The 189,074-nt window shown below is 72.0% G+C and carries 201 protein-coding genes, 1 tRNA gene, 1 rRNA gene and 2 riboswitches (1 of these 205 running past the window's edge); of the genes, 105 read left to right on the top strand and 98 right to left on the bottom strand.

Annotated elements, in window-relative coordinates; all coding sequences use genetic code 11:
* Window positions 1-86 (top strand): 5S ribosomal RNA (gene rrf, locus ABZ386_RS26330); the annotation flags it as partial.
* 47 nt (window positions 87-133) lie between these two features.
* On the opposite strand, the gene ABZ386_RS26325 is transcribed toward rrf, so the two are convergent.
* The 4 genes from ABZ386_RS26325 to ABZ386_RS26310 are packed head-to-tail and all read right to left on the bottom strand — an operon-like array spanning window position 134 to window position 3,764.
* Window positions 134-802, bottom strand: a complete 669-nt coding sequence (locus ABZ386_RS26325) for a response regulator transcription factor (protein WP_351338078.1) — start codon at window positions 800-802, stop codon at window positions 134-136.
* Window positions 799-2,043, bottom strand: coding sequence for a histidine kinase (locus tag ABZ386_RS26320; RefSeq protein WP_358966071.1), 1,245 nt, complete (start codon window positions 2,041-2,043; stop codon window positions 799-801). The genes ABZ386_RS26325 and ABZ386_RS26320 overlap by 4 nt, the downstream gene beginning before the upstream one ends.
* 24 nt (window positions 2,044-2,067) lie before the next feature.
* Window positions 2,068-2,847: an ABC transporter permease gene (locus ABZ386_RS26315; RefSeq protein ID WP_358966068.1), complete on the bottom strand. Its 780-nt coding sequence runs from the start codon at window positions 2,845-2,847 to the stop codon at window positions 2,068-2,070.
* Entirely contained in the window at window positions 2,844-3,764 is a 921-nt protein-coding gene (locus ABZ386_RS26310) for an ATP-binding cassette domain-containing protein (protein ID WP_356616451.1), read from the bottom strand. Before ABZ386_RS26310 ends, ABZ386_RS26315 begins: the two co-directional genes overlap by 4 nt.
* A gap of 93 nt (window positions 3,765-3,857) precedes the next feature.
* Here ABZ386_RS26310 and ABZ386_RS26305 point away from each other — a divergent pair, with 93 nt between their 5' ends.
* Window positions 3,858-4,427, top strand: coding sequence for a GNAT family N-acetyltransferase (locus tag ABZ386_RS26305; RefSeq protein ID WP_351338088.1), 570 nt, complete (start codon window positions 3,858-3,860; stop codon window positions 4,425-4,427).
* Here the strand turns inward: ABZ386_RS26305 and ABZ386_RS26300 are convergent.
* The 8 genes from ABZ386_RS26300 to ABZ386_RS26265 all read right to left on the bottom strand — a co-directional run bounded on the left by ABZ386_RS26300 (window position 4,416) and on the right by ABZ386_RS26265 (window position 14,581).
* The gene (locus ABZ386_RS26300; protein WP_358966095.1) at window positions 4,416-6,215 is read right to left on the bottom strand and encodes a TraM recognition domain-containing protein; all 1,800 of its coding nucleotides are present in this window, start codon (window positions 6,213-6,215) and stop codon (window positions 4,416-4,418) included. The two genes, ABZ386_RS26305 and ABZ386_RS26300, sit on opposite strands and share 12 nt — an antisense overlap.
* Before the next feature lie 107 nt (window positions 6,216-6,322).
* Window positions 6,323-7,732 (bottom strand): ATP-binding protein, encoded by a 1,410-nt coding sequence (locus tag ABZ386_RS26295; protein ID WP_114253908.1) that lies wholly within the window; start codon window positions 7,730-7,732, stop codon window positions 6,323-6,325.
* A 6-nt stretch (window positions 7,733-7,738) separates the two neighbouring features.
* Window positions 7,739-9,295: an SCO6880 family protein gene (locus ABZ386_RS26290; protein ID WP_356527257.1), complete on the bottom strand. Its 1,557-nt coding sequence runs from the start codon at window positions 9,293-9,295 to the stop codon at window positions 7,739-7,741.
* Entirely contained in the window at window positions 9,292-10,620 is a 1,329-nt protein-coding gene (locus tag ABZ386_RS26285) for a hypothetical protein (protein WP_358966064.1), read from the bottom strand. Before ABZ386_RS26285 ends, ABZ386_RS26290 begins: the two co-directional genes overlap by 4 nt.
* Window positions 10,610-11,446, bottom strand: coding sequence for a hypothetical protein (locus ABZ386_RS26280; protein WP_358966061.1), 837 nt, complete (start codon window positions 11,444-11,446; stop codon window positions 10,610-10,612). The genes ABZ386_RS26285 and ABZ386_RS26280 overlap by 11 nt, the downstream gene beginning before the upstream one ends.
* Window positions 11,447-11,652: 206 nt before the next feature.
* Window positions 11,653-11,961, bottom strand: a complete 309-nt coding sequence (locus ABZ386_RS26275; RefSeq protein WP_004000049.1) for a hypothetical protein — start codon at window positions 11,959-11,961, stop codon at window positions 11,653-11,655.
* Between the two features lie 479 nt (window positions 11,962-12,440).
* Complete coding sequence (locus ABZ386_RS26270; RefSeq protein WP_358966059.1) at window positions 12,441-13,727, bottom strand: S53 family peptidase; 1,287 nt, start codon at window positions 13,725-13,727, stop codon at window positions 12,441-12,443.
* A 251-nt stretch (window positions 13,728-13,978) separates the two neighbouring features.
* A complete protein-coding gene (locus tag ABZ386_RS26265; protein WP_351338105.1) occupies window positions 13,979-14,581 on the bottom strand; it encodes a TetR/AcrR family transcriptional regulator in 603 nt (200 codons plus the stop codon).
* A gap of 89 nt (window positions 14,582-14,670) precedes the next feature.
* Here ABZ386_RS26265 and ABZ386_RS26260 point away from each other — a divergent pair, with 89 nt between their 5' ends.
* From ABZ386_RS26260 to ABZ386_RS26245, 4 genes are all read left to right on the top strand, one after another.
* Entirely contained in the window at window positions 14,671-15,603 is a 933-nt protein-coding gene (locus ABZ386_RS26260) for an oxidoreductase (RefSeq protein ID WP_358966056.1), read from the top strand.
* 35 nt (window positions 15,604-15,638) lie between these two features.
* A complete protein-coding gene (locus ABZ386_RS26255; RefSeq protein ID WP_355712853.1) occupies window positions 15,639-16,364 on the top strand; it encodes a trypsin-like peptidase domain-containing protein in 726 nt (241 codons plus the stop codon).
* A 273-nt stretch (window positions 16,365-16,637) separates the two neighbouring features.
* A complete protein-coding gene (locus ABZ386_RS26250; RefSeq protein WP_198678211.1) occupies window positions 16,638-17,645 on the top strand; it encodes an NlpC/P60 family protein in 1,008 nt (335 codons plus the stop codon).
* A 246-nt stretch (window positions 17,646-17,891) separates the two neighbouring features.
* Window positions 17,892-18,599: a phosphatase PAP2 family protein gene (locus tag ABZ386_RS26245; protein ID WP_356616460.1), complete on the top strand. Its 708-nt coding sequence runs from the start codon at window positions 17,892-17,894 to the stop codon at window positions 18,597-18,599.
* Between the two features lie 57 nt (window positions 18,600-18,656).
* Here the strand turns inward: ABZ386_RS26245 and ABZ386_RS26240 are convergent, their stop codons facing one another.
* Together ABZ386_RS26240 and ABZ386_RS26235 are read right to left on the bottom strand one after the other, a co-directional pair.
* Window positions 18,657-20,201, bottom strand: coding sequence for an FAD-binding oxidoreductase (locus tag ABZ386_RS26240; RefSeq protein ID WP_358966052.1), 1,545 nt, complete (start codon window positions 20,199-20,201; stop codon window positions 18,657-18,659).
* Between the two features lie 74 nt (window positions 20,202-20,275).
* Complete coding sequence (locus ABZ386_RS26235; protein WP_351338121.1) at window positions 20,276-20,449, bottom strand: hypothetical protein; 174 nt, start codon at window positions 20,447-20,449, stop codon at window positions 20,276-20,278.
* Window positions 20,450-20,587: 138 nt separating this feature from the next.
* Between ABZ386_RS26235 and ABZ386_RS26230 the strand changes: the two genes are divergently transcribed.
* Together ABZ386_RS26230 and ABZ386_RS26225 are read left to right on the top strand one after the other, a co-directional pair.
* On the top strand, window positions 20,588-21,439 hold the full coding sequence (locus ABZ386_RS26230; protein WP_351338123.1) for a hypothetical protein: 852 nt from the start codon (window positions 20,588-20,590) through the stop codon (window positions 21,437-21,439).
* 85 nt (window positions 21,440-21,524) lie between these two features.
* Window positions 21,525-21,698: a hypothetical protein gene (locus ABZ386_RS26225; protein WP_355712843.1), complete on the top strand. Its 174-nt coding sequence runs from the start codon at window positions 21,525-21,527 to the stop codon at window positions 21,696-21,698.
* Between the two features lie 12 nt (window positions 21,699-21,710).
* Here ABZ386_RS26225 and ABZ386_RS26220 read toward each other — a convergent pair whose 3' ends face one another.
* A complete protein-coding gene (locus ABZ386_RS26220; protein ID WP_358966049.1) occupies window positions 21,711-22,091 on the bottom strand; it encodes a metal-sensitive transcriptional regulator in 381 nt (126 codons plus the stop codon).
* 246 nt (window positions 22,092-22,337) lie between these two features.
* Here ABZ386_RS26220 and ABZ386_RS26215 point away from each other — a divergent pair, with 246 nt between their 5' ends.
* Window positions 22,338-22,958, top strand: a complete 621-nt coding sequence (locus ABZ386_RS26215) for a DUF47 family protein (RefSeq protein ID WP_020269925.1) — start codon at window positions 22,338-22,340, stop codon at window positions 22,956-22,958.
* Window positions 22,959-22,965: 7 nt separating this feature from the next.
* A complete protein-coding gene (locus tag ABZ386_RS26210) occupies window positions 22,966-23,964 on the top strand; it encodes an inorganic phosphate transporter (RefSeq protein WP_114253896.1) in 999 nt (332 codons plus the stop codon).
* 110 nt (window positions 23,965-24,074) lie between these two features.
* On the opposite strand, the gene pstB is transcribed toward ABZ386_RS26210, so the two are convergent.
* The 7 genes from pstB to ABZ386_RS26175 all read right to left on the bottom strand — a co-directional run bounded on the left by pstB (window position 24,075) and on the right by ABZ386_RS26175 (window position 32,320).
* On the bottom strand, window positions 24,075-24,851 hold the full coding sequence (pstB, locus tag ABZ386_RS26205) for a phosphate ABC transporter ATP-binding protein PstB (protein WP_114253895.1): 777 nt from the start codon (window positions 24,849-24,851) through the stop codon (window positions 24,075-24,077).
* Window positions 24,852-24,893: 42 nt separating this feature from the next.
* Window positions 24,894-25,955, bottom strand: a complete 1,062-nt coding sequence (gene pstA, locus ABZ386_RS26200) for a phosphate ABC transporter permease PstA (protein WP_351338132.1) — start codon at window positions 25,953-25,955, stop codon at window positions 24,894-24,896.
* Window positions 25,952-26,953 carry a phosphate ABC transporter permease subunit PstC gene (pstC, locus tag ABZ386_RS26195; RefSeq protein WP_351338133.1) on the bottom strand — a complete coding sequence of 334 codons (1,002 nt, stop codon included), beginning with the start codon at window positions 26,951-26,953 and terminating at the stop codon, window positions 25,952-25,954. The genes pstA and pstC overlap by 4 nt, the downstream gene beginning before the upstream one ends.
* A gap of 133 nt (window positions 26,954-27,086) precedes the next feature.
* A complete protein-coding gene (gene pstS / locus ABZ386_RS26190) occupies window positions 27,087-28,214 on the bottom strand; it encodes a phosphate ABC transporter substrate-binding protein PstS (protein WP_351338136.1) in 1,128 nt (375 codons plus the stop codon).
* Between the two features lie 245 nt (window positions 28,215-28,459).
* Window positions 28,460-28,894 (bottom strand): NUDIX hydrolase, encoded by a 435-nt coding sequence (locus ABZ386_RS26185; RefSeq protein ID WP_358966047.1) that lies wholly within the window; start codon window positions 28,892-28,894, stop codon window positions 28,460-28,462.
* A complete protein-coding gene (locus ABZ386_RS26180; RefSeq protein WP_351338140.1) occupies window positions 28,891-29,973 on the bottom strand; it encodes a CHAD domain-containing protein in 1,083 nt (360 codons plus the stop codon). The genes ABZ386_RS26185 and ABZ386_RS26180 overlap by 4 nt, the downstream gene beginning before the upstream one ends.
* The gene (locus ABZ386_RS26175) at window positions 29,954-32,320 is read right to left on the bottom strand and encodes an RNA degradosome polyphosphate kinase (RefSeq protein WP_351338142.1); all 2,367 of its coding nucleotides are present in this window, start codon (window positions 32,318-32,320) and stop codon (window positions 29,954-29,956) included. Before ABZ386_RS26175 ends, ABZ386_RS26180 begins: the two co-directional genes overlap by 20 nt.
* Window positions 32,321-32,547: 227 nt before the next feature.
* Between ABZ386_RS26175 and ABZ386_RS26170 the strand changes: the two genes are divergently transcribed.
* The 6 genes from ABZ386_RS26170 to ABZ386_RS26145 all read left to right on the top strand — a co-directional run bounded on the left by ABZ386_RS26170 (window position 32,548) and on the right by ABZ386_RS26145 (window position 38,142).
* Window positions 32,548-33,090, top strand: coding sequence for an RNA polymerase sigma factor (locus tag ABZ386_RS26170; protein ID WP_358966044.1), 543 nt, complete (start codon window positions 32,548-32,550; stop codon window positions 33,088-33,090).
* 235 nt (window positions 33,091-33,325) lie between these two features.
* Window positions 33,326-34,162, top strand: a complete 837-nt coding sequence (locus ABZ386_RS26165; protein ID WP_358966041.1) for a zf-HC2 domain-containing protein — start codon at window positions 33,326-33,328, stop codon at window positions 34,160-34,162.
* Complete coding sequence (locus ABZ386_RS26160) at window positions 34,159-35,019, top strand: ABC transporter ATP-binding protein (protein WP_351338149.1); 861 nt, start codon at window positions 34,159-34,161, stop codon at window positions 35,017-35,019. The genes ABZ386_RS26165 and ABZ386_RS26160 overlap by 4 nt, the downstream gene beginning before the upstream one ends.
* Entirely contained in the window at window positions 35,016-36,533 is a 1,518-nt protein-coding gene (locus ABZ386_RS26155) for an ABC transporter permease (RefSeq protein ID WP_358966038.1), read from the top strand. The genes ABZ386_RS26160 and ABZ386_RS26155 overlap by 4 nt, the downstream gene beginning before the upstream one ends.
* Window positions 36,521-37,171 (top strand): ABC transporter, encoded by a 651-nt coding sequence (locus tag ABZ386_RS26150; protein WP_358966035.1) that lies wholly within the window; start codon window positions 36,521-36,523, stop codon window positions 37,169-37,171. The genes ABZ386_RS26155 and ABZ386_RS26150 overlap by 13 nt, the downstream gene beginning before the upstream one ends.
* Window positions 37,172-37,194: 23 nt before the next feature.
* On the top strand, window positions 37,195-38,142 hold the full coding sequence (locus ABZ386_RS26145; protein WP_358966033.1) for a LysR family transcriptional regulator: 948 nt from the start codon (window positions 37,195-37,197) through the stop codon (window positions 38,140-38,142).
* Window positions 38,143-38,170: 28 nt separating this feature from the next.
* Here ABZ386_RS26145 and ABZ386_RS26140 read toward each other — a convergent pair whose 3' ends face one another.
* Window positions 38,171-38,911: a dienelactone hydrolase family protein gene (locus ABZ386_RS26140; RefSeq protein ID WP_355712810.1), complete on the bottom strand. Its 741-nt coding sequence runs from the start codon at window positions 38,909-38,911 to the stop codon at window positions 38,171-38,173.
* Between the two features lie 213 nt (window positions 38,912-39,124).
* A complete protein-coding gene (locus tag ABZ386_RS26135) occupies window positions 39,125-39,532 on the bottom strand; it encodes an SRPBCC family protein (RefSeq protein ID WP_358966031.1) in 408 nt (135 codons plus the stop codon).
* A gap of 112 nt (window positions 39,533-39,644) precedes the next feature.
* Between ABZ386_RS26135 and ABZ386_RS26130 the strand changes: the two genes are divergently transcribed.
* Window positions 39,645-40,049 (top strand): VOC family protein, encoded by a 405-nt coding sequence (locus tag ABZ386_RS26130; RefSeq protein WP_351338164.1) that lies wholly within the window; start codon window positions 39,645-39,647, stop codon window positions 40,047-40,049.
* On the opposite strand, the gene ABZ386_RS26125 is transcribed toward ABZ386_RS26130, so the two are convergent.
* The 3 genes from ABZ386_RS26125 to ABZ386_RS26115 are packed head-to-tail and all read right to left on the bottom strand — an operon-like array spanning window position 40,029 to window position 41,761.
* Window positions 40,029-40,718: a DUF6597 domain-containing transcriptional factor gene (locus tag ABZ386_RS26125; protein ID WP_351338167.1), complete on the bottom strand. Its 690-nt coding sequence runs from the start codon at window positions 40,716-40,718 to the stop codon at window positions 40,029-40,031. The two genes, ABZ386_RS26130 and ABZ386_RS26125, sit on opposite strands and share 21 nt — an antisense overlap.
* Before the next feature lie 21 nt (window positions 40,719-40,739).
* Window positions 40,740-40,940, bottom strand: a complete 201-nt coding sequence (locus ABZ386_RS26120) for a DUF397 domain-containing protein (RefSeq protein WP_351338170.1) — start codon at window positions 40,938-40,940, stop codon at window positions 40,740-40,742.
* Window positions 40,937-41,761 carry a helix-turn-helix transcriptional regulator gene (locus ABZ386_RS26115; RefSeq protein WP_351338173.1) on the bottom strand — a complete coding sequence of 275 codons (825 nt, stop codon included), beginning with the start codon at window positions 41,759-41,761 and terminating at the stop codon, window positions 40,937-40,939. Before ABZ386_RS26115 ends, ABZ386_RS26120 begins: the two co-directional genes overlap by 4 nt.
* Window positions 41,762-41,899: 138 nt before the next feature.
* Between ABZ386_RS26115 and ABZ386_RS26110 the strand changes: the two genes are divergently transcribed.
* Together ABZ386_RS26110 and ABZ386_RS26105 are read left to right on the top strand one after the other, a co-directional pair.
* The gene (locus tag ABZ386_RS26110; protein WP_355712798.1) at window positions 41,900-42,121 is read left to right on the top strand and encodes a hypothetical protein; all 222 of its coding nucleotides are present in this window, start codon (window positions 41,900-41,902) and stop codon (window positions 42,119-42,121) included.
* A complete protein-coding gene (locus ABZ386_RS26105; RefSeq protein ID WP_356616470.1) occupies window positions 42,118-42,393 on the top strand; it encodes a hypothetical protein in 276 nt (91 codons plus the stop codon). Before ABZ386_RS26110 ends, ABZ386_RS26105 begins: the two co-directional genes overlap by 4 nt.
* 4 nt (window positions 42,394-42,397) lie before the next feature.
* On the opposite strand, the gene ABZ386_RS26100 is transcribed toward ABZ386_RS26105, so the two are convergent.
* Window positions 42,398-43,009, bottom strand: a complete 612-nt coding sequence (locus ABZ386_RS26100; RefSeq protein ID WP_358966027.1) for a GNAT family N-acetyltransferase — start codon at window positions 43,007-43,009, stop codon at window positions 42,398-42,400.
* Window positions 43,006-43,932, bottom strand: coding sequence for a mycothiol synthase (gene mshD, locus ABZ386_RS26095; protein ID WP_114253876.1), 927 nt, complete (start codon window positions 43,930-43,932; stop codon window positions 43,006-43,008). The genes ABZ386_RS26100 and mshD overlap by 4 nt, the downstream gene beginning before the upstream one ends.
* A 145-nt stretch (window positions 43,933-44,077) precedes the next feature.
* On the opposite strand from mshD, the gene ABZ386_RS26090 reads away from it, so the two are divergent.
* From ABZ386_RS26090 to ABZ386_RS26080, 3 genes are all read left to right on the top strand, one after another.
* Window positions 44,078-45,886, top strand: coding sequence for a bifunctional metallophosphatase/5'-nucleotidase (locus ABZ386_RS26090; RefSeq protein WP_356500438.1), 1,809 nt, complete (start codon window positions 44,078-44,080; stop codon window positions 45,884-45,886).
* Between the two features lie 58 nt (window positions 45,887-45,944).
* Window positions 45,945-47,168 (top strand): DUF2993 domain-containing protein, encoded by a 1,224-nt coding sequence (locus ABZ386_RS26085; RefSeq protein WP_356500436.1) that lies wholly within the window; start codon window positions 45,945-45,947, stop codon window positions 47,166-47,168.
* A 149-nt stretch (window positions 47,169-47,317) separates the two neighbouring features.
* Window positions 47,318-48,340, top strand: a complete 1,023-nt coding sequence (locus ABZ386_RS26080; protein ID WP_351338199.1) for a cellulase family glycosylhydrolase — start codon at window positions 47,318-47,320, stop codon at window positions 48,338-48,340.
* A gap of 75 nt (window positions 48,341-48,415) precedes the next feature.
* Here ABZ386_RS26080 and ABZ386_RS26075 read toward each other — a convergent pair whose 3' ends face one another.
* The 8 genes from ABZ386_RS26075 to ABZ386_RS26040 form a co-directional block, all read right to left on the bottom strand.
* Complete coding sequence (locus ABZ386_RS26075) at window positions 48,416-50,476, bottom strand: pectinesterase family protein (protein ID WP_358966022.1); 2,061 nt, start codon at window positions 50,474-50,476, stop codon at window positions 48,416-48,418.
* An 84-nt stretch (window positions 50,477-50,560) separates the two neighbouring features.
* Complete coding sequence (locus tag ABZ386_RS26070; RefSeq protein WP_355712780.1) at window positions 50,561-51,409, bottom strand: hypothetical protein; 849 nt, start codon at window positions 51,407-51,409, stop codon at window positions 50,561-50,563.
* A gap of 138 nt (window positions 51,410-51,547) precedes the next feature.
* The gene (locus tag ABZ386_RS26065) at window positions 51,548-53,017 is read right to left on the bottom strand and encodes a HAMP domain-containing sensor histidine kinase (protein WP_114253870.1); all 1,470 of its coding nucleotides are present in this window, start codon (window positions 53,015-53,017) and stop codon (window positions 51,548-51,550) included.
* Window positions 53,014-53,751, bottom strand: a complete 738-nt coding sequence (locus tag ABZ386_RS26060; protein WP_114253869.1) for a response regulator transcription factor — start codon at window positions 53,749-53,751, stop codon at window positions 53,014-53,016. The genes ABZ386_RS26065 and ABZ386_RS26060 overlap by 4 nt, the downstream gene beginning before the upstream one ends.
* An 84-nt stretch (window positions 53,752-53,835) precedes the next feature.
* Window positions 53,836-54,105: a hypothetical protein gene (locus tag ABZ386_RS26055; RefSeq protein ID WP_358966018.1), complete on the bottom strand. Its 270-nt coding sequence runs from the start codon at window positions 54,103-54,105 to the stop codon at window positions 53,836-53,838.
* A 40-nt stretch (window positions 54,106-54,145) separates the two neighbouring features.
* Entirely contained in the window at window positions 54,146-55,147 is a 1,002-nt protein-coding gene (locus ABZ386_RS26050; RefSeq protein WP_351338209.1) for a trypsin-like peptidase domain-containing protein, read from the bottom strand.
* 109 nt (window positions 55,148-55,256) lie between these two features.
* Window positions 55,257-56,279, bottom strand: a complete 1,023-nt coding sequence (locus tag ABZ386_RS26045; protein WP_351338211.1) for a LacI family DNA-binding transcriptional regulator — start codon at window positions 56,277-56,279, stop codon at window positions 55,257-55,259.
* Window positions 56,280-56,406: 127 nt separating this feature from the next.
* Window positions 56,407-57,195: a response regulator transcription factor gene (locus ABZ386_RS26040; RefSeq protein ID WP_351338214.1), complete on the bottom strand. Its 789-nt coding sequence runs from the start codon at window positions 57,193-57,195 to the stop codon at window positions 56,407-56,409.
* Window positions 57,196-57,366: 171 nt separating this feature from the next.
* Between ABZ386_RS26040 and ABZ386_RS26035 the strand changes: the two genes are divergently transcribed.
* The 9 genes from ABZ386_RS26035 to ABZ386_RS25995 all read left to right on the top strand — a co-directional run bounded on the left by ABZ386_RS26035 (window position 57,367) and on the right by ABZ386_RS25995 (window position 62,830).
* Entirely contained in the window at window positions 57,367-58,218 is an 852-nt protein-coding gene (locus ABZ386_RS26035; RefSeq protein WP_351338217.1) for an alpha/beta fold hydrolase, read from the top strand.
* A 57-nt stretch (window positions 58,219-58,275) separates the two neighbouring features.
* Window positions 58,276-58,530 (top strand): MoaD/ThiS family protein, encoded by a 255-nt coding sequence (locus tag ABZ386_RS26030; protein WP_114253863.1) that lies wholly within the window; start codon window positions 58,276-58,278, stop codon window positions 58,528-58,530.
* A 2-nt stretch (window positions 58,531-58,532) separates the two neighbouring features.
* The gene (locus tag ABZ386_RS26025; RefSeq protein WP_358966015.1) at window positions 58,533-59,615 is read left to right on the top strand and encodes a hypothetical protein; all 1,083 of its coding nucleotides are present in this window, start codon (window positions 58,533-58,535) and stop codon (window positions 59,613-59,615) included.
* Window positions 59,616-59,737: 122 nt separating this feature from the next.
* The gene (locus ABZ386_RS26020; protein WP_351338223.1) at window positions 59,738-60,478 is read left to right on the top strand and encodes a DUF2993 domain-containing protein; all 741 of its coding nucleotides are present in this window, start codon (window positions 59,738-59,740) and stop codon (window positions 60,476-60,478) included.
* A 203-nt stretch (window positions 60,479-60,681) separates the two neighbouring features.
* Window positions 60,682-60,762 (top strand): putative leader peptide, encoded by an 81-nt coding sequence (locus ABZ386_RS26015; protein WP_350310325.1) that lies wholly within the window; start codon window positions 60,682-60,684, stop codon window positions 60,760-60,762.
* Window positions 60,763-60,900: 138 nt separating this feature from the next.
* The gene (locus ABZ386_RS26010) at window positions 60,901-61,746 is read left to right on the top strand and encodes a sulfurtransferase (protein ID WP_344539918.1); all 846 of its coding nucleotides are present in this window, start codon (window positions 60,901-60,903) and stop codon (window positions 61,744-61,746) included.
* Window positions 61,747-61,787: 41 nt separating this feature from the next.
* Window positions 61,788-62,075, top strand: coding sequence for a DUF1416 domain-containing protein (locus ABZ386_RS26005; RefSeq protein ID WP_031121416.1), 288 nt, complete (start codon window positions 61,788-61,790; stop codon window positions 62,073-62,075).
* A gap of 86 nt (window positions 62,076-62,161) precedes the next feature.
* The gene (locus ABZ386_RS26000; RefSeq protein ID WP_114253859.1) at window positions 62,162-62,422 is read left to right on the top strand and encodes a DUF3099 domain-containing protein; all 261 of its coding nucleotides are present in this window, start codon (window positions 62,162-62,164) and stop codon (window positions 62,420-62,422) included.
* 21 nt (window positions 62,423-62,443) lie between these two features.
* Complete coding sequence (locus ABZ386_RS25995; RefSeq protein ID WP_358966012.1) at window positions 62,444-62,830, top strand: VOC family protein; 387 nt, start codon at window positions 62,444-62,446, stop codon at window positions 62,828-62,830.
* On the opposite strand, the gene ABZ386_RS25990 is transcribed toward ABZ386_RS25995, so the two are convergent.
* Complete coding sequence (locus tag ABZ386_RS25990) at window positions 62,824-63,186, bottom strand: DsrE family protein (protein WP_358966009.1); 363 nt, start codon at window positions 63,184-63,186, stop codon at window positions 62,824-62,826. The two genes, ABZ386_RS25995 and ABZ386_RS25990, sit on opposite strands and share 7 nt — an antisense overlap.
* A 203-nt stretch (window positions 63,187-63,389) precedes the next feature.
* On the opposite strand from ABZ386_RS25990, the gene ABZ386_RS25985 reads away from it, so the two are divergent.
* From ABZ386_RS25985 to ABZ386_RS25975, 3 genes are read left to right on the top strand one after another with little or no spacing between them, the layout of a single operon-like run.
* On the top strand, window positions 63,390-63,965 hold the full coding sequence (locus ABZ386_RS25985; RefSeq protein ID WP_351338231.1) for an FABP family protein: 576 nt from the start codon (window positions 63,390-63,392) through the stop codon (window positions 63,963-63,965).
* 16 nt (window positions 63,966-63,981) lie between these two features.
* The gene (locus tag ABZ386_RS25980; RefSeq protein ID WP_114253855.1) at window positions 63,982-64,419 is read left to right on the top strand and encodes a transcriptional repressor; all 438 of its coding nucleotides are present in this window, start codon (window positions 63,982-63,984) and stop codon (window positions 64,417-64,419) included.
* Window positions 64,420-64,429: 10 nt separating this feature from the next.
* Window positions 64,430-65,395, top strand: a complete 966-nt coding sequence (locus ABZ386_RS25975; protein WP_358966006.1) for a folate-binding protein — start codon at window positions 64,430-64,432, stop codon at window positions 65,393-65,395.
* Between the two features lie 19 nt (window positions 65,396-65,414).
* Here the strand turns inward: ABZ386_RS25975 and dtd are convergent, their stop codons facing one another.
* Window positions 65,415-65,840 (bottom strand): D-aminoacyl-tRNA deacylase, encoded by a 426-nt coding sequence (dtd, locus tag ABZ386_RS25970; RefSeq protein WP_351338237.1) that lies wholly within the window; start codon window positions 65,838-65,840, stop codon window positions 65,415-65,417.
* 212 nt (window positions 65,841-66,052) lie between these two features.
* Here dtd and ABZ386_RS25965 point away from each other — a divergent pair, with 212 nt between their 5' ends.
* On the top strand, window positions 66,053-66,685 hold the full coding sequence (locus ABZ386_RS25965; protein WP_351338240.1) for an aerial mycelium formation protein: 633 nt from the start codon (window positions 66,053-66,055) through the stop codon (window positions 66,683-66,685).
* Between the two features lie 76 nt (window positions 66,686-66,761).
* Window positions 66,762-68,024, top strand: coding sequence for a GNAT family N-acetyltransferase (locus ABZ386_RS25960; RefSeq protein WP_358966003.1), 1,263 nt, complete (start codon window positions 66,762-66,764; stop codon window positions 68,022-68,024).
* A gap of 166 nt (window positions 68,025-68,190) precedes the next feature.
* On the opposite strand, the gene ABZ386_RS25955 is transcribed toward ABZ386_RS25960, so the two are convergent.
* The gene (locus ABZ386_RS25955) at window positions 68,191-68,376 is read right to left on the bottom strand and encodes a hypothetical protein (RefSeq protein ID WP_351338245.1); all 186 of its coding nucleotides are present in this window, start codon (window positions 68,374-68,376) and stop codon (window positions 68,191-68,193) included.
* 164 nt (window positions 68,377-68,540) lie between these two features.
* Between ABZ386_RS25955 and ABZ386_RS25950 the strand changes: the two genes are divergently transcribed.
* Complete coding sequence (locus ABZ386_RS25950; protein ID WP_358966000.1) at window positions 68,541-69,431, top strand: winged helix-turn-helix domain-containing protein; 891 nt, start codon at window positions 68,541-68,543, stop codon at window positions 69,429-69,431.
* Between the two features lie 11 nt (window positions 69,432-69,442).
* On the opposite strand, the gene ABZ386_RS25945 is transcribed toward ABZ386_RS25950, so the two are convergent.
* The gene (locus ABZ386_RS25945) at window positions 69,443-69,631 is read right to left on the bottom strand and encodes a hypothetical protein (protein WP_358965997.1); all 189 of its coding nucleotides are present in this window, start codon (window positions 69,629-69,631) and stop codon (window positions 69,443-69,445) included.
* A 195-nt stretch (window positions 69,632-69,826) separates the two neighbouring features.
* Here ABZ386_RS25945 and ABZ386_RS25940 point away from each other — a divergent pair, with 195 nt between their 5' ends.
* The 6 genes from ABZ386_RS25940 to ABZ386_RS25915 all read left to right on the top strand — a co-directional run bounded on the left by ABZ386_RS25940 (window position 69,827) and on the right by ABZ386_RS25915 (window position 76,053).
* A complete protein-coding gene (locus ABZ386_RS25940) occupies window positions 69,827-70,681 on the top strand; it encodes a winged helix-turn-helix domain-containing protein (protein WP_358965994.1) in 855 nt (284 codons plus the stop codon).
* A 186-nt stretch (window positions 70,682-70,867) separates the two neighbouring features.
* The gene (locus ABZ386_RS25935; RefSeq protein WP_356500422.1) at window positions 70,868-71,743 is read left to right on the top strand and encodes a winged helix-turn-helix domain-containing protein; all 876 of its coding nucleotides are present in this window, start codon (window positions 70,868-70,870) and stop codon (window positions 71,741-71,743) included.
* 71 nt (window positions 71,744-71,814) lie between these two features.
* Window positions 71,815-72,621, top strand: coding sequence for an HAD family hydrolase (locus ABZ386_RS25930; RefSeq protein ID WP_351338258.1), 807 nt, complete (start codon window positions 71,815-71,817; stop codon window positions 72,619-72,621).
* 40 nt (window positions 72,622-72,661) lie between these two features.
* Window positions 72,662-73,321: a TetR family transcriptional regulator gene (locus tag ABZ386_RS25925; RefSeq protein ID WP_358965991.1), complete on the top strand. Its 660-nt coding sequence runs from the start codon at window positions 72,662-72,664 to the stop codon at window positions 73,319-73,321.
* A gap of 51 nt (window positions 73,322-73,372) precedes the next feature.
* Window positions 73,373-75,394, top strand: a complete 2,022-nt coding sequence (locus ABZ386_RS25920; RefSeq protein WP_358965988.1) for an AAA family ATPase — start codon at window positions 73,373-73,375, stop codon at window positions 75,392-75,394.
* Between the two features lie 26 nt (window positions 75,395-75,420).
* Window positions 75,421-76,053 (top strand): RraA family protein, encoded by a 633-nt coding sequence (locus ABZ386_RS25915; RefSeq protein WP_351338265.1) that lies wholly within the window; start codon window positions 75,421-75,423, stop codon window positions 76,051-76,053.
* 31 nt (window positions 76,054-76,084) lie between these two features.
* On the opposite strand, the gene ABZ386_RS25910 is transcribed toward ABZ386_RS25915, so the two are convergent.
* Complete coding sequence (locus ABZ386_RS25910) at window positions 76,085-76,921, bottom strand: NAD(P)-binding domain-containing protein (protein ID WP_358966093.1); 837 nt, start codon at window positions 76,919-76,921, stop codon at window positions 76,085-76,087.
* A 126-nt stretch (window positions 76,922-77,047) separates the two neighbouring features.
* Here ABZ386_RS25910 and ABZ386_RS25905 point away from each other — a divergent pair, with 126 nt between their 5' ends.
* Window positions 77,048-77,398, top strand: coding sequence for a helix-turn-helix domain-containing protein (locus ABZ386_RS25905; RefSeq protein WP_351338267.1), 351 nt, complete (start codon window positions 77,048-77,050; stop codon window positions 77,396-77,398).
* A 121-nt stretch (window positions 77,399-77,519) separates the two neighbouring features.
* Here the strand turns inward: ABZ386_RS25905 and ABZ386_RS25900 are convergent, their stop codons facing one another.
* The 4 genes from ABZ386_RS25900 to ABZ386_RS25885 all read right to left on the bottom strand — a co-directional run bounded on the left by ABZ386_RS25900 (window position 77,520) and on the right by ABZ386_RS25885 (window position 80,757).
* The gene (locus tag ABZ386_RS25900) at window positions 77,520-78,350 is read right to left on the bottom strand and encodes a transglutaminase-like domain-containing protein (RefSeq protein WP_355716101.1); all 831 of its coding nucleotides are present in this window, start codon (window positions 78,348-78,350) and stop codon (window positions 77,520-77,522) included.
* Between the two features lie 42 nt (window positions 78,351-78,392).
* Complete coding sequence (locus ABZ386_RS25895) at window positions 78,393-79,574, bottom strand: GDSL-type esterase/lipase family protein (RefSeq protein WP_358965985.1); 1,182 nt, start codon at window positions 79,572-79,574, stop codon at window positions 78,393-78,395.
* 4 nt (window positions 79,575-79,578) lie between these two features.
* Window positions 79,579-80,166, bottom strand: a complete 588-nt coding sequence (locus ABZ386_RS25890; protein WP_351338273.1) for a WHG domain-containing protein — start codon at window positions 80,164-80,166, stop codon at window positions 79,579-79,581.
* 69 nt (window positions 80,167-80,235) lie between these two features.
* Window positions 80,236-80,757, bottom strand: a complete 522-nt coding sequence (locus ABZ386_RS25885) for a DUF2269 domain-containing protein (protein WP_358966090.1) — start codon at window positions 80,755-80,757, stop codon at window positions 80,236-80,238.
* Window positions 80,758-80,937: 180 nt separating this feature from the next.
* Here ABZ386_RS25885 and ABZ386_RS25880 point away from each other — a divergent pair, with 180 nt between their 5' ends.
* Entirely contained in the window at window positions 80,938-81,585 is a 648-nt protein-coding gene (locus ABZ386_RS25880; protein WP_356616501.1) for a class I SAM-dependent methyltransferase, read from the top strand.
* A 12-nt stretch (window positions 81,586-81,597) separates the two neighbouring features.
* Here the strand turns inward: ABZ386_RS25880 and ABZ386_RS25875 are convergent, their stop codons facing one another.
* Window positions 81,598-82,317, bottom strand: a complete 720-nt coding sequence (locus ABZ386_RS25875) for a hypothetical protein (RefSeq protein WP_358965982.1) — start codon at window positions 82,315-82,317, stop codon at window positions 81,598-81,600.
* 87 nt (window positions 82,318-82,404) lie between these two features.
* Here ABZ386_RS25875 and ABZ386_RS25870 point away from each other — a divergent pair, with 87 nt between their 5' ends.
* The 6 genes from ABZ386_RS25870 (at window position 82,405) to ABZ386_RS25845 (ending at window position 85,804) form a co-directional block, all read left to right on the top strand.
* Window positions 82,405-82,557, top strand: a complete 153-nt coding sequence (locus ABZ386_RS25870; RefSeq protein WP_355716107.1) for a hypothetical protein — start codon at window positions 82,405-82,407, stop codon at window positions 82,555-82,557.
* Entirely contained in the window at window positions 82,554-82,925 is a 372-nt protein-coding gene (locus tag ABZ386_RS25865) for a VOC family protein (protein WP_351338284.1), read from the top strand. Before ABZ386_RS25870 ends, ABZ386_RS25865 begins: the two co-directional genes overlap by 4 nt.
* Before the next feature lie 69 nt (window positions 82,926-82,994).
* Window positions 82,995-83,828 carry an NAD(P)H-binding protein gene (locus tag ABZ386_RS25860; RefSeq protein ID WP_351339077.1) on the top strand — a complete coding sequence of 278 codons (834 nt, stop codon included), beginning with the start codon at window positions 82,995-82,997 and terminating at the stop codon, window positions 83,826-83,828.
* Between the two features lie 67 nt (window positions 83,829-83,895).
* Window positions 83,896-84,612, top strand: coding sequence for a helix-turn-helix transcriptional regulator (locus ABZ386_RS25855; RefSeq protein WP_358965979.1), 717 nt, complete (start codon window positions 83,896-83,898; stop codon window positions 84,610-84,612).
* A gap of 88 nt (window positions 84,613-84,700) precedes the next feature.
* Window positions 84,701-85,366 (top strand): hypothetical protein, encoded by a 666-nt coding sequence (locus ABZ386_RS25850; RefSeq protein WP_351338289.1) that lies wholly within the window; start codon window positions 84,701-84,703, stop codon window positions 85,364-85,366.
* Between the two features lie 105 nt (window positions 85,367-85,471).
* Window positions 85,472-85,804 carry a DUF2516 family protein gene (locus ABZ386_RS25845; RefSeq protein ID WP_078650698.1) on the top strand — a complete coding sequence of 111 codons (333 nt, stop codon included), beginning with the start codon at window positions 85,472-85,474 and terminating at the stop codon, window positions 85,802-85,804.
* 88 nt (window positions 85,805-85,892) lie between these two features.
* Here the strand turns inward: ABZ386_RS25845 and ABZ386_RS25840 are convergent, their stop codons facing one another.
* The 3 genes from ABZ386_RS25840 to ABZ386_RS25830 all read right to left on the bottom strand — a co-directional run bounded on the left by ABZ386_RS25840 (window position 85,893) and on the right by ABZ386_RS25830 (window position 89,615).
* Complete coding sequence (locus ABZ386_RS25840) at window positions 85,893-87,242, bottom strand: SpoIIE family protein phosphatase (RefSeq protein ID WP_351338292.1); 1,350 nt, start codon at window positions 87,240-87,242, stop codon at window positions 85,893-85,895.
* 298 nt (window positions 87,243-87,540) lie between these two features.
* Window positions 87,541-88,617 carry an NlpC/P60 family protein gene (locus ABZ386_RS25835; RefSeq protein ID WP_358965977.1) on the bottom strand — a complete coding sequence of 359 codons (1,077 nt, stop codon included), beginning with the start codon at window positions 88,615-88,617 and terminating at the stop codon, window positions 87,541-87,543.
* 179 nt (window positions 88,618-88,796) lie between these two features.
* Window positions 88,797-89,615, bottom strand: a complete 819-nt coding sequence (locus tag ABZ386_RS25830) for a class I SAM-dependent methyltransferase (protein ID WP_351338297.1) — start codon at window positions 89,613-89,615, stop codon at window positions 88,797-88,799.
* A gap of 203 nt (window positions 89,616-89,818) precedes the next feature.
* Between ABZ386_RS25830 and mshA the strand changes: the two genes are divergently transcribed.
* Both mshA and ABZ386_RS25820 read left to right on the top strand, forming a co-directional pair.
* Window positions 89,819-91,156 (top strand): D-inositol-3-phosphate glycosyltransferase, encoded by a 1,338-nt coding sequence (mshA, locus tag ABZ386_RS25825; RefSeq protein ID WP_356500406.1) that lies wholly within the window; start codon window positions 89,819-89,821, stop codon window positions 91,154-91,156.
* A complete protein-coding gene (locus ABZ386_RS25820) occupies window positions 91,149-91,652 on the top strand; it encodes a YbjN domain-containing protein (protein WP_351338301.1) in 504 nt (167 codons plus the stop codon). Before mshA ends, ABZ386_RS25820 begins: the two co-directional genes overlap by 8 nt.
* Here ABZ386_RS25820 and ABZ386_RS25815 read toward each other — a convergent pair.
* A complete protein-coding gene (locus tag ABZ386_RS25815; RefSeq protein WP_351338304.1) occupies window positions 91,630-92,463 on the bottom strand; it encodes an AraC family transcriptional regulator in 834 nt (277 codons plus the stop codon). The genes ABZ386_RS25820 and ABZ386_RS25815 overlap by 23 nt on opposite strands.
* Window positions 92,464-92,512: 49 nt before the next feature.
* Here ABZ386_RS25815 and ABZ386_RS25810 point away from each other — a divergent pair, with 49 nt between their 5' ends.
* Both ABZ386_RS25810 and ABZ386_RS25805 read left to right on the top strand, forming a co-directional pair.
* Window positions 92,513-92,938, top strand: coding sequence for a DUF2000 domain-containing protein (locus ABZ386_RS25810; protein WP_114253828.1), 426 nt, complete (start codon window positions 92,513-92,515; stop codon window positions 92,936-92,938).
* Between the two features lie 141 nt (window positions 92,939-93,079).
* Window positions 93,080-93,766 carry a hypothetical protein gene (locus ABZ386_RS25805; RefSeq protein WP_358965975.1) on the top strand — a complete coding sequence of 229 codons (687 nt, stop codon included), beginning with the start codon at window positions 93,080-93,082 and terminating at the stop codon, window positions 93,764-93,766.
* Between the two features lie 34 nt (window positions 93,767-93,800).
* On the opposite strand, the gene ABZ386_RS25800 is transcribed toward ABZ386_RS25805, so the two are convergent.
* Window positions 93,801-94,295 (bottom strand): nuclear transport factor 2 family protein, encoded by a 495-nt coding sequence (locus ABZ386_RS25800; protein ID WP_351338311.1) that lies wholly within the window; start codon window positions 94,293-94,295, stop codon window positions 93,801-93,803.
* A 149-nt stretch (window positions 94,296-94,444) separates the two neighbouring features.
* Between ABZ386_RS25800 and ABZ386_RS25795 the strand changes: the two genes are divergently transcribed.
* From ABZ386_RS25795 to ABZ386_RS25780, 4 genes are all read left to right on the top strand, one after another.
* Window positions 94,445-94,789 carry a helix-turn-helix transcriptional regulator gene (locus ABZ386_RS25795; protein WP_351338314.1) on the top strand — a complete coding sequence of 115 codons (345 nt, stop codon included), beginning with the start codon at window positions 94,445-94,447 and terminating at the stop codon, window positions 94,787-94,789.
* Between the two features lie 9 nt (window positions 94,790-94,798).
* Entirely contained in the window at window positions 94,799-95,539 is a 741-nt protein-coding gene (locus ABZ386_RS25790) for a Rho termination factor N-terminal domain-containing protein (RefSeq protein ID WP_358965973.1), read from the top strand.
* 134 nt (window positions 95,540-95,673) lie between these two features.
* On the top strand, window positions 95,674-95,916 hold the full coding sequence (locus tag ABZ386_RS25785) for a hypothetical protein (RefSeq protein WP_355714050.1): 243 nt from the start codon (window positions 95,674-95,676) through the stop codon (window positions 95,914-95,916).
* Between the two features lie 90 nt (window positions 95,917-96,006).
* The gene (locus tag ABZ386_RS25780; RefSeq protein ID WP_355714047.1) at window positions 96,007-96,267 is read left to right on the top strand and encodes a CopG family transcriptional regulator; all 261 of its coding nucleotides are present in this window, start codon (window positions 96,007-96,009) and stop codon (window positions 96,265-96,267) included.
* A gap of 713 nt (window positions 96,268-96,980) precedes the next feature.
* Here the strand turns inward: ABZ386_RS25780 and ABZ386_RS25775 are convergent.
* Entirely contained in the window at window positions 96,981-97,742 is a 762-nt protein-coding gene (locus ABZ386_RS25775; protein ID WP_114253822.1) for a phosphoglyceromutase, read from the bottom strand.
* A 192-nt stretch (window positions 97,743-97,934) separates the two neighbouring features.
* Between ABZ386_RS25775 and ABZ386_RS25770 the strand changes: the two genes are divergently transcribed.
* Window positions 97,935-99,200 carry an MFS transporter gene (locus ABZ386_RS25770; RefSeq protein ID WP_351338346.1) on the top strand — a complete coding sequence of 422 codons (1,266 nt, stop codon included), beginning with the start codon at window positions 97,935-97,937 and terminating at the stop codon, window positions 99,198-99,200.
* A gap of 9 nt (window positions 99,201-99,209) precedes the next feature.
* Here the strand turns inward: ABZ386_RS25770 and ABZ386_RS25765 are convergent, their stop codons facing one another.
* On the bottom strand, window positions 99,210-100,340 hold the full coding sequence (locus ABZ386_RS25765) for an insulinase family protein (protein WP_358965971.1): 1,131 nt from the start codon (window positions 100,338-100,340) through the stop codon (window positions 99,210-99,212).
* Complete coding sequence (locus ABZ386_RS25760; protein WP_356500398.1) at window positions 100,337-101,536, bottom strand: insulinase family protein; 1,200 nt, start codon at window positions 101,534-101,536, stop codon at window positions 100,337-100,339. Before ABZ386_RS25760 ends, ABZ386_RS25765 begins: the two co-directional genes overlap by 4 nt.
* Window positions 101,537-101,762: 226 nt before the next feature.
* Between ABZ386_RS25760 and ABZ386_RS25755 the strand changes: the two genes are divergently transcribed.
* The 7 genes from ABZ386_RS25755 to ABZ386_RS25725 all read left to right on the top strand — a co-directional run bounded on the left by ABZ386_RS25755 (window position 101,763) and on the right by ABZ386_RS25725 (window position 107,815).
* A complete protein-coding gene (locus ABZ386_RS25755) occupies window positions 101,763-102,308 on the top strand; it encodes a DUF6423 family protein (protein ID WP_351338355.1) in 546 nt (181 codons plus the stop codon).
* Window positions 102,301-103,566, top strand: a complete 1,266-nt coding sequence (locus tag ABZ386_RS25750) for an MFS transporter (protein ID WP_351338357.1) — start codon at window positions 102,301-102,303, stop codon at window positions 103,564-103,566. Before ABZ386_RS25755 ends, ABZ386_RS25750 begins: the two co-directional genes overlap by 8 nt.
* Window positions 103,563-104,837, top strand: a complete 1,275-nt coding sequence (locus tag ABZ386_RS25745) for an NAD(P)-binding domain-containing protein (protein ID WP_351338359.1) — start codon at window positions 103,563-103,565, stop codon at window positions 104,835-104,837. The genes ABZ386_RS25750 and ABZ386_RS25745 overlap by 4 nt, the downstream gene beginning before the upstream one ends.
* Window positions 104,830-105,258: a DUF6187 family protein gene (locus ABZ386_RS25740; protein WP_351338361.1), complete on the top strand. Its 429-nt coding sequence runs from the start codon at window positions 104,830-104,832 to the stop codon at window positions 105,256-105,258. The genes ABZ386_RS25745 and ABZ386_RS25740 overlap by 8 nt, the downstream gene beginning before the upstream one ends.
* Window positions 105,248-106,099 carry a cupin domain-containing protein gene (locus tag ABZ386_RS25735; protein ID WP_355713998.1) on the top strand — a complete coding sequence of 284 codons (852 nt, stop codon included), beginning with the start codon at window positions 105,248-105,250 and terminating at the stop codon, window positions 106,097-106,099. The genes ABZ386_RS25740 and ABZ386_RS25735 overlap by 11 nt, the downstream gene beginning before the upstream one ends.
* Before the next feature lie 54 nt (window positions 106,100-106,153).
* The gene (locus tag ABZ386_RS25730) at window positions 106,154-106,951 is read left to right on the top strand and encodes a DUF6008 family protein (protein ID WP_358965969.1); all 798 of its coding nucleotides are present in this window, start codon (window positions 106,154-106,156) and stop codon (window positions 106,949-106,951) included.
* 303 nt (window positions 106,952-107,254) lie between these two features.
* Window positions 107,255-107,815: a DinB family protein gene (locus ABZ386_RS25725; RefSeq protein ID WP_351339084.1), complete on the top strand. Its 561-nt coding sequence runs from the start codon at window positions 107,255-107,257 to the stop codon at window positions 107,813-107,815.
* An 82-nt stretch (window positions 107,816-107,897) separates the two neighbouring features.
* Here ABZ386_RS25725 and ABZ386_RS25720 read toward each other — a convergent pair whose 3' ends face one another.
* The 3 genes from ABZ386_RS25720 to phoU form a co-directional block, all read right to left on the bottom strand.
* On the bottom strand, window positions 107,898-108,149 hold the full coding sequence (locus ABZ386_RS25720) for an SCO4226 family nickel-binding protein (protein ID WP_351338368.1): 252 nt from the start codon (window positions 108,147-108,149) through the stop codon (window positions 107,898-107,900).
* Window positions 108,150-108,321: 172 nt separating this feature from the next.
* Window positions 108,322-108,477 carry a hypothetical protein gene (locus ABZ386_RS25715; protein ID WP_198678207.1) on the bottom strand — a complete coding sequence of 52 codons (156 nt, stop codon included), beginning with the start codon at window positions 108,475-108,477 and terminating at the stop codon, window positions 108,322-108,324.
* A gap of 134 nt (window positions 108,478-108,611) precedes the next feature.
* On the bottom strand, window positions 108,612-109,313 hold the full coding sequence (gene phoU / locus ABZ386_RS25710; protein ID WP_114253819.1) for a phosphate signaling complex protein PhoU: 702 nt from the start codon (window positions 109,311-109,313) through the stop codon (window positions 108,612-108,614).
* Window positions 109,314-109,558: 245 nt separating this feature from the next.
* On the opposite strand from phoU, the gene ABZ386_RS25705 reads away from it, so the two are divergent.
* Together ABZ386_RS25705 and ABZ386_RS25700 are read left to right on the top strand one after the other, a co-directional pair.
* On the top strand, window positions 109,559-110,851 hold the full coding sequence (locus tag ABZ386_RS25705; RefSeq protein ID WP_114253818.1) for an ATP-binding protein: 1,293 nt from the start codon (window positions 109,559-109,561) through the stop codon (window positions 110,849-110,851).
* A complete protein-coding gene (locus ABZ386_RS25700; RefSeq protein ID WP_004929857.1) occupies window positions 110,848-111,528 on the top strand; it encodes a response regulator transcription factor in 681 nt (226 codons plus the stop codon). The genes ABZ386_RS25705 and ABZ386_RS25700 overlap by 4 nt, the downstream gene beginning before the upstream one ends.
* A gap of 84 nt (window positions 111,529-111,612) precedes the next feature.
* On the opposite strand, the gene ABZ386_RS25695 is transcribed toward ABZ386_RS25700, so the two are convergent.
* A complete protein-coding gene (locus tag ABZ386_RS25695) occupies window positions 111,613-112,299 on the bottom strand; it encodes a DUF461 domain-containing protein (protein ID WP_351338374.1) in 687 nt (228 codons plus the stop codon).
* Between the two features lie 602 nt (window positions 112,300-112,901).
* Here ABZ386_RS25695 and ABZ386_RS25690 point away from each other — a divergent pair.
* The 6 genes from ABZ386_RS25690 to ABZ386_RS25665 all read left to right on the top strand — a co-directional run bounded on the left by ABZ386_RS25690 (window position 112,902) and on the right by ABZ386_RS25665 (window position 119,232).
* Window positions 112,902-113,384 (top strand): CarD family transcriptional regulator, encoded by a 483-nt coding sequence (locus ABZ386_RS25690; protein ID WP_003953493.1) that lies wholly within the window; start codon window positions 112,902-112,904, stop codon window positions 113,382-113,384.
* Window positions 113,385-113,675: 291 nt separating this feature from the next.
* Window positions 113,676-114,440 carry a 2-C-methyl-D-erythritol 4-phosphate cytidylyltransferase gene (gene ispD / locus ABZ386_RS25685; protein WP_351338377.1) on the top strand — a complete coding sequence of 255 codons (765 nt, stop codon included), beginning with the start codon at window positions 113,676-113,678 and terminating at the stop codon, window positions 114,438-114,440.
* Window positions 114,430-114,936: a 2-C-methyl-D-erythritol 2,4-cyclodiphosphate synthase gene (gene ispF / locus ABZ386_RS25680; RefSeq protein ID WP_355716055.1), complete on the top strand. Its 507-nt coding sequence runs from the start codon at window positions 114,430-114,432 to the stop codon at window positions 114,934-114,936. Before ispD ends, ispF begins: the two co-directional genes overlap by 11 nt.
* Before the next feature lie 44 nt (window positions 114,937-114,980).
* Window positions 114,981-116,375 (top strand): cysteine--tRNA ligase, encoded by a 1,395-nt coding sequence (gene cysS, locus ABZ386_RS25675; protein WP_358965967.1) that lies wholly within the window; start codon window positions 114,981-114,983, stop codon window positions 116,373-116,375.
* A 107-nt stretch (window positions 116,376-116,482) separates the two neighbouring features.
* Entirely contained in the window at window positions 116,483-117,424 is a 942-nt protein-coding gene (gene rlmB, locus ABZ386_RS25670) for a 23S rRNA (guanosine(2251)-2'-O)-methyltransferase RlmB (protein ID WP_351338384.1), read from the top strand.
* 128 nt (window positions 117,425-117,552) lie between these two features.
* Window positions 117,553-119,232: a DoxX family protein gene (locus tag ABZ386_RS25665; RefSeq protein ID WP_358965965.1), complete on the top strand. Its 1,680-nt coding sequence runs from the start codon at window positions 117,553-117,555 to the stop codon at window positions 119,230-119,232.
* 124 nt (window positions 119,233-119,356) lie between these two features.
* Here the strand turns inward: ABZ386_RS25665 and ABZ386_RS25660 are convergent, their stop codons facing one another.
* The 4 genes from ABZ386_RS25660 to ABZ386_RS25645 form a co-directional block, all read right to left on the bottom strand.
* Complete coding sequence (locus ABZ386_RS25660; RefSeq protein ID WP_351338388.1) at window positions 119,357-120,088, bottom strand: nucleotidyltransferase family protein; 732 nt, start codon at window positions 120,086-120,088, stop codon at window positions 119,357-119,359.
* A 108-nt stretch (window positions 120,089-120,196) separates the two neighbouring features.
* Window positions 120,197-120,646 carry a hypothetical protein gene (locus ABZ386_RS25655; RefSeq protein WP_114253809.1) on the bottom strand — a complete coding sequence of 150 codons (450 nt, stop codon included), beginning with the start codon at window positions 120,644-120,646 and terminating at the stop codon, window positions 120,197-120,199.
* A 218-nt stretch (window positions 120,647-120,864) separates the two neighbouring features.
* Window positions 120,865-121,953, bottom strand: a complete 1,089-nt coding sequence (gene ugpC, locus ABZ386_RS25650; RefSeq protein WP_351338391.1) for a sn-glycerol-3-phosphate ABC transporter ATP-binding protein UgpC — start codon at window positions 121,951-121,953, stop codon at window positions 120,865-120,867.
* 208 nt (window positions 121,954-122,161) lie between these two features.
* Entirely contained in the window at window positions 122,162-123,130 is a 969-nt protein-coding gene (locus tag ABZ386_RS25645; RefSeq protein WP_358965964.1) for a WYL domain-containing protein, read from the bottom strand.
* A 116-nt stretch (window positions 123,131-123,246) separates the two neighbouring features.
* Between ABZ386_RS25645 and ABZ386_RS25640 the strand changes: the two genes are divergently transcribed.
* Together ABZ386_RS25640 and ABZ386_RS25635 are read left to right on the top strand one after the other, a co-directional pair.
* Complete coding sequence (locus ABZ386_RS25640; protein WP_358965962.1) at window positions 123,247-123,669, top strand: DUF3224 domain-containing protein; 423 nt, start codon at window positions 123,247-123,249, stop codon at window positions 123,667-123,669.
* An 86-nt stretch (window positions 123,670-123,755) separates the two neighbouring features.
* Window positions 123,756-123,829 (top strand) — tRNA-Thr (locus ABZ386_RS25635).
* A 95-nt stretch (window positions 123,830-123,924) separates the two neighbouring features.
* Here the strand turns inward: ABZ386_RS25635 and ABZ386_RS25630 are convergent.
* The 4 genes from ABZ386_RS25630 to ABZ386_RS25615 all read right to left on the bottom strand — a co-directional run bounded on the left by ABZ386_RS25630 (window position 123,925) and on the right by ABZ386_RS25615 (window position 128,146).
* The gene (locus ABZ386_RS25630) at window positions 123,925-124,161 is read right to left on the bottom strand and encodes a hypothetical protein (protein WP_351338397.1); all 237 of its coding nucleotides are present in this window, start codon (window positions 124,159-124,161) and stop codon (window positions 123,925-123,927) included.
* Between the two features lie 5 nt (window positions 124,162-124,166).
* Window positions 124,167-124,348: riboswitch (cyclic di-AMP (ydaO/yuaA leader) on the bottom strand.
* 431 nt (window positions 124,349-124,779) lie between these two features.
* Window positions 124,780-125,676 carry an aminoglycoside phosphotransferase family protein gene (locus ABZ386_RS25625; protein WP_358965960.1) on the bottom strand — a complete coding sequence of 299 codons (897 nt, stop codon included), beginning with the start codon at window positions 125,674-125,676 and terminating at the stop codon, window positions 124,780-124,782.
* A gap of 189 nt (window positions 125,677-125,865) precedes the next feature.
* The gene (locus ABZ386_RS25620) at window positions 125,866-126,846 is read right to left on the bottom strand and encodes a zinc-binding dehydrogenase (protein WP_358965959.1); all 981 of its coding nucleotides are present in this window, start codon (window positions 126,844-126,846) and stop codon (window positions 125,866-125,868) included.
* Window positions 126,847-126,985: 139 nt separating this feature from the next.
* A complete protein-coding gene (locus ABZ386_RS25615; protein WP_351338403.1) occupies window positions 126,986-128,146 on the bottom strand; it encodes an FAD-dependent oxidoreductase in 1,161 nt (386 codons plus the stop codon).
* Window positions 128,147-128,278: 132 nt separating this feature from the next.
* Here ABZ386_RS25615 and ABZ386_RS25610 point away from each other — a divergent pair, with 132 nt between their 5' ends.
* Window positions 128,279-128,956 (top strand): pentapeptide repeat-containing protein, encoded by a 678-nt coding sequence (locus ABZ386_RS25610; protein WP_355716032.1) that lies wholly within the window; start codon window positions 128,279-128,281, stop codon window positions 128,954-128,956.
* Between the two features lie 31 nt (window positions 128,957-128,987).
* On the opposite strand, the gene ABZ386_RS25605 is transcribed toward ABZ386_RS25610, so the two are convergent.
* The gene (locus ABZ386_RS25605) at window positions 128,988-129,488 is read right to left on the bottom strand and encodes a hypothetical protein (protein ID WP_358965958.1); all 501 of its coding nucleotides are present in this window, start codon (window positions 129,486-129,488) and stop codon (window positions 128,988-128,990) included.
* Between the two features lie 7 nt (window positions 129,489-129,495).
* Here ABZ386_RS25605 and ABZ386_RS25600 point away from each other — a divergent pair, with 7 nt between their 5' ends.
* Entirely contained in the window at window positions 129,496-130,929 is a 1,434-nt protein-coding gene (locus ABZ386_RS25600) for a M1 family metallopeptidase (protein ID WP_356616636.1), read from the top strand.
* A gap of 5 nt (window positions 130,930-130,934) precedes the next feature.
* On the opposite strand, the gene ABZ386_RS25595 is transcribed toward ABZ386_RS25600, so the two are convergent.
* Both ABZ386_RS25595 and ABZ386_RS25590 read right to left on the bottom strand, forming a co-directional pair.
* Window positions 130,935-131,447, bottom strand: a complete 513-nt coding sequence (locus ABZ386_RS25595) for a GNAT family N-acetyltransferase (protein WP_351338412.1) — start codon at window positions 131,445-131,447, stop codon at window positions 130,935-130,937.
* Window positions 131,448-131,630: 183 nt separating this feature from the next.
* Window positions 131,631-132,206, bottom strand: a complete 576-nt coding sequence (locus ABZ386_RS25590; RefSeq protein ID WP_010035999.1) for a TerD family protein — start codon at window positions 132,204-132,206, stop codon at window positions 131,631-131,633.
* Window positions 132,207-132,364: 158 nt separating this feature from the next.
* Between ABZ386_RS25590 and arfB the strand changes: the two genes are divergently transcribed.
* Window positions 132,365-132,802 carry an alternative ribosome rescue aminoacyl-tRNA hydrolase ArfB gene (gene arfB, locus ABZ386_RS25585; protein WP_358965956.1) on the top strand — a complete coding sequence of 146 codons (438 nt, stop codon included), beginning with the start codon at window positions 132,365-132,367 and terminating at the stop codon, window positions 132,800-132,802.
* Here arfB and ABZ386_RS25580 read toward each other — a convergent pair.
* Together ABZ386_RS25580 and ABZ386_RS25575 are read right to left on the bottom strand one after the other, a co-directional pair.
* Window positions 132,799-133,269 (bottom strand): GNAT family N-acetyltransferase, encoded by a 471-nt coding sequence (locus tag ABZ386_RS25580; protein ID WP_356616534.1) that lies wholly within the window; start codon window positions 133,267-133,269, stop codon window positions 132,799-132,801. The two genes, arfB and ABZ386_RS25580, sit on opposite strands and share 4 nt — an antisense overlap.
* A gap of 57 nt (window positions 133,270-133,326) precedes the next feature.
* Complete coding sequence (locus ABZ386_RS25575) at window positions 133,327-133,911, bottom strand: flavin reductase family protein (RefSeq protein WP_356500377.1); 585 nt, start codon at window positions 133,909-133,911, stop codon at window positions 133,327-133,329.
* 324 nt (window positions 133,912-134,235) lie between these two features.
* Between ABZ386_RS25575 and cdgB the strand changes: the two genes are divergently transcribed.
* Window positions 134,236-135,891, top strand: a complete 1,656-nt coding sequence (gene cdgB / locus ABZ386_RS25570; RefSeq protein ID WP_351338424.1) for a diguanylate cyclase CdgB — start codon at window positions 134,236-134,238, stop codon at window positions 135,889-135,891.
* Window positions 135,892-136,009: 118 nt separating this feature from the next.
* Complete coding sequence (locus ABZ386_RS25565; protein WP_351338426.1) at window positions 136,010-136,963, top strand: carbohydrate-binding protein; 954 nt, start codon at window positions 136,010-136,012, stop codon at window positions 136,961-136,963.
* 12 nt (window positions 136,964-136,975) lie between these two features.
* On the opposite strand, the gene ABZ386_RS25560 is transcribed toward ABZ386_RS25565, so the two are convergent.
* The 3 genes from ABZ386_RS25560 to ABZ386_RS25550 form a co-directional block, all read right to left on the bottom strand.
* Complete coding sequence (locus ABZ386_RS25560) at window positions 136,976-137,905, bottom strand: 1-phosphofructokinase family hexose kinase (protein WP_358965954.1); 930 nt, start codon at window positions 137,903-137,905, stop codon at window positions 136,976-136,978.
* A gap of 122 nt (window positions 137,906-138,027) precedes the next feature.
* Window positions 138,028-139,239, bottom strand: coding sequence for an N-acetylglucosamine-6-phosphate deacetylase (gene nagA, locus ABZ386_RS25555; RefSeq protein ID WP_358965953.1), 1,212 nt, complete (start codon window positions 139,237-139,239; stop codon window positions 138,028-138,030).
* Window positions 139,239-140,180 carry an ROK family protein gene (locus tag ABZ386_RS25550; RefSeq protein WP_351338435.1) on the bottom strand — a complete coding sequence of 314 codons (942 nt, stop codon included), beginning with the start codon at window positions 140,178-140,180 and terminating at the stop codon, window positions 139,239-139,241. The genes nagA and ABZ386_RS25550 overlap by 1 nt, the downstream gene beginning before the upstream one ends.
* Window positions 140,181-140,313: 133 nt before the next feature.
* Here ABZ386_RS25550 and ABZ386_RS25545 point away from each other — a divergent pair, with 133 nt between their 5' ends.
* Both ABZ386_RS25545 and ABZ386_RS25540 read left to right on the top strand, forming a co-directional pair.
* Window positions 140,314-141,567, top strand: a complete 1,254-nt coding sequence (locus ABZ386_RS25545) for an extracellular solute-binding protein (protein ID WP_351338438.1) — start codon at window positions 140,314-140,316, stop codon at window positions 141,565-141,567.
* Between the two features lie 35 nt (window positions 141,568-141,602).
* On the top strand, window positions 141,603-141,848 hold the full coding sequence (locus tag ABZ386_RS25540) for a DUF3263 domain-containing protein (RefSeq protein WP_351338441.1): 246 nt from the start codon (window positions 141,603-141,605) through the stop codon (window positions 141,846-141,848).
* A gap of 7 nt (window positions 141,849-141,855) precedes the next feature.
* Here the strand turns inward: ABZ386_RS25540 and otsB are convergent, their stop codons facing one another.
* The 3 genes from otsB to ABZ386_RS25525 form a co-directional block, all read right to left on the bottom strand.
* Window positions 141,856-142,710 carry a trehalose-phosphatase gene (gene otsB, locus ABZ386_RS25535; RefSeq protein ID WP_351338444.1) on the bottom strand — a complete coding sequence of 285 codons (855 nt, stop codon included), beginning with the start codon at window positions 142,708-142,710 and terminating at the stop codon, window positions 141,856-141,858.
* Entirely contained in the window at window positions 142,707-144,095 is a 1,389-nt protein-coding gene (locus ABZ386_RS25530) for a trehalose-6-phosphate synthase (RefSeq protein ID WP_356616539.1), read from the bottom strand. Before ABZ386_RS25530 ends, otsB begins: the two co-directional genes overlap by 4 nt.
* A gap of 73 nt (window positions 144,096-144,168) precedes the next feature.
* On the bottom strand, window positions 144,169-145,113 hold the full coding sequence (locus ABZ386_RS25525; protein WP_351338450.1) for a glucosyl-3-phosphoglycerate synthase: 945 nt from the start codon (window positions 145,111-145,113) through the stop codon (window positions 144,169-144,171).
* 155 nt (window positions 145,114-145,268) lie between these two features.
* A riboswitch (SAM riboswitch) is annotated at window positions 145,269-145,424 on the top strand.
* An 18-nt stretch (window positions 145,425-145,442) separates the two neighbouring features.
* Here ABZ386_RS25525 and thrC point away from each other — a divergent pair.
* The 6 genes from thrC (at window position 145,443) to ABZ386_RS25495 (ending at window position 152,681) form a co-directional block, all read left to right on the top strand.
* A complete protein-coding gene (gene thrC, locus ABZ386_RS25520; RefSeq protein ID WP_358965951.1) occupies window positions 145,443-146,729 on the top strand; it encodes a threonine synthase in 1,287 nt (428 codons plus the stop codon).
* A 116-nt stretch (window positions 146,730-146,845) separates the two neighbouring features.
* Window positions 146,846-147,121, top strand: a complete 276-nt coding sequence (locus tag ABZ386_RS25515) for a ubiquitin-like small modifier protein 1 (RefSeq protein WP_010035955.1) — start codon at window positions 146,846-146,848, stop codon at window positions 147,119-147,121.
* A 447-nt stretch (window positions 147,122-147,568) separates the two neighbouring features.
* Complete coding sequence (locus ABZ386_RS25510; protein ID WP_003986833.1) at window positions 147,569-147,772, top strand: cold-shock protein; 204 nt, start codon at window positions 147,569-147,571, stop codon at window positions 147,770-147,772.
* A 327-nt stretch (window positions 147,773-148,099) separates the two neighbouring features.
* Window positions 148,100-149,722: a chaperonin GroEL gene (gene groL, locus ABZ386_RS25505; RefSeq protein WP_351338457.1), complete on the top strand. Its 1,623-nt coding sequence runs from the start codon at window positions 148,100-148,102 to the stop codon at window positions 149,720-149,722.
* Between the two features lie 183 nt (window positions 149,723-149,905).
* Window positions 149,906-151,027, top strand: coding sequence for an NADH:flavin oxidoreductase (locus tag ABZ386_RS25500; RefSeq protein ID WP_356500372.1), 1,122 nt, complete (start codon window positions 149,906-149,908; stop codon window positions 151,025-151,027).
* Between the two features lie 97 nt (window positions 151,028-151,124).
* Window positions 151,125-152,681, top strand: coding sequence for a carboxylesterase family protein (locus ABZ386_RS25495; RefSeq protein WP_358965949.1), 1,557 nt, complete (start codon window positions 151,125-151,127; stop codon window positions 152,679-152,681).
* Window positions 152,682-152,685: 4 nt separating this feature from the next.
* Here the strand turns inward: ABZ386_RS25495 and ABZ386_RS25490 are convergent, their stop codons facing one another.
* The 4 genes from ABZ386_RS25490 to ABZ386_RS25475 all read right to left on the bottom strand — a co-directional run bounded on the left by ABZ386_RS25490 (window position 152,686) and on the right by ABZ386_RS25475 (window position 155,550).
* Window positions 152,686-153,255, bottom strand: a complete 570-nt coding sequence (locus ABZ386_RS25490) for a hypothetical protein (protein ID WP_037759449.1) — start codon at window positions 153,253-153,255, stop codon at window positions 152,686-152,688.
* A gap of 225 nt (window positions 153,256-153,480) precedes the next feature.
* Window positions 153,481-154,332 (bottom strand): hypothetical protein, encoded by an 852-nt coding sequence (locus tag ABZ386_RS25485; RefSeq protein ID WP_351338465.1) that lies wholly within the window; start codon window positions 154,330-154,332, stop codon window positions 153,481-153,483.
* A 203-nt stretch (window positions 154,333-154,535) separates the two neighbouring features.
* On the bottom strand, window positions 154,536-154,727 hold the full coding sequence (locus ABZ386_RS25480) for a DUF397 domain-containing protein (RefSeq protein WP_351338467.1): 192 nt from the start codon (window positions 154,725-154,727) through the stop codon (window positions 154,536-154,538).
* Window positions 154,711-155,550 (bottom strand): helix-turn-helix transcriptional regulator, encoded by an 840-nt coding sequence (locus ABZ386_RS25475; protein WP_355720329.1) that lies wholly within the window; start codon window positions 155,548-155,550, stop codon window positions 154,711-154,713. The genes ABZ386_RS25480 and ABZ386_RS25475 overlap by 17 nt, the downstream gene beginning before the upstream one ends.
* 114 nt (window positions 155,551-155,664) lie before the next feature.
* Between ABZ386_RS25475 and ABZ386_RS25470 the strand changes: the two genes are divergently transcribed.
* The 3 genes from ABZ386_RS25470 (at window position 155,665) to ABZ386_RS25460 (ending at window position 157,231) form a co-directional block, all read left to right on the top strand.
* Window positions 155,665-155,913: a hypothetical protein gene (locus ABZ386_RS25470; RefSeq protein ID WP_351338469.1), complete on the top strand. Its 249-nt coding sequence runs from the start codon at window positions 155,665-155,667 to the stop codon at window positions 155,911-155,913.
* A 128-nt stretch (window positions 155,914-156,041) separates the two neighbouring features.
* Window positions 156,042-156,551, top strand: a complete 510-nt coding sequence (locus tag ABZ386_RS25465; protein WP_356616546.1) for a DUF6624 domain-containing protein — start codon at window positions 156,042-156,044, stop codon at window positions 156,549-156,551.
* Window positions 156,552-156,583: 32 nt separating this feature from the next.
* Complete coding sequence (locus tag ABZ386_RS25460; RefSeq protein WP_358965946.1) at window positions 156,584-157,231, top strand: class I SAM-dependent methyltransferase; 648 nt, start codon at window positions 156,584-156,586, stop codon at window positions 157,229-157,231.
* Window positions 157,232-157,241: 10 nt separating this feature from the next.
* On the opposite strand, the gene murQ is transcribed toward ABZ386_RS25460, so the two are convergent.
* Window positions 157,242-158,180, bottom strand: a complete 939-nt coding sequence (gene murQ / locus ABZ386_RS25455; protein ID WP_356669834.1) for an N-acetylmuramic acid 6-phosphate etherase — start codon at window positions 158,178-158,180, stop codon at window positions 157,242-157,244.
* Window positions 158,181-158,226: 46 nt separating this feature from the next.
* Entirely contained in the window at window positions 158,227-159,162 is a 936-nt protein-coding gene (locus ABZ386_RS25450) for a MurR/RpiR family transcriptional regulator (protein ID WP_351338479.1), read from the bottom strand.
* A 55-nt stretch (window positions 159,163-159,217) separates the two neighbouring features.
* On the opposite strand from ABZ386_RS25450, the gene ABZ386_RS25445 reads away from it, so the two are divergent.
* Entirely contained in the window at window positions 159,218-159,601 is a 384-nt protein-coding gene (locus ABZ386_RS25445; protein WP_351338482.1) for a hypothetical protein, read from the top strand.
* A gap of 7 nt (window positions 159,602-159,608) precedes the next feature.
* Window positions 159,609-159,896, top strand: coding sequence for a DUF4031 domain-containing protein (locus tag ABZ386_RS25440; RefSeq protein ID WP_351338485.1), 288 nt, complete (start codon window positions 159,609-159,611; stop codon window positions 159,894-159,896).
* Here ABZ386_RS25440 and ABZ386_RS25435 read toward each other — a convergent pair.
* From ABZ386_RS25435 to ABZ386_RS25420, 4 genes are all read right to left on the bottom strand, one after another.
* Complete coding sequence (locus ABZ386_RS25435; RefSeq protein WP_355720015.1) at window positions 159,866-160,921, bottom strand: GNAT family N-acetyltransferase; 1,056 nt, start codon at window positions 160,919-160,921, stop codon at window positions 159,866-159,868. The genes ABZ386_RS25440 and ABZ386_RS25435 overlap by 31 nt on opposite strands.
* A 51-nt stretch (window positions 160,922-160,972) precedes the next feature.
* Window positions 160,973-165,622: a caspase family protein gene (locus ABZ386_RS25430; RefSeq protein ID WP_358965944.1), complete on the bottom strand. Its 4,650-nt coding sequence runs from the start codon at window positions 165,620-165,622 to the stop codon at window positions 160,973-160,975.
* 166 nt (window positions 165,623-165,788) lie between these two features.
* Window positions 165,789-166,127: a hypothetical protein gene (locus tag ABZ386_RS25425; protein ID WP_351338491.1), complete on the bottom strand. Its 339-nt coding sequence runs from the start codon at window positions 166,125-166,127 to the stop codon at window positions 165,789-165,791.
* Between the two features lie 406 nt (window positions 166,128-166,533).
* Complete coding sequence (locus ABZ386_RS25420; RefSeq protein WP_358965942.1) at window positions 166,534-167,193, bottom strand: hypothetical protein; 660 nt, start codon at window positions 167,191-167,193, stop codon at window positions 166,534-166,536.
* Window positions 167,194-167,240: 47 nt separating this feature from the next.
* Here ABZ386_RS25420 and ABZ386_RS25415 point away from each other — a divergent pair, with 47 nt between their 5' ends.
* Window positions 167,241-167,921 carry a maleylpyruvate isomerase family mycothiol-dependent enzyme gene (locus tag ABZ386_RS25415; RefSeq protein WP_351338497.1) on the top strand — a complete coding sequence of 227 codons (681 nt, stop codon included), beginning with the start codon at window positions 167,241-167,243 and terminating at the stop codon, window positions 167,919-167,921.
* 109 nt (window positions 167,922-168,030) lie between these two features.
* Window positions 168,031-168,723 (top strand): copper homeostasis protein CutC, encoded by a 693-nt coding sequence (locus tag ABZ386_RS25410; protein ID WP_358965940.1) that lies wholly within the window; start codon window positions 168,031-168,033, stop codon window positions 168,721-168,723.
* Window positions 168,724-168,882: 159 nt separating this feature from the next.
* Here the strand turns inward: ABZ386_RS25410 and ABZ386_RS25405 are convergent, their stop codons facing one another.
* On the bottom strand, window positions 168,883-170,925 hold the full coding sequence (locus ABZ386_RS25405; RefSeq protein ID WP_358965938.1) for a UvrD-helicase domain-containing protein: 2,043 nt from the start codon (window positions 170,923-170,925) through the stop codon (window positions 168,883-168,885).
* A 293-nt stretch (window positions 170,926-171,218) separates the two neighbouring features.
* On the opposite strand from ABZ386_RS25405, the gene ABZ386_RS25400 reads away from it, so the two are divergent.
* Window positions 171,219-171,416 carry a hypothetical protein gene (locus ABZ386_RS25400; protein ID WP_358965936.1) on the top strand — a complete coding sequence of 66 codons (198 nt, stop codon included), beginning with the start codon at window positions 171,219-171,221 and terminating at the stop codon, window positions 171,414-171,416.
* 47 nt (window positions 171,417-171,463) lie between these two features.
* On the opposite strand, the gene ABZ386_RS25395 is transcribed toward ABZ386_RS25400, so the two are convergent.
* Window positions 171,464-173,107: a DNA repair helicase XPB gene (locus ABZ386_RS25395; protein WP_351338510.1), complete on the bottom strand. Its 1,644-nt coding sequence runs from the start codon at window positions 173,105-173,107 to the stop codon at window positions 171,464-171,466.
* 175 nt (window positions 173,108-173,282) lie between these two features.
* On the opposite strand from ABZ386_RS25395, the gene istB reads away from it, so the two are divergent.
* The gene (gene istB, locus ABZ386_RS25390; RefSeq protein ID WP_358965934.1) at window positions 173,283-174,545 is read left to right on the top strand and encodes an IS21-like element helper ATPase IstB; all 1,263 of its coding nucleotides are present in this window, start codon (window positions 173,283-173,285) and stop codon (window positions 174,543-174,545) included.
* Here the strand turns inward: istB and ABZ386_RS25385 are convergent.
* The 3 genes from ABZ386_RS25385 to ABZ386_RS25375 form a co-directional block, all read right to left on the bottom strand.
* A complete protein-coding gene (locus ABZ386_RS25385; RefSeq protein ID WP_114253762.1) occupies window positions 174,523-174,711 on the bottom strand; it encodes a hypothetical protein in 189 nt (62 codons plus the stop codon). The genes istB and ABZ386_RS25385 overlap by 23 nt on opposite strands.
* Window positions 174,712-174,819: 108 nt before the next feature.
* A complete protein-coding gene (locus ABZ386_RS25380) occupies window positions 174,820-174,951 on the bottom strand; it encodes a hypothetical protein (RefSeq protein ID WP_267886819.1) in 132 nt (43 codons plus the stop codon).
* A gap of 178 nt (window positions 174,952-175,129) precedes the next feature.
* Window positions 175,130-177,670, bottom strand: a complete 2,541-nt coding sequence (locus tag ABZ386_RS25375; RefSeq protein ID WP_358965932.1) for a helicase C-terminal domain-containing protein — start codon at window positions 177,668-177,670, stop codon at window positions 175,130-175,132.
* Window positions 177,671-177,801: 131 nt separating this feature from the next.
* Here ABZ386_RS25375 and ABZ386_RS25370 point away from each other — a divergent pair, with 131 nt between their 5' ends.
* Both ABZ386_RS25370 and ABZ386_RS25365 read left to right on the top strand, forming a co-directional pair.
* Window positions 177,802-178,806 (top strand): hypothetical protein, encoded by a 1,005-nt coding sequence (locus ABZ386_RS25370; protein WP_358965930.1) that lies wholly within the window; start codon window positions 177,802-177,804, stop codon window positions 178,804-178,806.
* A gap of 40 nt (window positions 178,807-178,846) precedes the next feature.
* Entirely contained in the window at window positions 178,847-179,488 is a 642-nt protein-coding gene (locus ABZ386_RS25365) for an HAD family hydrolase (RefSeq protein WP_358965928.1), read from the top strand.
* Here the strand turns inward: ABZ386_RS25365 and ABZ386_RS25360 are convergent.
* Window positions 179,467-179,715 (bottom strand): hypothetical protein, encoded by a 249-nt coding sequence (locus ABZ386_RS25360; protein ID WP_039932946.1) that lies wholly within the window; start codon window positions 179,713-179,715, stop codon window positions 179,467-179,469. The genes ABZ386_RS25365 and ABZ386_RS25360 overlap by 22 nt on opposite strands.
* A 163-nt stretch (window positions 179,716-179,878) precedes the next feature.
* On the opposite strand from ABZ386_RS25360, the gene ABZ386_RS25355 reads away from it, so the two are divergent.
* Window positions 179,879-180,262, top strand: a complete 384-nt coding sequence (locus ABZ386_RS25355) for a cold-shock protein (RefSeq protein ID WP_010035896.1) — start codon at window positions 179,879-179,881, stop codon at window positions 180,260-180,262.
* Between the two features lie 7 nt (window positions 180,263-180,269).
* On the opposite strand, the gene ABZ386_RS25350 is transcribed toward ABZ386_RS25355, so the two are convergent.
* The 4 genes from ABZ386_RS25350 to ABZ386_RS25335 all read right to left on the bottom strand — a co-directional run bounded on the left by ABZ386_RS25350 (window position 180,270) and on the right by ABZ386_RS25335 (window position 183,838).
* Complete coding sequence (locus ABZ386_RS25350) at window positions 180,270-181,157, bottom strand: 1,4-dihydroxy-6-naphthoate synthase (RefSeq protein ID WP_351338525.1); 888 nt, start codon at window positions 181,155-181,157, stop codon at window positions 180,270-180,272.
* Complete coding sequence (locus ABZ386_RS25345; RefSeq protein ID WP_358966086.1) at window positions 181,147-181,899, bottom strand: futalosine hydrolase; 753 nt, start codon at window positions 181,897-181,899, stop codon at window positions 181,147-181,149. Before ABZ386_RS25345 ends, ABZ386_RS25350 begins: the two co-directional genes overlap by 11 nt.
* Complete coding sequence (locus tag ABZ386_RS25340; protein ID WP_351338528.1) at window positions 181,869-182,342, bottom strand: DUF2771 domain-containing protein; 474 nt, start codon at window positions 182,340-182,342, stop codon at window positions 181,869-181,871. Before ABZ386_RS25340 ends, ABZ386_RS25345 begins: the two co-directional genes overlap by 31 nt.
* A 62-nt stretch (window positions 182,343-182,404) precedes the next feature.
* Window positions 182,405-183,838 (bottom strand): MFS transporter, encoded by a 1,434-nt coding sequence (locus ABZ386_RS25335; RefSeq protein WP_351338531.1) that lies wholly within the window; start codon window positions 183,836-183,838, stop codon window positions 182,405-182,407.
* A 286-nt stretch (window positions 183,839-184,124) separates the two neighbouring features.
* Here ABZ386_RS25335 and ABZ386_RS25330 point away from each other — a divergent pair, with 286 nt between their 5' ends.
* The 3 genes from ABZ386_RS25330 to ABZ386_RS25320 form a co-directional block, all read left to right on the top strand.
* Window positions 184,125-185,051, top strand: coding sequence for a DUF3027 domain-containing protein (locus tag ABZ386_RS25330; protein WP_351338533.1), 927 nt, complete (start codon window positions 184,125-184,127; stop codon window positions 185,049-185,051).
* A gap of 112 nt (window positions 185,052-185,163) precedes the next feature.
* The gene (locus tag ABZ386_RS25325; RefSeq protein WP_356669264.1) at window positions 185,164-188,286 is read left to right on the top strand and encodes a molecular chaperone Hsp90; all 3,123 of its coding nucleotides are present in this window, start codon (window positions 185,164-185,166) and stop codon (window positions 188,284-188,286) included.
* A 205-nt stretch (window positions 188,287-188,491) separates the two neighbouring features.
* Window positions 188,492-189,074, top strand: the 5' portion of a protein-coding gene (locus tag ABZ386_RS25320; protein ID WP_355712755.1) for a hypothetical protein. 326 nt of this gene lie beyond the right edge of the window; only the first 583 of its 909 coding nucleotides appear in the window; its start codon is at window positions 188,492-188,494; the stop codon falls past the right edge of the window.

Genomic DNA, 189,074 nt, shown 5'->3' with positions numbered 1-189,074 from the left:
GTTACATTCCGAACCCGGAAGCTAAGCCTTACAGCGCCGATGGTACTGCAGGGGGGACCCTGTGGGAGAGTAGGACGCCGCCGAACAATTATTGAAAAGGCCCACACCTTACGGTGTGGGCCTTTTTTGTGTTTCAGGACGGCTGGACCAGTTTCGTGTCGTAGGCCAGGATGACCGCCTGAATGCGGTCGCGGGAACCCGTTTTCGCAAGGATACGGCCCACGTGGGTCTTCACCGTCGACTCGGCCAGGTGGAGGCGCGTGGCTATCTCCGTGTTCGTCCAGCCCTTGCCGATGACCGTCAGGATTTCGCGCTCCCGGTCGGTGAGAGAAGCGAGGCGGGGGTCTTCCTGAGGCGTCTCCGCCGAGGGGTCGGTCGGCAGGTGGTGGACGTAGGCGTCGAGGAGGCGGCGGGTCAGGCTCGGGGCGACGACCGCGTCACCGGTGGCGACCGCGCGGATGCCGGCCAGGAGTTCCTCGGGCTGGGCGTCCTTGACCAGGAAGCCGGAGGCGCCCGCGCGGAGGCCGGCGTACGCGTACTCGTCCAGGTCGAACGTGGTGACGATCAGGATGCGGGTGCGGTCGCCCGCGGCGGTGATGCGGCGGGTCGCCTCGATGCCGTCCAGGCCGGGCATGCGGATGTCCATGAGGACGACATCGGGGTGGAGCTCGGCCGCCATGCGGACGGCTTCGCTGCCGTTCGCCGCCTCGCCGACGACCGTCATGTCGTCCTGGCTCTCCAGGAGCATGCGGGAGCCGAAGCGTTGCAGGGGCTGGTCGTCGGCGATGAGGACCGTGGTCACTGCGGGGTTTCCTCCGGGAGGTGTAGGCGGACGCGCCAGCCCTTTTCCGGGTGGGGGCGAGGGCCGGCCTCAAGTGTGCCGCCGTAGAGGGCGGTTCGCTCGCGCATTCCCGGTAGTCCGCGACCGCCCGCGAGGTTCTGGGGGCGGCCGCCGTCGCCGGTGTCCATGATCGTGACGGTGACCGCGCCCTTTTCCTCGTAGGACAGCTCTATGTCCGCGGTGGCATCGGGGCCACCGTGTTTCAGGGTGTTGGTGAGGGCTTCCTGGATGACGCGGTAGACGGTGAGCTGGCGGCCGATGGGAAGGGTGGGGCTGCCGTGCGTGGTGGTGCGGACGGGGAGGCCTGCGGAGCGGACGCCGTCGAGGAGCTGGTCGAGGTCCGTGAGGCCGGGTTGGGGGGTCAGGTCCGCCTGCTGTTTCTCCTCCTCGCCGAGGACGTCGAGGAGGCGGCGGAGTTCGGTGAGGGCCTGGCGGCTGGTGGTGGCGATGGCGTCGAGGGCCTGGGCGGCGCGTTCCGGGGACTTGGCGGCCGCGTATCGGCCGCCGTCGGCGAGGCCCGTGATGACGGAGAGGTTGTGGCCGATGATGTCGTGCATTTCGCGGGCGATGCGGGCGCGTTCGGCGGCGGTGGCGAGCTGGGCCTGCTGGTCGCGTTCCCGCTCCAGGCGGCGGGCGCGGTCCTCCAGGGCCTCGGTGTAGTTGCGGCGGGTGCGGACCGTGACGCCGATGAGGGCGGCCACCGTGATGGACATCAGCTGGGAGCCGATCTGCTGGTCCCAGCTGCCTTCGCCATGGCGGACGACGGACACGAGGACCGGGGCGATCACCAGGGCCGTCGCCCACCACAGGTTGCGCAGGGCGCGGCGCAGTGCCAGGTGATAGACGAGGACCAGCTGGAGGAGGGCCGCTTGGAGGGCGGCACCGGTCCAGGCGTTGACGAGGGCGAAGGGGACCGTCGCGGCGAGGGCGGCCCCCGGGTGGGTGCGGCGGCGGAGCAGGGGGAGCGAGAGGCCGAGGCTCAGAGCCAGGAGGAGTCCACCGGGGACGTCCACGCTGTGGGCGTTGTGCTTCCAGCCGCCGCCGAAGTAGTCGATCAGGGCGGCCGTCACCCAGAAGCCGGTGAAGTGCAGGTCCCACAGCAGCGGATGGCGGTGGTCGAAGGCGCGCACCCGGCGGGTGAGGCGGTGGGCGTACTCGGTGAGGGGCTCCGGCGCCCGGTCTTCCGTCGTCACGGGGTCCATGGTGAGGGTTTCCGGGGCCGGGTGTCAGACGTCTCGGCGGCGCAGGGCCCAGGCGGCCAGGGCCAGGGTCGTCGCCGTCCACAGGAGCATGGCGAGCAGGGCGGCGCCCGGGGAGGCCGTGCCGGGCATGGGCTGGGCTGTGGTGAGGGACTCCAGGGCCTTGCCCGGGAAGTAGCGGACGGCGTTGTCCACGGCGTCGTACGGGAGCATCGCCAGGACCTCCGGGAGGATCATGATCAGGCCGATGAAGGCGCCGATGGCCATGGGGACCGAGCGGAGCAGGGCGCCGATGGCGAGGGCGAGGACGGCGAGGAGGGTGAGGCCGGCCGCGTTGCCCGCGAGGGCGCGCAGGACGCCGGGGTCGCCGAGGGAGGCGGACAGGTCAGTGCCGGTGAGGAAGGACTGGGCGAGGGGGAAGGTCAGGAGGTTCGTCGCCAGGGTGAGGGGGAGGGCGGTCGCGGTCAGGACGGCGGCCTTGGACCACAGGACGGGCAGGCGGCGCGGGACGGCGGTCATCGTGGCGCGGATCTGGCCGGTGGAGTACTCGCCGGCGGTGGCCAGGATGCCCAGTACGCCCAGGTTGATCGTGGCGAACTGGGTGCCGAGGAGGACGAACATGACGGTGTCCATGCCGCCTTCGCCGGAACCGTCGTAGGCGGCGCCGAGGCCCGCGCCCATCGCGGCCGTCAGGAGGCTCGTGACGGCGAGGGTGATCCAGGTGGAGCGCAGGGTCCAGAACTTGTGCCACTCGGAGCGCAGGACGCGGGCCGGGGTCACGCGGTAGGGGAGGGTCGCCGTGGTCATGCCGCTGCTCCTTCAAGGGTCGCCGGGTACTCCACGGCGTCGCGGGTGAGGTCCATGAAGGCCTCCTCCAGGGAGGCGGCGTTGGGGGTGAGTTCGTAGAGGGGGATGCCGTGGGCGGCTGCCGTGCGGCCGATGTGCTCGGCGTCCGCGCCGCGGACCTGGAGGGTGCCGGGGGTGTCGGTGATGATGTCGACGCCGGGGGCGGTGAGGACGCGTACGAGGTCGGGGGCGCGCGGGGTGACGACCTTGGTGGTGCCGGCGCCGGAGTCACGGACGAATGCGGCGACCGTCGTGTCGGCGAGGAGACGGCCGCGGCCGATGATGACCAGGTGCTCGGCGGTGAGGGCCATCTCGCTCATCAGGTGCGAGGAGACGAAGACCGTACGACCCTCCGCGGCGAGGGACTTGAGCAGGTTGCGGATCCACAGGACGCCCTCCGGGTCGAGGCCGTTGACCGGCTCGTCGAGGATGAGCACCGCCGGGTCGCCGAGGAGGGCCGCGGCGATGCCGAGGCGCTGTCCCATGCCGAGGGAGAAGCCCTTGACTCGGCGGTGGGCCACGTCGGTCAGGCCGGTGAGGCCGAGGACCTGCTCGACCCGGGTGCGGGGGATGCCGTGGGTGTGGGCGAGGGCGCGCAGGTGGTGGAAGGCCGTGCGGCCGGGGTGGACCGAGCGGGCCTCCAGCAGGGCGCCGACCTCGGTGAGGGGTGCCGGGTGGGCGGCGTAGGAGCGTCCGCCCACGGTCGCGTGGCCACGGGTGGGGGCGTCGAGGCCGAGGAGCATGCGCATGGTCGTGGACTTGCCGGCGCCGTTCGGGCCGAGGAAGCCGGTGACCGTGCCGGAGCGGACCGTGAAGGACAGGTCCGTGACGACCGTCCGGTCGCCGTAGCGTTTGGTGAGTTCGTGTGCGGTCAGCATGCTTCGATGCTCGTGCGTGCGGGGGCGGCGGGCGTCGGACCGGCGGGGTAATCGGGGTGAGGGGTGTCGTACCCGGGTACTACCGTGGCCCGCATGAGCTATGTGATCCGGTCCGTCCGTGCTGATGAGTGGGCCGCCGTGAAGGAGTTGCGGCTCGCGGCGCTGCGGGATCCGGTGGCGCACCTGGCCTTCCTGGAGACGTACGAGGAGGCCGTGGCCAGGCCGGACTCCTTCTGGCAGGAGCGGACGGCCGGTGCCGCGGAGGGGGCGGACGCGCGGCAGCAGATCATCGCCGAGGGGCCCGATGGGCGGTGGGTGGCGACGGTGACCGTGCTCGTGGAGGAGCCGGGGACGACCGACTGGGCCGGGCTTCCGGTGGAGCGGAAGCAGGGGCATGTCGTCGGCGTGTTCGTGCGGCCGGAGGAGCGCGGGAGCGGGCTGACCGAGGTGCTGTTCGACGCCGCGCTCGAGTGGGCGTGGGGGCGGGGTCTTGAGCGGGTGCGGCTCTTCGTGCACGAGGAGAACGGGCGGGCGCAGCGGTTCTATCGGCGGGTGGGATTCTTGCCGAGTGGGGTGACCGTGCCGCTCGGGGACGCCGGGGAGCTGGAGTTGGAGTTCGTGCTTGAGCGGAGCGCTGTGGGGGTGCCCTTTTCAGACGGGTAGTTCGTCGTGCGGCCAGCGGGCGCGGCCCTGTTCGCGGGACCGGAGCAGGGCCAGGGTCGGCATGCCCCGGTCCGCTCCGGTGGCCAGCAGCTCCGGGAGTTGGGGAAGCGGGGCCACGGCCGCGACGTCGTCCAGGACGAGCGTCAGTGGTGGGTCGAGGCGACCGGAGGATGACCGTTCGGCCATGCGCCGGCCGCGCTCGACCACGCTGGAGACGAGGGCCGTCAGGAAGGGCATCGCGCCCGGGCTGGTCCTGGGGTCCTCGATGGATTCACCGACCACATAAAGCGTGCCCCCTTCGTGGACGAAGGAATCCAAGGCGAGGGCATCACTTCGGTTGGGAGTGCACGCGTTGCGGATGTTGACCGTGGAGAGGGCCGCGAGGGCGCGGGTCGTCAGCTGCTGGGCCATGTCACGGCGTTCCGGGTGGGCCGTGAGGGCGCCTTCGAGTTCGCCCGCGGAGCCGGGGGCGGCCTTGGGGTTGGTGCGGAGGATGCGGACGGCGTCCTGGATCTGGGTGCCCTGGGACCAGCGGTGGACGTGGCGGATGGTGCGGCCGTCGATGGCCGCGGCGTGCAGGTAGCTCCGCAGGAGGGTGGTGGCCGTGTCGGTGACCGCCTGGTCGAGTTTGGCGGTCGGGCGTACGGGGGTGAGGAGGGCCGTGGCTCTCGCTGTCGCCGTTTCCCTGTCCTCGCAGCCGGTGGTGGGGGACCAGTGGAGGCGGGACGGGGTGTCGCAGAGGTGGGTGGGGTCGTAGAGGTGGGTGGGGCCCAGTTTTCCTCGGGCGTCTTTTGTTTCCTGCCAGAGGGCAGGGTTGGAGGTGACGATGAGGGCGGGGCCCTCCGCGTCGCCTACCGCTTGGGTGGCGGTGGTCTGGCGGGTTTCCCTTGGGGCTACGTGGATTTTTTCCCACCCGCCCACCCGTTCCTGGCCGAACAGAGAAGCCGGGGTTGTGGGGATGGCCGCCGGGGGCGGGGGCGGGGGCGGGGTTGCCGTGGCGTGTGGGGGGTTGGTGAGGGGGGCTGTCGGGTCCAGGGGGTGCGGTGGTTGGGGGGCCGTCGGGCCCAAGGGGTGCGGTGGTTGGGGGGCCGTTGCGCGGCGGGGGGTGGGGACGTCGTGCTGCGCCGACGGGGGTGTGGGGGGCTGCGCCGACATGGGGGTTGTCGGCTGAAGCTGCGTGGGGGTTGTGGGGTGTGGCTGCGTGGGGGTGGTGGGGTGCGGTGGTGGCGGGGCGGTGGGCTGCGGTGATGTGGGTGTGCCGTGTTGGGCCGGCGCCTCGTGCTGTGCCTGTGCCGCCGTGGGTACCTCGTGCTGCGCCGGGGTCGGTGCCGGTGCGTCCTGTTGGGCCGGTGTATGTGGGCCGTGCTGGGTCGGCGGGTGTGTGGCCTGCTGTGCTGGTGCCGGTGTCTCGTGTCGGGGCGGGGTTTGTGCCTCGTGCGTTGGCCCGGTCGCGCCCGGTGCGTTGTACGGTGCTCGGTCCCCTGCCGTCGTCGTCCTCTTCTCGGCTCGGCGTCTTGCTCGGCCTGCGCGCCAGCGGGCCACCGTGCCGAGGACGAAAACCGTCAGGACGAACAGGACCATCAGCTGGCCGATGAACAGGCCCCAGAACAGGCCGTAGCCGGAGAGTTGGCCGGGGGGTGTGCCGGGCCAGGCGCCGGGGATGTCGTGGGGCTCGGCGATGAGGCCGCGCATGGCGAGGGGGGTGCGGGTGAAGGTGACGCCGGACGGCCAGGCGCCGTGGGCGAACCAGGCGGCGAGGCCCGTGGCCGTCCACACCAGCAGGGTCATGCCGAGGAGGAACGCGAGTATGCCGACCAGCAGGCCGTCGGGGATGCCTCCCTGGCCGTCCCGCTGGGTGCGGCGGTCGTCCGGTCTCACGCGTTCCTCCCCTGCGCCTACGCCACCGTCGATTCGGAGTCGCCCATGTGGTGCTCCACGAAGGCCGCTGCCCTCTCCTCCGCCTCGATCTCGGCGGCGTGCAGGGCGTCGTCCGGGAGGTCGGCGGAGGACTCGGTCATCGCGCGGTCGGTGAAGACCAGCGGGCGTTCGGTCTCCGTGACCAGGTGTTTGACGACCTGGACGTTGCCGTTGACGTCCCAGACGGCGATGCCGGGGGTGAGGGTCGGGATGATCTCGACCGCCCAGCGGGGCAGGCCGAGGACCCGGCCCGTGGCCCTCGCCTCGTCGGCCTTCTGGGCGTAGATCGTCCTGGTCGAGGCCATCTTCAGGATCGCCGCGGCTTCCTTCGCGGCCGCGCCGTCCACGACGTCGGACAGGTGGTGGACCACCGCCACGAACGACAGGCCCAGGCGTCGGCCGAACTTCAGCAGGCGCTGGAAGAGCTGCGCCACGAAGGGGCTGTTGATGATGTGCCAGGCCTCCTCGACCAGGAAGATGCGCTTCTTCCGGTCGGGGCGGATCCAGGTGTGCTCCAGCCAGACGCCGACGATCGCCATGAGGATGGGCATGGCGATGGAGTTGCGGTCGATGTGGGAGAGGTCGAAGACGATCAGCGGGGCGTCGAGGTCGATGCCGACCGTGGTCGGGCCGTCGAACATGCCGCGCAGGTCACCGTCGACCAGGCGGTCCAGGACCAGGGCGACGTCGAGGCCCCAGGCCCGTACGTCGTCTATGGCGACGTTCATCGCCTCGGCCGACTCGGGCTCGGGGTGGCGCAGCTGCTCGACGATGTCGGAGAGGACCGGCTGGCGGTCGGTGATCGTCTCGTTGACGTAGGCGTGGGCGACCTTGAGGGCGAAGCCGGAGCGCTCGTCCAGGCCGTGGCCCATCGCGACCTCGATGATCGTGCGGAGCAGCGCGAGCTGGCCCGTCGTCGTGATCGCGGGGTCGAGCGGGTTGAGACGGATCCCCATGTCCAGGGCGGCCATCGGGTCCAGGCGGATGGGAGTTATCCCCAGCTCCTGCGCGATGAGGTTCCACTCGCCGACGCCGTCCTCGCCCTGGGCGTCCAGGACGACGACCTGGCGGTCCTTGAAGCGGAGCTGGCGCAGGACGTACGTCTTCTCCAGCGCCGACTTGCCGTTGCCGGACTCGCCGAGGACCAGCCAGTGGGGGGCGGGGAGCTGCTGGCCGTAGAGCTGGAAGGGGTCGTAGATGTAGCCCTTTCCGGAGTACACCTCGCGGCCGATGATGACGCCCGAGTCGCCGAGGCCCGGGGCGGCGGTCGGCAGGTAGACCGCCTGGGCCTGGCCCGTGGACGTGCGCACCGGGAGCCGGGTCGTCTCGACCTTCCCGAAGAGGAAGGACGTGAAGGCCTCGGTGAGGACGGACAGCGGATCCCGCATCAGGTCCTACCTCCGGATGCCGGTGGCGAAGGGAAGGGTGTTCACGAAGGCGCGGTGGTGCTCGCGGTCGCACCATTCCAGCTTGAGGTACGACTTTCCGGCCGAGGCCCTTATCGTGCGCTTGTCGCGGGCGAGGGCGTCGGGGGAGCGGGAGCTGACGGTGATGTAGCCGACGAGGTTGACGCCGGCGGCGCCGCTGGCGAGGTCCTCGCCGCGCTGGTCGAGCCGGGAGTTCGCGGCCACGTCGCGCGGGTCGACGGTGCGGTTCATCTTGGCGGCGCGGGACGCCTCGGCCTCGTCGTTGGTCTTCTCCGTGAGCATGCGCTCGATGGCGACCTCGGTGGGTTCGAGGTCCATGGTGACGGCGACCGTGCGGATGACGTCCGGGGTGTGGACGAGCAGCGGGGCGAGGAAGTTGACGCCGACGGGGGTCATCGGCCACTCCTTCACCCAGGCCGTGGCGTGGCACCAGGGGGCGCGGGTGGAGGACTCGCGGGTCTTGGCCTGGAGGTAGGTGGGCTCCATGGCGTCCAGCTCGGCCGGCCAGGCATTACGTTTCGTCATCGCCTGGATGTGGTCGATCGGGTGGTCCGGGTCGTACATGGAGTGGATCAGCGACGACAGCCTGCTCTGGCCGAGGGGCTGGCGGACGCGGATGTCGGCCTCCTGCAGGCGCGAGCAGATGTCGGTCAGCTCGCGGGCCATGACGACGGCGAGTCCGGCGTCCCGGTCGACCTTGCCGCCGTGGGCGCGGGCGGCCCGGGCCATGGCGTTGGCCTCGGCGGCGAGGTCGCGCGTGTAGTGCATGCAGGCGACGAGGTAGGCGCGGTGCTGCTCGCTGCTGGTCGACACCATCGACTGGAGCTGGTCGTAGGACTCCTGCAGCCAGGGCAGGGCCTTGTCGTCGCCGCGGACGGCGACGTCCTTGGCGTGGGCGTCCGGGTCGGCGGGCAGGGTGCGGGCGAGCATCTGCAGGCGGGTGACGAAGCCGTCGCCGTTGGCCACGTGCTTGAGCAGCGTGCCGAAGCGGTCGACCAGGGCCTCCTGGTCCTCGCTGTCGCGCAGGCCGACGCCGGGCCCCTCGATCTCGATGGCGGCCGTGACGGTCTTGCGGTCGGCGTGCAGGAGCACGGCGATCTCGTCCGGGCCGAAGGGGGCGGACAGCCAGGTGATGCGGCCGATGCCGGGGGGCGGGCCGACCTCGACCTCGCGGCCGTCGAGCCGGGTGCCGGCCTCGACGGCGGCGGAGCGGTAGGTGGCGCCCCGCTTGAGGGTGCGCTTGTAGCTGCGGTTGATCTCGAACCACTTGTAGAAGGTGCGGTGCTTGTAGGGCACGTACACCGCGGCCAGCGCCAGCATCGGGAACCCGGCGAGCAGCACGATGCGCAGGGACAGCACCGGGACGAGGAGCCCGCACATCATGCCGAGGAACGCGCCCACGACGATCAGGGCGATCTCGCCGGTCTCGCGGTTGCGGCCGATGATCGCGTTCGGCCGGGCGCGGCCGATCAGATATGTCCGGCGGGGCGTGACCGGATGGGACACGTGGGACTCGGTCGTCAACGCCCTTCACCTCCCGTGCGATTGGTACTGCTGTTGCGGGTGTTGCTGGCGTGGGGAGTGTTGACGGGGCTGCTCGAACGGGGGGCGGGTGCGGCGGAGGGGACAGATCCGCCGCCGCCGTTCGAGGGGCGCGTGCTGTGCGCGGCGACTCCGCCGGAGGCGGGGTTGCTGGGGCGGGGAGCGGAGGACTGGCTGCCTCCGCCGTTGTTGTCGGCGCGCGTGCTGTGGGTCTTGATGCCCTGGGCGACCAGGGACGCGGGGGAGCTGATGACGGCCGCGGCCTTGCTCTCGGCGCCCCGCATGATGCGGTTGTTGCGGGAGCCGGCGATCTCGTCGCCGAAGCCGGGGACGAAGCGGTAGATCATCGCGCTGGCGAAGATGGCGAGCAGGATGATGGCGAGGCCGGAGACGACGGCGGAGAAGGCGTCGGGGCCGTCGTCGGCGGAGAGCGCGCCGGCGAGGCCGAGGACGATGACGATCACGGGCTTCACGAGGATGACCGCGATCATGATGCCGGCCCAGCGGCGGACGTGGCCCCACAGGTTCTTGTCGACGAGGCCTGCGTAGACGACGGTGCCGAGGAGGGCGCCGACGTAGAGCAGGGCGGCGCGGATGACGAGCTCCAGCCAGAGAACTCCGGCGGCGAGGATGCTGACCAGGGAGACGACGATCAGCATGATGGGGCCGCCGCCGATGTCCTCGCCCTTCTTGAGGGCCTCCGAGAATGTGCCGAAGAAGGCGTCGGTCTGGTCGCCGGTGGCCTTGGCGAGGACCTCGGTGATGCCGTCGGTGGCCGATACGACGGTGTAGAGGATCAGGGGGGTGAAGGCGGAGGCGAGGACGGTCAACCAGAGGAAGCCGATGGCTTCGGACAGGGCGGTGGTGAGGGGGACGCCGCGCACCGCCCGCTTGGCCACGGCCAGGAGCCAGAGGAGGAGCGTGAGGATCGTCGACGCGGCGAAGACGACCGCGTACTGCTGGAGGAACTTGGGGTTGGTGAAGTCGACGTTGGCCGTCTCCTTCACGGCCTCGCTGAGCTTGTCGACGGTCCAGGAGGCGGCGTCGGCACAGCCCTTGGCGAGGGAGGAGAGGGGGTCGAGGGTGGAGGTGGGGGCGAGGCGGTCGGCGCCGCCTCCGCCGCCGCTGCCGGTGTCGCCTTCGCAGATCTCCCTGGCCCTGCCGGAGAGCAGGGAGCAGTTGTCGTTGCTGGGGCTGGGCGACGGCGTGGGGGCGGCGACCGCCCGGGTGGCGAACAGGACCAACGCGGTCTGAACGGCGGCGAGGGTTGCGGCGACCTTCACTCCACGGCGCGGGCTACCGGGCATAAGTGAACCCTCCGAACTCCTCGACGGCCTTCGAGATGTCGTCCGACGTCGACACCTTGTTGTCGCCGTTGACCGGCGCCGGGCCTTCCTTCTGGGAGAAGCTGTCGACCTTCCAGTCGCCGTCGGTCCAGCGCAGTTGCAGGGTCATGGTGAACCAGTCGCTGGTGACCGGGTTCTGCGAGGTCTCGCTCGTCATGCCGTAGACGCCCGTGCACCACACCTCGACGGTGGCGGTGCTGCCCGAGAAGTCGGTGACCTTGGTGCCGACCGGCATGGTGCGGGACACGTACGTGCTGCCCTTGGGGGCGTCGCCGTTCTCGTCCAGGCCGACCTTGTCCAGGAACGCCTTGTCGTACACGCGGTCGAGGTTGTTCTCCAGCGCGGCGACTCTCGCGGGGTCGAACACCTGACGGACGATCTCGGGCCGCCGCGCGGGTTTGAGGATGTCGGCCGAGACGAGCACGACGGCGTAGTTCGCCGCCGCGCTCTCCGCCCCCTGCTGGTCCTGGGCGAAGCCCGACGGGACACCGGCGGCAGACTTGGACCGGACAGGGCGTTGACCGGAGGGCGCCGTCGCCGTGGCCCCCGGCTTGGCTGCCGAGCCGTCCGTCGGAGATGACGGGTCGTCGTCCCCCCGGTTCGCGAAGGCGATTGCTGCGATCAGGAGGACGACCACGCCGACCACCGTGACCAGGCTGCGGGACGAGGAGCGCGGGGCGCGGCGTGGGGTGCCGTAGGGGTCGGAGCCCGTGTCGGGCAGGCGGGTGCGGGTCTGGCCCGTGCCGCCGTAGCCGCCGGAGGCCTCGCGCTCGTCACCGAGACTCATGCCGCGTACGCCCCCTCGACGTCGTGCGGAAACACTTCGTACCGGTCGTACTTCTCGTACGACGGTAGCCGTGCTGGTTCCCGCGTGGGCGCGGTGTGGTGACTCGACATCAGGGAAACGCAACCTCAGCCGGTGGGCACGACGGGCGGGTGGGATGGAGAGGGGGGAGGGAGCCGGGCGTGCCCGGCCGGGCGGCGCTGCCCGGGTTACACGGCCATGCCGTACACGATGGTGAAGAGCGTGCCCAGGGAGCCGATGATGAAGACTCCGGTGAGGCCGGCGATGATGAGGCCTTTGCCCTGTTCCGCGCTGAAGGTGTCGCGGAGGGCCGTGGCACCGATGCGCTGCTTGGCGGCGCCCCAGATGGCGATGCCGAGGCAGATCAGGATGGCCACCGCCATCACGACCTCGATCATCACCTTGGCCTCGTTGCCCAGGCTGCCGAAGGGGCCCCAGTCCGGAGCGATCCCGCCGATGATGGTGTTGATGTCTCCCTTATCGGCCGCAAAGAGCATGTAAGTCACCGCCCCTGTTGGGTAGTTCCGCATCCTCTGCGGTCGTGCAGAGGTCAGGCCTCATTCTCGCCGACAATGACGCTGTCGTATGTCGACTTGGCGTCATTGATTGGCGGGTTTCGTACGAATACCTTGCCACCGTTCCGCTCCGGCCCCTAAGGGAGGCGACGGGCGGTGTACGAAGGATCGTATGGTCACTCTGTGTATCACGGCAGGTCACGCCGGGCAATGAGGCCTGAGCGAAACCTGGGGTGCGGTTCCGTCGTTGTGCCCTCTTGCGATCTTTCTCACCTTTCCGTGCGGTTTCTGACGGCTGGTCGGGTGAGTGGTCGCGCCGGTGTTCTCCGGGTGAAGGCTACCCGGCACGGCGAACGGGCCGCGGCTGGGTTGCCGCGGCCCGTTCTTTCCCCTGCCCGCCTCGGGCCCCCACGGCCCTCGGCGGTGTTCCTCGGTGACGGTCCGTCACGAGGTGGTGGAGGTCAGCCGGTGAAGGCGCCGAGCCCCTGGGGTGTGCCCCAGCCGGTCGGGCCGTCGTAGCCCGTCCGGGCGGTGCAGAAGTAGCTGGTGGCGCAGGTTCCGTTGCTGCCGCTGGTGACGTCGTTCAGGGCGCTGGTGTTCGCGTAGGGGAACTTCGCCGGGTAGGAGCCGCTGGACGGGGTGCCCGCCAGGGCGTAGACGGCCGCGATGATCGGGGCGGAGGCGCTGGTGCCGCCGTAGGTGGCCCAGCCCTGGCCGTCGGCGCCGTAGGTGTCGTAGACGGAGACGCCGGTCGCGGGGTCGGCGACGGCCGAGACGTCGGCGATCGTGCGCCGGGCGCAGCCGGTGTCGGTCTGCCAGGCCGGCTTGGTGTCGTAGGCGGAGCAACCGGAGCCGGTGCCCTCGGTGCTGCTGGTCGACCAGACGCTCTCGGTCCAGCCGCGGGTGGTGGAGGAGGCGGTGAGGCTGGTGCCGCCCACGGAGGTCACGTATCGGGAGGCCGCCGGGTACTCGGCGCCGTAGCCCGCGTCGCCCGCGCTGACGGTGATGGCGACGCCGGGGTGGTTGAAGTAGGTGGAGTCGTAGGTCGCGTCGGAGGAGGACTCGCCGCCTCCGTAGCTGTTGGAGACGTACTTGGCGCCCAGGCTGACGGCCTCGTTGACGGCCGTGCCGAGGTTGGTCATGGTGGCGGACTTGGCCTCGACGAGGGTGATGTGGCAGTTCGGGCAGACGGCGCTGGCCATGTCCAGGTCGAGGGAGATCTCGGCGGCCCAGCCGCTGTTGGGGGCGGGCAGGGACGTGGTGGAGCCGGTCTGGCCGACCTTCTTGAAGCAGCCGTTCGCGGTGGTGCAGGCGGGCAGGCCGTAGTGCGAGCGGTAGGCGGCGAGGTCCGACTCGGCGTTCGGGTCGTCGTAGGCGTCGACGATGGCGATGGTCCGGCCGCTGCCGTTGCTCGTGGCGGCGGAGGTCAGGCCGTAGGCGGCGCGGAGGTCGGCGGGGCCGTAGCCGGAGGGGCTGGTGGCGTCGGCGGCCTTGGGGGAGATGCCGTGCTGCTGCTGGAAGGCGGTGCGGCCGCCCGTGACGCGCAGGGCGTTGCAGGCCATCTCGCCCGGGTGGCGGGGGAGGGCGCAGGAGCGGGTCCAGGTGACCTTGGAAGGGCTCGCCTGGGCGGCGTCCGCGTGGGCGGCGGTGGTGAGGCCGGTGAGGAGGAGGGCGGCGGTGGCGGTGGCGGCGGAGCCGATCCGGTGCCATCTGCGGCGGCCGGCGGAGTGGGTGGGTGTCGTGCGCAAGGTACAGCCTCCTGGCAGTGGTGGACAGAGGCCTGCGGGTGGGGGTTCCGCCGGTGTGGTTCCCGGCGGGGGCGGCGACCCGCGACGACGATCGCTTGTTGGGTACGTGACAACAAGACAGGTTTCGGAATCCTGACTTCCGCCTTACCGAGGCGGGTGTGGTGCTTACCGGCCGATGACGGGCCGATGGCCGCTGAATGGGCGCGGCTTGACCCGAGGGGCCTGACCCGTGTGACCCAAGGGGCCCGGAATCAGCGGGGCTTGAGGCCGTGCAGGAGGAGGTGGACCAGTTCCTCGATGCCGTCGAGGGCCGCCCCGGGGGCGAGCATGCCGCCCGCGGCGAAGGAGGCGATGCCCTGGAGGGTGGCGCCGGTGAGCAGGATGAGGTGCTCCGGGTCGCCCGCGATGATCTCGCCGCGTTCCTGGGCGTCGGCGATGACCCGCGCGAATGAGCCCACCGTCCGGTCGGCGGCCGCCGCCATCTGCTCCGAGGCGTCCGGCTCGTGCTTGCGGGCGTACATCAGCTCCAGCAGCGCGGCGTTGTCGATCGCGAAGGCGAGATAGGCCCGGGCGAGGGCGGTGAGCCGCCGTTCCAGGGGCAGGGCGGGGTCGTCGGCGCCCTCCAGGGCCTGGCCCAGCCGGTCGTACCCGGCCAGTGCCAGGGCGTTGAGCAGGGCCTGCTTGTCCTTGAAGTGGCGGCCGGGGGCCGCGTGGCTCACGCCCGCCTCACGAGCCAGTTCGCGCAGCGAGAGCGCGCCCACGCCCTTCTCCCGCAGGGTGCGCTCGGCGCCCGCGAGCAGGGTGGAGCGCAGGTCTCCGTGGTGGTAGGGGCGGCTCTCCGGCATGCGCACCATCGTATCCCGATGTTGACGCCGCCATCATTGTTGTCACCGACTGCATTGTTGTCATTGACAGCATTGTTGTCGCCGCCTACATTCGGTGCATGGCTGAGAAAACAGACAGCAAGAGCGGCGCGGCGTGGAGCGCGCGCCGCCTCCCCGACCTCACCGGGCGGACCGTCGTCGTCACCGGTGCCAACAGCGGCATCGGCCTCACCACGACCGACGCGCTGGCCCGCGCGGGGGCGCACGTCGTCCTCGCCGTACGGGACCCGGAGCGCGGGCGGGCCGCGGCGGCCGCCGTGCGCGGCAGCACCGAGGTGCGTCGGCTGGACCTCGCGGACCTGTCCTCCGTACGGGCCTTCGCGGACGCCTGGCAGCAGCCGCTGCACCTCCTCGTCAACAACGCCGGCGTGATGATGCTGCCGAGGCAGCGCACCAAGGACGGCTTCGAGATGCAGTTCGGCACGAACCACCTCGGGCACTTCGCCCTGACCAATCTGCTGCTGCCGCACCTCACCGACCGGGTCGTCACCGTCTCCTCGGGCGCCCACCGCTGGGGCGGCGCACGGATCGCCTTCGACGACCTGGACATGGCGTCGGACTACACCCCGCAGGGCGCCTACGCCCGGTCCAAGCTCGCCAACCTCCTGTTCACCCTCGAACTCCAGCGCCGGCTGACCGAGTCGGGCTCGACGGTCCGCGCCCTGGCCGCCCACCCCGGCTACGCGGCCACCAACCTGCAGAGCCACGCGGCCCACCCGGCGGCACGCGCCGCCATGCGTCTCGGCAACCGGCTCTTCGCCCAGGACGACAGGGCCGGCGCCCTCCCCACGCTCTACGCCGCCACCCAGGACCTGCCCGGCGCGAGCTACGTCGGCCCCGACGGCCTCGGCGAGCTGCGCGGCGCCCCGACCCTGGTGGGCCGCTCCCGCGCGGCCAGCGACCCGCTGACGGCCCGTCGGCTGTGGGAGGTGTCGGAGGAGCTGACGGGGGCCTCCTTCCCGCTCGCGCGGGACGAGCGGACCCGCGTCTGACGCTTCTCTCACCTTCGTCGGGCACAGTCGCTGCGATGAAGCGCGTCCTGGTCGTCGCCGTGCTGCTCGTCGCACTCGTCACCGCGTCCACCGCGACCGCCGACGACGGGGCCGGGCCCTTCCGGGTCACCGTCGCCGCGGGGAACGCGCGGGTCGGGGTGCTCGTCCCCGCCGCGCGGGCGGGGCGGTTGGCCGGCGGGCACTTCTGCACGGCGTCGGTGGTGGCCGCACCGCACCGGAACCTGGTCGTCACCGCGGCGCACTGCCTGGGCGGGGACGGGGGCCTGGACTTCGTGCCGGGGTACCGGAACGGGCGTGCGCCCTACGGCGTGTGGAAGGTCACCCGGCGGTTCCTTCCTCCGGGGTGGGTGCACGGGCGGCACGAGGACAGCGATGTCGGGTTCCTCGTGGTCGCGCCGCGCGGCGGGAGAGAGGTGCAGGACGTCGTCGGCGGGAACGCGTTCACGACCGGTACGGCGACGGGGGCCACCGCGGTGACCGTCACCGGGTATCCCAACTCCCGTGAGACGCCCGTCACCTGCACCGACAAGCCGGTCGCGCACAGCGCCACCCAGCAGCGCGTCGAATGCCCCGGCTTCAGCGGCGGCACGAGCGGCAGCCCCTGGGTGAACGGCAACGGACAGGTCGTCGGGATCCTCGGCGGCCACGACGAGGGCGGCACGACCCCGGGCGTCTCCTACAGCGTGGTGCTCGGCACGGAGGCGGAACGGCTGTACCGGGAGGCGGCGGGGGATCCGTGACACCCGGCGTGCTCCGGCCGCGCCCCCGTCCGTCCCGCCCGCTCCAGGCCGGGCCCCTCGCGGCACCCGCCCCCGGCCGGGCCCCAGTCGCGGCACCCGCCCCCGGCCGGGCCCCAGTCGCGGCACCCGCCCCCGGCCGTGCCCCACGTCGTGCCGCCCGTGCCGTGGCCCGTCCCCCCTTCCGCCCCCCGACTTCCCCTCCGTGATCATTCCCGAGCCCGGCGGCCGCCTCTACACTGGCCAGGCGACGGACTCCCGGTGAGTGAGGGGCGGTTGACGGTGCGTAAGGCGTGGATCGTGGCGAGTGTCGCCATCAGCTCCGCCCTGGCCTTCGTGATGCTGCTCGTCGTCGGGGTCTACATCGTCGCCGGGAACCTGGTCAACGGCGTGGGCGGCGGGGCGAAATCGCTGGCCAAGGGCTCGGTGCCCGCCGCGTACGCGGCCCTCGTGCAGAAGTGGGGCAACCTCTGCCCCGCCATCAGCCCGGCCCTGCTCGCCGCCCAGCTCTACCAGGAGAGCGGCTTCAACCCGAGGGCCCAGAGCCACGCCGCCGCGCAGGGCATAGCGCAGTTCATCCCCGGCACCTGGGCCTCCCACGGCATCGACGGCGACGGCGACGGCGACCGCGATGTGTGGGACCCGAAGGACGCGATCCCCTCGGCCGCCTCCTACGACTGCGAACTCGCGTCGTACGTGAAGAAAGTCGGCGGGAATCTGACCGAAAACATGCTGGCCGCGTACAACGCGGGGGCGTACGCGGTGATCAAGTACGGGGGCGTGCCGCCGTACCGCGAGACGCAGAACTACGTGAAGAGGATCACCACCCTCTCGGAGAGCTTCGCGGCGCCCGTCGGGCGGGTCGACCCCTCCGAGCAGGCCGCCGGCGCGATCGAGTACGCGCAGAAGAAGCTCGGCACGCCCTACCTGTGGGGCGGCACCGGCACCGCTGAGCAGGGCGGACGCTTCGACTGCTCGGGTCTGACGCAGGCCGCCTACGCGAGCGTGGGCATCAAGCTCCCGCGCGTCGCCAACGACCAGTACAACGCGGGGCCGCACCCCAGCCGGGACGAACTGCTCCCGGGCGACCTCGTCTTCTTCTCGGACGACCTCACCAATTCACGTGCCATCCGGCATGTCGGCATTTATGTCGGAGGTGGGTACATGATCGACGCGCCGCGGACGGGCGCGGTCATCCGATTCGACCCGATCGACACCCCCGACTACTTCGGGGCCACCCGCGTCACCGAAGATGGCGCGAAAGCACTGCCCACGACGGTGTGAACCGAGTGTGAACCCACCCCCTGAGCTGCGACAACGTATCTCTCTTCGATAACGTCTGCGTGATCATTCGGTGGAGTGTGGAACGTATCAACGGGGACCATGCGTTCCTGGTGACGTAGCCGAGCAGACGTCACTGGGCACGTGTCACGCACGCGTGCAGCGGAAGCGGATCTACAACCACGGGGGTGGCAGCAGCGGCGCACGCACAGGTGCGCCGGGAGTCAACGACGAAGGGGCCGCAGCACCATGGCTGGACTCGCCGAATCCGGGTCGAACCCCGACGTCGACCTGCTCTACGACATCAATGGCCTGGCCAAGGACGCGCCGGCGTGGTTCGACCGCGTCATGGAGTACGTCGGTGAGTACGGGCTGCTGCTCGCCATCGTCCTGCTCGTCGTGTGGTGCTGGTGGTCGGTGCGGCGGCGCGGGGACGAGGACGCCGCGTCCACCGTCGCGGCGCTGATCTGGGCGCCGCTGGCGGCGGGCATCGCCGTGCTGGTGAACGTGCCGATACGGGGATTCGTGGAGCGGCCCCGGCCGTTCCTCGACCACCAGGGGCTGGACGTCCTCGTCAAGGGCAAGACCGACTACTCCTTCGTCAGCGACCACGCGACGATCGTCATGGCGCTGGCGGTCGGCCTGTTCGTCGCCAACCGAAAATTCGGGCTGATCGGACTCGTGCTGGCGCTGTTCGGGGGCTTCATCCGCGTCTACATGGGCGTGCACTACCCGACGGACGTCGTGGGCGGGTTCGCGCTGGGCACGGCCGTGGCCCTGCTGCTGTCGCCGCCGGCCATGGCCCTGCTGACGCCCGTGACGACGGCGATCGAGCGGTCGCCGCGCGTGGGGTGGCTGATCCGGGCCCGGGGAAGAGGACCGGCCGAGCAGGACTCGGTGATCCCCGGGGCGCGCAGTGAGCAGGCCGGGGCGTCCGAGCGGGACCTCGCCGCGTAGCGCTCCGGCCCGCGGCGCAGCGCTCTCGCGGCGAAGGGCTCGCGGCAGAGGCTCGCGTCAGAGGGCCTGCGGGTACGTGAAGAAGCGCGTCGGGTCGTACTGGTTCTTCAGCTTCGCCAGGCGGGTCGCCGCGTCGCCGTAGTACGCCTTGCGCCAGTCGGTCAGGGTCGGGTCCGTGTAGTTCTGGTACGCCGCGCCCGAGGCGTACGGCCGCATCGCCTTGTGGGCGGCGGCCAGCCAGTCGCGGGCCGTGGCGCCGCTCGTGCCCGGCCGCCAGGAGGCGATGTACTGGGCCAGCATGCGGGAGCGGCGGTGCACGAACGCCGTGGCGGTCGGCGGGACGCGGTTGACCGCTCCGCCGAGGGCGGTGAGCGCGATGCTGCCCGTGCCGCCGCGCACCGAGCCGGCCTGCGACAGCAGCGTGCGGATTCCGGCCGCGGACAGGGAGCGGTCGAAGAAGTCCGACGCCGCGGAATACGTCTCGCGGCCCAGCGCGCCCTTCGGGGAGCGGCCGGGGGTCGAGCCGGGCAGGTGGCACTGCGCGTCCGTCGGGAACGAGGAGCAGCCCGCGTACACCTCCATCGACTCCTCGTACGAGCGGCGCTTGAGGGAGACGCTGCGGGCCGGGGCGCCGACGCGGTCGGCCAGGCGGTCCACGGCGTTCTTCAGTTCGCCGTACGTGCCGAGGGAGAAGGCCGAGACCGAGACGGTCGGGGTGCCCCCGGCGGCGCTCGCCAGGTGCAGGGAGGACCAGATCTCGTCGGGCTGTGCCGGGCCCCACTCCTGCCAGGCCTTCACCACCGCTGCCGCCTTCGACCAGGGCCAGGACAGGTGGGCCGAGACGCCCTGCGGGGCCGGGTGGGTCCTGAAGTGCAGTTCCGTCACGACGCCGAAGTTGCCGTTGCCGGCGCCGCGCAGGGCCCAGAAGAGGTCCTTGTGCTCGCGGGCGTTCGCGGTGAGCTGCTTGCCGTCGGAGGTGATCAGGGTGGCCTGGGTGAGGCTGTCGCAGGTCAGGCCGTAGGCGCGGGAGACCACGCCGTGCCCGCCGCCGAGGGTGAGGCCGGAGACGCCGACGGTGGGGCAGGAGCCGGCGGGGATCGTGACGCCCTTCGCGGTCAGGGCGCGGTAGACGTCGATGAGTTTGGCGCCGGCGCCGATCACCGCGGTGTCGCCGGAGGCGCGGACGCGGTTGAGTTTCGAGACGTCGATGATCAGGCGGCCGTTGCCGGAGGACCAGCCGGCGTAGGAGTGGCCGCCGTTGCGGATCGCCACGCGCAGGGCGTGGGCGCGGGCGTAGGACAGGGCCGTGCGGATGTCGTCCGGGTGGGCCACGTAGGCGACGGCGGCGGGCTTCAGGTTGTCGAAGCGGGTGTTGTACAGCTGCCGGGCCGTGGCCCAACTGGTGTCGCCCGGGCGGACGAGGGGGCCGTCGAGGTCGCGGGCGAGGGCGGACCAGTCGGCTGCCCCGGCGAGTGTTCGCCTGGTCGTGGCGGTGGCCGTGGCCCCGGAGCGGGTGTCCGATTTCGTGCAGGCGGCGGTGAGCGGGGTCGCGGCCGCGGCGATGCCCGCCGTGCCGACTGCGAGGAATGTACGCCGTTCCATGGGGCCTCCCGGTGGTTCCGTCGTGGGAGACGGGGTGGTGGGGTACGGGGTTCCACGCGCTCGGTCCGGAGCCGCTAGGCGAGACCCTCGTGTTTCTCCGCGTCCGTGCGGGCCTGGCTTCGGGCCCGTCTTGCCGGGCCGCGCCAGCCGCAGGTGCAGCGGGCCATGCAGAAGCGGCCCTGCTCCATGGTCGTCGTGCGGTGTTCCGGGAGGTTGGGGGGAGTTTCCAGCCCGTCCTGCTGCGCCACGGCGACAACGTTACCCACCGCAGGTAAAGGGTTCGTATGCCGGCGCCGGTGCGCTCGCGTGACGGGGGCACATACCCGTCGTTAACCGGAACAACAAGGGGGCCCGTGACGGACGTACCGGCTGGGGGTAGGCAGGCGATGACTGGGCGGCAGCGGGAACGGCGGCGCAGGCGGACGGGTGCGGCGGTCGCCGCGGCCGGGGCCGTGGCCGGTGCGGTACTGGGCGCCGGCGGGTGCTCCGGAGGAGACGCGGTCGCCGGGGACGCGCGCGGCGGGGACGCGGTCCTCGTGCTGCGCCGGGCCGCCGACCGGCTCGTGGACGCGGGGAGTTCGAAGGCCCGTACGTCGATGGAGATGGCCGCCGGCGGGACCCGGGTGACCATCCGGGGAGCGGGGGTCTACGACTACCGCAAGCGGCTCGGGCGGCTGAAGGTGCTGCTGCCGCAGGATCCCGCGGGGGCCGCCGAGCGCCGGCCCATCACGGAACTCCTCGCGCCGGGTGCCCTGTTCATGAAGAACCGGGGCGCCGGTGTGCCCCCGGACAAGTGGGTGCGGGTGGACACGCGGACGCTGTCCGACGGGAACCTCGTCACCGGCGGGGCCACCGACCCGTACGCCGCGGCCGAGGTGCTGCGCGGCACGCGGTCGGCGACGTACCTGGGCCGGACCGAGGTCGCGGGCACCGGAGTGCGGCACTACCGGGGCACGGCCGACCTCGGCGCCGCCGCGCGGCGCGCCTCCGCCGGCAACGCCGAGTCCCTGGGCGCGGCGGCGAAAGGGTTCGCCACGGCCGAAGTGCCGTTCGACGCCTACCTCGACGACGAGGGCCGCATCCGCAAGGTCCGCCACCGCTTCAGCTTCCTGAACGGGCAGCAGAAGAGCCCCGTCGCCGTCGCCTCGACCACCCTGCTCTACGATTTCGGGGCCTCGGCGCGCGTGCGGCTGCCGGACGACGGCGACATCTACGCGGGCCGGATCGCCGAGGAGTGACCGGCGCGAACTAGCCCGTCCGTGCCATGCGCGGCGTGTAGGCCGCTCCCTACTCTAGGAAGTCGGTAACGGCAGAGATGAGGTGATGCACGTGGCTCCGGTCGGCGGTACGGCAGTTCAGGACCACGTGGCCCTCGCCGAGATCGAGCTGTGCGGAGAGCTGATCATCGCGGCCTCGGCCGCGCAGGAGCGGCTCAGCCTGGAGAGCATCGACGAGGTGCTGAGAGTGGCCGAGGAACGGGACACCTCGGGAAGCTGAACCCGGGCGTGGTCACGTCCGCAGCATGCGGGCGATCGCCTGGGTCGCCTCCTTCACCTTCGCGTCGATCTCGTCACCGCCCTTGAGGGCCGCGTCGGCGACGCAGTGGCGCAGGTGCTCCTCCAGCAGCTGCAGGGCGAAGGACTGCAGGGCCTTCGTGGAGGCGGAGACCTGCGTGAGTATGTCGATGCAGTAGATGTCCTCGTCGACCATGCGCTGCAGGCCGCGGATCTGGCCTTCGATGCGGCGCAGGCGCTTGAGGTGTTCGTCCTTCTGCTTGTGGTACCCGTGCACGCCCTGGTCGTGATCGGTCACGACCTCCGCAGCGGGGGTGACATGCGCGACATCCGTGCCGTCGGAGGGCGCTCCCGCGCCGGCCTTGATGGTCGTCATCGCGTCCTCCTGGGCGGTGAGCCGACATATACCCCTAGTGGGTATATGGTACCGAACTTTACTGGGTATACGCCCCTTGGCCGATGCCGTACACAGTCGTACGCAACGGCTGGATCCCGCCCCTGGGCCGCCCCCGTGCTCATCACTGTGCCTGATGGGCGACACTGGTGGGCGGCCCGATAGCCGTGGCCGGATGATGCGCCTAGCATCAGCCTGACCGAAACCGAAGCACCCCGAGGACCCCACGTGCGCTTTCGTCTGACCCCCAGGGAGACGAGCTTCTACGACATGTTCGCCGCCTCCGCGGACAACATCGTCACGGGCTCGAAACTCCTGATGGAACTGCTCGGGGCGGACGCTTCCGCCCGGGCCGAGATCGCAGAGCGTATGCGGGCAGCGGAACACGCAGGTGACGACGCCACGCACGCGATCTTCCACCAGCTGAACTCCTCGTTCATCACGCCGTTCGACCGCGAGGACATCTACTCCCTCGCCTCGTCCCTCGACGACATCATGGACTTCATGGAGGAGGCCGTCGACCTGGTCGTCCTCTACAACGTCGAGGAACTGCCCAAGGGCGTCGAGCAGCAGATCGAGGTCCTGGCGCGCGCCGCCGAACTGACGGCCGAGGCCATGCCGCACCTGCGCACCATGGAGAACCTCACCGAGTACTGGATCGAGGTCAACCGGCTGGAGAACCAGGCCGACCAGATCCACCGCAAGCTGCTGGCACACCTCTTCAACGGCAAGTACGACGCCATCGAGGTCCTCAAGCTCAAGCAGATCGTGGATGTGCTGGAGGAGGCGGCGGACGCGTTCGAGCACGTGGCGAACACGGTGGAGACCATCGCCGTCAAGGAGTCCTGAGCCCTTCATGGACACCTTCGCTCTGGTCGTGACCATCGGGGTCGCGCTCTTCTTCACGTACACCAACGGTTTCCACGATTCGGCGAACGCCATCGCCACGTCCGTGTCGACCCGGGCGCTCACGCCGCGGGCCGCGCTGGCGATGGCCGCGGTGATGAACCTCCTCGGCGCGTTCATGGGCTCCGGGGTCGCCAAGACGGTCAGTGAGGGCCTGATCCAGACACCGGAGGGGTCGAAGGGGATGGGGATCCTCTTCGCCGCGCTGGTGGGTGCGATCGTCTGGAACCTGATCACCTGGTACTTCGGGCTGCCCTCGTCGTCCTCGCACGCGCTGTTCGGCGGCATGGTCGGCGCGGCGCTGGCCGGTGGCACGACGGTCTACTGGCACGGGGTGCTGGAGAAGGTCGTCATCCCCATGTTCATCTCCCCGGTGGTCGGTCTGCTGGCCGGCTACCTGGTGATGACCGCCATCATGTGGATATTCAGGAAGGCGAACCCCCACAAGGCCAAGCGCGGGTTCCGCATCGCGCAGACCGTCTCGGCGGCCGGCATGGCGCTGGGGCACGGTCTGCAGGACGCCCAGAAGACCATGGGCATCGTGGTGATGGCGCTCGTCATCGCCGATGTCGAGGACTACGGCGACCCGATCCCGGTGTGGGTGAAGATCGCCTGCGCGGTGATGCTGTCGCTGGGGACGTACGCCGGCGGCTGGCGGATCATGCGGACGCTGGGCCGGAAGATCATCGAGCTGGACCCGCCGCAGGGGTTCGCCGCCGAGACGACGGGCGCGTCGATCATGTTCGCCACCGCGTTCCTGTTCAAGGCGCCGATCTCCACGACCCACGTCATCACGTCGGCGATCATGGGCGTGGGGGCCACCAAGCGGGTGAACGCCGTGCGGTGGGGCGTCGCCAAGAACATCATCCTGGGGTGGTTCATCACGATGCCGGCCGCAGCTCTGGTGGCCGCCGCCTCGTTCGGGATCGTGAACCTGGCGTTCCTGTAACTCGGTCCGGACACGAACAGGCCCGCCCCCGGGAGCCAGGGGCGGGCCCTTTTTCGGCCTCGCGGTGGCACCGCCATGCAGCACCGCGAGGAGTCTCGGCAGGAGGTGGCTCAGCCGAAGCGGCCGGAGATGTAGTCCTCCGTGGCCTGGACCGACGGGTTGGAGAAGATGCGCTCCGTGTCGTCGATCTCGATGAGCTTGCCGGGCTGGCCGACCGCCGCGAGGTTGAAGAACGCCGTGCGGTCGGAGACCCGCGCCGCCTGCTGCATGTTGTGCGTCACGATGACGATCGTGAAGCGCTCCTTCAGCTCGCCGATCAGGTCCTCGATCGCCAGGGTGGAGATCGGGTCCAGGGCCGAGCAGGGCTCGTCCATGAGCAGGACGTTCGGCTCCACCGCGATCGCCCGCGCGATGCACAGACGCTGCTGCTGACCACCCGACAGGCCCGAGCCGGGCTTGTTCAGGCGGTCCTTGACCTCGTTCCAGAGGTTCGCGCCCTTGAGCGAGCGCTCGACGATGTCCGCCAGCTCGCTCTTCTTGTAGTTGCCGTTGAGCCGCAGCCCCGCCGCCACGTTGTCGAAGATCGACATCGTGGGGAACGGGTTCGGCCGCTGGAACACCATGCCGACCTCGCGCCGCACCGACACCGGGTCGATGCTCGCGCCGTAGAGGTCCTCGTCGTCCAGCAGTACCTTGCCCTCGACCCGGCCGCCGGCCGTGACCTCGTGCATCCGGTTCAGGGTGCGCAGGAACGTCGACTTGCCGCAGCCGGACGGGCCGATGAACGCCGTCACCGAGCGCGGCTCGACGGTCATCGAGATGTCCTCGATCGCCTTGTGGGAGCCGTAGTAGGCGGTCAGTCCGCTTACGTCGATTCGCTTGGCCATTACTTCTTCACTTCCAGACTCAGTCAGTCGCTGTGGCCGCCGTCAGCGACCGGTCTTCGGGGCCTTCCAGCGGGCGATCCCGCGGGCCACCAGGTTCAGGAGCATCACGAAGGCGATCAGGGTGAGCGACGCCGCCCAGGCGCGGTCGTACGCCGCACCGGAGCCCGCGCTGTTCGCGTACTGCTGGTAGATGTACAGCGGCAGCGAGGCCTGCGCCCCCTCGAAGGGGTTGGCGTTGATGAAGGAGTTGCCCCACACCAGCAGCAGCACCGGGGCGGTCTCACCGGTGATACGGGCGATCGCGAGCATGATGCCCGTGGTGATGCCGCCGATGGAGGTCGGCAGGACCACCTTCAGGATGGTGCGCCACTTCGGGATGCCGAGCGCCAGGGAGGCCTCGCGCAGCTCGTTCGGGACGAGCTTGAGCATCTCCTCCGTGGAGCGGACGACCACCGGCATCATCAGGATGGCCAGGGCCAGCGAGCCGGCGAAGCCGAAGGGCTCCATGTCGAACATCAGCATGAGGCTGAGGATGAACAGACCCGCGACGATCGACGGGATGCCGGTCATGACGTCGACGAAGAACGTGATGGCCTTGGAGAGGTTGCCCCGGCCGTACTCGACCAGGTAGATCGCGGTGAGCACGCCGATCGGCGCGGCGATCACCGTGGCGAGACCGACCTGCTCCAGGGTGCCGAGGATGGCGTGGTAGATACCGCCGCCGGGCTCGGTGTCGGCGACGACGCCCATGGAGTGCGTCAGGAAGTAGAGGTCGAGGACCTTCACGCCGCGCGCGACCGTCGACCAGACCAGCGAGGCCAGCGGGATCACGGCGAGCAGGAAGGCGACCCAGACGAGGGAGGTCGCGATGCGGTCCTTGGCCTGGCGCTTGCCCTCGACCATCGTGGCGAGGGCGTACGTGCCGAGGACGTAGAGGATCGCGGCGATCAGGCCCCACTGGACGCGGCTGTGCAGGCCGGCCGCGAGGCCGATGCCGATCGCGACGGCGATGGAACCGGCGGCGATCCCGTAGGGGGCCCACTTGGGCAGGCGGGCGCCGCGCAGGGTGCTGGGGCCCTTGGGGGTGACGGTTGCGGTGCTCATGCGTTGGCCCCCGAGTACTCCTTGCGGCGGGCGATGATCGCGCGGGCCGCGCCGTTGACCAGCAGGGTGATGACGAACAGGACCAGACCGGAGGCGATCAGCGCGTCCCGGCCGAACTCGGTCGCCTCACCGAACTTGCTGGCGATGTTCTGGGCGAACGTGCCGCCGCCCGGGTCGAGCAGGCTGGCCTGGATGTCGAAGGTCGGGGAGAGCACGGTGGCGACGGCCATGGTCTCGCCGAGGGCGCGGCCGAGGCCGAGCATCGAGGCGGAGATCACGCCGGAGCGGCCGAAGGGCAGCACCGCCATGCGGATCACTTCCCAGCGGGTGGCGCCGAGCGCCAGGGCCGCCTCCTCGTGCATCTGCGGGACCTGGCGGAAGACCTCGCGGCTCACGTTGGTGATGATCGGCAGGATCATGATCGCGAGCAGGATGCCGACGGTCAGCATCGAGCGGGGGGCGCCGCCCTCCCAGGAGAAGATGCCCGTCCAGCCGAGGTAGGTGTCGAGCCAGCCGAAGAGGCCGTTCATGTGCGGTACGAGGATCAGGGCGCCCCACAGGCCGTACACGATGGACGGCACGGCGGCGAGCAGGTCGATCACGTACGCGATGGGGCCGCGCAGCCGGCGCGGGGCGTAGTGCGTGAGGAAGAGCGCGATGGCGACGGCGATCGGGACCGCGATGACCATGGCGACGATCGAGGAGACGACCGTGCCGAAGGCCAGGACGGCGATGCCGAAGTTCGGCGGGACCAGGTTCGTGTCCCACTGGAACGTGGTGAGGAAGTTGCCCTCGTCCTTGCTGATCGCGAGGGAGGCGCGGTAGGTGAGGAAGACCGCGATCGCGGCCATGATCACCAGCAGCAGGATGCCCGAGCCGCGGGAGAGACCGAGGAAGATCCGGTCTCCGGGCCGGGTGGCGCCGCGCGCGGCGCGCTTGTCGACGGTCGGCTGGGGAGTGGGGGGCGGTGCGTCGGTTATCTGCGTTGATGTGTCCATCAGGTTCTCCGGTCTGCGGAGCCGTACACGGTCGGCGGCGGCTCTGCGGAGCCGTACGCGCGGTACGGCCACTGGCGGCGGTGCACCGGACGGTGCGGCCCGGCCCCGGGGAGGGGGCCGGGCCGCACTCGGGTCAGCTCAGGCCCTCGATGGTGGTGCGGACCTGGGAGATGATGTCGTCGGGGATGGGCGCGTAGTCGTTCTCGGTGAGGATCTTCTGGCCGTCCTCCGAGGCGATGTAGCGCAGGAACGCCTTGGTGGCGGGCAGCGTGTCGCTCTTGTTGCCCTTGTCGCAGACGATCTCGTACGTCACGAGGACCATCGGGTAGGCGCCCTCGGCCTTGGTGCCGTAGTTCAGCTCCAGCGCGAGGTCCTTGCCCGTGCCGACGACCTTGGCCTCGGAGATGGCCTTGGTGGCGTTCTCGATGGTGGCCTTGACCGGCTGGGCGGCACCCGTGTCGAGGTCGACCGTCTTCAGGCCGTCCTTGGCGTACGACAGCTCGAAGTAGCCGATGGCGCCGTTGGTCTGCTTCACCTGCTGGGCGACACCGGAGGAGCCGGAGGCGGACTGGCCGCCCTTGGCCTGCCAGGTCTTGCCGCCGTCGTAGGGCCAGTCCTTCTTGGCCGTGGCGATCAGGTACTTGGTGAAGTTGTCGGTGGTGCCGGAGTCGTCCGAGCGGTGGAACGCCTGGATCTTGAGGTTCGGAAGCTTCGCGTTGGGGTTCAGCCGCTTGATCGCGGGGTCGTTCCAGTTGGTGATCTCGTTGTTGAAGATCTTCGCCAGCGTCGTGGAGTCGAGGACGAGGTTGTCGACGCCGTTGACGTTGTAGCCGACCGCGATCGGGCCGCCGACCATCGGCAGGTCGATGCCCTGGCCGCCGGAGCAGACCTTCTTGGAGGCGGCGACCTCGTCGGGCTTCAGCGCGGAGTCGGAGCCGGCGAAGGCGACCTGGCCCTGGGTGAACGCCGTGACACCCGCGCCGGAGCCGCCGCCCTTGTAGTTGATCTGCACGCCCTGGCAGGCCGCGGTGAACTGCTTCACCCAGGCGTCGATCGCGTTCTTCTGCGCGGACGAGCCGTCGGCGAGCAGCTGGCCCTTGGCGTCGTCGCACTTGATGTTGCTCGATCCGGCGTTGGCCGAGGAGCCGCCGCCGCTGTTGCCGCCGGTGTCGTCGGAGCCGCACGCCGTGAGGGCCAGGGCGCCGGAGACGGCGAGAGCACCGAGAGCGAGGGCCCGCCGGTTCATGCGCTGAAGCTTCACTTGAGTTCCTTCCAGGAGCCGCCGTCCTGATCGGCGGCGTGCGAAGTCTGGTGACGCGGACGCGGCCGCACCCGACAGGGCGCGGCTCACGTCGGTAAGGCTGAAATTAGGCAGATCAGGTGAAGGCGCCGATGGCCACAAATGAACGAGGGGTGAACCCCTGCCTAAGGCCTGGTTAGGTCACGGAATGCTTACGGGGAGAGCACGTACGCATTCCGCTTCCCTGACGGACCGACGCGTTCCGGTCAGCCGGCCGTCCGCGGCAGGTGCCGTACGGCGAGCAGCGCGTCCACCAAGGGGCGGTCGTAGGGCTGCGTGAGGCGGGCGCGGGCCGCCGCCGGCGCCAGCCACAGGACCCGGTCCACCTCGTCCGTCGGGGAAAAAGCGCAGGATATGGCCTCGGCCGCCCAGTAGCGCACCTGCTTGGGGCGGCCGTTCGCCCGGTAGCGCAGGGTGGGCAGCTCGGCGCCCGGCACGGCCCGGCAGCCGGTCTCCTCCGCCACCTCGCGCAGGGCGCCGGCGAGCGGATCCTCGCCGCGCTTCAGCTTGCCCTTCGGCCAGGACCAGTCGTCGTATTTCGGCCGGTGGACGAGGCACAGTTCCAGCCCGCCGGTGACGGGGGAGCGGCGCCACAGGACGCAGCCGGCCGCTTGCACGGTGCGGTCCTCGGGTGAACTCACCGGGTACTCACCGCCTCCTTCTGCCAGGACTGCTGGAACGCGAACCGCGCGGCCTCCACCTCGTGCCGCTGGTCGGCGTGGAGCACGCCGAGGGCGTACGCCGTGGCCGGGGCGATCCGGGGCGTGCGGGCCGCCTGGGCCGCTGCCGCCGCCGCCTCCGAGGCGTCGCGGTGGCGGTTCAGGGCCTGGCCCGCGGAGAGCAGGCGCAGGTCGACGACGGCGTTGCCCTTGGGGCCGCTGAGCGCCTCGCGGGCGTAGCGGTGCAGGCGCAGCAGCAGGCGGACCTGGTGCCAGGGGGCGTCCTGCGGGTGCGGGACGGTGTCCGGGGACAGGCCGTGGATGAGCGCCGCGGCGTTGTACGGGCTGCCCGCGGTGACGAGGGGCAGCGCGGACACGGCGTCCCTGAGGCGTTCCTCCGCCGCCGCGGCGTGCGGGCCGAGGTCGGTGGCGGCGGCCGTGGTGGTGAGGGGGACCTCGCTGGCCAGGACCGCGACCTTGTCGGCGATGGCGTGGAAGCGGCTGCTGCCCAGGGCTTGCAGGGCCGTGGAGTGGGCTCGGGTGCGGGCGAGGGTGAGCTGGCGGTCGAGCAGGGCGCCCGCCTTGGCCGCTCCCACGGTGAGGTTGCCGCGCTCCTGCGCCGCCGTCTGGCCGGACTGCGCACCGGCCCGGTGGCTCGCGGCCGGTTCGGTCGCCTGGGCCGGGAACGCCGTCGACCCCGACAAGCGGTGCAGGGCCGACAGCAGGCGTTCCAGGCGGGACGTGTACGCGTGTTCCATGGCCAGGGTTCCCGAGACCCAGGCCAGTTCCGGGCGCATGCCCTCGCACCAGTCCGTGTCCAGCAGGGGCTGGAACGTGTGCAGGCTGGCGCTGATGCGGCGGGCCGAGCGGCGCAGGGCGCGGGCCGCCTCGGCGGACGCCTCCGAGCCGTTCGCCCCCGACCCCGTCTCCCGGTGCAGGCGCAGCGCGCGGAGGAACTCCGTGGCCTGGGTCCGCAGGTAGCCCGCGAGGGCGTCACCGGTGGGGGCGGGCCCGGCGTGCCTGGACCGGGGATCCGTAGGGTCAAGGTGTTGCTGTGCCACGCCGGCGCCTCCGGGCGTCTATGAGCATCTCCTGGACGTTGCGCAGGGGCTGGCCGTCCGCGTCGGTCGCATGCCGGGTCCAGTCGCCGTCCGGGCCGAGGTGCCAGGAGGCGGTGGCGTCGGACATGCCGGTCTCCAGCAGCCGGTTCAGGGCCGCCCGGTGGGCCGGGTCGGTGACCCGGACCAGGGCCTCTATCCGGCGGTCGAGGTTGCGGTGCATCATGTCCGCGCTGCCGAACCACACCTCGGGCTCGCCGCCGTTGCCGAAGGCGAAGACCCGGGAGTGCTCCAGGAAGCGGCCGAGGATCGAGCGGACCCGGATGTTCTCCGACAGGCCCGCCACGCCCGGGCGCAGCGCGCAGATGCCGCGCACCCACACGTCCACCGGCACGCCCGCCTGGGCCGCGCGGTAGCAGGCGTCGATGATGGCCTCGTCGACCATCGAGTTGACCTTGATGCGGACGTACGCGGGGCGTCCCGCGCGGTGGTGCTGGATCTCCTTGGTGATCCGCGAGACCAGGCCGTCGCGCAGTGACTTGGGGGCCACGAGCAGCCGGCGGTAGGTCTCGCGGCGGGAGTAGCCGGAGAGCCGGTTGAAGAGGTCCGAGAGGTCCGCGCCGACCTGCGGGTCGGCCGTGAGCAGGCCGAGGTCCTCGTAGAGGCGGGCCGTCTTCGGGTGGTAGTTGCCGGTGCCGACGTGGCTGTAGCGGCGCAGCGTCTCGCCCTCCTGGCGGACCACCAGCGACAGCTTGCAGTGGGTCTTCAGCCCGACCAGGCCGTAGACCACGTGGCAGCCGGCCTCCTCCAGCTTGCGGGCCCACTTGATGTTGGCGTGCTCGTCGAAGCGGGCCTTGATCTCGACCAGGACCAGGACCTGCTTGCCGGACTCGGCGGCCTCGATGAGCGCGTCGACTATCGGGGAGTCGCCGGAGGTCCGGTACAGGGTCTGCTTGATCGCGAGGACGTCCGGGTCGCCGGCCGCCTGCTCCAGGAAGGCCTGGACGGAGGTGGAGAACGAGTCGTACGGGTGGTGCAGCAGCACGTCCCGCTCGCGCAGGGCGGCGAAGATGTCCGGCGCGGACGCCGACTCGACCTCGGCGAGGTCGCGGTGGGTGCCGGCGACGAACTTGCGGTACTTCAGCTCGGGCCGGTCCAGGGAGGCGATCCGGAACAGGCCGGTGAGGTCCAGCGGGCCCGGCAGCGGGTACACCTCGGCCTCGCTGATCTTCAGCTCGCGCACCAGGAGGTCCAGGACCTCGCGGTCGATGGACTCCTCGACCTCCAGCCGTACCGGCGGCCCGAAGCGGCGCCGCATGAGCTCCTTCTCCAACGCCTGGAGCAGGTTCTCCGCGTCGTCCTCCTCGACCTCCAGGTCCTCGTTCCGGGTGAGGCGGAAGGCGTGGTGCTCCAGCACCTCCATGCCCGGGAACAGCTCCTCCAGGTGCGCGGCGATGACGTCCTCGATGGGGACGTAACGGCCCGGGGAGCTCTCCAGGAAGCGGGACAGCAGCGGCGGCACCTTCACGCGGGCGAAGTGCTTGTGGCCCGTGACCGGGTTCCGCACGACGACGGCCAGGTTCAGGGACAGGCCGGAGATGTACGGGAAGGGGTGCGCCGGGTCCACCGCCAGCGGGGTCAGCACGGGGAAGATCTGGTGCCGGAACAGGGTGAACAGGCGGGCCTGCTCCTTCTCCTGCAGCTCGCTCCAGCGGACCAGGTGGATGCCCTCCTCCGCGAGTGCGGGGGCGACGTCCTCGTGGTAGCAGGCGGCGTGCCGGGCCATGAGCTCGCGGGAGCGGGCCCAGATCATCTCCAGCACCTCGCGCGGCTGCAGGCCGGAGGCGGAGCGGGTGGCCACGCCGGTGGCGATGCGGCGCTTCAGGCCGGCCACCCGGACCATGAAGAACTCGTCCAGGTTGCTGGCGAAGATCGCCAGGAAGTTGGCCCGCTCCAGCAGCGGCGTGTTCGGGTCCTCGGCGAGTTCCAGCACGCGCTCGTTGAACGCGAGCCAGCTGCGCTCCCGGTCGAGGAAGCGGCCCTGTGGCAGCTGGGGCCCGTCGTACGGCGACTCCTCGTACGCGTCGAGGTCGGCGTCGATGTCGGGTTCCAGGTCGGAGACGGCTGCGGCCACCGTGTGCGGGCGGTGGGCTGCTATGGAGCCCACGGAGGGCTGCGCGTGCTGGACCTGTGCCTGGGTGTTCGGCTGGCTCATGGACCCATTCTTCCGCGCCGCGAGCATCACGGGCGCGTCGGAGAGCGCGGGCGGGAGCGGGGGCGTCACATGAGTGTTCCCGTTTCCCTCAGGCCCCTGCTGGGGTGGCGAAGGCTCTGGCACGGCGGGATTCATTGGCCGAGCTTCGCAAGCTCGTCTGAATCGATGGTTACGGAGACATGACGTGCGGGATAGCGGGGGGCGGCTCGCGGGCGTCCGCGGGGCCCGGGACGGGGCGCGGGCGGCTGTCCACAGGGTCCGGGGTGCGGCGCGGGCGGCTGCCCACAGGCTGTGGACGGCTCCCGGGAAAGTCAAGCCGTGCTTTCGTGAACCGTTCCGGCCGGGCCGTCCGATGAGGGGACGTGAGCGAAACGAGAAGCGACGGGGAGCTGCTGCGGGCCGTTGCCGCGGACGCCGACCGGCGTGCCTTCGAGGAGCTGTACCGGCGGTACGCGCCGTGGCTCCGGGCCCGGCTGCGGGGGCGGTGCGCCGATCTGGGTGTCGTCGACGACGTCGTCCAGGAGACGTTCCTCGCGGTGTGGCGGGGCAAGGCCCGCTACCGGGAGGAGGGCGACGTCGCCGGGTGGCTGTGGCGCATCGGGTCGCGGCGGCTGGTGGACGCGCTGCGCGGGGACGGGGCGCGGGGGCGGCTGCGGCAGGCCCTGGCCCGGCTGGGGCACCGGGACGAGGCGTCGGCGGAGGAGCGCGTGCTCGCGGGGGTGGAGCACGGGGATCTCGCCGGGGCGCTGGTCCGGCTGTCGCCGGAGCTGCGGGCGGTACTGCAGGCGACGGTCATCGACGGGCTGACGACCCGTGAGGCGGCCGTCCTGCTCGGGATCCCGCCGGGGACGGTCAAGACACGGGCGATGCGGGCCCGGAAGCAGCTGCGGGAGGCGTTGGCATGAGGCGGCACGGACGGGAAGGGCTGGGGCGGCCGGGGGGTGGTCTCATGGGCCGGCGTGGACGGGAAGGGCTGTGGCCGTCGGGGGGTGGTCTCATGGCCCGGCGTGGACGGGAAGGGCTGTGGCCGTCGGGGGGTGGTCTCATGGCCCGGCGTGGACGGGAAGTCATGCGGCGGCCGGGGGGCGGCTTCATCAGCCGGCATGGAAGGGCATGGCTGGGGCCGTCGGAGGTGACCTCATGAGCTGGCACGTGCCCGAGGACGATCTGCTCGCCTACGCGCGGGGCGAGCTGGCGGCGCCCGCGCTCTGGTCCGCCGACGCGCATCTGGTCTCCTGCGACCGCTGTCGCCGGGTCCTGGCCGAGGCCGGTGACCCGGTCGCCCTCGACGCCGGCTGGGAGCGGCTCGACGCCGAGCTGGACGCGCCCCGGGCGGGGCTGCTGGAGTCGCTGCTCGTGCGGGTCGGGGTGGCCGGGCACACCGCGCGGCTGCTGGCGGCGGCGCCGGTGCTGCGGCGGTCGTGGCTCGGGGCCGTGGTCGCCGTGCTGCTGCTGAGCGTGGCCGCCGGGCACGCCGTGCGGGGCGGGTCGTTCCCCACCCTGTTCCTGGCCCTCGCGCCGCTGCTGCCGCTGGCGGGCGTGGCCCTGTCGTACGGGCCCGCGCTGGATCCGACGTACGAGATGACCGTCGTCGCGCCCATGCACGGGTTCCGGCTGCTGATGGTCCGGACGGTGGCCGTGCTGGCCGTCGTGCTCGGGCTGAACGGGCTGGCGACGCTGGCGCTGCCCGCGTACGGGCTGCGCGCCCTGGCCTGGCTGCTGCCCGCGCTGGCGCTCACCGCGACCGGGCTCGCGCTGACGCCCCGGCTGGGGCCGGTGCTCGCGCCGTCCCTGGTGGGCGGGGCGTGGGTCGGGCTGCTGCTGGTGGCCGAGGCGCTGCGCGCGGGGGCCGATGCGCCGCTCGCGCCGTTCACCGCGGCCGGGCAGGGCGTGGCGGCGGGGGTCGCCGCGCTCGCCGCCGGGCTGCTCTTCCTGCTCCGTGACCGATTCGACCTCTTCCAGGGACGTGCCGTATGACCGCCACCGTGTCCGCCACCGGGATCGGCCTCCGCTACGGCGGAACCCGCGCCCTCGACGACGTGTCGCTGCGGCTGACCGGTGGCGTCACCGGTCTGCTCGGCCCCAACGGCGCGGGCAAGACCACACTGCTGCGGGTGCTCGCCACGGCCCTGCCCGCCGACCGGGGCACCTTCACCGTGCTCGGGCACGACCCGGCCACCGCCCGGGGACGCCAGGAGGTACGGCGCCGGCTGGGCTACCTGCCGCAGACGCCGGGGTTCCATCCGGACTTCACCGCCTTCGAGTTCGTCGACTACGTGGCGATCCTGAAGGAGCTGACCGACCGGCGCGCCCGGCACCGGGAGGTGCGGCGGGTGCTCGACGAGGTGGGCCTCGCGGACGTGCGCGGCAAGCGGATCCGCAAGCTGTCCGGGGGGATGCGGCAGCGGGTCGCGCTGGGGGCCGCCCTGGTCGGCGACCCCGGGTTCCTCGTACTGGACGAGCCGACCGTCGGCCTCGACCCCGAACAGCGGATGCGGTTCCGGGAGTTGATCGCCGGAGCCGGGGAGGGACGCACGGTGCTGCTCTCCACCCACCAGACGGAGGACGTGGCGATGCTCTGCCACCGGGTCCTGGTCATGGCCGGCGGCCGGGTCCGCTTCGAGGGCACCCCGGCCGAGCTGACCGCCCGGGCCGAGGGGCGCGTCTGGAGCAGCACGGAACGCGACCCGGGTGCGAAGGCGGGGTGGCGCACCGGCACCGGGACCTTCCGCAACGTGGGGGATCCCCCGGCCGGGGCCGAACTGCTCGAACCGACCCTGGAGGACGGCTACCTGCTCACCCTCGACGGTGCCGGAGCGGAGGTGGCCGCATGACCGCCGTCGTACGGGCAGCGGCCCCGCCGACCACGCGGGACGAGCGCGGCGGGGCCGGGGCGGCCGTGTGGGCCCTGGCCCTGTTCGAGACGCGCCGGCTGCTGACGAGGGTGCCCGTGCTCCTCGCCTTCGCCGTGTACCTCGGCTGGACCGTGTGGCGCTCCGGGAAGGCCTGGGGCGGCTACCCGGCCCTCCAGGACGCCGACCGCGCCACCCAGTCCGCGCCGATGCTGGTCGGGCTGGCGGTCCTGCTGAGCGCCAACCTCGCCGCGCTGCGCTCGCGGCGGCACGGCACGGAACAGCACTTCGGGGTGCTGGTCCTCCCGCCGTGGCGGCGCACCGCCGCCCATGCGCTGTCGGTCCTGGCCGTGGCCCTGCTCACTGCCGTGTGCGTGGCCGCGCAGTTCGCCTGGGAGGCGCTGCGGCCCGGCGCGATCGGGCACGGCTCGGTCGGCGAACTCCTCGTGGGGCCGCTGAGCGTGCTGCTGTTCGGGCTGGCCGGACTGCTGGCCGCCGGGCTGGTCAGGTCGGCTCTCGCCGCACCTCTGCTGGTCGTGTTCTGCCTGTTCCTGTCCGTCTTCGGTACGGGGTCGGGCGAGGGCTGGGGAAGGTGGCTCGTGCCGGTGGTCGTCGAGTCGACCACCAACACCCTGCCGTCCGACCTGCTGGGCCGGCCCGCCGGCTGGCATGCCCTGTACCTGGCCGGACTGGCCCTGAGCCTGGGCCTGCTGGCGCTGCTGGCGGCGGGCGGACGCAGGCCGGTGGTCGTCGCCGGGGTCGCCGGGGCGGTCGCCATGACACTGGTGGGCGGGGTGGCCCAGGCGCGCGGCGACTCCCCCGAGCTGGTCCGGGCCCGTGAGCGGGCCACGCTGAGCCCCGAGCAGGTGCAGTCCTGCGTCCGGCGGGACGGATCGACGTACTGCGCGTTCCCCGAGTGGGAGCCGCGGGTCGCGGACTGGGCCGGGGTCGTGGACCGGGTGCGGTCCCTGGCCGGTGGCCCCGCGCACCGGCAGGACCTCGTCGTACGGCAGCGGATCGACGCCCGCTACGGCCTCTCCGGCGACGCCGCGCTGACGCCGCTGGAGCGTCCGCACGAGGTGACCGTGGGCACCCAGTGGGGCGGCAACCGCGTCCCCGAGTTCTCGGCCGCCGTGGCCGGAGTGCTGGTCGCGGGCACCGAGAAGGCGTCGACGTCGATCTGCGACGGCCGCATCGTCACCGTCATGTGGCTGGCCCTGGGCTGGGAGTCCGACCCGATGGCCGCGCTGCGCCGCGTCCGCCTCAACGACACCGTCACCGGCTCGGACTTCGTGCTCCAGCCGACGGACGGGCTGTACATGACCGCGGCCCAGACGGAGGTGCTGCGCGCGCTGTTCGAGCGGCCCCGGGGCGAGGTCACCGCCCGCGTGAAGGACCGCTGGGCCGAGCTGACCTCGCCGAAGGTGACGGCGGCCCGGGCCGCGCAGCTGCTGGGCGTGCCCGCACCCGAGGGGGACGACAAGTGCCTGGACTGACACGGCAGTTGGTCCTGCCCGTCTGCCGGACCCTGCCGTGGCGCCTGGTCGGCGCGGCCGGGGGAGCGGGGCTGCTGCCGGCCGCGCTCACCCGGACGTGGGGCGAGACGGGCGAGAAGCTGTCCCTGCCCCTGCTGCGGGCCGCGGTGTTGGCCTTCGCGATGGGCCTGGTCTTCCTCCTGGACGACCCGGCCCGCCACACCACGGCCACCGTGCCGACCCCGCGCCCGGTGCGCGTGGCCCTGCGCGTGGCCCTGGTCCTCCCGGCGGTGGCGGCCTGGTGGACGGCGACGCTGCTGCTGGTGCCGTCGGACGTACGGCCCCCGGTCGCCGACCTCACGCTGGAGGCCGGGGCGGCGTTCGTCCTGGCGGTGGCCGGCGCGGCGGCCGCGGTGCGCTTCAGCGACGCCACCCGGCCCGGCCCGCCGGTGGCGGCGGGCCTGCTGACCTCGGCGGTCCTGGCCGTGCTGTTCTGGCCCAAGCGCTGGGCCCTGTTCGTCCCGGTGGAGGACGACCGCTGGGCGGCGGCCCATGACCGGTGGGCGGTGGTGCTGGCCGGGGCGGTGCTGGTGGGCGGGGTGTGTGCGGGAGAGCCGGTGCGGCGGTGGAGGCGGGGATCATGGCGGGCCGGGGCTTAGAGGGATGCGGCTAGGTTGTCGCCGTGGACCTCAAAGCCGTACGCACCTTCGTCGCTGTCGCCGACGCCGGGCAGTTCCAGAAGGCCGCTGTGGACCTCGCCCTCACCCAGCAGGCCGTGTCGAAGCGGATCGCCGCGCTGGAGAAGGACCTCGGGGTGCGGCTGCTGGTCCGTACGCCGCGCGGGGCGGAGCTGACCATCGACGGGCAGGCGCTCCTGCCGCACGCGCGGGTCCTGCTTCAGGCGGAGGAGCGGGCGGTCGCCGCCGTGCGGCCCGGCGACCGGGCGCTGCGGGTGGACGTCGTGGGGCGCCGGGTCGCCACCGGGGGACTGGTGCAGGCCTTCCACCGGGCCCATCCCGGGATCGCGCTGGACGTCGTCACGCTGTTCGACGCGGATACGGCCGTGGCGGCGGTCCGGGACGGGGCCGTCGACGCCACGTTCCGGGCCGTCACCATGCCCGGGCAGCGGCTCCCTGACGGCATCGCCGCCGTGCCCGTCCTCGACGAGCCGATGCACCTGTGCGTCGGGCCCGGCCACGAGTTCGCCCGGGCGGAGTCCGTGACCCCGGCCCAGCTGGCCGGGCACCGCATCTGGATGCCGGGCAACGTGCCTGGCACCGAGTGGCACGCCTACTACGAGGCACTCGCCGCCGAGTTCGGGCCGGCCATCGACACCATCGGCCCCAACTTCGGTCTCGAAGCGCTCCTCGACACGATCGCCGGCTCCCCGACCGTGGCGACCTTCCTCAGCGAACGGACCCCGCACGTCTGGCCCGTCGGCCACGACCTGCGTCTCGTCCCGCTCCGGGACCCGACGCCGGTCTACCCGCACTCCCTGCTCTGGCGGCTGGACAACCCGCACCCGGGCCTGACCGCCCTCCGCGACCACCTGACGGCGACACGCCCGCGACCGCCCGAGGGGGAGACCTGGCGTCCGTGGTGGGCGGAGGCCCCTCCCGCCTCGTCCTGACACCGGGACGTGCCGGGGCGCCGGAGCCTCAGCCGGTGGCCAGTGTGCGGTCGAGGAGGGGGAGCAGGCGCTCCCAGTGGCGCTGGAGTCCGGCGGGGTCGAAGGCGTCGGTGTCGGACATGGTGAACCCGTGGACGGTGCCGGGGTAGATCTCGGAGGTGTGGTCGACCTGCGCGGCGTCCAGGGCCCGGTTGAGTTCGCCCAGCGCCTCGGGCGTCAGGTCGCTCGCGGCGTGGCCGAAGTGGACCTGGGCGGTGATGTCGGCGAGGGTGCCGGGCCCGGCCGCGCCCACGGGAGCATGGAACGCGGCGACGGCGGCCACCCGGCCGGGGTGGGCCGCGGCGGTGCGCACCGCCAGGAGGCCGCCTATGCAGTACCCGGTCACCGCGACCGGTCCGGCGGCGACCTCCGGCCGGTCGGTGAGGAACCTGAGGTAGGCGTCGGCGTCACGCAGGACGCGTTCGGCGGTGTGCGCCTCGATCAGCGGCATCAGCCGGGCCATGAGCGCGGGCCGGACCTCTTCGCCGATGTGCGCGGGGAGGTCGATCACGGGTGCCGGGCCGTGCCGGTAGAAGAGGTTGGGGACCAGCACGTAGTACCCGTGCCCGGCCAGCTCGCGGGCCATCTCCCGCAGCACGGGCCGGATGCCGAAGCCGTCCGCGTACATCAGCACGCCGGGGTGCTGCTCGCCGTCGTCGGGGAAGGCGGCGAAAGCGTCGGCCTGGCCGTCGGCGGTGGGAATCAGCAGTGTCAGTGTCTTGGTGGGCATGGAACTCTCCTGTCGTGGTCGATGTGCCGAAGCCTGTGATCAACCCGACGGAGGCGGAGCCCGCGCGGCGCTCAGGAGAGCACCGGGTCACCAATCCGTGTGCGGCGCGATGCCGTCCCGGTATGCATGGCCGCAGCCTAGCCCACCGGGACTCTGGCCCTGCTGCCTTCCGGGAGGCGGCGGTGACGACAGCCGCACGGGGACGGCCGAGGGTCAGCCCTGCTCCATCACCCGCTTGAGCGCGGCGAGGTCGGCGGAGACCGCCTCCGCGTCGCGGCGGAACTCCGCGTCGCTCATCCACGGCTGCCGGCGCAGCGTGAAGACCACCTCGCAGCCGGGGCCGTCGGCGATCACCCGCATCGGATTGCGCACGGTCTCGCCCGAGGGCAGCGTGACGTCGTGGTCGAGCACGCCGAAGTCGTTCCTGGGCGTGAACACGATCACGACCCTCCCCATCGGTGACTCGCCCACCCACCGCCCGTCCAGCCGCTCGACGGAGCGGGCCAGTCCGGGAGCCCAGCCGGGGATGTTGCCGGGGTCCGAGGCGTAGTCGTAGACCTCCTGGGCCGGGCGGTCGACGGAGATGCTCAGGTGCCGGGATGTCCGTGTCGTGGTCGTCATGGCGGCGACGTTACGAGGGCGGCCGAGGGCCGGTCTTGAACGGATCGGACGCCCGCGGCCGGTGTCCGTTTCCTTCAAGACCGGCCGCCACGGGCCTGCCTACGGTGGGCCCATGACCGCACGATTCGATGCCATCGGCCTGGTCGTCTCGGACATGGCCGCCTCCGTCGCCTTCTACCGCCGGCTCGGGTTCGCCTTCCCGGAGGGCGCCGAGCACCAGCCGCACGCCGAGGCCGGACTGCCCGGCGGGCTGCGGCTGATGCTCGACACCGAGGAGACCGTCCGGTCGTTCCACGCCGCGTGGCAGCCGCCCACGGGCGGGGGCCGGGCCTCGCTGGCCCTGCGGTGCGACGGGCCGGCCGAGGTGGACGCGCTGTACGAGGAGCTGGTCGGCTCCGGTTGCCACGGCGAACTCAAGCCCTGGGACGCCTTCTGGGGCCAGCGGTACGCGGTGGTGCTCGACCCGGACGGCAACGGCGTGGACCTGTTCGCCCCGCTAGCCGCTGCGGCCGATTAGCTCCCCCAGCGGCAGGCCCGCCAACTCCCGTACGTCACGGGCGAGGTGGGCCTGGTCGGCGTAGCCGGCCCGGGCGGCCGTGTCGGCGAAGGGCACGCCGTCCCGGGCCAGCGCCAGGGCGCGGCGCAGCCGCAGGATGCGGGCCAGGGTCTTGGGGCCGTAGCCGAAGGCGGCCAGCGATCGGCGGTGCAACTGGCGGGCGCCGAGGCCCAGTTCGTCGGCGGTCGCGGCGACCGTGCGGCCCGCGCCGAGGGCGGTGACGACCTGTCGCAGCAGCGGATCCGGGGGGCCGGCACCGGCCGCAAGCCGCAGGGCCAGGTCTTCGAGACCGCTCGCCGGGTCGGGCGCCGCGTTCACGCGGCCGGCCAGGCGCCGTACCTCCGAGGCCGGCCACAGGTCCGCGAGTTCGACACGACGGTCGCGCAGCTCGTGCGCCGGTACGCCCAGGAGCGCCGGGGCCGTGCCCGGGTAGAAGCGGACCCCGGCCCATGCGCCGGTCCCGCCGTCCGTGATGTAGGCGTGGGTGTCGGGCCCGGCGACCAGCAGCCGCCCGTCGTGCCACAGCAGGTCCATACAGCCGTCGGGCAGGACCCGCCCCGCCCCGGACCGGTCCGGGGTGTTGGTCCACACCACAGCCCCGGCCAGTCGTGCCGCCCGCTCCACGTACACGTACGCCAGGCTACGCCGGTGTCATCGACTCCTGACGTCCGCCAGGAACGATGTCCATGAGGTCGCGCCGAACACGAGTATCGGGCCCTGGGGGCGCTTGCTGTCGCGGACCGGGACTGTGCCGGGGCAGTTGTCGGCGACCTCGAGGCAGTTGTTGGCTCCCCCGTCGCTGTAGGACGACTTGCGCCACACAGCGGTGGTGAGGTCGGGGGTGTTCGTCATGATCTGTGCTCCTTCAGTACGTCCTTGATGAACGTGAGCGAGTCCGACGGGGACAAGGCCAGGTCGCGAAGGCGATCGTAGGACGATCGCTCCCGAAGAACCTCGTCCGGATCCTCGATCAGCCGACCGCTGCTGTTGCCTTCCGTGTAGGCAACAGCACTCCCGTCTCTCTGCCAGAGCAGCACCAAGGACCCATTCATATGGTGGTGCGCACCTGCCGAGAACGGCAGTACCTGAAACGCCACGTTGGGCCACAACGCGGCGGCCTCAAGATGAAGAAGCTGGTCCTGCCAGGTCTTGCCCCGGGCAGCGGGGCGTCGGAGCGCGAACTCGTCCATGATGAACCGGACCTCGGGCTCCGGCTTCTGCCGCAGCCGGTATTGACGTCCGAGCCGTGCCGCCACCTGCTCCTCGACGGCCTCGTCAACGTCAGCCGTTGTCTGGGCCCCAGACAACACCCCCCGCGCGAAGTCCTCGGTTTGCAGAAGCCCCGGAATGCCCGGTGAGAACACGCGGATGACCCGTGCCGTCGCCTCCAGCCGCATGTACTCCTTGTACTGATCCTTGAACGCATCCAGCCGAGCCGCCTTCCAGTGGCTTACCAGCAGGTCACCCGTGCCGTAGTACCCGTCCAGGTCCTCCATGACCGTGACCTTGGACAGCCGCTCCCCGGACTCCAGTCGGCTCAGATAGCTCTTCTCGTAGCCGGTCTCGTCGGCCAACTGCCCGAGTGACTTACCGGCCTTCTCCCGCAGGACCTTGAGGGTCTGCCCGAGCATCGCCCGCCCGGAAACCGGCTCCGCGTCAACCTTCCCGCCCACGTCACCCCTCCCCGTTGCCTGCGCGTCAGGCAACACCGAACCTCTTCCGCAGCGTACGTGCGATCAGTGACGATCGAGGCACGAACGGTAATCGCCGCTCGTCATACCCCTCCCCCTGCCCTGAGAAGGGATACCTCCGTGCGCCTGCGCATCGCCGAACTCTGCGAGGTCCTGCTGCTCGCCCTGCTGCGGAGCCTGCTGCCCGCGCGAGGGCGTCATCGAGCCGTATCGGGCCGGTGGCCGTTGGTGTTGCCCCACTCCCCGCCGGCTGCCCGCCCTCGCCCCCTGGATGTGGAACCCCTGCTCATGGACGGCCCGGTCGTCCGGCCGTACCTCCACACCGAGGAGGTCTTCGTATGAGGCTGCTCCCCTGGACCGGCGCCGACGGCAAGCCGTGTTACCTGAGCACCGACGACCCGCACAGCCTGCTCTCCCGGCTCGCCGACGACATCGAGGCCGCTCAACTGGCCTCCGCCGAGCAGGTGCTCGCCGGCTCCAGGGCCGTGCTCGACGACCCCAGGGCCGGTGAACGCGCCGTTCGTTTCGCACTGGTCAGGGCGGTGGAGTCACTCGGGGACACGCTGCGCATCGCGGTGAGCCGGGGGGAGCGCGTCCCCGAGGGAGACGTGTGACGTGTCAGGAGCAGCCGAGCATCCCGGGGGTGCCGGAACTGCGCTCGTCCCGGCCCTTCCCCGCCTGCCCGAGGTCCTTCTCCAGCAGCGTGAAGGACTTGGGCACCCCGCCCGGCTGCGGCTTGCCCTCCTTGTGGCCCACCACGCGGTAACCGGCGTGCCGGTAGTAGGCGTTGAGCGGCGCGTTGCCCGCCAGGCAGTCCAGGCGTACACGGCTCCGGCCCGCCTCGGACACCCGGCGTTCCGCCGCGCTCAGCAGCAGCCGCCCCGTGCCGGGCGCGGCGGTGCTCCGGTCCACCATGAGCCGGTGCACGTAGCCGGCGACCGGCGGCTGCGGGCCCCAGGCGGACTCGTCCTCCCACCACAGCTCCCAGGCACCGGCGACGCGCCCGCCGGTCTCCGCGAGCCAGACCTCGCCGTGTGCCATGACCTGGCGGAAGTGGTCCTCGTCCAGCTCCCCGGGCCGCCACTGCCCGGTGATGCCACGGGTCAGCATCCAGCGGGCCGCGTCGTCGCGGAGGCGGACGAGGGCGGCGAGATCGGACTCGGCGGCCGGACGCAGGCGCAGATCAGTGGCCGGACGCAGGCACGGGGCATGCGCCGCGGGGCCCGTCACGTCTCCGTCCGGTACATCAGATCCACCTCGTGCGTCACGAACCCCAGCCGCTCGTACACCGACACCGCCGCCTTGTTGTCGGCGTCGACGTACAGCATCGCGGTCGGCAGGCCCTGCCCCGCGAGGTGCCGCAGGCCGATCGTGGTGAGGGACTTGCCGAGGCCGCCGCCCTGCGCGCCCGGGGCGACCCCGAGGACGTACACCTCGCCGAGGCCCTCCTCGGCGTGGACCTTCGTCCAGTGGAAGCCGACGAGTTCGTCGCCGCGGAAGGCGAGGAAGAAGCCCGCCGGGTCGAACCACGGCTCGGCCTTGCGGTCGTCGAGGTCGCGCTGGGTGAGGGAGCCCTGCTCGGGGTGGTGGGCGAAGGCGGCGGCGTTGACCGCGAGCCAGGCCGTGTCGTCCTGGCCGGGGACGAACGTGCGGACCGTGACGTCCGGCGGCAGCGCCGGCTCGGGTGCGTCGAAGCCGGTCAAGGGGCGGCGCATCTGGCGCAGTTCGCGGAAGAGCGTGAGACCGAGGACCTGGGCGAGGTGGCGGGCGGCGGAGTGGCCGCCGTGCGCCCACACGCGCAGTCGCTTGCCGGAGGCCGCCAGCAGGGCCGAGCCGAGCGCCCGGCCGTGTCCGTGCCCGCGGTGCCCGGGGTGGACGACCAGTTCGGCGGCCGGCGGCTCCACCTCGTCCGTGTCCTCCAGCTGGGCATAACCGACAAGTTCGCCGTCGACGGTCAGCAGCAGATGGGACACGCCCTCCCGCTCCCCGCCGCGCAACTGCAACCGGCCCTGTTCGGACACCGCCTGCTGCCCGTCGGTCCGGGCCGCCTCGGCGAGCAGTCCGAGCACGGCCTCGGTCTGCTCCGGGGAGAGCGCGGCAAGGGTCTCGATCGAGCGGGGGCGGCCGGGCCGTACGGTGTCGTCGCTGGTCATGCGTATGAGGGTACGGGCCCCCACCGGCAAATCGGCGGTAAAGAAGCAACCAGGTCGTAACCACGAAAGACCTGTCGCGCTACGCGCGTTGACTCTAGGCTGCGCCGGACGACATCACTGTCCCAGCAGACCCACAGGGGGGCGTATGCCAGCCAGTTCCGCGGCGCATCCGGAGCGCCGGAGACGTCGTACGTACCGATTTGTCGCTCTAGCCGCCGGTGTCGTCACCGTCGGCGCGCTGGCCGCCGCGGCGCTGCCGGGGGCGGCGACCGCCGGTGAGGACCACCGCGGGGGCGGCCACTGGCCCGGCCGCTACCAGGACGTGCAGCTGCTGTCCTTCAACGACCTGCACGGCAACCTGGAGCCGCCCACCGGCTCCGCCGGCCGGGTCACCGACGGCACGACGGAGCCCATCGACGCGGGCGGTGTCGAGTACCTCGCCACCCATCTGCGTCAGGCCCGCGAGGGCGAGAAGTACTCCATCACGGCGGCCGGCGGCGACATGGTCGGCGCCTCCCCACTGATCTCCGGCCTCTTCCACGACGAGCCGACCATCGAGGCGCTGAACAAGCTCGACCTCGACGTCACCTCCGTCGGCAACCATGAGTTCGACGAGGGCGCCGAGGAGCTGGCCCGCCTCCAGAACGGCGGCTGCCACCCCAAGGACGGCTGCTACACGGACCAGGAATTCCAAGGCGCCGACTTCCCCTACCTGGCCGCCAACGTCCTCGACGAGAAGACGAAGAAGCCGATCCTCAAGCCCTACTGGGTGTGGAAGAAGAAGGACGTCAAGGTCGGCTTCATCGGCGTGACCCTGGAGGACACCCCGGGCGTCGTCTCCGCCGAGGGCGTCAAGGGCCTCTCCTTCAAGGACGAGGTCGAGACGATCAACAAGTACGCCAAGGTGCTCCAGCGGCAGGGCGTGAAGTCGATCGTCGCGCTCATCCACGAGGGCGGCTTCCCGGCGTCGACGTCGTACAACTACGACTGTGACGCCCCGGGCGCCGGCGACGGCATCTCCGGCCCGATCGTCGACATCGCCAAGAACATCACCCCGCAGGTGGACGCGCTGGTCACCGGCCACACCCACGCCGCGTACGCGTGCACCATCAACGACCCGGCGGGCAACCCGCGTACGGTCACCTCGGCCGCGTCCTTCGGCCGGCTGTACACGGACACCACGCTGACGTACGACCGTTGGACGGGTGACATCGCCCGTACGGCCGTGGCGTCCGCGAACCACGTGGTCACCCGGACCGTCCGCCCGGCGAGAGACATGACCGATCTGATCGTCAAGTGGAACGACCTCGCGGCGCCCATCGGCAACCGCCCGATCGGATACATCTCCGCCGACATATCCAGCACCGGCACCGAGTCCCCGATGGGCGACCTCATCGCCGACGCGCAACTCGCGTACGGCAAGGGGCTCGACCCGGAGACGGACCTCGCGCTGATGAACCCGGGCGGAATCCGGGGCCCGGGCCTCACCTACGCGGCCAAGGGGACCGAGGGCGACGGTGTGGTGACCTACGCCGAGGGCTTCACGGTCCAGCCGTTCGCCAACACCGTGAACCTCCAGGACTTCACGGGCGCCCAGCTGATCCAGGTGCTCAAGGAGCAGGTGACCGGCCCGAACGCGGCGGCGCCGAAGGTGCTCCAGGTCTCGTCCGGCCTGACCTACACGCTGGACCTCACCAAGTCCGGTGCCGACCGGGTGGTCACGGACAGCATCAAGCTGAACGGCGCGGCCATCGACCCGGCGGCCACCTACCGCGTCGCGACGAACAGCTTCCTCGCGGGCGGCGGCGACGGCTTCCCGACGCTCGGCCAGGGCACGAACGACGTCGTCGGCAGCGACGACCTGGCCGCGCTGGAGCAGTACCTGAGGGCCAACTCCTCGGCCGGCAGCCCGCTCGCACCGCCGAAGGCGGACCGGATCACGATCGTGAAGTAAATCGCATACCTGGAGTTCAGGTTGCGGGTGGGGGCGGTGCGCATGGTCGGATGGATCGATGCGTACCCCCCACCACACCGATGCGCATCCGCGTCCGAACCCTTACGAGGAACTCGCCGCTCTCGACGACGGGCCTCTGGAGGAGACCCCTCTGGAGGAGTTCCGGAAAGAGTCCTGGGAGTCCCAGGGCTCCGAGGACGGCTCCGAGGACGCCTGGGCCCCGCCGGTGCACCGCCGCGGCGGCCGTCGTAGGAAGAATCGTTTCGCCGGGCTGCCGTTCGCGGTGAAGGCGGTGGTGGGCCTGGCCGTGCTCGCCGCGTTCACCGCGCTCGGCGACCGCTGGGCCGTGCTCTACGCCGAGCACCGGGCCGCCGACACCCTCAAGGACCGCCTCGACCTGGCGGCCGCGCCCGAGGTGGAGATCGGCGGCTTCCCCTTCCTCACCCAGCTCGCCGACAAGCGGCTGGACTCCGTGAAGGTGACCGTCCCGGACGTCGCCGCCGACCGGGTCTCCCTCGCCAAGGTGTCGGCCACGGCCCACGACATCCGGCTGGACGCCGACGGGCTCACCTCCGTGCGCGGCGCCCACGTCCCCCGGTTCGAGGGGGACGTCGTGCTGTCCTTCGCCGACCTCAACCGCGAACTCGGCGCCTCCCAGGTGACGTTCACCGGCGAGGGCCGCGACCGGGTCCGGGCCCGGGGCACCCTGCCGGTCGCCGGGCACAACCTGCGGCTGCGGGCCGAGGCCCGGATCCAGCGGCAGGGCGAGCGGGGCATCGCGACGGAGATCGGCGGCATGCGCCTGGACATCGGGGACCTGGCCACCTACCGCCCCGGCACCCGCGCCTCCGAGGGCCTGCACCTGACACCCAAGGGATCCGCCGACCTGGCCCGGGAGACCCGCAAGGCCAAGGCGCTGCTGTCGGTCCCGGCGATCGTGCAGCGCATGGGCGTGCCCGAGGCGACGGTCCGCGAGGCCCTCGCCGACGACGGCAAGCTCGCCGAGCTGACCGGCTCCCCGCGCTTCGCCCGCCAGGCCGAACGCCTCAACCTCATCGACCTGGCCCTGGACAACCCCGAGGTGCTCCGCCGCCTCGGCCTCGACCCCGCCCTCCTCGACTCCCTGTCCGGCCTGACCCGCCCGGTCCTGGCCGACCGGCTGTCGCTGGCGTTCGAACTGCCGAAGCCCGAGCAGGGGGACGTACGGCTGGACGACGTCAGGGTGGAGGAGGACGGCATCCGGGTGCGGGTGTCGGGATCGGGGCTGAACGTGGGCTCGTAGCCCGGCGGGCCCCCAGCCTGCGTTCTTGATGAAATTTGGTGAGCAGATGTGTTGACCTCTGTTCGAGTGCTCTTCTAGTTTGCGGGAGCCAACGAGCCGCCGCTCTCCACGCGAGGTCTCGCGAACGCAACTGCTCAGAAGGGGACGTCGTGTCACGAAAGACTCATCGGGGGACAGCCGGTCTGGGGGCGCTGCTCGCCTGCGCCACGGCATTCGGCGGGGTCCTCGCCTCCCCCGCAGCCGCCTCCCCCACCGCCCCGCCGCCCGTCAGCGACTTCAAGGGCGTCAACTGGGCCGACCCGCGCGACAACTACGCCCACGACGCGGTGGTGCCCTCGGGCCTGTCCACGTCCGACAGCTACGCCACCACCTACGCCAAGTCCAAGGCGATCATCGGCGGGTTCTCCAAGCTGGGCGCCAACACCGTCCGCCTGCCGGTCAACCCGACCTCGGTGAACGGCCCGTTCTGGAAGTCGTACCGGGGCGCGATCGACGCCGCCACCGCCAAGGGCTTCAAGGTCATCCTGGGCTACTGGGAGGCCGACAACGCCAAGGACGGCAAGATCGACAACCAGGCGTCCTGGGACCAGATGTGGGCGCGGATCACCTCCGCCTACGCCCGCAACTCCAAGGTGTACTTCGAGCCGATGAACGAGCCGTTCGGCTACACCGCGCAGGAGTGGACCGACATCGCCGCGAAGTGGGTGGCCACCCACGGCAACGTGCCGCGCGACCGGATCCTGATCGGCGGCTACAAGTACAGCGAGGACGTCAAGCCGGTCTGCGCCGACCCGCGCCTGAAGGGCACCCGCCTGGCCCTGCACAACTACGGCTTCTGGCACACCGACTGGACCAGCGTCGACCAGTGGAAGCAGGACTTCAAGGCCCGCATCGGCGACTGCGCCTCGCGCACGATCCTCGACGAGTTCGGCGCGTCCATGACCACCGGCCTGGACTACAACGGCCCGGTCAACGGCTCCAACGAGATCGCCTACATCCAGGCCGCGACCGACACCATCCGCGAACTGGGCCTGGGCTCGGTCTACTGGCCCGGCCTGCGCAACGGCGACACCTACTCCCTCACCACGCTCCAGGGCACAGGTACGAACCTCAGCCTGACGGTGAACAACCAGAGCGGCCTGGACCGGCTGCACTACGCCTGGAAGCAGTAGGCGCCCCCCACGGGAGCCCGATGGTGGCCCTTCCGGGTCCGGCGCAGCTCGTCAGCCGGACCCGGAAGGGAGCCGTCAGGACGCCGAGGGCGTCCAGCCCGCGAGCCAGTCCGCGATCTCCTGGTTCGCGGCCTGCGCATCGCTCAGGTGCGGCCGGTTCGAACTCGCCGGACCGGCGCCCGCACCGCTGTTCTTGTACTCGGCGAACCGGTCGTCCTTCCACGAGAAGCCGCTCATGTCGGTCCACGGGGCCGACTTGATCGCGTTGCTCAGGTTCGTGTTGCGGACGGTGGTCTGCGGGTCGAGGGAGGCGTCCCCGCCCGCGTGCCAGGGCCGGCCGAGGTGGAAGCTCCCGGCCGAGACGTCCCCGTTCACCGTGGAGTTGGCGATCAGGATGCCCTTGCGGTTGGCGGCCGTGCTCGGCGCGGTGACGTAACCGGCCGAGTCGCCGTTCCAGCGCTTCTTCAGCGTGATGACGGACCTGTCGACGACGGCCGTGGCCCGCCCGAAGATGAAGTCGACGTTGCCGACGATGTAGGAGTTGCTGACGTAGACCCGGCCCAGCCGGTCCTTGGCCGCGGTGTCGAGGAGCAGCGTGTCCTGGTCGCCGCTGACGATGATCCCGTCCAGGAACACCTTGTCGGCGGCGGTCCGCAGCGCCACGGCCTGGTGGTCCTTGAGGTGCTGGTTGGCCTTCTCGTCGAAGTCGTTGGAGATGGTCAGGTTCCGCGCCTGGAAGTCGTCGGCCTCGACGGCGACCGTGGCGCTGCCGCTCGTGCCGTACGTGCCGCCGCCGGGCTTCGGCGTGCCGGACGCGTTGTTGTAGACGATCGTCGTGTCCTTGCGGCTGCCGCCGGTGCCCTGGATGGTGACGTGCGGCTTGTTGGCCGGCACCTTCACCAGTTCCCGGTACGTCCCCGGCTTCACGGCGATCACGACACGCGAGGGGTTGTTCGCCGGTACGGCGTTCACGGCGGCCTGCACGGTCGTGTACTGCCCGCTGCCGTCCTTGGCGACGGTGAGGGTGGTCGCGGCGGCGGCCTTGGGGGAGGCGGCGGCGGTCTTGCCGATGGACGCGCGGGGCCCGGCACCGGACTTGAGGATCGACGGCAGGTCGGCGGCCTTGTCGAGGGTGTACGGGTAGTAGGCCTTCGGATCGAAGGCGGTCCCGCCGCTCTCGTTGCGCCCGCTGGTCCCGGAGAAGGAGTTCCCGCGCTGCACGACGGCGGCGCCGCTGTCCTTGATGACGGGGTTGTTCACGCCCTGGAAGAGGGAGTTCTCCAGCACCATCTTCGTGCCGCCGCGCGAGTAGTTCCCGTACGCCGACTTGATGGCGGTGCCCGGGGCGTCCTCCAGCCAGTTGTTGTAGAGGTGCGCGTGGGCGGCGTTGTCGGTGGACGGGTTGCGCTGCTCGGTCTCGCGGATCCAGTTGTGGTGGATCGTGATGTCCGTCTTGACGTTCTCGGTCCAGCCGATGCCGAAGGTCTTGTTGTTGTCGCTCAGCTTGTTCCAGGAGACGGTGACGTTCGTGCTGTCCTTGCGGACGTCGATGAGCCCGTCGGCCATGTGCCGCAGGTCGTTGTGGTCGATCCACACGTGATGGGCGCCGTCCATCTGGATCGCGTCGAAGTCGTGGTCCTTGTCGTTCCAGACGCCCTGGTACGCGTCCCGGATGGTCAGGTTCCGGATGATCACGTTGTGCACGCCCCGGCCGAGGAAGAACCCGCCGCCGACGATGTGCCCGGAGGTCCCGGCCCCGACGATGGTCTTGTCGGACTGCACCTTGATCTCTTTGCCGACCGGGTTCATGTGGATGGCCCCGGCGACGACGATCACGTACGGCTGGGTCGCGGTGGCGTACTTCTCCAGCTCGGCCTGCGTCTTCACGGTGACGACCTGACCGCCGCGCCCGCCGTACGTCCCGTTCTGCCCGAGGGAGTTGACGGAGGCGAACCCGTCGGCGGTGTCGGCGGCCCAGGAGGGGGCGGCGGCGGAGGCCTGCTGCGCGGTGAGGCCGAGGACACCGAGGTCGGTGCCGTAGGCCAGGGTGCCGGCGGCGGTCAGGGCCAGGGGGACCCCGACCGCCAGGGCTGTGCGGCTTCTGCGGTGCCTGGGGGTGCTGCGCGGCTCACTCATGCGGCGAATCCATTCCGTGCGGGGGGATGATCCGCGATGGGGTCGCCGCCCCGCACGAAAAGGTTGCCGCCCTGTCCGAACGCCTTACGTGGTGCAGGACTTGGGGTCGAGCTTCTCCTCGATCTTGTCCTCACGGCCGTCGGGCTGGCCGTTGGGGAGGAGCTTGTCGGAGATGCCGTCGATGTAGTAGCCGTACGAGTAGATCGTCCGGTAGCCCCGGTCACGCCAGCTGTGCACGGTCCGGTCGCCGTCGCCCTTGTTCCACTCGTAGTCCTCGACGTGGAAGACGGGGTTGACGCGCACCACGCGCTGGTACGGCGTCCAGGTCACGGCGACCTGCCGGCACGGCGGAATGGTCTTCTCACTGCGGGTCTCGAACCGGGACTCCTTCTCCCAGCCCCACTCGTACCCGGCGCTGCCGCCGACGGTGCCGGAGAAGATGCTCTTGGCGAGGGAGAGGCTGATGCTGCCGCCGACGCTCTTCTTCGCGAACGTCTTGGTGCTGTAGCTGCTGACGAAGGTCTCCTTGTCGTCGGCGGACCCCTTGTTGCCGATCCACCGGGACGTGCGGACGGTGTCGCCCTTGATCGACCAGGTGGACGCCTCGGCGTACCCGCACCAGCCGCGGAACAACTCCCACGGCCCGGCGGGCTTCCACAGCCCGAAGACGTCCCGCAGGTACTCGTCGCGGGTCTTGAACTCACCGGTGTCGACGTTCAGGGCGCCGTAGACACCGGTCAGGCTGGTCTCCTGGCTGCAGAGCCGCTCGATCATCCGGTCGGTGTCACCCGGGTCGACGCCCCGGATGTCGGTGGCCCCGGCGGGCCCGGCCGTGGCGGTCCCCGCGCCGGCCAGCAGACCGGATATGGCGAGGGCGGTGGAGGCGGCAACTGCGCCGCATTTCTTGAGAGTTGACGTGCGTGTGAGACGCATGTGGGGGGCTCACTCCTGCTTGCGGTTCTGTGACGGTGATGAAGATGTCAGAGCAGGAGCGGGAGTTTGCGCTACTGGCGGGTATGACAGGACATTGACAGCTTCGAACGGGCAGCGCGGCCCCGACGGTTCCCGGGATCAGGGTGAGGGGGGAGGGTCCTCCGGCGGGGGCGTAGGTGCCCCGGGGAGGCGTACCGTCGCCACCGTGCCGCCCTCCTCCGCCGGGGACAGCGAGACCTCGCCGCCCGACTGCTGCACCGTCCGCGCCACGATCGACAGGCCCAGGCCGGAGCCCGGCAGGGCCCGTGCGCTGGGGGAGCGCCAGAAGCGGTCGAAGACGTGGGGGAGTTCGTCGGCGGGGATGCCCGGGCCGTGGTCACGGACCGTGAGGGTGCCGTCGGTGAGGCGCACCTCGATCGTGCCGCCCTCGGGGCTGAACTTCACCGCGTTGTCCAGGATGTTCACCACCGCCCGTTCCAGCGCGGCGGGCTCCGCGCGGACGAACCAGGGCTCGACGTCCGCCGTGATCGTCAGCTCCGGGCCGCGCAGCCGGGCCCGCCGCAGCGCCGACTCGACCGTGTCGTGCCAGGCGACGATCTGGGTCCGGCCCGCGTGCTGGCTCGTGTCCGGGCGGGAGAGTTCCTGGAGGTCGCCGATGAGCGCGGCCAGTTCCGTCATCTGCGCCTTCACCGACGCGAGCAGCGCCTTGCGGTCGGCCTCGGGCAGGGGGCGGCCCGTCTCCTCGCTGCGGGAGAGCAGTTCGATGTTGGTGCGCAGCGAGGTGAGCGGGGTGCGCAGTTCGTGGCCGGCGTCCGCGATGAGCTGCTGCTGGAGGTCGCGGGAGCTGGCCAGGGCCGAGGTCATGGAGTTGAAGGAGTGGGAGAGGCGGGCGATCTCGTCCTCGCTGTCCTCCTCCACGGGGATGCGCACGTCCAGGTCCTCCGTGCGGGCCACGTGCTCGACCGCCTCCGTCAGTTTGTCGACGGGACGCAACCCGGCCCGGGCCACGGCCAGTCCGGCGGCTCCCGCGCCCAGCACCCCCACGCCCGACACGAGCAGCAGGATCAGGGCCAGTTCGTTGAGCGTGGACTGGGTGCCCTTCAGCGGCAGGGCGATGACGAGGGAGTAGTCCGCGGCCACCCCCTGCGTCACGGGCCCGTCCTTGATGACGAGCGCCGTGGTCAGCACGCGCAGCTTGTTGCCGTGGGTGTCGGTGCCGTCGCGGAAGTGCACCTGGCTCGGGTCGGGGTCCTTGGCCACGCTCTTGTCGACGCCGCTGACCTGCACCTGGGCCGTGGAACTGGGGAAGAGGCACACCTTGCCGTCGTCGCGGACGAGCTGCCCGTAACTCTTGGGCCGTGACCCCACGCCCACCGCGTCGGACGGCGTCTGCCGGCAACCGGCCGCGAGGCCCTGGAACTCGTCCGTGCGCACCGACCCGACCGACGACCTCAGGTCGTTGTCGATCTCGTCGTACAGCTTCCCCTGCACGATGAACCAGCAGGTCACCGACACCGCCGCCACGGCGAACGCCACCGCCGCCGCCACCAGCAGCGCCAGACGCGACCGGATCGGCAGCGAGCGGAAGCGGCGCACGAGCCGGTTCACTCGGCGCCGCCCTGCCGCAGCACGTAGCCGACGCCGCGCACGGTGTGGACGAGGCGCGGCTCCCCGCCCGCCTCGGTCTTGCGGCGCAGGTACATGACGTACACGTCCAGGGAGTTCGACGACGGTTCGAAGTCGAAGCCCCAGACCGCCTTGAGGATCTGCTCCCGCGTGAGGACCTGGCGCGGGTGGGCCATGAACATCTCCAGGAGCGTGAACTCCGTGCGGGTCAGCTCCACCTGGCGGCCGCCCCGGGTGACCTCGCGCGTGGTGAGGTCCATGCGCAGGTCGGCGAAGGTGAGGGCGTCGTCGTCGCCGGGGCTGCCCGCGCCCACGGCCGCCGCGTAGGAGCTGCGGCGCAGCAGCGCGCGGATGCGGGCGAACAGCTCGTCGAGTTCGAACGGCTTGACCAGGTAGTCGTCGGCGCCCGCGTCGAGGCCGGTGACGCGGTCGCCGACGGTGTCGCGGGCGGTGAGCATCAGGATCGGGGTCGTGTCGCCGGTGGCGCGGATGCGGCGGGCTGCCGTCAGGCCGTCCATGCGGGGCATCTGGATGTCGAGCACGAGCAGGTCGGGGCGGTAGGCCGCGGCCTTCTCCAGGGCGTCCGCGCCGTCCACGGCGACCTCCGTGCCGTACCCCTCGAAGGCGAGGCTGCGCTGGAGTGCTTCGCGTACCGCCGGCTCGTCGTCGACGATCAGGATGCGCTGCGGGTCACGGTCGCCGTCTGCGGGGCTCATGGGTCGGGTTCCTCGGGTGTGAAGGGGGAGGGGCGGTCTGACGCTCTCAGCCTCGCACGACCGCGGGCGGGGCCGGGAGGACTGTCAGCCCCGTACGCTGCGACGCCGCGCGGCCCGCCGCCCGCCGGCCCGCTTGCCGGCCGGCACGGGGGTCCGTGCGGCGGATCCCTCGGCGGCCCGTGCGGCGGCACGCTCGCCGGCCGGCGCGGCGGCGCCGCGTGCGGGCCGGGCCGCGGCCGGTGCCACCTCGGGCGCCCGGGGCGCCGGGGCGTGCAGTGCGTGCGCCACCGCCAGGGCCAGCGCGACCTGCGCCGGGTCGGTGCCGGACTCCGTGTGCGCGACCTGTTCGATCATCGCCGTACTCCTCGGTGCGTGGGACTCGGCCCGGTGGGACTCAGTCGGTCGATCCGGCCCGCAGCTTGGCGAGGTCGGCCTTCACGGTGTTGATCGGGATGGCGAAGCCCAGGCCGACGCTGCCCGCGTCGGAGGACGAGGAGGCGCTGCCCGCCGGCGAGTACATCGCGGAGTTGATCCCGATGATGTTGCCGTTCATGTCGATCAGCGCGCCGCCGGAGTTGCCCGGGTTGAGGGACGCGTCGGTCTGGAGCGCCTTGTACGTCGTCGTGTCGTTGCCGGTGTCGCCGTTGAACTGCCGCCCGCCGAACTCGAACGGCCAGCCGTCGCCCTGCTGGAACTGCTGCTGCCCCTGGTCCTGTTCGGTCGGGACGGTGACGTCACGGTCGAGCGCCGAGATGATGCCGCTGGTCACGGTGCCGGACAGCCCCTCGGGGGAGCCGATCGCCACGACCTGGTCGCCGACCTGGAGGCCGGCGGAGTCGCCGAGCGTGGCCGCCTTCAGGCCGGAGGCGTTCTCCAGCTTGATCAGCGCCAGGTCCTTCTTGCTGTCGGTGCCGACGACCTTCGCGGAGTAGGACGTGCCGTCGCTGGTCGTCACCTTGATCCGCGAGGCACCGGCTATGACGTGGTTGTTGGTGATGACCTCGCCGCCGCTCGTGATGATCACGCCGGAGCCGGTGGAGGACCCGGCGTTGGAGTCGGCGTTGATCTCGACGATGCTGGGGCTGACCGCCTTCGCGACCCCGGCGACCGTGCCCTTCTGGCTGGACGGCACCACGGTGGTGCTGGTCGAGCTGGAGGCGACGGTGTCGTTGCCGGCCAGCTCCTGGATGCCGTAGGCGGTGCCGCCGCCGATCGCCGCCGCGACGATCGCCACGGCGGCGATCAGGGCGACGGGGCCGCGGTTGCGCTTCTTCTGATGCGGAGCATGCGCCGGGGCGTACGCCGGCGGGGGCGGCCACTCGGGGTTCACCGGGGCCTGCTGCTGACCCTCGTAAGGGTTCTCGTACTCGCCACTGCGGTGGAAGCTCTCGGTCATGACAACGAGCTTGTCGCCCGACCATGAGAGCTTCCTGAGTGCTTGCTGAGAAGCCCGACAGAACCTCGTATGCCCGATATAAAGACGCCCCGGCGGGGGCTTGTGAGGGCTACGCGCAGCCGCAGGACTGGCGGACCACCAGCCGCGAGGGGAACACCTTCAGCCGCTCCCGCCGGGCTCCCGCGACCCGCAGCCCGTCGTCCAGGACGAGGTCCACCGCGGCCCGGGCCATCGCCGAGCGGTCGGAGGCGACCGTCGTCAGGGGCGGGTCGGCCAGCGCCGCCTCCTTGATGTCGTCGAAGCCGGCCACCGCCAGCTCGCCGGGGACGTCGATGCGCAGCTCGCGCGCCGCCCGCAGCAGGCCGATCGCCTGGTCGTCGGTGGAGCAGAAGATGGCCGGCGGGCGGTCGGGCCCGGAGAGGATCTTCAGGGCGGCCTGGTAGGCGTCGTAGCGGTTGTAGAGGGCCTCGAAGAGGCGGCCCTCCGTGGAGATCCCGGCCTCGTCCATCGCGCGGCGCCAGCCCTCGACGTGGTCGGAGACCGGGTCGCCGACCGCCGGGGTCTCCGCTATGCCGCCCATACAGGCCACGTACGGGTAGCCGTGCTCCAGGAGGTGCTGTACGGCGAGCTGGGCGCCCCCGAGGTCGTCCGTGACGACGGCGACGTCGTCGATGGCCTCGGGGCGTTCGTGCATCAGCACGACCCGGGCGTCCCAGGCCTCGATCTCGGCGGCGGCCAGGTCGTTGAGCGCGTGACTGACCAGGATGAGCCCGGAGACCCGCATGCCCAGGAAGGCCCGCAGGTAGTGGACCTCGCGCTCGCCCACGTAGTCCGTGTTGCCGACGAGGACCATCTTTCCGCGCTCGGAGGCCGCCTGCTCGACCGCGTGCGCCATCTCCCCGAAGAAGGGCTGGCGGGCGTCCGGGATGATCAGGCCTATGAGGTCCGTGCGCCGGGAGGCCATCGCCTGGGCCACCCGGTCGGGCCGGTACCCCAGTTCCTTGATCGCGGCGAGGACACGCTCGCGCGTGGCCGGGGCGACCGGCCGGGGTCCGTTGTTGATGACATAACTGACCACGGCAGTGGAAGTCCCTGCCAGCCGCGCCACATCATCCCGAGTCACCTTGGCCACGCGCGGAGTCTACGCGGATATACCGGCTCTGGGCAGGGCGTAAAGGAGGTTCCGTACGATATCCCGACTGCCGTCCGGTGCGCTCCGCGTGAAGAGCGATGCCCAGGCCGGCGCCGGGATACGCCTGTCACGCCTCGGCGCGGACCTCGGCGGCGTCCAGCTCGGCCGACTCGTCCTTGTTGTCCGGCTTTGCCTTGGTGGCCTTGGCCTTCGCCTCCTCGGCGGCGCGCTCCATCTTCTCCGGCTTCTCCGGCGTAACGAATCGATAACCGACGTTCCGGACGGTGCCGATGAGCGACTCGTGCTCGGGGCCGAGCTTGGCCCGCAGCCGCCGTACGTGCACGTCGACCGTGCGCGTACCGCCGAAGTAGTCGTAGCCCCAGACCTCCTGCAGCAGCTGGGCGCGCGTGAAGACGCGGCCGGGGTGCTGCGCGAGGTACTTCAGGAGTTCGAACTCCTTGAAGGTGAGGTCGAGGACGCGGCCCTTGAGCTTGGCGGAGTACGTCGCCTCGTCGACCGACAGGTCGCCGTTACGGATCTCCATCGGGGAGTCGTCGCTGACGATCTGCTGCCGGCCCATGGCCAGGCGCAGGCGCGCCTCGACCTCCGCGGGGCCGGCGGTGTCGAGCAGGACGTCGTCGATGCCCCAGTCCGCGGTGACGGCGGCGAGACCGCCCTCGGTGACGACCAGGATCAGCGGGCAGCCCGGCCCGGTGGAGCGCAGCAGCTGGCACAGGCTGCGCACCTGGGGCAGGTCGCGCCGGCCGTCGACGAGGATGACGTCGGCACCGGGGGTGTCGACGAGCGCGGGGCCTTCCGCGGGGGCCACCCGCACGTTGTGCAGGAGCAGGCCGAGGGCGGGGAGCACCTCCGTCGACGGCTGGAGGGCGTTGGTCAGGAGCAGCAGAGAACTCATACGTCTGGTTCCTCCTCGGTCCCTGCGAGGACGTTTGTTGGCACAGCACTGCTCTGCGATCCCGAAGGCCCGTACACCTGCGGTTTCCCGCGTCGTATACAACGCTTCCGAAAGCACAAAAGGACCCGGGGGCTACGCTGCCCGAGTCCTCTGCCCAGCAGAATAGCCCACATGAGCTCTGGTCCGGCAGGTCATGTGGCACGTTCCACCGATCGTCCGCACTCCGAGACGACCCGTGGAGCGTCTGTGCGGAGGTTCACGCGGCGGTTTCTGCGCACCTCGGACGGTGTGTCGATCGACGCCGTATACGACCCGGGTGCCGCCGTATACGACGGCTCCCGGACGCCTTCCGCTCACCCGGTGTTCGTCGTCGCGCACGGCTTCACCGGGGCCGTCGACCGGCCGCACGTGCGGCGGGTGGCCCAGGCCTTCACCCGGCACGGGGCCGTCGTCACGTTCTCCTTCCGGGGGCACGGGGCGTCCGGCGGGCGCTCCACGGTCGGGGACCGGGAGGTGCTCGACCTGGCGGCGGCGGTGCGCTGGGCGCGGGAGCTGGGGCACGCGCGCGTGGGCACGGTCGGGTTCTCCATGGGCGGCTCGGTGGTCCTGCGGCACGCGGCGCTGCACCCGCGGCAGACCGACGCGGTGGTGTCGGTGAGCGCGCCGGCCCGGTGGTACTACCGGGGCACCGCGCCCATGCGGCGGCTGCACTGGCTGGTGACGCGGCCCGCGGGGCGCGTGGTGGGGCGCTACGGCTTCCGTACGCGCATCCACCACCGGGACTGGGACCCGGTGCCGCTGTCCCCGGTGCAGGCCGTGCCGCGGATCGCCCCGACCCCGCTGCTGATCGTGCACGGCGACGCCGACGGCTACTTTCCCGTCGACCATCCCCGCATGCTGGCCGCGGCCGCCGGTGACCAGGGCGAACTGTGGCTGGAGCCCGGCATGGGGCACGCCGAGCACGCGGCGAGCGACGAGCTGCTGACCCGCATCGGGGAGTGGGTCGTCGGCCGGGCGGGCTAGCCTGACGGGGTTCACCCGTCGGGTGAGTCCGTTGTGACGGTGCGATTGAGGAAGCAGATGCCAAAGGTCACGGTGCGCTACTGGGCCGCCGCCAAGGCCGCGGCCGGGGTGGCCGAGGAGCCGTACGAGGCGGCCACGCTCGCCGAGGCGCTCACCGGGGTGCGCGAGCGACACCCGGGCGAACTGGAGCGCGTCCTGCGGCGCTGCTCGTTCCTCGTGGACGGTGACCCCGTGGGCACCCGCGCCCATGAGACGGTACGGCTGGCCGACGGCGGCACGGTCGAGGTGCTCCCGCCGTTCGCAGGAGGGTGACGATGACCAACCAGCCGTACGACGGTTACGACGGCTACGACCCCTACGGGCAGCAGCAGCAGGCGTGGCCCGGGCAGGGGTACCAGCAGGGGCAGCAGGGCTATCCCGGGTACGAGGATCCGCACGCCGCCCAGCAGTACACGCAGCAGTGGCAGGGGCAGACGTGGGAGACGCAGACGCACCAGCCGGTGTCCGCGCCGGCGGCCGCCGACACGGCGTATCTGCCGCCGCAGGGGTACGCGGCCCCGGCACCGGCTCCGGCGCCCGCTGAGGCGGTCGAGGCCTCCGGTGGCGCTGCCGAGTACGGTCCCGCCACCGTCGGCGGGAACACGCGCGTCACGGACGCCCAGCGGGCGCGGGCGGAGGGCCGGTCGCCGATCATCGAGCCCGGGATGCGGCCGGCCGCGCTGACCGCGCTGCTGGGGCTGCTGCTCGCCGGTGCGGCGGCGGTCGGGACGTACGCGCTGCTGGTGCCGCTCGTCGTCCTCCAGGCCGTCACCGCGGCGGGCTGGTTCCGGCTGAACGGGATGTGGCCGGCGCGGCAGGGCATCGCGCTCGGCTTCGCCGGGGCGCTGGCCGCGGACGCCGCGCTGCTGGCGTCGGGGCGCTCGCCGGCGGCGATCCTGGGGACGCTGGGCGTGTGGGTGCTGCTCGCGCTGGTCCTGCAGCTGCGCTCGCACGCGGACCCGGACGAGCGGATGTACGGCCTGATGGCGACGGTCGCGGCAGCGGCGCTGGCGATCGTGGCGGGCGGGTACCTCGCGGCCGACGCGGACGCCGTGACGGTGGGTGCGGTGGCCGTGGCGGTCGCCGTCCTGGCGCGGGCGTTGCCGTTGCCGACGGCGGCGTCGGTGGTGGTGGCGCTGCTCGCGGCGGCGGGCGGCGGTGTCGCGGCCGGTTCGCTGACGGGCCTGGGCCCGTCGGGCGCGCTGCTCGGCGCGGGCGCGGCCGCCTGCGCCCTGATCGGCCACCGGGTCGCGAGCTACGACTACCCGTCCCGCTTCGTCCACTTCACGGCGGGCGTGGCCCTGCCGCTGTCCGCCGCGGCGCCGGTGGTGTACGTGCTGGGGCGGGCTCTGGCGTAGCGGCTGTCACAGCTGATCGACAAACCCATGGCCCTCACACCACACGGAGTTACCCTCACGCTGGGACGGCCGCCCGGTCGTCGGGATCGCCGTCACAACCGCCTAGGTGGGGGAAACACCGCATGCGCGCACTGCGAATACTGCTGATCTTCGTCGTGATCCTGGGGGGCCTCTTCGTCATCGCCGACCGGCTCGCCGTGAACTTCGCCGAGGGTGAGGCCGCCGACCGGCTGAAGACGACGGAGAACCTCGCGGCGACCCCGGACGTCAGCATCAAGGGCTTCCCGTTCCTCACCCAGGTGGTCGGCGGCTCCCTGGACGACATCGAGGTCGGCATCAAGAACTACGAGGCCGCCGCGGGCAACGGCGCCCAGCGGATCCGTATCGACGACCTCCGGGCCGACATGAAGGGCGTCGAGTTCTCCGGCGACTACAGCTCCGCCACCGCCACCAGCGCCACCGGCACGGCGACCATCTCCTACGACGAGCTGCTGAAGACGGCGAAGTCCGAGCCCACCCAGGTCGCCCCGGGCGTCACCGCCCACGTCGTCGGCCTCTCCGACGGCGGCAACGGCAAGATCAAGGTCACGGTCGAGGCCACCGTGCTCGGCACCAAGCTGCCCGAGCCGGTCTCCGTGCTCAGCACCGTGACGGTGGTCGACGGCGACACCGTGCGGGTGAAGGCCGACGGCCTGCCCGAGTTCGCCGGTGTCGACCTCGCCGAGAACCGCGTCCGGGCGATCACCGACTTCCAGCAGAAGATCGACGGCCTGCCCGGCGGTATCAAGCTGGACACGGTCCAGGCGGCCCCGAACGGCGTCGAGATCACGGTGAAGGGTTCCGACGTCCGGCTCGCCGGGTAGGTACGGGCACGGCGGACCCGACCAACGCCGTCCGGTGGGCGAGACGGCAGCGTCCGCAGCGCAGATGTGACGGCGGATACAGGAGGCCGCGGGGCCCGCGGCGAGCGCCCCGACGGCCCACTGATCCCATATCCCGGACCATGTCGTCTCAATATGCGACACACCGGTGACACGCCCGCCCTGCCGTCCCTACGATCGACGGCATGAAGCGACAGGCGGACCTCACGAAGCGGCGGGCAGTAGACCTGTGCCGCGTCGCCGCCATGCTCTGTCGCACCTTCTGAGCGACCGCGTCGGCCCGTGAGCCGGCGCGCGCATCCCCGCCGCCCTGCATCAAGGGCACCCGTGCGCCGCCCTCGTCATGGGCGCGCGCCCCGCAGATCTCGCACGCCCCGCCGCAACTGCCCCGGAGGAGAAAGAGCATGAGCCGCAGCGACGTCCTGGTCGACGCCGACTGGCTCCAGGAGCACCTGGACGACCCGACCATCGCCATCGTCGAGGTGGACGAGGACACGTCCGCCTACGAGAAGAACCACATCAAGAACGCGATCCGCATCGACTGGACCAAGGACCTCCAGGACCCGGTCCGCCGTGACTTCGTCGACCAGGAGGGCTTCGAGAAGCTCCTGTCGGAGAAGGGCATCGCCAACGACCACACCGTGGTCCTCTACGGCGGCAACAACAACTGGTTCGCCTCGTACGCGTACTGGTACTTCAAGCTGTACGGCCACGAGAACGTCAAGCTCCTCGACGGCGGCCGCAAGAAGTGGGAGCTGGACGCCCGGGAGCTGGTCGCCGGCGACGAGGTGCCGGAGCGTCCGAAGACGGACTACAAGGCCAAGGCCCAGGACACCTCCATCCGCGCCTTCCGGGACGACGTCGTCGCCGCCATCGGTTCGCAGAACCTGGTCGACGTGCGCTCGCCCGACGAGTTCTCCGGCAAGCTCCTCGCCCCGGCCCACCTGCCGCAGGAGCAGTCGCAGCGCCCCGGCCACGTGCCGAGCGCCCGCAACATCCCGTGGTCGAAGAACGCCAACGACGACGGCACCTTCAAGTCGGACGAGGAGCTGAAGGCCCTCTACGAGGAGGAGAGCGTCGACCTGGCGAAGGACACCATCGCCTACTGCCGCATCGGTGAGCGCTCCGCGCTGACCTGGTTCGTCCTGCACGAGCTGCTCGGCGTCCAGAACGTCAAGAACTACGACGGCTCCTGGACCGAGTACGGCTCCCTCGTCGGCGTGCCGATCGAGCTCGGCGCCAACAAGTAAGCAACCCCGACCGACCTCTCCCAACCCTTCAGGAGTACGACATGTGTGGTGCGAAGGCCGGCGGCCCCGACGCCTCGACGATCAAGCCCGGTGAGACCACGATCCAGGGTCAGGTGACCAAGGACGGCGAGCCCGTGGTGGGCTACGTCCGTCTGCTGGACTCGACCGGCGAGTTCACGGCCGAGGTGCCGACCTCGGCGACCGGACAGTTCCGCTTCTACGCGGCCGAGGGCACCTGGACCGTCCGTGCCCTCGTGCCCGGCGCCACCGCCGACCGCACGGTCGTCGCCCAGAAGGGCGGCCTGGCGGAGGTCGCGATCGCCGTCTGACGGCGACCGGTTCTTGAAGGGCCGCACCCCTCGGGTTGGACGCCTGGGGTGCGGCCCTTCGGCCTGCCCGGACCTACGCTGGACGTATGTACGCACGGCGACGGCACACGTACTTCGCGATGATGGGCCTGTGCATCGGCCTCTTCGTCCTCGCCTGGGGCGTCGTGCGGCTGTGGTCCGTCCCCGTGGCCGTGGGGATGTGCGTCGTCGCCATGGTCATCCCGCCCGTGGCGGCCATGGTCGCGAACCGGCGCGGGCCCGAGGACCGCTGGTGGGACGACCCGTCCGGGGATCCGCAGTCCGACGAGTGGTGGGACGAGCTGGACGGCAAGAAGCGCCGGTACTGACGTCGACGAGGGGGAGGAACCGTGCGCCTGACGGCGGCGACACTGGACGCCCCGAACGCCCGTGAGCTGGCCGCCTTCTATCTGCGGCTGCTGCCCGGGTGGCGGGTGTGGCGCGGGGAGGACTGGCAGGACTGGGTGCACATCCGGCCGCCGGACGGGGGGACCGGCCTGTCCTTCCAGACCGAGCCCCTCTACCGGCCGCCCGCCTGGCCGAGCACGCAGGACCGGCAGCAGATGATGATCCACCTCGACATCGAGGTCGACGACCTGGAAGGCGAGACCGCGCGGGCCCTGGCCGAGGGCGCACGGCTCGCCGAGTACCAGCCGCAGGACGACGTCCGGGTGCTCCTGGACCCGGCGGGTCACCCCTTCTGCCTCCACACGCAGAGCGCTCAGGAGCCTCAGTAGACGAGCGCCTGCGTCTCGTCCCCCAGCGCCTCCTGGACGAAGACCTGCGCGCCCGCGATGCGGACGCCCTCGATGACGTCCTTCTCCGTGATCGCGCGCCGGGCCGCGCACTGCGTGCACAGGGTGACGCGGCCGGCCGCCAGGATCGACTCCAGCAGGTCGGGCAGGGGCGCCGCGTGCGGCAGCTCGAACTCGGCGGCGCGGCCGGGCAGGGCGAACCAGGCGGACTCACCGGTCAGCCACAGGGAGACGTCGACGCCGCTGGCCACCGCCACCGCCGCCACCGTGAACGCCTGGGAGCACCGCTCGGGGGCGTCCGCCCCGGCCGTCACCTTGATCACCAGCTTCTTCGCCATAGCCGGAATCGTAGTGCCGAAAGGGCCCGCGTAAGCTGGGGCCGGCCCTGTGCACACATCCGCACCCCGCTCAAGGAGCACCCCGTGGAGCTTTTCTTCGAAATCCTGTTGGTCCTGGTCGCCGTCGGCGTCCTCGCGTTCGCCGGACTGACCGTGAAGAAGCTGTACCAGGGCCAGCGCTGACCCACCTCTAGGAAGTTCTGATGATCGAGATCCCGTCCGACCTCCACAAGGACCTCGTCCCGCTCGCCTTCCTGCTCGGCAACTGGGCGGGGGCCGGTGTGCACGACTTCCCCGGCTCCGAGAAGTGCAACTTCGGGCAGGAGGTCGCCTTCACCCACGACGGCCGGGACTTCCTGGAGTACCGGTCCCACACGTGGGTCCTGGACAAGGACGGCAACAAGGTCCGCCCGCTGGAGTCCGAGCACGGCTTCTGGCGGATCGACGCCGACCGCAAGGTCGAGGTGACGATGACCCGCGACGACGGCGTCATCGAGATCTGGTACGGCGAGCTGGCCGACAAGAAGCCGCAGATCGACCTCGTGACCGACGCGGTGGCCCGCACGGCGGCCTCCCAGCCCTACAGCGGCGGCAAGCGGCTGTACGGCTACGTCAACAGCGACCTGATGTGGGTCGGCGAGAAGCAGACCCCCGAGGTCGAGCTGCGCCCCTACATGTCGGCCCACCTGAAGAAGGCCGTCACCCCGGAGGAGGTCGAGCGCTGGGCCAAGGCCCTGCCCGACGACCTGCCGGACGACGGCATCGCTTTCTTCAAGTAGTTCTAGACTCGTCCGTGTGGTGAGCACCGACTGGAAGAGCGATCTGCGGCAGCGCGGCTACCGGCTGACCCCGCAGCGGCAACTCGTGCTCGAAGCCGTGGACACCCTGGAACACGCGACCCCCGACGACATCCTCGTGGAAGTGAGGAAGACGGCGTCGGGGGTCAACATTTCCACGGTGTACCGGACCCTGGAGCTGCTGGAGGAACTCGGGCTGGTCAGCCACGCGCACCTGGGGCACGGGGCGCCGACGTACCACCTCGCGGACCGGCACCACCACATCCACCTGGTGTGCCGGGACTGCGAGGGCGTCATCGAGGCGGACGTCTCCGTGGCCGCCGAGTTCACGGCGAAGCTGCGCGCCGAGTTCGGGTTCGACACCGACCTGAAGCACTTCGCGATCTTCGGCCGCTGCCAGGAGTGCACGCTCAAGGCTTCAACTACCGAGTCGTAGGCTTACGGATATGAAGAGCCCCCTGCTGACCCTGCCCGGCGCCGTCCCCGCCGAGGGCGTGGACGAAGGCGTCGCCGCCCACTACGGCGACCTGTTCCGCGAGCAGCGCGCCCTCGCCGACGGCACCGGCTTCGTGGACCTCTCGCACCGCGGGGTCGTCACCGTCACCGGCGAGGACCGGCTCGCCTGGCTGCACCTGCTGCTCACCCAGCACGTCAGCGAGCTGCCCCCGGGCCGGGCCACCGAGGCGCTGATCCTCTCCGCGAACGGCCACATCGAGCACGCGCTGTACCTCGTCGACGACGGCGCGACGGTCTGGGCCCACGTCGAGCCGGGCACCCAGGAGGCGCTGATCGCCTACCTGGAGTCGATGAAGTTCTTCTACCGGGTCGAGGTCGCCGACCGCACCGCCGACATCGCGGTCGTCCACCTCCCGGCCGGCTCCATCGCCGAGGTCCCCGAGGACGCCGTCGTACGGGAGACGCCGCACGGCCGGGACCTGTTCCTGCCCCGCGCCGACCTGGAGGCGTTCGCCGTGCAGGCCGGGCCGCCCGCCGGGATCCTCGCCTACGAGGCGCTGCGCGTGGAGCAGCACCGGCCCCGGCTCGGCTTCGAGACCGACCACCGCACCATCCCGCACGAGCTGGGCTGGATCGGCTCGGCGGTGCACCTGCAGAAGGGCTGCTACCGGGGCCAGGAGACGGTCGCCCGGGTGCAGAACCTGGGCAAGCCGCCGCGCCGCCTGGTCTTCCTGCACCTGGACGGCAGCGAGGTGCACCTGCCGGTGGCCGGGACCGAGCTGCGGCTCGCGGCGGACGGCCCCGACGGCCGGAAGATCGGTTTCATCACGACCTCCGTGCGCCACCACGAACTGGGCCCGGTCGCCCTCGCCCTGGTGAAACGGAACGTGCCCGTGGACGCGCCCCTGGTGGCCGGGGACACGGCGGCCGCCCAGGAAGTCGTCGTCGAGCCGTAGAGCTTGTCATTCTTTCGGGTCAGATCTCGATCAGCACGGTGAACGGGCCGTCGTTCGTCAGTGATACACGCATCGCCGCCCCGAAACGGCCCGTGGCGACCGTCGCGCCCAGGGAGCGCAGCTGGGCGACCACCTCGTCGACCAGGGGCTCCGCGACATCGCCGGGGGCGGCGGCGTTCCAGGTGGGGCGGCGGCCCTTGCGGGCGTCTCCGTAGAGGGTGAACTGGCTGATCACCAGGAGCGGGGCGTCGATGTCGCTGCAGGACTTCTCGTCGTGCAGCATGCGGATCGACCACAGCTTGCGGGCCAGCTGGGCCGCCTTCTCCTTGGTGTCCTCGTGGGTCACGCCGACGAGGACGCACAGCCCCTCGCCCTCGATCGACCCCACCGTCTCGCCGTCCACGACGACGCTCGCGCCGTCCACCCTCTGCACCACAGCTCGCATGTGTCCATCATGCCGGGAGGTGACGTCAGGGCCGCGCGCGGTGTGCGCATGGCCCGAAAGGGTGGTTTGCGCCGGGCGCCAACTGCCTGCGCTGGACCGTATTTTGCTGCTTAACCGCCCATCTGGGGTCTATCGGGGGCACTCGTTCCCATAGCGGCCACTTGGGGTGGCACGATGCTTGCACACACCGGTCGAGGGGACGGTCGAGGCACATGAGCACACCAAGCACCGGGCAGCAGCCGGGGGCTGTCTGGTCGACGTACACGGGGATCGGGGCGCCGGAGTACCACCGGCCCCCCACACAGCGCACGGACAGCCCGCGGCTGCCCTCGGACACTCCCGAACACCACCTGGCCGCACTGAGCCTGCCCGAGCTGCGCGCGCTGCGCCGCGAGGCCCAGCGCGACGAGGCCGACCTCAGCTACGTACGGCGGCTGCTGCAGGGGCGGATCGACATCCTCCGCGCGGAACTGGCGCGGCGCAGCCCGGAGGGGGAGACCGCCCTCGCCGCGCCCGCCGAGGCGTCCGTCATCGAGCGGCTCGCGGAGATCCTGCGCGACGCCCCCGCCCGCCACCGCTCCTCCGCCCGGCACGTGACCCTGGGCACGCCCCAGGGCGAGGAGTACCGGCGGCTGGCCGCCGAGATGCTCGGCGAGGTCGAGCTGTCCGACCTGGGCGCGCGCACGGACCTGGAACTGAACACCGGGATCGGGCGGCTCGTGCGCTACGAGCAGCAGGTCTCCCGGCGCCGCCAGCGGCTCCAGCGCACGGCCGACGAGTGCAGCGCGGAGATCGCCCGCCGCTACCGCGAAGGGGAGGCGCAGGTCGACGACCTGCTGGTGTGAGCGCCCCTGGGGGCGTCGGGGAGGGCCGGTCGGATATTGACGCGACACCGACCGGCCCTCCCCTTAGCGTGAGGCCATGGCCCCTGCTTCCCGTGCCGACGGCATCGACGTACGTCCCGTCACCGAAGCCGAGTTCACCGACTGGCTGAGGGCCGTGAACACCGGCTTCCTGCGGGTGCCCGTGCTGTCCGAGGAGGAGATCGAGGGGCGCCGCGAGCGGTTCGTGGCGGGCCGTTACCTCGGTGCCTTCGACGGCGGCCGGTGCGTGGCGACCTTCCGTTCCTTCGACCAGGAGCTGACGGCCGTGGGCGGGGCGACGGTCCGGGCCGACGCCGTCTCGGGCGTCACCGTCCACCCCACCCACCGCCGTCGCGGCCTGCTCAGCAGCATGATGGCGCGGGACCTGGCCGCCGCGAAGGACCGCGGGGACGTCGTCGCGACGCTGATCGCCGCCGAGTACCCGATCTACGGCCGCTACGGCTTCGGGCCGGCGACCTGGACGGCCGAGTGGACGATCGACGTGCCCCGCGCCGGCCTCGACGCCCGCTGGGCGGGCCCGGCGGACGGCGGGCGGATCGATCTCGTGGAGGGCGAGGACGTCCGCAGGCTCGGTCCCGGCCTGCACGCGCGGCTGTGCCGCCGGCAGCCCGGCGCCATCGACCGCGACGAGCTGTGGTGGAAGTGGAACACCGGCGCCGTACGGGTCGACCCGTCCTGGAAGGACCCCTTCTTCGCCGTGTACCGCTCGGCGTCCGGCGAGGTCGAGGGCATGGCCGCCTACGACGTGGACGACAACTGGGGTGACGGCAAGCAGCCGTTGAACACGGCGACCGTGCGGTGGCTGACCGCCGTCACCCCGGCCGCGGAGCGCGCCCTGTGGCAGTACCTCTGCTCCATCGACTGGGTCGTGCGCGTCAAGAGCGGCTCACGGGCGCCCGACGATCTGCTCCCGCTGCTCCTGCCCGACCCGCGGGCGGCCGCGATCACCACGCTCGCGGACTGGCTGTGGGTGCGGATCCTCGACGTCGAACGGGCCCTGGAGGCGCGGACGTACGAGGGGGAGGGGACGCTGGTGCTGGAGGTCGCCGGGGTGGACGGGCTGACCGGTGGGCGCTACCGGCTCCAGGCCGGTGCCGAGGGGGCGTCCTGTACGCCGACCCGTCAGAGCGCCGAACTGGTGCTGGGCCTGGGCGATCTGGGGGCGCTGTGGCTCGGGGACGAGTCGGCGGTGCGGCTCGCGGCGGCCGGGCGGGTGCGGGAAGAACGAGCGGGCGCCGCCCGGGAGGCCGACGCCCTGCTGCGTACGTCCAGGCGGCCGTGGTGCCCGGACCTGTTCTGAGCCGCTCCCTTCTGCCGGTGGACAGGGACCCGCATCCGTAGCGAGTTGTTCGGTTGTGGTTGTTGTGCGGTGGCTTACGCCTGTTCTGTTGTTGTTCGGTTGTGCCTGACTGACCGGGCTCCCGGCTCCCCTCCGGAGGGGAGCCCGGCCAGCGGATCCTGGGGTGTCAGCCGGACGAGGTGAGCAGCATGACGAGGATCACCGCTCCGACGCCGCTAAGCAGGGTGTTCTTGGCCTTGATGCCGATGGACAGCGCAACGAAGGCGACGATGCCCATCGCCCCGAACGTCGACTGGACGAGTTGCTCGAATCCGATGGCCAGGACGGCGATGACGAGGGCGAAGAGCGGCATGGAGTCCATCCTTCCGGGACGTTGGATCAGCCAACCATCGGAAAGCGCAACCATTTTGACCAAGTTGGCAGCCAACTTATCCGTGGTTGGGTCTTCTTGGAAGTGTCTGGTAACCACCTGTTGAGTAACTCCACGAAGATGGCGCAAAGTTGTAATGTTCCAGAGTGACCTCGGACAGCGCGGCCCTCAACGGGCGGAAGACAGCACGGCCGTCGCACCGGGAAGTGGCGGACGTACTGCGCGAACGGATCGGGTCCGGCGAACTGCAGCCGGGTCAGCGCATGCCCACGCAGGCGCAGCTCGCCGACGAGTTCGGTGTCGAGCGCGGCGTCGTACGGCAGGCGCTGCGCATCCTGCAGTCCGAGCATCTGCTCACGAACGTGTCCAAGGGAAGCCCGGCCACGGTCGCCGACTTGCGCGGCGCCCCGGCCGGCCCGGCGGCCCCGCCCGCCGGTGCGCTGGTGGCGCTCGCGCCGAGGGTGACGGCCGCTTTCGAGGCCCGGCACGTCGAGATCAGCGCTGTGTGCCTGATGTCGACGTCGCTCACCCTCGCCATGAGCGAGCCCTTGCGGAAGATCCACGCGGGGGAGCTGAAACCGGCCAAGGTGGACGTACGGGTCCTGCTGCCCAGCAGTGACATCGACCTCGCCTTCCCGGCGCCCGTGACCCCCGGCGCTGCGGACCGGCTCCAGAGACACACGCGGTCCATGAAGCAGTCCCAGGCGCAGGTACTGAAGTACAACCTGCTGAACCTGCGCAGGACTCACCAGATCGACGTGAAGGTCAGCTTCCGCGCGCTGCCCTTCACGCCGCCCGTGAAGCTGTACCTCTTCAACGGGACTGAGGCGCTGTTCGCCTACTACGCGCCGAAGCGCCGCAAGCAGCAGATCGACCAGGAGAACATGGAGATGTACGGCGTCGAGGGCACGCAGTCGAAGCTGTTCGGCTTCCAGCGGGACGCCGGACTCCGGGACACGGCGTTCGTCGACCAGTCGTGTCTGTGGTTCGAGTCGCTCTGGGACACCATCAGCACTGATCTGCCCCTGACGGTCTGACGGCCGCCGGATCACAGCGCCGGCTTCGAGACCATGAGGGCGAGCGCCACCGCGCCGATGCTGCTGCACGTGTGGTTGCGGGCCTTGATCCCGATCACCAGCAGCAGAAGCGCGACGATGCCGACCACGCCATACTTCCACTGGAACAATTGTTCGAGAGTGGCGGCTGCGGTGCCGAGCACGAGAGCTTTCACGGACACGGCGGTGTCTCCTTAGGGTGGGGAGGGCGCGTCCTCCCTTCGGCGATGAGCGGCCGAAGATCGATGCCAACTTGGACGAGTTGGTTGCCAACTATGGCTAAGTAGTTCCTACTTGGCCGATATCGTTAAACAACTTTCCGCGAACTCCCTCCGAGTGGGGTGGAGTCGTACCGATCGGTCGTGACGGAGGACGGCGTGGCAGTGCACAGCAGGAGGCTCTCGCCCCAGGAGATCGCCGACACCTTGCGGGAACGCATCCGTGCGGGCCGGCTCAGGTCCGGGGAGCGCCTGCCCACCCAGGCCGAACTCGCGGAGGAGTTCGGTGTCGAACGCGGCGCCGTCCGCCAGGCCCTGCGGGCACTCCAGGAGGACGGGCTCCTCACCAACGTCAGCAAGGGCAGCCCGCCGCGGATCGCCGCTCCCGCTCCGGCCCGGGAGGAGCCCCAGCCGACGATGGTGGGGCTGGCGCCGCGCCTGACGCAGGCGTTCTCGGTCCCGCAGGTCCGCGTCGACGTCGTCTGCCACACCGCGGAGACGCTGATGGTCGCCCTCGGCGAGCCGCTCCGGATGATCCACGAGGGCCGGATCCGCCCCGAGTCGATCGACGTCCGCATCCTCGTGCCGTCCCGGGACATCGAACTGGCCTTCCCCGTACCCGTGGAGGCGCACGGCGATGACAACCCGGTCCACCAGCGCTGGCTGGCGATGCGCAACGCGCACGGGCAGGTGCTCCAGCACAACCTGCTGGCCCTGCGCTCCACGCACGGCATCGACGTCAGTGTGATGTTCCGGGCGCTGCCCTTCACCCCGCCCGTGAAGCTGTACCTCCTCAACGGGGAGGAGGCGCTGATCGGCTACTACATGCTGACCAGGCGCGCGGAGGAGTGGGGCAGCCAGACCCTGGACATGTACGACGTCCTCGGCTCGCAGTCCGTCCTCTTCTCCTTCACTCGGCGGGCGGACCAACGGGACGCGGCGTTCGTTGACGAATCCCAGAAGTGGTTCGACGCCCTGTGGGAGACCATCACGACCGACCTGACCCTGTCCTGACCGCGGCCGCTCAAGCGGCCCGTCGCCGACCATTACCCCGACCACCTCCCCCCAGGTCGTCCAATTGGACTGGTTGACTTGTATTGGCTTTTCCCTGTCTGGCTGATCGACTAACAACTGGCCCAATTGGTGGTCTGCTTGGCCGCAAGTGGTGTGTTGGTGGAGTGATGGAGGTAGGTTCGGTGTGTGGTCAGCTCACGTGATACAGACACCGGAGACACCGACACCGGAGGCACCGGAGGCACCCGAGGCCGGGCGTTCCACCGGGTGTACAACGCTCTGCTGAACCAGCTGACGAACGGGACTTACCAGCCGGGGGACCTACTGCCTCCCCAACGGGACCTCGCAGACGAGTACGGAGTCGCCCGGGACACGGTGCGCAGGGTCCTGGACCATATGGCCAAGGAAAGGTGGATCTCCACCCGGCAGGGCAGCGGCAGCAAGGTGCTGCGCCCGCCCAGCGGCACCGGGACACTCCAGGCACCGTCGCTCGACGGGGTGATCCGCGCGGCCTTCGAGCAGCCGGAGGTGTCCCTGGACGTCTACAACCTGACGTCCGAGACGCTGGGCGGTCATATAAGGGTGCAGGCCGGGCGCATCGTCTCCGGGGAGATCACCCCCCGCCGGGTGTCCGTACGCATGCTGCTGCCGTCGACGGACGTGCCGCTCGAGTACCCCCGTGCCCAGGACCCCGGCGACTCCCGGGTCTGGGAGCGCTTCGTGAGGATCTCCCAGCAGCGCGAGCGGGACATACGGGAGCTGATGGAGGACCTGAGCGACATCGTCGACGTCTCCCTGGAGATCCGCAAGATCCGCGCGACCCCGGAGGTCAAGCTGTACGTCTTCAACGACGCCGAGATGCTGTACGGCTACTACGAGGTGGTCAAGAAGGACATCAAGGTCGACGACGGCAGCGTCGTCCCGGCGCTCGACGTCCTCGGTCTGGGCCTGACCCTCCACTACTCCCGCCGTCAGGAGGGCGTGACGGCGCACGAGTCCAGTCCGTTTGCCAGTCGGCAGGCCTGGTTCGAGTCGCGCTGGAACCTGCTCGGACAGGAGTGACGACGCCCCGGAGCGGAACCGAGGGGTACGAATTCCGGGGGCGGTGCAGTGAACGCGACGTTGGGAGCGGCATGAACGCTGGTCTTGGTGACAACAGTGACATCGAGGAAGTCGGGGATGCGCAGGAACTGCTCTGGGGCGACGCGAACGGCCCGGGAGCGCGTTGTGTCCTGTTCGACTTCGACGGCCCGGTCTGCCGGCTCTTCCCGGAGGGATCGTCGAGGGCCCTGGCCGACAGGCTCCGGGACCTGGTGTCCGCCTTCGGCCTCGCGGGCGTACTGACGCCGCAGGAGCGGACCGACAAGAACCCGCACGCGGTGTTGCGCGCCCTGCACCGGGCCCGGTGGGACGAGGACTTGGGGGACGCGGACGTCGAAGGACTGGTGGACAGGCTCGAGGTGTGCGTGACCGAGGGGGAGCTGGCCGCGGCGCGGACCGCCTGGCCCACTCCGCACGCGCACGCGCTCATCCGGCGACTGGTCGCGGGCGGACTCCGGCTGGCCGTCGTCACCAACAACTCCCCCAAAGCGGCCGGCCACTACCTCCGCGCCCATGGGCTGCACGGGTGCTTCGAGGCCATCCACGGCCGCACCGCCGACCCCGACCTCATGAAACCGCACCCGGATGTCCTCCACCGGGCGCTCGGGAGTCTGGGCCTCCCGGCGGAGGACGCGGTGATGATCGGGGACGCGCCGATGGACTTCCTGGCTGCTGAGCGGGCGGGCGTCCGGTTCATCGGCTACGGCCGGAACGCCCTCAAGCGGGCCCGGATGCGGGATGCGGGGGCGAAGGTCGTGGTCGGATCGTTCGCTCCGCTGTTCCCTGAGACGGGGCGGAGCGGCGTCGGGGAGGCAGCGGGGGGCGCACGCGTCCGGTGACGGCGGACGCTGCCCGCCGAGCTGCGTAAGCTCGCTGGCCATGAACGAGATCGGCAACGAGACCGGCTTGCGTGAGCGCAAGAAGCGGCGGATGTACGAGACGGTGTCGGACATCGCCATCCGGCTCTTCCTGGAGAAGGGGTTCGACGCGGTGTCCGTCGCCGAGGTGGCGGCGGCGGCCGAGATCTCCAAGCCGACGCTGTTCCGGTACTTCCCGGCCAAGGAGGATCTGGTGCTGTACCGGATCGCCGACCACGAGGGGGAGGCCGCGCGGGTCGTGGCGGGGGCGGCGGGGGCGCCCGTGGAGGCGCTGCGGCGGCACTTCCTGGAGGGGCTGGAGCGGGGCGATCCGGTGACCGGGCTCAACGACGATCCCCGGGTGCTCGCCTTCCACGGCCTGCTCTACGAGACGCCCTCCCTGGTCGCCCGGGCGCAGCTGCACCAGGAGCGGTCCGAGGCCGCGCTCGCCGAGGTGCTCGGGGGCGATCTGGACGCGCGGCTCGCGGCCGGGCAGATCATGGCCGTGCAGCGGATCCTCGCGCTGGAGAACTGGCGGCGGATCGCGGCGGGGGAGCGCGCGGCGGAGCTGCGGGCCGAGGCGGTGGCGGCGGCGGAGCGGGCGTTCGGGTGGCTCGCGGCCGGGATGCCGGCGCGCCTGCGGCGTGCCCGAGGGCAGGACACCACCACCCCCACGCTGTGATACTCGGTAACTAATTTAACTCGGTCACATTTTTTGGGTACGCTCGGTGGAATGACGCCGACCGAACCCGCCCTCCAGCACGCCCTCACCCAGGAACGCGCCCACCACGACCGCTGCCGGGCCGCCCTCGCCGCGATGGTCGAGGGCGCCGGTGAACAGGTCGTCATCGGGGAGGACGTCTCCGCCTCGGGCGCCGACGCCGAAGTCCTCGGCCACCGGCTGCGCAGCCGGGCCAAGGCGCTGCGGGAACTGCCCGAGGGCCCCCTGTTCTTCGGGGCGCTGGAGTTCGAGGACGCGGCCGGGCGCCTGCACATCGGGCGGCTGCGCATCTCCGAGCATCCGGCCGAACCGCCCCTCGTCGTCGACTGGCGCGCACCCGTCTCGCGCGCCTTCTACCAGGCCTCGGCCCGTGATCCGCAGGACGTCGTCGTGCGCCGGCGGTTCGGGTGGTCGCCCGGCAGCCGGGGCGACTCCGGGGATCTCACCGGCCTGGAGGACGAGTACCTGGGGCAGGGGGAGAGCCGCGCCAGCGAGATCGTCGCCCGGGAGATCGAACGGCCGCGCGTCGGGCCCATGCGGGACATCGCCGCGACCATCCAGCCCGAGCAGGACGACCTCGTCCGAGGGGATCTCGCGCTGTCGGTGTGCGTGCAGGGCGCGCCCGGCACCGGCAAGACCGCCGTCGGCCTGCACCGGGCCGCGTACCTGCTCTACACGCACCCGCAGCGTGTCCGGCGCGGCGGCCTGCTGATCCTCGGGCCCAACCGCACCTTCCTGTCGTACATCGCGGAGGTCCTCCCCGCCCTCGGCGAGACGGGGGTGCGGCAGTCGACGCTCGCCGAGGAGATCGCCCACTGGCCGGTCCGGGCCGTGGACGACGACTCCGCCGCCGCCGTCAAGCACGACGCCCGGATGGCCGAGGTGCTGCGGCGGGCGCTGTACGCGAGGGTGCGCGCGGAGGGGGCCGGTGAGCTGGCCGTGCCGGACGGGTCGTACCGGTGGCGGGTGCCGGCGGAGGAACTGGCGCGGATCGTGCGGGACGTACGGGAGGAGGAACCGCCGTACGGGGTCGGGCGGGAGCGGGTGCGGGCGCGGATCGTGCGGTGTCTGCGCGAGCAGGCCGAGCGGCGGGCCGGGCCGCCCACGAACGCCTGGGTGCGCAAGGTCGAGCGGGCCCGGCCGGTGTCCGCGTACCTCGACGCCGTCTGGCCCCGGGTGCGGCCCGAGGAGGTCGTGGCCCAACTGCTCGGCGACGAGGCGGCGCTGGCGTCGGCCGCGGACGGGCTGCTGGACGCCGGGGAGCAGCGGGCGCTGCTGTGGGCGAGGCCGCCGCGGTCGTGGAAGTCGGCGCGCTGGTCGGCCGCCGACCTGGTGCTGCTCGACGAGGTGGCCGGGCTGATCGAGCATCCGGAGGGGTACGGGCACGTCGTCGTCGACGAGGCGCAGGACCTGTCCCCGATGGAGTGCCGGGCCATCGCCCGCCGGGCGCCCTTCGGGTCGCTGACGGTGCTGGGCGACCTGGCGCAGGGGACGACGCCGTGGGCGGCGCGCTCGTGGCGCACGGTCCTCGCGCACCTGGGGAAGCCGGACGCGGCCGTGGTCGAGCTGACCACCGGCTTCCGGGTGCCGCAGGCGGTCGTCGGGCTGGCCAACCGGCTGCTGGAGCGGCTGGACGTCGATGTGCCGAAGGCCCGTTCGCTGCGCGGGGACGGGGAGTTGCGGATGCGGGAGGCCGCGCCGGACGCGGTGCCCGCGGCGGTCGTGGACGCCGTACGGGACGCGCTGGAGCGGGAGGGCTCGGTCGGGGTCGTCGCCGCGGACGCGGACGTGCCCCGGGTGCGGGCGGCGCTGGACGCGGCGGGGATCGCGGCGGCGGGCCCGGAGGAACTCGGCGCGCGGGTGTCCCTGGTGCCGGCGAGCGTGGTCAAGGGCCTGGAGTACGACCAGGTCGTGGCCGTGGAGCCGGCGGCGATCGCCGAGGCGGAGGAGCGGGGGCTGCACCGGCTGTACGTGGTGCTGACGCGGGCGGTGTCACGGCTGGAGGTGGTGCGGGCGAAACCGCTGCCCTTCTGATCACGGCAGGCCCTAAGGTCCATGTCATGGCTGACGTCGACGCGTTCACGGACATACCCACGACCACGCTGGCCGATCTGCTGGGCCGCGCGCAGGTGATGGACATCGGGATCCGGCCGCTGTGGGGGCCGGTGCCGAGAGTCGCCGGGCCGGCCTTCACCGTACGGTGTCCGCCCGGGGACAACCTGATGCTGCACGCGGCGATCCACCGGGCCGCCCCCGGCGCGGTCGTCGTCGTGGAGTCGGGAGACCTGGACTACGCCCTGGCCGGCGGCAACGTGTGCGCCGTCGCCCAGCGCCGGGGCGTCACCGCGTTCGTCGCCGACGGGCTGATCCGCGACCTCGCCGAGGTGCGCGAGGCGCGCTTCCCGGTGTTCGCCCGCGGCGTCATCCCCATCCCGGGCACCAAGTCGGCCGCACGGCCGCTGAACGAGCGGGTGCGCTGCGGCGGGGTGTCCGTCGACCCGGGCGACGTGGTCGTGGCCGACGAGGAGGGCGTCGTGGTGGTGCCCGGGGCCCGCCGCGAGGAGATCCTCGCCGGGGCCCGGGCGAAGCTGGCGAAGGAGGCCGGGGAGACCCTGGACATGTGGGAGTCGGCGCACCGGGCGCGGATCGACAGCATCCTGGCGGATCAGGGGTTCGAGGAGTCCCAGCGCTGAGCGCTGCCCTGTCCGACACCCCGGCCGGGTCTCACCGCCGTGCGATGACCTCCGCGATACGGATGAAACCGTCCTCCCCGTGGCCCAGCCCGATGGTTCGGCGGGCCATGCCCTCGGCCGCGCGCATGACACCGGCGTCGATGCCGTGCTCCTCCGAGACGTGGACGATATGGGCCATGGACGACACGGCCGACGTCAGCGGATTGCCCTCGCCGGTGTAGGTGCCGGCGTCGGCGTCCGCGGCGGTCTCCGCGAACGCTGGCGGCAGGATCGCGCCGATGCCCTGGGCGAAGGGCGCCAGTTCGGTCGCGGAGACGCCCTCGGCGCGGGCCACCGCCAGGGCGTGCGCGTAGCCCGCCATCGCCGTCCAGAAGATGTCGAGCAGGGCGATGTCGTAGGCCGCGGCCCGGCCCGGGTCCTCCCCCAGGTGGGTGTGGGCGCCGCCCAACGCCTCGCGCAGGGGCACCAGTTCGGCGTAGAGGTCGGCCGGTCCGCTGTGCAGGAAGACGGCGTCGGGGGTGCCGATGGTGGTCGTCGGCGTCATGATCGCGCCGTCCAGGTAGCGGACGCCGTGCGCGGCGGCCCAGCCGGCGGTGTCGCGGGCGCGGGCCGGGGTGTCGGCCGTCAGGTTCACGACCGTACGGCCCTTGAGAGCGGCGGCGACCTCGTCCTGGCGCAGGACGGCGTCGACGGCGTCGTAGTTCACCACGCAGACGATGACCACCTCACCGGCGGCGGCTGCCTCGGCCGCCGAGCCGGCGCCCACCGCCCCCCGTTCGACGAGTTCCCGGTCCCTGCCCGGGGTGCGGTTCCAGACCGTGGTCGGCAGTCCCGCGTCCAGCAGGGCACCGGCCAGGGCGCGGCCCATCGGACCGAGACCGAGGACGGTGACGGCGGGCCGGGCGGAATGTTCCGGGGACGAGGACGTGCTGTACGTGGACACGCTTGAACTCCCTTGTGGACATGCACAATTGATGACGAATGGGGCTGAAGGATGACACGCCGGCGCCAGGATCCGAACGTCTGCGGAGTGACGGCCGCGATCGCCGTGATCGACGGCAAGTGGAAGACGACCCTGCTCTGGCAGCTGGAGTCGGGCCCGCGCCGCCCGGGCGAACTGCGCCGGCAACTGCCCGGCCTCACCGAGAAGGTGCTGACCGAGGCGCTGCGGGAGATGGAGGCGGACGGGCTGGTGCACCGGGAGGTGTACGACGTCCTGCCGCCGAAGACGGTCTACTCCCTGACCGCGTTCGGCCGTGAACTCGCCGAGGCACTGGCCCCGTTGTCCGACTGGGGCCACCGCCGCCTGGAAAAACTGACGGAGGCCACCCGACCGGCCTCCTGACCTGTACGTCACCCCCGTCCCGTCCCAAACTCCGACGCCTCACCGCCGCCCTGCGACCAGCTTGGCCCGGAGCCCGGGCGTTGCCCAGTACCCACAAAAAAGTGGGTGCAGGCGAGACCGCCTACGGGGTGAGGCGCTGGGGCACCGCGAAGTGCGGGTGCGTGAACAGGCGGGCCAGGGCGGCCGGTTCGTCGGCGGCGCAGGTGGCGGCGAGGGTGTCGATGAGGAGGTCGTAGTCGGGGCCGGTCCGGCCCTCGTAGGCCTCGGTCATGCGGCCCCACTCGTCCCAGTTGAGCATCTCGTGCTTGCACAGGGCCGCGAGGTCGCGGACGGCGTTGCCGCTGATCTCGTGGGGGCCCCAGGCGTGGTCGGTGCCGGCCACGCCGTAGCGGCCGGGGTCGAGCAGGCCGGCGCGGTAGCGGGTCCAGGCCTCGCCGCCGGTCAGGAACTCGCCCGGCGCGAGGTCCTCGGGGCGCTCGACGTACCCGTTGCCGAGGTGCTCGGTGTCGACCCGCACCCAGCGCCGCTCGCCCGCGTGCCGGTACTCGGTGATCCAGTGGTCGAGGCCGCGGCCCTCGGTGAAGTAGGTGCCGAAGCCGCAGCGGGCCCGGGCCGGGATGCCCCGGGCCCGGAGGAACGCGCAGGCCAGGGTGGCGAAGTGGCGGCAGGTGCCGACGACCCGGTGCTCCGGGGGGCGGGGGTGGTGCAGCGGGGCCGGGTCGAGGGCGGTCAGGGCCGTGAGCAGGCCGCTGACCGGCCGGATGTCCTTCTCGGCGATCCGGGACTCGGGAAGCCCGAGCCGGGCGGCGTCGGAGGGCTGGATGACCAGGGACCGGGCGGCGGCACAGATCCCGACCGGGTCGTCCGGAAGCCCCTCCAGGAGCGCCGGCTGCCCGGCCTCCAGGCGGGTGTGGGGGCCGGGGCGGGAGTAGTCGAGCGCGGTGGCGGTCATGCCCTGGGAGCGTAGGGGGCGGGGCTGACAGCCGTCTCCCGTTCAGGATCGTTCCGCGAAGGCTCCTTCCGGGGTGAAGGCCAGTTCGGCGAAGCGTTTGCCGATGTGGTGGTGGGTTGCCGCGTCCGGGTGGACGTTGTCGGGCAGGGGGCGTTCGGCCGCGTCGGACTCGCCGTAGAGGGCGAGGCCGTCGAGGTAGTGGAGGTTCGGGTCGTCGGCCGCGCGCAGGCGTACGAGGCGGGAGAGTTCCTCGCGGATGACGCGGAGCGTGAGCTTCCCGGTGGCCGTCTCCGCCGGGTCGCCCATCGCGGCGAACCGCAGCCGGCCCTCGCCGATCCCGCCGAGGTCCGGGGCGGTGGGGCCGGGCGTGTCCTCGTGGATCGCGCAGTGGACCGGGGAGACGACCAGCAGCGGCGTGTCGGGGTGTCCGTCCCGGATCGTGTCGAGGAAACCGTGCACGGCCGGGCCGAAGGCGCGCAGCCGCATCACGTCGCCGTTGACGATGTTGATGCCGATCTTCACGCTGATCAGGTCCGCCGGGGTGCCCCGCATGGCCCGCGCGGTGAACGGGTCGAGCATCATGCTGCCGCCCATGCCGAGGTTGATCAGCTCCACCCCGCCGAGGGACGCGGCGACCGCGGGCCAGATGGCCGTGGGGCCGGCGGCGTCGGAGCCCTGGCTGATCGAACTGCCGTGGTGCAGCCACACCCTGCGGCCCCGGTCCGGCAGCGGCGCGACGGGCGCGTCGGTGCGCAGCGCGACGAGCTCGGTGGTCTCGTTGTGCGGCAGCCAGATCTCGACGTCCTTCTCGCCCGCCGGCAGGCCGGTGAAGCGGACCGTGCCGACCGGGCCGGGCGTGAGTTCGGTCTTCCATGTGGCCATGTCGACGGTGAGGACGTTGCCGCCGGTGGCGGAGGCCCGACCGGCCGGACGGCCGTCCACGAGCAGTTCGTACAGCCCGTCCGGGCGAGGCGGGGCCCCGACGTAGTCGCGCTTGGTACGCAGCGTGTCCAGTTCCACGGCGGTCGCGGCGCTGCGGAAGGCCAGGCGTACGCCGGAGGGCTGCGCCTCGGCCATCGCCAGCTGCGCGTCCGAGTTCTGGGCGCGGGCCCGGGCGGGCAGCCGGTGCGGGAGCAGGCCGTGCTCGGTGCGCTCCAGGTCGAGGGCGCCGCGCAGCAGTTCCAGGGTGAGGGGGATGGTGATCCAGTCGTGCTCGGTGTGCATGGTGTCAGCCTTGGCTTTCCGTGGGGGGCGGGGGCCAGTTGCGCAGCAGCGTGTCGAGGGCGTCGAGGACGCGTACCCACGTCTGGTCGGTGTCGGGGGCGCTGTGGCTGAAGCCGCCGCCCAGCTCCAGGCTCACGTACCCGTGGAAGACGCTGCCCAGCAGCCGGACGGCGTGGGTCTGGTCCGGTTCCGTCAGGTCGTAGCCGCGCAGCAGGGCGCGGGTCATCTGCGCGTGCCGCACGCCGGCGCTCGCGGCCGCCGTCTCGGGGTCGAGCCGCAGCTGGGCCGCGGCGTACCGGCCGGGGTGTTCCCGGGCGTAGTCGCGGTACACGTTCGCGAGGGCGGCCAGGGCCTCCTTGCCGGACCGGCCGGCCAGGGCGTCGGCGGCCCGGTCGGCGAGTTCCGCGAGGGCGAGCAGGGCGATCCGGGTCTTCAGGTCCTGGGAGTTCTTCACGTGCGAGTACAGGCTCGCGACCTTGACGTCGAACCGCCGGGCGAGCGCCGAGACGGTCACCTGGTCGAAGCCGACCTCGTCGGCGAGTTCGGCGCCCGCCCGGGTCAGACGCTCCGTGGTCAGGCCTACCCGTGCCATACGGCTTCTCCCTTCTGCCTGAAGAGAGTGTGCATCTGCCTAATAGGTTTAGGCAAATCAGGGTGGTATTCAGGCATCCTGGAGGGTGCGCCGGGCGGGTGTCCGCAGTCGCTTGCCCCGCCTGGTCGGGCCCCACGGCTTCAGGACGGAGATCACCGTCATGAAGACGTACGCGGACAGCGAGACGGCCGGCCCGAACAGCACGTCACCGGCGTCGGGCAGCGACCCGCCCGCGGCGACGGCGGTGACCGCGGCGTTCACCCCGGGGCGCAGGGCGAACACCGTGGCGGTGGTCGTGGCGAGGGTCAGCCAGAACTTCGTCCAGACCCACCGGTGCCGGGCCAGGCCCCACGCCGTGCCCAGCGACAGCACCAGGCCGCTGAGGAGCGTGAGGAACGCGACCGGCAGCAGGAGCCAGTCGGCGAAGAGCTTCATGGCCCGCACGCACGCCTCCACGGTCACGGCCGACCCGGTGGTGGCGGCCGTGGTCCCGAGGGCGAGCAGCCCGAGCGTGAGCCCGAGCCAGCTCGCGGAGGAGGTGACATGGACGACGAGGACGGCCCGGCGCGCCGGGCGGCTGAGCTTCGGCATCGCTTTCGGCTTCGGGTTCGGCATCACGCTCGGGTTCGGGTTCGGTGTCGTATCCACGCGGAACACGGTGCCGGGGCGGGGCGCCGGTGGCGTCTCACGGCGGGAGTAACCCGGCGTACTGACGTCGGCGTACGTACACGCGTACGGGGCGGTGTCAGAGGCCTCCCTTAGTGTCGCGGCATGAGCGAACCTCCCCACCTCGCCTCCATCCGCGAGTCCTACGACGCCGTCGCCGCCGACTACGCCCGGCGCGTCAAGGAACCGGCCGAGCTGGACCCGGTGTCCCGGGCCATGCTGGGCGCCTTCGCCGACCTCGTACGGTCCCGGGGACCGATCGCCGACCTGGGCTGCGGCCCGGGCAAGGTGACCGCGCACCTGGCCGCCCTGGGGTTGCCGGTCTTCGGCGTGGACGTGTCGCCGAGGATGATCGAGCTGGCCCGGGCCGCGTACCCGGAACTCCGCTTCAGCGTCGGCTCGATGACCGCGCTGGACATCGGCGGCGGTGAACTCGGCGGCATCCTGGCGTACTACGCCACCCACCACACCCCGCCGCAGTGGCTCCCGACCGTGTTCTCCGAGTTCCACCGCACCCTCGCGCCCGGCGGCGTGCTGATGCTGGCCGGCCATGTGGGCGAGGAGGAGCACGTGCGCCCCACGCACGCGTACGGCGGCCATCCGGTGTCCTACGAGTCGTATCTGCTGCCGCCGGACCGGATCGCCGACCTGCTGCACCGGGCCGGTCTGGTGGTCACGACCCGGATGGTGCAGGAACCGGAGGGCGGCACGAAGCGGCAGGTCGGCACGTTCCTGGCGCAGAAGCCGGAGTGACCCCGGCGCCGTTCAGGCGGCCGGTTCGTGCAGCCACACCCGCAGCGGCCCGACCGCCTCGAAGCCGTGCCGGAGGGCGGCCGCCAGGTCCTCGCCCGCCTCGTAGCCGACGACGGGCAGGGCGGGGAAGAGCCGATGGAGCGCGTGCAGGACGAGGGGCCAGGCGGCGTCGGGCCCGCCGTCCCGCCCGAAGACGTTGGAGACCCCGACCACGTGCTCACTGCGGCGGGCCACCGCCCCGGCGACGACCCGCCCGCCGGCGGACCGCCCGGCCAGCACGAAGACGTCCGGGTCGGTCAGCAGCCCCGGCCGGAAGAGGTCCGCGTGGCCGGCGCCGTCGTCCCAGGCCAGCGCCCAGGCACGCAGCGTCCGCGGATCGCCCGCCACCTCCCACGCGAGGTCCGGGGCCAGGGCGGGCGGCCCGGCCGGCCGGTGGATCCACCGCGCCTCGAACAGCACCCGGAACCCGGCCTCCGTCAGATCGAGGTCGGCGAAGCTGTCCTTGACCGAGGCGCCGGGCGACGCCAGGTCGATCCGGGCCGCGAGCGCCTCGGGGTCGGCATCCGGCTCCAGCGTCACCGCGTCGGGATAGAAGAGCGGCGTACGGGCCGCGGCGGCCCAGGCATGGTCCCCGAACTCCCCGGCCACGCCGTGCGCCCGGCACATCGCCGCGCACCACTCGGCGTTGTCGCGGGCGGCGAAGCGGACCAGAGCCTGCTGCGGAGTCGTCATGAGAGCGGATCAAATCGATGGCAGCGCCGGTCCGTCCACCGATTTGATGGTTGCCGACCCCGAGCACCGCCGGAAGGACACCACCCTGTGCCTGACTCCCCTGCGCACACCGGCCCGGCCACCGCGCTCCTGCGCGAGTTCGGCGCGGCGGACATCGCCCATCCGGGCGGGGCCCTCCCCGCCCATCCCCAGCGCGTAGCTGACCGCACCCCGCAACCGCAGGAGGTGCTCGCCGCGTGAAACTGAGCGCGATCACCCTGGACTGCGCGGATCCGCTCGCGCTCGCGGCCTTCTATCAGCAGGCCACCGGCCTCGAACCGCATCCGATGTCGAACGCCGGCTTCGCGTCCCTGGGCGGCAGTGAGGGCGGGCTCTCCCTCGGCTTTCAGCGCGTCGCCGGCTACCGGCCGCCGAGCTGGCCCGACCAGGAGGTACCGCAGCAACTGCACTGCTGCTTCAGGGTCGAGGACTTGGACGAGGCCGAGGCGCGACTGGTGGGGTTGGGCGCGGGCAGGCCGGAATACCAGCCCAACGTGAGCAGGTGGCGGGTGCTCACGGATCCCGCGGGGCATCCCTTCTGCATCATCGCGGGGCCGGGTCCGACTTGACCTCAAGCAAAGTCGAGCTCTTAGCGTGCCGTGGACGTGATCAACGGCTGACGGCAGGGAGAGATGACGATGATCCTCGTGACCGGCGCGACCGGGAATATCGGGAGTGCCTTGCTGAGGGAGTTACGCCTGTCCGGTGCCGCACCTGTGCGAGGTCTTACTCGTGCTGTGGGACGGGTCTCGTTCCCTGAGGGGGTCGAAGCCGTTGAGGGCGATCTCGCGCGGGCGGAGTCCCTGAAGGCCGCGTTGGAGGGGGTGCGCTCGCTGTTCCTGTTGGTGGGCATGGGCGCGGAAGGAGAGATCATCGCGGCTGCCCGGCAGGCGGGCGTCGAACACGTGGTGCTCGTGTCATCGATCTCGGCGCAGACTCATCCGCATCTGCCCGCGGCGTGCGAGAACCTCGCGGTCGAGCGATTGCTCAAGGACAGCGGCATGGCCTGGACCATCCTGCGCCCGACGCAGTTCGCCTCGAACACCCTCTGGTGGGCGCAGTCGATCCGCGATCAGGGCGTGGTCCGAGCGCCGTACGCAGACGTCGGCCTTCCCGCCATCCACCCCGCGGACATCGCGGCGGTGGCCCGCGTGGCGCTGGCCGAGCCGGGGCACCGGGGACGGACGTATGCGCTGACCGGGCCGGAACGCGTCACGGTCCGACAGCAGGTCGAAGCCATCGCCGCGGTGTCGGGGCGAGAGGTGGCCTTCATCGAGATCAGCCGGGAGGAAGCCCACCGGCAGATGGCTTCCTTCATGGGAGACGAGACCGCGGATGCTGTCCTCGACTTGATGGGTGGGGACGTCAATGACGAATTGCTGAAGGTGCGCGACACCGTTTCCCGGGTCACCGGGTCCGTGCCCAGATCGTTCCGGCAATGGGCATCGGACAACGCTGCCGCCTTCGGCTGACCGTGGCGTGGCGCACTATTGCAAGCGGGTGCTTGCAATAGTTAGCGCGGTGCGGCACTGTGGAGGCATGGCATCGCTCAACGTCGGCAATCTCGGTGACTACCTGCGCGAGCAGCGGCGCAACGCGCAGCTGTCGCTGCGGCAGCTCGCCGACGCCGCCGGGGTGTCCAATCCGTATCTGAGCCAGATCGAGCGCGGGCTGCGCAAGCCGAGCGCGGAGGTGCTGCAGCAGGTCGCCAAGGCCCTGCGGATCTCCGCCGAGACGCTGTACGTCCGCGCCGGGATCCTCGACGCCGAGCGCGACCGGGACGAGGTGGAGACGCGGGCCGTCATCCTCGCCGACCCGACGCTGCACGAGCGGCAGAAGCAGGTGCTGCTGCAGATCTACGAGTCCTTCCGCAAGGAGAACGGGTTCGGGACCGGCGACGGCACCGACGGCGCCGAAGGCTCGGGCGGCTCCGCTGTCGTCGGCGTCGTGCTCGGCGAGGACGCGGCCGACGCGGCGGACACGGACGGGCCCGCCCCGGACGGCGGTACCGGGAACGGCGGCACCGGGATACGACGGACCCGCACGGCCGACGGCGAACCGCCCGCCGCCGAGCGCCGTACCGGCGGGAACGACGGCGGCACGCCCGCCACCGCCCGCCGCACCCGCAAGAACACCGGCGGCACGCCCGCCACCGCCCGCCGCACCCGCGGCGCCGACGGCGGTACGTCCGCCACCCGCCGGACCCGCAAGGGCGCCGGCGGCAGTGACACCGATCCGCAGCAGACGGCCGGCTGAGCCGGTCCAGGGCACCGGCCGCCGACTGCGGATCACACCACCCTCAGCCGAACCCTCAAGCGAAACAGAATCCGGGAGGACCATCACCATGGCCATCACCGACGACCTGCGCAAGACCTTCAGCGACCCGACCCCGCTCTACTTCGCCGCGGGCACCGCCGACCTCGCCCTTCAGCAGGCCAAGAAGGTGCCGGCCCTGGTGGAGCAGCTGCGGGCCGAGGCCCCCGCGCGGATCGAGGCCGTGCGCAACACCGACACCAAGGCCGTCCAGGAGAAGGCCTCCGCCCGGGCCAAGGAGGCCTCCGCCCGCGTCAAGGAGACGCAGCAGACCCTCCAGAACAAGGTCACGGAGTTCATCGGCTCCATCGACGTCGACATCAAGAAGCTCGGCAGCACGATCGACGCGGACCTGAAGAAGGTCGGCGAGACCGCCCAGGACTTCGCGCTGCGCGGCGTGGGCGTGGCCGCCGAGTACGCCGTCAAGGCCCGCGAGACCTACGAGAAGGTCGCCGAGCACGGCGAGCAGGCCGTGCGGACCTGGCGCGGCGAGGCCGCCGAGGGCATCGAGGACGTCGCCGAGGGCGTCGAGGAGCTGGCCGTGGCCGTCGAGCCGAAGCCGGAGCCGGTCGCGGTCAAGGAGGAGCCGGCGAAGCCCGCCGAGGCCAAGACCGCCCCCGCGAAGAAGGCCCCCGCCAAGAAGGCCCCGGCGCGCAAGACCGCCACGGCGAAGAAGACGACGCCGCCGGCGAAGTAAGCACGTGAGCCGACGCGGGCCGGGCACCCTGGGGGTGCCCGGCCCGTTGTACGGGTACGGTGACCGCGTAGGGACGAGCCGAGTCGGGTGGTGGACGTTGTGCTGATGCAGGGCTTCGCAGGGTTGATGTGGCTTCTGAGCATGGCCCTGATCGTTTTCAGCGGCTTCGCGTTGATCGACGCGGCCGTGCGCCGGGAGGACGCCTACCGCGCGGCCGACAAGAAGACCAAGCCGTTCTGGCTGATCATCCTCGGGCTCGCCTTCGTGGTGAACCTGCTCTTCCCGATCCTGTCGTTCCTGCCGATCATCGGCCTCATCGCGACGATCGTGTACATGGTCGACGTCCGGCCCGCGATCCGGGCGCTCCCGGGCGGCGGCCGCAGCAGCCGAGGCTCCAGCAGCGACGGCCCGTACGGCCCGTGGAACGGCGGCCGGTAAGGGCCTTCGGCAGCCCTGACGCGCCCGGGTCGGCCTTCCGCACCCCTGACGCCCGGGGCCACGGGACCCGGTACACCCCCCGGGCTGGCTACGGCACCCGGTCCAGCAGCAGTACCGCCACGTCGTCCGTCAGCTCGCCGCCGTTGAGGTCGCGGACCTCGTTCACCGCCGCCCGCAGCAGCTGCTCGCCCCGCAGGCCCTCGGCGAACTGGCGGCGGACCATCTCGGTCATGCCCTCCTGGCCGAGTCGCTCCCGGCCTTCGCCGACGCGGCCCTCGATCAGGCCGTCGGTGTAGAGCATCAGACTCCACTCGGCCCCCAGCTCCACCTGCATCCGCGGCCAGCGGGCCCCGGGCAGCAGCCCGAGGGCCGGGCCGTTGTTGTCGTACGGCAGCAGCCGGGCCGGCCGGCCCGGGCTGGCGAGCAGCGGCGAGGGGTGGCCCGCCAGGCACAGGCCCGCGCGGCGGCCGTCCGGCGCGATGTCCACCGTGCACAGGGTCGCGAAGATCTCGTCGTCGGCCCGCTCGTGCTCCAGCACCTGCTGCAGCGTGCCCAGCAGCTGGTCGCCGCACAGGCCCGCCAGTGTCAGCGCCCGCCAGGCGATCCGCAGCTCCACGCCGAGCGCGGCCTCGTCCGGGCCGTGGCCGCAGACGTCGCCGATCATGGCGTGCACGGTGCCGTCCGGTGTGCGTACGACGTCGTAGAAGTCACCGCCGAGCAGGGCCCGCGAGCGGCCCGGGCGGTAGCGGGCGGCGAACCGCAGCGAGGAGCCCTCCAGCAGCGGCGTCGGCAGCAGGCCGCGCTCCAGGCGGCGGTTCTCCTGCGCGCGCAGCCTGCCCTCGGCGAGCCGGCGCTCGGCCGACTCGGAGCGCTTGCGCTCCACGGCGTAGCGGATCGCGCGGCTCAGCAGCCGGCCGTCCAGCTCGTCGCGGAAGAGGTAGTCCTGGGCGCCCACCCGCACGGCCTCCGCGCCGCGCTCGGCGTCGCCCGAGGCGGTCAGCGCGAGGACGGCGTGCCGGGGCGCGAGCTCCAGCACGTGCTTGAGCACGGCGAGCTCGTCGTCGGAGTCGCTGTGGCCGGGCGCGGGCAGCGCGAGGTCCAGCAGGATGCAGTGGACGTCGTCGGTCAGCAGCCGCTCGGCCTCGGTGAGGTTGCGGGCCGTGCGGACGCGGATCGGCTTGCCCGCCTGGTCGAGCATGTCCGGCACGATCGGCGAACCCGCCGGATCGTCCTCGATCAGCAGCAGCGTCAGGTTGGTGTGGGCGGTGTTGTTGTCCACCTTGTCCGTGGTTTTTCCGGCGGTGTCCGGCGTGCGCGGGGCCTGCTCCGAGGCGTCCGTCACGGAGTCCTCGGCGGAGCCGCCGCACGGGGACGCGGCCTGCGCCTGACCACTCTCCACGGCCGGAATGGCTCTCTGCCGCGGTATGGGTACGGGCATCGTCTTGGGTTCCTTCCCTCCCCCCGAGGGCATGGCGGGGGCGAGGGACCTCGACCCACCGACGGGGACCATAGCGGGTGTCGGCGCCGCATAGGAATGGTGTGAGCCACGCCGCTGCGCCACCGGCCGGTGTCATATGCCGCGATATGCCCCGCAGTTGGACAGCCCGGAGATGCTGCGGGGATGACGAACGTCACGTCAGCGCGGCGTTTGGCGGGTGGTTCGGGGTGGGGTGGGTCACGTGGGCCAGGTCACCGGGGGTGCGTGCGTGTCCGATAACCGGTGTGTGCTCGGGGGTTCAGCCCGCGTCGGGCCGTACCACTCCGAGGATGGGCATGGATCCCGCCCCCGCGAGGGTCACGTCCCGCCCGGGCCGGGGCGCGTGCACCATCACGCCGTCACCGACGTACATCGCGACATGGCTGGCGTCGTCGAAGTAGATGATGAGGTCGCCGGGCCGCATGTCCTGGACGTCGATGTGGTGCAGCTGCTTCCACTGCTCCTGCGAGGTGCGCGGGATGCCGCGGCCGGCGGATATCCAGGCCTGTGAGGTCAGCCCCGAGCAGTCGTAGCTCTTCGGGCCCTCGGCGCCCCACTGGTACGGCTTGCCGATCTGGGCCGTGGCGTACGCGACGGCCTTCTTGCCCTGCTCGGAGGCCTTTGCGCTGATGTCCCGGAGGACGCCGGAGTCGAGCCAGGCGGTCTGCGCCTTGTCCGCGGCCTCCTTCTCCAGCTGGGCGAGGCGCTCCTGCTCCTCCTTCCGCAGCTCGGACTCGAGCTTCTCCGCCTGCGCGATCTGCTTCTCGATCTTCTTCTGCGCGACGGCCTTGGCCTTGCGGCCCGCCTCCAGCTTCTTCCACTGCGCGGAGGCGTCCTCGGCGTACTGCTCCAAGTCCTCCTGGGTGCGGGTCAGTTCGCCGATCAGGCCCTTGGTCGCGTGCTGGCCCTGGCGGACCCGGTCCGTGCCGTCGAGGAACTCCTGCGGGTCGTCGCTGAGCATCAGATGGGCCTCGGGCGGGAGCCCGCCGCCGCGGTACTGGGCGGCGGCCGCGGCGCCCGCGCGGTCCTTGAGCTGCTCCAGCCGCTCCTGGCCCTTGACGATCTTCTTGGCCAGTTTCACGAGCTCGTCGGACTGCTTCTCCGCCTTCTCCTCGGCGGCGTTGTACTCGTCGGTGGCGCGGGCCGCGGCGCGGTAGAGCTTGTCCAGCTTCTCGCGGACGGCCTCGAGGTCCCTGCCGGGGGCGAGCGTCGGGCCCGTGCTCGGGGTGGGGGAGGGGCTGGGGCTCGCGAACGCCGTGCCCGGTGCCGCCAGCACGGTGACCGCGCAGACCACGGCCACGGCCGTCGCGATCAGGCCACGCTTGCCCCTACGCATACCCCATCCCCCAAACTGATTAACCGTCAGTAACTTCCGGTTCGCCTGGGGATGCTGCCATGTCGGCGGGCAAAGCGACAGGGGTAGTGCTTCCCGCCGCCCCCTCCCCGGTATGCCCCCGGCATGACGATCTCCCCGCGTGTGTGACGAACGACTCAAAGAGATCGTTCCCCGAGGGTTCAGGTCCGGGGTGCCAACGCCTCCCACCGCACCGTCACTTCGCCCTGCCGCCAGCGCGCCGGCCCGTCCGCCACCGGCCAGTCGGCCGTCAGGTCCCGTACCGCCCGGATCCAGCGCTGGCGGGCGCCGTAGGAGGCGTAGGGCGCGGCGGCGGCCCAGGCGCGGTCGAAGTCGCGCAGGAAGGCGTGCACCGGCTCGCCCGGGACGTTGCGGTGGATGAGCGCCTTCGGCAGGCGTTCCGCGAGGTCCGAGGGGCGCTCCAGGGAGCCGAGGCGGGTGGCGAAGGTGACCGTGCGGGGTCCTTCCGGGCCGAGCGCGACCCACACGTGCCGACGGCCGATCTCGTCGCAGGTCCCCTCGACCAGCAGCCCGCCGCGCGATCCGCCCGCCGGGTCGGCCGGCGCGAGCCGCGCGCACAGCCGCTGCCACACGGCGGCGACCTCGCCCTCCTCGTACTGCCGCAGGACGTTCGCCGCGCGCACGAGCAGGGGGCGCTGCGGGATGGGGAGCTCGAAGCCGCCGTGCCGGAAGGCGAGCCCCGCCCGCTCGTACGGCAGCGCCGCCGCGACCCGGGCCGGCTCGATCTCGATGCCCACGACACGCGCGCGTGGCGCGACCGTCCGCAGCCGGTGCAGCAGTTCGACGGCCGTCCAGGGGGCGGCGCCGTAGCCGAGGTCGACCGCCACGGGGTCGGCGGCGCGGCGCAGCTCCGCGCCGTGCGTCGCCGCGATCCAGCGGTCCATGCGACGCAGCCGGTTGGGGTTGGTCGTCCCGCGCGTGACCGTTCCCAGCGGGCGGGAGGCTGCGCGGGCTGTCATGCCTAAGAGGGTATGCGGCCCCCGGCCACCCCAGGGGGACGAACCCCGCCCTCGAACGGTTGAGCGATCCCTGGTAATGGCTCGGCAAAAACGGCCCCGCCGGGGACCCGGGAGGAATGGGAACGCCTCGCTCCGGTGTTGCACCGGCTTGGAGGGCATCCGCGCCTCCGTCCGGTATGCCCGCAGCCAAGGAGGAAGGCCACGTGAGCCAGTACATCGGCAGGCTCGGGCGGCGCTCCGCGTCCTCGCCCGCGCGCCTCCGGCTGCACCGCAGGCCCCGCCGGGTGGCCATGCTCTCCGTGCACACCTCCCCGCTCCACCAGCCGGGCACCGGCGACGCCGGCGGCATGAACGTCTACATCGTGGAGCTCGCGCAGCGCCTCGCCGCGATCAACATCGAGGTCGAGATCTTCACGCGCGCCACCTCGGCGGCCCTCCCGCCGACCGTCGAACTGGCCCCCGGCGTCCTCGTCCGGCACGTCGACGCGGGCCCCTACGAGGGCCTCGCCAAGGAGGACCTCCCGGCCCAGCTGTGCGCCTTCACGCACGGCGTGATGCAGGCCTGGGCCGGCCACCGCCCCGGCCACTACGACCTGGTCCACTCCCACTACTGGCTCTCCGGCCACGTCGGCTGGCTCGCCGCCCAGCGCTGGGGCGTCCCCCTGGTGCACGCCATGCACACCATGGCCAAGGTCAAGAACGCCAACCTGGCCGACGGCGACACCCCGGAACCGGCCGCCCGGGTCATCGGCGAGACCCAGATCGTCGACGCCGCCGACCGGCTCATCGCCAACACCACCGAAGAGGCCGACGAACTCGTCCGGCACTACGCGGCCGACGCCGACAAGGTCGCCGTCGTCCACCCCGGTGTGAACCTGTGCCGCTTCTCGCCCGCCGACGGCCGCGCCGCCGCCCGGGCCCGCCTCGGCCTGCCCCAGGACGCGCTGATCCCGCTCTTCGCCGGCCGCATCCAGCCCCTGAAGGCCCCCGACGTGCTGCTGCGCGCCGTCGCCGTCCTCCTCGACGAGCGCCCCGAGCTGCGCTCGCGCATCCTCGTGCCCGTCGTCGGCGGCCCCAGCGGCAGCGGCCTCGCCAAGCCCGAGGGGCTGCAGAAGCTCGCCGCCCGCCTCGGCATCGCGGACGTCGTACGGTTCCATCCGCCGGTCGGCCAGGAGCAGCTCGCGGACTGGTTCCGCGCCGCCTCCGTGCTCGTCATGCCCTCCTACAGCGAGTCCTTCGGCCTGGTCGCCATAGAGGCCCAGGCGGCCGGCACCCCGGTGCTCGCCGCGGCGGTCGGCGGCCTGCCGGTCGCCGTGCGCGACGGACACAGCGGCTTCCTCGTGCGCGGCCACGATCCGGCCGACTACGCGCGCGTGCTGCGCGACTTCGCCGACGACCCGCGCCTGGCGCCCCGGATGGGCGCGCAGGCCGCCCGGCACGCCCAGTCCTTCGGCTGGGACACCGCGGCCGCCGCCACGGCGGACGTCTACACGGCCGCGCTGCAGGCACACCGCCGTCACGTACGCTCGCACCATGGGTGACGCGCAGAAAGCGGCAGCACAGACCGTCGAGGCCGTCCTGAAGGACGCCGACCTGGAGTGGGAGAGCCCCGAACCCGGCACCTACGTCGCGCAGCTCCCCGGCACCCGCAAACTGAAGACGACGGTCTCCCTGATCGTCGGCCGCCACTCCCTGTCCCTGAACGCCTTCGTCATCCGCCACCCAGACGAGAACGAGCAGGGCGTCCACCGCTGGCTCCTGGAGCGGAACCTCAAGCTGTACGGCGTGAGTTACGCCGTCGACCAGCACGGCGACGTCTACGTCACCGGCCGGCTCTCCCTGTCCGCCGTGACCCCCGAGGAGATCGACCGCCTGCTCGGCCAGGTCCTGGAGGCCTCCGACGGCAGCTTCAACACCCTGCTGGAGCTGGGCTTCGCCTCGGCGATCCGCAAGGAGTACGAATGGCGGGTCTCCCGGGGCGAGTCGACCCGGAACCTGGACGCCTTCGCGCACCTCACCCAGCGCCCACAGCGCTGACCCGGCCCGCGCGGTAACGCCCCGGCGGCACGCCCACCAGCCTGCGGAAGTGCCGGGTGAGGTGCGACTGGTCGTAGAACCCGGTCGCCACCGCCACGTCACCCGGCGACCGCCCCTCCAGCAGCAGCCGCCGGGCGCGGCCCACGCGCAGCGACGTCAGGTACTGGTGCGGGGCGATGCCGTACGCGGTGCTGAACGCCCGTACGAGATGGGCGGGATGGGCCCCGACGAGCCCGGCGGCCTCCGTCAGCCCGATGCCCTCGACCACCCGCTCGTCCAGCAGCTCGCGCAGCCGGCGCGCGAGGACCGGATCCGCGGGACGGGCCTTGTCGCTCTCCCCGCGCAGATGCCCGCGCAGCCGCTCCCCGACGAACATCAGCCTGCTCTCGGCCTCCAGCTCCTCACCGGGCCGCAGCAGCGCGCCGTGCAACTGTCCGACGCGCCGCCGCAGCAGCGGATCGCGCAGGTCGGGCCGGTCGACGGCGGCCCCGATCAGCTCGTCGCCGAGATACGTCCCGTCGAGGTACAGCACCCGCTTGCGGAAGCCCTCCGGCGTGACGGGCGAGCCGTTGTGCGGCACGTGCGGCGGCAGCAGCGACACCGTGTCGTGCGGGGTGCCGTGCTCGTGCCGGTCGAGGTCGTACCGTACGGCGCCGGTGTCCACGATCAGCAGCGTCCATGCCTCGTGGACGTGCATCGGATACGCGTACTCGGTGAACCGCGCGTGGAAGACCTCGACGACACCCGGCACGTCCGGCCGCCAGGCGGAGACGATCCGCTGCTGGGGCGTGCGGGCGGGCTGTGCGGCCATGCAAAAAACGTACAAGACCCCGGCGACCGCCGCCGGGCACGCTCGGACCATGAACACCGAACCGATCCGCTTCGACACGAAGATCGCCGTCCTGCTGCGCGTGGACCTGGCGCCCTGGCAGCGTCTCAACGTGACATCGTTCCTGGTCAGTGGCCTGGGAACACAGGTGCCCGAAGTGATCGGCGAACCGTACGAGGACGCGGACGGCGTGCCCTACCTGCCGATGTTCCGCCAGCCGGTCCTGGTCTTCGAGGCCACGAAGGAAACCCTCACCTCGGCCCACACCCGAGCCCTGTCCCGCTCCCTGCCCCGCTCGGTCTTCACCTCCGACCTCTTCGCCACGGGCAACGACCGCGACAACCGCGCGGCCGTACGGGCGGTGCCCACGGCGGAACTGGACCTGGTGGGTCTCGCCGTGTACGGCCCGAAGAACGCGGTGGACAAGGTGGTGAAGGGGGCGCGGATGCACCCGTGAGCCAAGCGGGGGCGGGGCAGCGACTGAGCCGGGCGGGGGCGGGCAGCGACCAAAGTCGCGGGCCGAGCGACCAACGGCTGATGACAGGGCAGGGGGCTTCTCCGCAGACTCGCTTCCATGGAGGAAGCCGGGAAAGTGCCCATGAGCAAGCCGTCGACGGGAAAGACCACCGAACTCGCGGAATCGGCCTGGGTCATCGTGCTCTTCTGCGTCGCCTGCGGTGCCGTCGCCGGTGCCCTGCTGCCCCTCCTCGCCCGCCTGCTGCTGTCCCTGCCGTGGGCACCGCTGAAGGGCCCCGCCGAGCTGCTGACCTCCGTCCCGGAACCCGCCCTCACCCTCGCCACCATCGCGGTGGGCGTGCTGGCCGGCCTGCTGCTCGGCTTCTCGGCGGTGCACGACTCGCTGTCGGTCCGCATCGGCGACACCCACGTGACCCTGACGATCAGGGACGGCTCACAGGAGTTCGCCCGCGAGGAGATCTCCGCCCTGTTCCGGGACGGCAAGCAACTCGTCGTGCTGGCCCCGGGCGGCATGGAACTGGCCCGGGAGCACTGCGGCCTGCCCTGGCGCCGCCTCGCGGAGGCCCTCACCGAGCACGGCCACACCTGGGTGGAGGAGGACCCGTACCGCGCCGAGTTCCACCGCTGGGTCCCCGGCACCCCCGGCCTCCCCCCGGGCGCGGACGCCCTGCTGCGGGCACGCGCGCGGGCCAGGAAGGACGAGGACAGCGCCGAGGAGGTCCGGGAGTTGCGCGGGGAACTGCTGCGGCTGGGCGTGGTCGTACGGGACGAGGACCAGCGGCAGTACTGGCGGATCGTCAGCGGCTGACCTCCGGGCCTCCAGACCTCAGAGCCTCCAGGCCTCAGGGAGCGCAAGCCGCGGCGATCGACACGCTGTTCTCGTACAGGTGGTGCCGGGTGATCCGCCCGTTCTCCACGGTGAGCCGCAGGGCGAACGGCCCCGAGAAGGACTTGCCCGTCGCCCGGACGGTCCCCGAGACGTGCCCCGTCAGAACGGCGTCGGTCCCGTCGACGAGGAAGGCGTCCACGGACGCGCGCGCCTCCTCGGGCACGGTGTAGCGGGCCAACTCCTCGGCCTGGGCGGCGCATTCGGCGGCGGTGGACCGGGGCCGGATCCAGGGGACCCCCGGATTCTCGGCCAGCATCCAGTCGACCTCGTCGGCGAAGAGCGCGGTGAGCCCGGCCGTGTCGCCGGCGAGACGCAGTTCGAGGAACTTCTGGACGGTCGCGCGGGTGGCCTCTGACGTGCTGGTGGTCGTCGTCGGGCTGGTGGTCGCCGTGGGGCTCGTGGCCGTCGTCGTGTTGGTGGTCGTCGTCCCGCTGGTGGTCGTCGTCATGGGGCCAGCTTGCCGGGGCCCGGAGGGGGCGTCGATTACGCCGAAGGTAAGGACGCCCGGCCCGCCCTGGCGACAAGGCGCTGACGGCACATCACCACCGTCTCCTGGAATGGGTTGTTCGCAGGTCAGTCCCATACTAGAGTTTTGGCATGGCTAGAACGCCGCGCATGACCCTGCAGACACAAGTGGTACTGCGGACTCTCCTGGAGACCCCGGCCAAGGCGCGCTACGGCCTGGAGCTCTCGAACGCCGCAGGCCTGCCCACCGGCACGATCCACCCCATCCTCGCCCGTCTCGAGGCGGCCGGCTGGCTCGAGTCGTTCTGGGAGGACCAGGCGGAGATCGAGAAGACGGACCCGCCCCGCCCGCGCCGCCGTTACTACCGCTTCACCACCAACGGCGCCGAGTCGGCCCGCCTGGCGCTGGCCGCCGCCTACCAGGGCGGTGCCGCGTCCGCCCGACTCCGCCCCGCGCCCGACGGGTTGGGGAGCTGACGCCGCCAGATGCACGAGTACGAGTACAAGTACGAGCACCCGGCTTCCGCCCGCCCCGCCGACTCCCGGCGCCGCCGTGGCACGGACCTGGAGCACATGGTCCTGGCCGAGCTGCAACAGGTCGCGACCGGCCTGGGCATCAAGGACGCCACGCGCATCCGCAAGAGCGCGCTGATCGACCGCATCCGTGCGGCGCAGGGGGAGCAGGCGGGGGCCGTCACGCGGACGCGTCGCCGGACTGCCGCTCCCGCCCGCCCGCCCGTTCCTTCTTCTCCTCCGTCGCCGACGGTCGTTCCGCAGATCCGTGGCAGGCGCCTGGAGGAAATGGTGCTGGCCGAGCTGCAACAGATAGCTTCGGCCCTCGGCATCAGGGGGACGGCGCGCATGCGCAAGAGCGAGCTGATCCGGACCATCCGCGACCGTCTGCGCGAGCAGGCGGCGGCGCCCACACCACAGGACGCGGACCCCCAGCCCGACCCCGCCGACCGTGCCGCCGCACGGCACGCCGCCGACATCCCACCCCGACGCACACGCTTCACCACGCTCGGAATCCGCGCCATCTCACTCGGCACCCAGTTGCTGCCCGCCGCTGCCCGCGAGCGCTGGCAGGAGGAGTGGAAGGCGGAGTGGGCGGATCTGGCCGAACGACCGGGCCGCACCCGCCTGATGTACCTCGTCCGCATCACGGCGCACAGCGCACCCCGCCTCGCCTGGAGCCTGCGCCGCGCTTCCCGCAGGGAGGCGGCGTGACCGCCCGGACGCCCTGCAAGCCCTCCCCGCGACTCCGGACCCGCCGGACCCGGGGCCCCAAGAACAACCCGCCGCTTCCCTCTCGGCCTAGGAACCGTGGAAGCGGCGGGACCCACCAGACAGGAGACCGCCTGATGTCGATCCAGGATCGCACGCCCCCCGCCGCCCCGGAAGTCCGGCCCGAACCGGGCCGCCACCTCACCATCCCCCTCCGCTACTTCCCGGGAACCGGGTTCGCCCTCGCCGGCGCCATCACCGCCGGCATCACCTGGCAGTACGTCCCCCAGCAGAGCGTCTGGCCCCTCGCCGTCCTGGGAGCGGTGGCGATGCTCTGCGACGCGGTGATCGTGGGGTGCCGGGGGGTGCGGCGTAGCTGATCCGCTCGGAGGCGCGTGACCCCTGGCTCATGGCTGAGGGGTCACGCGGAGCAGCAACATACATCAATCTGCATTAACTACTCTCGGTACATGTCCATGAAGCGTACGAACGTCTACGCCGACCCTGAGGACCTGGCGATCATCAAGGAGGCGGCCAAACGGCGGGGGATAAGCGAGGCCGAGATCATCCGCCAGGGCATCCACCTCGCCGCCATGGCGAACCGCGTCTGGGACGAGCCTCTCTTCTCGCGCACCTTCGAGGGGCCGGGACGGACGCCGTCCAAGGCGGAGGTCCGTGACGGGGTCGCCGACGTGGTTGTCCGCGAGACGGAGTCCGGGACTGCCGAGTGATCCCGAGCGGGTCGTCGAGAACAGGGGTTGCTGGGCTGACCTGCGGGAACGGCATGATCGGTGATTAGGGGATTCAGGGGACGGAGCGCCGTAGTGACGGCGTGGTGAAGGTGTAGGCAGAACCGGGTGCGGGGTATAGGAAAGGCCCCGGGCCTCCCTGCTCAGGAGTTCGATCGCCCCGCGGGCAGGTCGGGTCCCGCCTCGTGTAGCGGTGCATGACTGGCTGCTGTGTGTTGCCGTCGTCCGGGGTCGTTGGTGTCAGTGTTGGATGTCAGCGGAACAGTTCGGGCACCGGGCAGGCCTCCAAGGGCTGATCCGGCCGGTCAGCCCAGCGCCACCAGAAGTGCCGACCGGCGCATTTCCACAGCGATCGGCAGGTCCGCCGGCCATCGTCCTCCCGTTTGGAGAACACGAGGCCGCCGGACCTCATGGGCTGGTCGCACTCAGGACAGGCCGGTGTGTCGCCGCTCATACGACGCACCATAAAGGCCAGGGCACAGCCTCGCTCCTCAGCACAGCGGGACGTCCGCAGGAGCGGGCAATAGTTCGTCCCTGCCGCTCCAGCTCCTGACGATTCGGGGGGCAGAAGCCGGACCCGTTCTCGCGAATCCACCTGTGCTGCGGCAGCAGCTGACGGCCAAGGACGGCCCCACCACGGCAACAAGCCCCCTACCAGCGGAGAACCCGCAGGCAGGGGGCTTCTGCAGCGCTGCTTACTTCTTCTTCCCCTGGTTCTTGACCGCCTCGATCGCCGCCGCGGCCGCCTCCGGGTCCAGGTACGTGCCGCCCGGGTTCAGCGGCTTGAAGTCGGCGTCCAGTTCGTAGGAGAGCGGGATGCCCGTCGGGATGTTGAGGCCCGCGATGTCCGCGTCGGAGATGCCGTCCAGGTGCTTGACCAGGGCGCGGAGGGAGTTGCCGTGGGCCGCGATCAGGACCGTGCGGCCGGTCAGCAGGTCGGGGACGATCGCGTCGAACCAGTACGGGAGCATGCGGACGACGACGTCCTTCAGGCACTCCGTGCGGGGACGCAGCTCCGGCGGGAGGGTCGCGTAGCGCGGGTCGGAGAACTGGGAGTACTCGGCGTCGATGTCCAGCGGCGGCGGCGGGGTGTCGTAGGAGCGGCGCCACAGCATGAACTGCTCCTCGCCGAACTCGGCGAGCGTCTGCGCCTTGTCCTTGCCCTGGAGGGCGCCGTAGTGGCGCTCGTTCAGGCGCCACGAGCGGTGGACCGGGATCCAGTGGCGGTCCGCGGCCTCCAGGGCCAGCTGGGCCGTGCGGATCGCGCGCTTCTGGAGGGACGTGTGAACGACGTCGGGCAGGAGATCGGCGTCCTTCAGGAGCTCGCCACCGCGGACTGCCTCCTTCTCGCCCTTCTCGTTCAGGTTCACGTCCACCCAGCCGGTGAACAGGTTCTTCGCGTTCCACTCGCTCTCGCCGTGGCGAAGGAGGATCAGCTTGTACGGTGCGTCGGCCATGCCCCAGAGCGTAATCCACGCATTCGCCCGTTCGCGTGGCTGCCCGGCAGGCGGACGTTTGACGGGTTCTGTTAATTGAGTGGTCCCGGTCAAGCGGCGACTTGTAACGTGCGGTTGCCGACTGAGCCTCTTACTTCCTGTGGCAGAGACTCTTACATCCTGCTGTATCCGGGGGATTCCGTGCCGTACGCCATGCGCGCCCGTCGTGCCGTCCGAGAGACGGTCTCAGGGCTGCCCCGCGAGTTCTGGTGGCTGTGGACCAGCACCCTGGTCAACCGGCTCGGCGCGTTCGTCGCCACCTTCATGGCGCTGTACCTGACACTCGACCGCGGTTACTCCGCCACGTACGCCGGCCTGGTCGCCGCCCTGCACGGGCTCGGCGGGGTGATCTCCTCGCTGGGCGGCGGGGTGATGACCGACCGGCTGGGGCGGCGGCCGACCCTGCTGATCGCGCAGGCCTCGACGGCCGTGTCCGTGGCGCTGCTGGGGTTCGTGCGAGACCCGGCCGCGATCGCCGGCGTCGCCTTCCTCGTCGGCATGGCGAGCAACGCGTCGCGGCCCGCCGTGCAGGCGATGATGGCGGACATCGTCCGGCCCGAGGACCGCATCCGGGCCTTCTCCCTCAACTACTGGGCCATCAACCTCGGCTTCGCCGTCTCCTCCATGGCGGCCGGGTTCATCGCCGAGGCCAGTTATGTCGCCGGGTTCCTGATCGAGGCGGCGATGACCATGGCCTGCGCGATCCTCGTCTTCCTGCGGCTGCCCGAGTCCCGGCCCGCCGAGGCGGTGAAGACGGCCGCCGCCTCCGCCGACGACTCCGTCAGCCTCGGGACCGTGCTGCGCGACGGGCGTTTCATGAGCGTCGTCGGGCTGTCCTTCCTCGTCGCGCTGATCTTCCAGCAGGGCTCGGTGGGGCTGCCGGTGGCGATGGGCGAGGCCGGGTTCACACCGGCCGAGTACGGCATGGCGATCGCCGTCAACGGCGTGCTGATCGTCGTCCTCCAGATCCCGGTCACCCGCTTCATCGAACACCGGGACCCGCGCCGGCTGCTCGTCGTCTCGTCCGTCCTCGCGGGGTACGGCTTCGGGCTCACGGCCTTCGCCGGGTCGGTCGGGGTCATCGCCCTGACGGTGTGCGTGTGGACGCTCGCCGAGATCGTCAACGCGCCGACGCAGACCGGGCTCGTCGTACGGCTGTCCCCGCTGCACGGGCGCGGGCGCTACCAGGGCATGTACACGATGTCCTGGTCCGTCGCCGGCCTGGTCGCCCCGCTGCTGTCCGGCTTCGTCATCGACCGGTTCGGGGCGGAGTGGCTGTGGGGCGCGTGCGCCGTGCTGGGGACCGTGGCCGGGCTGGGGTACGGGGTGCTGATGAGGCGGGTGCCGGAGGAGAAGGCGGCGGTGGTGGCCGAACCGGAGGCGGGGACGCGGGCGCAGCCGGAGGTCGGGGCGGCGTGATCCCGCACGTCAGCCGAGAACCGCGGTGATGTGGGGCTCGGTGTCCAGCCACCGGGAAGCGGCGTCGGCGACGGTGTCGCGGGTGGTGGCGGACAGGGCGGCCAGCCACCGCGTCCTCTCCTCGTGCGGGTCCAGACCGAGGTCCTGCCAGTAGCCCAGCAGTGATACCGCCGTCTCACCCGCGGACCACAGGCGCAGGATCTCGGTGCGGGCGTGGGCGACGGCGGCGTGGTGCTCCGCCTCCGTCGGGCGACACGAACGGACCAGGGCTCTGACTCGGGCCGCGGCCTCCTCCACATGGCCGTGCGGAACGCGCAGGGACACCTGCCACAGGCCGTGGCCCGGTCCGGAGCGCAGCAGCGCCCACGGCGAGTACGCCCAGCGTCGTTCGGTGCGGAACTCCCGGGTGAGCCACGCGTGGTGGTGGCCACCGACGACGCGGGCGGCGACGGCGAGTGCCGCGAAGTCCTCATGGTCGCGCCGTGGCGCTCGCCAGCCCAGGCGGATGAGGGCGCTGCCGTCGCTGACCACGTCCAGGTCCCAGTGTCCGCGGGAGACGGGAGAGGTGTCCGGGGCGGGTTCCGCGCCCCGGGAGGACAAGCCGTGCAGCAGGGCGGCTCCGTGGTGCGGGCCGACGTACGCGGCGGACAAGGTGCCCGCCGACGCCGGCCGGGACAACGAGGGCGTCCGGTCCGCCATCGCCGCGAGCAGCGCGTCGTGGAGCCCGGACCACTGCGACGGCGGCGTGTGCAGGGCGAGGTCCGCCAGCAGGTCCGCCGTCGCCTCGCTGTCGTCGCGCTCCCAACGCCACGCCGCCGCCGAGGCGGCCCGTGCCTCGGCCAGGAGCCCGGCCGGAAGCGGGGCGTGCAGCGCCGACGTCACGGCTTCCACGGTTTCCGCGAACCGGCCCGGCTCGGCGGCCACGTGCGCCACCACGCCATGTCCGTCCGCCTCCACGCTCGCCACGGCGCCCAGGAGCGCCAGCCGCCGGTGCAGCGGTGTCCCGCCGGCCGGCGCCGTGGGCAGCGCCTCGGCGAGCACCCGCCCGAGCGCGACGCGCCCGGCGGGGTCCGCCTCGACCCGCAACCGGACCCGCAGCCAGGCCAGGGGCGCGTCCGGCCGCGTCAGCACGGCCGTCACGAGCGTGGTCCCCGTGTGAGGACGCGATACGGCGCGGCCACCAGTTCGCCGGCCACGGCACGCAGGTGCGCGGGCGACACGTCGGCCAGGCGTCCAGGCGCGTCGGCCAGTCGCTCCACCCCGCCGTGCACCAGCTCCGAGGCCACCGACAGCACGGGCAGGGTGACGGGGTCCGCCAGCCGCTGCCGCAGTTCCGTCCCCATCCGCCGCGCCGCCGCGACGACCAGGTCCTCTCCCACGTCCCACTCCTTGAGGACGGCCACGACGGCCGCCGGCACTCCCAGCGGGTCCTCGTCGGCCTCATGGTGCACCTCCACCACGAAGGGCAGTGGCGCGGCCACGTCCCACGGGTCGGCGAACGGCCCCACGTAGGCCGCCAGCTCCAGCGCCCGCGGCAGCGAGTCCTCCAGCACCCCGTCGTCCGGCCCCACGAGCACGTCCGCCAGCACCGACGCCCGCACGTGGCCCGGCGTGAGAGGCGAGTGCGGCAGGGACCAGGCCACGGCCGTCGCCTGGTGCGGCTGTTCGGGCGCGGCCAGCACGGTCGCCGGGCCGGGCGTGACCTCGGGCAACCGGTCGGGACGGGCGGAAGGCGTACCGCGGCGCACCTCGGGAACGCGCTTCAGCAGCGACACGGGATCCGGGGCGCACACGGCGAGCACGGCGTTGTCGGCGACGTAGTGCCGGGCGAAGAACCCGGCCAGCACCTCTGGTGTCACCCGGCGCAGCGAGGCCATGTCGCCGTAGCCGTTGTGCGCGAATTCCGGTTCGTCGTACAGCGCGGCGGGCAGCCACAGCCACGGAAAGCCGCCCATCACCGCCCCGTCGACGGCGGCCGACAGTTCGTCGGCCACGATCGCGACCTCGTTGCGCACGCGCTCCGCCGTGACCTCCGCGGCCGTGAGGACCTCCAGCAGCCGGTCCAGGAGCAGCGCCCCGTGTTCCACTGCGACGTACCCGTGGTAAACGGTGAAATCCGGTTGGGTCACGGCGTTGCAGGTGCCGCCGGCCGATGCCAGGGCACGCGCGCCGGGGGTGTCCGCGCCGCACGCCACGTGCTCGGCGAGATGTGCCAGGCCGGACCACCGGGACGTCTCGCTGCGCGATCCGACCCGCACCGCGAGGGCCGCGCTCACCACCTGGGACTCCGGCGCTGTGTGGGCAAGCAGGCGAAGTCCGGACTCGACGGATCTCATCGGCTCCAACACCCGCCCCACATTAGGTACTTGGCGCCGGGAGGGCCAGAGCGCGAAGGCCCTGACGGCCAGTGCGCCGAGGCCGTGGCGGCCATAGCCGAAAGCTTTCTCTTCCCGAGGGCAACTGCTTGATGGATGTAGGGGCCCCCGGTAGCTTCGGCCGGGTCTGATGTTCGGTTCTCAGGCGCGCACACCGTTCCCGTGAGCTCGACTCAAAGGAGTTCGGATGACGCTTTCCGTTCCCGGCTTAGACGTACAGACCCGCGTGCGGGCGCGGGACATCCAGATGGCTGCCAGCGCGGACCTCGAACGCCGCGTCCTGATGATCTCCGGCGCCATCGACACCAAGGAGCACGACATCGCGGTGTCCTTCGAGCTTCCCGACGCGGGTCGCTGGCAGGTCATCAAGTCCGAGAGCAACCTGACCGACGCGCCGTGGCTGACCTGGCAGATGACCGCCGGCGAAGGCACCCGGTTCGTCAACGACGCGGACGCGATGGTCGTGTCCCGTCAGTTCGCCAAGACGTTCATGACGCCGGACCAGAGCCGGATCATGTTCTACGACGGCGAAGTCCGCCCCGGCGAGGCCGTGCTCAAGATGTTCACCATCGAGTGCGCCACGCGTCGCGGCAAGGTCTCCCACTCGCGGTTCCAGCCCCCGCCGACGGAGAGCCCGAAGAAGGTCAATGGCCTCATCGAGGAGTACGTCGCCAACGGGATGCCGCCCAAGCCGGTCATCGAGGTCGTCGTCCCGGTGACGCTCATTGGCTGAGCCATCGCAGTTGGGTGTCGGCGGTCCGAAGCCGTCGGCACCCTCGTCGTCCACGCGGAAACTGCTGCACTGCTTCGTCGCTGCCCGTGCCCTGAGCATTCTCGGTGACCGTGTCACCGACGTCGTCCTGCCGCTCGCCGTGCTCGCGGCGTCCGGCTCCGCGGTCACCGCCGGCCTCGTCGGCGCGGCGGCTCAGCTGCCGCAGGTGGTGGCGGCGGTGCACATCGGTGCCCTGGTGGACCGCCGGGAGCGCCGGGGCCTGATGGTGGCCGCGGACATCGTCCGGGCGGTCGCCTTCGTCGCCATCGGCGTCGAGGTGGTGCTCGGCGGGGCACGGCCGGTGCCGCTGGTGCTGCTCGCGCTGGTGACCGGCGTCGCCGACGCGGTGTTCCACACGGCGGCCGGCAGCTACCTGCCGAACCTCGTCGGCGGCCGGGACCTCATGCGCGCCAACGGCTACGTGGAGGGCTCGGACGCCGCGGCGACACTGGCGGGACCGGCCGCGGGCGGCTGGCTGTTGCAGTGGCTGGGGCCGATGGTCGCGTTCACGGCCAACGCGGCGAGCTTCGTGGGCTCGGCCCTGCTGCTGGCACGCCTGCCGAGGAACGTTCCCGCACCAGGGGAAACGGAGGCCGACGAGTCCGTACTGGCCGGGCTGCGGCTCGTCCGGCGGGACCGTGCGCAGCGTGTCCTGCTGGCGGGCGCTTGCTACATGCACCTGCTCGCGGCGGCGGCGATGCTGCCGTTGCTGGTGCGTGCCGAGGAGGAACTGCGCCTCGAGCCGCTGACGACCGGGCTCGTCGTGTCGGCGGCGGGCCTCGGCGGTCTGCTGAGCAGCTTCGTACTGGCCCGGTTCTGCGACACCGCGCGGTGGCCGCTGCTGCTGGCCGCGGTGCTCGCGGTCAACGGCGGTGCGGTCGGCCTGCTCGCCCTGTTCGACGCCCCGCTGTGGCTCGCGGCGACGGTGCTGGTCCTCGACGGCGCGTCGGCGCTGGCGTTCATCGTGGTGGCCACGACACGGCAGCGCATCACGCCGGACGCCGTGCGGGGCCGGGTGATCGCCGCGAGCACCGCGGTGACGGCCACCGTCCGTCTCCTCGCGATCGCCGGTGTGGGCGTACTGATCGACCTGGCGGGCCCGCGCCCGGTACTGCTGGTTCTCGCGGCGCTCGCGCTGCCCTTCGTCTTCCTGCTCGTCGTGTCCGGTTCGGCTGCTCACCCGGCCGAACCGCCATCAGCCGCATCGGAGATGACGTGACCGTTTTCCTGCCCTCGCCCGAAGTCCTGGAGTCGCCACGCGGCCGGGACCTCACCCCGGGCACCCGGGCCCTGCCGCGCACGGACGCGCTGCCCGCCCGCGCCGAAGTCGTCCTGGTCGGCGGCGGGCTCGCCGCTCTGAGCATGGCCGGGACCCTGTGGCACGCCGGTGTGGGCGACATCGTCATCGTGGACCGCGAGGGCCGCATCGGCGGGCGGTTCTTCCGGCGCGCCGACACCCTGGGCCAGCGCACGCTGCGCTCCCCCTACGACCACCACCCCGGTGTGGAGGGCTATCGGGACTGCGAGCTGCTGGACTTCGCCCGCCTGCACTGGGGATCGCTCACCCACGTCGAGCGGCGCGAGGTGCGGATGGCGCAGGCCGGGCACCGCTCGGTCGTGCCGCTGGACGTGTTCGAGGCGTACGTGGACCACGTGGTCGCCGTACACGGACTCGCCGACCGGCTGTGGCAGGGCGACGTGCTGGAGGTGCTGCCCGGTGACCACCAGGTCGTGGTGCGCACGACGCTCGGCGATGTCACGGCCTCCTCGGTCGTGCTGTGCACGGGCGAGGAGCGTGCCGAGTGGCCGGGCCCGCTGCCCGAGCGCGTTCACTACTGGGACGAGCCGACACCGGCCGCCGGCACCACCGTCGTGGTGGGCGCGGGGCTCAGTGGCGCGCATGTCGTGACCGACAGCCTCGCCGCCGGTGGCCGCGTGCACTGGGTGCTGCGCAGGCAGACCGAGCACTACCAGTGCGCGGACGTCAACGCCTCGTTCTTCCGCGCCGAGGGCCGAGCGCGGTTCCACGGCACCAGTTGGGAGGACCGGCTGGAGATGATGCGGCAGCACCGGGTCGCGTCGGTGATGTTCGAGTTCCGGCCCGGGCTCCAGGCGGCGGAAGCCGAGGGGCGGCTGCTCGTGCACCGGGGTGTCGACGTGGCCGGGCTGCGTGCCGGCGGTGTGGAGCTGGCCGACGGCACGGCCCTGGCGGGCGACCGCGTCGTCCTGGCCCTCGGCACGAAACCGAACGTCGGCGGCGGCCTGCTGCCCGCGGACGTGGTCCGGCTGCGCGACGGGTGGCCCGACCTCGACGAGGCGACCCTCGCCTACCGCGCGGCACCGCGCGTGCACGCCCTCGGCGCGGCGGCGTGCATGGTGCTCGGACCGGCCGCGCGCAACATCGACGGCCACCGCGTGGGCGTGTCCCGCGTCGCCGGGAGCATCCTGGCCCAGGTGGCGGCAGGCGGAACGGAGCGCGTCCATGCTTGAGCAGCCGTACACGACGTTCGACCTGCCGGCCCTGGACGCCGATCCGGTGGCCGAGGCGGGAGTGGTGCTGATGGGGCTGGATGCCCGCAGGCTGCTGGCCGTACTGGGTACCGCCGCGCTGACCGCACACCCCGGCAGGGCACTGCTGTTGGTGGACGAGGCGTGGCATCAGGGCGCGGTGCGCGTCCCGTTCGAGCAGGCCGTCGCGGCGGGGGCGGCGCAGTGGCACGAGCACCGGGCGGCGCTGGCCGCAGCCGACGACGGCGTGCCGCGGTCGGGCGCGCCGCGCGAGGCGTGGGCCCGCGCGCACGCGACGGCGGTACGGGCGCTGGGCGAGGGCGGGGCCCCGACCGTGCTCGCCTGCCTGGCCGTCGCCTGGTTCCGGCGCGAGGAGCTGGACGAGGTGACCCGTGACCTCTGAAAAGCTCTTCACCGCGTGGGGACTGCCACCGGACTTCCTGGCGCACCACTGGCGGCGCGGGCACGCCCTCGGCCGCTGCGCCGAAGCCGACGCGCCGGGGCGGCTGCCGCCGGCGCAGGTGGACGCGCTGCTCGGCCAGGGGGTGCGCGCCGACCGCGTCAGCATCTCCACGGCGGGCCGCCTGCACCATCCCGCGGAATTCACTCATGCCCGCACCATCGCCGGGCAGCCGGTGGCGGACCTGGTGGACGAGGAGAAGGTGCGCCGGCTCCTGGACGCGGGCGCGACGGTCGTGCTGGCCAACGCCGAGCACTGGGTGCCCGCCGTGCGGGAACTGTGCGGGCAGCTGACCGAGGACTTCGGCTGCGAGGTGGAGGCGCACGTCTTCCGGACCGGAGCGGGCCACTCGGGCCTGGTGCCGCACGCCGACGGTGAGGACAACTTCCTGCTCCAGCTGGACGGGCGCAAGACGTGGTCGTTGTGGGCGCGCGAGGGTGCGGCGCCTTCCCGGGTCGACCCGGAGAACCTGGGCCGGCCGACCGCCAGGGTCACGCTGACGCCCGGCGACGTGCTCTACATTCCCGTCGGCTGGGTGCACGCCGCCACGGCGGGCGAGGAGGGGTCCACGCACATCACCTACCAGGTCCTGCCGGACACCCTCGTGGACGCGGTGCTCGCCCAACTCGGTGACGCGCTGGAGGAGTTGCTGGGCGACCGGCTGCTGCCGGCGCCCGGGCCTCCCCCGCTCGCCCGGGAAGCGGCGGCCGACCTGGCGGAGCGGATCGCGGAACTCCTGCGGCACCCCGCGCACCCCGGCGGAGCGCACCCGCCCTCTCGCTGACCCCGACGGAATCCGAGTGGCGTACGCGAACCGAACGGCTGACAAGGGAGCCACATGGACCACTCCTCGCATGTGCCGCACACCCACGGAACCGCGGACGGCACGGGTGCCGTGGCCGGCGCCCTGGACGTCGCGGGAGCCGCATTCCTGATCACGTGGTGCGTCGCGATGTGGCTGGCCGTGGCCGTCCTGGCCTGGGCGAACAGAGGACCGTTACGGCCCTGGCTGTACCGGACCGCGGTCGCGGTGATCGGCCTGGGTGTCATCGGCCAGATCGGGCACCTGCAGGAGCATGTCGCCCAGGCGGCCTACTGGATAGCGCACCCCGACGCTCCCGCGTGGATGACGCCCTGGGGGGACAGTCTGGCCCGTGGCATGGGCCGGGTGGACCCGTCCAAGCCCGCGCTGGGCATGGAGATCCTGCACCTCACGGGCAACTTCGTGTTCCTCGCCGGACTGGTCGGCATCATGCTGATCACCAAGCGGGCGGTGCCGGGGCTCAAGTCCCGCAAGTGGGCCAAAATGGGCGTCTGGATGCAGGGCGTTCACGGTCTCGAACACGTCGCACTGACCCTTTCCGTGGCGTGGGGCGCCAGTCGTGCGATCGGTCTCTCCACCTGGTTCGGAGCCATCCCCCCGGGCACGGCGCTCACGACCTACCGCGTCTGGTGGCATTTCGTGGCCAACCTGGTCGGCACGGCCATTCTCGCCGTCGCGCTCCATCACCTGTGGCGCGAGCGGCGCGGTGCCGGGGCGGGGGAGGGGGCGGAGGCCACCGCCGGCAGTCCGCCTCCCGGACCGGAGTCCGCGCCGCCAGAGCCGGAGACCGTACTCGCGGAACGCGCCTCGTAGGTTCGGGCGGGACCGCTCACGGGTGCATCCGCGCCCGTACGGCCGCGCGGTTGTCGCGGTCGTTGCCGCGGCTGCCCGCGGGCTGTGGACGGAACTCGTCGCCTGCACGTTCGACGAGTCCGTGCCTCCCGGCCATGGGATACGCCTGAGCCCGCCCAGCGGCCCGATATTCGGTGGCGGGCCCACCACCGCCCGGTCCACGATGCCCGCATGGTCTCGGGCGAGCACACCACCAGTGAAGAAGACGAGTCCGCCGGCGAAGAAGCCGCGGCTCGGTGGACCAAGTCGTCCGTCTACCCCGACATGTGGGTCGACCCGGACGACGACCCCCGCGAGACCGGCGACCCCCGCGGGCCCGACGGCGAGTCCCTCGACGAGCGCGGCATCCTGCTCGACTACCTGCGCTCCTACCGGCTCACCCTGGAAATGAAGTGCGCGGGTCTGGACGCCGAGCAGATGGCCCGGCGGTCCGCACCGCCGTCCACGATGTCCCTGCTCGGGCTGGTGCGGCACCTGACCGAGGGGGAGCGGCACTTCCGCCGGGTGATGGCCGGCGAGGACGCGCCGAAGCTGTACCGCACGGACGAGGACCGCGACGGCGACTTCAACGGCGCGGTCGCCGACCAGGCGATCGTGGACGAGGCCTGGCGGCAGTGGCGGACCGAGGTGGAACGCAGCGACCGCTACCTCGCGGGCGTCACCGACCTCGGCACCTGCAACGCCGGCTACTCCGACCTCGGCGCGGAACCCGGCGGGCGGCTCCAGCTGCGCGATGTCCTCGTGGCGCAGATCGCCGAGTACGCCCGCCACTGCGGCCACGCCGACCTCCTGCGCGAACGGATCGACGGCCGCGTAGGCCAGTGATCACGCGCCGACGCGCCGACGCGCCCACCGGACGCACCGACGCGCCCACCCCGGGAGCCCGGTCCGCGCCCTCACCTCCGGCTCACTGGACCGACAACGGCACCGGATGGATCTCGTCCGCCTTGTGCCCGGCCCGCTCGTGGATGCGCTGGACCGCTTCGGCCGAGGGTGCTTCGGAGAGGCAGTAGACGACACCGGACTCCGGGTCGGCCCACGCCCTCTCGAAGTGGACGCTCTCCTCCTTCTCTATCGCGAGGTCCGCGTCGTGGGCCTCGCGCAGCTGCTCCTCCGTGATGCCCTTCATGCTGTGGTGGACATCCATGAACTTGGCCATGGCCCGTGCCTCCTTCCCGGTACGGCACTCGGACGGCACTCCGCCCATCGCCCCCGTCCCACCGCCCCGTCCCTTCCATGGTCCGCCCGTACGGCCCCGCGGGCGACCTCAACGCCGCAGGGCCCCGGCGAACCGCCGGGGCCCTGAAGGTCGTACGGACAACGTGCCGGCGTCAGCCGCACTGGCAGGGGCTGCCCGACTGGCACCCGCAGCCGCAGCCCGAGCCGCAGCCGCACGCGGCGACCAGGGGCAGGTTCCTGATCTCGGCGGGCTGCTCGGTCTCGCGCTGCTGCGTGGGGTCGGGCGTGATGCTGGGGGATTCGGCCATGGGTCCCTCCTCGAGGCTGGTGCCTGTGCCCATTGGACGCCCGTTCCGCTGGGCGCATCAACGGCGCACAGAGGCGCCCGCGCGCCCCGGCCGATCCCCGCCCGGCCCTTTCACGCCCTTGGCGGGACGGAAGGTCAGGCGCTCTCCGCCCCCGGAACCGCCTGGATCTCCGGCTGCGCGTCCGTCTGGAGCTCGTCCGCGTGCTCACCCGTCACCAGGTACACCACGCGCTTGGCGACGGACACCGCGTGGTCGGCGAACCGCTCGTAGTAGCGGCCGAGCAGCGTGACGTCCACGGCCGTCTCGATGCCGTGCTTCCAGCGGTCGTCCATCAGGTGCTGGAAGAGCGTGCGGTGCAGCAGGTCCATCTCGTCGTCGTCCTGCTCCAGCTGGAGCGCCAGGTCGACGTCCTTGGTGATGATCACCTCGGCGGCCTTGGCCATCAGGCGCTGGGCGAGCTGGCCCATCTCGAGGATGGTGGCGTGCAGGTCGCTCGGGACGGCGCGATCCGGGTAGCGCAGGCGCGCGAGCTTCGCCACGTGCTGGGCGAGGTCACCCGAGCGCTCCAGGTCGGCGGACATCCGCAGCGAGGTGACGACGATGCGCAGGTCCGTCGCGACCGGCTGCTGCCGCGCCAGCAGGGCTATCGCCCGGGCCTCCAGGTCGTGCTGCAGCTCGTCGACCTTCTGGTCGGCCTCGATGACGTTCTCGGCCAGCTTCAGGTCGGAGTCGAGCATGGCGGTCGTGGCGCGCCCGATCGCCGACCCGACCAGCCGGGCCATCTCCACCAGACCGTCGCCGATCGAATCCAGTTCCTCGTGGTACGCGTCCCGCATCAGGTTCCCTCTCGTGCGCTCGAAGTCGGTGGTCCAAGGGCCGGGGCCCACCGACAAACCGGCGGTACGACCGTCTTATAACCAACGGTCCGCACCCCACGCTCCCACGTTCCGGCCTGTACGCGTCTGTTTCCGGCATCCCAAATGAACCAATACTGGCTCCAAGGTGAACTCTGGGCGACGAGTGTTCGAGTCGGCAGCCCGACGGCTGTGGCCGGTGCCCGACCCATGCCTAACCTGGGTGCATGGACGTGAACGCGGCGGTCGCCGCAGCGGCAGCGATCGCCGGGGTACTCACCGGCGTCATCGCCATGCTGGCGTTCCGCTGGAGCGAGCGCGAACAGAAGCGCCCGACCCGCAGCTCCCTGCACACGGACGCGGTGCTCCCGCCGGGCGTGGACACCGTCCTGTCGGTCCTCAGGTCCTCCGCCGTCGTACTCGACGAGGCGGACGGCGTGGTCAAGGCCAGCTCGGCGGCGTACGCCCTCGGCCTGGTGCGCGGCGGCAAGCTCGCCGTCGAGCCGATGCTGCAGATGGCCCGGGACACCCGGCGCGACGGGGAGATACGCCAGGTCGAGCTGGACCTGCCGCGGCGCGGGACCGGACGCGGAGAGGCCCTGGCCGTCTCCGCGCGGGTCGCGCCGCTCGGCTCCCGGCTGGTGCTGCTGCTCGTCGAGGACCTGACCGAGGCCCGCCGCATCGAGGCGGTCCGGCGCGACTTCGTCGCCAACGTGAGCCATGAGCTGAAGACGCCCGTCGGCGCGCTCTCCCTGCTCTCCGAGGCCGTCATGGACGCCTCCGACGACCCCGAGGCCGTCGAGCGGTTCGCCGGACGCATGCAGATCGAGGCGACCCGGCTCACCAGCCTGGTCCAGGAGCTCATCGACCTGTCGCGGGTGCAGAACGACGACCCCCTGGAGGACGCCGAGCCCGTCCGGGTCGACGAGCTCGTCGCCGAGGCCGTCGACCGCTGCCGGCACCAGGCCGGCACCAAGCAGATCACCATGGCCGCGGGCGGCACCGCCGACCTGCACGTGTGGGGAAACCGCGGCCAGCTCGCCGCCGCCCTCGGCAACCTCGTCGAGAACGCGGTCAACTACTCGCCCGCCCGCACCCGCGTCGGCATAGCGGCCCGCAGGGTGAACGCACCCGGCGGGGACCACATCGAGATCGCCGTCACCGACCAGGGCATCGGCATCTCCGACAAGGACAAGGAGCGCATCTTCGAGCGCTTCTACCGCGTCGACCCGGCCCGCTCCCGTGCCACGGGTGGTACGGGCCTGGGGCTGGCGATCGTCAAGCACGTGGCCGCCTCGCACGGCGGGGAGGTCACGGTGTGGAGCGCCGAAGGCCAGGGCTCCACCTTCACCCTGCGGCTGCCGGAGGCCGGTGCGGCCCGCGACCGCGCACATCAGCAGCCCGCCCGATCAGAACGCGCAGGAGGCGCGGGCCTCGACGAAGAGGCCGGGCGGTCCACTCCCACATCCCCTGAATCAACCGCGTACGAAACGCTTCCTGCCCCGGAGGTCCTTCCGTGACCCGTGTGCTCGTCGTCGAGGACGAGGAGTCCTTCTCCGACGCCCTGTCGTACATGCTCCGCAAAGAGGGCTTCGAGGTCGCCGTCGCGACCACCGGGCCCGACGGACTCGACGAGTTCGAGCGCAACGGCGCCGACCTCGTCCTCCTCGACCTGATGCTGCCCGGCCTGCCGGGCACCGAGGTGTGCCGCCAGCTGCGCGGCCGCTCCAACGTCCCCGTCATCATGGTGACCGCCAAGGACAGCGAGATCGACAAGGTCGTCGGGCTGGAGATAGGAGCCGACGACTACGTCACCAAGCCGTTCTCCTCGCGGGAGCTGGTCGCCCGCATCCGCGCCGTGCTGCGCCGCAGAGGCGAGCCGGAGGAGGTGACCCCGGCCGCGCTGGAGGCCGGGCCGGTCCGCATGGACGTCGACCGGCACGTGGTCACGGTCGGCGGCACCAAGGTCGACCTGCCGCTGAAGGAGTTCGACCTGCTGGAGATGCTGCTGCGCAACGCCGGCCGCGTGCTGACCCGCATGCAGCTCATCGACCGCGTCTGGGGCGCCGACTACGTCGGTGACACCAAGACCCTCGACGTCCACGTCAAGCGCCTGCGCGCCAAGATCGAGCCGGACCCGGGCGCCCCGCGCTACCTGGTCACGGTCCGCGGCCTGGGCTACAAGTTCGAGCCGTAGACCGGCCCCGGCACCACGAAAGGGCGGGACCTCTCCTCGGAGAGGTCCCGCCCTTTCGTCGCTATGACCGGGGTGCCGCGGGGCTCAGTGCCCGGCGCCGCCCGTCGCGCTCGCGGAGGCCGCGTCGGTCGGCGCGGCCGGCGACTCGTGGCCGCCCGGCGTCTCGCCCGCGGCGGGGCTCTCGGTGCCGGCCGGCGAACCCGAGGGGCTGCCCGACGGCGAACCGGACGGGGACGCCGAGGCGCCCGGCGCGGCCGGGACCTCGGTCGGGCCCCACTCCTTGAAGTAGTGCTCGGCCGGGACGACGAACGCGCGCAGGGTCACGTCACCGGTCTTGCTGAAGGTGAAGGTGACCTTCTGGGCGTTGCCGTCCCGCACGGCCTCGCGGCTGCTCGGCAGCATCGCCGTGGCGTTGTCCTTGCCGCCCAGGACCAGCGAGCCGCCGGCCGGGATGGTGAGGCTGCCGCCCTTGGCGGGCTTGAGCTCGGCGGTCTTGCCGGTGCCCGGGAGGGTGATGGACTCCAGCGTCTCGGCGGTGCGGCCGGAGTTGAAGAAGGTCGCGGAGATCGCGGCCGGACCGGTCGACTCGAGGTCGGGCTGCGTGATCACGATCGCGTTCTGGATCTTGATGTCGCCGACGCTCGTCGCCGCGTTGTCCGGCTTGATCTCCAGGGTCTGGGCGTTGTTGCCGGCTCCGCACGCGGCGAGCGAGGCGATCGAGAACGCGATGGCGGCAGCGGCGAGGGCGCCGCGTCGAAGGCTGCTGCTCACGGCGGCGGCAACTCCTTGACTCGAACGGAGCGGCCGATAAAGCCGCCCTAAGTGTCTGTCAGCAGGCCTCAGGTTACCGAGCCGTTCCCGCACGGCCGCACCCGACCCCCCGGCACCCCCGATCCCGCATGCGTCACGACAGCCTCGTCTGCCACAAGTGACTCCTAGGTCACATTGCCGGAGTGCTCGTCCGGCATTCACATAAGAACGTCGGACGGCAGGGCGTATTTTCTGTGAAGGAATGCGCGGACCACCTGGGAATTGATCATCGGCCGGTCCGCCCCGGAGGCGTCGTGATCAATTCCTGATTCGACCGGAACCCCGCCCGGGCCGCCGAACGGAGTAGCGGAAGTCGATCACATGGAACCGGACATATGGGGATGTTCGGCCGTCTGGAGGGGGCTCCGGATGCGTGTAACGTACGCGTTTCCCTCACCCCGGACAGCCGCTCCCACCTGCGAATACCTTCTTCCACTCCCTGTCCGAAGCACGTTCCTGTCGGAGTTGTCAAGCCCCGAGATATGCCCTGACCTGCGAAAACGCCATTCAGAACCGTCAGTTTCCGTGTTACCCTGGATAGCCACGGAAGGGGTACCTGTCACATGACGTTCAAGGTTGGCGACACCGTGGTCTATCCCCATCACGGGGCCGCGCTGATCGAGGCCATCGAAACTCGCCAGATCAAAGGCGTGGACAAGACCTACTTGGTGCTGAAGGTCGCCCAGGGTGACCTGACGGTACGTGTGCCAGCGGACAATGCGGAGTTCGTCGGCGTGCGTGATGTGGTCGGTCAGGACGGGCTGGACCGGGTCTTCGAGGTGCTGCGCGCGCCGTACGCCGAGGAGCCCACGAACTGGTCCCGTCGATACAAGGCAAACCTGGAGAAGCTCGCCTCGGGCGATGTCATCAAGGTCGCGGAAGTCGTGCGTGACCTGTGGCGTCGTGAGCGCGAGCGCGGACTCTCCGCCGGTGAGAAGCGCATGCTCGCCAAGGCCCGCCAGATCCTGGTGAGCGAGCTGGCCCTCGCGGAGAACACCAACGAGGACAAGGCCGAAGCCCTGCTCGACGAGGTTCTCGCCTCCTGAGGCGAAGCCGGTCGTACAGCGCTCCACGCATCAAGCGCGCGCCTGCACATCGAAATGCCGCGGTGCCCGATGACTCTTTCCTGTCGCCGGGCGCTGCGGCATGTTCGTACTCGGACGCCGATGCGCCGTCGCCCCGGGATGTGTTATCACTCACGACCCGGTTGTCTGGCGTGCCGGGCCCGGGCAGCCGGCTCGACCAGCGTCACGGAAGGGTCCGGTCGAGCGCGTCGCGCCCGGCACTCCTCCAGGCCATACCCACGCCAGGCCAGCACACAAACCTGACAGGAACCGATGTCTGACGATTCGCGTCCCTCGCCGCCGGCCACCCGCGCGACGGCCCGTACGGCGGCCGTGATCCCGGCCGCCGGCCGGGGTGTACGGCTCGGCCCGGGCGCCCCCAAGGCGCTCCGCGCGCTGGGCGGCACCCCCATGCTCATCCACGCCGTCCGCGCGATGGCCGCCTCCCGCGCCGTCTCCCTGGTCGTCGTCGTGGCCCCGCCCGACGGCGCCGCCGAGGTCAAGTCGCTGCTCGACGCGCACGCGCTGCCCGAGCGGACCGACTTCCTCGTCGTCCCCGGCGGGCAGAGCCGCCAGGAGTCCGTGAAGCTCGGCCTGGACGCGCTGCCGCCCGGCCACGACATCGTGCTGGTGCACGACGCGGCCCGGCCGCTGGTCCCGGTCGACACGGTCGACGCCGTGATCGAGGCCGTCCGCGAGGGCGCCCCGGCCGTGGTCCCCGCGCTGCCGCTCGCCGACACGGTCAAGCAGGTCGAGCCCGCGCAGGCGCCCGGCGAGCCCGAGCCCGTCGTCGCCACGCCGGAGCGCGCGCTGCTGCGGGCGGTGCAGACGCCGCAGGGCTTCGACCGGGCCACGCTCGTCCGGGCGCACGAGACGGTGACCGGGGAGGTCACCGACGACGCCGGCATGGTCGAGCAGCTCGGCCTCACGGTCGTGGCCGTCCCCGGGCACGAGGAGGCGTTCAAGGTCACGCGCCCCCTGGACCTGGTCCTCGCCGAGGCGGTCCTGGCCCGCAGGAGGCTCAACGATGGCTTCTGAGCGGTTCCCGCACGAGTTCCCGCTGCCCCAGGTCGGCATCGGCACCGACATCCACGCCTTCGAGGAGGGCCGCGAGCTGTGGTGCGCCGGCCTGAAGTGGGAGGGCGAGGGCCCGGGCCTGGCCGGCCACTCCGACGCGGACGTCGTCGCGCACGCCGCCTGCAACGCCCTGTTCTCCGCCGCCGGCCTCGGCGACCTCGGGCAGCACTTCGGCACCGGCCGCCCCGAGTGGTCGGGCGCGTCGGGCGTGACGCTGCTGACCGAGGCGGCCCGGATCGTCCGCGAGGCGGGCTTCCGGATCGGCAACATCGCCGTCCAGGTGGTGGGTCCGCGCCCGAAGATCGGCAAGCGCAGGGACGAGGCGCAGAAGCTCCTGTCGGAGGCGGCCGGGGCGCCGGTGTCGGTCTCCGGCGCGACGACGGACGGCCTGGGCTTCCCCGGCCGCGAGGAGGGCCTCATGGCGGTGGCGACGGCGCTGGTCGTGCGGGTGGCGTGAGGGACGGCCCCACCCACCCCCCACGGCCCACTACCCTAGGAACCGTGACTATTCGCCTGTACGACACCAGCGCCCGGCAGATCCGTGACTTCTTCCCGCTCAAGCCGGGTTGTGTCTCGATCTACCTGTGCGGCGCCACCGTGCAGGCCGCCCCGCACATCGGGCACATCCGGTCCGGGCTGAACTTCGACATCATGCGCCGCTGGTTCGAGTACCGCGGCTACGACGTCACGTTCGTGCGGAACGTCACGGACATCGACGACAAGATCATCGCCAAGTCGGCCGACCAGAACCGTCCTTGGTGGTCCATCGGCTACGAGAACGAGCGGGCGTTCAACGACGGCTACCGCGCCCTCGGCTGCCTGCCCCCGACCTACGAGCCGCGCGCCACCGGCCACATCACCGAGATGGTCGAGATGATGCGCGGCCTCATCGAGCGGGGGCACGCCTACGTCGCGGACGGCAGCGTCTACTTCGACGTCCGCTCCTTCCCGCAGTACCTGGCGCTGTCCAACCAGGACATCGACGACCTGCGCCAGCCCGACGAGGGCGTCTCGGGCAAGCGCGACCCGCGCGACTTCGCCATGTGGAAGGCCACCAAGCCCGGCGAGCCCGACTGGGAGACGCCCTGGGGCCGCGGCCGCCCCGGCTGGCACCTGGAGTGCTCGGCGATGGCGCACAAGTACCTCGGCACCGCCTTCGACATCCACGGCGGCGGCCTCGACCTGGTCTTCCCGCACCACGAGAACGAAATCGCGCAGGCCAAGGCCTACGGCGACGACTTCGCCCAGTACTGGGTGCACAACGCCTGGGTCACGATGAGCGGCGAGAAGATGTCCAAGTCGCTCGGCAACTCCGTGCTGGTCAGCGAGATGGTCAAGCGCTGGCGCCCCATCGTGCTGCGCTACTACCTCGGCACCCCGCACTACCGCTCGATGATCGAGTACAGCGAGGAGGCCCTGCGCGAGGCCGAGTCGGCGTTCGCGCGGATCGAGGGCTTCGTGCAGCGCGTGGTCGAGAAGGCCGGTGCCGTCGAGCCGGCCGCCGAGGTGCCGCTCGCCTTCGCCGAGGCCATGGACGACGACCTGGGCGTGCCGCAGGCGCTGGCCGTGGTGCACACCACCGTCCGCCAGGGCAACAGCGCGCTCGCCGCCGACGACAAGGAAGCCGCGGTGGCCCGGCTCGCCGAGGTGCGCGCGATGCTCGGCGTCCTCGGCCTCGACCCGCTCGACCCGCAGTGGGCCGGGGAGAGCGATCGCGGCGAAGACCTGCACGGCGTGGTCGACACGCTGGTGCGCATGGTCCTCGACCAGCGCGAGGCCGCCCGGGCCCGCAAGGACTGGCCGACCGCGGACGCCATCCGCGACCAGCTGGGCCAGTCCGGCCTGGTCATCGAGGACAGCCCGCAGGGCCCGCGCTGGAGCCTCGGCCCGCGCTAGCCCGGCCCCGGCCGGAAGATCGATTGTGCCGCCCGGGCCTCCGGGCGGCACACTGCATAGACGTACGTACTTCACCGCCTCACGGCGACAGCAGAGACAGGTAGGTCATGGCAGCCAACAACCGCCGCATGTCCGGCAAGAAGGGCGCGCAGGTCGGCAGTGGCGGCCAGCGGCGCAAGGGCCTGGAGGGCAAGGGCCCCACCCCGCCCGCCGAGATGCGCAAGGGACACAAGAAGAACCGGCTCGCGAACGCCAAGACGCGCCAGACCGCGCGCCGCCCCGCGGCCCGCGGCCGCGGCGGCAAGTCGGCCTCCGAGCTGGTCGTCGGCCGCAACCCGGTCTACGAGGCGCTGCGCGAGGGCGTGCCCGCCTCGACGCTGTACGTGCAGCAGTTCATCGACAACGACGAGCGCGTGCGCGAGGCTCTGCAACTCGCCGCCGAGCGCGGGGGCATCAACCTCATGGAGGCCCCCCGCCCCGAGCTCGACCGGATGACGAACGGGCTGAACCACCAGGGCCTGGTCCTCCAGGTCCCGCCCTATGAGTACGCGCACCCCGAGGACCTGCTCGACGCCGCCGCCGACGAGGGCGCGGACCCGCTGATCGTCGCGCTCGACGGTGTGACCGACCCGCGGAACCTGGGCGCGGTCGTCCGGTCCGTCTCCGCCTTCGGCGGGCACGGCGTCGTCGTACCCGAGCGGCGGGCCGCCGGGATGACGGCCGGTGCCTGGAAGACGTCCGCCGGTACGGCCGCCCGGACGCCCGTCGCCCGCGCCACCAACCTGACGCGCGCGCTGGAGGCGTACAAGAAGGCGGGCGTCGTCGTCGTCGGTCTCGCCGCCGACGGGGACGTCGAACTGACCGAGCTGGAGGCCCTGGAGGGGCCCGTCGCCATCGTCGTCGGCAGCGAGGGCAAGGGGTTGTCCCGGCTGGTCGGGGAGACCTGCGACTTCCGGGTGCGGATCCCGATGCCGGGCGGCGCCGAGTCGCTCAACGCCGGTGTGGCGGCGGGCATCGTGCTCTACGAGGCGGCCCGCCGACGCGCCTGAACAAGCGTCCGACACCTCACTCGAACGGTTTAATTCCGGGAGCATCGGGGCGACAAGGACAAGCTTGACGGGGTCCGGACAGATCCGGCGGGTCAAAGCAGTGTCCTATCCCGACGTCACTCGGTTAGATGAGTGTGGACACCAGAACACCCCGCACACCCACGGGGGACCGCTCGTCGGGACTCGACGACGCTCCCGCGCTGAGCATGGTGAAGGTGCCGAGCGACCCGGCGCAGGTCATTGTCAACCACGCGAGTTTCCGCGTGCAGTTGGGCGGATCGACGCGTCGCGTCCAGTCCCCCCGGGTCGCACGGCATCTGAACGCCACCGAGGACACCGCCCGCATCCCCGTCGTCACCGCCGGGGGCGCGGCGGACGGGGCCACCACCCGGCGCCGGCCGGTCGTCTGGAGCGGCAGATCCGCGCCCGACGACACCGGCGCCCACCGGCTCCTGCAGGCCGTGCGGCACGAGAGTGTCCGCCACGCCGACGACCCGGCCTCCGACACCGGAGCCACCCAGGTCATCTCCCGCGTGGGCACCGGCCACGAGGACGCGGGCACCGGCTACGCGGGCGACGGCTTCGAGGACGACCTCACCCAGACCGTCGAGACCCCCGTCGTCGGCCCCCAGCGCACCCACGACCCCGCGGACGGCACCCGGCTGCTGCCCCCCATGCGCACGGTCGGCAGCGCCTACGACGAACCGGCCTACGCGGACGGCGAGTTCGAGAACCTCCCCGGTGAGGAGGAGGAGTCCGAACGGCGCGTCAGGCGCCACGGCGACGACCCCGCGCGGCACGCCTACTACCCGGGCCGCCGCATGAACCTCGGCGTCGTGCTGCTCCCGCTGCGCGTCTTCCTCGGCTTCATCTCCATCTACGCCGGCATGGGCAAGCTGTGCGACCCCGTCTACTTCGACGGCGGCAAGCGCGGCTCCATGGTCAAGTGGCTCAACACCCTGCACCCCTGGGAAGTCGCCGAGCCCCTGCGCCAGTTCGCCCTGGAGCACCCGGTCGGCTCCGGCCTGGTCATCGCCTTCGCGCAGGTCATCGTCGGCGTGCTGACGGTCCTGGGCTGCTGGCAGCGGGTGGCCGCGGCCTTCGGCGCCCTGCTCTCCGCCGCGCTGCTGGTCACCGTCAGCTGGAAGAGCGTCCCCGCCTACGAGACCCCCGACATCATCTACCTCGCCGCCTGGTCGCCGCTGATCATCGCCGGCGCCCCCGTTTACTCCGTCGACGGCCGCCTGGCCGGCAGCGCCTGGCGGCGCCTCGGCCCCCGCGCCGAGATCTGGGACCTGCGCCGCTACGTGCTGCGCCGCGGCGCCCTCGTCACGGCCATCGCCACCGGCCTCGCCCTGCTGGTCGGCTCGCTGCTCGGCGGCGCCGTCCGCGACGCCGACCGGGTCGTCGTCCCGGGCCCCGGCGAGGCCCCGCGCAACGAGCTGCCCGGCTCCCCGCTCCCGGGCGAGCCCGGCAAGCGGCAGCAGAAGAAGACCCCGTCGGCCTCGACCTCGCCCACCCAGGGCGCCACGGCCGGCTCGGCCAGCCCCAGCGCGGGCACCACGACCACGCCGGGCGCCACCCGGGACGCGGGCACCGTCACCGGCGGCTCGCCCAGCCAGACCCAGGGCAGCGCGGGCCAGGCCCCGCCCCAGCAGTCCACCCCGGAGAACCAGGCGCCGAGCACCACGTCCGGCCCCACCTCCGGCGGCACGGCCACGGGCGGCACCGGCTCGACCGGCGGCTCGGGCGACGGCGGCTCCTCGTCCACGGGCCGACCGGGCCTGGTGGGCGGCCTGCTGGGCTAGCCCCCGACCCGGACGCCAAAGGGCCCCGCACCTTCGAGGTGCGGGGCCCTTTGGCGTACCTGAGGGGCGCGGGGAACTGCGCGACAAGCCACCACCGGCCCGCAGCCGCCTGCCCTGGGGGCTCTCAGCGCCCCAACGCCGCCAGTTCCTTCGCGGCCTCCGTCAGGTCCTTCGCCGTGTCGATGGCCCGCCAGTACGACCCCTGCGGAATCGTGAACCCGGCGAGCCGCCGCTCGCGGGCCAGATGCGGGAACGTCGTCCGCTCATGGTCCCCCCGATGCGGCAGCAGCCCCGCGAACTCGGGCGAGAAGACGTAGACGCCCGCGTTGATCTCGAACGTCGACGGCGGGGCCTCGATGAAGTCGGTGATCCGCCCGAACCCGTCCGTCCGCACCGCGCCCCAGGGCAGCCGGGGCCGCGCCAGCGCCAGCGTAGCGACGGCGTCCCGCTCGGTGTGGAAGTCCGCCATGTCGCGCAGCGAGAACCGCGTCCAGATGTCGCCGTTCGTGGCGTACCAGGGCTGGTCCGGGTGGGGAAGATGCGCTGCGGCGTACTTGAGGCCGCCGCCGCGGCCGAGCGGCTCCGATTCGACGACGGTGGTGACGGAGACGGGCAGCTCGGCCGTCTCCAGCCACTTCTGCAGGACGTCGGCGAGGTGGCCGCAGGAGACCACCACGTCCGTCACGCCCTCTTCGGCGAGCCAGGACAGCTGATGGCCGATGATCGGCGTCCCCGTCCCGGGGATCTCGACCATCGGCTTGGGCCGGTCGTCGGTGTACGGACGCAGCCGGGAACCCTGGCCACCGGCCAGAACGACGGCTTGAACGGGGCGGGACGCGGCGTTCGGATCGCTCATGAGACCGAACTGTACGTGGCGTCCCGCCCGTGACGACGGCGGACGACTGTCCCGTCGCCGGCCGTTACCGGTTTCCCACCCTTCTCACCCGGCGCCAGGGTGCTGCGCTCAGCCGTGCGCGGCGGCGACGCCGGTGGCGAACGACGTGTCGCACACCGGACGGGCGTAGGACTGGGCGCGGGTCGGGCCGTAGACCCGGACCGCGGCCTGGCCGAGGGCGCGGGCGATGGACTTGCAGTGCCGGGCCAGCGACGGGCGGCCGTTGACGGCCTGCTGGAGGTGGGTGAGGGCGACGCCCGGGTTCTCCTCCTGCAGTTCGGTCAGCAGCTTGTCGCGCAGGACGTCCTGTGGGGCGCGCTTGGCGGCACGTGGACTGCCGACGGAGGTGTCCGCTGCGGTGAGCACCGGGTCGGTGGAGTTCCCCGACCAGTTGACTCGGGTGACCGCGAGGGTCCCGGAGAGCACCAGGACGACGGGCAGGACGAAAGCGAGGGTGCGGCCGATCCGGCGGGCGGGGCCCCGGCCGCGTCGCGTCTGTTGGGTGTTGGAGTGCTTCACGCGTGTGAGGGTAGCGCGGGGTAATGGTTTGTAGACATTTAGTCACCGGTTCGGGGGATGAGAGAGGGCCTCTTTTTGGGTAGAGGGTTGACGCACACCGCTCGAAACGTCCGGTCTGCCGGGGTATTTGTCGACAACGAAGAGGGCCCCGCAGCACGCTGCGGGGCCCGCTTCGTCAACTTGGGTGAATCACCCGGGGTTGTGCGTTTGCCGACGCGTCAGTCGGACAGACGCTCACCGCTCGACGTGGAGAACACGTGGGTCTCGCCGGAGCGCGGGACGACGCGCAGCTGGCTGCCCTTCTCCGGGACGTCACGGCCGCTGACACGGACGACGAGGTCCTTGGAGTCGTCGCCGACCTTGGCGGTGCCGTAGACGTAGGCGTCGGCGCCCAGCTCCTCGACGACGTTGACGGTGACCGCGAGACCCAGCTCGGCCTCCGGGCCGGCCACGTCGAAGTGCTCGGGGCGGACACCGACCGTGACGGTCTTGTCGCTGGTGGCGGCGAGCGCGTCACGTTGCACCGGCACGACCGAGTTGCCGAACTTCACGCCGCCGTCGGTGACCGGCACCTCGACCAGGTTCATGGCCGGGGAGCCGATGAAGCCGGCCACGAAGAGGTTGGCGGGCTTGTCGTACATGTTGCGCGGGGTGTCGATCTGCTGGAGCAGACCGTCCTTGAGGACCGCCACGCGGTCGCCCATCGTCATGGCCTCGACCTGGTCGTGCGTGACGTAGACGGTGGTGATGCCGAGGCGGCGCTGCAGCGACGCGATCTGCGTACGGGTCGACACACGGAGCTTGGCGTCCAGGTTGGACAGCGGCTCGTCCATGAGGAACACCTGCGGCTCACGCACGATGGCGCGGCCCATGGCGACACGCTGGCGCTGACCGCCGGAGAGGGCCTTCGGCTTGCGGTCCAGGTACTCGGTGAGGTCGAGGATCTTCGCGGCCTCCTCGACCTTCTGCCGGATCTCCGCCTTGTTGACGCCGGCGATCTTGAGCGCGAAGCCCATGTTGTCGGCGACGGTCATGTGCGGGTACAGCGCGTAGTTCTGGAACACCATGGCGATGTCCCGGTCCTTCGGCGGCAGGTGGGTGACGTCGCGGTCGCCGATGCGGATGGCGCCGGCGTTGACGTCCTCGAGCCCCGCGAGCATGCGGAGCGAGGTGGACTTGCCGCAGCCGGACGGGCCGACGAGGACGAGGAACTCGCCGTCCTCGATGTCGATGTCGAGCGCGTCAACAGCGGGCTTGGTGGAACCCGGGTAGATCCGGGTCGCCTTGTCGAACTGCACAGTGGCCATGGTGAGTGAACCCCTTCTACCGGCAGGAACGTGCCGGACGATCCGAGTAGGAAGGCGGTGCCACGACGGTGTTCCGTTGTGGTGTAGTCCACGCGTGTGAACTGGCTCAGGACGGTACCTGGCGTTCACACGTCTGTCAGTAGTTCCGGGCCTGTGAACTTCGCGGAAATTTTCGAAGCGGCGGCCGGGCCTTCCGTGACGACGGCGGTCATGCCCGCTCGTACCGGCCCGCCAGCACGGCCACCGCCCGGGCGACCGCCCGCCGCAGCCCGGGCGGTCCGAGCACCTCCGCCTCCGCGCCCAGCCGGAGCAGATCACCGACCGCCACGGCCTCGGCCTCCACGGTCAGCTCCACCTCCACCCAGCCGTCCCCGTCCGGCGGGCCGGCGCTCTCCAGGGCCCGTACGCCCGCCGCCCCGAACTGCATCGGCAGCAGCCGCCGCGCCCGGGGGGAGATCCGCAACCGGGCGACGTCCTGCCGGAGGGCGGCCTCCAGGCGCCGGGACGACTCCTCCCAGTAGGCGGCCAGATCGAACCCGGCCGGACGGTCGAAGGTCTCCCCGGTGTCCTCGACGGCCAGCACGCGCGACACCCGGTACGTCCGGACGGCCTCCTCCGCCAGGGCGACCAGGTACCAGATGCCGCCCTTCAGGACGAGCCCCAGCGGCCGCACCTCCCGGTGCACCTCGCCGCGCCACCGCCGGTAGTGCACGCGCAGCGCCCGCTGCTCCCACACGGCCGCCGCGACCGCCTCCAGGCACGGCACCGGGTCGGCCTCCCGGAACCAGGCCGGCGCGTCCAGGTGGAACCGCTCCTTGACCCGGCGCGCCTGCCCGGCGAGCTCCGCGGGCAGGGCGGCCTGCACCTTCAGCTGGGCGCTGGCCAGTACCGCGCCGAGCCCCAGGTCCCGCGCGGGGCCGGGCATCCCGGCGAGGAACAGCGACCCGGCCTCGGCGTCGGTCAGGCCGGTCAGCCGCGTCCGGTACCCGTCGACCAGCCGGTAGCCGCCCTCGGGCCCCCGGTCGGCACAGACCGGCACACCCGCCGCGCCCAGCGCCTCGACGTCCCGGTAGACCGTCCGCACCGACACCTCCAGCTCGGCGGCCAGCTCGAGCGCGGTCATGCGCCCGCGGTTCTGGAGCAGCAGGAGCAGGGAGAGGAGCCGGTCGGCGCGCATGGGGGCCATTGTGCGGTGTCCGGGGGCGTACCTGACAGGAGATGTCAGGTACGCGGATCAGGCTGGGTCCCAGACGCCTTCACGGCCCGCCCGGGCCCCTGACGAGAGGACCGCCCATGCCCGGCTCCCGTACCACCGCCACCACGGGTCACTTCACTTTCGCCGACTGGCAGGAACGCGCGCTCGGCCCGGGCGAGGACACGCACCCCCGGCTCGCCCACGCCTCGGTCCGCAACACGTTCAGCGGCGGCATCGAGGCGGCCGGGACGATCTGCGAGTACACCATCGTCTACACCACCCCCAAGACCGGCTCCTTCGCCGGCATGGAGCTGCTCACCGGCCGCCTCGACGGGCGGGAGGGGAGCTTCGCCGTCGAGGAACGCGGGTGGTTCGGCGAGGACGGAACCGTGCACTGCGCCTTCGAGGTGGTGGAGGGCTCGGGCAGTGGGGAGCTGTCCGGGCTGAAGGGGAAGGGCGGCTTCACCGCGCGGCAGGGGGAGGCGGCGGTGGCGTACCGGTTCGAGTACGAGCTGGGATGAGACCGGGCGGACCGGAACTTCGTGGCTCGGGGTAACGGGCTCTGTGTACAGTGGTGCCGCCTCGCGTACGGCGTCGTAGTACGCGCGCCTCCTTAGCTCAGCTGGCCAGAGCAACGCACTTGTAATGCGTAGGTCGTCGGTTCGAATCCGACAGGGGGCTCTGCTGGAACCCCAGGTCAGATGTGTTCTGACCTGGGGTTTTGTCGTCAGTGGATGTGGCGACTCGGACGTTTCCTGACCTGTCCGTGTGCGTGATCAGGACCAGATGTAGGTCATCACCACGAAGATCACGACGAGAAGTCCGAGGGTCACCCCTCCAGCGGTGGTCATAGCCTCGTAGTAGGAGGCTTCCTCCATCACCCTGTGGGCGATGCCCGCAGCACCACCACCGATGATCGCAAGGAGGACTGCGACCCGGGCGTCGTGCAGCTTGTTCCTCGGGGGCTTGTCCCCGGGCCCAGAGAGCTGCGGACCGTCGTGCGTTGCCGTCATGGCTCGCTGCCTTCGTCAGTCGCCTGTGAAGGATGACCTGTCGGATTCGGACTGGCGAAGTTGTCCGGCCGCTGATGCGGCTTCACCCCAAGGGCTGCTCGGTCGGCCATGGCGTGGTCGGGGCCGGCGACCCGTCTTGCTCGGGTCCTCCACTCCTGCCGCTCCATGGATGCAACTGTGACATCCGGACGCCGGCAGGACTCGGCTTACGCCCGGACCGCCCCGTCGTCTGTAACGGGGGCTTGTCGTCAAAGAGATCGTGACTCAGGCCACGCCGAATATCCCAACTCAGACGGGCATTTGTGGGCTTGGTCACCAGCCCTCCATACGGGTGACCGTCAGTGGGATCACCGCTGCTCAGAGGCTAGTTGGCGCATTTTTGGAGTCCTTGATCAGTCCCGTTTGACGAGGGCCCGGTACATCATCTGGAGGGCTCCGCTCGGCGTCGATCGGCCTGCTGTCGATTGACGGAACATCAGATGAACGACTCGCACACGTGCTTGATGTCCGCTCCGGGCTGGTGTTCATGACGACCTGAGGCGGCGCCGGGCGCATGTTTGCGCCCAAGGAGTCGTGCTCCGGCGTGAGAGCCCCCCGGGGGCCCTTGCGTTGTCCAGGTCAGATCTTTCCCGACCTGGGTTTCCTCAGCCGCCGTGCGATTTCCAGCTGGTCGTCATCCAGGGGGCGGCCGTCCTCGATCTCCCACAGGGCGTTCTGGAGGAGGCGGCCGAGGGTCCAGGCCCGGGCTCGGGGGCGGTCCAGGGTGAGGATGTCGGTCATGGCGTCGAAGCGCCAGAGGATGTCGTCGGGGTCGTAGCGGTTGTCGAGGGCCGGCCAGAGTTCGAAGCCGGGGTCGCCTGCCAGGGGCTTGGGGTCGATGGCGAGCCAGGGGGCGCGGTCGGAGGACAGCACGTTCTCGTCGTGCAGGTCCCAGTGGAGGAGGCGGTCGCCCGGTTCGTCCACGACCTCGCGGACGGCGGCCGCGCAGTCCGCGATCAGGGCGCGGGCCTCGGGGTCGGGGATGCGGGGCAGCGCCCACGGGGTCTGGTCGAGCATGGCGCGGGCGATGTCGCCGAGGCGCCGCAGGCCGGGCGGGGCGGGGAAGGAGGTGAGGTGGGCGAGGAGTTCGGCGATGGTGACGACGGCCTGGTGGGGGTCCGGGACGTGGGACAGCATCCGGGTCTCGTCGAGACGCTCCAGCAGCATGGTGCCGGTGGGCTCGTCGTGGTCGAGGAGGCGGACGGCTCCGTCGCCGTCCCAGGCCCGCAGGGCGACCGGTTCGCCTTCGCTCTCCTCGTCGAGGAGCTGGAGTTTGAGGACCGCGGTGGTGCCGTCGCGGCGGACGACCGGGAGGACCAGGGCGGAGACGCCGTGCATGGGCGGTCCGTCGGGTGCCAGCTCCCAGCGGTCGAGGAAGCCGGCCGTCAGGTCGGGCAGTCCGGCGATGAAGGCGCGGCCGGCCTCGCCGTTGAACTTCTCCTGTGATGCCGCCAGTTCACGGGGAATGTCGATCACTTTCGGCACGGTAGTGGGGGTGTGCCGGGTGGGTCATGTGAATTTGCCCGGCCGGTGAAGCGGCGTGGCGGGGGAGTCGCCCGACCGCCCCGCCGGGTGCCGAGGGCGCCGGGCGGGCGGCGTGCGTCAGGGTTCCAGGGCTGTGCGTCAGGGTTCCGGGACTGCGCGTCAGGGCCCGAGGACTGCGCGTCAGGGCTCCAGGACCACCTTGCCCGTCGTCCCCCGGGTCTCCAGCGCGCGGTGCGCGACCGCGGCGTCGGCGAGGGGGAAGCGGTGGACGGCCGGGGTGAGGCGGCCCGCGGCGGCCTCGGTGAGGGCGCGCAGTTCGAGGATGCGGACGGGGTCGGGGCCGCCGGCCTTCTGGAGCATGACGGGGCCGAGGACCTGCTCGGAGACGCCGTCGACGAGGTAGGGCTCGCCGTCGTGGAGGCCCTCGCCGGACCAGCCGAAGACGATGTGCCTGCCGCCCGGGCCCAGGAGGGCGACGGCCTCGCGGGCCGCGTCGCCGCCCACGCCGTCGAAGACGACGGTGGCGGTCCGGCCGCCGAGGTGGGCGCGGACCTTCGCGGGCCAGGCGGGGTCCGTGTAGTCGACGGCGAGATCGGCGCCGTTGGCCTGGACGCGGGCGACCTTCTCCGGCCCGCCCGCGAGACCGACGACGGTGGCGCCGGCGTTCTTGGCGTACTGCACGAGGAGGGTGCCGATGCCGCCGGCGGCGGCCGGGACGATCGCGACCGAGTCGGGGCCGAGGTCGGCGAACTGCAGGATCCCCATCGTCGTACGGCCCGTGCCGATCATGGCGACGGCCTCGGCGAAGTCGAGGTTCTCCGGGATCTCGTGCAGGCGTTCGACGCCGGTGACGGTCAGTTCGGCGTAACCGCCGGGGGCGAAGCCGAGGTGGGCGACGACCCGCTTGCCGAGCCACCGGTCGGCGACGCCCTCGCCCAGGGACTCGACGACCCCGGCGACCTCGCGGCCGGGGATGGTGGGCAGGCGCGTCGGCTCGGGTGCCGGACCCTGCATGCCCTCGCGCAGGGCCGTGTCCAGGAGGTGGACGCCCGCCGCCCGTACGGCGACACGGACCTGGCCGGGGCCCGGCCGGGGGTCCTCGACCTGCTCGTAGGTGAAATTCTCGGCCGGGCCGAAGGCGTGCAGGCGGATGGCGTGCATGCGGGGCTCCTCGCGGTGTCGTGGTTGCGCGGGCTGTGTGGTGCCGTGGCTGCGCGGTGTCGTGGGCAGCGCGGTGTCTCGTGGTCCGAGCGCTGCCGTGCTCCGCGTGGTGCCGTGGTCCGCACCCCAGCCTTCAACCTCAAGCGTGCTTGAGGTCAAGCTCCCGCCGGCCGAGGGCCAGGGACACCGCCGTCAGGGCGCTGTTGAAGGAGACCTCCGACAGCACACCGGGGGCCGCGACCTGGTCGCCCGCGAGGTAGACGCCGTCGCCCCGGTCCACCGCGGGCCGGTCCCGCCAGCTGGTGCCGGGCAGGTCGACCGCGCCCGTACGGCCGTTCGCCACGGCCTCGCGCCGCCAGGTGACGCGCTCGCGCCAGCCCGGGAAGCCCAGGTCGAGCAGCTGCTCGGCGCGGGCGGTGCCGTCGGCCTTGGACTCGTGCGGGGCGATGGGGAGGTGCCCCTGGATCAGCTGCTCGCCGGCCGGGGCGAGGCTGCGGTCCTGGGCGGTGAACCGCTCCAGCCAGCCGGGCGCGTCGAGGTCGGAGACCACGAAGGCGTCCCCGCGCCGGGTGCGCAGAGCGAGGTCGACGAGGACGGCACGGCCGCTCGGCCAGGTCAGCGAGTCGTCGCCCAGCAGCCGCCGGGCGGCGTCGAGGGAGGTGGCGACGACGACCGGCGTGTCCGTGGGGAGCGTGTCGACGCGGGACAGGGTCTCGATCCGCACGCCCAGGTTCCAGGCGCGGGCGGCCATGCGGTCGATGAGGCTCGCCCAGCCGCCGCGCGGGTAGTGCGCCTCGGGCGGCAGCTTGGTGGCGCGGCGCAGCCGCTCCTGCACGAACGCCGCCGACAGGGAGCCGGGGTCGTGGTGGAAGAGGGCGACGGCCGAGTAGTGGGCGGCGGCCCGGGCGCCCTCCTCGCCCGCGATGCCGGTGGCCCAGGTCAGGAAGTCGACGTCCACGGGCGCCTGTTCGGCGGTCCGGCGCAGCAGCTTCAGCATCGGGAAGGGCGGGGTGCGGCGCAGCACGCCGTGGTGGCGCAGCCGCAGCCGGGCCGCCTCCAGGGGCGGGATCGGGGCGAGCGGGCCGATGAGGTCGCGCTGCTTGAGCCAGGCCCAGTGCGGGCCGCCGTTGTAGAGGGCGTGCGGACCCTCGTTCGTGCGGTACGGGCCCTCGGCGGTGCGGGCCCGGCCGCCTAGGGTGTGGTGGGCCTCGTGGATGGTGACCTTGGCGCCGGCCTCGGCGGCGGTGATGGCCGCGGTCAGTCCGGCGAAGCCGCCGCCGATCACGGTGATGCGGTGCATGGCTGGGGGTCTCCCTGCGGTCGTCGTGGTGGCTTTCCGGGAGTACGACGGGCCGCGGGCGCCGGAATGTGACATCGGGCGTGTTCGCGCAGGTCAGGGCGGGTTGTCAGTGGCGGGGTACAGCATGGGGGCATGGCGAGGAGAGCGGCGGGCGGTACGGGTGTGAAGGGCGCGCGGCGGCCGGAGGTGCGCCTGCCGGTGCTGGAGCCGTACGAGGGCGGGGGGCTGGAGCCCGACGGGGACTACGACGGGCTGGAGTTCCGGGACGCGGACCTCGCCGGGCAGGACGGCTCGGGCGCCCGCTTCATGGACTGCGCGCTCACGGGCTGCGCGCTGGACGAGACCCGGCTGCGGCACGCCCGGATCCTGGACTCGGCCCTGAGCGGCGTCCGGGGCGTCGGCACGGACCTGGCCGAGGCGACCCTGCGCGACGTGGAGCTGACCGACGCCCGCCTCGGCGGACCGCAACTGCACGGGGCGGTGCTGGAGCGGGTGCTGATCCGCGGCGGCAAGATCGACTATCTGAACCTGCGCACGGCCCGGCTCAGAGACGTCGTCTTCGAGAGCTGCGTCCTCGTCGAGCCGGACTTCGGCGGTGCCCGTCTGGAGCGGGTGGAGTTCGTCGACTGCGCGCTGAAGGGCGCCGACCTCCACGCGGCGACCCTCGTCGACGTCGACCTGCGCGGGGCCGCGTCGCTGGAGATCAGCCGGGGGCTGGACCGGCTGTCGGGGGCGGTGATCAGCACGGCCCAACTGCTCGATCTGGCGCCGGTGCTGGCGGCGCAGTGGGGGATCCGGGTGGAGGACTGACGGCCCGGGTCCCACCGGACCGCCCGGGGCGTCACGGCAGGCGGGGGAAGCGGGCCTGGAGGGTCCAGATCGCCGGGTTCTCCGCGAGGCCGTCGTGCAGGTCGGTCAGGTCGGCGATCAGGTCGTGCAGGAAGTCCCGGGCCTCACGGCGCAGTTCGCTGTGGGAGACGGTGAGCGGGGGCTCCTCCGCGCGCATCCAGTCGGCCTCGATGTCCACCCAGCCGAAGCGCCGCTCGAAGAGCATCCGGTCGGTCGACTCGGTGAAGTCCAGCTCCGCCCGCTGCGGCCGGGACGCCCGGGAGCCCGCCGGGTCCCGGTCGATGCGCTCCACGATGTCGCACAGCGCCCACGCGAAGTCGAGCACCGGCACCCATCCCCAGGCTGTGGACACTTCGTGGTCCGTCTTGGTGTCCGCCAGATAGACGTCACCGCAGAACAGGTCGTGCCGCAGGGTGCGGACGTCCGCGCGGCGGTAGTCGGTCTGCGGCGGGTCGGGGAAGCGGTTGGAGAGGGCGTAGCCGATGTCGAGCACGGATGTGATGGTGTCACGCGACCGTAGGATCGCGACCGTGGCCCGATCTGTACGTCTTGTCCCCGCCCTGCTCGCCTCCGTTCTCACCCTCGCGGGGTGCGGCGGCGGAGTGCACGGCACACCGGGCGGCTCCGGCGTACGCGACCCGTACTTCCCGAAGGCGGGCAACGGCGGCTACGACGTCGCCCACTACGGCCTGCGCCTCTCCTACGACCCGGACGCGCACCACCTCACCGGCACGGCCACCGTCACCGCCCGTGCCACCCAGGACCTCTCCGCCTTCAACCTCGACCTCCAGGGCCTGGAGGTCGAGCGGGTCACCGTCGGCGGTGAGACCGCCCGCTGGAACCGCGCCGGGCAGGAGCTGACCGTCCGGCCGCACACCGACATCGACCGGGACGACACGTTCCGCGTGACCGTCCGCTACTCCGGCGCGCCCGAGACGCTCACCGACCCGGACGGCTCCCGCGAAGGCTGGCTGCGCACCTCGGACGGGGTGCTCGCGCTCGGCGAGCCGACGGGGTCCATGACGTGGTTCCCCGGCAACCACCACCCGTCCGACAAGGCGGCGTACGACCTCACGGTGACGGTGCCGCAGGGGCTGCGGGCCGTCTCCAACGGGGAGCTGCGGAGCGAGCGGACCGCGCGGGGCCGTACGACGTACATGTGGCACACCGGTGAGCCGATGGCGAGCTACCTCGCCACCCTCGCGATCGGCCGTTTCGACATCAGCCGTTCCAGCACGCGGGACGGTCTGCCCGTGTACACCGCCGTCGACCCGGCCGAGGCCGGGGCGAGCCGGCCGGTGCTCGGGCGGATCCCCGAGGTGCTCCGCTGGGCGGAGCGGCGCTTCGGCCCGTACCCCTTCTCCTCCACCGGCGCGATCGTCGACCGGGCGGCCGACCTCGGCTACGCCCTGGAGACCCAGACCCGGCCGGTCTTCCCCGGCGCCCCCGACCTCACGCTCCTCGTCCACGAACTGGCCCACCAGTGGTACGGCGACTCCGTCTCGCCGAAGAGCTGGCGGGACATGTGGCTCAACGAGGGCTTCGCGACGTACGCGGAGTGGCTGTGGGAGGAGGACCACGGCGGGAAGAGCGCGCAGGAGACCTTCGACGCGCTGTACTCCGGCGGCCACTTCGACACCGAGGAGGCCGGGGAGTCCGTCTGGGCGTTCCCGCCGGCGGACCCGCCGAGCGCCGCGCGGATCTCCGACGCGCCGGTGTACTGGCGGGGCGCGATGGTGCTGCAGAAGGTCCGTCAGACCGTCGGGGACGAGCAGTTCTGGCGGATCCTGAAGGGCTGGGCGGCCGCGTACCGGCACGGCAACGCCGACACGGCCGACTTCACGGCGTACGTCGAGGAGCAGGCCCCGGGGAAGGACTTCGGCGGGATCTGGGAGGACTGGCTGTACGGGGAGGGGAAGCCGGAGCGGCCCTGAGGGCACTACGGCGTGGTCAGCTCCTTGCGCAGCACCGCGCAGGGGCGGTCCAGCCGGCGGTCCCGGCGGTGGTCGATGGTCTCGTAGCCGAGGGCGGTCCAGAAGGCGAGGGCCTTCGGGTTGTTCGCCAGGACGGCGAGGCGTACGGCCGTCCGGCCGGCCTGGCGGAAGCGGTCCTCCACGAGGGTGGCCAGGCGGCGGCCGTGGCCCTGGCCCTGAAGGCTCGCGTCCACCATCAGCAGGCCGATCCAGGGATCCGGGTCGGCCGGGTCGGGGTGGTGGGCGAGGGTGACGGCGATACCGATGAGCCGGCCGAAACTGCGGGCGAGCAGGATCTCGGCGTCCGGGTGTTCCCGCTCCTCCGCCAGGGCGGCCGCGACCTGCTCGGGGCGGATGTCCTTCGGGTCCGGGAAGTCGCCGCTGAGGGTGTGGAACTCGGGGTGGGAGGCGTAGAGGGCGGTCAGCTCCGCGAGGAGGGAGTCGCTCAGCGGGGCCGGGGGCAGGGGGTCGAGGATCATCGTCCGTGGGGCTTCCGTGCGGTGTGGCCGGTGTGGCCGGTGGTCGTCTGTGGCTTGTCGCGCCCACGGGGCGGAGCCGCATGTCGATACGGCCCCGCGCCCCTCGGGGCATGCGTCCGAGGACGTCGGAGCCCCCGGCCCGTTACCGCGGCCGGGGGCTCCACACGTGGACGGAGATGTCCGTCAGACGTTCACGCCGAAGTCCTGGGCGATGCCGACCAGGCCCGAGGCGTAGCCCTGGCCGACCGCGCGGAACTTCCACTCGGCGCCGTTGCGGTACAGCTCGCCGAAGACCATGGCCGTCTCCGTCGCCGCGTCCTCGGAGAGGTCGTAGCGGGCGATCTCGGCGCCGCCGGCCTGGTTGACGATGCGGATGTAGGCGTTGCGGACCTGGCCGAAGTTCTGCGAGCGGTTCTCGGCGTCGTAGATCGAGACCGGGAAGACGATCTTGTCGATGTCGGCCGGAAGCGCGGCCAGGTTGACGTTGATCGCCTCGTCGTCGCCGGCGCCCTCACCCGTGCGGTTGTCACCGGTGTGGACGATGGAGTTGTCCGGGGTCTGCTTGTTGTTGAAGAAGACGAAGTGGGCGTCCGAGTAGACCTTGCCCTGCGTGTTGACCGCGATCGCGGACGCGTCGAGGTCGAAGTCCGTGCCGGTGGTGGTGCGGACGTCCCAGCCGAGGCCCACGGTGACGGCGGTCAGGCCCGGAGCCTCCTTGGTGAGCGAGACGTTGCCACCCTTGGACAGGCTTACAGCCATTGTTGGGAGTCCCTTCCCTCGTTTGTGCGGCAAAGAAGCTGCGGCACCGAAGCTACAGCTACCCCCATGAACGTGGAGAGGGGTACGCGAGGTTCCTGGTCCTTTACTTTCTTTACTCTCGGATATTCGGGTGACGTGGACCGGACAGGAGCGGGAACATGGACGGCATGTCCGGTCCCCATGTCATCCGCGGCTCCGTCTCCCTGCCCGAGGCCGAGCTCATGTGGCGTTTCTCGCGGTCGTCGGGGCCGGGCGGGCAGCACGTCAACACCAGCGACTCCAAGGTCGAACTGAGCTTCGACCTGGCCCGGACCGAGGCGCTGCCCGCCGTGTGGAAGCAGCGGGCGCTCGAGCGGCTGGCCGGGCGCCTGGTCGACGGCGTCGTCACCGTCCGCTCCTCCGAGCACCGCTCCCAGTGGCGCAACCGCGAGGCCGCCGCCGTACGCCTCGCCGCGCTCCTCGCCGAGGCCACCGCGCCCCCGCCCAAGCCCCGCAGGCCGACCCGCATCCCGCGCGGCATCAACGAACACCGGCTGCGGGAGAAGAAGCAGCGCTCGGAGACCAAGCGGGGGCGTAACGCCCAGAACTGGGGCTAGGTCAGCCCCAGTACACCCACCGTCTGGCCTCCGCTGTTCTCGCCGTTCGGGCGGAAGCCGAGGTCCAGGTAGAAGCGCTCCGGGCCGTCGGGGCCCGGGTGCCAGCAGACGTAGAACTCCTTGGCGCCCCGTCGGCGGAGTTCCTCCGCGACCGACTCGACGGCGAAGCGGCCGTAGCCCCTGCCCTGCTCCCCGGCCGCGATGTTCAGCCGCCACAGGCCCGAGCGGCGGACACTGCCGTCCTCGTACCAGTCGATGTCGAGGAAGGCCATCAGGAAACCGACCGGGCGGTCCCCGTCGACGATCAGGCGGGGCCAGGCGACGCCGGGATGCGCATACGCCTCGGCGAGCGACTTCACGACCGGGGCGACCGCGTGTTCCTGGTCGGGGCGGACGGCGATGCCGAGGGCGGCGTCGAGGTTCGCGGGGGTGATCTCTTCGAGGCGCGGGCCGCCGGTCGTCGTCATGCGCGCACCCTAGGTGTGCGGTCCACCGCCCGGCGAACGGTTTCTTCAGGCCAAGTGTCAGGCCAAGTGGCGGTACCGGCCCCGGAAGTACGTCAGCGGGCCGCCCTCCGCGCTCGGCACACGGGCGGTCAGGACGCGACCGATCACCAGGGTGTGGTCGCCCGACGGCACGCGCTGCTCGGTGCGGCACTCCAGGACGGCCAGGGCACCGCCCACCAGGGGCGCGCCGGTGTACTCGCCGCGGGTGTACGGGATGTCGGCGAACAGCAGCCGGTCGCTGACGCGGCCCTTCATGGCGAAACGGCCGGCGATGTGCCGCTGGCTCTCGGAGAGGACCGAGACCGCCCACAGCTCCTGCTCCTCCAGCAGCTCGTCCATGCGGGAGCCGTCGCGCAGGCTCACCAGCACCAGGGGCGGGTCGAGGGACACCGACATGAAGGCCGTGGCTGTCATGCCCACGTCCTCGCTGGCCGGCGCGCCGGGATCGTCCGGGTCGAGCGACGCCTCCTGGGCGGTCACCAGGACCACGCCCGAGGCCAGCCGGGACATGGCGGCGCGGAACTCGTCGTTGCTCACCCCCTCAGCATGCCCGGAGGCGGGCTTCGGAATGATCGGCGACGTGGCTGCGGGAGTGTTCGGCACACCGGAAACGCTAATCTCCGTCCGGCACGCCCCGCATCGGGCTCCCGCCCGATCACGGTCCTAGGACTCCCGGCGGACACCCGGGAAATATTCGTGCGCAACCTGACAAAGTTTGCGTTCGGTAGACGCACGTGAAGAACGCAGAAACTCCACTCAATTGTTCAGGTTTGCCTGTGACTTGAGTCACAAGGGGCAGGAATTGTTGACCCTGTGTACCGAGTGGGCAGCGCGCTGTGATTCAGTGGCTGGGAAGCTGCCAGGACGTACGCCGATGAGAACCCTTGATTCTTGATTCGCTGCGAGGTACTCGGGGGGAGGGCGAGCATGGAGACCGAGTCGGAGCCCTACGTCCGTCTTGCGTCCCTGCGACAACTGCACCAGGTCATGGCCGACATGAACACGGCCCGCAGCCTGGCGGACACACTGCAGACCGTCGCGGAGGGCGTCGTCGCCGCCCTCGGGTACGAGCTGGCGTGCGTGAACCTCGTCCGGCCCGACGGCGACCTCGTCGTCGCCGCCTTCGCCGGGAACCCGGCGGCCGAGGCCCTCATCACCGGCCGCGTCGGCTCCCGCGACTCCTGGGAGCGCCGCCTCGGCATGGGCGAGCACTGGGGCGACCTGGTGTTCATACCGCACACCGAGGGCTGGGTCCTCGACGACGACGACGTCCCGCAGTGGTACACCGACGGCCCCGCCCCCCGCTTCGAGGACGAGTGGCACCCGGCCGACCGCCTCTTCGCCCCCATGTACGCGCCCGCACCGAAGGGCAGCGGTACGTGCGGCGAGCTGATCGGCGTGCTCTCCGTGGACCGGCCGCGCAACGGCCGCCGGCCCGGCGCCTGGGGCCGCGAGGCGCTCCAGATGTACGCCTTCCAGGCCGCCATCGCCATCAGCAACGCGCGTCTACGTGCCAACATGCAGCGCGCCCTGGTCCGGCTGGAGCGCGAGCAGCAGGCCCTGCGGGCCAGTGAGGAAAGCTTCAGGCAGGCCTTCGAGTACGCCCCCTCCGGCATGGCCATCGCCGAGATGGGCGGCGACCAGCACGGCCGGATCCTGCGCACCAACGACGCCCTGTGCCGCCTGCTCGGCCGCCCCGCCTCCGCGATGCGCCGCTACTCGTTCTCCGACCTGGTCCACCCCGAGGACATAGGCACGCTGCTGCGGACCTCCGCCGAGGGCGGCCGCGCCGAGCTGCGCCTGGGCCGCCGGGACGGCACATACGTCTGGGTCAGCCTGCGCAACAGCGTGGTCGCGGACGCCGCCGACGGGCCGCGCTTCCTGCTCACCCACGTCGAGGACATCGAGGAGCGCAAGCGCCGCGAGCTCCAGCTCGCCCACCGCGCCTCGCACGACTCGCTCACCGGCCTGCCGAACTCCGCGGAGCTGCGCTCCCGCCTGTCCGCGCGCCTGTGCCAGCGCGCGACCCCGCACGCCGCCGTCGCCGAGTCCCACGACGCCGCCTACGGCCACGCCTTCGACGTGGTCGGGCCCGGCTTCGACTTCCGGCAGAGCGCCGAGCCGTACGACGCGTACGACCACCACGTGCACACCGTCGCCCCGGACGGCGACCACGACGACGGCACCAAGGGCCTCGCCGTGCTCTTCTGCGACCTCGACGGCTTCAAGTCGATCAACGACCGGTTCGGGCACAACGCGGGTGACGCGGTGCTCATCGAGGTCGCCCGGCGGCTGAGCAACGGCGTCCGCGACGGCGACACGGTCGCCCGGCTCGGGGGTGACGAATTCGTCATCCTGGCCGACGGGCTCGGCCGCGCCGACGCGCAGGACCTCGCGGTCCGCCTCCGCAACGAGATCATCCAGCCCATCCGCGCCGAGGGGCGGGCCGTCCGGGTGGGCGCCAGCTTCGGCATCGGATGGGCACACTGTGGAATGACGGCGGACGAAGTGTTGAAATCCGCTGACGAGCGGATGTACGTCGAGAAACGATCTCGTCCCAAACAACACAGACGCGCGGGGTGAACCCCAGGTCAGCGAGTTGATGCGGTCTGAGTCACCCGTTTGGGTCACTGGGAGCGGGTAGGCTCGCTCTCTCACGACCCGTACCGCATGCACCGCACCTGACTGAGGAGACCAAGGGATGACGCCCGGCAACAACGGCGCGAGCACGCCCGAGGACGACGACCCGTTCGGCTATCTCTACGCCGACGGGCAGGCCAACGGAGCCCAGCCGCCGTCCGGTGGCTACGGCTACCCGAACTCGGTCAACCGGGTGCGAGCGGTCGGCACGCGCCAGTACGGCCAGCAGCCGCAGCACGCGCAGCCGGCGCCGTACGGGCAGGTCCCGCAGCAGCAGGGCGCCTACGGCCGGCCGAACGCGCACTACGCGGCGCCGGAGACGCTGCCGGGCGGTGCCCCCACGGCCCAGACGCAGATGCATTCCGGCGGCGGTGGCGGCCGGGGCGGTCGCGGCCCGAACACCAAGGGCCTGCTGATCGGCGCGATCGCGGTGGTCGCCGCGGTCGTCATCGGCATCGGCGTGGCCATGCTGGGCGGCGACAAGGACAAGACCGAGGCGGGCAACGAGACCGGCACGACGCCGACGCAGTCGCAGGAGTCGCAGCCGAGTCCGTCGAGCAGCGATGACGCCGAGAGCCAGGTCGACCTGCCGAAGATCGACGCCAAGGCGCTGCGTCTCGGCGGCGGCGCGTCGCTCGCCCAGGACGTGAAGGGCGCCCAGTCCGACGGCGGCATCTACGTGGGCAACCTCAACCAGGTCGGCTCCTCGGTCACCTGGACCGTCAACGGCATCCCCAAGGACGGGCCCTACACGGTCTTCGCCCGCTACAGCGCGGTGGACGAGGACCAGGAGATGACGCTCACCGTCAACGGCAAGCCGTTCGGCACCAAGCTGAACATGGGCAACTTCACGCACACGTCGGACGGCGACTTCTCCAAGGGCTGGACGAAGACCTACGCCTGGCCGACCCTCAACAAGGGCACGAACACGATCACCGTCTCCTGTCAGGACGGCGACAAGTGCAATGTCCTGCTGGACCAGCTGTGGCTGAAGGCGGGCCAGGTCAAGGACTGAGCCGGCCCGAACCTACGCCGCGCTGACCTCTTGCGAGACCGACACCCTCCCCAGCAACTCCTCGTACAGCCCCCGGTCGAACTCCCCGGCCACCGGTGCTGCCACGGTCGCCGCGGACAGCGCTGTCGCGCGGGTCAGGCGGTCCGGCCAGGGGAGGTGGTCCGCCAGGCCCGACAGCAGGCCCGCGACCGCGGAGTCGCCCGCGCCCGTCGGGTTGCCTCGGACGGAGGCCGGTGGGGTGGCTCGCCAGCGGCCCTCTCGGGTGGCGGCGAGGAGGCCCGCGGAGCCCAGGGACGCGACGACCGCGCCGGCGCCGCGGCGGCGGGCGTCCTGGGTGGCGCGCAGGGGCTCGTGGGAGCCCGTCAGTTCCGCCAGTTCGTCCGCGTTCGGCTTGATGATGTCCGGGCGGGCCGCGACGCCCCGGCGCAGGGGTTCGCCGCTGGTGTCGAGGAGGACCGGGACTCCGGCGGCGCGGGCCGTGCGGACCAGGCCCGCGTACGCGCCCACCGGCACGCCCGGCGGCAGGCTGCCGCACAGGGCCACGGCGGAGGCGCCGTGGAGCAGGTCCGCGTAGGCCTCCTGGAAGGCCGACCATTCGAGGGGCGTGATCGTCGGGCCCGGTTCGTTCAGCTGTGTCGTGTCGCCGGTCCGGTCGTCCACCACCGCGATCGTGCGGCGGGTCGCGCCCGCGACCGGGACCAGCGCGTCCGCCACGCCCGGGACCGCCGCCAGCTTCTCCTGCACGACCCGGCCCGTCGCCCCGCCCGTGAAACCCGTCACCGTCACCTCGTGGCCGAGTGCCGCGAGGACCCGGGCCACGTTGAGGCCCTTGCCGCCCGGGCGTTCCGTCACCTCGGAGACGCGGTGGGAGGCGTGGGGCGTGAGGGACCGCACGCGGTAGGTGATGTCGAGAGCGGTGTTCAGCGTGACCGTGAGGATCACCTGGGCCGACCTCCCCCGAGAATGTGCTTGCCGCCGTGGACTTCCGAAAGCCCGATCATGCCAAAGAGACGGCGGTCGGCCCAGTCCTGGAGTCGGCCACCGTCTCTCGACTGCGGGATGGATCAGCCCAGTTGGGGACCGACCACCCATTCGCCCCGGCGCATCACGCCCTTCAGCTCGAAGCCGGCGTCCATGAGCACCAGGTCGGCGTCCTTGCCGGGCTCCAGGGAGCCGATCCGGTCGTACATGCCGAGGAGCCGGGCCGGGGTGGCGGAGAGGGCCGTCACCGCGTCCTCGACGGACAGGCCGTCGACCGTGACCGCCCGCTGGAAGGCGCGGTCCAGGGTGAGGGTCGAGCCGGCGATCGTGCCGTCCGACGCCAGCCGGGCCACGCCGTCGGCGACCTCCACCTCCAGCGGGCCGAGCCAGTAGCGTCCGTCGCCGAAACCGGCCGCGTCCATCGCGTCCGTGATGAACGCCACCCGGCGTGCGCCCGCGCGGTGGAACGCCAGCTGGAGCGCGGCGGGGTGGAGGTGCGTGCCGTCGTTGATCAGCTCGACCGTGACCCGGTCGTCCTCCAGGAGGGCCGCGATCGGGCCGGGGGAGCGGTGGCCGAGCGGCGGCATCGCGTTGAAGAGGTGGGTGGCGACCGTCGCGCCCGCGTCGATCGCCTCGACCGTCTGCTCGTACGTCGCGTCCGTGTGGCCGATCGCCGCGATCACGCCGTGTTCGGCCAGCAGGCGTACGGAGTCGAGGCCGCCGGGCCGTTCGGTGGCCAGCGTGACCATCGCCGCCCTGCCCCGGGCCGCGTCGATCAGCTTGCGGACCTCCGCCGGGTCCGGGTCGCGCAGCAGTTCCTCGGAGTGGGCGCCCTTGCGGCAGGGGGAGATGAACGGGCCCTCGAAGTGGATGCCGGCGATCTCGCCCTGCTCGGCGAGTTCGCTGAGCAGGCCCGCGCGCCGGGCGAGGAAGTCCATGTCGCCGGTGACGGTCGAGGCGACCAGGGTGGTCGTGCCGTGCAGGCGATGGGTGTGGATGCCCTTGAGGATGTCGTCGACCGAGCCGGAGGTGAAGGAGGCTCCGCCGCCGCCGTGGTTGTGGAGGTCTACGAAGCCGGGGATCAGCCAGTGCCCTGTGACGTCGATGAAGTGGGCGTTTTTCGGGGCGGCGGCGGTGATGCGGGTTCCGTCGATGACCAACCGGCCGTTTTCGACGGCTCCTGTGGGGAGGACCACGGTTGCGCCGGTCAGGACCGTGGGGTGGCCGGCCGTGGCGGGGTGCGGGTTGTCGGTGGCTGGTCGCGCAGTTCCCCGCGCCCCTGGGTGGGCTGCCATCAGGGCGTTACCTCCATACGGTCGGTCGATGCCAGAAGATCCCAGGCCAGCAGGCCCGCCCCCAGACAGCCGGCACCGTCTCCCAGCGCCGCGGGGACGAGTGACGGCTGTTTCTGGAAGGTGATGCGGTGGGCGATCGCTTCCCGCAGGGGTGTGAAGAGGGTCTCCCCTGCCTCCGCCAGTCCGCCGCCGATGATCAGCGTGCGGGGGTCCAGCAGAGTGAGGGCCGTGACCAGGCCGTCGGCCAGGGCGTCGACCGCCTCCTGCCAGACCGCCCGGGCCTTCGGGTCGCCGGCGTCCACCGCCTTCGCGCAGTCCGCCGCGTCCGCGCCCGGGGTGCCGGAGGCCGTCGCCCAGGCCTCGCTCACGGCCGCCGCCGAGGCGAAGCGCTCCAGGCAGCCGCGCTGGCCGCAGGGGCACCGGGCCCCGCCGGGGCGTACGACGATGTGGCCGATCTCGCCCGCGAAGCCGTGCGCGCCCGCCTCGACCCGGCCGTCGACGCCGATGGCGCCCGCGATGCCGGTGCCCAGCGCGACGAACAGGAAGCGGTCGGCGCCCCGGCCCGCGCCCACCCGGCCCTCGGCGAGGCCGCCGGTGCGCACGTCGTGGCCGAGGGCGACCGGGACGCCCAGCCGCTCCGCCAGCAGCTCGCGCAGCGGGACGTCCCGCCAGCCGAGGTTCGCCGCGTAGGCGGCGATGCCGCGCACCTCGTCGACGATGCCGGGGACGGCCACACCGGCGGCGGACGCGGGCGTGCCGAAGTGCTCGGCGCCGTACGCGTGCAGCTCGGCGGCGAAGTCGAGGATGCCCGCGACCACGGCGTCCGGGCCCTGGTCGCGTCCGGTGGCCCGGCGGGCCCGGTGCAGGACCTCGCCCTCCGGGCCGGCCAGGGCGGCCTTCATTCCGGTGCCGCCCACGTCGAGGGCGATGACATGTCTCACGGAGAACAGTGTGACCCGGGGACCCGCAAGAGGTCTAGTCCACTTACGTGGTGTAGACCTTGTTCCGAATATCGAAAAGTTTCAGAGGCGGCGACGCCAGGGTTGGGGAAGAACAGCGGTGCAGCGGCGGCGGATGGCAGGAACGATCGCGGTGGTGTCCGCACTGGGCATGACGGCGGTCCTCGGCGGCTGCGGAGTCACGGGCGGCTCCGCCGATGTGACCCTGAAGCTGGTCGCCGCCGACTACGGCGACAGTGCGGCCAACAGCTCGAAGAAGTACTGGGACAAGCTCGTCGAGGAGTACGAGGCCGACCATCCCGACGTGAAGATCGACGTCAGCGTCTACTCGTGGAACGACGTCGACCGCAAGGTCAGGGAGATGGTCGCCGCCGGTGACCCGCCGGACATGGCGCAGATCGGCGCGTACGCCGACTACGCGGCGCAGAACCAGCTCTACAAGGCCGACGACCTGCTCTCCATACCCGTGCAGGCCGACTTCGTCGGGCAGCTGGCCTCCGCCGGCCAGGTCAAGGGCGTGCAGTACGGCATGCCGTTCGCCTCCTCCACGCGCGTGCTCTTCTACAACAAGACCCTCTTCGACAAGGCGGGCATCACCCCGCCCAAGACCTGGGACGACCTGGCCGACGACGCCGAGGCGCTCAAGGCCGAGGGCGTGAAGTACCCCTACGCGCTGCCCCTCGGCCCGGAGGAGGCGCAGGCCGAGACCATGCAGTGGATGCTCAGCGGCGGGGGCGGCTACACCGACAGCGTCGACAGCTACGGCATCGACTCCCCGGAGAACATCGACACCTTCTCCTGGCTGAAGAACGAACTGGTCGGCAAGGACCTGACCGGGCCGGTCGCGCCGGGCGAGCTCAACCGGGCCGACGCGTTCGCCGCCTTCGCGAAGGGCGAGGTCGGCATGCTCAACGGCCACCCCTCGCTGATGAAGATCGCCGCCAAGAAGGGCGTCCGGTACGGCATGGTGCCGATGCCGGGCAAGGAGGGCACGAGCAGGTCCACGCTCGGTGTCGCCGACTGGATGACGGCCTTCCGGAAGAACGGCCACCGCGACCAGGTCGGCGACTTCCTCGACTTCGTCTACAGCGAGAAGAACGTGCTGGCCTTCTCCCGCGAGTACGACCTGCTGCCGGTCACCTCCTCCGCGTCCGCGACCATGACCGCCTCCGACCGGGACCGGCACCTGCGGCCGTTCCTGGAGGAGCTGCTCACCTCCGAGCTGTACCCGGTCGGCAAGACCTCCTGGGCCGATGTCAGCGCCCAGATCAAGCAGCAGATCGGCAAGGCGGTCGCCCCCGGCAGCAGCCCTGCGGGCGTCCTGGGCCAGCTCCAGGCGGTGGCGGTCCGGGCGGAGAGCGCCGAGTAGTCCCGCTGTCGGTGGCAGGCGTTACGGTGCCGGGCATGGACGAGGAGACCGACCAGGCCCGGCTCGGGCGCGCGGAGCAGGACATCCTCGCGCTCGAACGCCGGGGCTTCACCGGCCCCGGCGCGAAGGAACGCGCCATACGGGAGGAGCTGGGCCTCGCCCCCGTGCGCTACTACCAGCTCCTCAACGCACTGCTGGACGACCCCCGGGCCCTGGCCCACGACCCGGTGACGGTCAACCGGCTGCGGCGGACAAGAGACAGGCGCCGGACCGAGCGCTGAGTGCTCCTCAGCCGAGCCGGTCCGCCAGGTCCCGCAGCAGTCGTACGACGCCCTCCGGGCCGTCCACCACCAGGTCCGCCCGTTCCCGCAGCTCGGTCACCTCGTCGCTGCCGCTGCACACCAGCAGGCCCGGGGTGCCGTCGGAGCGGAGCCGGTCCACCGCCGCGTAGGCGGGCAGGTCGCCCAGGTCGTCACCGGCGTAGAGGACGGACCCGGCGCCGGTCTCCCGGGCGAACTCGCTCAGGGCGACGCCCTTGTCCATGCCGGGCGGGCGGAGTTCGAGGACCATGCGGCCGGGCTCGACGATCAGGCCGTGCCGGGCCGCCAGGTCGGTGAGCGGTGCGCGCAGGGCCTCGAAGGCGGCCTGCGGGTCGGCGGCCCGCCGGGTGTGCACGGCCACGGCCCGGCCCTTGTCCTCCACCCAGGTCCCCGGCCCCGCGCCGCTCCCGTCGAGCAGCCCGGGCAGTTCGGCGCGGACGGCCTCGACGCCGGGGTGCGCCCCGGGCGCGGTGACCTCGCCGGTGCGGGCGTCCCACCGCTCGGCGCCGTAGTGCCCGAGGACGACCAGGTGCTCCAGCCCCGGCACGTCCGCGAAGGCGCCGTTGCGTACCGCGACCTCGGCGGGCCGGCCCGTGACCACCGCCACGGCGGCCACCTTCGGCGCGAGCGCGGCCAGCGCCGGCACCGCCTCCGGATGGGCCCGGGCGCGCTCCGGGTCGGCCACGATCGGCGCGAGCGTCCCGTCGAAGTCGAGGCCGATCACGGCCTTGCCGGGGCCGGCGAGGAGCGCGTCGAGGCCCTCCTGTCCGGCCCGGGTGGCGGGCGTGGGCAGCGGTCGCGCCGGCGGTGTCGTGCCGTTCATCCCCGCAACGCCTCCAGCTGGTCCACGAACCACTGCGCCGGCGGCAGCGCCGTGGCCGCCGCGGCCAGCCGCTTGCTCCGCTCGGCGCGCTCCTCCGGGCCCATCGACAGGGCCTCGTGCAGGGCCGCCGCCGTGCCCGTGACGTCGTAGGGGTTGACCGTGATCGCGTCCTCGCCCAGCTCCTCGTGCGCCCCGGCCTCCCGGGACAGCACCAGCGCGCAGCCCGCGTCGGAGACGACCGGGACCTCCTTGGCGACCAGGTTCATGCCGTCCCGGACGGGGTTGACGAGCGCCACGTCGGCCAGGCGGTACGCGGCCAGGGAGCGGGCGAAGTCGTCCTTGAGGTGCAGGACGACCGGGGTCCAGCCCGGTGTGCCGTACTGCTCGTTGATCTCGTCCGCCAGCCGCCGCACCTCGGCCATGTACTCCCGGTACACCGCGAGGTCCTGCCGCGACGGATACGCGAAGGCCACGTGCACCACGCGCTCGCGCCACTCGCCGTGCGCCTCCAGGAGCCGGCGGTAGGCCAGCAGCCCGCGCACGATGTTCTTCGACAGCTCCGTGCGGTCGACCCGGACGATCGTGCGGCGGCCCTCGCCGATCTCCTCGCGCAGCGCGGCCATCCGCTCCTCGACGTCCTGCTCGTGGGACCGCTTCCGCAGGAAGTCCGCGTCGGCCCCGAGCCCGTGCACGCCGATCCGCGTGCCGCCGAGCCCCCCGGCGAACCGCTCGGCGCACGCGGTGAACGCGTCCGCCCAGCGCTGCGTGAGGAAGCCCAGCCGGTCCGCGCCCAGCATGCCGCGCAGCACCTGCCCGGCCACGTCGTCCGGCAGCATCCGGAAGTACTCGGGCGGCGCCCACGGCGTGTGCGAGAAGTGGCCGATCCTCAGGTCCGGGCGCAGCTCGCGGAGCATGCCCGGCACCAGCGTCAGGTGGTAGTCCTGCACCACGACCGCCGCGCCCTGCGCCGCCTCCTCGGCCAGCGCCTGGGCGAACGCCCGGTTGTACGTCTCGTAGGACGCCCACTGGCGCCGGAACTCCGCGTCGAAGACCGGCTCCAGCGGCGTCTGGTACAGCATGTGGTGCACGAACCACAGCACCGAGTTGGCGATGCCGTTGTACGCGTCGGCGTGCACGTCGGCCGGGATGTCCAGCATCCGCACGCCGTCCTCGCCGATCCCGCGCCGGACCGCCTCCCGGTCGCCGTCGGACAGCGCCGAGCACACCCACAGCGCGTCCGCGTCCGAGCCGATCGCGGACAGCCCCGAGACCAGCCCGCCACCGCCCCGCTTGGCGTCCAGCGAACCGTCCTCACCGAGCGTGTAGGAGACCGGGCCCCGGTTGGAGGCCACCAGTACCCGCGCAGAACCGTACGTCGAACCCATAGGCCTCAACCTAGCCCGGCCGGTAAACGCTCAAACGTACGGACCTGCCGCGTCCGGCCGAAAACGGCCCCGGTCAGGCCGCCTTCCGCTGCTGGTACTCGGCGATCTCCACCATCGGCGGACGCTCCTCGGTGTCCACCGAGTACGTGCGCGGCTCGAAGCCGTCGCCGCTCCGCTCGAACTGCGTCAGGGACGGCCGGATCAGATGCCCCCGGGCCAGCCGCAGCTGGGCCGTGCGGTAGATCGCGGCGGCCATGCGGCCCAGCGCCTGCCCGTCCTGGTGCCGGTGCTTGCGCACCCCGACGTCCACCTGGGCGAGGGCGTCCAGGCCGACCAGGTGCAGGGCGTCGACCAGCATGCCCAGCTCGACGCCGTACCCGACGGGGAACGGCAGCTGCTCCAGCAGCGAGCGGCGGGCGGCGTACTCCCCGCCGAGCGGCTGCACGAAGCCGGCCAGCTGCGGCCAGTGCATGTTGAGCAGCGGGCGCGCCATGAGTTCCGTGACCCGGCCGCCCTGCCCGGCGGCGCCGCCCAGCGGACGGTCGTACATGCCCTTGACCAGGTCGACGTCCGGCTCGGTGAGCAGCGGGCCCACGATCCCGGAGACGAAGTCGGACGAGAAGTCCCTCAGGTCCGCGTCGACGAAGCAGACGATGTCCCCGCGCGTGACGAGCAGCGAGCGCCACAGCACCTCGCCCTTGCCGGGCACGGCGGGCAGCCGCGGCAGGATGGCGTCGCGGTGCACCACCGTCGCGCCCGCGGCGGCGGCCACCTCCGACGTGCGGTCGGTGGACCCCGAGTCGACGACGACCAGCTCGTCGACGAGCGGGACCTGCCGCATCAGGTCGTGGCGGATGACGGAGGCGATGTCGCCGACCGTCTCCTCCTCGTTGAGCGCGGGCAGTACGACGCTGACCGTCTGGCCCGTGCGCTGCTTGGCGGCCAGGATCCGGTGGAGCGGACGCTCGGTCGCGGACCAGGAACGGGTGCTCAGCCAGCGCTCGACTTCTTCCAGCACCGTGGCGGCTCCTTAGCGTTCTCTCGGCGGGACGGATTGTGAGCCATCTCGCGGTTCGGACGACTATCTCAAGGGTCCTGGTCGTCGGTTACAGTCTTGAACAACGCGGATGACCATCGCATGTCCGGGGTCAACCGTTGTTTACAACCACATACAGCTCATCCAGAGGGGCAGAGGGATACGGCCCGATGAAGCCCCGGCAACCCTCCAGTCGGTACTCGTAGGTCACTGGCGACCACAGCGCGAGGCTCCCGGCTAGGGAAGGTGCCAAATCCGTCTCACGGCGAGATGCGTCGTGAGGAAGATGAGGAGAAAGGGCCTCGCCTCACATGGCTGTGCAGACTGTTGCAAGCACCACGAACTCCACGGTAGACCTCGGCCCGGCCGCCGCTCTGAGCTGCCGCGAGTGCGGTCACCGCGTCCCCCTCGGCCCGGTCTTCGCCTGCGAGGAGTGTTTCGGCCCGCTGGAGATCGCTTACGACTTCTCCGCGTACGACGCCGAGGAGCTCCGCAAGCGGATCGAGGCGGGTCCCGCGAACATCTGGCGTTACGCGCCGCTGCTGCCCGTCCCGGCCGACGTGGCGGACAAGCCGAACCTCAACCCGGGCTGGACCAAGCTGATCAAGGCCGACAACCTCGCCCGTGAGCTGGGTGTCGACGCCGGCAAGCTCTTCGTCAAGGACGACTCCGGCAACCCGACGCACTCCTTCAAGGACCGCGTCGTCGCCCAGGCCCTGGAGGCCGCCCGCGCCTTCGGCTTCACCACCCTCTCCTGCTCCTCCACCGGCAACCTGGCCGGCGCGGTGGGCGCCGCCGCGGCCCGCGCCGGCTTCCGCTCCTGCGTGTTCATCCCGCACGACCTGGAGCAGGGCAAGGTCGTCATGGCCGCGGTCTACGGCGGCGAGCTCGTCGGCATCGAGGGCAACTACGACGACGTGAACCGCTTCTGCTCCGAGCTGATCGGCGACCCGGCCGGCGAGGGCTGGGGCTTCGTCAACGTCAACCTGCGGCCGTACTACGCCGAGGGCTCCAAGACCCTGGCGTACGAGATCTGCGAGCAGCTCGGCTGGCGGCTGCCCGACCAGATCGTCGTGCCGATCGCCTCCGGCTCCCAGCTCACGAAGATCGACAAGGGCCTGCAGGAGCTGATCAAGCTCGGACTGGTCGAGGACAAGCCGTACAAGATCTTCGGCGCGCAGGCCGAGGGGTGCTCGCCGGTGTCGACGGCGTTCAAGGCGGGGCACGACGTGGTGCGGCCGCAGAAGCCGGACACGATCGCCAAGTCGCTGGCGATCGGGAATCCGGCGGACGGGCCGTACGTGCTGGACATCGCGCGGCGGACGGGCGGTGCGGTGGAGGACGTGAACGACGAGCAGGTCGTCGACGCGATCAAGGTCCTTGCGCGGACCGAGGGTGTCTTCGCGGAGACCGCGGGTGGGGTGACCGTGGGGGTGACGAAGAAGCTGATCGAGAACGGGGTTCTGGATCCGTCGAAGACGACCGTGGTGCTCAACACCGGGGATGGTCTGAAGACGCTGGACGCGGTGGCGGGCACGGGGCTGACCACGACCATTCGCCCGAACCTGGCTTCGTTCCGTGAGGCCGGGCTCGTCTGATCGTTGTCGGCTGCGGGCCGGTGGGGGCTGGTCGCGCCCACGCGGCGGAGCCGCATATCGACACAGCCCCGCGCCCCTAAAGACAGGTGCGTCACCCAACCGGAGGTTTTGAAGTCATGAGCGTCACAGTTCGTATCCCCACCATCCTGCGTACCTACACCGGCGGGCAGGCCGAGGTCGCCGCTGAAGGGGCGACCCTGGGCGAGGTCATCGCCGATCTGGAGAAGAACCACACCGGGATCGCCGCCCGGGTGCTGGACGACCAGGGCAAGCTGCGGCGGTTCGTCAACGTGTACGTGAACGACGACGACGTGCGGTTCGAGCAGGGGCTGGAGACGGCGACGCCGGACGGTGCCGGCGTGTCGATCATCCCGGCCGTCGCCGGCGGCTGAACCGGTCGACCGGCCCGATTGTTACTTGCGGTAACGGTCGTCACCGAGAGTTCATCGAATTGCCCCCTCCGTGAGAGAAGCGGAGGGGGCAATTCAGTGTGGTTGAGCGGGGTACAGTTGGGGAACGCGATGCCGATCCCCTGATCGGAAACCCTGAATTCCTGCCGCACGCCCGACAAGATGTAGCCAAAGTGTGTGCGTCTTTCGCGGCTTTTGTTCCTTTTGTGTGGCCCGACTTGCCCTGAATTCAGGCGAATTCTCCCCACATTCCGGATGCTGCGCGTCCAGAATTCTCGTCCGATTGACCTGTTGCAGACGGCAGTTGGACAGATACATTCAGCCGCGGTCGACGCGTTCCGGCGCACGCCCCCAACCGTGGGGGGTGAGGTCTGACCCGGATCCGCGAAGTGTGGATCTGTGCAAGGGCCAGTAATAGGGGAGTTAGGCATGGCTCAGGGCACCGTCAAGTGGTTCAACGCGGAGAAGGGGTACGGCTTCATCGCGGTCGACGGTGGTGCGGATGTTTTCGTCCACTACAGCGCGATCCAGATGGACGGTTACCGCACCCTGGAAGAGGGCCAGCGGGTTGAGTTCGAGATCTCGCAGGGCCAGAAGGGTCCGCAGGCCGACATGGTTCGCGTCGCCGGCTGAACGCGTTCCACGACCAACCGCAAGCGACCGGTCTTCTCTGAAGGGCCCGTACCCCCCGGGGTGCGGGCCCTTCGGCCTGTTCGAAGGCCCTTCGAGCGGCGTTCGCGGGCGGCTGACGCCCCCGCCCGAACCCGTCAGGCGCTTGCACTCGCAGGGGTCGAGTGCTAATCATTGCGTTAGCACTCTGAAGGTGAGAGTGACAACGTAAGGACCGGGTCGGTGAGGCCACGGGCCGGGTGGGGCAAGGAACCACCGGTCGGGGCCGTCCGTCGCGGGCGCGGGCGCGGTCCGAAGTAATCACCCCCAGTCCTGGAGGGACCACTTCACATGGCCAAGATCATCGCGTTCGACGAGGAGGCGCGGCGCGGCCTCGAGCGCGGCATGAACCAGCTCGCGGACGCCGTGAAGGTGACGCTCGGCCCCAAGGGCCGCAACGTCGTCCTCGAGAAGAAGTGGGGCGCGCCCACGATCACCAACGATGGTGTCTCCATCGCCAAGGAGATCGAGCTCGAGGACCCGTACGAGAAGATCGGCGCCGAGCTGGTCAAGGAAGTCGCCAAGAAGACGGACGACGTCGCCGGTGACGGTACGACCACGGCGACCGTGCTCGCCCAGGCCCTGGTGCGCGAGGGTCTGCGCAACGTAGCCGCCGGCGCCAACCCGATGGCCCTCAAGCGCGGTATCGAGAAGGCCGTCGAGGCCGTCTCCGCCGCCCTGCTGGAGCAGGCGAAGGACGTCGAGACCAAGGAGCAGATCGCCTCCACGGCCTCCATCTCCGCCGCCGACACCCAGATCGGTGAGCTCATCGCCGAGGCGATGGACAAGGTCGGCAAGGAAGGCGTCATCACCGTCGAGGAGTCCCAGACCTTCGGTCTGGAGCTGGAGCTCACCGAGGGTATGCGCTTCGACAAGGGCTACATCTCGGCGTACTTCGCGACCGACATGGAGCGTATGGAGGCCGTCCTCGACGACCCGTACATCCTGATCGCGAACTCCAAGATCTCGAACGTCAAGGACCTGCTCCCGCTCCTGGAGAAGGTCATGCAGTCGGGCAAGCCGCTGCTGATCATCGCCGAGGACGTCGAGGGCGAGGCCCTGTCGACCCTGGTCGTCAACAAGATCCGTGGCACGTTCAAGTCCGTCGCCGTCAAGGCCCCGGGCTTCGGCGACCGCCGCAAGGCGATGCTGCAGGACATCGGCATCCTCACCGGCGGCGAGGTGATCTCCGAGGAGGTCGGCCTCAAGCTGGAGAACGCCACGCTCGACCTGCTGGGCAAGGCCCGCAAGGTCGTCATCACCAAGGACGAGACCACCATCGTCGACGGTGCCGGCTCCGCCGACCAGGTCCAGGGTCGCGTGAACCAGATCCGCGCCGAGATCGAGAACAGCGACTCGGACTACGACCGCGAGAAGCTGCAGGAGCGCCTGGCGAAGCTCGCCGGCGGTGTCGCGGTCATCAAGGCCGGTGCCGCCACCGAGGTGGAGCTCAAGGAGCGCAAGCACCGCATCGAGGACGCCGTGCGCAACGCCAAGGCGGCCGTCGAGGAGGGCATCGTCGCCGGTGGTGGCGTGGCCCTGCTGCAGGCCTCCCAGGTCTTCGAGAAGCTGGAGCTCGAGGGTGACGAGGCGACCGGCGCCAACGCCGTGAAGCTCGCGCTGGAGGCCCCGCTGAAGCAGATCGCCGTCAACGGTGGTCTCGAGGGCGGCGTCGTCGTGGAGAAGGTCCGCAACCTCCAGGTCGGCCACGGCCTGAACGCCGCGACCGGTGAGTACGTCGACATGATCGCCGAGGGCATCATCGACCCGGCGAAGGTGACCCGTTCCGCGCTGCAGAACGCCGCCTCCATCGCCGCGCTGTTCCTCACCACCGAGGCCGTCATCGCCGACAAGCCGGAGAAGGCCGCCGCGCCCGCCGGCGGCGGCATGCCGGGCGGTGACATGGACTTCTGATCGACTCCGGTCGATCACCGTCCTTCGGTACCGAGGGCGGCACTCCCTGTGCGACAGGGGGTGCCGCCCTCGGGCGTGTGCGGGATCACAGGGAGGGCGGGATGCCGTGGGCGGGCCGGGCTGTTGGAATAGGCGCCCTATGCGTATGCACATACCGACCGGTACCTCCCGAGGAGTCCCCACGTGACCGACGTCGCCTCCCGCGCCGCCGACATCCTGTCCCGACCCGTGTCGCTGGGCGGCCTGACCGTCCCGAACCGGATCGCTATGGCGCCGATGACCCGCATGTTCTCCCCGGGCGGCGTCCCCGGTGAGGACGTCGTCTCGTACTACGCGCGCCGCGCCGCCGCCGGAGTCGGTCTGATCGTCACCGAGGGCACCTACGTCGGCCACGAGTCGGCCGGGCAGAGCGACCGCGTGCCGCGGTTCCACGGCGAGGAGCAACTCGCGGGCTGGGCGAAGGTCGCCGAGGCGGTGCACGCCGCGGGCGGCACGATCGTGCCGCAGCTGTGGCACATCGGCATGGTCCGCAAGCAGGGCGAGCCGCCCGTCGCCGACGCCCCGGCCGTCGGCCCCTCCGGTATCCGCACGGACGGCACCGAGGGCACCGGCAAGGCCATGACCCAGGCCGACATCGACGCCGTCATCGGCGCGTTCGCCGAGGCCGCCGCGGCCGCCGAGCGCATCGGCTTCGACGGCGTCGAACTGCACGGCGCCCACGGCTACCTGCTCGACCAGTTCCTCTGGGAGGGCACCAACCGCCGCGCCGACGCCTACGGCGGCGACCCGGTCGCCCGCGTCAAGTTCTCGGCGGAGATCGTCGCGGCCGTCCGCGAGACCGTCTCGGCCGACTTCCCCGTCATCTTCCGCTACTCGCAGTGGAAGCAGGACGCCTACGACGCCCGCCTCGCCGAGACCCCCGAGGAGCTGGAGGCCATCCTGACCCCGCTGGCCGCCGCCGGCGTCGACGCCTTCCACGCCTCCACCCGCCGCTACTGGGTGCCCGAGTTCGACGACTCCGACCTCAACCTGGCCGGCTGGACCAAGAAGCTCACCGGCAAGCCCGCCATCACCGTCGGCTCGGTCGGCCTGAGCGGCGGCGACTTCCTCAAGTCCTTCCAGGGCCAGGGCGCCGAGGTCGGCGACCTCGACAACCTCCTGGACCGCTTCGAGCGCGACGAGTTCGACATGGTCGCCGTCGGCCGCGCCCTGCTCCAGGACCCCGAGTGGGCCCGGAAGATCCTGGACGGCCGCTTCACGGACCTGGCGCCGTACGACCCGGCCGCGCTGAAGTCGCTCAGCTGACCCACGGCCGAGCCCGGAACCCGAGGCTCTGGATCTGCTTGCGTCAGTCAAGGACACTGACTGAGCGCCTGTTCACCGGCCACGTGAGGAGATCCAGATGACGACGACCGAGGCCCGCCCCCCGGCGGACGGTCCGGCCGAGCAGCCCGCCCCGGTGGTGCGCACCACCGCCGGGGCGGTCCGGGGCCGCAGGGAGGAGGGGCTCGCCGTCTTCCGCGGCATCCCCTTCGCCGCACCCCCCGTCGGCGAGGCCCGCTTCATGGCCCCGCGCCCCGCCCCCGCCTGGGACGGCATACGCGACGCGTACGCGTTCGGCCCGCCGCCCCCGCAGGACCTCGGCCTGATGGGCGGCCCGGCCCTGTTCGACGTGCCCGAGGGCGACGAGTGGCTCACGGTCAACGTCTGGACCCCCGACCCCGACCCGGCCGCCCGCCGCCCCGTGCTGGTGTGGATCTACGGCGGCGCCTACAAGCTCGGCCACGCCGGCAGCCCCGGCTACGACGCCCGGCACATCGCCACCGACGGCGACGTCGTGGTCGTCTCCCTCAACTACCGGGTCGGAATGGAGGGGTTCGCCCACATCGAGGGGGCGCCCGCCAACCGCGGCCTGCTCGACCAGGTCGCCGCGCTGGAGTGGGTGCGGGACAACATCGCGGCGTTCGGCGGCGACTCGGAGCGGGTCACCGTCTTCGGCGAGTCGGCGGGCGCGGGCTCGATCGCCTCGCTGCTCGCGATGGACCGCGCGTCCGGCCTGTTCCGGCGGGCGATCGCGCAGAGCGTGCCGGGGACGTTCTTCTCCGACGAACTGGCCCGGGACATCGGCACGGCCCTCGCCGCCGAGGTGGGCCTGCGCCCCACGGTCGCCGACCTGTCGACGGTGGAGCCGCGCCGGCTGACCGCGGCGGGCGAGGCGCTGGGCCCGAAGATGCTGCAGTACCTCGACCGCTGGGGCCAGGCCGCCCCCACGGTCACGCCCTTCTCCCCGGTGGTCGACGGCGAGATCCTGCCGACGACGCCGTGGCGGGCGCTGGCGGCCGGTGCCGCCAAGGGCGTCGACCTGCTCGTCGGCCACAACCGCGACGAGTACCGCCTCTTCGTCGCCATGGCCGGGCAGCTGGGCCAGATCACCGACGAGCGGGCGAGTGCGGCCCTGCGCCTGTTCGCCCCCGGCCCCGACGGGGAAGCGGCCTACCGAGCGGCCTTCCCCGACGCCTCCCCGAGCGAGCTCTACGAACGCGTCCAGACGGACTGGCTGTTCACCATGCCCTCCCTGCACCTGGCCCAGGCGCAGCGCGCGGGCGGCGGCAGCGCGCACCTCTACGAGCTGACCTGGCCGGCCCCCGGCAACGGCGGCGCGCTCGGCGCCTGCCACGGCCTGGACATCCCCCTGCTCTTCGGCACGTACGGGGCGGACCTCGGGGCCCTGGTGTTCGCGGGAGCGGAGCCGTCCGCCGAGGCCCTCGCGCTGTCGGCCCGCTTCCGTGCCTCCTGGACGGCGTTCGCGAGGACGGGCGACCCGGGCTGGCCCGCGTACGACGACGAGCGGCGGCTGGTGCAGGTGCTGGACGCGGAGCCGGTGGTCACGGCGTATCCGGAGGAGGCGTCGCGGCGCCTGTGGGAGGGGCACGACTTCCGCCCGCTGCCCCTGCTGTGACGGGTTACAGATTGCCCATGGGCTCGATGTCGACCCGCACGGGTGTCCCCCACACGCGCAGCACCTCGTAGTCGGTGAACTCGTGCACCAGCCGGTACGCCATGGCGGCCCGGGGTGCGCGGCGCTGGGCGGCGATGTACAGCTCGGCCTCGCGGCGGTCCCGGCGCGGGGTGCCGCACAGCTGCCACGTCTGGCCGTTCCACAGCTCCGGCAGCCAGCGCTGCTGGGGCTGGGGGCGGTCGCCGCGGGCGCCGTAACGGGACTGGACGGGCTCGGTCTGCGGCTGCTGCGGGGCGGGCCCGTTGAACTCGTTGCGGCGGGCCGCCCGGCGCCGGGTCTCGCACAGCAGGCACAGGTCGGGGGCGCCCTCGTCGACCGGGCCGTTCGGATGCTCGGGGCACCGGGTGCTGGGCGCGGCGTTCGAGACGCTCTCCTCCAGCAGGTCGAGGGCCCGCCGCAGATCCGCCTTGACCTCGTGCAGCTTGGCGTCCGGGGTGTCGGCGGTGAGGGCTTCCCCGTGTTCACCGAGAAGCCGGAGGGCACGGCCTAGGGCGGTCAGCTGGGCGTGGTTCATGTGCCCATTGTCCTCAGTCGGCGTAGTCCTTGAGTTTCTCGGTGTCCAGGGTGATGTTCACGGGGGCGGGGAGCTCGACGGTGGCGCCCCAGGGGTACGGCGAGATCTGCTGCTAGCGGCCGTCCTTCGGTTCGCTGAAGACCGTCAGGGTGTGGTTGTCGCGGTCGTGGGAGGTGATCTCCCTCCATCGTGCCCCGGGCTGGTGGCGTCGGACCGTAGGAGCTGTCACGTGGATGCCTTCTCTCGGCGTCGTTGGGACATCGCGGCGCGGATCTCGGCCGCGCGGGCGCGGACCGTGGGGGCGGAAAGGGGGGCGGTGGGTTGTGCGGGGGCGTTTTCGCCCCGGCAGGCGCCGCAACGACCCCCTGGCAGGGTTTCCGGACGCCCCGGGGCGCCGCAGTTCGCGCACTCCAGGATCCGTAGGGGTGGGCGCGGGGCGGGTGAGGGCGGGAGTTTGCTGGTCAGGCGGTTGCGGACCAGGGCGGCGGGGTGGTGGACGGGTGTCGGCAGCCCGGCCGTGAGCGCGCCCAGTACGTCCTCCTCCGACGCGCCCCGCGTGAACCACTCCTCCACCAGCGGGGCGAGGGCGCCGCAGTCGGCCTGGGAGAGCGACAGCACGGGCGCGGTGCGGCCGAGGGCGGCCAGGAGAATGTGGGCGCGGGAGCGGGTGGGGCGTTGTCGCTGCTGCGGTACGTCGCCCCGGGTGAAGGCGGCCCACCAGTCGTCGTCCCGGGCGGTGCGGGACCACCACGAACGGGTGATCCAGCGGGAGCTGCCGTCGGCCGCCGTCACGCACTCCCGGCCTCGCCGTAAGTGTCCTGCCCGCTGGAGGTGGTTGAGGGCCGTGCCGAGGGCGCACTGGCCGTAGGGGAGGTGCTTGGCCAGCGTTTTCACGGAGATGTCGGCGCCGTCGGGGAGCCGGTCGAGGTAGGCGGCGATGGCGGCTTCGCGGGGTGGGAGGTGAGCGAAGTCGTCTTTTGTGCCGGGGAGTTGGTCGGGGGCGGAGCGCTTGCCGTAGCCGGGGTTGGCCATCGGGTGCGCGGAGGGGAGGGCGGCACTAAAGTGGGCGTTAGCCATGGGATCGGCGCTATCGATCTCGTAGGTAGGCCCCCGCAGGTGTTGGCGCACCGGGCGGGGGCCGTTGCTTATGCAGGAACGGTAGAGGCACGTGACTGTGCGTGGCAAGCCGAACGCGTCACGTCAACTCGCCGGGTGGGAGGGTGGGTTGAAGCCCTCCACCCATTCCTTGAAAAGAGGGCTCGAAGCTCGGATCCCGAAGCTCAGGCCGTCTCGTCCTTGATGTTCGCGACGAACGCGGCCCAGACGGTGGCCCGGAACACGAGCTTCGGGCCGTGGGGGTTCTTGGAGTCGCGGACGGGGATGACATCAGGGAGTGCCTGGGTGACTTCCAGGCAGTTGTCGCCGGTGCCGCCGCTGTAGCTGGACTTGTACCACTCAGGCATGTTCCTCATGGCCGTAATCCTGCGCCATCGGATCGAGGAGGGCCAGAGACTTCCCAGGCGAGAGTGCCGAAGCCGTGAGGAACTCGAAGTAGAGCCTGTAACGCGCGACGGTGGCGGGGTCGTCTTCCAACCGTCCGGTGTCGACTCCTTCGAGATAGACCGGCGGAGGGGCGTCGTCGAAGTCCATCAGCCTGACGCAACCCTGCATCCCCGGGTGGGCTCCCGCATCGAAGGGCAGAACCTGGACGATGACGCGGTTCTGGCGGATCAGGCCGACGAGGTGGTGCAGCGCCTCCGCCATCACCTCAGGCCCACCAGTCACTCGGCGCAGTGCGGCCTCGTCAATCACTGCCCACAACAGGGGCTTTGTTGGATCGGCGAGGATCCGCGCTCGCTCCATCCGGGCTGTCACCAGATCCTCGATGGCCTCTTCTGATGCTGAGGGCTGGTAAGCGCGGCTTACGGCTCGGGCGTAGGCGGGTGTCTGGAGCAGGCCGGGGATCAGCATCGACGCGTACTCCCTGATTGCCGTGGCCTGCGTCTCCGCCTCCGCGGCCTCCGCGAAGTGCTCGCGGTACTTGGACTTGGCCGCCGCCCTGCAATTCCGCTGAAAGAAGTCCTCCGTCCCCAGCACCTCGTCCAGCAACCGCGCGTACTCCCGCTGCATCCGCCGCGTGCCCGCCTCCAGCTGGCCGATGAACGAGCCGCTGACGAACAACCGCTGGCCCAACTCCTCCTGGCTCAGGCCGGCCTTCTCGCGGGCGTGGCGGAGTTCGGCGCCGAGGAGGGCCCGAGGGGAGGAGGACGGGTCGAGGTCCCTGGATCCGGGCATGGGCAACTCCCGGTCGTACACCTGGGGTTGTTGGAACGCCGTGTATGGCCAAGTTAGGCGCCCGGCGACCACGCTGTGTGGTGAATCACAAACTCAGCGTGGAGGTAGGAAAAGGTGCGCTCGACCGAAGAGATCGTGGAGTCGCTGCGGGAGGCGCTCGCCGGAGTCGGGGTGGTGCTGCCGTCGCTGGGCGTCGACCCGGTGACCGGGGCGAGCGACGAGCCGTTCGCGCTGGTCGACCTGGGGCGCTGCAACGTACGCACGGCCGAGCATCTGACCGATGTGCTCCGCTCGCTGCCGGTGGGGGAGGCGCTGCGGGCGCGGGTACGGCAGCTGAACCGGGAGGGGCGCTGCATCTCGTGAGCTGCGCGGCGTAGATCCAGTATCCCAGCGGGAGGGGGCGCGTGTCACCGTACTCCGGAATGATCTTTGTGTGCCGTTTGCGGCTTTAGGGTTTTCGTCAACGCCCATAAGCAGAAGGGGAGTTCACGATGAACCAGGACCTCGCGGCCCTCGCCGAGGAGCTGACGGCCATGGCCGCCGCCGACCACCGCGCCGCGACGGCCGGGGCGGCGAACAGCGACGACCCGGCCGAGCAGCTGGCGTGGCGGCGGCTGACCGCGCGGCACGGTGACCGGCTGGCCGAGATCATGGACGAGCACGGCTGGCCCACGGCGGAGCGCGTCGGCGAGGACGCGGCCCGGGCCGCCTGGCTGATCGCCCAGCACGCCGACCGCCAGCTCGAGGTGCAGCGGCGCGCGCTGCGGCTGCTGGAGCAGGCCGTGGCGGCGAGTGCCGCCGCGGCCCGCGAGCTGGCCTTTCTGCGCGACCGCACGCTCGTCAACGAGGGGCGGGAGCAGATCTACGGCACGCAGATCGCCGGGATGCGGGAGGACGGCTCCCCGGTCCCCTGGCCCTGCGCCGAGCCCGAGCGCGTGGACGAGCTGCGCGCGGGAGTGGGGATCGAGCCGTTCGAGGAGTACGTGGCGCGGTGGTCCTAGGCTGGACGGCGTGGCGGACGACGGAAAGCTCGGTGAGGGCTGGCCAGCGGGCGCACTGGGAGCGGACGTACGGGGAGCCCCCCGGGATGTACGGGGCGCGACCGTCCGACGCCGCCGTGCATGCCGCCGGGGTGTTCCTGGACGCCGGGGCCACCGATGTGCTGGAGCTGGGCGCCGGGCACGGGCGCGACGCGCTGTTCTTCGCCCGGGAGGGCTTCGCCGTCCACGCCACCGACTTCAGCCCGGTGGCGATCGAGCAGCTGCGGGCCGCCGCCCGGGAGCAGGGCATCGCCCGGCGCGTCACGGGCGGGGTGCAGGACGTCCGGGAGTCGCTGCGCCTGCCGGACGCCTCCTTCGACGCCGTGTTCGCGCACATGCTGCTGTGCATGGCGCTGTCCACGGAGGAGACCCACCGGCTGGTGGGAGAGGTGCGGCGGGTGCTGCGGCCCGGCGGGGTGTTCGTCTACACCGTGCGCCACACCGGCGACGCCCACTTCGGTGCCGGGACCGGGCACGGCGACGACATCTGGGAGCACGGGGGATTCGCCGTGCACTTCTTCTCCCGGGAGCTCGTCGACGCCCTCGCCGAGGACTGGGTCCTGGACGACGTGCACGCGTTCGACGAGGGCGAGTTGCCGCGGCGGCTGTGGCGGGTCACGCAGAGTGTTCCGGTGACCTGACAGGCCCTGGCTAGCCGGTCGTCGCCGCCGCGAGGGCCGCGCGCAGATGGCCGTCGGACTGCTCCAGCAGGCGGGCCGCCGTCGGGCCGTCCACGGCGGCCAGGATGGTGAGGATCGCGTGCTTGACCTCGCCGTCCGTGGCGGACAGGGCCCGTTCGATCTCCTGGTCGTCGGCGCCGGTGGCGAGGGCGACGATGCGGTGGGAGCGGGCGCGGAGCTTGTCGTTCGAGGCGCGGACGTCGACCATCAGGTTCCCGTAGGTCTTGCCCAGCCGGATCATCGTGATCGTCGAGATCATGTTGAGGACGAGCTTCTGCGCCGTCCCGGCCTTCAGGCGGGTGGAGCCGGTGAGCAGTTCGGGCCCGACGACGATCTCGATGCCGTGGTCGGCGGCGGCCGCGAGCGGGCTGCCGGGGTTGCAGGCGAGGCCGATGGTGAGGCAGCGGCGGGCGCGGGCGTACTCGACGGCGCCGATGGCGTAGGGCGTGCGGCCGGAGGCGGAGATGCCGACCACCGTGTCGTCGGGGGTCAGGGTGAGGGGCTCCAGGTCGGCCCGGGCCAGCTCCCGGGAGTCCTCCGCGCCCTCGACCGAGGTGACCACGGCCTGCGGCCCGCCCGCGATCAGGCCGACCACCCTGGACGGGTCGGTGTTGAACGTGGGCGGGCACTCCGAGGCGTCCAGGACGCCGAGGCGGCCCGCCGTGCCCGCGCCCGCGTAGACCAGTCGGCCGCCCCGGGCCATCCGCTCCGCCACGGCGTCGATCGCGGCGGCGATCCGCGGCAGCCGCGCCGCGACCGCCCCGGCCACCGTCGCGTCCTCGCCGTTCATCAGCCGCGCGATGTCCAGGGTGGGCAGCCGGTCGATGTCCGCGAGCTCCGGCCGGAAGGCCTCGGTGGTCAGGGACTCCAACTCGGTTCTCAGATCACGGGGGTCGGAGGTGGAGGTCATGGACGGCTCTTTCCGTGTCTTTCCGGTGCTGGGCGGGGCGGCTGCCTCAGGAACGGTGCCGGTGGGCCAGCGCCTCGTACGACGCCGAGAGCGCCGGCGCCGCCGACTCGTACGTCCGCTGCGCCACCCCCACGAAGAGGCAGTCCACCACAAGGAGCTGTCCGGTCCGGGACGACATCGCCGCGGGGCGCAGTTCGCTCTCGCGGGCGGTGGAGGTGGTGAGGACGTGGTCGGCGTACTGGCTGACGGGTCCGTCCGGGCGGCCGGTGATCGCCACCGTCGTCGCCCCGCGCTCGAAGGCGACCCGCAGCGGCTCGATGACGTCGCCCGTCGACCCCGAGTGCGTGATGGCGATCGCGACATCGCCCGCCCGCAGCTGCACGGCGTTGGTGACGGCCAGGTGCGGATCGCTGTGGGCGTGCGCGATCAGCCCTATGCGCAGCAGCTTCTGCGTGAGGTCCTGGGCGACCAGCCCGGACGCCCCGACGCCGTACACGTCCGTGCGGCGGGCCGTGGCCAGGGCCGCGACGGCCGCGCCCAGTTGGGCCGTGTCGAGGCCGGCGGCCGTGTCGGCGAGGGTCTGCTGCTCGTCGTAGGCGAGCTTGGCGACCACGTCGGCGATCGGGTCGTCCACCGCGATGTCCGTCGTTATGGCGGGGGCCCGGCCGGACTGCTGCTGCGCGGCGAGGCCGGCGAGGGCCAGGCGCAGGTCCCGGTAACCCGGATAGCCGAGCAGGCGGGCGGTGCGTACGACGGTCGCCTCGCTGGTGCCGGTGAGTTCGGCGAGGCCGGTGACCGTGAGGGCCGCGCAGCCGGCCGGGTCGCCCGCGACGGCCTCGGCGACGCGCTGCATGGAGCGCGTCATCGACGGCGCCAGCGTGCGGACCTTGGCCGCGAGGGCGGCGGGGGCGGGCGGGGTGCCGGGCGAGCCGGCCGGGCCGCCGCGCTCACTGGCGAAAATTTCCTTCACTCTGCGGGTCACCAGTGAAAGATATTTTCGGCTCGGCGTTGTGGTCAAGAGTGCGCACAATGGGTGCATGGACCCCATCAGCCCCCTGGAGCAGGCCCTGCACGCCGCGCGCGCCCTCGTGCTGGCCGACCTCGTCGCGGGACGCGTCGCCGAGGCGGACGTCGTCTCGCTGGTCGAGGAGTCCGTGACGCAGCGGCGGTGGTGGGTCGAGCAGTGGCCGGAGGGCGCGCCGTACGTGGCCGGGCTGGTCGCGCAGGACGTCCAGGACGCCCTGCTGGAGCGGTACGGCCGCTGGCCGCTGTGCCCGGTGTGCGGCGCGGGCGAGCCGCACGCGCTGGACGTGGAGCCCGAGTTGGGGCCCGACCCGCACTGGGTGTGCAGCGAGGCCGGGGTGAAGGTGGCGGCGGTGGGATCGCTGGGCGAGGCGCTCGGCGGGGCCGCGTCCTCGTGAGGCCCCGGTGACGATCTACATCGACCCGCCGACCTGGCCCGGTCACGGCCGCATGTGGTCCCACCTGGTCAGCGACGTCTCCTACGACGAACTCCACGCCTTCGCCGCCCGCCTGGGCGTGCCCCGCCGCGCCTTCGAACGCGACCACTACGACATCCCCGCCCAGCGGTACGCGGACGTGGTGGCGGCCGGGGCGGTGGAGGTCAGCAGCCGCGAGGTGGTGCGGCTGCTGCACGCGGCCGGGCTGCGGAGGCCGAAGGGGCGTTACCGGGCGCCGGACGCGCCCAGTTCGTAGGTCAGGTGCTCGGGGTCCTCGGCGACCTGGCTGAAACCGGCCCGCGCGAGCACCCTCTGCGAGGGCGTATTGCCCCGCTCGACGTTCGCGACGACGGTGCGCACCTCGTCCCTGCCCAGCGCCCAGGACGACAGCGCCCGCAGCGCCTCGGTGGCGTAGCCGTGACCGCGGGCCCCCTCGACCAGGTCGTACCCGACCTCGACCCGCCCCGCCCCGTCCGGGACGCCGTGGAAGCCCATCGCCCCGAGCGCGCGGTCGTCCTCCCGCCGGACCAGCACGAACATGCCCCACTCCGGCCGGTGGACGCCGTCCTCGTACTGCTTGTACACCAGCCCGGCACCCACCCGGGTGCCCTCGACCGGGCCGCCCTCCAGCCATGTGAAGCCGCCGTCGCCGACCGTGGACAGGTCGGTGGCCGCCGCTGGGGTGACGCCCTCGAGGGTGAGCCGGTCGGTCTCGATCACCAGGTTGTTGCTCCAGCGCCACGCGGTGACGGGGGCGCGCCCGGGCAGCTCGCCGCGGCCGGTGGCCCACAGCAGGGTCTGCCACGGCGTGGGCCCCGGCTGGACGTGCGGGAAGATCCGGGTGAGCACGAACTCGCACAGCGCCGGGTCGGGTTCGTACGTGGTGCCGAGCCCCTCGGCGATGTCGTGGGTGTGCAGCAGCGTCTCGGCCACGCCCATCGCGGCGAAGCCCTCGCGGTTCGCGCTGCGGAACGGGTACGGGTGGAAGGCGCGGACCTCGCGCGGGGTGGTCCGGAGCGTGGCGGCGAACAGCGCGCCCATCGCGCGGATCACGCGCAGCGCGCCCGCGTTGTCGGTGCCCTCCTCCAGGGAGACCTCGAACGGGGAGTACGCCTCGGGCTCCCGCCCCGCGAGCTGCCCCGCGTACGCGACCAGATCCTCGGCGATGTGCACGGCCGCCTCCCGGCAGCTCCACTCCAGCCGCCCGGCCCGGGCCCCTTCCCAGTCCCGCTCGGTGACCGTCCCCAGCAGCCCGACACACTCGCCGACGGCCTGCTCCACCTGTTCCGCGCCCGTTGTCCACATGGTGGGCAGGTTACGGGCGGTGCCGGATCAGGGCGACGGGTTTTCGGGGGCCGGGAACCAGTCCTCGACCTCGTGGCGCATACCGAGTTCGGTGGCCTTGAGAGCGGTGTCGCGGAGCGTCTTGCCGGCCGACATCGCTACGACGGCCAGGGTTACGAGGGTGAGCGGGGGGTCTTCGGGGTGGGTGGGGGAGGGGGAGTGGGCTTCGGTGGTCAGGGACTGGAGGAGGTCTTTTTCGAGTTCGCGTTCTCTGAGCCAGGATTCGGACGGGGGGACGAGGTCGTAGCCGAAACCGGCGAGGGCGGGGACGGCTTGGTCCCCCACCGCCTGCACGGCGGCGGGGGACACCGGGCCGAAGGTCGAGGGATCGTAGAAAGGCCCGAAGGCGAGCAGCGTGTACTCGAGGTCGGGGACACGGTGGATGGCCTCAGCGCTGACGGAGCACCGGTAGCCCCACGCCGCGTAGTGGGAGATCGCCTCGCTCAGGGACATCCCGGCCCGCTGCGCGCTGCGTGAGACCTCGCGCACCAGCAGTGGACGGTCCTTGGACAGACTGGTGGTGTGGTTGACGAGAGCGGTCTGCGTCCGCGAGGGGAGCGCGCTCTCGTCGTCGGGCACAGGTGCCGCCGTGAAGCCGAGTTCTTCCAGCCTGGCCGCGATGGCCTGTACGGGCCTGTGGAGGTGGCGGGCCACAGCCGTCATGTACAGCAGCGACACCTCCTCATCCACCCAGGCCCGCTGCGACTTGTACATGAGGAGCGACCGGTCGTCCTCCGTCAGGGCCGGGCTGTCCGCGGCATCCGTCGGCACCTGGAAGCCCAGGTCGGTCAGGAGCTCCATGACGCTGAGCACGGTCCGGTCCGTCTCGTGCGCCACCGAGACCAGTTGGGCACGGGAGAAGTGCTGTGCCTGTTCCGGGGACGGCGGTGTGGCACAGGAGGACCACAAGCAGTCGAGTACGGCTGTCTCCTCGTCCGTCCAGTGCTCCCGGACCGGATGGTCCGCCGGTACCGTGAAGCCCAGTTCCCGCAGGCGCTTCGCGGCCTGGCCGGTCGAACAGGCGCCGTGCCACGCGCTCACACAGACCTGTGCCGTGGAGAGTGCCGAGCCGGGAACCAGCCAGGACGACGAGTCGCCCATCCGCCGCAGCAGTGGAAGATCACCGCAGTGGGCGGCGGCGCAGCCCGACAGAGGCTCGACCTGGAATCCCAGAGCACTGAGCCGGTCGGCCACCTCCACGGGCCTCAGCTCGGACTTCGCGCTCAGGTCGAAGATCTCGGCGGAGCTGACCGGCTGGGCGGGGTCACGCCAGTCGAAGAGGAGCCAGAAGACCTTCACCGCGTGGTCCCATGTCCCCCGCCGCACCCAGTCGCGGTAGGACAGGTCCCAGCGCAGGTGGCGGGACCGGGAGAGCAGCAACAGGTCCGACGGCCGGGCACACAACTCGTCGGACGGGTCGGACCCCGGCAGATGCACCGGGCCGCCGAGCCCCATGCGGTAGAACGTGCGGAGCCGCCAACGCAGCACGGGCGACGGGATATTGCAGAAGAAGCGGGCGGCCCGGGATCGTTCGGTGCCCGAGGAACTGCCGATCACCAGAGGCAGGATCTCGACATCCGGGAGGAAGTAGCCGACCTGGTCGAAGGGCAGCGAGACATCGCCGATCTGCCATTCCAGACCGGCACGCCGTGCGTGCTCCGCCACGACGTCGCCGAACCACGGGGCGGAATGGCTGACTTCCGTCAACCAGCCGACCGTCGGCAGAGCGAGGCCAGGACGCGTCAGACTCGGCGCGGCAGCGAGCATGACGGACCGCACGTGATGGCCGTCGTAGGACCGCACCTGCTTGCGGTCCACGGTGAGCACCGGTGCGTGCTCACCGTGCAGATTCACGATGACGCCGTGCGGCAGCTGGGGATAGGCCTGCTCCGGCTCCGTCACCAGACCGTCCGCCAGGGCGATGCCCCGACGGTCGGTCCACCAGAGATCCGGCGAACTCGACGGGATGCAGACGTGGTTCTGGAGCTCGACACCCACCTGGCGCCTCGACGCCTCGATGGACAACGCCACCCGCGACAACTCCCCCGGCACCCACTCATGCCCCCGAGACCCGTGCACCGCCGACGTCCGATAAGGCGCCACCCACAGCAACCGCTGCAGCGCGTCCACGCAGGACACGTGTTTGCCCTGGCGGGAGAGGAGCAGGCGGACCGTCGTGCCCGGCTCCGTGCCCTCGCCCAGGTCCTCCACCCGGAACAGGTTCCCCGGGCCCGCGATCGTCACCTGGAGGAGGCGGCCGGGGCGGCCTGTGCGGTCCATGCGGCAGGTGCGGACGACGATCTCGTCGGCGAGCATGAAGTAGCTGAGGACGCCGATGCCGAACCGGGAGTTGGGGTACAGGCGGAGCTTCGGCTCCGGGAGTTCGCTCCAGGCGACCTGTTCCTCGATGTACTCGGGCAGGTCCACGAAGCGCGTGCCGCCCTGGGAGAAGACGCTGCCGAGTTCGGTGATGCCCATGCCGATGCCGTTGTCGCGGCACTCCAGGTAGGGGCGGCCGTCGGAGCCGACCCCCTGGACGAACGCGATCCGGCCCTCCCAGGGAGCCGTCGGACGGCCCGTGCGCTGGAGGTACTGCGTGCGGCAGTCCCGGTAGCGCAGGGCGTCCAGCGCGTTCTGGTACAGCTCGCGGACGGCCAGCTCGCGGTCGCCGTAGAGCTGTTCGCCCATGAGGAGTTCCTGGACGCGGTCCTCGGCGAGCTGGAAGCGGATCCCGTCGGAGAGCTGGTCGGGCGTGTTGCCGTCGAGGCGTACCCGGCTGCCGTCGGCGTACGGCGGCAGCGCGCCGAGCGGCGCCAGCGCCGGATTGTCGCGGCGGTTGATCTCGCGGAGGAGCGTGTCGACGCGGCCGGCGTGCTCCCGCAGGGCGATCTGGACGGCCGGGTGGGTGCACACCGCGTTCAGGGAGCGGCCGACACCGGAGTGGCGCCAGTCGGAGCGGCGCACGGTGGCCAGGAGTTCGCCGAGGTCGACACTGTCGTAGATGCCGATGTGCTCCACGACGATCTCGGGCAGGTCGACGGGGTCCACGGCCATGGCGTAGGCCGCCTTGAGCAGGGCGGAGACCAGGGGCGTGCGCAGCTCGTGCTCGTCGCCCGTGGTGGCGGCGATGACGTCGTGGTCCTCGTGGGGCGCGGCACCGACGGGGTGGGTGGCGGTGCGGCGTACCGAGAAGGGGGCCGTGCGGTGGTCCTTCAGCAGCCGCATCAGACGGTCCGCGGCGAGCGCGTCGGCCACCCACGGCGGCTGCTCGGAGCCGCTCGTCACCTCGCCGAGGAGGGACTTGAGCGCCTCCGCCGCGTACAGCTCCGGCTGCTGGATCAGCCAGCGGTGGAACAGCCACCAGCGGATCCGCTCCACGGAACCGCGCGCCGCCGTCTTGTCGTGCAGGGTGAGCAGCCGCCGCTTCAGCCGCGGGAAGCCCTGCCCGAACTTGCGGAAGCGGCTGTGGTCGGGCCCGCCGGCGCACAGGTCCGCGCCGAGGACGCCGACGCGCTGCGCGGCCTCCTGGGCCCAGAAGGCCTGCTCGACCAGGGGCAGCAGCACCGCCAGTGCCGCCTCGGAGGCGGACAGCTGGACGCCGTCGGCGAGCAGGCGGGTGAGGAAGCCCAGTCTGACGTGCGTGCGCTGGGCCAGTTCCGCGTCGTGCCACGGGTCGTCGCGCAGGGCGTGCGCCGCGCCCTCGTACGCCGTGGCCAGGCGGGCCGCCAGGGCCGCGCAGGTCTCCTGGAGCAGGTTGCGGGCGGGGCCGTCGGGGGTGCGCTGCCAGATGGGGTGCCGTTCCGTGGAGCGGATCCACGGGTGGGCCTCGGTGCGGCGGTCGGGGCCGGGCAGCAGCGGGAAGTCCTCGCCGCCCGGGGCGGCGGCGGTCTCCGTGACGACGGTGACCTGCTGCACGGGGCGGGTCTTGCCGTAGGCGCGGTGCAGTTCCTCGACGCGGGTCTGGATCCGTGCCGCGAACTCGTGCAGGCGCAGGGCGTGCGGGTCCGCCGCGATCGTGTCCGCGAGGGCGCGGGAGAACAGGCTGAACGACTCGCCCGGTTGCGTGCCCGGGTCGCACCCCGGCCGGACCGTCTCCTTCTCGCCGACGAACAGGGCCAGTTGGGGTGCCGTGCAGGCGTACACGTAGGCCACCTTGCGCCGCAGCGCGTTGGCGACCTTGCGCCGGGCCCAGGGCTGCACGCCGGGCGGGGCCGCCATGGTGTCGCGGTCGACGCCCTCGCGGCAGGCGTCGACGAGGAAGACGACATGGCTCGCCGGGGAGTCCTCCAGCTCGCGTTCCCAGCCGATCTCGATACAGCTGTCGGCGAAGACGCCGACGTCGAAGGTGGCGTCCTCCGGGATCAGGAAGTCCTTGCCCTCGAAGTGCTGGCCGTGCCCGCTGAGCAGCACCAGCAGGGTGTCGCCCGGGCCGGCGTCGCGCAGGAAGCCGCGGATGCGGCCGTTGACGGTGTTCGGCGTGATGCCGCGCTTGCTCTCGACGATGTCCGCGGACTGGAACCCGCGCTCGACCAGCGCGTCCCGGATCCGCTGCAGGTCGTCGCGGACGAACGGCAGGTCCTGGATCCGCGGGTCGTCGTACTCGCTCGCCCCGATGAGCAGGGCCTTGTGCTGGGGCATGCGCGGCGGGTCAGACGGGGCGGACCGGCTGGGCTCCCGCGGCCGTCGTCGCCGTCCTGCTCCGGTACGCCGCGCTGCCGCTCATGCCGTCCCCCTGACCCTCGGCCGTTCGTCCGACAACTTTAGTTCACGGGGCGGCGGTTGCGTCCCGTGATGAACGCTGTTCTCAGGGCCGTCTGAAGACGAGGGTCAGGCCGCGGGTGCCCTGCATCTGGCCGGTGCCGACGAGTTGGATGCCGCCGCTCGCGGTGACCTGGAAGGACAGCTGGGCCTCGGCGAGGGGTAGGGTGCCGCCCCGGGCCGCGGCGTCCTCGAACAGCTGCTGGAGGGCGTCGATGGTCTCCGTGAGGTTCTTGCGCAGCGGGCCGAGCGGGACGGACCGCAGGGCCGGTTCACCGCCCCCGCCGCCGAACAGGCCCATCGAGTCGTCGTCGCCCTCCTCGGTGACGGTGACCCAGAACGGCAGGCTCGTCTCGATGACCTCGGGCTCGCTGGTGTCGCCCATCCGTGCTCCCCTCCCTGTGGTGCGGTGGGGCCAACCTTAGAGCGTGTCCGGCGGGTCACGGGCGACCAACCGGACACGCCCCAGCCCGGCACGGTTCAGGGCGCCAGACAGGCCGTGCCTGGAACCTCGGCGGGGACTCCGAGGTTGGCCGGGTCCACGAGACCCGTGACTTCTTGAACAGCACAGTCGACGGTGGCTACGGGGTCCGGCACGGCAAAGGCCGGCGTGGCAAGAAGGCCGAGGAGCGCGACGACTCCGAGTGCGGTTACTGCGATACGAGGCATGAACTTCCTTCGGAACGACGACAGTTGTCCGCAGCCTGCCCGCATCTGCGTGCCCGGGATCGCTTCGTCCCTCGAATGAGTGTGGTGAATCGATCCTCTACTCCGGGCTCGCCGGACAGTCCCTAGGGCCCGGAGGGCGGGTCCTGGAGCAGTTCCAGTTCCGAGCGCAGGTTGTAGCGGGCCGTCGCCTCCCACTTGGCCGCTCCGTGCGGCGTCCTGAACAGCCTCGGCAGGCCGAGGAGTTGGCGCAGGACCGCGGCCCGCCCGGCGCGGAAGGCGTCGTTCGGGACGAAGTGGTACTCCTCGCGGACGGCGGCGGTGTAGGCGGCGTACCGCGACGGCGGCGAGGCCAGGATCGCCAGGTCGGCGTCGCACAGCACCTGGCCGTCGGGGTCGTCGTCGGCGGGGTCGTGGCCGACGGTGAGGCGGACCAGGCGGGCCACCTCGGCGGTCTTCGCGGCCGGGACGCCGGCTTCCGCGAGGGCGCGTTCGGCGAGGCGGGCGGAACGCTCCTCGTTCTCGGAGCGGTCGGGCAGGTAGACCGCGTCGTGGAACCAGGCGGCCAGGCGGATCACGTCCGGGTCCCGCGCGTGCTCCTCCAGCACGTCGACGTGGTCCAGGACCGCCGCGAGGTGGGCGACCGTGTGGTACTGCCGCTGCGGCTCCTGCCAGCGGGTGAGCAGGTTGTCGGCGTACGGCGCCGGGTCCGGGCCGCCGGCCGGTCCCCGGGCCGCTTCCAGGGCACGGGCGAAGCGAGCGCGCAGGATGTCGAGATCGGCCATGGGGTCATTCTCCCGCCGGCCGCCGCATCCCACCTAGCGTGGGGTGTATGACGACTCCTGCTGATGTGCACGACGTACGGGACCCCGAGCAGCCCGGGAGGCTGCTCACGATCGAGCGTGACGCGCTGATCCCGCTGCTGCGGGGCCGGTCCGACGACGACTTCGCGCTGCCGGTCGCCGCGTGTCCGGGCTGGACGGTGCGGTCGGTGCTGGCGCACTGTTCGGCCGCGCTCACGCGCGTGGTGGAGAACCGGTTCGAGGAGGGCGTGTTCTCGCCCGAGTCGAACGACCGGGACATCGCCGAACGGGACGGCTGGAGCAACGCGCGGGTCGTCGACGAGCTGGAGCGCGGGATGACCGAGGCCGGGGCGGTGATCGCCCGGGCCGGCGGGAAGCTGGACGGGCTCGCCCTGGGGGAGTGGGTGCACGCCGGGGACGTGCGCGAGGCCTTCGGGGAGCCGGGGGCGTACGGCGGGGCCGGGCTGCCGGACGCGCTCGACCTGCTCGCCCGGATCACCCGCGAGCGGGGGCGCGTGCCGCTGCACGCCGACCTCGACGACCGGGACGAGCCGCTGCGGCTGGGGGAGAGCGGCGGGGAGCGGCCCCCGGGGCGCTTCATCGGGGACGGGCCGACGCTGATCCGGCTGTGCACGGGGCGGCCGGTCGACGGGGCGCCCGCGTTCGAGCTGGCCGGGGTGGAGGCCCGGGAGCTGAACCTCTTCGGGTGAGGGGCCGGGCCCCGGGCCGGGTGCTTGGGCGTCGGCGGGAGTGGGCAGCGTAGTCTTGATTGGACTAGACCTGTCACGAACGCCGACGCCGTGCCGACGAAGGGGCCCCATGAGCAAGCGTGCAGTCCTGGAGGTGATCGCCCTCGGCGTCGAGGACGCGGTCGCCGCGCAGGCGGGAGGCGCGGATCGCCTCGAAGTGGTCACCGACATGGCGGCCGACGGGCTCACCCCGCCGGCCGCCACCGTGGCCGGGATCCGCCGTGCCGTGGACATCTCGCTGCGGGTGATGATCCGGCTGGCCGACGGTTTCCAGGCCGGGGACGTGGACCGGCTGGTGCGGGTGGCGGGGGAGTTGCGGGAGGCCGGGGCGGAGGAGTTCGTGCTCGGGTTCCTCGACGCGGGGGGTGGGGTGGATCTGGCGGCTGTGGAGCGGGTTGTGGGGGTGCTGGACGGGTGCCCCTGGACTTTCCACCGGGCGATCGACCGGGCCGCGGACCGGGATGCGCTGCGGAAGCAGCTGGATGGGATGCCGGGGTTGGACACGTATCTGACGGCGGGGGCTGTGGGCGGGGTCGATGACGGGCTGCCTGTGCTGCTCGCGGAGGCGGGGCGGGCGGGGGAGCCGGGGTATGAGCAGCAGTTGCTGGTGGGGGGCGGGTTGCGGCTCGATCATGTGCCGGTGCTGTTGAAGGCCGGGGTCGACGGGTTTCACATCGGTGGGGCGGCTCGTCCGGGGGGTTGGGACGAGCCGGTGTCGGTGGAGGCGGTCGCGGAGTGGCGGGCTGCGGTGGACGGTTCTTGATCGGTGTTCGGCGTTGTCGCTGGGGGCGGGTGGGTGCGCAGCTCGGCGCGACGAGGTGCCTCCCCCAAGCTCTCGGCTTCGCTCGAGCAGGGGGGACCCCCATCGCCCACCCGTGCCGCCCCTAGCGGCACGCATGCCCGCAGCTAAGCGAGCTGCGAGCTAAGCGCTGAGTTGGGGCGGCAGCGGTGCCGCGTGCGTCACCGTCAGCCCCGATACCGCCCTCGTCAGCGCCACGTACAGGCGCCGCAACCCCGTTCGTTCGTCCGGTTCGCCGTCGACCACCGCCTGGGGCTCGTCCAGGACCACGTAGTCGTACTCCAGGCCCTTCGCCAGGGACGCCGGGACCAGGGTCAGGCGGGTGTCCCGGGTGGTCTCCTCGCCGGGGCCGAGGTACGGGATCCCGGCGGCGGTCAGGGCCTCGGCCAGCTCGGGTACGCGCGCGTCCGCCGCGATCAGGCCCGTCGAGCCCTCGTGGCGCAGCGACTCGCGGCAGGCGGTGACCACGTCGGCGGTCCCGGAGACCTCGCGGACCTCGAAGTGGCCCGGGTTCTCCCGGATCGACACCACCGGCGTGAGGCCCGGAGCGATGTGCGGCAGGAGGCGTGAGGCGTAGGTGATGACGTCCGTGGGGACGCGGAAACCCGCCGTCAGCTCCTCGATCACGGCGTCCTGCTTGCCCAGGTGGGCCAGCGCCTCCTGCCAACTGCGGGTCGCCCACGGCGTCGTGCCCTGCGCCAGGTCGCCGAGGACCGTCGCGCTGCCGGTGGTGCAGCGGCGGCCGACCGCCCGGTACTGCATGGGGGAGAGGTCCTGCGCCTCGTCGAGGACCACGTGCCCGAGGGAGTGGGTGCGCTGGATCAGATCGGTGGCCTCGTCGATCAGTACGGCGTCGGCGGCCGACCACTTCGCCGACTTCACGCTGCGCGCCGGCTTCGCCCAGAGGATCGCCTTCTGCTCGTCCTCGTCGAGGATCCCCTTCGCGTGCTCGGCGAGGAAGTCCGCGTCCGACAGCAGGCGCAGCACCAGCTTCGCCGGGTCGACGGCCGGCCAGACCGCCTTGACCGCCGCCTTCACCGCGCTGTTGCGGGCCACCGCGTCCTGCACCCGGTCGTCCGGCGCCTCGCCCGAGCGCTCCATCTGCACCAGCACCGCGTGTGCGATGCGCTGCGGCAGGGCCTCGCGGGCGGCGCCGTAGCGGATGTCGCGGTCGAGCAACTCGCGGACGATGTCCTGGAGTTCGTACGCCGGGACGCGCCAGCGGCGGGAGCCGCGCACGACGACGACCGGCTCGGCGGGCATCGTGACGTGGGAGTAGAGGGCCCCGCGCAGCACCCGCGCCATGCGGGCGTCGCCCTTGACGACGGCGGCCGTCGCCTCGTCCGTTCCCTTGATCTCGACGTGCGCCACCAGGTCCTCGACCGTGGCCTGCCGGACGGTCAACTCGCCGAGCGCGGGCAGCACTTGCTCGATGTAGTGCAGGAAGGACCGGTTCGGGCCGATGACGAGCGTGCCGGTGCGGGCGAGGCGCTCGCGGTGGGCGTAGAGGAGGTAGGCGACGCGGTGCAGGCCGACGGCGGTCTTCCCGGTGCCCGGGCCGCCCTGTACGCACACCGTGCCGGAGAGACCGGACCGGACGATCTCGTCCTGCTCGGGCTGGATCGTCGCGACGATGTCCCGCATGGGGCCGACGCGGGGGCGCTCGATCTCCTGCTGGAGCAGCTTGCTGGTCTGCGCGGCCTCCGCGGGGTCGGAGAGGTGCTCGTCCTCGTACGCCGTCAGGTCGCCGCCCGTGTAGCCGAAGCGGCGGCGCAGCGTGATGTCCATCGGGTCCTTCTTGGAGGCCCGGTAGAACGGCTGCGAGACCGGCGCGCGCCAGTCGATGACCATGGGGTCGCCGTCGGCGTCGTGCACATGCCGCCGCCCGATGTAGAAGCGCTCCCCCTCGGCCCCCTCGGCTTCTTCGGCGCCGGGGGCGTGCAGGTAGTCGAGCCGGCCGAAGAACAGCGGGGTGTCGCTGAGGTCGGCCAGGGCCTTGATGCGCTCGTCGATCTGGTGGGCGAGGACTTCGGCGTTGACCCAGTTCGCGGTGACGTCGCTGATGTCGAGGGCCTCGACGTCCTCGCGCATCGCCCGCAGGGCGGAGCGGGACGCGGCGAGGTGGGAGCGCTCACGGGACAGGGGGTCGTCGACGGGCGTGGACACGGGGGTGCCTCCGGAGGGACCTGCTGAGGAGCCGGCGGTGGGATGCCGGCCGGTTTCCGTCCGGTCGGCGGCACTCCGTGGAGGGAGGCGGGCAAGAGCGGAGATCTTAGAGGAACCGGGGCGGCGACCGCGAACGGTTTTTCCCAGCTCCTTGAACGCCTTTTCTCATCCCCTAGGGGACGAGGACCTCATCCCGGAGGGGCAGGGGTCGGCCCGCAGGCGTACGAACGCGGTACGGAGAGTGGGCCCACAGGCCGACGCGGGCTTTACGTGCCAAAACGCACTATGGAGACATGAGCGCAGCAAGCATCTCCCCCGCCCCGGCACCGGGCCGCCCGCCCGGCGCCACCGCCGTGTCCGGGAGCCACCGCCACCCCCATCGCCTCGGCGATGCCCTGCGCGCCGTCAAGGTCTTCGCGGGCGCCGCCTTCGACGTGATCATCCTCGGCCAGTACGAGGAGGAAGTGGGCGTGGTCCGGCGCCACCGGTGATCGGCGCCGGCGGTGACCGGGGCCGACGGTGACCGGACCCGCCGCGATCAGCTCTCCGTCAGCAGCTCGTCCGCGTCCATGATCCGGTACGCATACCCCTGCTCCGCCAGGAAGCGCTGCCGGTGCGCGGCGAAGTCCTGGTCGATGGTGTCCCGGGCGACGACGGAGTAGAAGTGCGCCTGGTGGCCGTCCGACTTGGGCCGCAGCACCCGGCCGAGGCGCTGGGCCTCCTCCTGCCGCGAGCCGAAGGTGCCCGAGACCTGGATCGCGACCGTCGCCTCCGGCAGGTCGATCGAGAAGTTCGCGACCTTGGACACCACGAGCACGCTGATCTCGCCCTCGCGGAAGGCGTCGAAGAGCTTCTCCCGCTGCGCGTTCGACGTCTCGCCCTTGATCACGGGCGCCCCGAGGTGCTCGCCCAGTTCGTCGAGCTGGTCGATGTACTGGCCGATCACCAGGATCTGCTGCCCGGCGAAGCGGCGGACGATCGCCTCCGTGACCTTCCGCTTGGTGTCCGTCGTCGCGCAGAAGCGGTACTTCTCCTCCGCCTCGGCCGTGGCGTACGCGAGCCGCTCGGAGTCGGTGAGGTTGACCCGGACCTCGACGCAGTCGGCGGGCGCGATGTACCCCTGCGCCTCGATCTCCTTCCAGGGCGCGTCGAACCGCTTGGGCCCGATCAGGGAGAACACGTCCGACTCCCGGCCGTCCTCACGGACCAGGGTCGCGGTCAGGCCGAGGCGCCGGCGCGCCTGGAGGTCCGCGGTGAACTTGAAGACCGGCGCGGGCAGCAGGTGCACCTCGTCGTAGACGATCAGCCCCCAGTCGCGCGAGTCGAACAGCTCCAGGTGCGGATAGACACCCTTCCGCCTGGTGGTCAGCACCTGGTACGTGGCGATCGTGACGGGCCGGATCTCCTTGCGCGTCCCGCTGTACTCGCCGATCTCGTCCTCGGTGAGCGAGGTCCGCCGCACCAGCTCGTGCTTCCACTGCCGGGCGGAGACCGTGTTCGTGACGAGGATCAGCGTCGTGGACTTGGCCTGCGCCATCGCCCCGGCGCCCACCAGCGTCTTCCCGGCGCCGCAGGGCAGGACGACGACGCCCGAACCGCCGTGCCAGAAGTTCTCCACCGCCTGCTTCTGGTACGGCCGGAGCGCCCAGCCGTCCTCGGCCAGCTCGATCGGGTGCGCCTCGCCGTCGACGTACCCGGCGAGGTCCTCGGCCGGCCAGCCCAGCTTCAGCAGGGTCTGCTTGATCTGCCCGCGCTCGGAGGGGTGCACGGCGACCGTGTCCGGGTCGATGCGGGCGCCGACCAGGGGCGCGATCCGCTTCGACTTCAGGACCTCCTCCAGCACCGGACGGTCCGTCGTCGTCAGGACCAGGCCGTGCGCCGGGTGCTTGGAGAGGGTGAGACGGCCGTAGCGGTCCATCGTCTCGGCGATGTCGACGAGCAGCGCGTGCGGCACCGGGTAGCGGCTGTACTGCACCAGCGCGTCCACGACCTGCTCGGCGTCATGGCCCGCCGCGCGCGCGTTCCACAGGCCCAGCGGGGTCACCCGGTAGGTGTGGATGTGCTCCGGCGCCCGCTCCAGCTCCGCGAACGGGGCGATGGCCCGACGGCAGTCGTCGGCCTGCTCGTGGTCGACTTCCAGGAGCAGGGTCTTGTCGGACTGGACGATCAGCGGACCATTCACGCGCGGCACCCTTTCTGCGGCCGGACTGCTCGGACGGCTCGGCCAAACGTCCAGTGTGCCTGATCGACGGCCCCCGGTGGTGTGATCTGCGCAGCCGGTCGTACTTAATGCCTTTTCATTCCAACGTGTGGTGTGAATTCAGGTTTTCCACCGCGGCCCCGAAGAATGGCCGACTGTGCGGAACCCCACCACCACCACGCTCGGATACGCCCTGTTCGCCACCCGCTGGCTCCAGGCCCCGCTGTACTTTGGGCTCGTGGCCGCGCAGGGCGTCTACGTCTACAAGTTCTTCAAGGAGCTGTGGACGTTAATCCTCATGTGCGTGAGCGGGCACGCCACCGAGACGTACGTGATGCTCGCCGTGCTGAAGCTGGTCGACGTCGTCATGATCGCCAACCTGCTGATCATGGTGATCGTCGGCGGCTACGAGACGTTCGTCTCCCGCATCGGCCTCCAGGGCCACCGCGACCAGCCCGAATGGCTCTCGCACGTCAACTCCAACGTGCTGAAGGTCAAGCTCGCCACGGCGATCGTCGGCATCTCCTCCGTCCACCTGCTGCAGATGTTCGTGGACGTCCACCACACCTCCCGCCACGCTCTGCTGTGGGGGACGGTGATCCACATGGCGTTCATCGCGTCGGCGGCGATCCTCGCCTACATGTCGGGGCCGATGGCCGCGCAGACGGATCGCGGGCACGCCGACCGTACGCCGGCCGGGCACCCGCGGGCGGAGCCGGAAGCCGGAGACCGGCGGCACGGGCAGCCGGAGCGGGACGCCGGAGACCGGCGGCACGGGCAGCCGGAGCGGGAGGCCCCGGCGGCCGCTCCGCCCGCCCCCCGGCAGGCGGAGCCCGACGCGGACGCCGAGGCCCGGATCCGGGCCGCCGGCTTCCCGGTCCGCAAGCTGCTGGAGGACTTCGACGAGCAGCACCCCCGGGGTTTCGACCGGGAGGCCGTGGCCCGGCTCGGCAAGGCGGACTTCGTCGCCGCCCGGCGCAACGTCGTCTTCGTCGGCCCGCCCGGCACCGGCAAGACGCACCTGGCCATCGCCCTCGGCGTACGGGCCTGCCAGGCCGGGCACCGGGTGCTGTTCGCGACCGCCGCCGAGTGGGCCGCCCGGCTGTCCGACGCCCGGGCCGCCGGGCGGCTCGACGCGGAGCTGGCCGCGCTCGACGAGCACGCCCTGCTGATCGTCGACGAGGTCGGCTACACGCCGTTCGACGCGGCCACCGCCGGCCTGTTCTTCCAGCTGGTCGCGCACCGCTACGAGCGTGCCTCGCTGATCCTGACCAGCGACCGACCGCTCGGCCGCTGGGACGAGGTCTTCGGCGCGTCCGCCCCGGCGCTGGCGGACCGCGTGGCCCACCACGCCGAGATCGTGCGGCTGGACGGGGACAGCTACCGGACGCGGCGCGCTACTTCAGCGTGGGCAGACTGACGTTCTGGATCAGCGGGCCCTCGATGCCGATCGCCTCGGAGACCAAGGGCTCGGTGCCGGCGGCCGGCAGGGGCAGCGGCAGCGCGGGGGCCGCGGCCGCGGAGGGCGCGAGCACGCCCACGAGGGCGACGGCGGACAGGGCGACGGCGGGCAGCTTTTCACGCATGCGGACGGCACGGCCTTTCTCGGACGTTCGCGGACGGTGGGACGAGGTGCCGCCACACCGCGGGCCGGCCCACGGACGCCGGGGCCGGCCCGATGGGCGCGGAGGCGATCAGATCTGCGGTGTCTCGAGGACGAGTCCGGCGACATCGATGCTCACGGCGGAGGCCGGAGTGGCCAGCCCCCCGAACGTCATCAGGGCGGCGGTGGCCAGGACGGCGGCGACTCGACGAACAGCGCGCATGCGGGGAGTTCCTTTCGACAGCGCTCACAGGGACACCCGGTGGCTGCCCCCGGCCACCCGGCGTGATGCGACACGCCCGGCAAGGTCGCCCGAGCGTGGGAAATCCCCGGCGTGGCGTGCATGAACCCCGGCGTGCACCCGAACGGGTGAGAAGCCGCCCGAGCCCCCGGACCGGTGCTCAGCCCGCGTCGTCGGCGAGTTCCGCGACCCCCGTGATCCGGTGCAGCGGGTACGTGCGGACCTCGTCCGCGGTGTGGTCGTACGCCGTGACGAAGCCGCCCTCGACGCGGATGGGGGCGATGACCCGCTGGCTCGCGGCGCCCTCGGCGTTGACGTAGCCGATCCACAGGGCCTCGCCGGTCAGGACGGCGGCCTGCATGGTGGCCAGGGTCTCGGCGGAACCGGTGCGCGGCAGCTCGCCGTCGGCCGCCGGGGCCGTGCCGGGCTTGCGCGGGGTCGTGGAGGCGAGGTCGCCGGCCCGGATGGCGCGCAGCGCCGCGGCGAGCAGGGTGTCGTCGGGGACCGGCGGGCCGTCCGGCACCGGCTCGGGCGCGGCGCGGGGCGGGGTGCGGTGGGCGAGGGCGCGGGTGATCAGCACATCGCCCTCGGCGGACTCGGCGGCCGGCGCGAACCCCATCGCCCGCAGCCCCTCCAGCAGCCCCGCCGGGTCCGCCTGCGCGGCCAGCACGGTCGGGGCGAGCCGGCGCAGGCCCAGCGCGGCGGCCCGCTTGTCGGCGAGGATCTCGCTGAGCACCGCGTCGTCGTCGCAGCGGACGTACGCCGAGGCCGCGCCGACCCGCAGGTGCCCGTGCCGGCGGGCCACGTCGTCGATGAGGTACGCCAGCGGCTGCGGCACCGGCGTACGGGAGTGCGCGGCGAGGAAGGCGTGCAGGTCGGAGGCGGTCTGCCCGGAGTCGAGGGCGCGCCGCACCGAGCCGGGCGTGAACCGGTAGACCGTGGCCCCGCCCTTGGACTCGACGTCCGCGAGCACGCCCAGCATGTCGGCGAGCGGGCGCTGCAGGGGACCGGGCGCCACCGCCGTCAGGTCGGCCTGGAGCAGCACGTGGTCCAGCGGCTCGGGCAGCAGCGGCGTGAGCAGCCGGGCCGCGGCGGCGGAGGCGACGGCCTGCTCGGCCGGGGAGAGGGGGGTGAGGGGAGCGGTGCGGTGAGGGTGGACGGGCAGCCGGTCCCCTGGACCGGAGGGCTCCGCTTCCGGGCCCTTCACGGGCGCCGCGGGCGCGCCCAGCAGCGCCCGGCCGTGGGCCGACAGCGCGCCCCGGCCCGTGACGCCCAGCAGCTCCGCCTCGGACAGCGCCCACCGGGCGAGGCGCGCGCGCAGATCGTCCTCCTGCCGCTGGGCGCCCCGCAGGGGGCGCTCCCAGCGCAGCCGGGCCAGCACCGACTCGGGGTCCGCGGCGGCCCCCTCCGGCAGCGCGGCCAGCAGGGCCAGTACCCGGTGCCGCACCTCGGGCGCCGCCGAGCGGTCCAGGCCCGGCCCGAGCGCCGACAGCGTGCGGTCCTTGGCGTCCCGGCCGCCGACCAGCCCGGCCGTGCGGGTCGCCGCCAGCCACGCCGTGGCCAGCCGCGACCAGCGCTCGGCCGGAGGCCGCTCCAGCCACTCGTCGTAGGCGGGGGTCGCCGCGTACCGCTCGTCGGCCTCCCCGTCGGAGGCGATCAGGCCCGCCGCGTACGCCAATTCCACCCAGAACGCGGCGACCGGCTCCGGCACGTCCAGGGCGACGGCGGTCCGCTTCAGGTCCCGCACGCTCAGCCCGCCGGCCCGCAACACCGTCGGCCCGCCCTCGTCCCAGTCCTTCAGCAGCTCCTCGACGGTCGCGAGCGCGGTGTACGCCTGCCCGGCCGCGGTGCTGTCCACAACCTGTGGACGGTGCGCGGCGGCCGCCTCGACCACCGGCGGCACCGGCTCGGGCGTGCGGTGCGCGAGCCCCCGCCGCAGGTGCAGGGCGACCTCGCGCGGCAGCACGACCGTCCCCGGCGCCGTCGGCAGCAGCAGCCCGCGGTCCAGCAGCCAGCGCAGCCGGGGCGCCGGATCCGGCGTGACCTGGCCGTACGGCGGCCCCCACACCAGGCGTTCCAGGACGTCGAGGGAGTCGGCGGGGGCGTCGGCGAGCAGCGCCGCCATCCGGGCCCGGTCGGTGAACAGGCCGGTCAGGGCCGTCACAGCCGAGACAGAGTCATGGGTCGAGGGCAGCCCGGCGGCCGTGACGATCTCCTGGATACGCCCCGGGGACATCCCGGCCGTGGCCTCCTGGACCGTGGGTCCGAGCCCGGTCGGCGACGGGTGCTGCGGCGAGGGAGCCAGCAGCTCACGGGCCGTGCGGACCAGCCGCAGCCGGTCGTCGGCGCCCCAGACCAGGGCCTGCTCGCGCAGGACGTCCAGGGCGTGCGGCAGGGCGGCGGTGACGGCCGGGTCGCCCTCGTCCCCGGCCATGAGCCCGAGCAGCTCCTCGTACGTCGCCGGGTCCGCGGCCACGGCCAGCGCCTCCGCCGTCTGCAGCGTGAACCGGTCCAGCCGCTCCAGGGCGCGCACGACCGAGGCGCGGGTGCCGGCGCGGGTCGCGAGCTGGGTGAGGTCGGTGGGCACGGGCGTGATGAGATCCGGTCGGCTGCGCAGCAGCGCGCCCAGCGCGGCGTCGCCCCGCGCGCGGAGCGCTTCCGCGAGGGAGCGGGGGGCCGCAGGCGTGTCCTCGGTGCTCATCCGGCCAACGGTAGCGGGTCGCCCCCGGCGGGTGAGCCGACTGTGTACGACGGGCTTTTGGCGGCGCTGTCGGTGCTCGCGGTACCGTCGTCCGACGGGCTTCCCAAGGCACCCGCCCCGGAGGGGACTTCGTGGGGATCGAGAGCGACCAGGTCGTTTACGAGTATCTGAGCCGCGTCGGCGACGTGGCGCAGCAGCGGCAGTTGTCGTCGGCCACCCGCATGCGCCTGGTCGCGGACCTGCGCGACGAGATCGACCGGCGCCGCGCGAGGGCCACCGTCGACTCGCCCGCCGCCGTCCGCCGCATCCTGACCCGCCTCGGCAGCCCCGACGAGGTCGTGGCGGCGGCAGCGGACGGTACGGGATCCGGCGGCGCCGAGCCGCAGCACACCGCCCCCGCCTCCGTCCCCGTGCAACGCGAGCCGGAGGAGCGGGGCGAGCGGGCGAAGGGCGTCCTGCGGCGTGTCGTGCCCCGGCCCCGCCCGGCACGGCCCGCCGAGGAGCCGCGCCCCACCGCCCCCGAGGGCGCCGCCCCGCCGCACCTGGCCGCCGCGCACGAACTCGGGGACGGCGCCGTCCAGCCGGACTGGTGGCGGGTGGACAGCAGCCCCTTCGGCGTGGGCGACGAGGTGCCGGGCTTCGTGGGCGGGGTGGAGCTGCCGGACCTGCTGAAGCCGCCCCCGCAGCGGAAGGCGGAGCTGGAGAAGCAGGCGGCGGAGGAACCCGCTCCGGCCGTCGAGGCGGCGGAGGAGGCCGCCGCGCCCGGGACCCGCCGTCGGCTGCCGGGCCTCCCCGCGGGCGGCTGGAGCAACCCGCTCCTCCTCATCGCCGCCGGGCTCCTGGTCGTCGGCGCGGTGCTCGGCAACTGGTTCGTGCTGCTCCTCGGCTGGCTCATCGCGTACGCGTCCCGCCGGCTGAGCCCGGCGGAGACGAAGTGGGCGGTGGTGATCCTGCCCAGCACGGCCGTCGCGGCGGGCCTGGTCTGGCTGTGGGGGCGGATGAACGGCCGCTGGGGCGCGCCCATCGCCGAGGGGCACATGAACGAGGCGGTGGCCCAGACGTGGCCGTGGGTGGTGCGCGGGGCGGCGGTGGCGTCGGCGCTGTTCCTGGTGTGGCGTTCACAGCGTCAGCGCTAGGGCCCGGGGCGACGACTGCCGTTCACACCCCCTGGGCACAATGGCCCATATGGCCTCCACGACCTCGCGCGCACTCACCGTCGGCTTCGACCTCGACATGACCCTGATCGACTCCCGCCCCGGCATCCGCGCCTGCTACCAGGCGCTGTCGGAGCGGACGGGGACGTACATCGACGCCGATCTTGCGGTCACGCGGCTCGGGCCGCCGCTGGCCGAGGAGCTGATCAACTGGTTCCCGGCCGAGGAGGTCGCGACCGTGGCGGAGGTGTACCGGGAGATGTACCCGACGATCGCGATCGCCGAGAGCCCGGCGCTGCCCGGCGCCCGGGAGGCCGTCGCGGCCGTACGGGAGGCCGGGGGACGCGTGATCGTCGTCACCGCCAAGTACGAGCCCAACGCGAAGCTGCACCTCGCCCACCTCGGCATCGAGCCCGACGCGGTCATCGGCGACCTGTGGGCCGAGCAGAAGGCGGAGGCGCTGCGCGAGCACGACGCGGGTGTCTACGTCGGCGACCACGTCGGCGACGTGCGCGGCGCCCGGGCCGCGGGCGCGCTCTCGGTCGCGGTGGCCACCGGCCCCTGCCCCGAGGAGGAACTGCGGGCGGCGGGCGCGGACGTCGTCCTCACCGGCCTGGCCGAATTCCCCGGGTGGCTTTCGGACTACCGCCCCGCACGCGCCTGACGGCGCCCGGCCGCCACGGAACGCAGCACTCCCGCACCGGCCATCAGGAAACCGACTGCCATGAGCATGCTCAATCCGAACATGTACGTCGGAAAGGGCGTCGTCCCGAGGAACAGCGGGGCGACCGTGACCAGTGTGGCCACGGCGCCGATGAAGAAGACGACGGCTCCGGCACGGACCAGGCGGTCACCGGGAGCGGCGGAATTCGTTTGGGTTTTGTCACGCACCGGACCAGGGTAGTTCCCAGCGCGAAGGAACAACCGGGTGACGTCTTGTCACCGGCTGCAAGACCATTAGCCTTGGTACCGGCGGGTCGTACGACCCGCCCGAGTGCTATCAAGAGCCGTTTTCAGAAGCAGTTTTCCGACGAGTACGAGGACGAGGACAGACGTGCCTACCGGCAAGGTCAAGTGGTTCAACAGCGAGAAGGGCTTCGGCTTTCTCTCCCGCGACGACGGCGGTGACGTCTTCGTCCATTCCTCGGTCCTCCCCGCCGGAGTCGAGACGCTCAAGCCGGGGCAGCGAGTGGAGTTCGGGGTGGTCGCCGGGCAGCGCGGCGACCAGGCGCTGTCCCTGACGATCCTGGACCCGACCCCGTCCGTCGCCGCCGCGACCCGCAAGAAGCCCGACGAGCTGGCCTCCATCGTCCAGGACCTGACGACGCTCCTGGAGAACATCACCCCGATGCTGGAGCGGGGCCGCTACCCCGAGAAGACGGCGGGCAAGAAGATCGCCGGGCTGCTGCGCGCGGTCGCCGACCAGCTGGACGTGTGACGCCCGCTCAGGGAAAAGCGAGCGCGTTCGGGCCGAGGGGCGGCACCAGCCCCTCGGCCGCCGCGCGCGTCAGCAGCCCGCGCACGGCCGCGTAGCCGTCCTCGCCGAGGTCGGCGGTGAACTCGTTGACGTACAGCCCGATGTGCTGGTCGGCGACGGCCGGGTCCATCTCCTGGGCGTGCTCCATGACGTACGGGCGGGACACCTCGGGGTCGTCCCAGGCCGCGCGTACGGAGGTCCGGATGGAGTCGGCGAGCAGCCGCAGCTTCTGCTCGCCCAGCGTCCGCTTGGCGATGATCGCGCCCAACGGGATCGGCAGCCCGGTGGTGTTCTCCCAGTGCTCGCCCATGTCGGCGAGCTTGTGCAGCCCGTAGTTCCGGTACGTGAAGCGCGCCTCGTGGATCACGAGCCCCGCGTCGACCTTCCCGTCCCGCACGGCCGGCATGATCTCGTGGAACGGCATGACGACGATCTCGCCGACCCCGTCCGCCAGGGTGTCCGCCGCCCACAGCCGGAACAGCAGATACGCGGTCGACTTCTTGCTGGGCACCGCGACGGTCCGCCCGGCGAGTCCCCCAAGCTCTCGGCTCCGCTCGAGCAGGGAGGCGCCCCCACCATCCGCCTCGCGGGTGAGCACCAGCGGCCCGCAGCCCCGCCCCAGGGCGCCGCCGCAGGGCAGCAGGGCGTACTGGTCGAGGACGTAGGGCAGCACGGCGTACGACACCTTCAGCACGTCGAACTCGCCGCGTTCGGCCATGCCGTTGGTGACGTCGATGTCGGCGAAGGTCACGTCCAGCTCGGGGGCGCCGGGGACGCGGCCGTGGGCCAGGGCGTCGAAGACGAAGGTGTCGTTCGGGCAGGGGGAGTACGCGATCTGCAGCTGCTCAACTGTCATGCCGGTTCCAACTCTCCAGTACGGGCACGAGCTTCCCGAAACCCTCGGTCAGGGCGGCCAGGGCGTCCGGGATGCGCCAGGCGGCACGGTCCCGCGGCCCGACCGGGTTGGAGATCGCCCGGACCTCCAGCACGGGCACGCCCTGCGCGACGGCGGCCTCGGCGACCCCGAACCCCTCCATGGCCTCGGCGAGAGCGGTCGGGTGCCGCTCACGCAGGGCGGCGGCCCTGGCGGCCGTCCCGGTCACGGTGGACACGGTGAGCACGGCCCCGGCACGGGCCCCGGTCACCTCGGCGACCCGCCGCACCAGCTCCCCGGGCGGCCGATGCCGGACGGTCCCGAACCCCAGCTCGGTGACCGACAGAAACCCGTCCTCGGTCTCGGCCCCCAGATCGGCCGCGACGACCTCATCGGCGACGACCAGCGCCCCCACCGGCGCGTCGGGCTGAAAACCGCCCCCGATCCCGGCGGAGACGACGAGGTCGTAGGGGGTGCCGTGGAGGGCGGCGGCGGTGAGCGCGGAAGCGGTACGGGCGGCGGCGAGCGCGGCCCCGACCCCGGCGACGATCACATCGACCCGACCACCGCCCGCAACGCCGAGTGCCGATTCATCGGACCCCAGGGACAACACCCCCAGGCCCGCAACCACCGCGTCCCTCTCCACAGGAACCGCGGTGGCGACAAGCACCCGGCCAAGCCCAGCGGCAGCGATCAGGCGTCCTTCTCGAGCTTGAAGTTCCAGAGCCCCGACGTGTCCTTCTCGCCCTCCTTGATGGACACCAGCGTCGAGTTGCCCTGCGCGCCGTACTGGGCGTTGAAGAACACGCTGCCCGGGATCGTGCGGTACGTCTTCGTGCTGGCGTCGGTCAGCGGCTGACCGTTCATCAGGATCGTCCAGCCCTTGTCGGCGATCTCCGGGTCGACGCCGAAGCGGACGGTCTCGTCCGGGTCGACGGAGATGCTCTTGATGCCCTTGTCCTTCAGGCACTGGGTCAGGTCGGCGGACTTCAGGGTCTCGCCCTGGCCGCCACAGGTGGCCTCGGAGTTCACCGAGGAGCTGCCCACGGTGACCGTGGCGATCGCCGTCGGCTTGTCACAGGCCGACAGGACGAGCAGTCCGGCGGAAACGACGCCGGCGGCGGCGACGGCGCGGCGGCGTCGCACAGCGGATTGCAACGTGTTCATGGGCGAAGGCTATCGGGCGCACCGAGCCCCATCCCCACCTGGGGTAGGGCGTGCCCGTACCGTTACGCCACTCGCGGCCGTCCCGCACCCCCGCGACGGGCCGAGCCGAGCAGCCCCCGGACGGTCGTCAGCCAGCCCGTGCCGACGATCGCGGCGCCCACCGCGAGGCCGAGCGTGCCGTTGAGGGGCATGAGGATGCCGATCGCGCCGCCCAGCACCCAGGACATCTGCAGCAGCGTCTCGGAGCGGGCGAAGGCCGAGGTGCGGACCAGTTCGGGCACGTCCCGCTGGATCAGCGCGTCCAGGGACAGCTTGGCCAGGGCCTGTGCGAAACCGGCGATCGCGGCCAGGCCGGCGACCAGGACCGCGCCGAAGAACACCGCGGCCGTGATCGCCGCGCCCAGCACGCACGCCACGACCGTCACGATGATGATCTCCGGCGCCCGGGAGCGCAGCCACGCCCCGACCGCCGTACCGAGGGCGTTGCCCGCGCCCGCGGCGACGCCCACTATCCCCAGGGACACGGCGGCGCTCTGGCCCGAGATCGGATGCTCGCGCAGCAGGAAGGCCAGGAAGAAGATCAGGAAGCCGGTGTGGCAGCGGATGGAGGCGTTGACGGCCAGGGCGTGGGTGACGGCCGGGCCGACCGTGCGCAGCCCGGGGCGCTTGACGGGCTTGCGGTGCGGCCCGTGCAGGTGCTGTTCGTCGGCCGCGAGCAGCGCGGTGTCCTCGCCCTTGGCGGAGTCGACCTTCGGCGGCAGCGTGAACGACAGGACCGTCCCCGCCACGAAGATCAGGAAGGCGCCGTAGAGCGGCCAGCGCGGCCCGATCTGCTGGAGCCCGGCCCCGATGGGCGCGGCGACGCCCGTGGCGAGGAGGCCACCGAGGGTGACCCGCGAGTTGGCCTTCACCAGGGAGAAGCCGGGCGGCAGCAGCCGGGGCACGACGGCGCTTCTGACCACGCCGTACGCCTTCGACGCGACCAGGACGCCGAGCGCGGCCGGGTACAGCTCGATGCTGCCGCTGACGACCGCGCCGGACAGCACGATCGCCAGCAGCGCCCGGGCCAGCATGGCGCCGGCCATCGCCGCCCGGCGGCCGTGCGGGATGCGGTCGAGGAGGGGGCCGATCACCGGCGCGAGGAGCGTGAAGGGCGCCATGGTGATGGCGAGGTACAGCGCGACGCGCCCGCGGGCCTCGTCGGTCGGTACGGAGAAGAAGACGGTCGAGGCGAGGGCGACGGTGATCATCACGTCGCCGGCGCCGTTCACGCCGTGCAGCTCGATCAGCTTGCCGAGGCCGGACTCGCCCGCGCCGTGCGCGTGGGTCGCCTTGCGGATGCCGCGGGCGGTGCCGGTCACCGGGAAGTGCAGGGCACGGCCGACCGCGCGGAGGGAGCCGCCCACACGGCCCGGTCCGCTCGGTCGGCTGCTTCCCTTCAGCCCTTTCGGCCCACCGGTCCCGGTGGCGCCCTGGGGTGTCTTCGCGGCTGCCACGACGTCATAGTGCCCCGATAAGGCTGTGGCTAGTGCCATTACCGCTTGTATAGGGCCTGTGGGGTGACTGTCCGGAGGCGCCGGCAGGGCGGTGCTCCCATGACCGGGCCGACGGGTTACAGAACCGTCGGTGTACGCGAAGTGGGGCGGAAGGGTAGCGTGCGTATCTCCGCCATCCCGCAGAATGGATGAAGGACGTCGACGCGGTCCCCAGGTCCGCTCCGTCCCGCCCCGGGCGCTGGGAGTGGCGCACTCGTGAGACGGCGTATGGAGAGAAGCGATACCTGTGAGCGCAGCGACAACGCGAAGCCGCACCCCTGACCGCCTGTGCGCCGAGGCCGTCGACCTCGCACGCGCCGCAGCCGAGGAGGCCGCCGCGCCAGGGATCGTCGGCGAGCACGTGGGGCTGGTCTCCGAGGGGGACCGCGTTGTCACGCACTTCTTCGAGTGCCGGGAGCTGGGCTACCGGGGCTGGCGCTGGGCCGTGACGGTGGCCCGGGCGTCCCGCGCCAAGATCGTCACGGTGGACGAGGCGGTGCTGCTGCCCGGCCCGGACGCGGTGCTCGCGCCCGAGTGGGTGCCGTGGAGCGAGCGGCTCCGCCCCGGCGACATGGGCCCGGGCGACCTGCTCCCCACCGACGCCGAGGACCTGCGCCTGGAGCCCGGCTACTCGGGCGAGGACGAGCCCCCGCCGAACTCCGCCGTGTCGCACGAGATGGCCGACCTGGTCGAGGCGGAGGACGCCGACGTCACCGAGGGGCCCCCGTCCCGCCTGCCGGTCACGCCGTCCCGCGGGTCGATCGCCGCGGTCGCCGAGGAGCTGGGCATGCGGCGCGCCCGGGTGCTCTCCCGCTACGGCCTGCACACCGCGGCCGACCGCTGGGAGGAGGCGTTCGGCCCCAAGACCCCCATGGCCCAGTCCGCCCCCGCGGCCTGCGTCAGCTGCGGCTTCCTCGTCCCCGTCGGCGGCTCGCTGGGCCAGGCCTTCGGCGTCTGCGCCAACGAGTTCTCCCCGGCCGACGGCCGCCTGGTCTCCCTGGCCTACGGCTGCGGCGGCCACTCCGAGGCCGCGGTCATGCCCAAGCCTCCGCAGCCGGCCCCGCCGGTGATCGACGAGACCCGGGTGGACCCGTTCCCGCTGCGCCCGGCCTCCGACTCGGGTTCCGTACCCGTCACGGAGGACGAGTCGTCGGCGGAGCTGGGGCACTCCTAGGACCCGAGGCACTCCTGGGACCCGAGGCACTCCCCTGGACCTGGTCCGGGGGCCGCTCCCGGTCGCGGTACCTTCAACCTCACGGCCCACGCCGCCGATGAGGAGAGTGAACGTGAGCAAGTTCGTGCGCCCGGCCGCCGAGGGTGCCGACCCGTTCGGCACGGCACGTCTGCGGCGCGGGGTCCTCGACGCCTGGGCGACCAGCCCGGCCCGGTTCCGTGAGGACGCCAACGCCGAGGAGGACCTCGTCCTCGGCGGCTACCGGGACCGGCTCGTCGTCGAGCTCGCCCAGAACGCCGCCGACGCGGCGGCCCGGGCCGGAGTGCCGGGGCGGCTGCGGCTCACCCTGCGCGACGGGGTGCTCGTCGCCGCCAACACCGGCGCCCCGCTGGACGCGGCCGGCGTCGAGTCGCTGTCCACGCTGCGCGCCTCCGCGAAGCGGGAGACCCACGAGCGGGCCGTCGGCCGGTTCGGCGTCGGTTTCGCCGCCGTCCTCGCCGTCACCGACGAGCCCGCCGTCGTCGGCCGGCACGGCGGGGTCCGCTGGTCCCTCGCCGAGGCCCGCGAGCGCGCCGCCGAGACCGCCCGGCACAGCCCCGGGCTCGGGGACGAGATCCGGCGCCGGGACGGGCACGTACCGCTGCTGCGGCTGCCGTTCGCCGCCGAGGGCACCGCCCCCGACCCGTACGACACGGCCGTCATCCTGCCGCTGCGCGACGCGGCCGCCGCCGATCTCGCCGAGCGGCTCCTGCACGCCGTCGACGACGCCCTGCTGCTCACCCTCCCCGGCCTCGAAGAACTCGTCGTCGAGGTGAACGGGGAGAGCCCCCGGACCCTCACCCGCCGCACCGACGGGCCCTTCACGGTCGTCGACGACTCCGGCAACGGCGTCACCCACTGGCGTACCGCCGCCGCCCACGGCCCCCTCACCCCCGAGCTGCTCGCCGACCGGCCCGTCGAGGAGCGGCTGCGGCCCCACTGGTCGGTCACCTGGGCCGTGCCCGTCGCCAGCGACGGCAGCCCGGCCCGGCCCCGCACCAGCCCGGTGGTGCACGCCCCCACGCCCAGCGACGAGCCGCTGGGCGTCCCGGCCCTGCTCATCGCCTCGTTCCCGCTGGACTCCACCCGCCGGCACGCCGCCCCCGGCCCGCTCACCGACTTCCTGGTGCAGCGCGCGGCCGACGCCTACGCCGGGCTCCTCGCCGACTGGCGGCCGGTCACCGCCGGGATCATCGACCTCGTGCCCGGCCCGCTCGGCAAGGGCGAGCTGGACGGCGCCCTGCGCCAGGCGATCCTGGAGCGGCTGCCCCGTACGTCCTTCCTGCCGCCCGCGGTCCCGCCCCACGACGGTGACGACCTGCCGGAATCCCTGCGGCCGCGGGACGCCGAGCTGGTCGAGGGCGCCGGCGCGGACACCGTGGGCGTCCTCGCCGAGGTGTTGCCCACGCTGCTGCCCGCCGGGCTCGAACGCCGCGCGGAGCTGCGGAACCTGGGCGTCGCCCGGGTCCCGCTGACCGACGCGATCGACCGGCTGGCCGGCCTGGAGAAGGACCCGGGCTGGTGGCGGCGGCTCTACGACAGCCTGGCCGGGGTCGACCCGGACCGGCTGTCGGGGCTGCCGGTACCGCTCGCGGACGGCCGTACGACCATCGGGCCCCGGCAGGTCCTGCTGCCCGGCGCGGACGGCGCCCGGATCGACCCGGAGGTGCTGGCCCGACTGGGGCTGAAGGTCGCCCACCCGGACGCCGCCCACCCCATCCTGGAGAAGCTCGGCGCCCTGCCCGCGACCCCGCGGGCCGTCCTCACCACCCCGCAGGTGCGGGCCGCCGTCGCCGCGTCCCTGGACGACGAGGGCGGCGTGAACTGGGAGGAGGACTCCCTCGACGCCGAGGAACTCGCCGACACCGTCCTCGCCCTGGTGCGGGACGCCGGCCTGGAGCCCGGTGACGAGCCCTGGCTCGGCGCGCTCGCCCTGCCCGACGAGGACGGCGAACCGGCCCCGGCCTGCGAACTGGTCTTCCCCGGCGGCCCCTTCGCCCAGGTCATGCGCGAGGGCGAACTGGCCGCCGTGGACGCCGAGCTGGCCGCGAAGTGGGGCGAGCAGCCGCTGGCCGCCTGCGGGGTCCTGGTGGACTTCGCACTCGTCCGCGCCACCGACGTCGTCCTCGACCCGGACGAACTGGAGCCCCGCGAAGGGGACTTCGCCGAGCCCGACGACGCGGGACTGCTGGACGCCGTCGACGTGTGGTGCGAGGACATCCTCGACCGCTTCCCGGACAGCCCGGTGCCGCCGGTCGCCACCGAGATCGTCGCCGTGCGGGACCTGGACCTCGTCGACGAGGACAAGTGGCCGCAGGCGCTGGCCCTGCTGTCCCGGCCGCCCCTGCGGGACGCCATCGTGCAGCCCGTGCGGATCCTGCTGCACGACGGGACGCACGAGGTCGTCCGGCCGTACACGGCCTGGTGGCTGCGCGGGAACCCGGTGCTCGACGGCCGCCGCCCGGCCGGACTGCGCGCCGCCGGCGGCGACCCGCTGCTGCGCGGCCTGTACGACGAGGCCGACGCGACCGGGTTCGAGGACGAGCAGGTGCTGCGGGCGCTCGGCGTGCGGACGTCCGTCGCCGCGCTGCTGGACGAGCCCGGCGGTGCCGCCGAGCTGCTCGACCGGCTCGCCGACCCCGAGCGGGAGGTGACGGGCGTTCAACTGCACGCCCTGTACGGGGCGCTGGCCGAGCTGGACCCGGAGCAGGTGACCCTGCCGGACGAGCTGCGCGCGGTCGTCGACGGCCGGGTGGAGGTCGTGGACGCGGCCGACGCCGTGGTGTGCGACTCGCCCGACCTGCTGCCGTTCACCGAGGGCGTCCCGCTGCTGCCCGTACGGCCGTCCCGCGCCGCCGAGCTGGCCGAGCTGTTCCAGGTGCGGCGGCTGAGCGAGTCCGTCACCGGGCAGGTCACCTCCGAGGGCACCGAGCACGACGTACCGGAGCCGGTGCGGGTGCTGCTCGGCCGGCTGACCCCCGCCTCCTACGTCGAGCACGAGGAACTCGTCGTGGACGGCGTGGAGATCGACTGGCGGCTCACCGACGACGGCGTCCTGCACGCCGCCACCCTGGAGGGCGTCGCCGCGGGGCTGGCCTGGGCGGCGGGGCAGTGGCCGCGGCGGTTCGAGGTGGCGGCGCTGCTGGAGGATCCGTCCCGGACGGAGGAGCTGGCGCGGGACCGGTGGTTCGACTGATCCGGCGCCGCGGCCGGTCCGGGGTTTCGACCGATCCGGTGGTGGTGTACGACTGTTGGTGAAAAGTTCCGCACATATTTTTTACCAGTCGTACAACCAAGCGCATCGCTGAGGTATCTGATCACGTGAGTCAACAGACTCCACGATCACTTGGGCCCCAGGAGCCGACGACGAGCGCCGGGGCCCCTCTCCACCTGGAGAACGCATGCGTATCCGAGCCACCGTGGCCGCCGTCACCGGTGCCCTGGCCCTTTCCGCCTTCGCCGTGCCGGCCGCGCAGGCCGCCGAGCCGAAGGTTCCCGCGGACATCGCCGCCGCCAGCGAGGTCGTCCACGCCGACTCCGGCCGGTCGGCCTTCGCCGCCGCCGCGGACGGCACCCCGTACGCCCTGGACGCGACCTTCTCCTCCGTGAAGGTCAACAACGGCAAGAACATCGCGGTCGGCACCACCAACCTGGTGAAGGTGCCCGTCTCCTTCAAGCTGACGCACGGCGCGGACGTCGACATCCACGCGGCCGACTTCTTCGCGGGTGTCGAGCTGTACCGCGGCGCCTCCTTCGAGGAGTCGGTCTTCTTCTTCGACAGCAACGACGCGAGCTGCACCGACTCCTCCGCGACCGTGGCCAACTGCAAGGCCACCGTGGAGATCGACCCGTTCGCGCTGCTGAACGAGGACGCCGGCTCCTGGAAGGCCGCGGGCTTCGCGGTCGCGTTCAACGGCGAGGACCCGGAGAACCCGAACCTGGACAACGTCGGTGTCGCGGTGACGGACCCGACCAACTCCTTCA

The sequence above is a fragment of the Streptomyces sp. NPDC006140 genome, from assembly GCF_040628815.1.
Lineage (GTDB): Bacteria > Actinomycetota > Actinomycetes > Streptomycetales > Streptomycetaceae > Streptomyces.
Note: the sequence above shows the minus strand (reverse complement) of the source record. Positions and strands in the feature narration are given on the sequence as shown.

What these genes read in the sequence shown, in the direction of transcription:
- ABZ386_RS25840 (WP_351338292.1), bottom strand. Translation starts at nt 87,242, where the DNA reads ATGCCCGTACCCATACCGCGGCAGAGAGCCATTCCGGCCGTGGAGAGT.
- ABZ386_RS25850 (WP_351338289.1), top strand. Translation starts at nt 84,701, where the DNA reads ATGGCCATCACCGACGACCTGCGCAAGACCTTCAGCGACCCGACCCCG.
- ABZ386_RS26105 (WP_356616470.1), top strand. Translation starts at nt 42,118, where the DNA reads ATGAGGCTGCTCCCCTGGACCGGCGCCGACGGCAAGCCGTGTTACCTG.
- ABZ386_RS25705 (WP_114253818.1), top strand. Translation starts at nt 109,559, where the DNA reads ATGGACGTGAACGCGGCGGTCGCCGCAGCGGCAGCGATCGCCGGGGTA.
- ABZ386_RS25340 (WP_351338528.1), bottom strand. Translation starts at nt 182,342, where the DNA reads ATGAACACGTTGCAATCCGCTGTGCGACGCCGCCGCGCCGTCGCCGCC.
- ABZ386_RS26245 (WP_356616460.1), top strand. Translation starts at nt 17,892, where the DNA reads ATGGCTGGACTCGCCGAATCCGGGTCGAACCCCGACGTCGACCTGCTC.
- ABZ386_RS25805 (WP_358965975.1), top strand. Translation starts at nt 93,080, where the DNA reads ATGAGCAAGCCGTCGACGGGAAAGACCACCGAACTCGCGGAATCGGCC.
- ABZ386_RS25610 (WP_355716032.1), top strand. Translation starts at nt 128,279, where the DNA reads ATGGCGAGGAGAGCGGCGGGCGGTACGGGTGTGAAGGGCGCGCGGCGG.
- ABZ386_RS25715 (WP_198678207.1), bottom strand. Translation starts at nt 108,477, where the DNA reads ATGGCCGAATCCCCCAGCATCACGCCCGACCCCACGCAGCAGCGCGAG.
- ABZ386_RS25875 (WP_358965982.1), bottom strand. Translation starts at nt 82,317, where the DNA reads ATGACGACTCCGCAGCAGGCTCTGGTCCGCTTCGCCGCCCGCGACAAC.
- ABZ386_RS25835 (WP_358965977.1), bottom strand. Translation starts at nt 88,617, where the DNA reads ATGCGTAGGGGCAAGCGTGGCCTGATCGCGACGGCCGTGGCCGTGGTC.
- ABZ386_RS25790 (WP_358965973.1), top strand. Translation starts at nt 94,799, where the DNA reads ATGCACGAGTACGAGTACAAGTACGAGCACCCGGCTTCCGCCCGCCCC.
- ABZ386_RS25645 (WP_358965964.1), bottom strand. Translation starts at nt 123,130, where the DNA reads ATGCGCGCCGACCGGCTCCTCTCCCTGCTCCTGCTGCTCCAGAACCGC.
- otsB (WP_351338444.1), bottom strand. Translation starts at nt 142,710, where the DNA reads ATGAACGGCACGACACCGCCGGCGCGACCGCTGCCCACGCCCGCCACC.
- ABZ386_RS25720 (WP_351338368.1), bottom strand. Translation starts at nt 108,149, where the DNA reads ATGGCCAAGTTCATGGATGTCCACCACAGCATGAAGGGCATCACGGAG.
- ABZ386_RS26305 (WP_351338088.1), top strand. Translation starts at nt 3,858, where the DNA reads ATGAGCTATGTGATCCGGTCCGTCCGTGCTGATGAGTGGGCCGCCGTG.
- ABZ386_RS26225 (WP_355712843.1), top strand. Translation starts at nt 21,525, where the DNA reads ATGCACGTGGCTCCGGTCGGCGGTACGGCAGTTCAGGACCACGTGGCC.
- ABZ386_RS26300 (WP_358966095.1), bottom strand. Translation starts at nt 6,215, where the DNA reads ATGACCCTGCTGGTGTGGACGGCCACGGGCCTCGCCGCCTGGTTCGCC.
- ABZ386_RS25930 (WP_351338258.1), top strand. Translation starts at nt 71,815, where the DNA reads ATGAACGCTGGTCTTGGTGACAACAGTGACATCGAGGAAGTCGGGGAT.
- ABZ386_RS25910 (WP_358966093.1), bottom strand. Translation starts at nt 76,921, where the DNA reads ATGGGCCGCGCCCTGGCCGGTGCCCTGCTGGACGCGGGACTGCCGACC.
- ABZ386_RS25415 (WP_351338497.1), top strand. Translation starts at nt 167,241, where the DNA reads ATGACGACTCCTGCTGATGTGCACGACGTACGGGACCCCGAGCAGCCC.
- ABZ386_RS25595 (WP_351338412.1), bottom strand. Translation starts at nt 131,447, where the DNA reads ATGATCCTCGACCCCCTGCCCCCGGCCCCGCTGAGCGACTCCCTCCTC.
- ABZ386_RS26280 (WP_358966061.1), bottom strand. Translation starts at nt 11,446, where the DNA reads ATGAGTCTCGGTGACGAGCGCGAGGCCTCCGGCGGCTACGGCGGCACG.
- ABZ386_RS25820 (WP_351338301.1), top strand. Translation starts at nt 91,149, where the DNA reads ATGGGTGACGCGCAGAAAGCGGCAGCACAGACCGTCGAGGCCGTCCTG.
- ABZ386_RS25975 (WP_358966006.1), top strand. Translation starts at nt 64,430, where the DNA reads ATGAAGAGCCCCCTGCTGACCCTGCCCGGCGCCGTCCCCGCCGAGGGC.
- ABZ386_RS25490 (WP_037759449.1), bottom strand. Translation starts at nt 153,255, where the DNA reads ATGAACCACGCCCAGCTGACCGCCCTAGGCCGTGCCCTCCGGCTTCTC.
- ABZ386_RS26255 (WP_355712853.1), top strand. Translation starts at nt 15,639, where the DNA reads ATGAAGCGCGTCCTGGTCGTCGCCGTGCTGCTCGTCGCACTCGTCACC.
- ABZ386_RS25410 (WP_358965940.1), top strand. Translation starts at nt 168,031, where the DNA reads ATGAGCAAGCGTGCAGTCCTGGAGGTGATCGCCCTCGGCGTCGAGGAC.
- ABZ386_RS26040 (WP_351338214.1), bottom strand. Translation starts at nt 57,195, where the DNA reads ATGAGTTCTCTGCTGCTCCTGACCAACGCCCTCCAGCCGTCGACGGAG.
- ABZ386_RS25855 (WP_358965979.1), top strand. Translation starts at nt 83,896, where the DNA reads ATGGCATCGCTCAACGTCGGCAATCTCGGTGACTACCTGCGCGAGCAG.
- ABZ386_RS25925 (WP_358965991.1), top strand. Translation starts at nt 72,662, where the DNA reads ATGAACGAGATCGGCAACGAGACCGGCTTGCGTGAGCGCAAGAAGCGG.
- ABZ386_RS25600 (WP_356616636.1), top strand. Translation starts at nt 129,496, where the DNA reads ATGGTGTCACGCGACCGTAGGATCGCGACCGTGGCCCGATCTGTACGT.
- nagA (WP_358965953.1), bottom strand. Translation starts at nt 139,239, where the DNA reads ATGGCAGCCCACCCAGGGGCGCGGGGAACTGCGCGACCAGCCACCGAC.
- ABZ386_RS25900 (WP_355716101.1), bottom strand. Translation starts at nt 78,350, where the DNA reads ATGACCGCCACCGCGCTCGACTACTCCCGCCCCGGCCCCCACACCCGC.
- pstC (WP_351338133.1), bottom strand. Translation starts at nt 26,953, where the DNA reads ATGGACACATCAACGCAGATAACCGACGCACCGCCCCCCACTCCCCAG.
- ABZ386_RS26085 (WP_356500436.1), top strand. Translation starts at nt 45,945, where the DNA reads ATGCGTACCCCCCACCACACCGATGCGCATCCGCGTCCGAACCCTTAC.
- ABZ386_RS26240 (WP_358966052.1), bottom strand. Translation starts at nt 20,201, where the DNA reads ATGGAACGGCGTACATTCCTCGCAGTCGGCACGGCGGGCATCGCCGCG.
- ABZ386_RS25590 (WP_010035999.1), bottom strand. Translation starts at nt 132,206, where the DNA reads ATGGCTGTAAGCCTGTCCAAGGGTGGCAACGTCTCGCTCACCAAGGAG.
- ABZ386_RS26165 (WP_358966041.1), top strand. Translation starts at nt 33,326, where the DNA reads ATGAGCTGGCACGTGCCCGAGGACGATCTGCTCGCCTACGCGCGGGGC.
- ABZ386_RS25350 (WP_351338525.1), bottom strand. Translation starts at nt 181,157, where the DNA reads ATGACAGTTGAGCAGCTGCAGATCGCGTACTCCCCCTGCCCGAACGAC.
- ABZ386_RS25495 (WP_358965949.1), top strand. Translation starts at nt 151,125, where the DNA reads ATGACGACGACCGAGGCCCGCCCCCCGGCGGACGGTCCGGCCGAGCAG.
- ABZ386_RS26230 (WP_351338123.1), top strand. Translation starts at nt 20,588, where the DNA reads ATGACTGGGCGGCAGCGGGAACGGCGGCGCAGGCGGACGGGTGCGGCG.
- ABZ386_RS25480 (WP_351338467.1), bottom strand. Translation starts at nt 154,727, where the DNA reads ATGAGGAACATGCCTGAGTGGTACAAGTCCAGCTACAGCGGCGGCACC.
- ABZ386_RS25810 (WP_114253828.1), top strand. Translation starts at nt 92,513, where the DNA reads ATGAACACCGAACCGATCCGCTTCGACACGAAGATCGCCGTCCTGCTG.
- ABZ386_RS25640 (WP_358965962.1), top strand. Translation starts at nt 123,247, where the DNA reads ATGCCCGGCTCCCGTACCACCGCCACCACGGGTCACTTCACTTTCGCC.
- ABZ386_RS26135 (WP_358966031.1), bottom strand. Translation starts at nt 39,532, where the DNA reads ATGACGACCACGACACGGACATCCCGGCACCTGAGCATCTCCGTCGAC.
- ABZ386_RS26320 (WP_358966071.1), bottom strand. Translation starts at nt 2,043, where the DNA reads ATGGACCCCGTGACGACGGAAGACCGGGCGCCGGAGCCCCTCACCGAG.
- ABZ386_RS26060 (WP_114253869.1), bottom strand. Translation starts at nt 53,751, where the DNA reads ATGAGCCCCGCAGACGGCGACCGTGACCCGCAGCGCATCCTGATCGTC.
- ABZ386_RS25895 (WP_358965985.1), bottom strand. Translation starts at nt 79,574, where the DNA reads ATGCACACCGAGCACGACTGGATCACCATCCCCCTCACCCTGGAACTG.
- ABZ386_RS26175 (WP_351338142.1), bottom strand. Translation starts at nt 32,320, where the DNA reads ATGAATCCCGCCGTGCCAGAGCCTTCGCCACCCCAGCAGGGGCCTGAG.
- ABZ386_RS25660 (WP_351338388.1), bottom strand. Translation starts at nt 120,088, where the DNA reads ATGAGCGATCCGAACGCCGCGTCCCGCCCCGTTCAAGCCGTCGTTCTG.
- ABZ386_RS26025 (WP_358966015.1), top strand. Translation starts at nt 58,533, where the DNA reads ATGACCAACCAGCCGTACGACGGTTACGACGGCTACGACCCCTACGGG.
- ABZ386_RS25445 (WP_351338482.1), top strand. Translation starts at nt 159,218, where the DNA reads ATGGACCCCATCAGCCCCCTGGAGCAGGCCCTGCACGCCGCGCGCGCC.
- ABZ386_RS26285 (WP_358966064.1), bottom strand. Translation starts at nt 10,620, where the DNA reads ATGCCCGGTAGCCCGCGCCGTGGAGTGAAGGTCGCCGCAACCCTCGCC.
- ABZ386_RS25430 (WP_358965944.1), bottom strand. Translation starts at nt 165,622, where the DNA reads ATGCCCCAGCACAAGGCCCTGCTCATCGGGGCGAGCGAGTACGACGAC.
- ABZ386_RS26055 (WP_358966018.1), bottom strand. Translation starts at nt 54,105, where the DNA reads ATGATCGAACAGGTCGCGCACACGGAGTCCGGCACCGACCCGGCGCAG.
- ABZ386_RS25815 (WP_351338304.1), bottom strand. Translation starts at nt 92,463, where the DNA reads ATGGCCGCACAGCCCGCCCGCACGCCCCAGCAGCGGATCGTCTCCGCC.
- ABZ386_RS26160 (WP_351338149.1), top strand. Translation starts at nt 34,159, where the DNA reads ATGACCGCCACCGTGTCCGCCACCGGGATCGGCCTCCGCTACGGCGGA.
- ABZ386_RS25795 (WP_351338314.1), top strand. Translation starts at nt 94,445, where the DNA reads ATGGCTAGAACGCCGCGCATGACCCTGCAGACACAAGTGGTACTGCGG.
- ABZ386_RS25580 (WP_356616534.1), bottom strand. Translation starts at nt 133,269, where the DNA reads ATGACGACGACCGGCGGCCCGCGCCTCGAAGAGATCACCCCCGCGAAC.
- ABZ386_RS25515 (WP_010035955.1), top strand. Translation starts at nt 146,846, where the DNA reads ATGAGCGTCACAGTTCGTATCCCCACCATCCTGCGTACCTACACCGGC.
- ABZ386_RS25540 (WP_351338441.1), top strand. Translation starts at nt 141,603, where the DNA reads ATGGACGAGGAGACCGACCAGGCCCGGCTCGGGCGCGCGGAGCAGGAC.
- ABZ386_RS26260 (WP_358966056.1), top strand. Translation starts at nt 14,671, where the DNA reads ATGGCTGAGAAAACAGACAGCAAGAGCGGCGCGGCGTGGAGCGCGCGC.
- cdgB (WP_351338424.1), top strand. Translation starts at nt 134,236, where the DNA reads ATGGAGACCGAGTCGGAGCCCTACGTCCGTCTTGCGTCCCTGCGACAA.
- ABZ386_RS25885 (WP_358966090.1), bottom strand. Translation starts at nt 80,757, where the DNA reads ATGCCGAAGCTCAGCCGCCCGGCGCGCCGGGCCGTCCTCGTCGTCCAT.
- ABZ386_RS26075 (WP_358966022.1), bottom strand. Translation starts at nt 50,476, where the DNA reads ATGAGTGAGCCGCGCAGCACCCCCAGGCACCGCAGAAGCCGCACAGCC.
- ABZ386_RS26275 (WP_004000049.1), bottom strand. Translation starts at nt 11,961, where the DNA reads ATGCTCTTTGCGGCCGATAAGGGAGACATCAACACCATCATCGGCGGG.
- ABZ386_RS26265 (WP_351338105.1), bottom strand. Translation starts at nt 14,581, where the DNA reads ATGGTGCGCATGCCGGAGAGCCGCCCCTACCACCACGGAGACCTGCGC.
- ABZ386_RS25955 (WP_351338245.1), bottom strand. Translation starts at nt 68,376, where the DNA reads ATGCCGCTCTTCGCCCTCGTCATCGCCGTCCTGGCCATCGGATTCGAG.
- ABZ386_RS25880 (WP_356616501.1), top strand. Translation starts at nt 80,938, where the DNA reads ATGAGCGAACCTCCCCACCTCGCCTCCATCCGCGAGTCCTACGACGCC.
- ABZ386_RS25730 (WP_358965969.1), top strand. Translation starts at nt 106,154, where the DNA reads ATGGACCACTCCTCGCATGTGCCGCACACCCACGGAACCGCGGACGGC.
- ABZ386_RS26310 (WP_356616451.1), bottom strand. Translation starts at nt 3,764, where the DNA reads ATGCTGACCGCACACGAACTCACCAAACGCTACGGCGACCGGACGGTC.
- mshD (WP_114253876.1), bottom strand. Translation starts at nt 43,932, where the DNA reads ATGACCAGCGACGACACCGTACGGCCCGGCCGCCCCCGCTCGATCGAG.
- ABZ386_RS26090 (WP_356500438.1), top strand. Translation starts at nt 44,078, where the DNA reads ATGCCAGCCAGTTCCGCGGCGCATCCGGAGCGCCGGAGACGTCGTACG.
- phoU (WP_114253819.1), bottom strand. Translation starts at nt 109,313, where the DNA reads ATGCGGGACGCGTACCACGAGGAACTGGATTCGATCGGCGACGGTCTG.
- ABZ386_RS26155 (WP_358966038.1), top strand. Translation starts at nt 35,016, where the DNA reads ATGACCGCCGTCGTACGGGCAGCGGCCCCGCCGACCACGCGGGACGAG.
- ABZ386_RS25985 (WP_351338231.1), top strand. Translation starts at nt 63,390, where the DNA reads ATGATCGAGATCCCGTCCGACCTCCACAAGGACCTCGTCCCGCTCGCC.
- murQ (WP_356669834.1), bottom strand. Translation starts at nt 158,180, where the DNA reads ATGACCTCCACCTCCGACCCCCGTGATCTGAGAACCGAGTTGGAGTCC.
- ABZ386_RS25770 (WP_351338346.1), top strand. Translation starts at nt 97,935, where the DNA reads ATGCGCGCCCGTCGTGCCGTCCGAGAGACGGTCTCAGGGCTGCCCCGC.
- ABZ386_RS25475 (WP_355720329.1), bottom strand. Translation starts at nt 155,550, where the DNA reads ATGCCCGGATCCAGGGACCTCGACCCGTCCTCCTCCCCTCGGGCCCTC.
- ABZ386_RS25385 (WP_114253762.1), bottom strand. Translation starts at nt 174,711, where the DNA reads ATGCGTGAAAAGCTGCCCGCCGTCGCCCTGTCCGCCGTCGCCCTCGTG.
- ispD (WP_351338377.1), top strand. Translation starts at nt 113,676, where the DNA reads ATGTCTGACGATTCGCGTCCCTCGCCGCCGGCCACCCGCGCGACGGCC.
- ABZ386_RS25725 (WP_351339084.1), top strand. Translation starts at nt 107,255, where the DNA reads ATGTGGGTCGACCCGGACGACGACCCCCGCGAGACCGGCGACCCCCGC.
- ABZ386_RS26295 (WP_114253908.1), bottom strand. Translation starts at nt 7,732, where the DNA reads ATGCGGGATCCGCTGTCCGTCCTCACCGAGGCCTTCACGTCCTTCCTC.
- ABZ386_RS25845 (WP_078650698.1), top strand. Translation starts at nt 85,472, where the DNA reads ATGCAGGGCTTCGCAGGGTTGATGTGGCTTCTGAGCATGGCCCTGATC.
- ugpC (WP_351338391.1), bottom strand. Translation starts at nt 121,953, where the DNA reads ATGGCCACTGTGCAGTTCGACAAGGCGACCCGGATCTACCCGGGTTCC.
- ABZ386_RS25375 (WP_358965932.1), bottom strand. Translation starts at nt 177,670, where the DNA reads ATGAGCACCGAGGACACGCCTGCGGCCCCCCGCTCCCTCGCGGAAGCG.
- ABZ386_RS25615 (WP_351338403.1), bottom strand. Translation starts at nt 128,146, where the DNA reads ATGCACCGCATCACCGTGATCGGCGGCGGCTTCGCCGGACTGACCGCG.
- pstB (WP_114253895.1), bottom strand. Translation starts at nt 24,851, where the DNA reads ATGGCCAAGCGAATCGACGTAAGCGGACTGACCGCCTACTACGGCTCC.
- ABZ386_RS25545 (WP_351338438.1), top strand. Translation starts at nt 140,314, where the DNA reads ATGGCAGGAACGATCGCGGTGGTGTCCGCACTGGGCATGACGGCGGTC.
- ABZ386_RS26000 (WP_114253859.1), top strand. Translation starts at nt 62,162, where the DNA reads ATGTACGCACGGCGACGGCACACGTACTTCGCGATGATGGGCCTGTGC.
- arfB (WP_358965956.1), top strand. Translation starts at nt 132,365, where the DNA reads ATGGACGGCATGTCCGGTCCCCATGTCATCCGCGGCTCCGTCTCCCTG.
- ABZ386_RS25420 (WP_358965942.1), bottom strand. Translation starts at nt 167,193, where the DNA reads ATGGCCGATCTCGACATCCTGCGCGCTCGCTTCGCCCGTGCCCTGGAA.
- ABZ386_RS25665 (WP_358965965.1), top strand. Translation starts at nt 117,553, where the DNA reads ATGAGTGTGGACACCAGAACACCCCGCACACCCACGGGGGACCGCTCG.
- ABZ386_RS25785 (WP_355714050.1), top strand. Translation starts at nt 95,674, where the DNA reads ATGTCGATCCAGGATCGCACGCCCCCCGCCGCCCCGGAAGTCCGGCCC.
- ABZ386_RS26315 (WP_358966068.1), bottom strand. Translation starts at nt 2,847, where the DNA reads ATGACCACGGCGACCCTCCCCTACCGCGTGACCCCGGCCCGCGTCCTG.
- ABZ386_RS25565 (WP_351338426.1), top strand. Translation starts at nt 136,010, where the DNA reads ATGACGCCCGGCAACAACGGCGCGAGCACGCCCGAGGACGACGACCCG.
- ABZ386_RS25905 (WP_351338267.1), top strand. Translation starts at nt 77,048, where the DNA reads ATGACACGCCGGCGCCAGGATCCGAACGTCTGCGGAGTGACGGCCGCG.
- ABZ386_RS25740 (WP_351338361.1), top strand. Translation starts at nt 104,830, where the DNA reads ATGCTTGAGCAGCCGTACACGACGTTCGACCTGCCGGCCCTGGACGCC.
- ABZ386_RS25465 (WP_356616546.1), top strand. Translation starts at nt 156,042, where the DNA reads ATGAACCAGGACCTCGCGGCCCTCGCCGAGGAGCTGACGGCCATGGCC.
- thrC (WP_358965951.1), top strand. Translation starts at nt 145,443, where the DNA reads ATGGCTGTGCAGACTGTTGCAAGCACCACGAACTCCACGGTAGACCTC.
- ABZ386_RS26020 (WP_351338223.1), top strand. Translation starts at nt 59,738, where the DNA reads ATGCGCGCACTGCGAATACTGCTGATCTTCGTCGTGATCCTGGGGGGC.
- ABZ386_RS25775 (WP_114253822.1), bottom strand. Translation starts at nt 97,742, where the DNA reads ATGGCCGACGCACCGTACAAGCTGATCCTCCTTCGCCACGGCGAGAGC.
- ABZ386_RS25965 (WP_351338240.1), top strand. Translation starts at nt 66,053, where the DNA reads ATGAGCACACCAAGCACCGGGCAGCAGCCGGGGGCTGTCTGGTCGACG.
- ABZ386_RS25620 (WP_358965959.1), bottom strand. Translation starts at nt 126,846, where the DNA reads ATGCACGCCATCCGCCTGCACGCCTTCGGCCCGGCCGAGAATTTCACC.
- ABZ386_RS26050 (WP_351338209.1), bottom strand. Translation starts at nt 55,147, where the DNA reads ATGACCGAGAGCTTCCACCGCAGTGGCGAGTACGAGAACCCTTACGAG.
- ABZ386_RS26130 (WP_351338164.1), top strand. Translation starts at nt 39,645, where the DNA reads ATGACCGCACGATTCGATGCCATCGGCCTGGTCGTCTCGGACATGGCC.
- ABZ386_RS25915 (WP_351338265.1), top strand. Translation starts at nt 75,421, where the DNA reads ATGGCTGACGTCGACGCGTTCACGGACATACCCACGACCACGCTGGCC.
- ABZ386_RS25960 (WP_358966003.1), top strand. Translation starts at nt 66,762, where the DNA reads ATGGCCCCTGCTTCCCGTGCCGACGGCATCGACGTACGTCCCGTCACC.
- ABZ386_RS25780 (WP_355714047.1), top strand. Translation starts at nt 96,007, where the DNA reads ATGTCCATGAAGCGTACGAACGTCTACGCCGACCCTGAGGACCTGGCG.
- ABZ386_RS26140 (WP_355712810.1), bottom strand. Translation starts at nt 38,911, where the DNA reads ATGCCCACCAAGACACTGACACTGCTGATTCCCACCGCCGACGGCCAG.
- rlmB (WP_351338384.1), top strand. Translation starts at nt 116,483, where the DNA reads ATGGCAGCCAACAACCGCCGCATGTCCGGCAAGAAGGGCGCGCAGGTC.
- ABZ386_RS25755 (WP_351338355.1), top strand. Translation starts at nt 101,763, where the DNA reads ATGACGCTTTCCGTTCCCGGCTTAGACGTACAGACCCGCGTGCGGGCG.
- ABZ386_RS25630 (WP_351338397.1), bottom strand. Translation starts at nt 124,161, where the DNA reads ATGACGGCAACGCACGACGGTCCGCAGCTCTCTGGGCCCGGGGACAAG.
- ABZ386_RS26015 (WP_350310325.1), top strand. Translation starts at nt 60,682, where the DNA reads ATGAAGCGACAGGCGGACCTCACGAAGCGGCGGGCAGTAGACCTGTGC.
- ABZ386_RS25400 (WP_358965936.1), top strand. Translation starts at nt 171,219, where the DNA reads ATGAGCGCAGCAAGCATCTCCCCCGCCCCGGCACCGGGCCGCCCGCCC.
- dtd (WP_351338237.1), bottom strand. Translation starts at nt 65,840, where the DNA reads ATGCGAGCTGTGGTGCAGAGGGTGGACGGCGCGAGCGTCGTCGTGGAC.
- ABZ386_RS26005 (WP_031121416.1), top strand. Translation starts at nt 61,788, where the DNA reads ATGTGTGGTGCGAAGGCCGGCGGCCCCGACGCCTCGACGATCAAGCCC.
- ABZ386_RS26030 (WP_114253863.1), top strand. Translation starts at nt 58,276, where the DNA reads ATGCCAAAGGTCACGGTGCGCTACTGGGCCGCCGCCAAGGCCGCGGCC.
- ABZ386_RS26070 (WP_355712780.1), bottom strand. Translation starts at nt 51,409, where the DNA reads ATGCGTCTCACACGCACGTCAACTCTCAAGAAATGCGGCGCAGTTGCC.
- ABZ386_RS25380 (WP_267886819.1), bottom strand. Translation starts at nt 174,951, where the DNA reads ATGCGCGCTGTTCGTCGAGTCGCCGCCGTCCTGGCCACCGCCGCCCTG.
- ABZ386_RS25920 (WP_358965988.1), top strand. Translation starts at nt 73,373, where the DNA reads ATGACGCCGACCGAACCCGCCCTCCAGCACGCCCTCACCCAGGAACGC.
- pstA (WP_351338132.1), bottom strand. Translation starts at nt 25,955, where the DNA reads ATGAGCACCGCAACCGTCACCCCCAAGGGCCCCAGCACCCTGCGCGGC.
- ABZ386_RS25365 (WP_358965928.1), top strand. Translation starts at nt 178,847, where the DNA reads ATGGCCCATATGGCCTCCACGACCTCGCGCGCACTCACCGTCGGCTTC.
- groL (WP_351338457.1), top strand. Translation starts at nt 148,100, where the DNA reads ATGGCCAAGATCATCGCGTTCGACGAGGAGGCGCGGCGCGGCCTCGAG.
- ABZ386_RS26035 (WP_351338217.1), top strand. Translation starts at nt 57,367, where the DNA reads ATGAGCTCTGGTCCGGCAGGTCATGTGGCACGTTCCACCGATCGTCCG.
- ABZ386_RS26010 (WP_344539918.1), top strand. Translation starts at nt 60,901, where the DNA reads ATGAGCCGCAGCGACGTCCTGGTCGACGCCGACTGGCTCCAGGAGCAC.
- ABZ386_RS25830 (WP_351338297.1), bottom strand. Translation starts at nt 89,615, where the DNA reads ATGACAGCCCGCGCAGCCTCCCGCCCGCTGGGAACGGTCACGCGCGGG.
- ABZ386_RS25530 (WP_356616539.1), bottom strand. Translation starts at nt 144,095, where the DNA reads ATGGGTTCGACGTACGGTTCTGCGCGGGTACTGGTGGCCTCCAACCGG.
- ABZ386_RS26210 (WP_114253896.1), top strand. Translation starts at nt 22,966, where the DNA reads ATGGACACCTTCGCTCTGGTCGTGACCATCGGGGTCGCGCTCTTCTTC.
- ABZ386_RS25890 (WP_351338273.1), bottom strand. Translation starts at nt 80,166, where the DNA reads ATGGCACGGGTAGGCCTGACCACGGAGCGTCTGACCCGGGCGGGCGCC.
- ABZ386_RS25510 (WP_003986833.1), top strand. Translation starts at nt 147,569, where the DNA reads ATGGCTCAGGGCACCGTCAAGTGGTTCAACGCGGAGAAGGGGTACGGC.
- ABZ386_RS25760 (WP_356500398.1), bottom strand. Translation starts at nt 101,536, where the DNA reads ATGAGATCCGTCGAGTCCGGACTTCGCCTGCTTGCCCACACAGCGCCG.
- ABZ386_RS25800 (WP_351338311.1), bottom strand. Translation starts at nt 94,295, where the DNA reads ATGACGACGACCACCAGCGGGACGACGACCACCAACACGACGACGGCC.
- ispF (WP_355716055.1), top strand. Translation starts at nt 114,430, where the DNA reads ATGGCTTCTGAGCGGTTCCCGCACGAGTTCCCGCTGCCCCAGGTCGGC.
- ABZ386_RS25860 (WP_351339077.1), top strand. Translation starts at nt 82,995, where the DNA reads ATGATCCTCGTGACCGGCGCGACCGGGAATATCGGGAGTGCCTTGCTG.
- ABZ386_RS25990 (WP_358966009.1), bottom strand. Translation starts at nt 63,186, where the DNA reads ATGGCGAAGAAGCTGGTGATCAAGGTGACGGCCGGGGCGGACGCCCCC.
- ABZ386_RS25690 (WP_003953493.1), top strand. Translation starts at nt 112,902, where the DNA reads ATGACGTTCAAGGTTGGCGACACCGTGGTCTATCCCCATCACGGGGCC.
- ABZ386_RS25485 (WP_351338465.1), bottom strand. Translation starts at nt 154,332, where the DNA reads ATGGCTAACGCCCACTTTAGTGCCGCCCTCCCCTCCGCGCACCCGATG.
- ABZ386_RS25425 (WP_351338491.1), bottom strand. Translation starts at nt 166,127, where the DNA reads ATGGGCGACACCAGCGAGCCCGAGGTCATCGAGACGAGCCTGCCGTTC.
- ABZ386_RS26220 (WP_358966049.1), bottom strand. Translation starts at nt 22,091, where the DNA reads ATGACGACCATCAAGGCCGGCGCGGGAGCGCCCTCCGACGGCACGGAT.
- ABZ386_RS26120 (WP_351338170.1), bottom strand. Translation starts at nt 40,940, where the DNA reads ATGACGAACACCCCCGACCTCACCACCGCTGTGTGGCGCAAGTCGTCC.